The sequence below is a fragment of the Curtobacterium sp. SL109 genome (genome assembly GCF_026672405.1).
In the GTDB taxonomy this organism is placed as follows: domain Bacteria; phylum Actinomycetota; class Actinomycetes; order Actinomycetales; family Microbacteriaceae; genus Curtobacterium.
Genome location: NZ_JAPPRB010000002.1, coordinates 452,201 through 674,930, shown reverse-complemented (window position 1 = coordinate 674,930; position 222,730 = coordinate 452,201). Strand labels below are relative to the sequence as shown.

General features: G+C 71.1%; 227 protein-coding genes, 6 tRNA genes and 1 pseudogene (2 of these 234 cut by a window edge). 118 read left to right on the top strand and 116 right to left on the bottom strand.

Features of this window, described 5'->3' with window-relative positions:
- The 12 genes from lysS to tilS all read right to left on the bottom strand — a co-directional run.
- A protein-coding gene (gene lysS, locus OVA28_RS04675) for a lysine--tRNA ligase (RefSeq protein WP_268095935.1) crosses the window boundary here: on the bottom strand, positions 1-399 show its beginning. The gene continues 1,128 nt to the left of window position 1, outside the view; only the first 399 of its 1,527 coding nucleotides appear in the window; the start codon lies at positions 397-399; the stop codon falls past the left edge of the window.
- 64 nt (positions 400-463) lie between these two features.
- Positions 464-919 (bottom strand): hypothetical protein, encoded by a 456-nt coding sequence (locus tag OVA28_RS04670; RefSeq protein WP_268095933.1) that lies wholly within the window; start codon positions 917-919, stop codon positions 464-466.
- A complete protein-coding gene (locus OVA28_RS04665; RefSeq protein ID WP_267419484.1) occupies positions 916-1,608 on the bottom strand; it encodes a Rossmann-like and DUF2520 domain-containing protein in 693 nt (230 codons plus the stop codon). The genes OVA28_RS04670 and OVA28_RS04665 overlap by 4 nt, the downstream gene beginning before the upstream one ends.
- On the bottom strand, positions 1,605-3,365 hold the full coding sequence (locus OVA28_RS04660) for a PH domain-containing protein (RefSeq protein WP_268095932.1): 1,761 nt from the start codon (positions 3,363-3,365) through the stop codon (positions 1,605-1,607). The genes OVA28_RS04665 and OVA28_RS04660 overlap by 4 nt, the downstream gene beginning before the upstream one ends.
- Before the next feature lie 8 nt (positions 3,366-3,373).
- Positions 3,374-3,895, bottom strand: coding sequence for a PH domain-containing protein (locus OVA28_RS04655; protein WP_268095931.1), 522 nt, complete (start codon positions 3,893-3,895; stop codon positions 3,374-3,376).
- Between the two features lie 59 nt (positions 3,896-3,954).
- On the bottom strand, positions 3,955-4,434 hold the full coding sequence (locus OVA28_RS04650; protein WP_194659684.1) for a DUF3180 domain-containing protein: 480 nt from the start codon (positions 4,432-4,434) through the stop codon (positions 3,955-3,957).
- A complete protein-coding gene (gene folK, locus OVA28_RS04645; protein ID WP_268095930.1) occupies positions 4,431-5,042 on the bottom strand; it encodes a 2-amino-4-hydroxy-6-hydroxymethyldihydropteridine diphosphokinase in 612 nt (203 codons plus the stop codon). Before folK ends, OVA28_RS04650 begins: the two co-directional genes overlap by 4 nt.
- The gene (folB, locus tag OVA28_RS04640; RefSeq protein ID WP_268095928.1) at positions 5,039-5,467 is read right to left on the bottom strand and encodes a dihydroneopterin aldolase; all 429 of its coding nucleotides are present in this window, start codon (positions 5,465-5,467) and stop codon (positions 5,039-5,041) included. The genes folK and folB overlap by 4 nt, the downstream gene beginning before the upstream one ends.
- The gene (folP, locus tag OVA28_RS04635) at positions 5,464-6,255 is read right to left on the bottom strand and encodes a dihydropteroate synthase (RefSeq protein ID WP_268095927.1); all 792 of its coding nucleotides are present in this window, start codon (positions 6,253-6,255) and stop codon (positions 5,464-5,466) included. The genes folB and folP overlap by 4 nt, the downstream gene beginning before the upstream one ends.
- Positions 6,256-6,332: 77 nt before the next feature.
- On the bottom strand, positions 6,333-8,318 hold the full coding sequence (ftsH, locus tag OVA28_RS04630) for an ATP-dependent zinc metalloprotease FtsH (protein WP_268095926.1): 1,986 nt from the start codon (positions 8,316-8,318) through the stop codon (positions 6,333-6,335).
- A 136-nt stretch (positions 8,319-8,454) separates the two neighbouring features.
- Positions 8,455-9,006 (bottom strand): hypoxanthine phosphoribosyltransferase, encoded by a 552-nt coding sequence (hpt, locus tag OVA28_RS04625; RefSeq protein WP_194659679.1) that lies wholly within the window; start codon positions 9,004-9,006, stop codon positions 8,455-8,457.
- 40 nt (positions 9,007-9,046) lie between these two features.
- Positions 9,047-10,069, bottom strand: a complete 1,023-nt coding sequence (gene tilS, locus OVA28_RS04620; RefSeq protein ID WP_268095925.1) for a tRNA lysidine(34) synthetase TilS — start codon at positions 10,067-10,069, stop codon at positions 9,047-9,049.
- Between the two features lie 52 nt (positions 10,070-10,121).
- On the opposite strand from tilS, the gene OVA28_RS04615 reads away from it, so the two are divergent.
- Positions 10,122-10,613 (top strand): inorganic diphosphatase, encoded by a 492-nt coding sequence (locus tag OVA28_RS04615; protein ID WP_071278809.1) that lies wholly within the window; start codon positions 10,122-10,124, stop codon positions 10,611-10,613.
- A 103-nt stretch (positions 10,614-10,716) separates the two neighbouring features.
- On the opposite strand, the gene OVA28_RS04610 is transcribed toward OVA28_RS04615, so the two are convergent.
- Entirely contained in the window at positions 10,717-12,219 is a 1,503-nt protein-coding gene (locus tag OVA28_RS04610; protein ID WP_268095924.1) for a C40 family peptidase, read from the bottom strand.
- A gap of 32 nt (positions 12,220-12,251) precedes the next feature.
- Positions 12,252-13,556: a M23 family metallopeptidase gene (locus OVA28_RS04605; protein WP_268095923.1), complete on the bottom strand. Its 1,305-nt coding sequence runs from the start codon at positions 13,554-13,556 to the stop codon at positions 12,252-12,254.
- A 300-nt stretch (positions 13,557-13,856) separates the two neighbouring features.
- Here OVA28_RS04605 and OVA28_RS04600 point away from each other — a divergent pair.
- The 3 genes from OVA28_RS04600 (at position 13,857) to OVA28_RS04590 (ending at position 14,170) form a co-directional block, all read left to right on the top strand.
- Positions 13,857-13,929: transfer RNA gene (locus tag OVA28_RS04600), tRNA-Glu, on the top strand.
- Between the two features lie 90 nt (positions 13,930-14,019).
- Positions 14,020-14,096, top strand: a tRNA-Asp gene (locus tag OVA28_RS04595).
- Between the two features lies 1 nt (position 14,097).
- A tRNA-Phe gene (locus tag OVA28_RS04590) sits at positions 14,098-14,170 on the top strand.
- A gap of 179 nt (positions 14,171-14,349) precedes the next feature.
- On the opposite strand, the gene OVA28_RS04585 is transcribed toward OVA28_RS04590, so the two are convergent.
- Entirely contained in the window at positions 14,350-15,360 is a 1,011-nt protein-coding gene (locus OVA28_RS04585) for an aldo/keto reductase family protein (protein ID WP_268095921.1), read from the bottom strand.
- A gap of 219 nt (positions 15,361-15,579) precedes the next feature.
- On the opposite strand from OVA28_RS04585, the gene OVA28_RS04580 reads away from it, so the two are divergent.
- Positions 15,580-16,248, top strand: a complete 669-nt coding sequence (locus tag OVA28_RS04580) for a hypothetical protein (RefSeq protein ID WP_268095920.1) — start codon at positions 15,580-15,582, stop codon at positions 16,246-16,248.
- 56 nt (positions 16,249-16,304) lie between these two features.
- Positions 16,305-17,297, top strand: coding sequence for an NAD-dependent epimerase/dehydratase family protein (locus OVA28_RS04575; RefSeq protein ID WP_268095918.1), 993 nt, complete (start codon positions 16,305-16,307; stop codon positions 17,295-17,297).
- A 156-nt stretch (positions 17,298-17,453) separates the two neighbouring features.
- Here OVA28_RS04575 and rocD read toward each other — a convergent pair whose 3' ends face one another.
- Both rocD and ddaH read right to left on the bottom strand, forming a co-directional pair.
- Positions 17,454-18,689: an ornithine--oxo-acid transaminase gene (rocD, locus tag OVA28_RS04570; protein WP_268095917.1), complete on the bottom strand. Its 1,236-nt coding sequence runs from the start codon at positions 18,687-18,689 to the stop codon at positions 17,454-17,456.
- Positions 18,689-19,585, bottom strand: a complete 897-nt coding sequence (ddaH, locus tag OVA28_RS04565; protein ID WP_442780760.1) for a dimethylargininase — start codon at positions 19,583-19,585, stop codon at positions 18,689-18,691. Before ddaH ends, rocD begins: the two co-directional genes overlap by 1 nt.
- A gap of 215 nt (positions 19,586-19,800) precedes the next feature.
- Between ddaH and OVA28_RS04560 the strand changes: the two genes are divergently transcribed.
- The 7 genes from OVA28_RS04560 to OVA28_RS04530 all read left to right on the top strand — a co-directional run bounded on the left by OVA28_RS04560 (position 19,801) and on the right by OVA28_RS04530 (position 24,103).
- Entirely contained in the window at positions 19,801-20,238 is a 438-nt protein-coding gene (locus tag OVA28_RS04560) for an Lrp/AsnC family transcriptional regulator (protein ID WP_194626951.1), read from the top strand.
- A 6-nt stretch (positions 20,239-20,244) separates the two neighbouring features.
- Positions 20,245-20,622: a hypothetical protein gene (locus tag OVA28_RS04555; protein WP_267419454.1), complete on the top strand. Its 378-nt coding sequence runs from the start codon at positions 20,245-20,247 to the stop codon at positions 20,620-20,622.
- 17 nt (positions 20,623-20,639) lie between these two features.
- Positions 20,640-21,470: a nitroreductase family protein gene (locus tag OVA28_RS04550; RefSeq protein ID WP_268095916.1), complete on the top strand. Its 831-nt coding sequence runs from the start codon at positions 20,640-20,642 to the stop codon at positions 21,468-21,470.
- On the top strand, positions 21,467-22,240 hold the full coding sequence (locus OVA28_RS04545) for a YqjF family protein (RefSeq protein ID WP_268095915.1): 774 nt from the start codon (positions 21,467-21,469) through the stop codon (positions 22,238-22,240). Before OVA28_RS04550 ends, OVA28_RS04545 begins: the two co-directional genes overlap by 4 nt.
- 62 nt (positions 22,241-22,302) lie before the next feature.
- Complete coding sequence (locus OVA28_RS04540; RefSeq protein WP_194659669.1) at positions 22,303-23,298, top strand: SDR family oxidoreductase; 996 nt, start codon at positions 22,303-22,305, stop codon at positions 23,296-23,298.
- Entirely contained in the window at positions 23,295-23,663 is a 369-nt protein-coding gene (locus OVA28_RS04535; RefSeq protein ID WP_268095914.1) for a hypothetical protein, read from the top strand. The genes OVA28_RS04540 and OVA28_RS04535 overlap by 4 nt, the downstream gene beginning before the upstream one ends.
- Positions 23,664-23,905: 242 nt before the next feature.
- Positions 23,906-24,103 (top strand): hypothetical protein, encoded by a 198-nt coding sequence (locus tag OVA28_RS04530; RefSeq protein WP_194626941.1) that lies wholly within the window; start codon positions 23,906-23,908, stop codon positions 24,101-24,103.
- 169 nt (positions 24,104-24,272) lie between these two features.
- Here OVA28_RS04530 and OVA28_RS04525 read toward each other — a convergent pair whose 3' ends face one another.
- Positions 24,273-27,845 (bottom strand): proline dehydrogenase family protein, encoded by a 3,573-nt coding sequence (locus tag OVA28_RS04525; protein WP_268095912.1) that lies wholly within the window; start codon positions 27,843-27,845, stop codon positions 24,273-24,275.
- Positions 27,846-27,974: 129 nt separating this feature from the next.
- On the opposite strand from OVA28_RS04525, the gene OVA28_RS04520 reads away from it, so the two are divergent.
- Positions 27,975-28,439: a MarR family winged helix-turn-helix transcriptional regulator gene (locus OVA28_RS04520; protein ID WP_194659666.1), complete on the top strand. Its 465-nt coding sequence runs from the start codon at positions 27,975-27,977 to the stop codon at positions 28,437-28,439.
- A 30-nt stretch (positions 28,440-28,469) separates the two neighbouring features.
- On the opposite strand, the gene OVA28_RS04515 is transcribed toward OVA28_RS04520, so the two are convergent.
- Entirely contained in the window at positions 28,470-29,420 is a 951-nt protein-coding gene (locus tag OVA28_RS04515; protein ID WP_268095911.1) for a DNA-3-methyladenine glycosylase family protein, read from the bottom strand.
- A gap of 76 nt (positions 29,421-29,496) precedes the next feature.
- On the opposite strand from OVA28_RS04515, the gene OVA28_RS04510 reads away from it, so the two are divergent.
- From OVA28_RS04510 to OVA28_RS04495, 4 genes are all read left to right on the top strand, one after another.
- Entirely contained in the window at positions 29,497-30,525 is a 1,029-nt protein-coding gene (locus tag OVA28_RS04510) for a 6-phosphofructokinase (protein WP_268095910.1), read from the top strand.
- 69 nt (positions 30,526-30,594) lie between these two features.
- Positions 30,595-31,572, top strand: coding sequence for an MDR family oxidoreductase (locus OVA28_RS04505; RefSeq protein ID WP_268095909.1), 978 nt, complete (start codon positions 30,595-30,597; stop codon positions 31,570-31,572).
- A gap of 87 nt (positions 31,573-31,659) precedes the next feature.
- Positions 31,660-32,328 (top strand): GntR family transcriptional regulator, encoded by a 669-nt coding sequence (locus OVA28_RS04500; RefSeq protein WP_194659663.1) that lies wholly within the window; start codon positions 31,660-31,662, stop codon positions 32,326-32,328.
- 61 nt (positions 32,329-32,389) lie between these two features.
- A complete protein-coding gene (locus OVA28_RS04495; protein WP_268095908.1) occupies positions 32,390-33,211 on the top strand; it encodes an ABC transporter ATP-binding protein in 822 nt (273 codons plus the stop codon).
- Positions 33,212-33,377: 166 nt separating this feature from the next.
- Here OVA28_RS04495 and hemL read toward each other — a convergent pair whose 3' ends face one another.
- The 11 genes from hemL to hemE form a co-directional block, all read right to left on the bottom strand.
- The gene (hemL, locus tag OVA28_RS04490) at positions 33,378-34,721 is read right to left on the bottom strand and encodes a glutamate-1-semialdehyde 2,1-aminomutase (RefSeq protein ID WP_268095907.1); all 1,344 of its coding nucleotides are present in this window, start codon (positions 34,719-34,721) and stop codon (positions 33,378-33,380) included.
- Positions 34,718-35,773, bottom strand: coding sequence for a porphobilinogen synthase (gene hemB, locus OVA28_RS04485; protein WP_267424765.1), 1,056 nt, complete (start codon positions 35,771-35,773; stop codon positions 34,718-34,720). Before hemB ends, hemL begins: the two co-directional genes overlap by 4 nt.
- Positions 35,770-36,558, bottom strand: coding sequence for a uroporphyrinogen-III synthase (locus tag OVA28_RS04480; protein ID WP_268095906.1), 789 nt, complete (start codon positions 36,556-36,558; stop codon positions 35,770-35,772). Before OVA28_RS04480 ends, hemB begins: the two co-directional genes overlap by 4 nt.
- Positions 36,559-36,610: 52 nt before the next feature.
- On the bottom strand, positions 36,611-37,630 hold the full coding sequence (hemC, locus tag OVA28_RS04475) for a hydroxymethylbilane synthase (protein ID WP_268095905.1): 1,020 nt from the start codon (positions 37,628-37,630) through the stop codon (positions 36,611-36,613).
- A complete protein-coding gene (locus tag OVA28_RS04470; RefSeq protein WP_268095903.1) occupies positions 37,627-38,862 on the bottom strand; it encodes a ferrochelatase in 1,236 nt (411 codons plus the stop codon). The genes hemC and OVA28_RS04470 overlap by 4 nt, the downstream gene beginning before the upstream one ends.
- On the bottom strand, positions 38,859-39,629 hold the full coding sequence (gene hemQ / locus OVA28_RS04465; protein ID WP_416354628.1) for a hydrogen peroxide-dependent heme synthase: 771 nt from the start codon (positions 39,627-39,629) through the stop codon (positions 38,859-38,861). Before hemQ ends, OVA28_RS04470 begins: the two co-directional genes overlap by 4 nt.
- Positions 39,630-39,721: 92 nt before the next feature.
- The gene (locus tag OVA28_RS04460) at positions 39,722-39,952 is read right to left on the bottom strand and encodes a hypothetical protein (RefSeq protein WP_194659656.1); all 231 of its coding nucleotides are present in this window, start codon (positions 39,950-39,952) and stop codon (positions 39,722-39,724) included.
- 44 nt (positions 39,953-39,996) lie between these two features.
- Positions 39,997-40,455 carry a phage holin family protein gene (locus OVA28_RS04455; protein ID WP_194659655.1) on the bottom strand — a complete coding sequence of 153 codons (459 nt, stop codon included), beginning with the start codon at positions 40,453-40,455 and terminating at the stop codon, positions 39,997-39,999.
- A complete protein-coding gene (locus tag OVA28_RS04450) occupies positions 40,452-40,706 on the bottom strand; it encodes a hypothetical protein (RefSeq protein WP_194659654.1) in 255 nt (84 codons plus the stop codon). The genes OVA28_RS04455 and OVA28_RS04450 overlap by 4 nt, the downstream gene beginning before the upstream one ends.
- Before the next feature lie 95 nt (positions 40,707-40,801).
- A complete protein-coding gene (locus OVA28_RS04445; RefSeq protein WP_268095902.1) occupies positions 40,802-42,118 on the bottom strand; it encodes a protoporphyrinogen/coproporphyrinogen oxidase in 1,317 nt (438 codons plus the stop codon).
- Complete coding sequence (gene hemE / locus OVA28_RS04440; RefSeq protein WP_268095901.1) at positions 42,115-43,227, bottom strand: uroporphyrinogen decarboxylase; 1,113 nt, start codon at positions 43,225-43,227, stop codon at positions 42,115-42,117. The genes OVA28_RS04445 and hemE overlap by 4 nt, the downstream gene beginning before the upstream one ends.
- Positions 43,228-43,265: 38 nt before the next feature.
- Here hemE and OVA28_RS04435 point away from each other — a divergent pair, with 38 nt between their 5' ends.
- Together OVA28_RS04435 and OVA28_RS04430 are read left to right on the top strand one after the other, a co-directional pair.
- Positions 43,266-44,582, top strand: a complete 1,317-nt coding sequence (locus tag OVA28_RS04435) for a glutamyl-tRNA reductase (protein WP_268095900.1) — start codon at positions 43,266-43,268, stop codon at positions 44,580-44,582.
- A gap of 20 nt (positions 44,583-44,602) precedes the next feature.
- Positions 44,603-45,001, top strand: a complete 399-nt coding sequence (locus OVA28_RS04430; RefSeq protein WP_268095899.1) for an NUDIX hydrolase — start codon at positions 44,603-44,605, stop codon at positions 44,999-45,001.
- Between the two features lie 10 nt (positions 45,002-45,011).
- Here the strand turns inward: OVA28_RS04430 and OVA28_RS04425 are convergent, their stop codons facing one another.
- Entirely contained in the window at positions 45,012-45,317 is a 306-nt protein-coding gene (locus OVA28_RS04425; protein ID WP_194659651.1) for a hypothetical protein, read from the bottom strand.
- A 154-nt stretch (positions 45,318-45,471) separates the two neighbouring features.
- Here OVA28_RS04425 and OVA28_RS04420 point away from each other — a divergent pair, with 154 nt between their 5' ends.
- The 10 genes from OVA28_RS04420 to OVA28_RS04375 all read left to right on the top strand — a co-directional run bounded on the left by OVA28_RS04420 (position 45,472) and on the right by OVA28_RS04375 (position 51,008).
- A complete protein-coding gene (locus OVA28_RS04420; RefSeq protein ID WP_268095898.1) occupies positions 45,472-46,674 on the top strand; it encodes a helix-turn-helix domain-containing protein in 1,203 nt (400 codons plus the stop codon).
- 159 nt (positions 46,675-46,833) lie between these two features.
- Positions 46,834-47,301, top strand: coding sequence for an Asp23/Gls24 family envelope stress response protein (locus tag OVA28_RS04415; protein WP_194659649.1), 468 nt, complete (start codon positions 46,834-46,836; stop codon positions 47,299-47,301).
- Positions 47,298-47,489: a DUF2273 domain-containing protein gene (locus OVA28_RS04410; protein WP_194659648.1), complete on the top strand. Its 192-nt coding sequence runs from the start codon at positions 47,298-47,300 to the stop codon at positions 47,487-47,489. Before OVA28_RS04415 ends, OVA28_RS04410 begins: the two co-directional genes overlap by 4 nt.
- The gene (locus tag OVA28_RS04405) at positions 47,486-47,800 is read left to right on the top strand and encodes a hypothetical protein (protein ID WP_194659647.1); all 315 of its coding nucleotides are present in this window, start codon (positions 47,486-47,488) and stop codon (positions 47,798-47,800) included. Before OVA28_RS04410 ends, OVA28_RS04405 begins: the two co-directional genes overlap by 4 nt.
- Positions 47,801-47,809: 9 nt before the next feature.
- Positions 47,810-48,400, top strand: a complete 591-nt coding sequence (locus OVA28_RS04400) for a DUF6286 domain-containing protein (RefSeq protein ID WP_194659646.1) — start codon at positions 47,810-47,812, stop codon at positions 48,398-48,400.
- Entirely contained in the window at positions 48,397-48,960 is a 564-nt protein-coding gene (locus tag OVA28_RS04395) for a hypothetical protein (protein WP_194659645.1), read from the top strand. Before OVA28_RS04400 ends, OVA28_RS04395 begins: the two co-directional genes overlap by 4 nt.
- Before the next feature lie 103 nt (positions 48,961-49,063).
- Positions 49,064-49,237, top strand: coding sequence for a CsbD family protein (locus OVA28_RS04390; RefSeq protein WP_194659644.1), 174 nt, complete (start codon positions 49,064-49,066; stop codon positions 49,235-49,237).
- Between the two features lie 93 nt (positions 49,238-49,330).
- A complete protein-coding gene (locus tag OVA28_RS04385; protein WP_268095896.1) occupies positions 49,331-50,365 on the top strand; it encodes an Asp23/Gls24 family envelope stress response protein in 1,035 nt (344 codons plus the stop codon).
- Positions 50,362-50,784, top strand: a complete 423-nt coding sequence (locus OVA28_RS04380; RefSeq protein WP_268095895.1) for an MFS transporter permease — start codon at positions 50,362-50,364, stop codon at positions 50,782-50,784. The genes OVA28_RS04385 and OVA28_RS04380 overlap by 4 nt, the downstream gene beginning before the upstream one ends.
- A 32-nt stretch (positions 50,785-50,816) precedes the next feature.
- Positions 50,817-51,008, top strand: coding sequence for a hypothetical protein (locus OVA28_RS04375; RefSeq protein ID WP_268095894.1), 192 nt, complete (start codon positions 50,817-50,819; stop codon positions 51,006-51,008).
- 90 nt (positions 51,009-51,098) lie between these two features.
- Here the strand turns inward: OVA28_RS04375 and OVA28_RS04370 are convergent, their stop codons facing one another.
- Together OVA28_RS04370 and OVA28_RS04365 are read right to left on the bottom strand one after the other, a co-directional pair.
- A complete protein-coding gene (locus tag OVA28_RS04370; protein ID WP_268095893.1) occupies positions 51,099-52,037 on the bottom strand; it encodes a serine hydrolase in 939 nt (312 codons plus the stop codon).
- Positions 52,037-54,001, bottom strand: a complete 1,965-nt coding sequence (locus OVA28_RS04365; protein ID WP_268095892.1) for a M13 family metallopeptidase — start codon at positions 53,999-54,001, stop codon at positions 52,037-52,039. The genes OVA28_RS04370 and OVA28_RS04365 overlap by 1 nt, the downstream gene beginning before the upstream one ends.
- 94 nt (positions 54,002-54,095) lie before the next feature.
- Between OVA28_RS04365 and OVA28_RS04360 the strand changes: the two genes are divergently transcribed.
- The 4 genes from OVA28_RS04360 to OVA28_RS04345 all read left to right on the top strand — a co-directional run bounded on the left by OVA28_RS04360 (position 54,096) and on the right by OVA28_RS04345 (position 57,383).
- Positions 54,096-55,439 carry a uracil-xanthine permease family protein gene (locus OVA28_RS04360; protein ID WP_268095891.1) on the top strand — a complete coding sequence of 448 codons (1,344 nt, stop codon included), beginning with the start codon at positions 54,096-54,098 and terminating at the stop codon, positions 55,437-55,439.
- Between the two features lie 101 nt (positions 55,440-55,540).
- Positions 55,541-56,068, top strand: a complete 528-nt coding sequence (locus OVA28_RS04355) for a hypothetical protein (RefSeq protein ID WP_268095890.1) — start codon at positions 55,541-55,543, stop codon at positions 56,066-56,068.
- 119 nt (positions 56,069-56,187) lie between these two features.
- The gene (locus OVA28_RS04350) at positions 56,188-56,796 is read left to right on the top strand and encodes a hypothetical protein (RefSeq protein ID WP_268095889.1); all 609 of its coding nucleotides are present in this window, start codon (positions 56,188-56,190) and stop codon (positions 56,794-56,796) included.
- Complete coding sequence (locus tag OVA28_RS04345) at positions 56,793-57,383, top strand: hypothetical protein (RefSeq protein WP_268095888.1); 591 nt, start codon at positions 56,793-56,795, stop codon at positions 57,381-57,383. The genes OVA28_RS04350 and OVA28_RS04345 overlap by 4 nt, the downstream gene beginning before the upstream one ends.
- A gap of 98 nt (positions 57,384-57,481) precedes the next feature.
- On the opposite strand, the gene OVA28_RS04340 is transcribed toward OVA28_RS04345, so the two are convergent.
- Positions 57,482-58,177 (bottom strand): GAP family protein, encoded by a 696-nt coding sequence (locus OVA28_RS04340; RefSeq protein WP_268095887.1) that lies wholly within the window; start codon positions 58,175-58,177, stop codon positions 57,482-57,484.
- Between the two features lie 9 nt (positions 58,178-58,186).
- Between OVA28_RS04340 and OVA28_RS04335 the strand changes: the two genes are divergently transcribed.
- Entirely contained in the window at positions 58,187-59,497 is a 1,311-nt protein-coding gene (locus tag OVA28_RS04335; protein WP_268095886.1) for an MATE family efflux transporter, read from the top strand.
- A gap of 7 nt (positions 59,498-59,504) precedes the next feature.
- On the opposite strand, the gene OVA28_RS04330 is transcribed toward OVA28_RS04335, so the two are convergent.
- Positions 59,505-60,644 (bottom strand): LacI family DNA-binding transcriptional regulator, encoded by a 1,140-nt coding sequence (locus tag OVA28_RS04330; RefSeq protein WP_268095885.1) that lies wholly within the window; start codon positions 60,642-60,644, stop codon positions 59,505-59,507.
- Between the two features lie 53 nt (positions 60,645-60,697).
- Between OVA28_RS04330 and OVA28_RS04325 the strand changes: the two genes are divergently transcribed.
- The 4 genes from OVA28_RS04325 to OVA28_RS04310 all read left to right on the top strand — a co-directional run bounded on the left by OVA28_RS04325 (position 60,698) and on the right by OVA28_RS04310 (position 64,947).
- Positions 60,698-62,035 carry an MFS transporter gene (locus tag OVA28_RS04325; RefSeq protein ID WP_268095884.1) on the top strand — a complete coding sequence of 446 codons (1,338 nt, stop codon included), beginning with the start codon at positions 60,698-60,700 and terminating at the stop codon, positions 62,033-62,035.
- 9 nt (positions 62,036-62,044) lie between these two features.
- Entirely contained in the window at positions 62,045-62,740 is a 696-nt protein-coding gene (nucS, locus tag OVA28_RS04320) for an endonuclease NucS (protein WP_071278704.1), read from the top strand.
- 234 nt (positions 62,741-62,974) lie between these two features.
- Positions 62,975-63,694, top strand: coding sequence for an HAD hydrolase-like protein (locus OVA28_RS04315; RefSeq protein WP_268095883.1), 720 nt, complete (start codon positions 62,975-62,977; stop codon positions 63,692-63,694).
- On the top strand, positions 63,691-64,947 hold the full coding sequence (locus tag OVA28_RS04310) for an MFS transporter (RefSeq protein WP_268095881.1): 1,257 nt from the start codon (positions 63,691-63,693) through the stop codon (positions 64,945-64,947). The genes OVA28_RS04315 and OVA28_RS04310 overlap by 4 nt, the downstream gene beginning before the upstream one ends.
- A gap of 153 nt (positions 64,948-65,100) precedes the next feature.
- Here the strand turns inward: OVA28_RS04310 and OVA28_RS04305 are convergent, their stop codons facing one another.
- Positions 65,101-65,934 (bottom strand): SDR family oxidoreductase, encoded by an 834-nt coding sequence (locus OVA28_RS04305; protein WP_268095880.1) that lies wholly within the window; start codon positions 65,932-65,934, stop codon positions 65,101-65,103.
- Positions 65,935-65,975: 41 nt separating this feature from the next.
- The gene (locus OVA28_RS04300; RefSeq protein WP_268095879.1) at positions 65,976-66,614 is read right to left on the bottom strand and encodes a nucleoside/nucleotide kinase family protein; all 639 of its coding nucleotides are present in this window, start codon (positions 66,612-66,614) and stop codon (positions 65,976-65,978) included.
- Positions 66,615-66,647: 33 nt separating this feature from the next.
- Between OVA28_RS04300 and OVA28_RS04295 the strand changes: the two genes are divergently transcribed.
- Positions 66,648-67,019: a VOC family protein gene (locus OVA28_RS04295; protein ID WP_194659629.1), complete on the top strand. Its 372-nt coding sequence runs from the start codon at positions 66,648-66,650 to the stop codon at positions 67,017-67,019.
- 1 nt (position 67,020) lies between these two features.
- On the opposite strand, the gene OVA28_RS04290 is transcribed toward OVA28_RS04295, so the two are convergent.
- The gene (locus OVA28_RS04290) at positions 67,021-67,458 is read right to left on the bottom strand and encodes an NUDIX hydrolase (RefSeq protein WP_071278688.1); all 438 of its coding nucleotides are present in this window, start codon (positions 67,456-67,458) and stop codon (positions 67,021-67,023) included.
- A 124-nt stretch (positions 67,459-67,582) separates the two neighbouring features.
- Between OVA28_RS04290 and OVA28_RS04285 the strand changes: the two genes are divergently transcribed.
- Positions 67,583-68,233, top strand: a complete 651-nt coding sequence (locus OVA28_RS04285) for a GNAT family N-acetyltransferase (RefSeq protein ID WP_268095878.1) — start codon at positions 67,583-67,585, stop codon at positions 68,231-68,233.
- On the opposite strand, the gene OVA28_RS04280 is transcribed toward OVA28_RS04285, so the two are convergent.
- Both OVA28_RS04280 and OVA28_RS04275 read right to left on the bottom strand, forming a co-directional pair.
- Entirely contained in the window at positions 68,230-68,832 is a 603-nt protein-coding gene (locus OVA28_RS04280) for a hypothetical protein (RefSeq protein WP_268095877.1), read from the bottom strand. The genes OVA28_RS04285 and OVA28_RS04280 overlap by 4 nt on opposite strands.
- A gap of 99 nt (positions 68,833-68,931) precedes the next feature.
- The gene (locus tag OVA28_RS04275; RefSeq protein WP_268095876.1) at positions 68,932-70,251 is read right to left on the bottom strand and encodes a carboxylesterase family protein; all 1,320 of its coding nucleotides are present in this window, start codon (positions 70,249-70,251) and stop codon (positions 68,932-68,934) included.
- A gap of 213 nt (positions 70,252-70,464) precedes the next feature.
- Between OVA28_RS04275 and OVA28_RS04270 the strand changes: the two genes are divergently transcribed.
- Both OVA28_RS04270 and OVA28_RS04265 read left to right on the top strand, forming a co-directional pair.
- Entirely contained in the window at positions 70,465-71,265 is an 801-nt protein-coding gene (locus OVA28_RS04270) for a sugar phosphate isomerase/epimerase family protein (RefSeq protein ID WP_194659625.1), read from the top strand.
- Complete coding sequence (locus OVA28_RS04265) at positions 71,262-72,365, top strand: Gfo/Idh/MocA family protein (protein WP_194659624.1); 1,104 nt, start codon at positions 71,262-71,264, stop codon at positions 72,363-72,365. The genes OVA28_RS04270 and OVA28_RS04265 overlap by 4 nt, the downstream gene beginning before the upstream one ends.
- Before the next feature lie 141 nt (positions 72,366-72,506).
- Here OVA28_RS04265 and OVA28_RS04260 read toward each other — a convergent pair whose 3' ends face one another.
- From OVA28_RS04260 to OVA28_RS04250, 3 genes are all read right to left on the bottom strand, one after another.
- Positions 72,507-73,115 (bottom strand): TetR/AcrR family transcriptional regulator, encoded by a 609-nt coding sequence (locus OVA28_RS04260; RefSeq protein WP_268095875.1) that lies wholly within the window; start codon positions 73,113-73,115, stop codon positions 72,507-72,509.
- A 96-nt stretch (positions 73,116-73,211) separates the two neighbouring features.
- Positions 73,212-73,751 (bottom strand): MarR family winged helix-turn-helix transcriptional regulator, encoded by a 540-nt coding sequence (locus tag OVA28_RS04255; protein ID WP_194659622.1) that lies wholly within the window; start codon positions 73,749-73,751, stop codon positions 73,212-73,214.
- Between the two features lie 54 nt (positions 73,752-73,805).
- Positions 73,806-73,988 carry a hypothetical protein gene (locus OVA28_RS04250; protein WP_267423348.1) on the bottom strand — a complete coding sequence of 61 codons (183 nt, stop codon included), beginning with the start codon at positions 73,986-73,988 and terminating at the stop codon, positions 73,806-73,808.
- Between the two features lie 156 nt (positions 73,989-74,144).
- On the opposite strand from OVA28_RS04250, the gene OVA28_RS04245 reads away from it, so the two are divergent.
- From OVA28_RS04245 to OVA28_RS04225, 5 genes are all read left to right on the top strand, one after another.
- Positions 74,145-74,888: an SDR family NAD(P)-dependent oxidoreductase gene (locus tag OVA28_RS04245; protein ID WP_268095874.1), complete on the top strand. Its 744-nt coding sequence runs from the start codon at positions 74,145-74,147 to the stop codon at positions 74,886-74,888.
- Between the two features lie 108 nt (positions 74,889-74,996).
- Entirely contained in the window at positions 74,997-75,224 is a 228-nt protein-coding gene (locus tag OVA28_RS04240) for a hypothetical protein (protein ID WP_268095873.1), read from the top strand.
- Between the two features lie 79 nt (positions 75,225-75,303).
- Positions 75,304-76,494: a sensor histidine kinase gene (locus OVA28_RS04235; protein ID WP_268095872.1), complete on the top strand. Its 1,191-nt coding sequence runs from the start codon at positions 75,304-75,306 to the stop codon at positions 76,492-76,494.
- Complete coding sequence (locus OVA28_RS04230; RefSeq protein WP_194659618.1) at positions 76,491-77,159, top strand: response regulator; 669 nt, start codon at positions 76,491-76,493, stop codon at positions 77,157-77,159. Before OVA28_RS04235 ends, OVA28_RS04230 begins: the two co-directional genes overlap by 4 nt.
- A gap of 88 nt (positions 77,160-77,247) precedes the next feature.
- The gene (locus OVA28_RS04225; RefSeq protein ID WP_268095871.1) at positions 77,248-77,643 is read left to right on the top strand and encodes a hypothetical protein; all 396 of its coding nucleotides are present in this window, start codon (positions 77,248-77,250) and stop codon (positions 77,641-77,643) included.
- Positions 77,644-77,657: 14 nt separating this feature from the next.
- Here OVA28_RS04225 and OVA28_RS04220 read toward each other — a convergent pair whose 3' ends face one another.
- The 10 genes from OVA28_RS04220 to OVA28_RS04175 all read right to left on the bottom strand — a co-directional run bounded on the left by OVA28_RS04220 (position 77,658) and on the right by OVA28_RS04175 (position 91,584).
- Positions 77,658-78,419 carry a triose-phosphate isomerase family protein gene (locus tag OVA28_RS04220; protein WP_268095870.1) on the bottom strand — a complete coding sequence of 254 codons (762 nt, stop codon included), beginning with the start codon at positions 78,417-78,419 and terminating at the stop codon, positions 77,658-77,660.
- A complete protein-coding gene (locus tag OVA28_RS04215; protein WP_268095869.1) occupies positions 78,413-80,119 on the bottom strand; it encodes a dihydroxyacetone kinase family protein in 1,707 nt (568 codons plus the stop codon). Before OVA28_RS04215 ends, OVA28_RS04220 begins: the two co-directional genes overlap by 7 nt.
- On the bottom strand, positions 80,116-81,504 hold the full coding sequence (locus tag OVA28_RS04210) for an MFS transporter (RefSeq protein ID WP_194659615.1): 1,389 nt from the start codon (positions 81,502-81,504) through the stop codon (positions 80,116-80,118). Before OVA28_RS04210 ends, OVA28_RS04215 begins: the two co-directional genes overlap by 4 nt.
- 46 nt (positions 81,505-81,550) lie before the next feature.
- Positions 81,551-82,321 carry an SDR family NAD(P)-dependent oxidoreductase gene (locus OVA28_RS04205; RefSeq protein ID WP_268095868.1) on the bottom strand — a complete coding sequence of 257 codons (771 nt, stop codon included), beginning with the start codon at positions 82,319-82,321 and terminating at the stop codon, positions 81,551-81,553.
- A gap of 11 nt (positions 82,322-82,332) precedes the next feature.
- Positions 82,333-83,286, bottom strand: a complete 954-nt coding sequence (locus tag OVA28_RS04200; RefSeq protein WP_268095867.1) for a 3-hydroxyacyl-CoA dehydrogenase family protein — start codon at positions 83,284-83,286, stop codon at positions 82,333-82,335.
- Positions 83,283-84,314, bottom strand: a complete 1,032-nt coding sequence (locus OVA28_RS04195; RefSeq protein ID WP_268095866.1) for a sugar phosphate isomerase/epimerase family protein — start codon at positions 84,312-84,314, stop codon at positions 83,283-83,285. Before OVA28_RS04195 ends, OVA28_RS04200 begins: the two co-directional genes overlap by 4 nt.
- Before the next feature lie 198 nt (positions 84,315-84,512).
- On the bottom strand, positions 84,513-85,229 hold the full coding sequence (locus OVA28_RS04190; RefSeq protein ID WP_194659611.1) for a GntR family transcriptional regulator: 717 nt from the start codon (positions 85,227-85,229) through the stop codon (positions 84,513-84,515).
- A gap of 42 nt (positions 85,230-85,271) precedes the next feature.
- Positions 85,272-87,224, bottom strand: a complete 1,953-nt coding sequence (locus OVA28_RS04185; RefSeq protein WP_268095865.1) for a S9 family peptidase — start codon at positions 87,222-87,224, stop codon at positions 85,272-85,274.
- On the bottom strand, positions 87,221-89,035 hold the full coding sequence (locus OVA28_RS04180) for an N-acetylglutaminylglutamine amidotransferase (RefSeq protein WP_268095864.1): 1,815 nt from the start codon (positions 89,033-89,035) through the stop codon (positions 87,221-87,223). The genes OVA28_RS04185 and OVA28_RS04180 overlap by 4 nt, the downstream gene beginning before the upstream one ends.
- Entirely contained in the window at positions 89,035-91,584 is a 2,550-nt protein-coding gene (locus OVA28_RS04175; protein WP_268095863.1) for a carboxylate--amine ligase/circularly permuted type 2 ATP-grasp protein, read from the bottom strand. Before OVA28_RS04175 ends, OVA28_RS04180 begins: the two co-directional genes overlap by 1 nt.
- Before the next feature lie 132 nt (positions 91,585-91,716).
- On the opposite strand from OVA28_RS04175, the gene OVA28_RS04170 reads away from it, so the two are divergent.
- From OVA28_RS04170 to OVA28_RS04160, 3 genes are read left to right on the top strand one after another with little or no spacing between them, the layout of a single operon-like run.
- Positions 91,717-93,066 (top strand): alpha/beta fold hydrolase, encoded by a 1,350-nt coding sequence (locus tag OVA28_RS04170; RefSeq protein WP_268095862.1) that lies wholly within the window; start codon positions 91,717-91,719, stop codon positions 93,064-93,066.
- A complete protein-coding gene (locus OVA28_RS04165; protein WP_268095861.1) occupies positions 93,063-94,652 on the top strand; it encodes a GMC family oxidoreductase in 1,590 nt (529 codons plus the stop codon). Before OVA28_RS04170 ends, OVA28_RS04165 begins: the two co-directional genes overlap by 4 nt.
- A complete protein-coding gene (locus OVA28_RS04160; RefSeq protein WP_268095860.1) occupies positions 94,649-95,995 on the top strand; it encodes a flavin monoamine oxidase family protein in 1,347 nt (448 codons plus the stop codon). Before OVA28_RS04165 ends, OVA28_RS04160 begins: the two co-directional genes overlap by 4 nt.
- Positions 95,996-96,010: 15 nt before the next feature.
- Here OVA28_RS04160 and OVA28_RS04155 read toward each other — a convergent pair whose 3' ends face one another.
- From OVA28_RS04155 to OVA28_RS04145, 3 genes are all read right to left on the bottom strand, one after another.
- Positions 96,011-97,147 (bottom strand): alpha/beta hydrolase, encoded by a 1,137-nt coding sequence (locus tag OVA28_RS04155; RefSeq protein ID WP_268095859.1) that lies wholly within the window; start codon positions 97,145-97,147, stop codon positions 96,011-96,013.
- 130 nt (positions 97,148-97,277) lie between these two features.
- Entirely contained in the window at positions 97,278-98,261 is a 984-nt protein-coding gene (locus OVA28_RS04150) for an NAD-dependent epimerase/dehydratase family protein (RefSeq protein WP_194659605.1), read from the bottom strand.
- A gap of 85 nt (positions 98,262-98,346) precedes the next feature.
- Positions 98,347-98,433 (bottom strand) — tRNA-Leu (locus OVA28_RS04145).
- An 85-nt stretch (positions 98,434-98,518) separates the two neighbouring features.
- On the opposite strand from OVA28_RS04145, the gene OVA28_RS04140 reads away from it, so the two are divergent.
- The 7 genes from OVA28_RS04140 to pknB all read left to right on the top strand — a co-directional run bounded on the left by OVA28_RS04140 (position 98,519) and on the right by pknB (position 107,668).
- Positions 98,519-99,196: an FhaA domain-containing protein gene (locus tag OVA28_RS04140; protein WP_194626801.1), complete on the top strand. Its 678-nt coding sequence runs from the start codon at positions 98,519-98,521 to the stop codon at positions 99,194-99,196.
- Positions 99,193-99,750: an FHA domain-containing protein FhaB/FipA gene (locus tag OVA28_RS04135; protein ID WP_194659604.1), complete on the top strand. Its 558-nt coding sequence runs from the start codon at positions 99,193-99,195 to the stop codon at positions 99,748-99,750. Before OVA28_RS04140 ends, OVA28_RS04135 begins: the two co-directional genes overlap by 4 nt.
- A 6-nt stretch (positions 99,751-99,756) precedes the next feature.
- The gene (locus OVA28_RS04130) at positions 99,757-101,121 is read left to right on the top strand and encodes a Stp1/IreP family PP2C-type Ser/Thr phosphatase (RefSeq protein WP_194659603.1); all 1,365 of its coding nucleotides are present in this window, start codon (positions 99,757-99,759) and stop codon (positions 101,119-101,121) included.
- A complete protein-coding gene (locus OVA28_RS04125) occupies positions 101,118-102,557 on the top strand; it encodes an FtsW/RodA/SpoVE family cell cycle protein (protein WP_194659602.1) in 1,440 nt (479 codons plus the stop codon). The genes OVA28_RS04130 and OVA28_RS04125 overlap by 4 nt, the downstream gene beginning before the upstream one ends.
- Complete coding sequence (locus tag OVA28_RS04120) at positions 102,554-104,008, top strand: peptidoglycan D,D-transpeptidase FtsI family protein (protein ID WP_268095858.1); 1,455 nt, start codon at positions 102,554-102,556, stop codon at positions 104,006-104,008. The genes OVA28_RS04125 and OVA28_RS04120 overlap by 4 nt, the downstream gene beginning before the upstream one ends.
- The gene (locus tag OVA28_RS04115; protein WP_268095857.1) at positions 104,005-105,744 is read left to right on the top strand and encodes a protein kinase domain-containing protein; all 1,740 of its coding nucleotides are present in this window, start codon (positions 104,005-104,007) and stop codon (positions 105,742-105,744) included. Before OVA28_RS04120 ends, OVA28_RS04115 begins: the two co-directional genes overlap by 4 nt.
- 118 nt (positions 105,745-105,862) lie before the next feature.
- The gene (gene pknB, locus OVA28_RS04110) at positions 105,863-107,668 is read left to right on the top strand and encodes a Stk1 family PASTA domain-containing Ser/Thr kinase (RefSeq protein ID WP_268095856.1); all 1,806 of its coding nucleotides are present in this window, start codon (positions 105,863-105,865) and stop codon (positions 107,666-107,668) included.
- 98 nt (positions 107,669-107,766) lie between these two features.
- On the opposite strand, the gene OVA28_RS04105 is transcribed toward pknB, so the two are convergent.
- Positions 107,767-108,411, bottom strand: a complete 645-nt coding sequence (locus OVA28_RS04105) for an anthranilate synthase component II (protein ID WP_071278539.1) — start codon at positions 108,409-108,411, stop codon at positions 107,767-107,769.
- An 82-nt stretch (positions 108,412-108,493) separates the two neighbouring features.
- On the opposite strand from OVA28_RS04105, the gene OVA28_RS04100 reads away from it, so the two are divergent.
- The gene (locus OVA28_RS04100) at positions 108,494-108,751 is read left to right on the top strand and encodes a cell division protein CrgA (protein WP_194659599.1); all 258 of its coding nucleotides are present in this window, start codon (positions 108,494-108,496) and stop codon (positions 108,749-108,751) included.
- A 329-nt stretch (positions 108,752-109,080) separates the two neighbouring features.
- Here the strand turns inward: OVA28_RS04100 and OVA28_RS04095 are convergent, their stop codons facing one another.
- Together OVA28_RS04095 and OVA28_RS04090 are read right to left on the bottom strand one after the other, a co-directional pair.
- Positions 109,081-109,932: a rhomboid family intramembrane serine protease gene (locus tag OVA28_RS04095; protein WP_194659598.1), complete on the bottom strand. Its 852-nt coding sequence runs from the start codon at positions 109,930-109,932 to the stop codon at positions 109,081-109,083.
- A 2-nt stretch (positions 109,933-109,934) separates the two neighbouring features.
- Entirely contained in the window at positions 109,935-110,474 is a 540-nt protein-coding gene (locus OVA28_RS04090; RefSeq protein WP_194626792.1) for a peptidylprolyl isomerase, read from the bottom strand.
- 472 nt (positions 110,475-110,946) lie between these two features.
- On the opposite strand from OVA28_RS04090, the gene OVA28_RS04085 reads away from it, so the two are divergent.
- Entirely contained in the window at positions 110,947-111,168 is a 222-nt protein-coding gene (locus OVA28_RS04085; RefSeq protein WP_268095855.1) for a hypothetical protein, read from the top strand.
- Positions 111,169-112,322: 1,154 nt separating this feature from the next.
- On the opposite strand, the gene OVA28_RS04080 is transcribed toward OVA28_RS04085, so the two are convergent.
- The 10 genes from OVA28_RS04080 to dnaA all read right to left on the bottom strand — a co-directional run bounded on the left by OVA28_RS04080 (position 112,323) and on the right by dnaA (position 123,690).
- Positions 112,323-112,395, bottom strand: a tRNA-Ala gene (locus tag OVA28_RS04080).
- Between the two features lie 53 nt (positions 112,396-112,448).
- Positions 112,449-112,525: transfer RNA gene (locus OVA28_RS04075), tRNA-Ile, on the bottom strand.
- Positions 112,526-112,600: 75 nt separating this feature from the next.
- Positions 112,601-113,008, bottom strand: coding sequence for a DUF3566 domain-containing protein (locus OVA28_RS04070; RefSeq protein ID WP_194626788.1), 408 nt, complete (start codon positions 113,006-113,008; stop codon positions 112,601-112,603).
- Positions 113,001-115,646: a DNA gyrase subunit A gene (gene gyrA, locus OVA28_RS04065; protein WP_194659596.1), complete on the bottom strand. Its 2,646-nt coding sequence runs from the start codon at positions 115,644-115,646 to the stop codon at positions 113,001-113,003. The genes OVA28_RS04070 and gyrA overlap by 8 nt, the downstream gene beginning before the upstream one ends.
- Before the next feature lie 116 nt (positions 115,647-115,762).
- Entirely contained in the window at positions 115,763-117,766 is a 2,004-nt protein-coding gene (gene gyrB, locus OVA28_RS04060; RefSeq protein WP_194659595.1) for a DNA topoisomerase (ATP-hydrolyzing) subunit B, read from the bottom strand.
- A 132-nt stretch (positions 117,767-117,898) separates the two neighbouring features.
- On the bottom strand, positions 117,899-118,399 hold the full coding sequence (locus OVA28_RS04055; RefSeq protein WP_071278525.1) for a DUF721 domain-containing protein: 501 nt from the start codon (positions 118,397-118,399) through the stop codon (positions 117,899-117,901).
- The gene (gene recF, locus OVA28_RS04050; protein ID WP_268095854.1) at positions 118,399-119,613 is read right to left on the bottom strand and encodes a DNA replication/repair protein RecF; all 1,215 of its coding nucleotides are present in this window, start codon (positions 119,611-119,613) and stop codon (positions 118,399-118,401) included. The genes OVA28_RS04055 and recF overlap by 1 nt, the downstream gene beginning before the upstream one ends.
- Positions 119,614-119,644: 31 nt before the next feature.
- Positions 119,645-120,580, bottom strand: a complete 936-nt coding sequence (gene gnd / locus OVA28_RS04045; RefSeq protein ID WP_194660151.1) for a phosphogluconate dehydrogenase (NAD(+)-dependent, decarboxylating) — start codon at positions 120,578-120,580, stop codon at positions 119,645-119,647.
- 19 nt (positions 120,581-120,599) lie between these two features.
- Positions 120,600-121,754 carry a DNA polymerase III subunit beta gene (dnaN, locus tag OVA28_RS04040; RefSeq protein ID WP_194659593.1) on the bottom strand — a complete coding sequence of 385 codons (1,155 nt, stop codon included), beginning with the start codon at positions 121,752-121,754 and terminating at the stop codon, positions 120,600-120,602.
- Positions 121,755-122,235: 481 nt separating this feature from the next.
- Positions 122,236-123,690 (bottom strand): chromosomal replication initiator protein DnaA, encoded by a 1,455-nt coding sequence (gene dnaA / locus OVA28_RS04035; RefSeq protein WP_194659592.1) that lies wholly within the window; start codon positions 123,688-123,690, stop codon positions 122,236-122,238.
- Between the two features lie 463 nt (positions 123,691-124,153).
- Here dnaA and rpmH point away from each other — a divergent pair, with 463 nt between their 5' ends.
- The 8 genes from rpmH (at position 124,154) to OVA28_RS03995 (ending at position 129,386) form a co-directional block, all read left to right on the top strand.
- Positions 124,154-124,291, top strand: a complete 138-nt coding sequence (gene rpmH / locus OVA28_RS04030) for a 50S ribosomal protein L34 (protein ID WP_055951440.1) — start codon at positions 124,154-124,156, stop codon at positions 124,289-124,291.
- Between the two features lie 129 nt (positions 124,292-124,420).
- A complete protein-coding gene (rnpA, locus tag OVA28_RS04025) occupies positions 124,421-124,771 on the top strand; it encodes a ribonuclease P protein component (protein WP_194659591.1) in 351 nt (116 codons plus the stop codon).
- Complete coding sequence (yidD, locus tag OVA28_RS04020; protein ID WP_323743179.1) at positions 124,768-125,181, top strand: membrane protein insertion efficiency factor YidD; 414 nt, start codon at positions 124,768-124,770, stop codon at positions 125,179-125,181. The genes rnpA and yidD overlap by 4 nt, the downstream gene beginning before the upstream one ends.
- An 8-nt stretch (positions 125,182-125,189) precedes the next feature.
- Positions 125,190-126,164 carry a membrane protein insertase YidC gene (gene yidC / locus OVA28_RS04015; RefSeq protein ID WP_268095853.1) on the top strand — a complete coding sequence of 325 codons (975 nt, stop codon included), beginning with the start codon at positions 125,190-125,192 and terminating at the stop codon, positions 126,162-126,164.
- Positions 126,161-126,703, top strand: a complete 543-nt coding sequence (locus OVA28_RS04010) for a Jag family protein (protein WP_442780759.1) — start codon at positions 126,161-126,163, stop codon at positions 126,701-126,703. The genes yidC and OVA28_RS04010 overlap by 4 nt, the downstream gene beginning before the upstream one ends.
- Before the next feature lie 71 nt (positions 126,704-126,774).
- Complete coding sequence (gene rsmG / locus OVA28_RS04005) at positions 126,775-127,428, top strand: 16S rRNA (guanine(527)-N(7))-methyltransferase RsmG (RefSeq protein ID WP_268095852.1); 654 nt, start codon at positions 126,775-126,777, stop codon at positions 127,426-127,428.
- 84 nt (positions 127,429-127,512) lie between these two features.
- Entirely contained in the window at positions 127,513-128,406 is an 894-nt protein-coding gene (locus tag OVA28_RS04000; protein ID WP_326493734.1) for a ParA family protein, read from the top strand.
- Entirely contained in the window at positions 128,406-129,386 is a 981-nt protein-coding gene (locus tag OVA28_RS03995; protein WP_268095851.1) for a ParB/RepB/Spo0J family partition protein, read from the top strand. Before OVA28_RS04000 ends, OVA28_RS03995 begins: the two co-directional genes overlap by 1 nt.
- A gap of 217 nt (positions 129,387-129,603) precedes the next feature.
- Here OVA28_RS03995 and OVA28_RS03990 read toward each other — a convergent pair whose 3' ends face one another.
- The 6 genes and pseudogenes from OVA28_RS03990 to OVA28_RS03965 all read right to left on the bottom strand — a co-directional run bounded on the left by OVA28_RS03990 (position 129,604) and on the right by OVA28_RS03965 (position 138,347).
- Positions 129,604-130,224, bottom strand: a complete 621-nt coding sequence (locus tag OVA28_RS03990; protein WP_268095849.1) for a YdcF family protein — start codon at positions 130,222-130,224, stop codon at positions 129,604-129,606.
- Positions 130,225-130,227: 3 nt separating this feature from the next.
- On the bottom strand, positions 130,228-131,190 hold the full coding sequence (locus tag OVA28_RS03985; RefSeq protein WP_268095848.1) for a D-alanine--D-alanine ligase family protein: 963 nt from the start codon (positions 131,188-131,190) through the stop codon (positions 130,228-130,230).
- A gap of 43 nt (positions 131,191-131,233) precedes the next feature.
- Positions 131,234-132,539 (bottom strand): annotated as a pseudogene (locus OVA28_RS03980) (aminotransferase-like domain-containing protein).
- Between the two features lie 188 nt (positions 132,540-132,727).
- Positions 132,728-133,054, bottom strand: a complete 327-nt coding sequence (gene trxA, locus OVA28_RS03975) for a thioredoxin (RefSeq protein WP_017887828.1) — start codon at positions 133,052-133,054, stop codon at positions 132,728-132,730.
- Between the two features lie 59 nt (positions 133,055-133,113).
- Positions 133,114-134,100, bottom strand: coding sequence for a thioredoxin-disulfide reductase (trxB, locus tag OVA28_RS03970; protein WP_194659583.1), 987 nt, complete (start codon positions 134,098-134,100; stop codon positions 133,114-133,116).
- 104 nt (positions 134,101-134,204) lie between these two features.
- Entirely contained in the window at positions 134,205-138,347 is a 4,143-nt protein-coding gene (locus OVA28_RS03965; protein WP_268095847.1) for a DUF6049 family protein, read from the bottom strand.
- Positions 138,348-138,469: 122 nt separating this feature from the next.
- On the opposite strand from OVA28_RS03965, the gene OVA28_RS03960 reads away from it, so the two are divergent.
- From OVA28_RS03960 to dnaB, 16 genes are all read left to right on the top strand, one after another.
- Positions 138,470-139,900 carry a CCA tRNA nucleotidyltransferase gene (locus OVA28_RS03960; RefSeq protein WP_194659582.1) on the top strand — a complete coding sequence of 477 codons (1,431 nt, stop codon included), beginning with the start codon at positions 138,470-138,472 and terminating at the stop codon, positions 139,898-139,900.
- 264 nt (positions 139,901-140,164) lie between these two features.
- Positions 140,165-140,557, top strand: coding sequence for a 30S ribosomal protein S6 (gene rpsF / locus OVA28_RS03955; protein WP_071278500.1), 393 nt, complete (start codon positions 140,165-140,167; stop codon positions 140,555-140,557).
- Between the two features lie 3 nt (positions 140,558-140,560).
- Positions 140,561-141,154 carry a single-stranded DNA-binding protein gene (locus OVA28_RS03950; RefSeq protein WP_071278498.1) on the top strand — a complete coding sequence of 198 codons (594 nt, stop codon included), beginning with the start codon at positions 140,561-140,563 and terminating at the stop codon, positions 141,152-141,154.
- A 47-nt stretch (positions 141,155-141,201) separates the two neighbouring features.
- A complete protein-coding gene (gene rpsR / locus OVA28_RS03945) occupies positions 141,202-141,459 on the top strand; it encodes a 30S ribosomal protein S18 (RefSeq protein ID WP_071278496.1) in 258 nt (85 codons plus the stop codon).
- Positions 141,460-141,473: 14 nt separating this feature from the next.
- Positions 141,474-141,926 (top strand): 50S ribosomal protein L9, encoded by a 453-nt coding sequence (gene rplI, locus OVA28_RS03940; protein WP_071278494.1) that lies wholly within the window; start codon positions 141,474-141,476, stop codon positions 141,924-141,926.
- 196 nt (positions 141,927-142,122) lie between these two features.
- A complete protein-coding gene (locus tag OVA28_RS03935) occupies positions 142,123-142,416 on the top strand; it encodes a WXG100 family type VII secretion target (RefSeq protein WP_071278485.1) in 294 nt (97 codons plus the stop codon).
- Positions 142,417-142,491: 75 nt separating this feature from the next.
- Positions 142,492-142,803, top strand: a complete 312-nt coding sequence (locus OVA28_RS03930) for a hypothetical protein (RefSeq protein WP_194659581.1) — start codon at positions 142,492-142,494, stop codon at positions 142,801-142,803.
- Complete coding sequence (locus OVA28_RS03925; protein ID WP_268095846.1) at positions 142,803-144,221, top strand: hypothetical protein; 1,419 nt, start codon at positions 142,803-142,805, stop codon at positions 144,219-144,221. The genes OVA28_RS03930 and OVA28_RS03925 overlap by 1 nt, the downstream gene beginning before the upstream one ends.
- 289 nt (positions 144,222-144,510) lie before the next feature.
- Positions 144,511-144,804, top strand: coding sequence for a WXG100 family type VII secretion target (locus OVA28_RS03920; RefSeq protein ID WP_071278485.1), 294 nt, complete (start codon positions 144,511-144,513; stop codon positions 144,802-144,804).
- Between the two features lie 87 nt (positions 144,805-144,891).
- Positions 144,892-145,203, top strand: a complete 312-nt coding sequence (locus OVA28_RS03915) for a type VII secretion target (RefSeq protein ID WP_268095845.1) — start codon at positions 144,892-144,894, stop codon at positions 145,201-145,203.
- Positions 145,203-146,657, top strand: coding sequence for a hypothetical protein (locus OVA28_RS03910; RefSeq protein ID WP_268095844.1), 1,455 nt, complete (start codon positions 145,203-145,205; stop codon positions 146,655-146,657). Before OVA28_RS03915 ends, OVA28_RS03910 begins: the two co-directional genes overlap by 1 nt.
- Before the next feature lie 31 nt (positions 146,658-146,688).
- Positions 146,689-147,318, top strand: a complete 630-nt coding sequence (locus OVA28_RS03905) for a hypothetical protein (protein WP_194659578.1) — start codon at positions 146,689-146,691, stop codon at positions 147,316-147,318.
- A complete protein-coding gene (locus OVA28_RS03900; protein ID WP_268095843.1) occupies positions 147,315-148,163 on the top strand; it encodes a hypothetical protein in 849 nt (282 codons plus the stop codon). The genes OVA28_RS03905 and OVA28_RS03900 overlap by 4 nt, the downstream gene beginning before the upstream one ends.
- Positions 148,160-149,083, top strand: a complete 924-nt coding sequence (locus OVA28_RS03895; RefSeq protein ID WP_268095842.1) for a hypothetical protein — start codon at positions 148,160-148,162, stop codon at positions 149,081-149,083. The genes OVA28_RS03900 and OVA28_RS03895 overlap by 4 nt, the downstream gene beginning before the upstream one ends.
- Complete coding sequence (locus OVA28_RS03890; RefSeq protein WP_268095841.1) at positions 149,083-153,534, top strand: FtsK/SpoIIIE domain-containing protein; 4,452 nt, start codon at positions 149,083-149,085, stop codon at positions 153,532-153,534. Before OVA28_RS03895 ends, OVA28_RS03890 begins: the two co-directional genes overlap by 1 nt.
- A gap of 569 nt (positions 153,535-154,103) precedes the next feature.
- Entirely contained in the window at positions 154,104-155,471 is a 1,368-nt protein-coding gene (dnaB, locus tag OVA28_RS03885) for a replicative DNA helicase (RefSeq protein WP_416354627.1), read from the top strand.
- A 403-nt stretch (positions 155,472-155,874) separates the two neighbouring features.
- Here dnaB and OVA28_RS03880 read toward each other — a convergent pair whose 3' ends face one another.
- From OVA28_RS03880 to OVA28_RS03870, 3 genes are all read right to left on the bottom strand, one after another.
- Positions 155,875-156,765 (bottom strand): NAD-dependent epimerase/dehydratase family protein, encoded by an 891-nt coding sequence (locus tag OVA28_RS03880; protein ID WP_268095840.1) that lies wholly within the window; start codon positions 156,763-156,765, stop codon positions 155,875-155,877.
- A gap of 115 nt (positions 156,766-156,880) precedes the next feature.
- Positions 156,881-157,345, bottom strand: a complete 465-nt coding sequence (locus OVA28_RS03875; RefSeq protein ID WP_268095839.1) for an ester cyclase — start codon at positions 157,343-157,345, stop codon at positions 156,881-156,883.
- 84 nt (positions 157,346-157,429) lie between these two features.
- Positions 157,430-157,792: a DUF4267 domain-containing protein gene (locus tag OVA28_RS03870; RefSeq protein ID WP_268095838.1), complete on the bottom strand. Its 363-nt coding sequence runs from the start codon at positions 157,790-157,792 to the stop codon at positions 157,430-157,432.
- Positions 157,793-157,900: 108 nt separating this feature from the next.
- Between OVA28_RS03870 and OVA28_RS03865 the strand changes: the two genes are divergently transcribed.
- The 4 genes from OVA28_RS03865 (at position 157,901) to OVA28_RS03850 (ending at position 160,279) form a co-directional block, all read left to right on the top strand.
- Complete coding sequence (locus tag OVA28_RS03865; protein WP_268095837.1) at positions 157,901-158,437, top strand: TetR/AcrR family transcriptional regulator; 537 nt, start codon at positions 157,901-157,903, stop codon at positions 158,435-158,437.
- 470 nt (positions 158,438-158,907) lie between these two features.
- Positions 158,908-159,114 carry a hypothetical protein gene (locus OVA28_RS03860; protein ID WP_268095836.1) on the top strand — a complete coding sequence of 69 codons (207 nt, stop codon included), beginning with the start codon at positions 158,908-158,910 and terminating at the stop codon, positions 159,112-159,114.
- A 122-nt stretch (positions 159,115-159,236) separates the two neighbouring features.
- Positions 159,237-159,815 carry a hypothetical protein gene (locus tag OVA28_RS03855; RefSeq protein WP_268095835.1) on the top strand — a complete coding sequence of 193 codons (579 nt, stop codon included), beginning with the start codon at positions 159,237-159,239 and terminating at the stop codon, positions 159,813-159,815.
- Positions 159,816-160,129: 314 nt separating this feature from the next.
- Entirely contained in the window at positions 160,130-160,279 is a 150-nt protein-coding gene (locus OVA28_RS03850; RefSeq protein WP_165931463.1) for a hypothetical protein, read from the top strand.
- Between the two features lie 777 nt (positions 160,280-161,056).
- Here the strand turns inward: OVA28_RS03850 and OVA28_RS03845 are convergent.
- From OVA28_RS03845 to OVA28_RS03815, 7 genes are all read right to left on the bottom strand, one after another.
- Positions 161,057-161,284, bottom strand: coding sequence for a hypothetical protein (locus tag OVA28_RS03845; RefSeq protein ID WP_268095834.1), 228 nt, complete (start codon positions 161,282-161,284; stop codon positions 161,057-161,059).
- A 369-nt stretch (positions 161,285-161,653) separates the two neighbouring features.
- Positions 161,654-162,172: a GNAT family N-acetyltransferase gene (locus OVA28_RS03840; protein ID WP_268095833.1), complete on the bottom strand. Its 519-nt coding sequence runs from the start codon at positions 162,170-162,172 to the stop codon at positions 161,654-161,656.
- A complete protein-coding gene (locus tag OVA28_RS03835) occupies positions 162,169-162,564 on the bottom strand; it encodes an arsenate-mycothiol transferase ArsC (RefSeq protein ID WP_268095832.1) in 396 nt (131 codons plus the stop codon). The genes OVA28_RS03840 and OVA28_RS03835 overlap by 4 nt, the downstream gene beginning before the upstream one ends.
- A 12-nt stretch (positions 162,565-162,576) precedes the next feature.
- Positions 162,577-163,983 (bottom strand): FAD-dependent oxidoreductase, encoded by a 1,407-nt coding sequence (locus OVA28_RS03830; RefSeq protein ID WP_268095831.1) that lies wholly within the window; start codon positions 163,981-163,983, stop codon positions 162,577-162,579.
- A gap of 20 nt (positions 163,984-164,003) precedes the next feature.
- Positions 164,004-164,420, bottom strand: coding sequence for an arsenate reductase ArsC (locus OVA28_RS03825; protein ID WP_268095830.1), 417 nt, complete (start codon positions 164,418-164,420; stop codon positions 164,004-164,006).
- A 19-nt stretch (positions 164,421-164,439) separates the two neighbouring features.
- Positions 164,440-165,837 carry an arsenic transporter gene (locus OVA28_RS03820; RefSeq protein WP_268095828.1) on the bottom strand — a complete coding sequence of 466 codons (1,398 nt, stop codon included), beginning with the start codon at positions 165,835-165,837 and terminating at the stop codon, positions 164,440-164,442.
- Between the two features lie 5 nt (positions 165,838-165,842).
- A complete protein-coding gene (locus OVA28_RS03815) occupies positions 165,843-167,246 on the bottom strand; it encodes an FAD-dependent oxidoreductase (protein ID WP_268095827.1) in 1,404 nt (467 codons plus the stop codon).
- A gap of 116 nt (positions 167,247-167,362) precedes the next feature.
- Between OVA28_RS03815 and OVA28_RS03810 the strand changes: the two genes are divergently transcribed.
- Both OVA28_RS03810 and OVA28_RS03805 read left to right on the top strand, forming a co-directional pair.
- Positions 167,363-167,716 (top strand): ArsR/SmtB family transcription factor, encoded by a 354-nt coding sequence (locus OVA28_RS03810; protein WP_268095826.1) that lies wholly within the window; start codon positions 167,363-167,365, stop codon positions 167,714-167,716.
- A gap of 562 nt (positions 167,717-168,278) precedes the next feature.
- On the top strand, positions 168,279-169,508 hold the full coding sequence (locus OVA28_RS03805; protein WP_268095825.1) for a hypothetical protein: 1,230 nt from the start codon (positions 168,279-168,281) through the stop codon (positions 169,506-169,508).
- 154 nt (positions 169,509-169,662) lie between these two features.
- On the opposite strand, the gene OVA28_RS03800 is transcribed toward OVA28_RS03805, so the two are convergent.
- Positions 169,663-170,376 carry an SDR family oxidoreductase gene (locus OVA28_RS03800; RefSeq protein WP_268095824.1) on the bottom strand — a complete coding sequence of 238 codons (714 nt, stop codon included), beginning with the start codon at positions 170,374-170,376 and terminating at the stop codon, positions 169,663-169,665.
- 251 nt (positions 170,377-170,627) lie between these two features.
- On the opposite strand from OVA28_RS03800, the gene OVA28_RS19090 reads away from it, so the two are divergent.
- The 3 genes from OVA28_RS19090 to OVA28_RS03785 all read left to right on the top strand — a co-directional run bounded on the left by OVA28_RS19090 (position 170,628) and on the right by OVA28_RS03785 (position 172,644).
- A complete protein-coding gene (locus OVA28_RS19090) occupies positions 170,628-171,110 on the top strand; it encodes a CPBP family intramembrane glutamic endopeptidase (protein ID WP_326493733.1) in 483 nt (160 codons plus the stop codon).
- Positions 171,111-171,420: 310 nt separating this feature from the next.
- Positions 171,421-171,876: a hypothetical protein gene (locus OVA28_RS03790; protein ID WP_268095822.1), complete on the top strand. Its 456-nt coding sequence runs from the start codon at positions 171,421-171,423 to the stop codon at positions 171,874-171,876.
- Positions 171,877-172,020: 144 nt separating this feature from the next.
- Positions 172,021-172,644 (top strand): class I SAM-dependent methyltransferase, encoded by a 624-nt coding sequence (locus tag OVA28_RS03785; RefSeq protein ID WP_268095821.1) that lies wholly within the window; start codon positions 172,021-172,023, stop codon positions 172,642-172,644.
- Here the strand turns inward: OVA28_RS03785 and OVA28_RS03780 are convergent.
- The 3 genes from OVA28_RS03780 to OVA28_RS03770 all read right to left on the bottom strand — a co-directional run bounded on the left by OVA28_RS03780 (position 172,641) and on the right by OVA28_RS03770 (position 175,025).
- The gene (locus OVA28_RS03780) at positions 172,641-173,219 is read right to left on the bottom strand and encodes an acetyltransferase (RefSeq protein WP_268095820.1); all 579 of its coding nucleotides are present in this window, start codon (positions 173,217-173,219) and stop codon (positions 172,641-172,643) included. The genes OVA28_RS03785 and OVA28_RS03780 overlap by 4 nt on opposite strands.
- A complete protein-coding gene (locus OVA28_RS03775; RefSeq protein WP_442780819.1) occupies positions 173,216-173,689 on the bottom strand; it encodes an ASCH domain-containing protein in 474 nt (157 codons plus the stop codon). The genes OVA28_RS03780 and OVA28_RS03775 overlap by 4 nt, the downstream gene beginning before the upstream one ends.
- Positions 173,690-173,825: 136 nt before the next feature.
- Complete coding sequence (locus tag OVA28_RS03770; protein WP_268095819.1) at positions 173,826-175,025, bottom strand: ROK family transcriptional regulator; 1,200 nt, start codon at positions 175,023-175,025, stop codon at positions 173,826-173,828.
- A gap of 132 nt (positions 175,026-175,157) precedes the next feature.
- Here OVA28_RS03770 and OVA28_RS03765 point away from each other — a divergent pair, with 132 nt between their 5' ends.
- Genes OVA28_RS03765 through OVA28_RS03730 form a run of 8 tightly spaced genes read left to right on the top strand, consistent with a single transcriptional unit; the run spans position 175,158 to position 182,555 of the window.
- On the top strand, positions 175,158-176,189 hold the full coding sequence (locus OVA28_RS03765; RefSeq protein ID WP_268095818.1) for an SIS domain-containing protein: 1,032 nt from the start codon (positions 175,158-175,160) through the stop codon (positions 176,187-176,189).
- A complete protein-coding gene (locus tag OVA28_RS03760; protein ID WP_268095817.1) occupies positions 176,186-177,109 on the top strand; it encodes an N-acetylglucosamine kinase in 924 nt (307 codons plus the stop codon). The genes OVA28_RS03765 and OVA28_RS03760 overlap by 4 nt, the downstream gene beginning before the upstream one ends.
- 16 nt (positions 177,110-177,125) lie before the next feature.
- The gene (locus OVA28_RS03755; RefSeq protein ID WP_268095816.1) at positions 177,126-178,073 is read left to right on the top strand and encodes an ABC transporter substrate-binding protein; all 948 of its coding nucleotides are present in this window, start codon (positions 177,126-177,128) and stop codon (positions 178,071-178,073) included.
- A 1-nt stretch (position 178,074) separates the two neighbouring features.
- On the top strand, positions 178,075-179,055 hold the full coding sequence (locus OVA28_RS03750) for an amino acid ABC transporter permease (RefSeq protein ID WP_268095815.1): 981 nt from the start codon (positions 178,075-178,077) through the stop codon (positions 179,053-179,055).
- A 29-nt stretch (positions 179,056-179,084) separates the two neighbouring features.
- Positions 179,085-179,837 (top strand): amino acid ABC transporter ATP-binding protein, encoded by a 753-nt coding sequence (locus OVA28_RS03745; protein ID WP_267420318.1) that lies wholly within the window; start codon positions 179,085-179,087, stop codon positions 179,835-179,837.
- 4 nt (positions 179,838-179,841) lie between these two features.
- Positions 179,842-180,495: an HAD family hydrolase gene (locus tag OVA28_RS03740; protein ID WP_268095813.1), complete on the top strand. Its 654-nt coding sequence runs from the start codon at positions 179,842-179,844 to the stop codon at positions 180,493-180,495.
- A 56-nt stretch (positions 180,496-180,551) separates the two neighbouring features.
- The gene (locus OVA28_RS03735) at positions 180,552-181,757 is read left to right on the top strand and encodes an FAD-binding domain-containing protein (RefSeq protein WP_268095811.1); all 1,206 of its coding nucleotides are present in this window, start codon (positions 180,552-180,554) and stop codon (positions 181,755-181,757) included.
- A 36-nt stretch (positions 181,758-181,793) separates the two neighbouring features.
- The gene (locus OVA28_RS03730) at positions 181,794-182,555 is read left to right on the top strand and encodes an SDR family NAD(P)-dependent oxidoreductase (protein WP_268095810.1); all 762 of its coding nucleotides are present in this window, start codon (positions 181,794-181,796) and stop codon (positions 182,553-182,555) included.
- Here the strand turns inward: OVA28_RS03730 and OVA28_RS03725 are convergent.
- On the bottom strand, positions 182,540-183,094 hold the full coding sequence (locus OVA28_RS03725) for an AAA family ATPase (RefSeq protein WP_268095809.1): 555 nt from the start codon (positions 183,092-183,094) through the stop codon (positions 182,540-182,542). The two genes, OVA28_RS03730 and OVA28_RS03725, sit on opposite strands and share 16 nt — an antisense overlap.
- 135 nt (positions 183,095-183,229) lie before the next feature.
- Between OVA28_RS03725 and OVA28_RS03720 the strand changes: the two genes are divergently transcribed.
- Entirely contained in the window at positions 183,230-183,739 is a 510-nt protein-coding gene (locus OVA28_RS03720) for a hypothetical protein (protein ID WP_268095808.1), read from the top strand.
- A gap of 347 nt (positions 183,740-184,086) precedes the next feature.
- Here the strand turns inward: OVA28_RS03720 and OVA28_RS03715 are convergent, their stop codons facing one another.
- Genes OVA28_RS03715 through OVA28_RS03705 form a run of 3 tightly spaced genes read right to left on the bottom strand, consistent with a single transcriptional unit; the run spans position 184,087 to position 186,089 of the window.
- A complete protein-coding gene (locus OVA28_RS03715; RefSeq protein ID WP_268095807.1) occupies positions 184,087-184,701 on the bottom strand; it encodes a hypothetical protein in 615 nt (204 codons plus the stop codon).
- Positions 184,698-185,645, bottom strand: a complete 948-nt coding sequence (locus tag OVA28_RS03710; protein WP_194659534.1) for an alpha/beta hydrolase — start codon at positions 185,643-185,645, stop codon at positions 184,698-184,700. The genes OVA28_RS03715 and OVA28_RS03710 overlap by 4 nt, the downstream gene beginning before the upstream one ends.
- Positions 185,646-185,699: 54 nt before the next feature.
- On the bottom strand, positions 185,700-186,089 hold the full coding sequence (locus OVA28_RS03705) for a hypothetical protein (protein WP_268095805.1): 390 nt from the start codon (positions 186,087-186,089) through the stop codon (positions 185,700-185,702).
- A 104-nt stretch (positions 186,090-186,193) separates the two neighbouring features.
- Between OVA28_RS03705 and OVA28_RS03700 the strand changes: the two genes are divergently transcribed.
- Positions 186,194-186,772 carry an RNA polymerase sigma factor gene (locus OVA28_RS03700; protein WP_268095803.1) on the top strand — a complete coding sequence of 193 codons (579 nt, stop codon included), beginning with the start codon at positions 186,194-186,196 and terminating at the stop codon, positions 186,770-186,772.
- Positions 186,769-187,623 (top strand): hypothetical protein, encoded by an 855-nt coding sequence (locus OVA28_RS03695; protein ID WP_268095802.1) that lies wholly within the window; start codon positions 186,769-186,771, stop codon positions 187,621-187,623. The genes OVA28_RS03700 and OVA28_RS03695 overlap by 4 nt, the downstream gene beginning before the upstream one ends.
- On the opposite strand, the gene OVA28_RS03690 is transcribed toward OVA28_RS03695, so the two are convergent.
- Positions 187,553-188,428 carry an NmrA family NAD(P)-binding protein gene (locus tag OVA28_RS03690; RefSeq protein WP_268095801.1) on the bottom strand — a complete coding sequence of 292 codons (876 nt, stop codon included), beginning with the start codon at positions 188,426-188,428 and terminating at the stop codon, positions 187,553-187,555. The two genes, OVA28_RS03695 and OVA28_RS03690, sit on opposite strands and share 71 nt — an antisense overlap.
- A gap of 58 nt (positions 188,429-188,486) precedes the next feature.
- On the opposite strand from OVA28_RS03690, the gene OVA28_RS03685 reads away from it, so the two are divergent.
- Positions 188,487-188,984: a MarR family winged helix-turn-helix transcriptional regulator gene (locus tag OVA28_RS03685; protein WP_268095800.1), complete on the top strand. Its 498-nt coding sequence runs from the start codon at positions 188,487-188,489 to the stop codon at positions 188,982-188,984.
- Positions 188,985-189,056: 72 nt separating this feature from the next.
- Positions 189,057-189,188, top strand: coding sequence for a hypothetical protein (locus tag OVA28_RS03680; protein ID WP_268095799.1), 132 nt, complete (start codon positions 189,057-189,059; stop codon positions 189,186-189,188).
- Positions 189,189-189,261: 73 nt separating this feature from the next.
- Here the strand turns inward: OVA28_RS03680 and OVA28_RS03675 are convergent, their stop codons facing one another.
- From OVA28_RS03675 to OVA28_RS03655, 5 genes are read right to left on the bottom strand one after another with little or no spacing between them, the layout of a single operon-like run.
- Entirely contained in the window at positions 189,262-190,308 is a 1,047-nt protein-coding gene (locus OVA28_RS03675; RefSeq protein WP_268095798.1) for an aminoglycoside phosphotransferase family protein, read from the bottom strand.
- Positions 190,305-191,210 carry a carbohydrate ABC transporter permease gene (locus OVA28_RS03670; protein WP_268095797.1) on the bottom strand — a complete coding sequence of 302 codons (906 nt, stop codon included), beginning with the start codon at positions 191,208-191,210 and terminating at the stop codon, positions 190,305-190,307. The genes OVA28_RS03675 and OVA28_RS03670 overlap by 4 nt, the downstream gene beginning before the upstream one ends.
- Positions 191,210-192,169 (bottom strand): carbohydrate ABC transporter permease, encoded by a 960-nt coding sequence (locus OVA28_RS03665; RefSeq protein ID WP_194626683.1) that lies wholly within the window; start codon positions 192,167-192,169, stop codon positions 191,210-191,212. The genes OVA28_RS03670 and OVA28_RS03665 overlap by 1 nt, the downstream gene beginning before the upstream one ends.
- The gene (locus OVA28_RS03660; protein WP_268095796.1) at positions 192,166-193,515 is read right to left on the bottom strand and encodes an ABC transporter substrate-binding protein; all 1,350 of its coding nucleotides are present in this window, start codon (positions 193,513-193,515) and stop codon (positions 192,166-192,168) included. Before OVA28_RS03660 ends, OVA28_RS03665 begins: the two co-directional genes overlap by 4 nt.
- A gap of 57 nt (positions 193,516-193,572) precedes the next feature.
- Entirely contained in the window at positions 193,573-194,787 is a 1,215-nt protein-coding gene (locus tag OVA28_RS03655) for an FAD-dependent monooxygenase (protein ID WP_194659525.1), read from the bottom strand.
- Between the two features lie 188 nt (positions 194,788-194,975).
- Here OVA28_RS03655 and OVA28_RS03650 point away from each other — a divergent pair, with 188 nt between their 5' ends.
- The 4 genes from OVA28_RS03650 to OVA28_RS03635 all read left to right on the top strand — a co-directional run bounded on the left by OVA28_RS03650 (position 194,976) and on the right by OVA28_RS03635 (position 197,751).
- Positions 194,976-195,608, top strand: coding sequence for a TetR/AcrR family transcriptional regulator (locus OVA28_RS03650; protein ID WP_268095794.1), 633 nt, complete (start codon positions 194,976-194,978; stop codon positions 195,606-195,608).
- The gene (locus tag OVA28_RS03645; protein ID WP_268095793.1) at positions 195,605-195,952 is read left to right on the top strand and encodes a DMT family transporter; all 348 of its coding nucleotides are present in this window, start codon (positions 195,605-195,607) and stop codon (positions 195,950-195,952) included. The genes OVA28_RS03650 and OVA28_RS03645 overlap by 4 nt, the downstream gene beginning before the upstream one ends.
- The gene (locus OVA28_RS03640) at positions 195,952-196,266 is read left to right on the top strand and encodes a DMT family transporter (RefSeq protein ID WP_268095792.1); all 315 of its coding nucleotides are present in this window, start codon (positions 195,952-195,954) and stop codon (positions 196,264-196,266) included. Before OVA28_RS03645 ends, OVA28_RS03640 begins: the two co-directional genes overlap by 1 nt.
- Positions 196,267-196,380: 114 nt before the next feature.
- Positions 196,381-197,751 carry a fibronectin type III domain-containing protein gene (locus OVA28_RS03635; protein ID WP_268095790.1) on the top strand — a complete coding sequence of 457 codons (1,371 nt, stop codon included), beginning with the start codon at positions 196,381-196,383 and terminating at the stop codon, positions 197,749-197,751.
- A gap of 204 nt (positions 197,752-197,955) precedes the next feature.
- On the opposite strand, the gene glgX is transcribed toward OVA28_RS03635, so the two are convergent.
- Entirely contained in the window at positions 197,956-199,974 is a 2,019-nt protein-coding gene (gene glgX / locus OVA28_RS03630; protein ID WP_268095789.1) for a glycogen debranching protein GlgX, read from the bottom strand.
- Positions 199,975-200,090: 116 nt separating this feature from the next.
- Here glgX and OVA28_RS03625 point away from each other — a divergent pair, with 116 nt between their 5' ends.
- The 3 genes from OVA28_RS03625 to OVA28_RS03615 are packed head-to-tail and all read left to right on the top strand — an operon-like array spanning position 200,091 to position 202,371.
- Positions 200,091-200,891 (top strand): glycosyltransferase family 2 protein, encoded by an 801-nt coding sequence (locus OVA28_RS03625; protein WP_268095788.1) that lies wholly within the window; start codon positions 200,091-200,093, stop codon positions 200,889-200,891.
- Positions 200,888-201,745: an endonuclease/exonuclease/phosphatase family protein gene (locus tag OVA28_RS03620; RefSeq protein ID WP_268095787.1), complete on the top strand. Its 858-nt coding sequence runs from the start codon at positions 200,888-200,890 to the stop codon at positions 201,743-201,745. Before OVA28_RS03625 ends, OVA28_RS03620 begins: the two co-directional genes overlap by 4 nt.
- Entirely contained in the window at positions 201,742-202,371 is a 630-nt protein-coding gene (locus tag OVA28_RS03615) for a hypothetical protein (RefSeq protein ID WP_268095786.1), read from the top strand. The genes OVA28_RS03620 and OVA28_RS03615 overlap by 4 nt, the downstream gene beginning before the upstream one ends.
- Here the strand turns inward: OVA28_RS03615 and OVA28_RS03610 are convergent.
- Complete coding sequence (locus OVA28_RS03610; protein WP_268095785.1) at positions 202,353-203,141, bottom strand: SDR family NAD(P)-dependent oxidoreductase; 789 nt, start codon at positions 203,139-203,141, stop codon at positions 202,353-202,355. The two genes, OVA28_RS03615 and OVA28_RS03610, sit on opposite strands and share 19 nt — an antisense overlap.
- Before the next feature lie 29 nt (positions 203,142-203,170).
- A complete protein-coding gene (locus OVA28_RS03605) occupies positions 203,171-203,737 on the bottom strand; it encodes a hypothetical protein (RefSeq protein WP_194659514.1) in 567 nt (188 codons plus the stop codon).
- 136 nt (positions 203,738-203,873) lie between these two features.
- On the opposite strand from OVA28_RS03605, the gene OVA28_RS03600 reads away from it, so the two are divergent.
- Positions 203,874-204,359, top strand: coding sequence for a DUF4126 family protein (locus OVA28_RS03600; protein ID WP_194659513.1), 486 nt, complete (start codon positions 203,874-203,876; stop codon positions 204,357-204,359).
- Between the two features lie 85 nt (positions 204,360-204,444).
- On the opposite strand, the gene OVA28_RS03595 is transcribed toward OVA28_RS03600, so the two are convergent.
- The 3 genes from OVA28_RS03595 to OVA28_RS03585 form a co-directional block, all read right to left on the bottom strand.
- Entirely contained in the window at positions 204,445-205,224 is a 780-nt protein-coding gene (locus tag OVA28_RS03595) for an SGNH/GDSL hydrolase family protein (protein WP_268095784.1), read from the bottom strand.
- A 141-nt stretch (positions 205,225-205,365) separates the two neighbouring features.
- Positions 205,366-206,346 (bottom strand): aldo/keto reductase, encoded by a 981-nt coding sequence (locus OVA28_RS03590; RefSeq protein ID WP_268095783.1) that lies wholly within the window; start codon positions 206,344-206,346, stop codon positions 205,366-205,368.
- Between the two features lie 40 nt (positions 206,347-206,386).
- Positions 206,387-206,956: a TetR/AcrR family transcriptional regulator gene (locus tag OVA28_RS03585; protein ID WP_268095782.1), complete on the bottom strand. Its 570-nt coding sequence runs from the start codon at positions 206,954-206,956 to the stop codon at positions 206,387-206,389.
- 90 nt (positions 206,957-207,046) lie between these two features.
- On the opposite strand from OVA28_RS03585, the gene OVA28_RS03580 reads away from it, so the two are divergent.
- On the top strand, positions 207,047-207,778 hold the full coding sequence (locus tag OVA28_RS03580; RefSeq protein WP_268095781.1) for an SDR family oxidoreductase: 732 nt from the start codon (positions 207,047-207,049) through the stop codon (positions 207,776-207,778).
- Between the two features lie 101 nt (positions 207,779-207,879).
- On the opposite strand, the gene OVA28_RS03575 is transcribed toward OVA28_RS03580, so the two are convergent.
- The 4 genes from OVA28_RS03575 to OVA28_RS03560 form a co-directional block, all read right to left on the bottom strand.
- The gene (locus tag OVA28_RS03575; RefSeq protein ID WP_071269498.1) at positions 207,880-208,758 is read right to left on the bottom strand and encodes an aldo/keto reductase; all 879 of its coding nucleotides are present in this window, start codon (positions 208,756-208,758) and stop codon (positions 207,880-207,882) included.
- Positions 208,759-208,823: 65 nt separating this feature from the next.
- Positions 208,824-209,417: a YdeI/OmpD-associated family protein gene (locus tag OVA28_RS03570; protein ID WP_442780758.1), complete on the bottom strand. Its 594-nt coding sequence runs from the start codon at positions 209,415-209,417 to the stop codon at positions 208,824-208,826.
- A 42-nt stretch (positions 209,418-209,459) separates the two neighbouring features.
- Positions 209,460-210,875: an FAD-binding oxidoreductase gene (locus OVA28_RS03565; protein WP_268095779.1), complete on the bottom strand. Its 1,416-nt coding sequence runs from the start codon at positions 210,873-210,875 to the stop codon at positions 209,460-209,462.
- Between the two features lie 162 nt (positions 210,876-211,037).
- Positions 211,038-211,565: an acyl-CoA thioesterase gene (locus OVA28_RS03560; protein ID WP_268095778.1), complete on the bottom strand. Its 528-nt coding sequence runs from the start codon at positions 211,563-211,565 to the stop codon at positions 211,038-211,040.
- Between the two features lie 128 nt (positions 211,566-211,693).
- On the opposite strand from OVA28_RS03560, the gene OVA28_RS03555 reads away from it, so the two are divergent.
- Positions 211,694-212,680, top strand: coding sequence for an aldo/keto reductase (locus OVA28_RS03555; RefSeq protein WP_268095777.1), 987 nt, complete (start codon positions 211,694-211,696; stop codon positions 212,678-212,680).
- 57 nt (positions 212,681-212,737) lie between these two features.
- Here the strand turns inward: OVA28_RS03555 and OVA28_RS03550 are convergent, their stop codons facing one another.
- Both OVA28_RS03550 and OVA28_RS03545 read right to left on the bottom strand, forming a co-directional pair.
- Complete coding sequence (locus OVA28_RS03550) at positions 212,738-213,220, bottom strand: FBP domain-containing protein (RefSeq protein WP_268098147.1); 483 nt, start codon at positions 213,218-213,220, stop codon at positions 212,738-212,740.
- A 219-nt stretch (positions 213,221-213,439) separates the two neighbouring features.
- Positions 213,440-214,159, bottom strand: coding sequence for a methyltransferase domain-containing protein (locus OVA28_RS03545; RefSeq protein ID WP_268095776.1), 720 nt, complete (start codon positions 214,157-214,159; stop codon positions 213,440-213,442).
- Positions 214,160-214,194: 35 nt separating this feature from the next.
- Between OVA28_RS03545 and OVA28_RS03540 the strand changes: the two genes are divergently transcribed.
- On the top strand, positions 214,195-214,401 hold the full coding sequence (locus OVA28_RS03540) for a hypothetical protein (protein ID WP_268095775.1): 207 nt from the start codon (positions 214,195-214,197) through the stop codon (positions 214,399-214,401).
- A 227-nt stretch (positions 214,402-214,628) separates the two neighbouring features.
- Here OVA28_RS03540 and OVA28_RS03535 read toward each other — a convergent pair whose 3' ends face one another.
- Both OVA28_RS03535 and OVA28_RS03530 read right to left on the bottom strand, forming a co-directional pair.
- Positions 214,629-215,534, bottom strand: a complete 906-nt coding sequence (locus OVA28_RS03535; protein WP_194659502.1) for a helix-turn-helix transcriptional regulator — start codon at positions 215,532-215,534, stop codon at positions 214,629-214,631.
- Between the two features lie 131 nt (positions 215,535-215,665).
- Positions 215,666-218,884, bottom strand: a complete 3,219-nt coding sequence (locus OVA28_RS03530; protein WP_268095774.1) for a hypothetical protein — start codon at positions 218,882-218,884, stop codon at positions 215,666-215,668.
- A gap of 220 nt (positions 218,885-219,104) precedes the next feature.
- Here OVA28_RS03530 and OVA28_RS03525 point away from each other — a divergent pair, with 220 nt between their 5' ends.
- Positions 219,105-219,935, top strand: coding sequence for an oxidoreductase (locus tag OVA28_RS03525; protein ID WP_268095773.1), 831 nt, complete (start codon positions 219,105-219,107; stop codon positions 219,933-219,935).
- Between the two features lie 133 nt (positions 219,936-220,068).
- Here the strand turns inward: OVA28_RS03525 and OVA28_RS03520 are convergent, their stop codons facing one another.
- From OVA28_RS03520 to OVA28_RS03510, 3 genes are all read right to left on the bottom strand, one after another.
- Entirely contained in the window at positions 220,069-221,319 is a 1,251-nt protein-coding gene (locus OVA28_RS03520; protein WP_268095772.1) for a hemolysin family protein, read from the bottom strand.
- A 110-nt stretch (positions 221,320-221,429) separates the two neighbouring features.
- Complete coding sequence (locus tag OVA28_RS03515) at positions 221,430-222,323, bottom strand: M23 family metallopeptidase (RefSeq protein ID WP_268095771.1); 894 nt, start codon at positions 222,321-222,323, stop codon at positions 221,430-221,432.
- 238 nt (positions 222,324-222,561) lie between these two features.
- Positions 222,562-222,730, bottom strand: the 3' end of a protein-coding gene (locus tag OVA28_RS03510) for a TMEM175 family protein (protein ID WP_268095770.1). 479 nt of this gene lie beyond the right edge of the window; the window shows 169 of its 648 coding nt (coding positions 480-648); the start codon falls outside the window, past its right edge; the stop codon is at positions 222,562-222,564.

Genomic DNA, 222,730 nt, shown 5'->3' with positions numbered 1-222,730 from the left:
GTGCACGAACACGTGGTCACCGAGGTCGACGTACTCCTTCCACCGCGCCAGGGAGTCCTCGCCCACCTCAGCCAGGGACACCATCGCCTGGATGCGCTGGCCGTCGCCCGACTGCAGGGACGAGAAGCAGAGCTTGCCGGTGTTCCGCGAGAACACGATGCGCCCGGCGATCCCGACGACGTCCTGGGTCTCCTCGCCGGTCTCGAGGTGCGCGTACTGCGCCCGGACCGCGGGGATCGTCGTGGTGATCGGGAGCTCGGCGGGGTAGGCCTCGATCCCGGCCTCGAGCAGCCGCGCGCGCTTGTCGAGCCGGACCTGACGCTGCTCGTTCGTCTCCTGTTCGGCCAGGGCGGCGGCGTCGGCGATCGCGGTGTCGGTGGTGGCGGTCTCGTCGGTCATGGGGTGCGGCTCCGGAGGTCGTGGGGGATCGCGTCGATGCTACCGGCCAGCGCCCCGCCGCCCGTCACCCGCGGGACGGGGTCCCGCCCGCGGCGAAGGCCCCTGCGGGCGCGCGGCCCTGCGCCCGCAGCACGAGCAGGGTCACCGACGACCCGGCGTACGCCGCCGCGACGAGGAGCATCACGACGGTGCCGGCCACGTCGAACCCGGTCGAGACACTCGGCCGCGCGAGCAGCCCGTCGGCGACGAAGTACGCGGCCAGGAGGAACCCGGCGAACGGCCTCGCGGTCATCCGCCACCACGCACGCGGCGGCGCGACGGGCTCGTCGTCCCCGCGGAACACCCGCACGCCGATGCCGACCATCAGGACGAAGCCGATCGCGGCGACCAAGGGCACGACGACGTCCGGGAGCCCGAACGCGAAGAGCAGCAGCGTGAGCAGGATCCCGATGACGCTCGCCGCCACGACGTACCCGACCTTGGCCTGGGCCGTGGTGATGCGGAACGGGCCGTCCGTCACAGCGCCGACTGCCCGTCCGCGGCCGTCAGCGCGTTGTCGACCGCCGAGCGCACGAGCGCCCCGAGGACCCGGCCAGGACGCTCCACCCCGATCGAGGACAGCGTGCCGGCGGACTGGTCCACGATGGCCGTCGAGAAGCTCACGGCGGCGCGCACGGCATCGGCGTACGCGGGCCGGTCCTGCTCGGCGACGACGAAGGGCTCTGCCCCCATCTCGACGACGAGCGCCTGGGCGATGGGGAGCACGGGGCCGGGTGCGGTCACGGCGCAGTAGGCATCGCGCAACCGCGACAGGTCGACGCTGGTCCCGGTGAACGCCATCGCCGGGTGGATCGCGAGCGGGATCGCCCCGGCGGCCATCGCGGGCGCCAGGACGCCGACGCCGTGGTCAGGACTGGTGTGCACGACGAGCTGTCCAGGCTGCCAGATGCCGGCGTCCGCCAGACCCTGCACGAGCTCCGCGAGCTGGTCGTCCGGCACCGCGAGCAGCACGAGTTCGCTGCGCTCCACCAGCTCCGGGGTCGCGAGGACGGGGACGCCGGGCAGCAGGGCCTCGGCACGGTCGACGCTCGACGCCGAGACCGCGGTGATGCCGACGACCGCGTGCTCCGCGTTCGCCAGCGCCGCCCCGAGGACCGGACCGACCCGTCCGGCGCCGACGACGCCCACGCCCAGCCGTCCCGCCCTCATCGGACGGCTCCCGTCCCGGGGACGTCCTGCCAGCCGGGAGGCACGTCAAGCGCCGAGCGGGCCGCCTGCGGGACCGCAGGGTGCGGGTCGGGGGTGATGCGAGCCTCCTGGCCGTCGGCTGCTGCTGGTCCACGGGACCGCCAGCGGTGGGAGGTGTCGGTGGCCGCCGCCTCGACGGCGCGCTCCGCGGTGCCGGACCACAGGCGCTGCGCGTCCCTGGCGTCGAGCGCCCCGACGCGCGCGGCGACCGGACCGGAGACGGTGTGGACGTGCACCGAGGCCAGGCGGAGCAGCCGCTCCAGCGGCCCCTGCTCGACGCGCACGCTCTGCACGCGGGGCAGCGGGACGACCACGAGCGACCGCCAGACGGCCCCGAGGCGGAGGAGCACGGCGCCGTCGACGAAGCGGTACCCGTTGCGGCGTGCGGAGAGCGGGCGGAGCCATCGGCCCCGACGCGGCGAGTGCACGAAGCCACCGGCGTCCCCGGTCGTGGTGAGGCTGTCGTCGACCACGCTGACGGCTTCGGCGGAGCCCTCGCGGAGGCGGTCCTTCGAGGCCTCTGGCCCGACGACCGCGGAGCCGACCAGTGCCGGCAGGATGATCTCGAGCACCTGTCGGACGTCGGCCGCGGTCCCCACGGGGAGGACGATGGACGACACCTGCTGGTTGCTCGACGCCCCGTTGCCGGCGTTGGTCGCACGGTTGATGCGGACGTCCCACCAGCCGAACGGACGCCAGAGCAGGGGCTGCGCGACGCTGACCGCGTGGATGCGGCCGGGCGGCAGGGTCTCGTTCGTCGTCGAGACCAGGCCGAAGCCGATCCGGATCCCGTCGCGGGTGTCGGCGATCGTGTACTGCAGCGACTTCGAGAACTTTCGGACGTAGTACCCGCCACTGCCGATGACGGCGGGGAACAGCGTGACGAGCAGGAAGTACTCCCCCGTCAGCGCGATGCTGACGATGATCGCGGCCACGAGCGCCAGGATGACCACGGTCGTGCCGGAGAGCAGCATCGAGGCGATGAGGCGCCCGGGCTTGACCTTCACGATGCGGGTGGCGTGCACCGCGTCGGCGTCGAGCTCGGGCGACAGGAACTCGTAGACGCGGTCCGACACGACTCCGTCCGAGCTGTACTGACGGCCGGGTGTCGCTTCCTCGGGCTCGTCGCGGGCGCCCGAGGCGAGCACCAGGATGCGCTGCCGCAGGTCGTCGGAGGCCTTCGCCCCGAGGTACGCGAGCTGCACGTTGGCGTCGTTGCCGGCCTGCGCGATCTCGAGCTTCGCCGTGCCGAACAGCCGCGGGATCAGCGGGCGGGTGATGTTGATGCCCTGGATCCGGTCGAGCCGGGCCTTGCGGTGGTTGCGGAACAGCACGCCGGAGCGCACCTCGACGATCTCGCCGGTGACGCGGAACTCGTGCATGCGCCAGGACAGGTAGAACAGGCCGATCAGCACGACCAGGAACACCGCGATCCCGAGCAGCACCCAGCCGAACGCCCCGTGCTCCCAGACGTAGCGGACGGGGTCGCCCTGCTCGCGTGACCCGCCGCCCGGGATGAAGGTCTCGAAGAGGGTGTCGCGGAGGTTGTTCACGACGATGCCGAGCACGACGACGAGGAAGATCCCGCCGCGCAGCAGCGGTGTGAGGGGGTGCAGTCGATGCCACTCCCCGTCGGTCAGGGGCGCGGCGGCCGCGGCGTTCCCCCGGCGGTTCGGGGCGGGCGGTGCGGGCGGCGGCGGCCCGGGTCGGAAGGTCACGTCGGCCCCTACAGCCCGGCGCGACGGGACTCGGCGAGCTCGACGAGTCGGTCGCGGAGCTCGTCCGCGCGGTCGGCGGGGATGCCCGGGATCCGCACGTTCGTCGACGCCGCAGCGGTCACGAACTTCAGCTCGCTCAGGCCGAGCACCCGGTCGAGCGGTCCGCGGTTCACGTCGACGAGCTGCAGGCGGCCGTACGGCACCGCGGTGAAGCGCTGCCACATCAGGCCCTTGCGGAGCACGAAGTCGTCGTCGCGGAGGGCGTACCCGATCGCACGGACCCGACGTGGGGTGAGCACCGCCGTGACCAGCGTGATGATCCCGATCGCGACGCCGATCAGCGTCCACACGAGGCCCGCCGTCTCGCCCGGTCCACCGCTCACGACCCCGATGAGCACGCAGCCGACGGTGACGACGACCCCCGCCAGCACGGTCGTGATGAGCTCGGTCCAGACGAGCTTCGAGGACACCCGGGTCCAGTGCACACCGGTCAGGCCGAGGCCGGGCTCGTCGAGTCGTTCGCGCGGCATCGCGGCCTCCTGTGGTGTGGCGTGGGTCGGCCGTCGCGCGGTGGTCGAACGGCAGTCGGTCAGTGCACCGCCGTGCCGCCGCGCGGGTCGTCGTGGTCGTCGTCGTCCGGGGGGACGACGCACATCCGTTCGGCGACGAGGGCGCACACGGTGAGCACGATCCCGCCACCGACCGCCACGGCGTTCGGCAGGGTCGAGCCTAGCGAAGGCAGGACCGAGCGGGTCAGGAGGTACACGACCAGTCCGAGCGCCAGCGCGCCGAAGAAGGCACCGCAGATGCTCGAGGCCTTCGCGAGCACCACCACGCGGGTCGCGTAGTGCGGGTCGACACGGCGTTCGGCCCGCCCGCGGACCTGGCGCCGGATCGGCAGCGCCATGACCACCAGCGCGATGCCGATGAACGCGAGCGTCAGGCCGAGCGGGGCGGAGAGGATGAGCGTCGGGACCTGACGTGAGGCGAGCGCGGCGTCGAGGGCGAACCCGGCCACGGCCGCGACGACCGCGACGCTGACGAGGGTGGAGGCGCGGGTCGGCTTCACGAGGCCGCTCCGGGTGGCGTCGCGGCGGTCGCGTCGGCCACGTCCGTCGCGACGGTCGCGTCAGCCGGACGGGAGGCTCGGGTCGGCTCGTCGAAAAGGCGCGGCTCGTCGACGCGCTCGGTGTCGTCGCCGACCGCGGCGAGCAGGTCCGCCACCGGCCCGGCTCCGGGCAGCACGGCCGAGGGGTCGGCGTCGTGCCACGGCGCGAGCACGAACGCGCGCTCGTGTGCGCGGGGGTGCGGCACGGTCAGGGTCGCGGTGTCGACGAGGACGTCCGTGCCGTCGTCGTCCTGCAGCGCGACGACGTCGAGGTCGAGCGTGCGGTCGCCCCACCGGACCTCCCGGGTGCGGCCGTGGGCGTCCTCGATGGCATGCAGGGCGTCGAGGAGCTCCTGCGGACCCAGGTCGGTGTCGACGACGACGACGGCGTTGCGGTACCGGGGCTTCGCCGTGTCCGGGCCGTCGAGGGTCACGGCGACGGACTCGACCTCGTGGCTCGACGCCACCGGTCGGACGCCGGGGACCGCGGCGACGGCGGCCGCTGCGGCGCGGAGCGTGCTGCCCCGGTCGCCGAGGTTGGCGCCGAGGGCGATGACGGCACGACTCACGCGCGGGCTCCGGATCCGGCTGCGCCGGAGTGCACGGCGGCATCGTGCTCGACGGTCCGCTCGGCGGTCCGCTCGCGGCGGATCGTGATCGACACGTCGGTGAACGGCACGGTGATCGGTGCCTGCGGCTTGTGGACGGTGACCTCCGTCGCCAGGGCGGCGCGGTGGGTGAGCACGGCGGCGGCGATCCGCTCGGCGAGGGTCTCGATGAGGTCGACCGGGTCGCGCTCGATCTCGGCGACGACCTGCTCGGCGAGGACGCCGTAGTGCACCGTGCGGTCGAGGTCGTCGGTGCCGGCGGCGGCCCGGGCGTCGACCTCGACCGCGACGTCGACGACGAACTCCTGGCCGTCGGCGCGCTCGTGGTCGAAGACGCCGTGGTTGCCACGGGCACGGACCCCGGTGAGGCGGATGGTGTCGTTCACGATCGAGCTGCCCTCCAGGCTTCCCACACGTCCAGGACGGCGCGGGTCGGTGCGGGGTCGTGCACACGCACGCCCCAGGCGCCTCGTTCGGCGGCCAACAGGCTGATGGCCGCCGTGGCGAGGTCGCGGTCCTTCGGTGGAGCACCCTCGGCGCTGCCGACGCCCTCGAGGAAGCGCTTCCGCGAGGCGGCGACGAGCACGGGCAGCCCGATCGAGGCGAAGCGCTCGTACCCGGCGAGGATCTCCCAGTTCTGTGCGCCCTGCTTGGCGAAGCCGAGGCCCGGGTCGATGACGACCTGCTCCTGACGGACGCCGAGCACGATGAGCTCGGCGACGCGCATCTCGACCTCGCGCCGGACCTCGTCCACCGCGTGTGCGTAGACGGCGTCGCGGTACATCCGGTCGCTGTGGCCGCGCCAGTGCATGACGACGAACCCGGTGCCCGTCGCGGCGACCACGCGGGCCATGTCCGGGTCGGCGAGGCCGCCGGAGACGTCGTTCACGATCACGGCGCCGAGCTCGACCGCATGTTCGGCGGTGCTGGCGTTCATCGTGTCGATGCTGACCGGGACGCCCTCGGCGACGAGCTGCCGGACGACGGGGAGCACCCGCTCCTGTTCGACGTCCACGGGGACCCGCTCGGCGCCGGGCCGGGTGGACTCCCCGCCGACGTCGACGATGTCGGCGCCGGTGGCGACGAGCTCACGGGCGTGCGCGAGGGCACTGTCGTACGCCTGGTGCAGCCCGCCGTCGGAGAACGAGTCCGGCGTGACGTTGAGGATCCCCATCACGCGGGTTCGTCCTCCGACGGACGGACGGCCACCTGGGCGGCGACCCCGTCTCGTCCGCAGGTCGGTCATGCCGGCTACGCGGGTGCGATGCCCGGGTTGCCGAACGGACGGGCCCGACGGGCCTTCGACGCCTCGGTCTCCTGCTCGGCGGCGGTGTTCGCTGCCTTGCCGGGGACCGCGATGGCGGGCAGGTCGCTGACCGGACGCTTCTCGCTCGAGAGCCACTGCGGGCGCTCGGGGAGCTTGCGGACGTCCTTGAACAGCTCGACGAGCTCCGGCGCGTCCAGCGTCTCCTTCTCGAGGAGCTCACCGGCCAGGCGGTCGAGCAGGTCGCGGTTGTCGTTGAGCACCTGGTAGGCCTCGTCGTGCGCGGCCTCGAGCAGCGCGCGGGTCTCGGCGTCGACGGTCTCGGCGATGTTCTCCGAGTAGTCGCGCCCGGTCCCACCGCTCATGTCGCGGCCGACGAACGGCTCGCTCGACCCGGCGCCGAGCTTGACGGACCCGACGGCACGGCTCATGCCGTACTCGGTGACCATCTTGCGGGCGGTGCCGGTGGCCTTCTCGATGTCGTTCGACGCACCCGTGGTCGGGTCGTGGAAGACGATCTCCTCGGCGACGCGGCCACCCATGGCGTACGTGAGCTGGTCGAGCAGTTCGTTGCGGGTGACGGAGTACTTGTCCTCGAGCGGGAGCACCATCGTGTAGCCGAGGGCACGGCCGCGGGGCAGGATCGTGATCTTCGTGACCGGGTCCGTGTGGCGCATCGCCGCTGCCGCCAGGGCGTGGCCGCCCTCGTGGTACGCGGTGATGAGGCGTTCCTGGTCGGACATGATGCGCGTGCGGCGCTGCGGGCCGGCCATCACGCGGTCGACGGCCTCGTCCAGGGCACGGTTGTCGATGAGCTGCGCGTTCGACCGGGCGGTCAGCAGCGCGGCCTCGTTGAGCACGTTCGCCAGGTCGGCACCGGTGAAGCCCGGCGTCTTGCGGGCGAGCAGCTCGAGGTCGACACCGGCGGCGAGGGGCTTGCCCTTCGCGTGGACCTCGAGGATCTGCTTGCGGCCCTGCAGGCCCGGTGCGTCGACGCCGATCTGGCGGTCGAAGCGGCCCGGACGCAGGAGTGCGGGGTCGAGGACGTCGGGACGGTTCGTCGCGGCGATCAGGATGACGTTCGTCTTGCCGTCGAAGCCGTCCATCTCGACGAGGAGCTGGTTCAGCGTCTGCTCGCGCTCGTCGTTGCCGCCGCCGATGCCGGCGCCGCGGTGACGACCCACGGCGTCGATCTCGTCGATGAAGACGATGGCCGGGGAGTTCTGCTTGGCCTGGTCGAAGAGGTCACGGACGCGGCTCGCACCGACACCGACGAACATCTCGACGAAGTCCGAGCCGGAGATCGAGTAGAACGGCACGCCCGCTTCGCCGGCGACGGCGCGTGCGAGCAGGGTCTTGCCGGTGCCGGGAGGGCCGTACAGCAGCACGCCCTTCGGGATCTTGGCGCCGACGGCCTGGAACTTGGCGGGTTCCTTGAGGAACTCCTTGATCTCGTGGAGCTCCTCGATGGCCTCGTCCGCACCGGCGACGTCGGAGAAGGAGACCTGCGGGTTCTCCTTGTTGTTCATCTTCGCCTTGGACTTGCCGAACTGCATCACCTTCGAGCCACCGCCCTGGGCGTTGGCGAGGAGGAACCAGAACACCGCACCGATGAGCAGGAACGGCAGGAGCGTCACGAGGAGCGTGACGAACCAGTTCGACTGCTGGACGGTGTCGTTGTAGCCCTTCGGCAGGTCGGCCTGCGCGATCGCGTCGACGACCTCCGGCCCACGCGGCTCGGAGTAGTAGAACTGCTCCGTCGCACCGCCGTCCTTGAGGATGAGGTCGACGCGCTGGTCGGTCGAGTTCACGACGGCAGAGGAGACCTTGCCGTCAGCGATCTGCTCGAGCCCCTTCTGCGTGTCGATCTGGGAGGTACCGGTCGACGACAGGAGCTGCCACCCGACGATGATCCCCACGAGCGCGAGCAGTACCCAGACGTACGGTCCGCGGAAGATGCGCTTGAAGTCCATGTGATCCGGGCAGAGTGCCCGACACCTTTCTCTGCCGAAGTTGCGTGCAGGTCAGCATACGGCTGCGACTCTGTGGCGAGAATGGGTGTCCTCTGCGGGCGAACTGGACGGTTCGCCAGAGGGACCGGACCGTCGGTCAGGAGTAGACGTGCGGGGCGAGGACCCCGATGCCGCGCAGGTTGCGGTAGCGCTCGTCGTAGTCCAGGCCGAAGCCGACGACGAAGGCGTCCGGGATGTCGAAGCCGACGTAGCGGACGTCGACCTCGACCTTGGCGGCCTCGGGCTTGCGCAGCAGGGCGACGATCTCGACGCTGGCGGCCCCGCGGGACGCGAGGTTCTGCTGGAGCCAGGAGAGCGTCAGGCCGGAGTCGATGATGTCCTCGACGATGATGACGTCGCGGCCGTGCAGGTCGGTGTCGAGGTCCTTGAGGATCCGCACGACACCGGACGACTTCGTGCCGGAGCCGTACGACGACACGGCCATCCAGTCCATCTTCGCCTGCAGGGTCAGGTGGCGCGAGAAGTCCGCCATCACCATGACCGCGCCCTTGAGGACGCCGACGAGCAACGGGTCCCGGCCGGCGTAGTCGCGGTCGACCGCCGCGGCCAGCTCGGCGATCTTGTCGTCGATCTGCTCGGGGGTGAAGAGCACTTCGGAGAGGTCGTCCTGCACGTCGGAGAGTTCCACGCGCCAAGCCTAACGGCCCGGGAACGCAGTGCCGGGCGACTCAGTGCCCGGCGCTGAAGGACAGGCGGTCGCCGTCGCGGGATGCGCGGACCCCCGGCAGGTCGATCGGCCCCTGCCCGCTCCAGTCCGTCACGAGTCGGCACACCTCGAGCGTCTGGACACGGGACAGCGTCACGCCGAACTCGCTCTCGACCGCCAGACGCACCAGCCGCTGCCGGAGCGCCGGCGGGTTGGCCGCGAGCTCCCGCACGGACAGCGAGATGCCGGCCTCGGAGTGCTCGGCGAGGTCCTCGGCCATCTCCTCGGCGAAGTGGTCGAGCGCGGCGGAGTCCTCCCGCAGCTGGTCGGCCGTGCGGGCGAGTGCCTCGGCGACGTCGGCGCCCAGCTCCCGCTCGAGCGCGGGCAGCAGCGTCGTGCGGACCCGCACCCGCGTGTACGTCGGGTCGTCGTTCTGCGGGTCGTCCCAGGGTGCCAGGCCGGCGGCGGCGCAGGCCTGCCGCGTCGCGGGCCGTCGGACGGCCAGGAGCGGTCGGCCGTACGCCGGCCCCTCCGTCCGTCGCGCCAGCGGCGGCATGCCGGACAGGCTGTCCGGCCCGCTGCCGCGCAGCAGGCCGAGCAGCACGGTCTCGGCCTGGTCGTCCAGGGTGTGCCCGAACAGCACCAGGGGTGACCCGGTGGCGGCGGCGACCTCGGCGATCGACGCGTGGCGGGCCTCCCGGGCGGCGCCCTCCGGACCACCGTCGGGACCCACGGTGACCCTGCGGACCGTGACCGGTGCCAGTCCCAGCTCGGCGGCCTGCCTGGAGGCTCGGCTCGCCACCGCCTCGGAGCCCGCCTGGAGCGCGTGGTCGACGACGACCGCGCCGGCGCGGAGGTCCTGCTTCGGGGCCTCGAACGCCGTGGCCGCGGCGAGGGCGAGGGAGTCCGGTCCGCCGCTCAGGGCGACGAGGACCAGGTCGCCGTCACGGACGATCCCCTCGGTGCGCGCCTGGGCGAGGAGCTCGCGCACCGCGCGGCGCGTGCCGGCGACTGCGGGATCCAACCGGGGACGCGGAGAGTTCACCCGGTAACGTTAGCCGCGCTTTCCCGTGCAACCGACAGACCAGGAGCAACCAATGGCCGCGTACGACGTCGTCGTCGAGATCCCCAAGGGCAGCCGCAACAAGTACGAGGTGGACCACGAGACCGGTCGCGTCTACCTCGACCGCGTGCTGTTCACGTCGTTCGTCTACCCGACGGACTACGGCTTCTTCGAGCAGACCCTGGCGGACGACGGTGACCCCGTGGACGCCCTGCTGCTGCTCGAGTACCCGACCTTCCCGGGCGTGGGCGTGAAGGTCCGCCCCGTCGGCGTCTTCAAGATGAGCGACGAGGCAGGCATCGACGCCAAGGTCCTCGTGGTCCCCGCGAAGGACCCGCGCTGGGCGCACATCCAGGACATCTCGGACGTCGACGAGCAGACGAAGGCCGAGATCGCGCACTTCTTCGAGCGCTACAAGGACCTCGAGCCGAACAAGTGGGTCAAGGCCGAGGGCTGGGGCGACGCCGCCGAGGCCGAGGCCATCGTCACGGCCGGCCAGGCCGCGTACGTGCCCGCCGGTCACTGACGCTCGTCTGCTGACACGGAACGGCCCGGTCCCCTCGTGGGGCCGGGCCGTTCTGCGTTGCCGCTGGGGCGCTTCTGCGCGGGTGTCCGGCGAGACGGACGGCCTACAGGGAGCCGCTCGGGCGGCCGACGTAGGGCAGGAGCTGGCCGGGCGACCAGATGGCCCGTTCGACGACGCCGACACGGACGTTCGCCGCCTCGACCATGATGCCGCCGCCGGTGTAGATCGCGTCGTGGTAGCCGCCGGACGGGGCGCCGTTGTTCGAGTAGAACAAGACGTCGCCCGGCTGGCGCTGCGACATCGGGACGAGCCGGCCGACGCTCTGGAAGTAGTAGTACTGCGAGACGACGTTGTGGGCACCCGTGGCGACGCCCTGGCTCGAGTAGGCCATCTTCACGAGGCCGGAGCAGTCGTACGCGGCAGGGCCCTCGCCGCCGAACTGGTACGGCTTGCCGATCTGGGCCCGGGCGTACCCGATGGCCCCGGCGGCCCTGGACGGGGAGCTCGGTGCGGGGGCGGGGGCCGGTGCCGGAGCGGGCTTCGGGGCGGGAGCGGGAGCCGGCTTGGGGGCAGGCGCGGGAGCGGGGGCCGGGGCGGGCGCTGGCGCTGCCGGAGCGGGCGCGGCGACGGAGCCGCTGCCGGAGGGCTTGCTGCCGCCGGACGTGGTGCCGGTCGTGCTGCCGGTGGGCTTGTTGCCGCCGGACGTGGTGCCGGTCGTGTTCCCGGCCGTGCTGCCGGTCGGCTTGCTGCCGGTCGGCTTGCTGCCGCCCGTGCTCGTCGCACCGGACGACGTGGTCGTCGTGGTGGACCCGCTGCCGGTCGTCGTCGTCTGCGCGGCGAGCTGCGCCTCGGCCCGCTCCGCCCGCTGCTGCGTGGCGTAGGCGCTCTCGGCGGCGGCCGTCGTGCCCTTGAGGAACGCGAGCTGCTCGAGCACCTCACCCTGCTGCGCCTGGCTCTTCTCGAGGCGCCCGTTCGCCGTGGCGGCCGCGTCGTTCGCGTCGGCGAGCGCGGACTTCGTGGTCTCGGTGGCCGCAGCGAGTGCCGTTGTGGCCTTCGACTTCTGCGCGGCGAGGGCGTCGACGGTGTTCTGGTCCGCCTCAGCGCGGGCGAGGACCATCGCGGACCGCTCGGACAGGTGCGACATCGTGCCGACCTGGTAGAGCAGGTCCTTCGCGTCGCCGTCGTCCAGGAGCAGGCTCGTCGAGAGGTCTCCGCCACCCGAGCGGGACAGCTCGACGACGAGCGCAGCGACCTGCGCCGCCGAGTCGTCGGCCTTCGCCTTCGCCCGCTTCGACTGCGCGCTGAGGTCGTCGAGCGTCGACTGCGCCTCCTGCTGCCGGGACGCGGCGGCCGAGTACGTCTGGCCGGCCTGCTGCACCACGGCGCCGGCGGCGTCCGCGGCGTCCTGCAACGAGGACAGCCGCGACGCGAGCTCGTCCACCGTCTGCTGCGTGTCGGCCTGGTCGGCCTTCGCTGCCTGCACTTCCGCCCACGACGGGGCCGAAGGTGCCGCCTCGGCCGGTCCGGCGACCGACACCGACAGCCCGATGCCGATCAGGGTGACGGTGGCGATGCCGCAGGCGAGGGAACGCGCAGGCTTCTTCATGTGGTCTCAGGGCCTCTCGGGCGCGCACACGGTCATACCGAGATCCCCCGCGCAGCCATGAAGGGGACCGGGTCGACGGCAGCACCGTTGACGCGGGTCTCGAAGTGGAGGTGGCAGCCGGTCGACCACCCGGTCGAACCGACCTGGGCGATCTGCTGGCCTGCCTCGACGTGCTGGCCGCTCGCGACCATGATGCCGCCGTTGACGACGTGCCCGTAGGCGGTGGAGATCCCGCCGCCGTTGTCGAGCACGACCTCGTTGCCGTAGCCGCCGCCGTTGCCCGCGAACACCACGGTGCCGGACGCCGCGGCGTAGATCGGGGAGTAGCAGGCCGGGGCCAGGTCGACGCCGGCGTGCAGGGCGTGCGCGTGCGTGTACGGGTCGACGCGGTAGCCGAACGGACTCGTCTGGTACCCGGCGGAGGGCCGGACCCACCCGGACGAGTTCGCCGTGCCCCCGGCGACGACGACGGGCGTGCCGGCGGAGCGCGCTGCGGACGCCGCCGCGGCGGCCGCGGCTGCTGCCTCCTGTGCGCGCTGCTTCGCGAGGGCGGCCTGACGGGCCTTCTCGACCTGCACGCCCTTCTTGTACTTGGCCTCGACGTCGCTGGCGTTGCTGGTCAGCAGGGTGAGCTGGGACTCGAGCCGCTCCTGGTTGGCGCTCTGGGCGTCGACGGCGCGCTGAGCGGACTCGGCGGCGGACTGCGCTGCCTGCATCTTCTGCTGCGCGGCGGCGGCCAGCTCGCCGAGGGCCTTCTTGGCGACCTCGGACTTGTCGGCGAGGGCCTGGGCGGTGCCGCGGTCCTGCGACGCCTGGGAGTAGATGCCGTCCGCCTGCTCGCTGAGCTTCGACATCGCGCCGAGTTCGTAGAGCAGGTCGCCGGACTTCGTCGGGTGCGTGAACAGGTCGGTCGTCACGTTGCTCGAGCTGGCGCGGCCGAGCTGGGCGGCCAGCTGACCGGCCTGCTCCTCGGACTGGGCAGCGGTCTTCTCGGCGGCGTCCGCCTGGCCCTGGAGCTTCTGCTGCTGGAGCGTGGCCTCGTCGAAGGCCGTCTGCGCCGTCTGGTACGCCGTACCGGCATCCGCGGCGGACTTCTGCTTCGCCGAGGCGTCCGACTTCAATCCCGCGATGAGCCTGCGGATCTCGGTCACCTTGTCCTGCTGCGCGGAGGCCGAGGCCTTGGCGGACTGCACGTCGTCCCAGCTCGGGTACGACACGGCGGACGCGGCCCCGACGGGTCCGACCACCGCGATGGTCCCTGCCGTGAGCACGACAGCGACCGCGGCGGCGACGAGGCGGCGGCGGAAGCGGCGGGACTGCGGGAATGAGGTCGACATGTATCTCGATTTCGTAACAGCGCGGCAAGGCTCACGCACGTAACACTGTTAACAGACGCAACAGTAACAACAGGTGCCGACCCGATGCAGCCCCTCGGAGGAGGGGCAGGGGCCGACGACGATGGTCGCACTCGACCATCGACAGCGCAGAATCGGAGGCATTGCTCCACGGTGAGTGAAGACCGGCGGAGCCACCCCGACAGTGCGACACGCCGGGAGGACCGGCTCGGACGGGTTCGATTTGGCATCGGGGCGAGGCATCCGTATGCTTGTCCATCGGTAGCGCGATGCACTGCTTGCGGCCCTATCGTTTAGTGGCCTAGGACACCGCCCTTTCACGGCGGCAGCACGGGTTCGAATCCCGTTGGGGTCACTCTTCGGAGTGAGCAAGTAACGTAGTGCGAAGCAACACCGAGCAAGACAGCACCACCAGGCAAGACTGTACGATCAAGTAATTCCATATGGCCCTGTAGCGCAGCTGGTTAGCGTGCCGCCCTGTCACGGCGGAGGTCGCGGGTTCAAGTCCCGTCAGGGTCGCCACGGCTGGGTAGCTCAGTTGGTAGAGCGTTCGACTGAAAATCGAAAGGTCCGCGGATCGACGCCGCGTCCAGCCACATGGTGAAGAGCCCCTCGCGGAAGCGAGGGGCTCTTCTTCGTTCCGGAGTGGATCGTGCGCGGTGGCGCGGATCGCACTCGCACAACACGAATCGGCTCGCACCGCGGAAGTCCGTGGTGCGAGCCGATTCCTGTTCTTCGGCGCCGATCGGCACCACGCCGATCGGGCTGACGAGCCTCAGGCCTCGCGGGTCTTCGGGCTGCTGTCGTTCGTCTTCGCCGGGTCGCTCTCCACGACGCCACTGAGTGCGTCGTCGATGCGGGACATCAGCTCGGCCGGGATCGTCACACCAGCGGCGCCGGCGTTGTCGTGCACCTGCTCCGGTCGCGACGCGCCGATGATGGCCGAGGCGACGTTCTCGTTCTGCAGGACCCACGCGACGGCGAGCTGCGCCATCGACAGGTCCAGCTCCTTCGCGACGGGCTCGAGCTCCTGCACGGACGACAGGACCTCGTCGCGCATGAAGCGCTTGATCATGTCCGCGCCGCCCTTGTCGTCGGTCGCGCGGGACCCCTCGGGCAGCGGCTGACCCGGCTTGTACTTGCCGGTGAGCACGCCCTGGGCGATGGGCGACCAGACGATCTGCGAGATGCCGAGGTCCTTCGACGTCGGGACGACCTCGGCCTCGATCACCCGGTACAGCGCCGAGTACTGCGGCTGGTTCGAGATGAGCTGGAAGCCGAGCTCCTTCGCCAGTGCGGCACCCGCACGGAGCTGGTCGGCGGTCCACTCGGAGACGCCGACGTAGAGGACCTTGCCCTGACGGACGATGTCGGCGAACGCCTGCATGGTCTCTTCGAGGGGGGTCTCGTGGTCGTAGCGGTGCGCCTGGTACAGGTCGACGTAGTCCGTCTGCAGACGGCCGAGCGAGCCGTTGATCGACTCGAGGATGTGCTTGCGCGACAGCCCGGTGTCGTTGTGCTGCTTCGGGCCGGTCGGGCCGAAGACCTTCGTCGCGATCTCGAGCGACTGGCGACGCTCCCCCTTGAGGGCTTCGCCGAGGACGGTCTCGGCGCCGGTGTTCGCGTAGACGTCGGCGGTGTCGAACGTCGAGATGCCGACGTCGAGCGCGGCACGGACGCAGGCGATGGCGGCGTCGTTCTCGACCTGGGACGCGTGGGTCAGCCAGTTGCCGTAGGTGATCTCGGAGACCTTGAGGCCCGAGTTGCCGAGGTAGCGGTACTCCATGTGCAGTTTCCTCCCGTGCCGCGTCGTCGCGGCGTCCGCCCCGACGGTAGTCCACAGCGCGGGGCCATCGACCCAGCCGGAACCGAGAATGGTGATACATGTGTATCGGGCGGCAACGCGGGAAGCGGGAAGCGGGAAGCGGGAAAGACGAAACCCCGGCGATGTGGCTGAGCCAGTGATCGTTCCGGGGTCTTCGGGATCAGTGTAGGAGGAGGACGGATGGGAAGCAACAGGGGCACAACGACCCCTGATGCGCTCGGCACGCTCCTGACTCCGAGTCGCCTGCGGTCGTACGTCGATGCGACTCCCGACCTCCGCCGTGCGCTGGACCTGTACGAGTGGAACATGCGGGCGTCAGCCGGCGTGATGGAACTCGTCGGCATCGTGGAGGTCGTCGCGCGGAACGCGCTCGATCGCGAACTGAGTACCTGGGTCGGTCGGCGACACCCGGACAGCACCTGGTTCGACCAGGTACGCCTGGATGCCCAGGGCAGGAGCGATCTGGCGAAGGCGAGGGGTCGCGCGACTCGGAACGGGCGGCGCCCCGAGGTACACGGCCGTGTGGTCGCCGAACTCACCTTCGGGTTCTGGCGGTACCTCGTGGAGTCGCGGTACCTGACGACCCTCTGGATCCCAGTTCTCCACGCCGCGTTCCCCCACGGTCCCGACGACCTCCTGACCCGCCAGCGCGAGGTGCGAGCGCGTCTGCAGCAGCTGCACTTCGTGCGCAACCGCGCGGCGCACCACGAACCCGTCCACGAGCGCGACCTCGGTCGCGACCACCACGACGCGATCGAACTCCTCGGCTGGATCCACCCAGCAGCCGCGGGGTGGGCCGAGGACGTGACGAGCCTCCGGACGGTACTGAGCGCCCGGCCCAGCGCGTGAGGTGCAGGATCGGGAACAGTGCAGTGCGCACGACCACCACGACGAAGGAGTCATCAATGACCGGAGCGAGCGTCCTGTTCATCGGCGGGAGCGGTGTCATCAGCGCCGCGTGCGTCACGGAGGCCACCCAGCAGGGGTACGACGTCACGGTCCTGAACCGTGGGACCACCGGAGGCAGGCCGATCCCGGACAGCGTGACGCGCCTCCAGGCCGACGTGTCGGACCGCACCGCCCTGGCGGAGGTGCTGGGCGACCGCCACTTCGACACGGTCGTCAACTGGATCGCCTTCACGCCGGACCAGGTGCAGGCGGACGTGGAGTTCTTCGCGGGGCGGACCCGGCAGTACGTGTTCATCAGCTCGGCCTCGGCGTACCAGACGCCGGCGACGCACCTGCCGATCACGGAGTCGACGCCGCTGAAGAACCCGTTCTGGCAGTACTCGCGCGACAAGATCGCGTGCGAGGAGCTGCTCATGGAGGCCTACCGGGAGCAGGACTTCCCGGTCACGATCGTCCGGCCGTCGCACACCTACGACGAGACGAAGCTGCCGCTGACCGGCGGGTGGACCGCGATCGCGCGCATGCGTGCCGGCAAGCCGGTGATCATCACGGGTGACGGCACGTCGCTCTGGACGCTGACGCACAGCCGCGACTTCGCGGTCGGGTTCACCGGGCTGCTCGACAATGCCTCGGCGATCGGTGAGGCCTTCACGATCACGAGCGACGAGGCTCCCACCTGGAACGCGATCGCGGCCGAGCTCGCCGCCGCGGCCAGGGTCGAGGACCTGCAGATCGTGCACGTCCCCGCGGACGCCATCGCGGCCGTCGACGAGGACTGGGGCGCAGCGCTGCTCGGCGACAAGGCCAACAGCTCGGTGTTCGACAACAGCAAGATCCGGTCGCTGGTGCCGTGGTACCGGCCGCGGACGACCTACCGGCAGGGCGCGCGCGAGGTGCTCGCCTGGTACGAGGCGCACCCGGAGGAGCAGGTCGTCGACGAGCGGCTCGACGCACTGATGGACCAGCTCGCGGAGCGCTGGGCGGTCTGACGCGGGCTGGCCGAGGGCTGGTTGCGTCCGGTCAGGGCTGGCTGCAAAACACCGGTGTTCCGGGGTCACGCCGCGGAAGATCGCGGCGCGGACCACGAACACCGGTGTTTTGCGAGCCAGCAGGCCAGCCGGGAGGCTCGGCGCGGGCCCGGTGCGTCAGCTGCGGTCGCGCAGGACCGCGGCCAGGGCACCGATCGCCGTGGCGACCTCGTCGTCGGTGACGACGAGCGGCGGGGCGAAGCGGATCGTCGACCCGTGGGTGTCCTTCACGAGGACCCCGCGGGCGGCCATGGCCTTCGCGATCTCCTTGCCGGTGCCGATGGCGGGGTCGATGTCGATGCCCGCCCAGAGCCCGGCGACGCGGTGTGACACGCCGCGGTGGCCGACGAGGTCGTCGAGCAGGCCGCGCAGGACCGGTTCACCCGCGAGGGCCCGCTGCTGGAACATCCCCTCGTCGAGCATCGCGACGACCTCGGCACCCACGGCAGCGGCGAGCGGGTTGCCACCGAACGTGGAACCGTGCTCGCCCGGACGCAGCACGCCGAGCACCTCGCGCGACCCGACGACCGCGGACACCGGGACGATGCCGCCGCCGAGGGCCTTGCCGAGCGTGATGAGGTCGGGCCGGACGCCGACGCGCGACACCGCGAGGGTGTGCCCGGTGCGACCGAGGCCGGACTGGATCTCGTCGGCGATGAACAGCGCGCCGAACTCGTCGCAGACCTCGCGGACGGCCGGCAGGTAGTCGGCGGGCGGGATGACCACGCCGCCCTCGCCCTGGATCGGCTCGAGCAGCACGGCGACGACGGTCTCGTCCATGGCCTCGCGGAGCGCAGCGGCGTCGCCGTACGGCACGGTGCGGAACCCCGGCGTGTACGGCCCGAAGTCGTTCCGGGCGTCGGGGTCGTCGGAGAACGAGATGATCGTCGTCGTGCGGCCGTGGAAGTTCCCACCGGCGACGATGATCGTGGCCTGCCCCTGCGGCACGCCCTTCACCCGGTAGCCCCAGGCTCGCGACACCTTGATAGCGGACTCGACGGCCTCGGCACCGGTGTTCATCGGCAGGACCATGTCGGTGCCGGTGAGCGCGGCGAGGGACTCGGCGAACGGTCCGAGTCGGTCGTTCACGAACGCGCGGCTCGTCAGGGTGACCCGGTCGAGCTGCGCCCGTGCTGCGTCGAGCAGCCGCGGGTTGCCGTGGCCGAAGTTCACGGCCGAGTACGCGGCCAGGCCGTCCAGGTAGCGCTTGCCGTCGACGTCCGTGACCCAGGCGCCGTCACCGGAGGCGATGACGACCGGCAGCGGGCTGTAGTTGTGCGCGAGGGCCCGGTCCTCGACGGCGAGCGCCGCGGCGGTGTTGGTGCCGGTCGCGGTGCCCGGTGCGGTGTCCATCAGGACCGCGCGACGGAGTTGCCGGTGCCGACCGGGTGCAGGTCGAGCGTGCAGCACTTGACTCCGCCGCCGCCGAGGAGGAGCTCGGACAGGTCGACGCCGATCGGGTTGTAGCCCTTGTCGCGCAGCTGCTCGGCGAACGTTGTCGCACGAGCGGCGATCACGATGTTGTAGCCGTCGGAGTAGGAGTTCAGGCCGAGGATGGCGGCGTCCTCCTCCGTCGCGATGATGGCGTCCGGGAAGCGCTCGCGGAGGATCGCCAGTGAGGGCTCGTCGAACGCGGACTCGAGGTACGCGATGTTCGAGGTGCCGTCGGCGGTGGGCTCCGGGTCGAGCACGGCGATGGCGGTGTCGAGGTGGTAGAAGCTCGGGTTGATGAGCTTCAGGGTGATGACGTCGCGGCCGTAGACCCGCGCGATCTCCTCGTGCGAGGTGCTGTCCGAGCGGAAGCCGGTGCCGGCGAGGATGACGTCGCCGACGAGCAGGAAGTCGCCCTCGCCCTCGTTCGTCTCGACGGGCTCGGCGACCTGCAGGCCGGCGGAGCGGAACCAGTCCATGTACGCCGGGCCCTCGGGCTGACGCTCCGGGTACTGGAACTTGGCGCCGTACGCCACGCCGTCGAGCACGAAGCCGCCGTTGGCCGCGTAGACCATGTCCGGCAGGCCGTCGATCGGGTCGATCAGGTGGATCTCGAAGCCGAGCCCCTGGTAGACGTCGTACAGCTCCTGCCACTGGGCGACGGCCTTGGCGGTGTCGGTCGGGTCCTCGGGGTGCATCCACGGGTTGATCCGGTAGCTGACCGTGTAGAAGTCGGGCTTGCACATGAGGATCGTGCGCTTCGTCGCGGTGCGGACCGGAGCGGGCGCGGAGACGGTGCTGGTTTCGGGGTTCGACACTGGAGTCCTCCTGGGACTTCGGGCCCGAGCCTGCCAGGAACCACCACTGGACCAACCTCGGCGAGATGCAGGCTCACTCGCCGGTACCGCGGCGGACCAGGTCGACGCCGAGCATCAGTCTAGGGAGTGCGGGTCCGTCGCCACAGCACGGATCGCGCACGTTTCGTGCGTCCACCCCGACGTCCTCGCAACGACTGCGCGTACGATGGTCGCCGATGGACTCGCTCGACCACCGCATCCTGGATCAGCTCCGGGAGAACGCCCGCGCCGGATACGGCGACATCGGGTCGGTCGTCGGGCTCTCGGCATCGGCCGTCAAGCGCCGCGTGGACCGTCTGGTCGCCGACGGGGTCATCCGCGGGTTCACGATCAAGGTCGACCCCGCGGTCGAGGACCGTGGCACCGAGGCCTGGGTGGAGCTCTACTGCCGCGGCACGGTCTCCCCCGACGAGCTCCGCACGCTGCTCGACTCCGTGCCGGAGGTCGTCGACGCCGGCACCGTCACCGGCAGCGCCGACGCCGTGGTGCACATGCGCTCGAAGGACCTGCCGGCACTCGAGGAAGCGCTCGACCGCGTGCGGCTGGCGCCGCAGGTCGACCACACGCGTTCCGCGATCGTGCTGTCCCGCCTGGTCTCGCGCGAGTCCGCGTAGCCCGCCTTGGTCCCCGCGTCCCGCACGGCCAGGAGGCTCGGAGCGGCTCCGGCAGGCCGGGGTCCGGCCCGGCGCCTGGTCACGGCAGCGGCGCTCGCCTACGTCGCGAACTGCGCGTGGGGCACCGCCGTGGCCGTCCGGCTCATCCGCACGAAGCGCCTGCGGGTCGTGCACCACGGGCTGTTCGTGGTGACCGCGACCCTGACGGGCGTGGCCGCCACGACACCGCTCTGGACCCGGTCACGCGCGGCCCTGTTCCTGCTGCCGGCACTCGTCCCGCTGGCCGTTGCTCCACGGACCGACCCCCGCTCCGGAGCACACTGGCAAGTCGCGGTCGCCGCCGCGCCGTCCTACCTGGGGGCGGTGCTCGCCGGGCGACGCTGACGCCAGGGAGGACAGCAGTGGAGCTCATCGAGGCCATCCGACGCCGACGGACGACGAACGGCGCGTTCCTGCCGGACCCCGTGTCCGAGGAGCACCAGCGGCTCCTCGTCGAGCTGGCCGGCCGGGCTCCGTCGCAGCTCAACAGCCAGCCGTGGCGCTTCGTCCTGGTCGAGGAACGGTCGACGATCGACCAGGTCGCGGCGATCAGCGGGCGCGCGATGACCCGCACGATGTCCGAGGGAACCTTCTTCGAGCGCTACAAGCCGTACTTCCGGTTCAGCCAGGCGGAGATGGACGAGCGCCGTGACGGCATGCTCTTCGACAAGCTCCCGAAGCCGCTCCGGCCGTTCACCGGGCAGGTGTTCACCAAGCGGGGGCAGTTCCTGATGAACACGCTCCGGGTACCGCAGACCCTCGGCGAGGAGAACCGGAAGCTCGTGGCCGGGTCGCCGCTGCTGCTCGGCGTGATGCTCGACCGGGACGAGTACCGGAAGGAGGCGCGGAACGCGTTCTACTCGGTGTTCAGCATGGGAGCGGCGATGGAGAACATCTGGCTCGCGACGACCGAGCTCGGCCTCGGCATCCAGTTCGTCTCGTTCCCGATGGAGATCGAGGAGTCGTGGACCGAGGTCGAACAGCTGCTCGAGGTCCCGCCGGAGCTCGAGCTGATGGCCGTGTACCGGATCGGGTACCTGCCGCCCGAGCGTCGGCGCCCCGCGATCGACTGGGTGTCGAACGAACGGAAGCGTCCGTCGCAGTACGTGTTCCGAGGCACCTGTGCGACGCCGCAGACCGGGTGGGACGATGCTCCCGTGACCCACCTCCGTGACGACCCGAGCACCCCGTGACCGACACCCGACCCGTGGGGGCCGAGCCGAGCCTCCAGTCCGCTGCCCCCGGCCTGACGGGCCGTCCCTGGATCTCACAGGACTGGCTCGACGTCGTCTTCGTGCACTGGCGCGTCGACGTCTCCGCCGTCGCGCCCCTGTTGCCCGCCGGGACCCGCCCCGACACGATGAGCGTCGACGGGGTGGACGACGGCGTGACCACCTGGGTGGGCCTCATCGGGTTCCGGTTCGAGGACACCCGCTTCCCGCCACTCGGACCGCTGGGTCGGACCGGCTCCATCGGCGACTTCGTCGAGGTCAACGTGCGCGTCTACACCGTGGACGAGCGCGGGCAGCACGGGGTGGTGTTCCTGTCGCTCGACGCGGGGAAGCTCCTGCCGACGATCGGGGCCCGCGTGGCCACGGGCCTGCCGTACTGGTGGGCGAACGCCGAGCACCGCTCCGGCCACGGCCGCGTCGGGTACGCGATGCGGCGGCACGGATCGCACCTGCGCTCCCTGGTGGAGGTCGAGGTGGGCGAGGCGATCGCGGAGCCGAGCACGCTCGAGACGTTCCTGACGGCGCGCTGGGGCATGCACGTGCGGCGAGCCGGGGCGACGCGCTACTGGCCGAACGAGCACGAGCCGTGGGCGCTGCACCGCGGGACGGTCGCGACGCTGCGGGACGACCTGATCGGCGCTGCGGGACTGCCGCTCGCGCTGACGTCGCTGGCGCCGGACTCGGTGCTGTACTCCCCCGGCGTGACGACGCGGTTCGGCGCCGGTCGCTGACGAGAGCGCGCCCGGGGGACATCGCTGAGTGACGGCGCCCGGGCGTGCGTACAACTGGAGTCATGACACGTGTGGCAGTGGTGACCGGTGGTTCGGCAGGACTCGGACGAGCGACGGTGCGGGAACTCGCCGCCAAGGGGTGGGACGTGGCCGTGATCGCCCGCGGCCAGGAGGGCGTCGACGCCGCGGCCGCCGAGGTGGTGGCCGCCGGGCAGCGCGGACTCGCGCTCTCGGTGGACGTGGCGGACCGCGAGGCGGTCGAGCGTGCAGCCGATCGCGTCGAGGCCGAACTCGGCCCGATCGACCTGTGGGTCAACGGGGTCATGGTGGGCGTCTTCGGCCGCTTCCTCGACACCGCGCCCGAGGACTTCGAGCGGGCCCTGGACGTGACCTACCTCGGCTTCGTGAACGGCACCCGCGCCGCGCTGACCCGCATGGTCCCCCGCGACCGCGGTCACGTGATCCAGGTCGGTTCGGCGCTCGGCTTCCGAGGCATCCCGCTGCAGGCCGCGTACTGCGGGGCGAAGCACGCGATCGTCGGGTTCACCGAGTCCGTCGTCTCCGAGCTCATCGAGCAGGGCAGCAAGGTGCAGGTGTCCCGCGTCGACATGCCGGCGCTCAACACGATCCAGTTCAACTGGGTCAAGTCGCAGCTGCCGCACCACCCGCAGCCCGTCGCGCCGATCTACCAGCCCGAGGTCGGCGCCCGCGCCATCGCCGCCACCGCCGAGCGTCCCCGCCGTCGCACCTGGGTCGGTGAGTCCACGGTCTACACGATCCTCGGCAACCGGATCAGCGGGCGCTTCGCCGACTGGTACGCCGCGAAGACCCTGGTCTCCGGTCAGCAGATCGCGTCCAAGGACGGCCAGTCGCTGCCGTCGAACCTCTACGAACCCGTCGAGGGCGACCACGGCGCGCACGGCGTGTTCGACGACAACGCGCATGCGTGGTCGCCGCAGACCTGGTGGGTGGAGAACCGTCGTCTCGGCAACGGGATCATCGGTGCCGCGCTCGGCATCGTCGGCGCCGTCGCCGTCGCAGCGGGACGTCGACGATGAGCCGCCAGCGCGCGGTCCGCGCCGCCGTCGTGCAGCGTCAGACCGCCGTCGAGGGCGTCCGCGCCGGGCTCGGTGTCGCACACCTCGCCAACGCCCGGCGTGCGGTCGACGCCACGAGCGGCACGGCCGCGTTCCACCAGGTCCTCGGCGTGCGCCACCTGGTGCAGGCGGCGCTGCTGCTGCGGGCCGGGACCGGCAACGCCCACACCCTCGGCGCCGCGATCGACGCCGGGCACGCGGTCACGATGCTCCCGCTGATGCTGCTCGGCGGCCGGTGGGGCCGGATCGGCACGCGGCAGTTCTGGCTCGCAACGGGCTTGGCCGTGGCCGAGATCGCCCTCGTCGGGACCGGCCGGAAGCGCTGACCCCGAGGCATTCGAGCAAGGGCGCTCCGGCCCGGGCGCAGGGACGCTCCAGAGGGGCCGGAGCGTCGATGCTTCGTGCGAACCTGCGGCAGTCAGGGGAACCGCCGATCGGGTGTGGCTCGCTGGAGACGACATTAGCCGGTCCGCCGAAAGGGGGACAGAGCACCTGTCTCCCCCAGTTCGAGGGACAGCGTGGACAGGCTCGACGCACACGCACGGCAACCGCGCGTAGCGTCCCGATCATGAGTGACAACGAGCAGACCGAACCCGTCATGGACGGCGCCACGGACGCGACCAACCACGAGAAGCTGTCGGGCCTGATCGAGCAGGTGAACCACGACCACGGAACCGAGGGTGCCGCGTCGATGGCCGACCACCTGCGCGACCGGATGGACGAGACCGGCGTCGAGCCCGAGGACGAGGGCGACACCGAGGACTGACCCGTCCTCGTTCGTACGGCTGACGGATCCGGTCGGTGGAACGCGCGTTCCGCCGACCGGATCCGTCATGTCTGCTGAGCAGAAGCAACGAGCCGCCCCTGCCCCGGCACCGTCAGCACGGGCACCGGCCAGGAGGCGCTGGTCACCTCCGCAACGCCCCGCCTGACGGTCAGATGCGCAGGGCCGCGAACCGCGGGTCGATCGACCCGAAGCGGTGCGTGGTGACCGACACCGACTGCTCGCGGAGGTACGGGAGCATCTCGATCAGGCCGGCCTCGACGACCGGCGCGTCGAAGATCGCCACGTCGATGCTCGCGCCCAGCGCCTCCTCGAGCGCCAGTGCGTCCCCGCCGACCAGCCGGATGCGCGCACCCGGGCCGCCGAACGCGGTGTGCCTCGGCTGTTCGCGCGCCTGCGAGAGCACGATGTCGAGTGCGTCCTGCGGCTCGTCGGTCGGGTTCGACCAGTTGTCGCGGAACACCGCGCCCGACTCCGCACGGGCGAGGAACTCCTCGTCCGACTCGACCAGGTGGTCGACGACGTCGAGCGGCGGCCGGCTGGCGGCGAACAGCTGCGTCAGGGGACCCGGCAGCGGGCGGCCCGTGCTGAGCAGGACATGGGCACGAGCGGCCGTCGCGGCGACGAGCGCCCGGACGAAGTCCCCGCTGGAGGCCCCGTCGGACTGCCGCAGGATCACGGACTGGGGTCGGTAGCGCAGGACGTTCCGCTCGACGCCGAGCCCCGCGGTGTCCCGCGCGCTGCCGAACCGGGTCTTCCGCGCCCGGACGTCGCTGAGCGCGCCCGCCCGGACCTGGTCGAACTCCTCGAACCGCAGTCCGCTGCGGGCGGCCTCGATGACGGCGGCGACCCGCGCCGGCAGCCCGTGCAGCTGGATGCTCTGGTGCACCGTCCGTGGGACCGGCTCCCACCGTCCGAGCGACGCGACGTACGAGGGCCCGCCGGGCTTCGTGCCGGGGCCGACGGCGGACCGCTTCCAGCCGCCAGGGGGCTGCCGTCGGACCACCGATCCCGTGGTGGGCCGGTTGACGACGAGGTTGCCGGCACGGACGCGGTGCATCCAGTCGGCGACCTCGTCGACGTCGAGCGAGTGGAGCCCCGCGGTGAGGCCGAAGTCGGTGTCGTTCTGGATCGCGATGGCGTCCCGCAGCGTCTCGGCGCGCATGATCCCGAGCACCGGCACGCCGTACTCGGTCTGGTGGAAGTCGCTGCCCGGTCGGACGCCGTCCCGGATGCCCGGGGACCAGAGCCGCCCGGAGTCGTCGAGCGCCTCGGGCTGGACGAGCCACGTCTCCCCCGGGCCGAGCTCGGTGAGCCCGCGCAGTGCGGCACCGGCCGGTTCGTGGACGAGCGGCCCCATCTGCGCAGCGGGGTCGTCCGGCCAGGCCACCCGGAGGGAGCGCGTGGCGTCGACGAGCTGCCGGCGGAAGCGCTCGCTCTCGCCGACCGAACCGACCAGCACCACGAGGGACGCCGCCGTGCGCTGCTGTCCCGCTCGGCCGAACGCCGAGCGGACGACGTCACGCACCGCCAGATCGAAGTCCGCCGAGGGAGTGACCACGATCGCGTTCTTGCCGGCGGTGTCCGCGGTGAGCGGGAGTCCGGCGCGCCACCACGTGAAGGACCTCGCCGTCTCGGTGGAGCCCGTGAGCAGGATGCGGTCGACGGCCCGGTGTGCGATGAGCTGGCGGCCGAGGACGTCCTCGTCGAGGTCGATGAGCTGCAGGAGGGAGTGCGGCACCCCGGCGTCCCAGAGCACGTCGGACAGGACGGCCCCGGTCCGCTTTGCCTCGGGGGCGGGCTTCAGCAGCACGCCACTGCCGGCGGCGAGCGCGGCGAGCACTCCGCCGGCGGTGGCCGCGACCGGGGAGTCCCACGAGGGCGCGACCACGGTCAGGCGCGGGGGCACGAAGGTCGCGTCCGTGACGTCCGACAGGCCACGGGCCTGCTCGGCGGCGATGAACGCGTGGTCGACGGCCTGGCTGACCTCGGCGTCGGCCTCGGCCAGGGTGGCCCCGGTCTCGGCGACCGCGGCCTCGACCAGGTCGGCACGCCGGGTCTCGAGCTCGTGCGCGATCAGCTCGAGGAGTTCGGCGCGGTCGACCGGGTCCTGGCGACCCCAGTTGACACCGGCCTGGGCAGTGCTGCGGATGATGCGCTCGAGCTTGGTGCGGTCGAGCACCCGGGCGCCGCGGATGGTCTGCGCGCCGGCCTTCGACGCCGGCACCCGACGCAGCACGTCGGCGGCCCAGGCCCGGTTCGCGGGGACGGTCGGGTCGGTGTCCGGCGTGGCCGCCGTGGGCGCTGCCGGCACGGGTTCGCCGAGGGCTCGGCGGCGGTCCTGCGTGCGGTGCGTCGCCGCCACGGGCTCGTCGAGCGCGGCGACGGCGGCGAGCCAGCGCTGGTGTTCCCGCTCGAAGGCGACCTGGTCGCGGTCGATCTCGAACGCGGCGGCGGCGGAGCCCTGCGGTTCGGCGTTCTGCTGCAGCCGCCGGGCCAGGTAGCCGATCGCCGAACGGAACTCGTCGGGGTGGACGACCGGGGTGGACAGCACGATCCGGCCGACGTCGGCACGCACGGCGTCGGCGTGCGTCGCGGTCATGCCGAGCTGCATCTCGACCTCGAGCGCGTCGGTCACCCCGCGATGCTCGGCGAGCACCCACGCGGTGGCGAGGGTGAAGAGGTCCTGCGTGGCGACCCCGACGTGCACGGCGTCCGTGCGCTCCGGCGTGAGTGCGGTGTCGAGCAGTCGCAGGGCCGCGGTGGTGGTCTCGGTCGCGCTTCCCCAGGTGGCGAGCGGCCGGTCGTGCAGCAGCGCGTCGACACGCTCGGTCGCCAGCGAGGCGCCCTCGGTCAACCGGACGGTGATCGGTGCCCCGCCACGGGCCCGACGGGCGACGGCCCACTCGGTCAGGGACTCGAGCACCCCGGCGGTGTCGGGGAGCGCTGCCTGCAGCATGACGCCGGCGGGCAGCCCGAGGAACTCGTCGCGGTCGAGCAGCAGCCGGAACGCGGCGACGGTCACGTCGAGGTCGTGGTGGTCCTCGGTGTCGAGGGTGACGAACGTGGTCGGACGGCCCTCGGTGCCCGGGGTCGACGCCGCGAGCCGGAACAGTGGTTCGAGCCGATCGGCGATGCGCTCCACGGTCTGGTCGAACGCCCAGAGGGACATCTGCGGCACGACGGTGCCGACGGAGACGGTCACGCGGTCGACGTCGTCGCGTCGGACGAGGTCCATGGTGCGCTGCAGCTGTCGGTCGCTCCCGGCGACGCCGAGCACGGTCTCACCGAGGTGGTGCACGTCGAGCACGGACCCGCCGTCCGCGACCTTCGCGAGGGCCGGTCCGAGCCTGGACGGTGCCGCGTCGACGACGAGGTGCCCGGCCACCCGCCGCAGGATCCGACGGGCGGTGGGGACCACGGCCCACGGCGCCATCGTCGCGAACCCGCCGCCGAGTGTGACGGCACCGCGGAGGTACCAGGCCAGCTCGTCGGGGACGTCCTGGCTGATCTCCTCGAGCTGGCGCGCCGCGACCCGCGGGTCCTCGGGCCGGACGACCCGGTCGACGAACCCGAGCGTGAAGTCGAGGCCCTGCTCGTCGCGCAGGACCGCCGCCAGCCGCGCCGCCCCCGGGTCGGGCTTGACGTCGGCGGACGCGCCGATCCACCGCCGCACGAGGGCGACGACGTCGTCGGTGCAGTCCTGGAGTCGAGCGGTCGCCATGGATCGATCGTATGGCGACGCACCGGCATGACCTCGGAGCACGCCGGACGACGGCGAAGAGTCAGCTGAGCGTCATCCTGGTGGATGATCCTGCCCGCGAGGACCCGTCCGCATGGATACGCTGACGACATGTCGAAGCAGGGCGACGTGGACCGCGACTGGGCCACGTGGGACGCGTACCACGACGTCTGGCGACGACTGGACCGGGCGCTCGACCACGCCGTGCAGCAGGGCGCCGGGATCTCCACGCCCGAGTTCGAGATCCTCATCGGGCTGCACCGCCAGGTCGACCACCGGCTGCGTGTGCGCGACGTCGCGGCGGGCATCGGCTGGGAGAAGTCACGCGTCAGCCACCAGGTCACCCGCATGGTCTCCCGCGGGCTCGTCGAGCGGACGGACTGCCCGACCGACGGCCGTGGCAGCTGGGTCGTGATGACCCCCGACGGGCGTCGCGCCGTGCTCGCCGGCATCCGCGCACACACCGCGGCACTCGAGCAGCTGTTCTGGAGGCCCGTGGCCGGTGACGCGGACACGCTGCGGTCCGTCAGCGCCCGGCTCGAGAGCGCGCTGGGCCCGGCCGACCTGGTCGACTGAGCAGCAGGCCACCCGGCCCGAGCACCGCCGTCAGTGGTGGCGGTGGTCCTGGATCGTCATGCGCGGCCCGAACGCCGGCTTCCGGAAGCCGCTGCCGCCGATCAGCCGGACGACGCGGTGCCGGTGCCCACGCCACGGCTCGAGGAGCTCGAGCATGCCGTCGTCGTCGACCGGACCGCCCGTCAGCGCCCACCCGACGAGCGCCGGCACGTGGAAGTCCCCGACGCTCGGGGAGTCCGGGTCGCCGTGGGAGCGCTGCGTGGTCTCCGCGGCCGTCCACACCCCGATGCCCGGGATCGACTGCAGCCGCGCGGCGACGACGGCCCCGCCGCGACCGAGGGACAGGGTGCGCTCGAGCGACGCCGCGACCTTGACCGCCCGCATGACCGTGGCGCTGCGACCGGGTTCGATGCCCGCACGGTGCCACTCCCAGCTCGGGATGCGGGCCCACTCCGCGGGCGACGGCGGGACGACCATGCCGTCGGGTGCCGGCCCGGGAGCCGGCGTGCCGTGGCGCCGCAGCAGGTACCGCCACGCGCCCCAGGCCTGTCGCGAGGTGACCTTCTGCTCCATGATCGCCGGCACGAGCATCGCGACGACGGTGTTCGTGCGGCACAGCCGGAGCCCGGGCTGCCGGTGGTGGGCGTCGGCGAGGAACCGGTGCGCCGTGACGTCGAGGTCGGACCAGTCGTCCCCGCGGCCGAGCAGGTCCGGGGCGTGCTCGAGCGCCCACGCGGCGCCGTCGCCCCACGCCGAGATCGCCACCGCGTCCCCGGTCCGCCGGAGCAGCACGGAGGCGGGGCCCACCGGCGTGCGGAGCGCGAGCCACACGTCGGACCCGACCACCCGGAAGGCCGGGTCGCCGGAGCCGCGCTGCAGGGGCCGGAGGGTCGCTGCCAGGTCCAGTGGGCCTCCTGGACGGTAGACCGTGTCGAGACGCGCGCCACCCGTGGGACGCGACTCGAGACGGACCTGCTGCATGACAGGGATGGTAAGCGAAACCACCGTCAGCCAAGATGGGACCCGTCCCACCCACCCGACACCGGAAGTCCCCATCATGCGCATCGGCATCCTCACCTCCGGCGGCGACTGCCCCGGTCTCAACGCCGTCATCCGGGCTGCGGTCCTGAAGGGCATCGCGATCCACGGGTACGAGTTCGTGGGCTTCCGGGACGGCTGGCGGGGCGTCGTCGAGGGCGACATCGTCCCGCTCGGGCGCAAGGACATCCAGGGCATCGCCAAGCAGGGCGGGACGATCCTCGGCACCAGCCGCACGAACCCCTTCGAGGGCCCGAACGGCGGCGTCGAGAACATCGAGCGCGTGCTCACCCGGCACGGCATCGACGCCATCATCGCGATCGGCGGCGAGGGCACCCTGGCCGCGGCGAAGCGCCTGACGGACGCGGGACTGAAGATCGTCGGCGTGCCGAAGACCGTCGACAACGACCTCGGCGCCACGGACTACACGTTCGGCTTCGACACCGCGGTGGAGATCGCGACCGAGGCCATGGACCGCCTCCGCACCACGGGCGAGTCGCACTCACGCTGCATGGTCGCCGAGGTGATGGGCCGACACGTCGGCTGGATCGCGCTGCAGTCGGGCATGGCCGCCGGCGCGCACGCGATCCTGATCCCCGAGCAGAAGACGTCGCTCGACCAGATCGCCTCGTGGGTCCGTTCCGCCTACGACCGCGGACGCGCCCCGCTCGTCGTCGTCGCCGAGGGCTTCGTCCCCGACCACGAGGACAACGCCCACTCGGAGCGCGGCCTCGACGCCTTCGGTCGGCCGCGCCTCGGCGGGATCGGGGAGCGCCTCGCGCCGCTCATCGAGGAGATGACCGGCATCGAGACCCGGGCGACCACGCTGGGCCACATCCAGCGCGGTGGCACGCCCACCGCCTACGACCGGGTGCTGTCGACGCGGCTCGGGCTCGCCGCCGTCGACTCCGTGGTCGAGCAGCGCTGGGGCCGCATGGTCGTGCTGCGCGGGACCGAGATCGTGCACGTGTCGTTCGAGGACGCGCTCGGCGAGCTGAAGACGGTGCCGCAGTCGCGGTTCGACGAGGCCGCGATCCTGTTCGGCTGACTCGGGGCGCGCCGTCGCGCCGGTGGTCGCGTCGCGCCCGGTCGGGAGGCTCGGGGTAGCGTCCGGCGCATGAGCCGCGCCGTCCTCGTCTCCCGTTCCGCCGCCCCGACCGTCACCGAGGTCGACGTCCCCGACCCCGGCGAGGGCGAGGCGCTGGTCGACGTCACGTACTCGAGCGTGAACTACAAGGACGGTCTCGCGCTCGCGGGCGACCCCGGCGTCGCCCGGATCGACCCACTGGTGCCCGGCGTGGACGTGGTCGGCACCGTCGCCGCCGTCGGGCCGGGCGTGCACGACGTCGCGATCGGCGACCGGGTCACGCTCAACGGTGCCGGTGCCGGCGAGACCCGGCACGGCGGCTGGACCTCGCAGGCGGTCGTCCCCGCGGCGTCGCTCGTGGTGCTCCCCGACGCCGTGTCCGACGACTTCGCCGCCGCCATCGGCACGGCCGGCTTCACGGCTGCGCTGAGCGTGCTGGCGCTCGCACGCTTCGTGGCCCCGACCGACGGCCCCGTCGTCGTGACCGGCGCCTCGGGCGGCGTGGGTTCGGTCGCGATCCCACTGCTCGCAGCCCGTGGGTACACGGTGACCGCCTCGACCGGGCGGATGACGAACCGGGCGTCCCTGCAGGAGCTCGGCGCGACGGACGTCATCGACCGTGCCTCGATCAGTGAACCGGGCAAACCGATGCAGAAGGCCGCGTGGGCCGGTGCCGTGGACAGCGTCGGCGGGGCGACCCTCGCCAACCTGCTCGCGTCGACCCGGTGGGGCGGAGCGGTGACGGCGTGCGGGCTGGCGCAGGACGTGCAGCTGCCGACCACCGTGCTGCCGTTCATCCTGCGCGGGGTCTCCCTGCTCGGGATCAACTCGGTCGACGCCCCCGCCGCGCTCCGTCGCCAGGCCTGGGACCTGCTCGCCGACGAGCTCGACCCACGGCTGCTCGCCCGGGTCACCCGCACGGTCGGACTCGAGGACGCGATCGCCATCGGGCCCGACGTCCTCGCCGGTGCCGTGCGCGGTCGGACGATCGTCGACGTGCGTCGCTGAGCCGCTCGGCCGTGTTTTCGCAAGCGTTTGCCGAATGCCTCGTTAGGATGTGGGATACAAGACCGTCCGTCACGTGAGGAGTCCGGAATGCCGGTACCCAAGTCGACCGTCGAGAACTCCCCGCGCAAGCTGCTGCGTGACGTCGTGCTCGAGAAGATGCTCGCCGCGATCCAGGACGGCACGCTCCAGGCGGGTGAGCGGCTCAACGACGACGAGCTCGTCCGGTGGCTCGGCGTCAGCCGCACGCCGATCCGCGAGGCGATCGCGAAGCTCGTCGACTACGGCCTCGTCGACATGGAGGCGAACCGCTACACCCGCATCGCCACCCCCTCGGCGAAGCAGTTCGACGACGCACTCCAGGTGATGCTCGGGTTCGCCGAGCTCGGTGCCCGCTGGGGTGTCCCGAAGCTCGACGCCGCCGGCGAGAAGGCCGCGCTGGGCATCATCGAGGACCTGCGCTCCCACGCCGAGGCCGAGGACCGCGCGGTCAACCGCGACCTCACCGCCCTGCTGGTCCTGCTCGTACGTGCGACCGACAACGCGCTGCTCGAGACCTTCACGGGTTCGCTCGTCCCGCGCGTGCAGTTCCTCGCACTGACTGCCGAGGAGTTCATCTTCTGGGACGTCAAGCAGGCCCTCGACCCGCTCCGGGCAGCCGTGACCGGGCGCGACGGAGAAGCAGCCGCCGCCGTGATCCGCGCCCTCGCCCGGACGCTCGACGACCACCTGCAGACGCTCCGCGCCGCACGGGACTGACACCCGCGACGGGGACCGGACCGGTCTCCGGATGGGTCTCCGGATGGGCGACGATGGGGTGGTGAACTCCGTCCTCCTGCACACCGAGGGTGTCCGCGTGACGCGCTCGGGCCGTGACCTGCTGCACGACATCGACCTGACCGTCCGGCGCGGGGAGCACTGGGCGCTCCTCGGGCCGAACGGCGCCGGCAAGTCGACCCTGCTCGCCGTGCTCGGCGCCACCGGGCACCCCTCGGCCGGCACCGTCGAGATCCTCGGGAACCGCCTGGGTCGCGTCGACGTCCGGGCCCTCCGTGAGCGCATCGGCCACGTCGACCCGCGCCACCGCATGCTCTCGCCGCTGACCGTCCGCGAGACCGTGCTCACCGGACTGACGGGCACGACGGACCTGATGACGCGGTGGACCCCCACGGACGACCAGGTCGAGCGCGCCGAGCAGCACATCGCCGACGTCGGGCTCTCTGCCCGGAGCGACGCCCGCTGGCCCGTGCTGTCGCAGGGGGAACGGGGTCGTGCGCTCATCGCCCGCGCACTCATGGCAGAGCCCGAGCTGCTGCTCCTCGACGAACCCGCGACCGGGCTCGACGTCGCCGCCCGCGAGCACCTGCTCGACACCGTCGACGCCCTCCGTCAGCGGCACCCCGAGCTCGGGAGCGTGATGGTCACCCACCACCTCGAGGACCTGCCGACCTCGACCTCGCACGCACTCCTGCTGCGGGAGGGAGCCGCGGTGGCGCAGGGTCCCGCGGACGAGGTCATCACGTCGGCGGCGGTGTCCCACGCGTTCGACTTCCCCCTCGCCATCGTGCGGGACGGGGGCCGCTGGCACGCACGCCGCGCTGCGGAGCCGAGTGGAGCCTCCCGGCCGTCACACGGGGCGTGACGCGACCAGGTCGCGACGTGCGGCGGGACGTGGGAGTCCGCAAGACACCGGTGTCTGGGCGAGACGCCGCGAACACCTGCGGCGTCTCTGCAAGACACCGGCGTTTTGCCAACACGCACGGGCGAGACACCGGAGACCCGGCGAGACGCCCGCACGGCGTCCCGCGTCAGGCCGTCGCGGCCGCCGCAGCCTTCGCCGCACCCGGCAGCGCGTCGAGCACCCGGCCGACGGCACGCTCGTCGTGGGCTGCGGTGACGAACCACGCCTCGAACACGCTCGGCGGCAGGGTCACCCCGGCGTCGAGCATCGCGTGGAAGAACGGCGCGTACCGCCAGACGTCCTGCGCGCGGACGTCGTCGTAGTCGCGCGGCGCCTGCTCGGAGAACGCGAACGAGAACAGGTTGCCGGCACGCTGCACGCTGTGGGCGACGCCCTCGGCGGAGAGTGCCTCGCTCGTCGCGGCCGCGATGGTCGCCGCGGTGCGGTCGAGGTGCGCGTAGACCTCCGGCGTCGCGGCCCGGAGCGTGGCGATGCCCGCGGCGACCGCGATCGGGTTCCCGGACAGGGTGCCCGCCTGGTAGACGGGGCCGAGCGGGGCGAGGAAGTCCATGACCTCGCGACGCCCGCCGAGGGCGGCGAGGGGCATGCCGCCGCCGATGACCTTGCCGAACGTGATCAGGTCGGGCTTCCACCCGGCGCCGTCGGGGACGACCTTCGAGGCCTCGAGGCCCCACCAGCCGGCCGCACCGACACGGAAGCCGGTCAGCACCTCGTCGACGATGAGCAGCGCGCCCTGCGCCTGCGTGATCCGGGCGAGCTCGCGGTTGAAGCCGCGGTCGGGCGCCAGGACGCCCATGTTGGCAGCGGCGCTCTCGACGATGACGGCGGCGATGCGCTCGGAGTGGGTGTCGAACGCGGCACGGACGGCGTCGAGGTCGTTGTACGGCAGCACGAGGGTCTGCGCGGCCGTCTCGGCGGTGATGCCCGCGCTGCCCGGCATCGAGAGCGTCGCGACGCCCGAGCCGGCCTCGGCCAGCAGCGAGTCGGAGTGGCCGTGGTAGTGCCCGGCGAACTTCACCAGGAGGTCACGACCGGTGTAGCCGCGGGCCAGACGGATCGCCGTCATCGTGGCCTCGGTGCCGGTGGACACCATGCGGAGCTTCTCGATCGGACCGTCGCCGTCGACCGACACCCGCTGCTTCACGAGTTCGGCGAGCTCGGTCTCCCCCGGCGTGGACGCCCCGAAGGACAGCCCGCGCGCGGCGGCCTGCTGCACGGCCTCGACGGTGCCCGGGTGCGCGTGCCCGAGGATCGCCGGGCCCCACGAGGCGACGAGGTCCACGTACTCGCGGCCCTCGGCGTCGGTGACGTACGCGCCCTTGGCGGAGACGAGGAAGCGGGGCGTGCCGCCGACCGAGCCGTACGCACGGACCGGCGAGTTCACGCCGCCCGGGATGCTGTTCTTGGCCCGGCTGAAGAGCTGGCCGTTCGTGGTCGGTGCCGTGGTCATTCGGGGGCCTTCCCGGTCGAGGCGATGCCGGCGACGTCCGCGGTGCTGCCCGAGGTGCGGAGGCCCGCTTCCTCGTTGAGCTTCCGCGCGATGTCCACGGCGAAGTAGGTCAGGATCGCGTCCGCACCGGCACGCTTGATGCCGACGAGCGACTCCATGGCGGCGGCGTCGCGGTCGATCCAGCCGTTCTGGGCGGCCGCGGTGATCATCGCGTACTCGCCGGAGATCTGGTAGGCCCAGACCGGCACGGGCGAGGTGGCCGCGGTCTCGGCGAGGACGTCGAGGTAGCTCATCGCGGGCTTCACCATCACGATGTCCGCGCCCTCGTCGACGTCGAGTGCGACCTCGCGCAGCCCCTGTCGACCGTTCGCGGCGTCGATCTGGTACGTCCGGCGGTCCCCCACGAGCGAGGACGACACGGCTTCGCGGAACGGGCCGTAGAACGCCGACGCGTACTTGGCGGCGTAGGCGAGCAGCGCGGTGCCGGAGTGCCCGGCGGTGTCGAGGGCGTCCCGTGCGGCAGCGATCTGGCCGTCCATCATGCCGCTCATGCAGACGAGCTCGGCGCCCGCCTCGGCCTGGGCGACCGCCATGTCGCGGTAGCGCAGCAGCGTGGCGTCGTTGTCGACGGAGCCGTCGGCTGCCAGCACACCGCAGTGCCCGTGGTCGGTGAACTCGTCGAGGCACAGGTCGGACTGCACGACGAGGGCGTCGCCCACTTCCTGCCGAGCGACGCGGATCGCGACGTTGAGGATGCCGTCCGGGTCAGTCGCGCCGGAGCCGTCCGCGTCCTTCGTGACGGGCACGCCGAACAGGTTGACCCCGCCGACGCCCTGCTCCGCCGCGCCCACGAGCGCCCGACGGAACGAGTCGAGCGAGTGCTGCTGCACGCCCGGCATGCTCGAGATGTCGACGGCGTCGGTGGCGCCTTCGCGGATGAACATCGGCAGCACGAGCTCGGCCGGGTGCAGCCGGGTCTCGGCGACGAGTCGTCGCATGGCGGGGGTGGCACGCAGTCGTCGGGGGCGGACCTGCGGGAAGCGTCCAGTCACGGGTGACCTTCCTGATCGGGGGCGGGTTGGTGCAGTGCCTCGACGACGGCGTCGAGGAGGGCGTCGGCGGACCTGCTCGGTGCCACCACGTGGACGGGCAGACCGGCGGTCCGGGCGTCGGTGGCGGTGCCGGGACCGATGCAGGCCACGAGCGTGCGGGGGTCGAGCGGGGTCATCCGGCGGGCCATCTCGCGGGCGACACTGCCGCTCGTCACGAGCACCGCGTCGGGCGCCGGGTCGAGGGCGACCGGCTCGTCGCCGGTCCCCACGGTACGGTACGCCTCCACGTCGTCGACCGCGATCCCGCGGGCGCGCAGCCCGTCCACGAGGGTGGGCGCAGCGATCTCCGAGCGGGGGAAGAGGACCGTGCCGTCGGTCGCCGGCAGGGCAGCGACGAGGGCGGCGGCCGAGGCGTCCCGGGGCACGAGGTCGACGGACCACCCCGCAGCACGGGCGGCACGCGCGGTCGGCTCACCGACCGCTGCCACCAGCAGACCGGACGGGAGGCTCGGCACCCGTCCGGCGAGCACGGTGACGGCCGTCGCACTGGTCACCACGAGCCACGCGTACCCGGCCACGTCGGGCCGGTCAGCGCCTGCGGACGGCGAGGAGGGCCTCCTGTCCGGGACGGCGGCGACCAGACGACGGACAGCACGGTCGAGGGCCGCTGCGTCAGTCGGCGGCCCGGTCGCGATCAGCGGCACCACCACGGGGTCGAGCCCGCGCTGGCGTGCGGCTGCTGCGACCCGGTCACCCCACGCGCCACCGCGCGGGACGAGGACCACCGGTGGCGGGACCTGGTCCGTGGCGGGGACGGCGTAGTTCGTGGTGGGCGTCCTACTCTGCCGGGGTCGCGAGACCCGGGCCAGCGGTGTACGGGCCGTCGGTGGTGTCCTCGGCGACCGTGTCGGCCAGTTCGGCGAGCGCACCCGCGCCGTTCTCGAGCAGCTCGGTCGCGACGCGGCCACCGACCTCGAGGGCCTCGTCCAGACGGTCCTGCGGGGAGCCGTCGAGGACCGCGGCGTGCGACGCGGTGCGGTACTCGGTGCCGTCGGGACGGTAGACCGTGGCGGACACGAGCAGCATCTCGGCGTCGACGATGGCCGTGGCTCCGATCGGGGCCGAGCAGCCGGCCTCGAGCTTGGCGAGGACCTCGCGCTCCGCGGCCACCGTGAGGCGGGTCGGGGCGTGGTCGATCTTGCGCAGCGCAGCGAGCAGGTTGCGGTCGGTCTCGTCCGCGCGGGTCTCGATGGCCAGCGCCCCCTGACCCGGCGCGCTCGGCCAGAAGCCGAGGTCGAGCAGCTCGGTGGCCTCACCCAGGCGGTCGATGCGGCCGAGCCCGGCAGCGGCGAGCACCACGGCGTCGAGGTCGTCCTGCACCCGACCGAGCCGGGTGTCGATGTTGCCGCGGATGTCGACGACGTCGATGTCCGGACGCTTCGCGCGGAGCTGCGCGGCGCGACGCGGCGACCCGGTGCCGACCTTGGCGTGCTCGGGCAGGGTGTCGATCGTGGCGGCGTTCCTGGCGACCAGGACGTCGCGGGCGTCAGCGCGCTTCGGCACGGCGGCGATCGTCAACCCCGGGTACGGCGCCGTGGGGAGGTCCTTCAGCGAGTGCACGAGGACGTCCACCTCACCGGCGACCAGGGCTTCGCGGAGGGCGCTGGCGAAGACGCCCGTGCCGCCGAGGCTGGCGAGGGAGGCACGGTTCGTGTCGCCCTCGCTCGTGACGGTGACGAGCTCGACCGGGCGCCCGGACACCGCCGCCAGGCGGTCGGCCACGTCCTGGGACTGGGCGACCGCCAGGCGGCTGGCGCGGGTGCCGAGACGGATCGGCGTCGGGGTGCCCTCGGTCACGGCGCCAGACCCGCGGCAGCCGGCTTGAACCCGGCCCGCTCGTTCTCGCAGCAGCCGGGACGGCAGACGTCGTACCAGGGGCCGATGTCCGTGACGTGGGGGCGCTCGGACGTCGGCACGCCGTTGACGCGCTCGAGGACCAGGTCGACCAGGCCCGCGACGTAGGCCGGGTCGATGCCGGGCGTCTGCGTGCGGAGCGACCAGTACCCGAGTTCACCGGCGGTCTCGGTGGCTTCCTCGTCGAGGTCCCACATGACCTCCATGTGGTCGCTGACGAAGCCGAGCGGGACGATGAGCACGGCGCGGGTGGGACCGCCCTTGAGCTCCTCGTTCATGTAGTCGTTGATGTCGGGCTCGAGCCACGGCTGCGTCGGGGGGCCCGAACGCGACTGGTAGACGAGCTTCCACGCGGGCTTCGTGGTGCCCTGCAGGTGCGCGTGCTCCGGCTGCTCGACGAGCTCGGCCCAGGCCTGGTCGAGGACGACCTGCGCGACGGCCTCGTGCTGGGCGGCGTACGCACCACCGTCGCCGAAGCCCCGGAAGTCCGGACCGGACTTGGCTGCGTCGGTGGACGGGATCGAGTGGGTGGAGAACAGGATGCGCAGCTCGGTGGCGACGTCGAGGCCGTCGTTCTCGGCGATCGCGCGGGCGAGGCCGTCACGGACGCCGTCGACGAACGGCTGCACGAAGCCGGGGTGGTCGAAGAACTGCCGGACCTTGTCGATCTGGATCGTGTCGATCAGGCCGGTCTCGTCGAGCACGCGGGCGTAGTCCTCGCGGTACTGACGGCAGCTGGAGAACGACGAGTAGGCGCTCGTGGCGATCGCGATGAGCTTGCCGTAGCCCTTGTCGGCGGCCTCGGTGAAGGCGTCTGCCAGGTAGGGGTCCCAGTTGCGGTTGCCCCAGAGCACGGGCATGTCGATGCCGCGGCGCTCGAGCTCGGCTTCGAGCGCTGCCTTGAGCGCACGGTTCTGCGCGTTGATCGGGCTGACGCCGCCGAAGTGCCGGTAGTGGTGGGCGACCTCTTCGAGTCGCTCGTCCGGGATCCCACGGCCACGGGTGACGTTGCGCAGGAACGGGATGACGTCGTCCTGGCCCTCGGGACCGCCGAAGCCGGCGAGCAGGATGGCGTCGTACGCCGTCGGGACCTCGACGTGCTCAGGACCGGACGCCGCGGCGGCGGTGGCGGCGAGGACGGGGCGGCCGTTCGTGATCTGGCTGGTGTCGGTCATGACAGCACCTCCGGGAGTTCGGCGGTCGTCACGCGACGACCCGTGTAGAAGGGGACCTCTTCCCGCACGTGCATGCGGGCTTCGGTGTAGCGGAGGTCGCGCATCAGGTCGACGAGGTCGACGAGGTCGGGGCTCTCGAGCGGCAGGATCCACTCGTAGTCGCCGAGCGCGAAGGACGCGATGGTGTTCGTCAGGACGCGGCGGTACTTGGCGCCCTGGATGCCGTGGTCGCGGAGCATCTTCGAGCGCTCCTCCTCCGGCAGGAGGTACCACTCGTACGACCGGACGAACGGGTACACCGTGATCCAGGCCTCGGGGTCCTTGCCGCGGAGGAACGCGGGCGTGTGCCGCTTGTTGAACTCGGCTTCGCGGTGCATGGCCATCGCGTGCCACACCGGTTCGGCGTCCTGGAAGAGCGCGGTCCGGCGGACGTCGCGCAGCACCGCCTGGATCGCCTGGGCGTCGTCGCCGTGCAGCCAGATCATGACGTCGGCATCGGCGCGGAAGCCGGAGACGTCGTAGAAGCCGCGGATCGTGACGCCGTGCTCGGCGCCGCGGGCGACGACGGCGTCGAGTTCGGCCACGCCGTCGTCACCGACGCGGGTGACCGCACCGACGGGGCGGCGGAACACCGCCCACAGCGCGTAGGCCGTCAGCAGGTTCGGGTCGACGCCCGAGTCCGGTGCGGTCTCGTGCGGCGAGGTGCCGTGGGGGGAGGGGTCGTGCGGGGTGCTGGTGCTGTCGTGCGCGGGCACGGTGGAACTCATGCGGTCCATTGTCCTATCGGTTGCAAGGAACTTGTCGTCGCCGGTCCCCACACCGGCGAGCACCCCGTGACCGCGGGCGACCCCTGTCGGATCTACCGCCGTCGGAGTACCAGCACGACGATACCCCCGACCACCGTCACGCCCGCTGCGACCCCGGCCAGGTACTCGGGGCGCTTCTCGACGACGCCGCGCTTGACCTTCGACGCCGCGATGCCGAGCTGCTTCGGCAGGTTGAGCTTGTCCTCGATCGCGTCGAGGGTGTCGAAGAGCTGGGCGCGGGTCTTCGCGACGCGGTCGGCGATGTCGTCGTGCTGGTCGGTCACTGGGACTCCTCGGTGTGGTGCGGGGACGGTCGACACGTCAGGCGTCAGAACCGGCCGCTGACGTCCGGCTTGCGGGACGCGTGCTGGATCTCCGGCGTGGGCTTCTTGCCGAGGCCCTTGACCGCGTTGATGTCGTTCTTGACGCTGTCGATCGTGCGCTTCGGCGTGATCGGCAGCCCCTTCTTGAACCGCTTCCAGCCGACGAAGCCGAGGATCGCGGCGACGACGAGCATCACGAACGCGAGCACGAGCGCGGCGAGCCACGCGGGCATGATCGTCGCGAGGCCCATGACGGCCGCCGTCAGCAGGACGCCGATCGCGTACAGCACGATGACGAGCGCGGCGACGAGGAGTCCGGCGGCGAGGGCGAAGACCTTCGCCTTCCCCATCAGCTCGGCCTTCAGCAGCGCGATCTCGCCCTTGACGAGGTTCTTGACGAGCTGGGGGACGTCCCCGACGAGACCGAAGAGCGATCGCGACTTCCGGTCACGCGTGTCGGTCATGAGGTCGTGTCGTCCTTCTTCTGACCGACCTTGCGAACGACCTTCTTGGTCTGCTCACCGATGAAGTCGGCGACGTCCGGCGTCTTGTCGGCGACGAACTCCTCGACGCCGTGCACGCTCTTCTGGACGTTGTCGTTGTTCCAGATCTTGCCGCTGACGGTCTTGATCTGTTCGTAGCGCGCCCGTCCGGCTCGCGATCCCAGGACGTACCCGAGTGCTGCGCCGGCGACGAACAGGAGCCTGCCTCGCATGGTTCCTCCGAAAGTCAGTGTGCGTGGAATGCGCGCCGAGAGGGATGTCCCCCGGCGTTCCACCAACAGTAGCCCTCGGCGGGTCAGCGGTCCGCTCAGGAACCGAGGAGCGCGCGGACCGCTGCCCTGGTCGTGGTGACGATCCCGGAGAGCCCGCGCCCGCTCGACGCCTCGCCGATGCCGACGACCCCCTCGGCCAGCCCGGCGGCCTGCGTGTCCGGGCCGTGCCACCGCACCGAGGCGGCGCCGAGGACGCGTGCCGCGTCCACCGGCAGGCCGAGCAGGGCGCTCGCGTCCGTCGTGGCCCGGACGCCCGTCTCGCTCGTGGGGTCGACCGGGAGGCTCGTGGCCACGTCCGCCGCGTCGGCCGCCGGGGTCGCGTAGCTGAGCCGCAGGACGTGGCGTCCGCCGGCAGCGTCGGCCAGCCACGGCCACTTCACCGTCGCGTGCGTGAGGGCCTTCGCCCGGACACCGGTGGCGGCCGGGTGCACGAGCATGCCCGTGCCGCGGGGCGCCGCGTCGAGTTCCGGCTGGTCGACGACGAGCGTGACCAGCTCGATGCCCGTCCGCGTCGCCGCTGTCGTCCGCGTCGGATCGGACACCGCCGAGAGCACGTGGTCGGCCACCAGGCGCTCGGTGGTGCCGTCGGCGCCGGTCACCTCCACCGCGGCCCGGTCGACCCGGGTCACCCGGGTGTGCAGCCGGACGTCGACGTGCCAGGTCTCGAGGTCGGCGACGAGTTCGTCCACGATGCGCACGATGCCGCCGCGGATGCCCTGCACGGCGGACCCCGCGGTCGCTCGTTGCCGGAGCGCGAGCACGGCCCGGGCGAGGGAGCCCTCGCGGAGGAGCGCGTCGCGGAGCCCGGGAGCCACCTGGTCGGGGTCGAGGTCGTCCGGGTGCGTGGAGTGGACACCCGCGACGACGGGCACCACGAGGTCGTCGAGGACCTTGGCGCCCATCCGCTTCCGGACCATCGCGCCGAGCGAGGTCGCCCGGGCACCGACGGGCGCCGGCAGCAGCGAGTCCATCTGTGCGCGGAGCCCGCCGCCCTGCCCGACGACGGCGAGCACGTCGGCCGCCATCGGGACGCCGGGGATGCCGAGGAGCCCGGTCGCCGGCATCGGGGCGGTCCGGCCGTCGCGCGTCATCAGCCAGGCACCGCGCGGGTCCGGGGAGACGATCTCGTTGCCGAGCCCCAGCTCGATCGCGAGCGAGGAGACGGCATCCGTCCTGGTGGCGAACGAGTCGGCGGCCATGTCGAGGTCGATCCCCGCGACGGTGTGCCGACGGATCATGCCGCCGAGCACGCCGGAGGCCTCGACGAGCACCACGTGCACCCCGGCCTTCGCGAGGTCCCGAGCCGCGAGCAGCCCGGCGACCCCGCCACCGACGACGATCGCCTCGGTCACGCGGAGGCCTCGGCGCCGCTCCCCAGGGCGTGCACGAGCTCGACGACGCGGGTCAACACGGTGGGGTCGGTCTCCGGCGGGACACCGTGACCGAGGTTCACGACGTGGGCACGGGCGGCCCCACCGCGGCGCACGACCTGGCGCACGTGGGCCTCGAGGACCTCCCACGGGGCGGAGAGCATCGCCGGGTCGATGTTGCCCTGCACGGTGACACCGGCGCCGACGCGCTCGACGGCCTGGTCGAGCGGCAGGCGCCAGTCCACGCCGACGGCGTCGACCGCGACCGTGTCGCCACCGAGGGTCGTCATGTCCCGCAGGACCTCACCGCTGCCGACGCCGAAGTGGATGCGCGGGACGCCGAGGTCGGCCACGTGTGACAGGGCCTCGGCCGAGTGCGGTGCGACGTGCGTCAGGTAGTCCTCCCGCGACAGCGAGCCGACCCACGAGTCGAAGAGCTGGACCGCCGAGGCGCCGGCGAGCACCTGCGCCCGGAGGAACGTCCCCGACACCCCCGCTGCCCAGGCCAGCAGGCGCGACCAGGTCACCGGGTCGGCGTGCATGAGCGTGCGGGCGCGGATGTGGTCCTTCGAGGGTCCGCCCTCGACCAGGTAGGCCGCGAGGGTGAACGGCGCCCCGGCGAACCCGATGAGCGGCGTGCTGCCGAGCTCGGCCACGGTGGGGGCGACGGCCTCGGCGATGGGGGCCAGCGCGGCCGGGTCGAGGGCCTCGAGCGCGTCGACGTCCGCCACCGTGCGGATCGGCGAACCGAGGACGGGCCCGCGGCCGGGGACGATCTCGACGTCGACGCCGGCGAGCTTGATCGGCACGACGATGTCGCTGAAGAAGATGCCGGCGTCCACCCCGTGCCGACGGACCGGCTGCAGCGTGATCTCCGACGCCATCGCCGGGTCGAGGCAGGCGTCGAGCATCGCGGTGCCCACGCGCAGGTCGCGATACTCGGGCAGCGACCGGCCCGCCTGGCGCATGAACCAGACCGGCAGCGTCTCCGGACGGTCACCCCGCAGGGCCCGGACCAGCGCCGATCCGGCGGTCCGTCCGTCGGCGAGCGGGTGCGTGGCTGGCAGTGCGGCTGTGGATGCGTCGGTCACCGCACGATTCTCCCACCGAGCGCGGTACCATCGAGTACGTGCTCATCTGTCTCACGGCGTCGCATCGCAACGCCAGCTTCGACCTCCTGGAGCGACTGAGCATCGGCGCCCCCGCGGCGGCCAGCAGACTGGTCACCGACTCCGACGTCCTCGACGGCGCCGTGGTCCTCGCGACCTGCAACCGCTTCGAGGCCTACCTCGACATCGCCGGCGACGACCGCGACTCCGCGGTGTCCGCCACCGTCGACGCCGTGGCCCAGGCCAGCGGGCTCGTCGGCACCGAGGTCCTCGAGTCCGTGTCCGTGCTCGGCGGCAAGGACGTCGTCCAGCACCTCTTCGCCGTGTCGAGCGGCCTCGAGTCCGTCGTCATCGGCGAGACCGAGATCTCCGGGCAGGTCCGCCGCTCGCTCGAGGACGCCCGCGCCAACGGCACCACCACCTCCGACCTCGAGCGCCTGTTCCAGGAAGCCGCCCACACCTCCCGCGGCGTCAAGACCCGCACGCGCATCGGCGCCGCCGGCCGCTCGCTCGTCCGCCTCGGGCTGGAGCTCGCGTCGTCCCGCGTGACCGACTGGGCCCGGGCCAACGTGCTGCTCGTCGGCACCGGCAGCTACGCCGCCACCACGATCGCCGCCCTGCGTGACCGCGGTGCCGAGCGGATCCAGGTCTACTCGCCGTCCGGCCGCGCCCCCTGGTTCGCCGCCAAGCACGACCTCGTCGCCGCGCACGACCTGCACCAGGCGATCACGTCGAGCGACGTCGTCATCACGTGCACGTCGAGCGAGGTGCCGGTCATCAGCGCCGCCGACCTCGACGACGGGGTCCGGCGCATCGTCATCGACCTCGGACTCCCCCGCAACGTCGACCCCGCGGCCGCGCAGGTGCAGGGCACAGAGCTCCTCGACCTCGAGACCATCAGCATCCACGCGCCGGTGTCCGAGCTGAACGCCGAGTCCGAGGCCCGCGCCATGGTCGAGGACGCCGTGTCCCGCTTCCGCGCACAGTCGATGGAGCAGTCGACGACGCCGGCGCTCGTGTCGTTCCGGAAGCACGTGTTCGACATCCTCGACGCCGAGATCGAGCGCTCGACCCGACGTGGGGACGTCACGCCGGAGTCCGCGGAGCAGACCGAGCGGGCGCTGCGGCACCTGGTCGGGGTGCTGCTGCACCGGCCGTCGGTCCGCGCCAGGGAGCTCGGGCGCGCGGGACGTGGCGACGAGTTCGTCCAGGCGCTCGACGCCCTCTACGGGGTCCGACCGGAACCCGAGGCGGAACTGGACGTGTCGACGCCCGTCGTGCCGCTGGCGGACCGGACCGCCCCGGCACACGATGACGACGCTGCGGACGCCAGCTGAGCCTCCCACCCGTCCTGCAGGTGAGCGCGCTCCTGCTGGTGCGCCACCGTCGGGTCCTGATGGTGCGGGCGCGTGGGCGTGACGTCCTCTACCTGCCCGGCGGCAAGGTCGAGCCCGGCGAGACGGCCGTGCAGGCCGTGGTCCGTGAAGCGCTCGAGGAGACCGGTCTGCGGTTCACCACCGCCGACGTCGACGAGTTCGCGGTCGTGACGGAACCGGCGCACGGACAGGCGCCCGGCACGGTGGTCGCGATGACGCTCTTCCTGGCCCGACCGGGAGGCCCGCTGGACACAGCCTCGCCCGTCGCCTCCGCAGAGGTGGACGAGGTCGAGTGGGTCAGCTCGGCGGACGCGGACCGATGCCCGCCGGCGGGCGTCGAGACGCTGCGCCTGCTCACGCAGGCGCAGCTCGTCGACTGACGGGGCGGACTCAGCCGTTCTCGGTGTCGTCGGTGCCCGTGCCGGTGTCGACGTAGTGGCCGACCTCGGCCGACGCGCGTGCCGTGCCCTCGTCCGCGTCGCCAGGGATCTCGGAGTCGACGTACTCGCCGTCGGTGCCCGTGCTGGTCGGCGTGGCCTCGCCCGGGATGTCGCTCTCGACGAACTCGCCGACGGGCTCCTCCGAACGCGGCGACTCCTCGCCCGGGATGTCACTGTCGACGAAGGCGCCCGCGGCCGGTTCGACCCCGTCGGCGCGGTCCGACTCGCCGCGGATCTGCTCGTGCTTGCCTGCCATGGTCGTCCTCCAGGGTGGGTGGGCGGCATCGCTGCCGTGTGCTGGCGAGTGTGCTCGTGCACCCTGAGTGTCCTCCGGACCGGGCGGGCCGCCGGGCCGTGACCCCCGAGCACGGTCATCGACCAGGACCGGGCACGGGTGTGAGGATGGGCGCGTGAGCACGTCGTCCAACGGATTCCGTCGACTGCGGTTCTCCGACGAGGACGGCACCGACTACGACGCGATCTTCAGCTCGGAGTACCGCGGGTCGGAGTTCTTCACCGAGACGCGGGTCGCTCCCGGCACCCGGTACGAGTACACGGTGGTCGGTGACGACGACCTGTCCCTCCGGACCATGCGCGCGACGGGCGGTCGGCGCACGGGCGTCATCGGCCCGCGTGAGGACCACGTCGTCTTCTGGCTGTCCCAGGGCACGCTCGAGATGCACTTCGCCGACCGGGTCCGCGTCGTCCGACCGGGTGCTCCGTACATCGCCTCGGCGTCCGAGGCCTACCGGTTCGAGTCCGAGGAGACGGTCTACAACGGCGTGCACGTCGCGGACCGGTTCCTCCGCACGGTCGCACGTGAGCTCGGCTACCGGCAGCCCGACGGCCCGCTGCTGTTCGCGCAACAGGACCAGGTCGTCGCCCGGCGCGAGCCCCTCCGTCGGCTGCTGCGCGAACTCACCCCGGCGCTCCTCGACGACCGCGTGCAGGGGGCGATGCGCACGGCGTTGAACCGGCGCCTGGCCGTCGTCGTCCTCGACACGTTCCCGCTCCGGGACGTCGACGACGACGTCCCGCTCGCGAACCGCCTGCGCGACGCCATCCGCCACATCGAGGACCACGCGCGCGAACGGCCGTCGGTCGGGGCGATCGCGGCCGCCGCGGGCCTCGGCGAACGGAGCCTCCAGGACGTCTTCGTCCGCACGCTCGGCGTCACCCCGAGCCGGTTCCTCCGTGACCACCGTCTGGACGAGGTCCGACGGCAGCTCCTGCACGGTGACACCACGGACGGGGTCATCGACGTCGCGCGCTGCTGGGGCTTCACGAACGCCGGCCGGTTTGCCGCGACGTACCGGGAGCGCTTCGGGGACAGCCCCCGCGAGACGCGCGCCGCAGCACGCGGGCCGCAGGGTGCGACCGGGGAGCCCTCCGCCCGAGTCCGGCAGGCCATGGCGTTCATCGCCGAGCACGCCGGGGAGCCCCTCACCGTCCAGGCGATCGCCGACGCGACCGGGGTACGTCCTCGTCGCCTGCAGCAGCTGTTCCAGGACGAGTGCGGCACCACGCCGATGGCACATCTGCGCGCCGTCCGGGCCGCGGCCGTCGCCCGTGCAGAACGCAACGCGGCGGACGAAATCGGCGTCGAACGCTGACTCGTCCGCCGAACGGGGGACAAGTCAGGCCAGAACGGGCTGCTGTCTGGCAGAAGTCTGGGAACCGCGATCGGCGTGTGACTTCTCTCGACCCCAGCCCGTCTCATCCGTGAACAGCAACCGCTGGGAACACCCGGCGGGCTCTCGGAAGGAGACATCATGGCGAACACCACGACCACCCCCACCCCCGGCACCCTGGCCGCGACGACCGCGACCGGCTCGGCCGCTCGCTCCACCGGCTCCACCACCGGCAAGACCGTCATCGACGACACCGTCGTCTCGAAGGTCGCCGGCATCGCCGCCCGCGAGGTCAACGGCGTGCACGGCCTCGGCGGCGGCGCAGCCCGTGCCATCGGCGCCCTCCGCGACGCCATCGGCCAGCGCGACCTCTCGCAGGGCGTCAAGGTCGAGGTCGGCGAGAAGCAGGTCGCCGCGGACATCACCATCGTCGCCGAGTACCCGGTGCCGCTGCAGCAGGTCGCCGAGGGCGTCCGCTCCTCGGTCGCCCGTGCCCTCGAGCAGATCGTCGGCATGGAGGTCGCCGAGGTCAACGTGACCGTCCAGGACGTCTTCATCCCGGGTGACGACGACGAGGACGACGACAAGAAGGAAGCGCGCGTCGCATGAGCACCACACTCGCAGGCGCCCTGATCGGCGCCATCCTCGCAGTCGTCGCACTGCAGTTCGGCTTCTGGGGCTTCGTCCTCGTCGTCGTGTTCGCCGCGATCGGCGCCCTCGTGGCCGCCCTCGTGTCCGGACGCATCGACCGCGGTGCCCTGACCGACGTGCTGACCGGACGCCGGAGCTCCAAGTGACCGGCGGCCCGGAGGTCCCGGGCCGCGTCGAGATCACGGCGCGCGCCCTGACCTCGTGCGCCCGCGCCGTGGCCGCCGAACACCTCGGTGCTCCGGCCCGTCGTGTCCGGGTGGCCCTCGGTGACCACCAGGGGTCCCTGGCACTCGACATCACCGGCCCGATGGCCGCGGCCGACGACCTCGTCGGCCGCGCCACGACCTCGGCCACCGCGGTCCGTGACCGCGTCGGCGAGCTCACCGGCCGTCGAGTCGGCAGTGCCCACATCGAACTGACCGGGATCGTGCGCGAGCACGAGACCCGGGTCCGCTAGGAGACCATCATGAGCAGCAGTCCCAACGGCGCCAGCGGCGTCGAGCGACGCATCCGGCGCCGGAGCGTGCACCGCTCCCGTTCCACCGCCGTGTCCGTCGCGCTCGTGGTGCTCGCCCTGGTGGCCGCCTGGATCGGCACCGAGTCCGTCCTCCGCGCGGTCGGCGCAGCACCCCTGCTCGCCGACCCGCAGACGGCCGTCGACACCGCGCTCCGGCCGGACGCCGCGTTCGTCACGATCGCCGAGGTCATCGCCGGCGTGCTCGTCGTGCTGGGGATCGTCCTCGTCGTCCTGGCCCTGAAGCCCGGTCGACAGCACCGCTCCCCCGTCCCGCACGAGCGTGGCGCGGTCATCATCGACACCCGCATCATCGCGGCGACGGCAGCGAACGCCGCCGGAACCGCAGCGGGCGTCCCGGACGGCAACGCCACCGCCACCTCGCGTGGCACCAGCACCGAGGTCCGAGTGGTCCCGGTCTCCGGCATCGCCGTGGACGAGGGGATCGTCCGCGACGCCGTCAAGGACCGCCTCGGCCAGCTCGACGAGCGCTTCGGTCGTCGGGTCAAGGTCCGCATCGCAGAACAGGGGACGCTGTCATGACCAAGAGCAACCGCACCCTCAACCGCATCATCCTGTTCGTCCTCGGGATCGTCGCCGTCCTGGTCGGTCTGACCATCGGCGCCGGCGTCCTGCCCGCGGTCCGCGACGCGGTGCGTCCGTACCTCGAGCTGCCCCGCAGCGTCGACGTCCCCGCCGCGTCGCTGTGGATCGTGGCCGTGGCGTGTGCGGTCGTGATCGTGCTCGCCCTGATCTGGGTGTTCACGCGCGGCGGCGGCGGGACGTCCATCGCCGTCCGGGAACGCTCCGGCGACGACGCCGTGACGATCAACGTCGCGCTCGTCCGTGACGTCGTGGAGCACGAGCTGCGCGAGGTCCGGGACGTCGTGAACGCGAAGGTCGACGTCTTCCTGGTCCGCCGGCAGCGCGCCGCCCGGATCAAGGTGGCCGTGCGTCGCGGCGGCGACGCCGTCGCCGTGCTCGACGCCGTCGACCACGCCCTCGCGGTCCTGGACCGCACCCTCGGACGGCCGGTCCCCGTGCTCGTCCACCTCACCGGCGGGACCCGCTCGGTCCTCGCCAAGCCGTCCCGCGTCGGCTGACCCGTCCCCGAGTCGGCTGACACCGACCTGCGGACGCACCCCGAGCCTCCCGGCTCACCCACCACCGCACCGGGCTCACGCCCACCTCGAGAAAGGACCCCTCATGGGACTCGACGACAAGATCAAGAACGCCGCTCAGGACATCGCCGGCAAGGCGAAGGAGGCCTTCGGCAACGCGACCGACGACGACTCCAAGGTCGCCGAAGGCAAGAAGGACCAGGCCTCGGCCAGCGTCAAGCAGACCGGCGAGGACGTCAAGGACGTCTTCAAGAACTAGGACACCCACACCGACGACGACGGGGTACCCGCCACGGGTGCCCCGTCGTCGCCTGTCCGGCACCGGACGCACCCTGACCGAGGAGGAGAGACCATGCAGAACGCCACCCACGCCCGCACGCACGTCATCGACGTGGAGCTGCCCGCGTCGCTCACCGAGCCACTGCCCGACGACGCGAGCACCCTGACGATCGCCGCCAGGACCGCGGCCGTCACCGCGCTCGGCGTCGACGGGGTGCACCACCTCGGCAGCCTGGTGGAGCGAGCCGCCGACCAGGTGCGCTCCCGCCTCGGCCGGGCCGGCAGCGCCCTCGGCGTGACCGTCGACGACGCCGACACCGCGCTCGACGTCCGGGTGTCGCTCGTGGTCGAGTACCCCCAGCCCGTCACCGCCGTCGCCGAGGAGGTCCGCTTGCAGGTCGCGCGGGCCGTCGAGGAGACCGCCCAGCGCCCCGCGCACGTCGAGGTCCACGTGACCGACGTGCACGGACCGTTCGACGACGAGCCGTCCGTGATCGACAGGGCCTCGGACGCGGTCAAGGACGCCACGGACCAGGTGCGCGCCACGGCCGCTGACGCCGGCGACCAGGTGCGCGCCGCGTCGTCCTACGCCGCCGACCGGGTGCGCGCCGCGTCGTCCGACGCCGCCGACCGGGTGCGCTCCACTGCGTCGGACGTGTCCGACCAGGTCCGCGAGACCGCCGGCCGTGCCCACACGGCCGGGACCGAGGCCCTGCAGCGCGCGTCGGAGACCGCCGCCGCTGCCGCTGACTCGGCCCAGGCGACGGCACGGCATGCCCGTGACGCCACCGTCGACGCCACCGCGACCGCTGCCACCCGCGCGTCCGACGCCACCACGACCGCAGGTGCGCACACCGCCGACGCTGCCGACGCTGCCGACGGGACCCAGCGTGCCGCTGCCGACGTGGCCGAGCGGGCCGCCGAGGCCGCCGACGCCGCTCGTGACGCGGCCGTGAGCGCCGCCGATCAGGTGCACGAGGTCGTCGAGGCCGAGGCCGCCGAGGCCGAGCGCGCGGAGGAGTCCGTCGACGCGGACGTCGAGCACGCCACCGACGCCGCTGACGAGGCCCGTGCCGCCGCCGACGACGCCCGGGACCCCCGCGCATGACCGCCTGGTCCGGACGCAGCGGCCGACGGTTCGGACGTGAGCGTCCGCCCCGTGCCCGCGGCGTCTGGATCGCCACGGTCGTCGGCGTGCTGGTCGTCCTGCTCGTCTTCACCGCTGGCTTCCTGCCGCTCGTCGGGTTCCTCGGCGGGGTGACCGCAACGACGGCCGGCCTGGTGCCGTTCCCGTTCGTCCGTGTCACGCTCGTGACGGTCCTCGGCGGGCTGGTGGTCCTCGGCCTGCTGGTCCTCGCCGTCACCCGGCGCCGGACCGTGGCCGCGTGGGTCCCCGTGGTCCTCGCGGTGCTGGTCACGATCGCTGTGACCGTCTACCCGCTCGTCGCCGTCGCCGTCGGGTCCGCCGACCGGGCCGGCGACGTCTGGCCGATCATCACCGACCTCGTACGACGGGTCACCGGCTGACCGGCCGGCCCCCACCACCGAAGGGACACCTCATGCGCAACCGCGTCATCGTCATCGGAGCCGTCGTGCTCATCGCGTTCGCGATCGGATCGCGGTCGAACCGCCCCGTCATCAAGCAGTCCAAGGGCGAGACCGCCCGGAAGATGTGGAACGACCCCCGCGCCCGCAAGGGACGCAAGAAGCTCGCGAAGAAGATCGCCAAGGCCGCGAAGCAGCACGGCTGAGCCGATCCGACGACGGCCCCGACACGTGACGTGTCGGGGCCGTCGTGCTGTCAGCGGGTGGCCAGCGGTCGCGGTGGCCGACGGCCGCGGTCAGCGGGTGGCGGTCGTGTGCACGGCTTCGAGGACCTCGGTGCCCATCGTGCGCAGGGCCTCGACCACCGCGAGCCGCTGGTCGAGGGTGTCGTCGGAGAAGGTCACCGTCACCGCGTAACTCACCGACGAACCCGGGCCCCGCAGGACCCCGGCCTCGGCGCGGACCCCGCGTCCGACACCGGTGACGGACACCGCCTGGAGGCCGTGGTCCAGTGCGCGGTGCGCCAGCGGGTCGAGACCGAACGCCCCGGCGACGAGCGAGAGGTCGGCCGCGAGGGACAACCACCCGAGGACCCGGTTCGAGACGCCCTCGTCGACGACCTCGCCGAGCGCGAGCCCGCGCATCAGCCAGCTGAGCTCACCCGAGGCGGCGACGGCGATGTCCGGGGCGTCGTCGGGACCACGGCGGTCCCGCACCCGGTCGATGAACGCCGAGCGCTCGACCCCGAGCGCCTCGGCACGCTCGCGGACGGCGTCGATCCCGACCAGCGAGAGCAGTGCGTTCGTCGCCCACGCGTCTGCGGTCGCGGCCACCAGGGTCGCGAGGTCCGGGACCTGCATGGTCGGCTCCTGCAGGAACTGCCAGAGGCCCGGCCCGGCCGCGGTGTCCCGGGCCATCCGCTGCAGCCGGTCGCCGTGCAGTCGGCCGTCCTCGAGCCGTGCCGCGACCTCGGTCAGGAGCAGCACCCGACCGAGGCTGCCGACAGGCTGCACGAGTCGGTCGTCCACGGCCAGCAACGCCCGACGGGTCGACGTGTCGATGACCGACGCACTGACCCCGGCGCCGTCGTGCGCCAGCGACCCGAGCGCGTCGACGGTCGCGACGAAGCGCTCCTCCGCCCCGCCGCGGTGCCGTCCCCGAGCACGGGTGCCCGCGCCGGAGCGACCGTCCTGGCGACGCCGCCGCGAGGACGGAGCCGCGTCGGGCTCGACCATCACCAGATGGCGACGCGCTCGGCGGGGTCGAGGTACATCGCGTCCTGCTCCGTGACGCCGAAGGTGTCGTAGAACACGTCGATGTTCTTGACCACCTGGTTGCAGCGGAACTCGGTCGGCGAGTGCGGGTCGATCGTCAGGAGCCGTGCGGCCTCCTCCGGGCGGATCGCCATCTGCCAGGCCTGCGCCCAGCTGAGGAAGAACCGCTCGGCACCGGTCAGGCCGTCGACCACGGGGGGCTCCTGGCCGTCGAGGGAGATCAGGTACGCCTTCCACGCGATGGAGAGGCCGCCGAGGTCACCGATGTTCTCGCCGATCGTGAGCGCGCCGTTGACGTGTCCGTCCGGCACCTCGGTCGGGACGAGGGCGTCGTACTGGGCGATGAGGGCCTTGGTGCGCTCCTCGAAGGCCTGGCGGTCGGCCTCGGTCCACCAGTTCTGCAGGCGTCCGTCACCGTCGTACTGCGAGCCCTGGTCGTCGAAGCCGTGGCCGATCTCGTGCCCGATGACGGCACCGATCGCGCCGTAGTTGGCGGCGGCGTCACGCGAGGCGTCGAAGAACGGGAACTGCAGGATCGCAGCCGGGAACACGATCTCGTTGAAGCCCGGGTTGTAGTACGCGTTGATCGTCTGCGGCGTCATGAACCACTCGTCGCGGTCGATCGGGGTGCCGATCTTGCCGAGCTCGCGGTCGACCTGGAACGAGGCCACGGCGCGGACGTTGCCGAGCAGGTCGTCCGCGGCGACGGGCAGCGCGGAGTAGTCGCGCCACTTCACCGGGTAGCCGATCTTCGGCGTGAACTTGTCGAGCTTCTCGAGCGCACGGGTCCGGGTCTCGTCGGTCATCCAGTCGAGCGCGGTGATGCTCTGGCGGTAGGCCTCGACCAGGTTCGCCACGAGGTCGTCCATCGTGACCTTCGAGGTCTCGTCGAAGTGCTCGGCGACGTAGATCCGACCGACGGCCTCACCCATGGCGCCCTCGACGAGCGAGACGCCGCGCTTCCAGCGCTCGCGCTGCTTGGGCGCACCGGTGAGCGCGGTGCCGTAGAACGAGAAGCTCGTCGCCGAGAACGCGCTCGTCAGGTACGGCGCCGATCCCCGGATCACCTGCCAGGCGAGCCAGTCCTTCCAGACGGTCAGCGGCTGGTCGCGGAGCAGCTCGGACAGGCCGGTGAGGAACGACGGCTCCCGGACGACCACGGTGTCGAAGGCGCCGACGGGGGCGCCGATGGCCTGCCACCAGAGCTGCAGGTCGACGCCGGGTGCCAATGCGGCGACCTCGGCCCACGGCAGCTTGTTGTAGGTCTTCTGGCTGTCGCGGGTGGCGACGTTGTCCCAGTGCTCCGCGGCGAGCGCCGTCTCGAGCGCCACCACGTGCTCGGTGCGCTCGGCGCCGGCCTCGAACCCGGCGAGCGGGAACATCGCGGCGACGAACTCGCGGTACTTCTCGCGGATGTCGGCGAAGCGCTCCTCGCGGTAGTACGACTCGTCGGGCAGGCCGAGTCCGGACTGCTCCAGGAACACGACGTACGAGTCGGGGTCACCCGGGTCGTTGTCGACGAAGAGCTGGATGAAGCTCGGCAGGCCGAGGCGCTCGAAGCGACCGACCATCCGCACGACGTCGGCGGTGGTCTCGATCGCGGCGATCTCGGCGAGGAGCGGTTCGATCGGGCCGGTGCCCAGGGCCTCGAGCGCGACCTCGTCGGTGAACGCCGTGTAGAGGTCGCCGACCTTGCGCTCCTCGGTGCCCTCCGGAGCCAGCTGCGAGCGTTCGACGATGGTGCGGACGGCGGCCTCTGCCGCTTCGGCCAGCACCGTGAACGAGCCGTAGCGCGCCTTGTCGTCGGGGATCGGCGTCGCCGCGATCCACTTCCCGTTGACGTGCCGGTAGAGGTCGTCCTTCGGGGACACGTCAGGGTCGAGTTCGTCGGTTCGGATTCCGGTGGTGCCTGCGACGTCGGTCATGCGCTCCACGATAGTCACCGGGCCCCCGCAGGTCCCCCCGGCGAGTCCTCCACAGGACGTCCATCGGCTGGTCGCTGGCCGGTACGGTCATCGCATGGGACTTCCGTGGAAGCTGCACGGTGACGGTGCGACCGTCTCCGCGACGACGATCGTGGCGCCGGACGAGCGCCTCACCTGGCCGCGGACGATCGGCCTGGGCGTGCAGCACGTCGTGGCGATGTTCGGCGCGACCTTCCTGGTGCCCCTGCTGACGGGGTTCCCGCCGTCCACGACACTGCTCTTCAGCGGCATCGGCACGATCCTGTTCCTGCTCGTCACCGGCAACCGTCTGCCGAGCTACCTCGGGTCCTCGTTCGCGTTCATCGCCCCGATCGGCGCCGCGACGAAGATCGGTGGCATCCCGCTCGCGCTGTCCGGCATCATCGTCGTCGGCGCCCTGCTCGCGGTCGTCGGCCTCGTCGTGCACCTGGCCGGCGCCGGGTGGATCGACCGCCTGATGCCGCCGATCGTCTCCGGGGCGATCGTCGCGCTCATCGGCTTCAACCTGGCGCCCGCCGCCCGCGACAACTTCACCAAGTCGCCCGTCATCGCGGTCATCACCCTGCTCGCGATCATCCTGGTGACCGTCCTGTTCAAGGGGCTCATCGGGCGCCTGTCCATCGTCATCGGCGTCGTGGTCGGCTACGTGGCCGCCCTGATCGGCGGGCAGGTCGACTTCTCCGCCGTCGCCGACGTCCCCTGGGTCGGCCTGCCGACCTTCACGGCCCCCGCGTTCGACCCCGCGCAGCTGCCGATCTACCTGGCCTTCGTACCGGTGGTCCTGGCGCTGGTCGCCGAGAACGTCGGGCACGTCAAGGGCGTCGGACAGCTCACCGGCCGTGACCTCACCCCGCTGACCGGACGGGCACTCTTCGCCGACGGCGTCTCGACGGTCCTGGCCGGCATCGGCGGTGGCTCCGCGACGACGACCTACGGCGAGAACATCGGCGTGATGGCCGCCACCCGCGTCTTCTCCACGGCCGCCTACTGGGTCGCCGCGATCGCCGCCGTCCTGCTCGGGCTGTCCCCGAAGATCGGCGCGGTCATCTCCTCGGTCCCCGCCGGCGTGCTCGGTGGTGCGACGACCGCGCTCTACGGCCTGATCGGTGTCATCGGCATCCGCATCTGGGTGGAGAACCGCGTCGACTTCGCCAAGCCGAAGAACCAGCTCACCGCGGGCATCGCGCTCATCATCGGCATCGCGGACTTCACGTTCTCGTTCGGGCAGGCCAGCTTCGGCGGCATCATCGTCGGCACCGTCGCGGCGATCGTCGTCTACCACCTGATGGACCTCATCGGTCGCGCGCGCGGCACCGACCCGGCGGAGCCCGTCGCCGCGGAGTCGGCGCACGCCGCCACCGGAGCGGTCCCGGCGGAGCCGCGCGCCGACCGACGCTGAGTGCATCTCGCATCGGGCTCTGCTGAAAACCGATCTTCCGTCCGCTGAAATACTGATGTACGTTCTCCCTGACGGGCAAAGAAGCCCGAGAAGGAGAAGACATGTCAGTGCTACTTCAACGTCTCGCGTGTGCGGCGATCGCCTCTGGTCTCCTCGCGGCCGGAGCCGTCGCTGCTCCCGGCTCCGCGAACGCGGCAGAGATCGACGGCTTGTACATCCCCGACGGAACCACGATTGACCCGAGCTTCGATCCAAGTACTGGGGGTTCCTACGCCGGCGGTGGCGGAGCACCGGGCCCCGAGAAGGGACACACTCCGCGGAGTGGCGACTGCAAGTGGCGCCAGGCTGGGGCTCTGCCTGGCGGAGGCTGGTCCGGACCGTCGACCGGTTGTTACCTCATCGGTACCACCAAGAACGCAACAGTCACGTACTTCTGGAGGTCCGCCTCGGACGCGGATTCGTGTGTCCAGGGGAAGGGCTTCAACGCCAACGTGTCGCCGGTCTGGCAGAGCGCCGGTTGTCTCGGCAGCGGGAACACCACCATCCTCTGGGGCAACGTGGCTTCGAACAAGCAGGTGAAGGTCAAGTCATTGGCGGTCGTGACCGGCTCGAAGGTCGAGTGGGAGTGACACCCCGGGCACGGCGACGGATCGTCGGTCTCGGTACCGCGATCTCCGTCGTCGTGCTCATGGTCCTCGGCCTGACCACCACCTCTCGCACCCCGGAGCCCGTCTCAGATCGGTTCCTCGTGAAGCAGCTCAGCGACCTCCGTGCTCATGTGGTCTGCTCCGGGGGGACGACTTGGCGCGGTGACCCGTACTTCTGGGACCGCATGCGTGGTGTCGATTGCTACACGTCTTCCGGCGCACCGGTCTTCATCCGGGTGTACAGCCACACGGCTTCCGTGCCACAGGTCCTCCAGGACTGGGCTGGCACCTTCAGCGGGGGTCGTGCACTCGTCCACGGCGACCGATGGTTCGTCATCGGACCTCGCACGACGATCGCACCTGTCGCCGAACGCCGCGATGCCATCGGCCCGACAACATCCCCTCCATCGGCGCCAACACCGTCGTCAACCCAGGAGGAACAGACGACCTGCGTCCGGTTCCTCAGCGCCGCCGTTCAGGACGCCGCGATGAACCCGGACCAGTTCGACGAAGAACTACCGGCGATGGATCGGCTCTATCCAGGGGCGGAGCGCACCGTGAGGAGCATCACGTCTCACGAGACCGTCAAACAGTTGCGTACCGTTCCGCAGGTCGAGATGGCGGCACGACTCGGCGATCATGCGGACGTCTTGAACAGGATCTGCGCGCGCGCCGCCAGCGTGTCATCAAGCCAAGCGAGTGAGAGATGATCCCGTCCTCCGTCACCTCCCGCGCCAGCACGATCAATCGCCGGTGGGCGGCAGGACTCCTCGTCGCCGCCGGTGCGGCCTGGCTCCTCCTCGAGCTGCTCGACCTCCCCACGCACCTCGGCTGGTACGGCCTCGGCGCGACCCCGACGGGGTTGCAGTGCACGCTTGCTGCGCTCGTCGCGGTCAGCGTCACCGTCGTGACCGCCACCCACGCCGTCACGGCGCCACGACCCCTCCTGGCCATGCTGGTCGTCATCGTGTGGCTCCGCGTGGCCGGTCGGACGATCCCGCTCCTCGGTCATGCCGACCGCGGCCTCGACACCTCGGCGTCGACAGCGCTGATCAGCACGGGGGTCCTCGGTACGATCGTCGCCGTCACCGTCGTGATGGTCGTCGCGGCCACGGTCACGCGCAGGACGCTCAGCTCGACGGCGGTGCTGGTCGTGGTCGCCCTCGTCGCGACGACCATCCACGGCCTCGGCGTGCCGACCGCGGTCCAAGAGGTCACCGCCGGCGTCGTCGCGGCGGCGTACACCGTGTCCGGCATCCTCGTCCTCCGACGTGGGAGCACCGCCAGGTCACCGTGAGGGCCGGACGGGAGGCCCTGGTCGCGACCGCCCCGCCAGTGCGGGCTGCGCGCACGGCGGGACCACGGCCTCCCGTCCGGACCGACGCGACCACCCGCTCAGGCGAGCAGACCGACCGCGCCCGTCACGAGCTGGACGACCGCGAGCAGCACCAGCACGACCACCAGGAACACCGAGCCCCAGCGGCCTATCCACCCGCGCATCGCGGCGAGCGCGCGCCTGGCCCGGGCACCGAGGGTGACGGCGAGGACGATCGGCAGGAACGCCGTCGAGCCGCCGACGAGCACGAAGAGCGCACCGGCGACGACCGTCTCGGCGGCTGCAGGGTCGGCGTCACCGAAGGCCAGGCCGGCGCCGAGCGCCAGGACGAGCGCCTTCGGGCTCGACACGAACCACAGCACGCCGACGCCGAACGCGCGGCGCGGACCGATCGACTCCATCGCCGCGGACCACCGGGAGCTGGCGGGCGACCCGTCGGGGAGCCGTCGGACCGACCACTGCCAGACGGCGAGCGCGAGCAGCACGACGCCCGCGCCGAGGGCGACGAGGGCCTCGACGGGCGTCCCACCCGCACCGGTCCGGGCCGGCAGCCGTTCGCCGACGAGCACCGCGACCACGAGCGCGACGGCGATCGTCGTGATCCAGCCCGTCGCGCAGGCCACCGCGGAGCCGTACCCGCGGCGGTGTCCGAGCAGGAAGACCACCGAGGCGACGGTGAGCGGACTGAGGGCCAGACCGACGGCACCCGGCACGAGCGCGACCACGTCCACACGGGCGAGGGTAGTCGGCGGCATGATGTCCTGATGCCCTCGTCCCGCCGTGCCGTCGACCGCGACATCGTCCGGCTGGCGCTGCCCGCGCTCGGTGCGCTGGTCGTCGAACCGCTGTTCCTGCTGACGGACACCGCGCTCGTCGGACACCTCGGGGCGACCCCGCTCGCGGCCGTCGGGCTCGCGAGTGCCGTGCTGCAGACCGTGACGGGGCTCCTGGTGTTCCTGGCCTACTCGACGACACCGGCGGTGGCCCGGGCACTCGGTGGTGGCGACCGTCGGGGCGCGGTGCACGCGGGCATCGACGGGATGTGGCTCGCGCTCGTGCTCGGCGTCGTGCTCGCCCTGGTCGGCTGGCCGCTCGCCGGACCGCTCGTGTCGGTGTTCGGGGCATCGGCCGAGGTGTCCGCCGCGGCCACCGCGTACCTCCTCGTGTCGCTCATCGGGCTGCCCGGGATCCTCGTCGTGACGGCCTCGACCGGGCTGCTCCGCGGACTGCAGGACACCAGGACGCCGCTCGTCGTCGCGACGGTCGGGTTCGTCGCGAACGGGCTGCTCAACGCACTGCTCATCTACGGGCTGGGCTGGGGCGTGGAGGGCTCGGCGGCCGGCACCGTGCTCGTGCAGTGGGCGATGGCCGCGGTGTACGTGGTGATCGCCGTGCGGGCAGCCCGTCGCGTGGGCGCTCCCCTGCGTCCCGGGGCGTCCGGCGTGGTGCGGGCGTTGCGGTCGGGTGCCTGGCTGTTCCTCCGCACGGCGTCGCTGCGCATGGCGATGCTCGCGACCGTCGGGGTGGCCGCGGGCCTCGGCACGGTCGGGCTCGCGACGACGCAGGTCGGCCTGACGGTGTTCAGCACCCTGGCGTTCGCACTCGACGCGCTGGCGATCGCCGGGCAGGCGCTGGTCGGGCACGCGCTCGGTGCGCGGGACGCAGACCGGGTCCGGCTCGTCACGACCCGGCTCGTCGTGCTCGGCATCGGCGGCGGGGTGCTGCTCGGACTCCTCACGCTCGCCGTCAGCGGGGTGCTCGGCCCGGTGTTCTCGGACTCGGCCGCGGTTCGGGGATCACTGCCACTCGTGCTCGTGCTCATCGCGGCGGGGATGCCGGTCGCCGGGTACGTGTTCGTGCTCGACGGGGTGCTCATCGGCGCCGGGGACGCCCGCTACCTGGCGATCGCGGGGGCGGTGAACCTCGTCGTGTACCTGCCGCTGCTGTGGGTGGTCGGGGACGGGCTCGCGTCGCTGTGGGCGGTGTTCTCGTTCGGGTACATCGGGGTGCGCGCGGTGACGCTCGGCGTGCGGGCGCACCGGCCGGGGTGGATCGCCGTCGCGATGGCGCGGTAGGGGCGGCTCAGCCCCGCGGGGGCGCCGTCGTGTCGCCGACGCGGAGCTCCGAGCGGAACGCGGCACCCTCGGGTGACTCGCCCTCGAGCATCGCCAGGGCAGCCCGGGCCGCCGCCTGGCCCTTCTGCACGAAGGGCTGCACGAGCGTGGTCAGCTGCCGGATCGGGGAGCGGTGGAACAGGCTGTCGTCGACCTGGATGCCGTCGAAGCCGACGACGCTGACGTCCTCCGGCACGCGGAGCCCGGCCTCGAGCGCCGCCGAGATCACCCCGACGGCGAGCAGGTCGCTCTGCGCCACCACCGCGGTCGGACGGCTGCCGTCGACCGCGAAGAGCGCGGCGCCGGCGATGCGGCCCTCCTCCACCGAGCTGCCGCCGGCCTCGATCGCGACGGCGTCCGGGAACACGTCCCACACCCCGCGGAGTCGTTCCGTGGTGGTGAAGGCAGCGCCGGCAGCGAAGCGCTCGGCGCTGATCGGCCCGCGGTGGTGCGAGGCGTCGAGGGGCAGCGCGACGACCGTCACGGCGGTGTGGCCGAGGTCGCGGAGGTACTCCGCCGCACGACCCGAGCCCTCGCGGTTGTCGAGCTTGATCGGGACCGCGCCCTCGATGTCGTCGGCCTCGATCGCGACGACGGGGATCCCGCGGCGCCGGAGCACGGCGACCGCGGGGTCGACCCGCACGTTGCAGCCGACGAGCACGACGGCGTCCATCGGGGCGTCGACCAGGGGTCCGGCACCGCGCTCGTCGTCGAGCGGGCTGCGGACGAGCAGCAGGGAGGCGCCGGCCTCCCCCGCGACCTCGGCGATGCCGTCGAGCGTCAGGACGTTGACCGGGTCGCGGAAGGCATCGCTGAGACGTTCGTCCATCACGACGCCGATGACGCCGGACCGGCCGCGGCGCAGCGACCGGGCGCGCGGGTCGGGTCCGTCGTAGCCGAGCTCCGCCGCGGCGGCGAGGACCCGGGCGCGGGTCTCTTCGGACACCGGACCGGTGCCGCTGAACGCCAGGGACGCGGTGGACGGTGCCACCCCGGCGGCACGGGCGACGGCGACGAGCGTCGGCCGAGCGGCCCGCGCGGCGGCGGGGACGATGCCGGCCGCGCGGGGAGTCCCCGACGCGCCGCCGTGTGTTGCCGTGTCGTCCATCGCCGGTTAGCGTATCGGAGAACCACACTCGAATCGATTCGATCGGAAGCACCATGACGACGGCGTCCGCCATCACGACCGCACCGAGCACCCGAGCGTGGCGCAACGCCGTGTTCGTCGTGTTCACGCTCTCGGGGCTCGACATCGCCACCTGGCTCGGACGCATCCCCAGCGTGCGCGACGAGCTGAGCGCCAGCACCCTGACGATGGGGCTGCTCGTCGTCGGGATGAGCGTCGGGTCCATCGCCGGCCTGACCTTCGCGGGGCACATCGTCGGGAAGCTCGGGGCCAAGCGCGGCGTGCAGATCGCCGCCGTCTGCCTGGCACTCGGGCTCGTGATGGCCGGCATCTCGGTCAGCCTGGGCTGGGGCTTCGCGGCGATCTGGATCAGCCTCATCGCGTTCGGGTTCGGCAACGGGCTGTGTGACGTGTCGATGAACGTGACGGGCGCCACGGCCGAACGGCTCGGCGGCCGCACGATCATGCCGCTGTTCCACGCCGCGTTCAGCCTCGGCACGCTCGCCGGCGCCGGGCTCGGTGCCCTGGCCGAGCGGCTCGAGGTCCCGGTCGCCCTGCACTTCATCGTCCTCGGCATCCTCACGAGCCTGGCGATGGTGACCGTCGTGCGCTGGTTCGGCGACGAGCGGGTCATCGAGGCCGAGGCCACCGACACCAGCCCCGTGCCGCTCCCCGTCTCGCGCTGGGCCGTCTGGCGTCAGCCGTCGACGCTGCTCATCGGCGTGATCGTGCTCGGCATGGCCCTGGCCGAGGGCTCCGCGAACGACTGGCTGCCCCTCGCCATGATCGACGGCCACGGGCTGGAGAACGACGGCGGCTCGGCCGTGCTCACCGTGTTCCTCGCCGCGATGACCGCTGGTCGCGTCGCCGGCAGCCCGCTCATCGACCGGTTCGGCCGCGTCCCCGTCCTCCGCGCGAGCGCCGCCGTGGCCGTCGTGGGCCTCGGCATGCTGATCTTCGTGCCGAGCGTGCCGCTGGCGATCGTCGGCGTGGTGCTGTGGGGCCTCGGTGCGTCGCTCGGCTTCCCGATGGGCATGTCCGCCGCCGCGGACGACCCCCGCACCGCGGCCGCCCGCGTCAGCGCCGTGGCCACCATCGGCTACGTCGCGTTCCTCGCCGGCCCGCCGATCATCGGTCTCGTCGGCGAGCACTTCGGCCTGCTCCACGGCCTGCTCATCGTGTTCGTGTTCATCATCGCGGCGGGTCTGGCATCCGGTGCGGCACGCGAGCGGACGCCAGAGGCGACCGGGACCACCGGGGCCGGCCCGAGCCTCCCGGCCCGGAACGACGAGACGGACGCGACCCACGAGACGGACGCGACGAGCCGGACAGACGCGACCAGCGCGACCGGAGCGCGACGCGACGCCCGTTAGGCTTCCCGGGTGCGTCTCGTCATCGCCCGTTGCTCCGTCGACTACGCCGGTCGCCTCGCGGCTCACCTGCCCCTCGCGACCCGGCTCCTCATGCTCAAGGCGGACGGCTCGCTGCTCGTCCACTCGGACGGCGGCAGCTACAAGCCGCTGAACTGGATGAGCCCGCCGTGCTCGATCGAGATCGGTGAGCCCTCCGAGGACCAGGCCTCCGCCGGCATCGAGCAGGTCTGGACGGTCACCCAGAAGAAGACCCAGGACAAGCTCGTGGTCAGCATCCACGAGGTCATCGCCGACCAGACCCACGACCTCGGCGTCGACCCGGGGCTGGTCAAGGACGGGGTCGAGGCCCACCTGCAACAGCTCCTGTCCGAGCAGATCGAGCTCCTCGGCGACGGGCACACGCTCGTCCGTCGCGAGTACATGACCGCCATCGGGCCGGTCGACATCCTGGCGCGGGACGACGCCGGTGCGAGCGTCGCCGTGGAGATGAAGCGGAACGCCAACATCGACGCGGTCGAGCAGCTCACGCGGTACCTCGAGCTGATGAACCGCGACCCGATGCTGCGTCCGGTGCAGGGTGTCCTCGCGGCGCAGACCGTGGCGCCGCAGGCCCGCACCCTCGCCGAGGACCGCGGCATCCGCGTGCTGGTGCTCGACTACGACGCGATGCGCGGCATCGAGGGCGGGCACACCCGCTTGTTCTGAGGGTTCCCGGCGCGCGTAGCGGGTCGTCTTGCGCGCCGCGGGTCCTTCCGCGCGTGGCGAGTGGAATCGCGCGTGGGCGGTCGTTCCTTCCCACCCGCAACGCGCGATCCCGCCTGCCAGCGCGGCCGTGACGGGAAGGAACAGCCTCCGGCCAGGAGGCTCGACCCGGCTCCACAGCGCACGTCCCGCCCCGCTGACGGTCGCCTCCACTGCCCCGGTTAGGCTGGTCCTGACATGACCAGCCCGTTCAGCGCCATCCTCTTCGACCTCGACGGCACCATCAGCGACTCGGCGCCGGGCATCCTCGAGAGCCTGACGTACACGTTCCGCCAGGTCGGGGTGCCCGTCCCCGACCACGCGACGATGATGTCGTTCGTCGGCCCGCCGATCCTCGACACCTTCCACATCGCGATGGGCATGGACGACGAGCTCGCCGACCGCACCCTGGCCGTGTACCGCGAGCACTACTTCTCGCACGGGGCGCTCGACTCCCGCATGTTCGACGGCATCGACGTCGTGCTCCGCACCCTGCACCAGGCCGGCCTGCCGATCTCGACCGCGACGAGCAAGCCCGAGACCCCGGCGACGTACATCCTCGACCACTACGGACTCGTCGGGGACATCGACGTGATCACGGGTGCGAGCGACGACGAGGTCCGGTCGTCGAAGGCCGACGTGGTCGAGGAAGCGCTCAAGCGCCTCGACGCCCGCGGGTTCGACATCAGCCGACCGGTGCTCGTCGGCGACCGGCTGCACGACGTCGAGGGCGCAGCGGTGCACGGGGTGCCCGTCGTCTTCGCCGAGTGGGGCTACGGCTCCCCCGCCGAGGCCGTCGGCACCATCGCGACCGCCGCCACCCCGCTCGACCTGCTGCCGATCCTGCTCCCGGGGTCGGACGCCGCCGGCTCGGACGCCGCCGGGACGTCCGCCTCCGACCTCGCCGGCCGGGCGTGAGCACCAGGGGGGAGCTGGTCCGCCGCGCGGGCTGGGTCCTGCCGGTCGCGATCGTCCTGGTCGCGCTGAACTTCCGCGGGCCGATCGTCGCGCCGGCACCCGTCATCGGGGACGTCCGGATGGACCTCGGGCTCACCACGACCGTCGCGGGGCTGCTCACGACGATCCCCGTGCTCTGCTTCGCCCTCGCGACGCCGCTCGCGAGCTGGGTGATCGCGAAGGCCACCCCGGAGCGGGCGGTGTCGCTGTCGCTCGTCGTCGTGCTCGTCGGCACGGTGATCCGGTCGCTGCCGAGTGCCGCCGCGCTGCTCATCGGCACCGCGGTGATCGGCATCGGCATCACGATCGGCAACGTCGTCGTCCCGGTGGTCATCCGCCGCGACACCTCGCCGGAACGCGTCGGGATCGTCACCGGCGTCTACACGTCCGCGCTCAACGTGGGGTCGATGACGACCTCGCTCGGCACCGCCCCGATCGCCGACCTGTGGGGCTGGCCGGTCGCCATCGCCCTGTGGGGTGTGTTCGCGCTGATCGCCGGCCTCGCGTGGACGTACACGGTGGGTGCACGTGCCGCCTGGCTCGGCCCGCGCTCGGGTGCACCTGCCGAGCCACTGCCGGTCACCGGGCCCATCGACCAGGTGCTCGACACCGGTGCCGTCCGCACCACGACCGCGCCGACCCGGGTCTCCGTCGTCCGCCCGACCCGCTGGGTGACGATCGGTCTGACGTTCGCCTTCGGTGGACAGGCCTTCTCGTACTACGCCCTGACCGCCTGGATCCCGACGCTGCTGCACGACGAGATCGGCTTCTCGAAGGCGTCGTCCGGTGCGAGCTCCTCGGTGTTCCAGATCCTCGCGGTCGTCGGAGCGCTCGGTGTGCCGGTGCTCGCCGCGCGCTGGCGTCCCCGGGCGATCCTGTCCCTCGTCGGGACCCTGTGGCTCGCGATGCCCCTCGGGCTGCTGTTCGCACCGCAGCTGTGGCTGCTGTGGTCGATCCTCGGCGGTGCGGCCCAGGGCGGCGGCATCACGGTGATCTTCATCATCATCGTCCGGCTCGTCTCGAACGACGACGACGCCCGCCGGATGTCGGCGTTCGTGCAGGGCGGCGGGTACCTGCTCGGGTCCGCGGGCCCGATCGTCGCCGGGGCGCTCCACGGTGCGACCGGGGACTGGACGGCGCCGCTGCTCGTCGTGCTCGTCGCGGTGCTCGTGCTCGGCGTCGTGGGAACCCTGGCGGCGCGCCGGGTGCCCTGAGCCGCGCGCAGAACTCAGTCCGGAGCCGGTCGAATGGCGCGTTGCGAGTGGAATCGCGCGTCGCCGGTCATTCGTTCCGACCCACCACGCGCGGAACGACCTCCCACCGCACGCGATGTGGGAAGGAACGCGCCCGCAGAGGACGGGCCCGGATCACCCCGCGCGCAAGACGTCCCGCAACGACATCGGCGCCCGACCCGTCACCCGCTCGACGTCTCCCGTGACCCGCGCGAGCGCCCCCTCCGCGATCGCCGTGTACGTGCTGACCCACGCGTCCGCCTGCCACGGCTCCGGGTTCCACCGCGCCCGCGAGGCGTAGGCCTCCTCCATCGTCTCCGGCTGGTACCGCACGGCACGACCTCGCTCGGCACTCACGATCGACGCCGCCTCGGCGAGCGTGATCGCCGCCGGCCCGGTCAGGTCGTACGTCCGGTCGAGGTGCGCCGCCGGGTCCCGGAGGACGGCCGTCGCCACCCGCGCGACGTCCGCGCGCGCGACCGCCGCCATCGCGCCGTCACCCGCCGGACCTCGGATCACGCCGTCCTCGCCGACCAGGTCCTCGACGAAGTCCAGGTAGAAGCTGTCCCGCAGGAACGTGTGCGCCATGTCGGTCGCGCGGATCGCCTGCTCGGTCGCCCAGTGGTCGCGTCCGAGCGTGAAGGTGGCGTCCTCCGCCGCGCCCATGAACGACGTGTAGACGACGTGCCGGACACCCGCGTCCGCAGCCGCCGTCACGAAGGTCCGGTGCTGCTCCAGCCGGTCCTGGGCCTCCGCGCCCGAGACCATGAGCAGCAGGTCGACGCCCTCGAGCGCCGCCCGCGACGCTGCGGCATCCGCGAACGTCGCCGTCCGCACCTCGGTCCCGGGCAGCTCCGGAGCACGGGCGGGGTCGCGCACGACCATCCGGAACGGCACGCCGTCCGCGGCGAGCGCGCGGGCGACGGCGCCGCCGATGTTGCCGGTCGCTCCGGTGATGGCGATGGTCATGGTGGCTCCTCGAGGTGGCGCGGGTCGCGGCCCGCAGGTGGTCAGGTCCGGACGGTCCGGGAGGCTCGGCTCACCGTGGCAGCGACCCGTGTGGCGTTGACGCCGTCGACCTCCACCGCCCAGGTGCGCGCGGCCTCGTGGTCGCGCCCGTGCCGCATGTGCCGACCGACGAGGCGGTCGAGGCGGACCCCGTCGTCGACCGCGCAGAACCAGGTCTCGGTGAACAGGTCCGACAGGGCGTCCCAGGGTGCGGAGTCGTCGAGCAGGTAGTTGCCCTCGGAGACCACGAGCCGGGCTGCCTGCGGCACGGCGATGCTGCCCGCGACGGGCTCGTCGACGCGTCGGTCGAAGTCCGGGGCCCACACGACGGGTTCGTCCGCACGCACCAGTCGGCGGACGAGGGCGACGTACCCGTCCGCGTCGAAGGTGTCGATCGCGCCCTTGCGGTCGTGCCGGCCGAGGCGGTCGAGTGCGGCGTTCGACAGGTGGAAGCCGTCCATGGGCACCTGCACGGCGGTGCCGCTGCTGAAGTGCTCGTCGACGGCGACGACCACGCGGCGGGCCAGGGTCGACTTGCCCGCGCCGGGGGGTCCGGCGATCCCGAGCACGACGCGCTCCCCGGACGCGGCCAGCTCGACCGCGCGGCGGACGGCGTCGTCGACCGTTCCCTCCGTACGCACGCCCTCATCCTCCCAGAGGAGTTCACTGTCGGCATGACGATCGACGCGACGAAGGCGTTCAGCGGGTTCTCCGTGCGGGACCCAGCCGAGGCGAGGGCGTTCTACGAGGACGTCCTCGGGCTCGAGGTCACCGAGGACCACGGCATGCTCGCGCTCCAGCTCGGCGGCGGGAGGTGGGTGTTGGCCTACCCGAAGGGTCCGGCGCACGAGCCCGCGGCCTTCACGGTGCTCAACTTCCCGGTGCCCGACGTCGACGCCGCGGTCGACGAGCTCACCGCGAAGGGCGTGACGTTCCTGCAGTACGAGGGCATGACCGACGCCAAGGGCGTCAACCGCAAGGGCGGCCCGCTCATCGCGTGGTTCACCGATCCCTCCGGCAACGTCTTCAGCGTCATCGCGGAGTGACTCAGCTGAGCGCGCCCGCCCACCCGAGCGCGATCGGCACGACCAGACCGTGGCGGTGGTGCGGGAGCTCCGCGATCGGGATCCAGTCCGCCCGCTCGGTGGAGCCGTCGGCCTCGTCCCGCAGGGCACCGCCGGTGATCCGGACGCGGAACACGACCTGCACGGCCTTCATCGGTCGGCCGTTCTCGTGCATCCGTCGCTCCGCGGGCACCAGGTGGTGCCGCACGCCGAGCAGTCCCCCGACGGCGACCTCGTACCCGGTCTCCTCCATGAACTCGCGGACGACGGCCTGCTCGACCCCTTCGTCGTACTCGACGCCGCCGCCGGGCAGCGCCCAGGTCCCGGCCTCGGGGAAGCGCTGCATCGCCAGCAGCACCCGGCCCTCGTGCGTGACCACGCCGTACGCCGCCAGCCGGGTGTCGTAGTCCGTGTACTCCATGACCCGACCATCCCAGGAAGCCGCACGAGCGCACGCGTGCCGCGCCGAGCCTCCTGTCCGACGCTGTCGTCCACCGCTGGTGCGGGACTACCCTGAGCGCCATCCGGCGACGGGAGGGCCACCGATGGCGACGAGCGAGACGACCAGCGGCGGCGCGACGACGTTCCGACCGGCGAACGAGGTGCCGTGGGAGGACCTCGACCGCGTGTTCGGCGAGCGCGGCGACCCGGCGCGGTGCCACTGCCAGTGGCTGAAGACCTCCGACCGGACCTTCACGGACATGCCGGTGGAGGAGCGGACGCGGCGGTTCCGGGCAGAGACGGGGTGCGACGACCCGGAGGCGCGGGCGACGACCGGGATCGTGGCCTACCGCGACGGTGAACCGGTCGGCTGGGCGGTGGTCGAACCGCGGCCGGCGTTCGTCCGCTTCCGGAAGACGCGGGTGCAGTGGGCGGGGCGGCAGGAGGACCGCGCGGACGAGGGTGTCTGGGCGATCGCGTGCTTCGTGGTGCGGAAGGGGTTCCGGCGTCAGGGCGTCAGCCATGCACTGGTCGTGGGCGCGGTCGAGCACGCGCGGCGGCACGGGGCCCGGGCGGTCGAGGGCTACCCGATGGAGCTGGCGCCCGGGGTCGAGGACATCTGGGGTGAGCTGTTCGTCGGCCCGCGGTCGGCCTTCGACGCGGCGGGGTTCCTCGAGGTGACGCACCCGACCACCCGGCGGTCGGTGATGCGGTTGGCGTTGCAGCGCGACGGCAGCCAGCGCGAGGACAGCTAGCGAGCTGGCTGCGCGACCGGGCCGTTCGCCCACCCGACCCGCATCCGTGCGACGGCGCGGTCGTACCCGGCGAGCAGGTCTGCCTGGTCACGGAGCAACGACTGCAGCTGCAGCCCCTCGTACAGCGCGAGCAGCTGCTCGGCGCTGTGCCTCGGGGCGGTGCCACGGGCCTCGCGCCCCATCACGACGTCGCGGGCGAGCATGACGGTGAGGTCCTCGAACGCCAGCGTGTACTGCTTGCGGAACCACCCGGCAGCGGCGTGACCCGGCGTCGACGCGGCACTCAACAGCGCCAGGTGCAGGCGGACCAGCGCGGGGTCGCCCTCGCCGGTCTCCAGGCGGGCCCGGATGTAGGCGACAGCGCCCTCACGCTCGCCGATCGAGCGCAGGGCCTGCTGCGTGGCGGTGTTCCACCGGTCGATGACGGCCACGATGAAGAGCTCCCACACCGGGTAGACGCGGCGGAACTCCTCGATGGAGATGTCGGCGTGGACGGCGACCTCGTCGGGTCCGACCTGGTGGAAGTCGGCGGCGCGGTACGCGAAGATCCCCGCGGCCACGATGCGGGCACGGAGGTCGGGATCGGCGGACACGGGCATGCCCCGATTCTCCGGGGGTGGAACGACCGTGGATACCGCCAGTTCAGGGGGTGCCGCGAGGACGTGCCGACCGGCGCCGACGCCGGCTGCCCGGCAGCGTCACCCGCGGTCGAACGTCAGCGTCTCGTCGCTCGGCGCCGTGACCCGTCCGGTCCGCGCGAACTCGGCCCAGATCGCTCGGATGCCGGGGCCGCGGCGTTCGGCCTCGGGCCAGTCGCGCTCGGACACGAACGTGCTGCCGGCCCAGGCCTCGCGCCGGCCGAGCAGCATCGGCAGCTCACCCATGTGCGCCGCGCCGGTCGGCCGCCGCGTCGCACCGCGGAGCAACCGGTAGCGGACCGCCGTCCCGCCGCCGGCGCGGTGCCGGTCGGCGAACCGACGGGCATCACGGCCGTAGATCACCTCGGTCAGCGGGCGGACGAGCCACCACCGCACGAGCGCACGACCCACCCGGTTGCGGGCGACCCGGCGCACGACCGGCAGCACCGGCACGTACATCGCGGTCTCGTCCGCGGCCGACCCGATCATCAGGTCGATGCGCGGAGCGACCCGGCGCCAGGCATCCGCCAGGTCGCGCTCCGCGGGCAGCGGCGCGAAGCCGTACTGCGTGCCGTAGGGCATCCCGCCGCGCAGGCCGAACGGCATCGCGATCCGCTCCGCCCGGGTCTGTCGGTCGAGCAGGTCCTCGAGCGCCGTGTCCGGGCCGACCGCGCCGATGGTCCGCACCATGGCGCGGTTCATGCGGGAGCGTCCTCGCGACAGCCCGAGCGGCGCGCTCTGCACGATCGCCCGGTGGAACAGCCCCTCGGTGCCGTCGCTGATCATCAGGTGCGCGACGGCGTCACCGCCGGCGGACTGCCCGAACACGGTGACGTTCTCGGGGTCACCGCCGAACGCGGCGATGTTCTCGTGCACCCACCCGAGCGACGCGACGAGGTCGAGCAGGCCGAGGTTCGCCGGCACCCGCTCACCGTCGCCGAGGAAGCCCAGCACCCCGAGCCGGAAGGTGACGGTCACGACGACCACCCGCTGCTCGGTGACCAGGTCGACCGGGTCGTTCATGGGCAGGTCGCCGCCACCGATGACGTACGAGCCGCCGTGCACCCAGACCATCACCGGCAGTCGTTCGTCGTCGCCGACGTCGGCCGGCAGGGTGATCGAGAGCCGCTGGCAGTGTTCGTCGACCTCGGCCTCGACCACGTGCAGGAGCTGGTCGACGACCGGGGAGGCCGACTGCGGCGCGAGGGGCGACGGGGTGTCCGCGTCGAACACGTCGGGGAACGGCGGCACGGGCTGCGGCGGCTGGAAGCGGTCGGCCTGCGCGTACGGGATCCCGAGGACCCGCACCACCCCGTCGTCGCGCTGGCCGCGGATGCGGCCGGCGGGGCTGTCGAAGGTCAGGGTCGCGTCGTGGAGCACCGGTCCACGCTAGCCCGGGAGGCTCGGCGCGCGCCCGGGACGCCGGCCCACCGTCGCGGGGTACGGACGCCGGTGCCCCGCGTCGCGGACACGAGCGACACAAAACTACACACCGGGTGGTTTTCGGTGTAGCGTCGTCCTCGATCTCGCCGCGGAGCATCGCGTCCTCGACGGGTCAGCACAGCCCAGTCAGGACCGAAGGAGCCCCGCGCAATGCCCATCACCTCCGTGCAGCTGTACTCGCTGCGAGACGCCATCGCCGACGACCTCGATGCGGCCATCGCCCGCGTGCGCGAGATCGGGTACGAGAACGTCGAGCCCTACGCGTTCGTCGAACGTGCCGCCGACCTCGAGCGTGCCTTCGCCGCCACCGGCCTGAAGGCCCCGTCCGGCCACGTCGCCGTGATCGACGCCGCCGACACCGCCCCGATCTGGGACGCCGCCGAGCGCCTCGGCATCCGCACCGTCATCGACCCCTTCATCCCGACCGACCGCTGGCAGACCGCCGACGACGTCAAGGCGATCGCCGACCGCGTCAACGAGCTCACCGCCGAGGCCGCAGCCCGTGGCCTGCAGTTCGGGTACCACAACCACCAGTGGGAGTTCACGAACAAGGTCGAGGGCCGCACGGTCTACGAGCTCTTCGTCGAGCAGCTCGCCCCGGAGACCGTCCTCGAGGTCGACACCTTCTGGGCGACCGTCGGTGGCGCGGACGCCCCCGCCGTCCTCCGCTCCCTCGGCGACCGCGTCGTCGCGATCCACGTGAAGGACGGCCAGGTCGACGGCGACATCCGCGACGCCCTGCCCTCGTCCGAGAGCGCCCTCATCGTCCCCGAGGCCCTGCAGCGCGCCTTCGAGAACCAGACCCCCGCCGGCCAGGGCGACGTCGACGTGGTGTCGATCCTCGCCGCAGCACCCCAGGCCATCCGCGTCGTCGAGTTCGACGCGTACAAGGGCGACGTCTTCGAGGGCATCGCCGAGTCCCTCACCTGGCTCGGGGACAACGACAAGTGAGCCGCGTCGGGATCGGCATCATCGGTGCCGGCAACATCTCCACGCAGTACCTGACGAACCTGACGCAGTTCGCCGACGTCGAGGTCCGCTTCGTCGCTGACGTCCTGCTCGACCGTGCCGCCGCCCAGGCAGCGGAGTACGGCGTCGGGGCGTCCGGGTCGGTCGAGGAGCTCCTGGCCCGCGACGACGTCCAGATCGTCATCAACCTGACGATCCCGGCCGCACACGCCGAGGTCGACCAGCAGATCATCGACGCCGGCAAGCACGTCTGGAGCGAGAAGCCGATCGCCACGGACCACGACTCCGCCGCAGCGGTGCTCGAGTCCGCGAAGGCCAAGGGCCTCCGGGTCGCGACGGCGCCGGACACCGTGCTCGGCGCCGGCATCCAGACCGCGCTCCGGGCCATCGCCCGCGGTGACATCGGCGAGCCGCTCTCCGCGACGACGATGTTCCACGTGCCCGGTCCCGAGGCGTGGCACCCGAACCCGGACTTCCTGTTCGCCACGGGTGCCGGTCCGCTGTTCGACATGGGTCCGTACTACGTGACGACGCTCGTCCACGCCCTCGGTGCCGCCACCCGCGTGCAGGCCGTGTCGTCGAAGTCGCTCGAGCGTCGGACCATCGCGTCCGGCGACCGGGCAGGCGAGACGTTCCCGGTCGAGGTCCCCACGCACCACGCGGCCCTCATCGAGTTCGCCGGCGGGCAGTCGGCACAGTCGACGTTCTCGTTCCAGCACGCGATGCCGCGCCAGGGCTTCGTGGAGATCAACGGCACGCTCGGCACGATCTCGCTCCCGGACCCGAACACGTTCGAGGGTGACTCCACCCTGTGGCGGTACGGCCAGGACGAGCCCGAGACGATCACCGCCGTCGGGTCGACCTGGGGCCGCGGCACCGGGGTCGTCGACCTCGCCCGCGCGATCGCCGAGGACCGCCCCGAGCGCGCCTCGGGTGCCACCGCGCTGCACGTCCTCGACGTGCTGCTCGGCATCCGCGACGCCGCCGAGTCGCACACGGCCGTCGACATCACCTCGACCGTGGCGTCGATCCCGCCCCTGCCCGAGGACTTCGACCCCGCGGCCGCGGTGCTGACCGCCTAGGACGCAGGCACGCCCCCATCGAGGGAGCAGACGACGTCGAGTCGCCCCAGGGCACCCGACGTCGCCTGCTCCCTCGACGCACGTGCGGGGACGTCAGAGCACGCGGGCGTCAGAGCACGCGGGCGTCAGGGCACGCGGGCGTCAGGGCGCGGGCGGCGGCACGAGCTGCTCGAGCAGCCGCAGCACGCGCTCCCCGTCGACCGCGTCCGGGTCGAGCAGCCACTGCACCTGGAGCCCGTCGGACGCCGCGATGCTCAGGGACGCCAGGTCCGTCGCGTCGAGGTCGCCCCGGATGCGCCCGAGGTCCTGGTCCCGCTGGATCAGCACGGCGAGCTCCGACCGCAGCCGCGCGAAGCGCTCGCGCATGAAGTCACTCGTCGCCGGGTGTCCTTCGCCGACGGCGTCCGCGGCGAGGGTCGTGTAGAGCTGCACGAGCCCGGGCACCTCGCGGTTGCGCCTGGCGCTGTCCCGCATGTCGCCGATGGCCGACGCCAACCGGTCCGGCGAGTTCTGCTCGCGCACCTCGTGCTCCCGGTAGACCGCGAGCAGCAGGTCGTCGCGCGAGGGGAAGTAGTGCCGCAGTGCGGCGTGGGTGATGCCGAGTGCCTCGGCCACGGACCGCAGCGACGAGGCATCGACGCCCTGCTCGGCGACCATCCGGATCATCTCGTCGAGGATCTGCACCCGCCGCTCGGCACCCTTGCGGTACCCGCGTCGCGGAGCGGCGTCGGCGTCCTCGGCGGCGGTCATGCAGACAACTTACCGCTGGAAGGTTTCCGGTGGGGAAGAAGACGGGAGGCTCCCATCGGGCCCGTGGGGAGCCTCCAGGCTCGGATCGTGGTCGCGTCAGCGAGCGCTGTCCGCGACCGTGTACTCGTCCTCGGGTTCCGGCACCGTCTCGGCGAGCGCCTCGACCACCTGGCCGAGCGCCCGCGTGACGACCTCGTTCTCAGCGGCGGGCAGCCGGTCGAGGACCTCGACGACCACCTCGTGGAAGCGTGCGTACGAGGCGTCGATCTTGGCGGCCGCCTGCTCGGTCGGCTCGAGCACCTGTGCTCGCCGGTCCGTGGGGTGGGCGCTGCGGACGAGGTCGCCCTTCTCGACGAGGGTGTCGACGAGCTTCGTGACCGACGCGTTCGACACGGCGAGCATCACGGCGAGGTCCTTCGGACCCATGGACCGGTGGTCGCGGTGTGCCTGGAGCAGGTACCGGACGGCCAGGAACTCGTTCTTCGACAGACCGCTCTCGGTGCGGGCGTGCTCGATCTGCTGCTCCTCGGCGTGCTGCAGTCGGAGGATGGCCTCGACGGCGCTGCGGGCGGCGGTGGATCGGGGCTCGCGGGTGTAGAGGTGGTGGTGCTCGCGGCGGACGACGGTCAACGGCATGGGGTCATGGACTCCGGGTGTTCAGGCCTGGTGGGCGCTCAGGCTGGTGGGCGCTCAGCCCTGGTGGGCGGCGAAGAAGTCGGCGTACGACGGCTCGCGTCGTGCCGAGAGCAGCGAGGGGTCCTCGATGCGGGCGTTCACGTAGGCGGCGATCACGGCGGGGGCGGTGAGGCCGACCCGGGTGTGGGTGCCGGAGAGCGAGGTGCTCCGCTGAGCCCCGTGGTACGTGCTGCGCATGCCTGGTTCCGCCTTCCTCGTCGTCCTGCCGTCCGTGTTGGACGACGGAAGTGTTTCAGGAAGTGAACGGTTCACGCAACGAACGGTTCGGCACCTGTACGTTTCACGCACTGAACCGCTCGGACGGTCGAGACACCGGGGGCTAGCGTCGCAGGCATGGACCTGCAGCTCAGTGACCGTGTCGCCCTCGTCGTCGGTGGGAAGGGCTACATCGGTACCGCCGTGGTGGACCGCCTGCGGGCCGAGGGGGCGACCGTCGTCGTGGCATCGCGGAGCGCATCGGACGACGAGGGGGCCGGGATGTCCGAGGCTGGGACGTCCGGGGCAGCCACGTCCGGGGCGGCGACCTCCGCGGTGGCGATGGACACCGCGGACCAGGCCTCGGTCGACGCCGGGGTCGCGCGGGTGCTCGCCGAGCACGGACGCATCGACGTGCTGGTCGTGACGGCTGCCCCGAGCGCCCGCACGCTGGACCCGGCGAAGCGGTCCGACCCGGAGCAGGTCGCGCAGGCGGTCGACGGCAAGGCCCTCGGGTTCCTGCGGGTCGCGAACGCCGTGCTGCCGGCCCAGCGGGACGCGGGCTTCGGCCGGGTGGTCGTGGTGAGCGGCCAGAACGCCTACCTCTCCGGCAACATCACGGCCTCGCTCCGGAACACGGCCGTCACCGTCATCGCGAAGAACCTGGCGGACGAGGTCGCCGGGTCAGGCGTCACGGTGAACGTCGTCAACCCGGGGACGGTCACCGACGAGCCCAGCGCCGAGGTGCAGCGCGGTGCCGGCGGGGAGTCGAGCCCGACGCAGATCGCCGACCTGGTCGGGTTCCTGTCCTCCCCGCTGTCGGCGGTGTCGGGCGAGTCGATCTCCATCGCGCACCGCGTGCTGGGGTCGGTCGTCATCTGAGTCGAGGTCGTCAGGGGCTGGCTCCTGAGTCGATCTCACCCGCGCGGCTGAGGGGCTTCGGCCGCCAGGACGATGACCGGGTGGGGTGCCCTGCCGGACGCTTGTCCCATGACCAGCAGGACCACCAGGAGCACCGCCGCCACCCTCGTCGCCATCGTCGTCGTCATCGGGACGGCGTGCTGGGCGATCGACGGCAGCCACCCGACGGCCACCACGTCGTCGTCGATGTCGTCGTCACCGTCCTCGTCGTCACCGTCGTCGTCGTCGTCCGGCTCCGCGCTCCCCCGCGGGGTCGTCACCGTCACCGTCGGCACCCCGGCCGGTCCGGTCGGCTGATGTCCGCGCCAGGGCTGGCGAGCAGTGCCACGGCTGCCCTGCTCGCGACGAGCGGACGCGCCCGTGCGATGATCGCGTGGTGACCGATCGGCGGGGGTTCATCAGGGCACTCGCGCCCGGTTCCGTCGTCATCGACCTGGCCCTCGGGCTCGTCGCCGGCCTGGTGTTCATCGCCCCGGTGGACGTCGAGCTGGAACAGGCGAGCACCTGGGCGGTCGTGCTCGCCGTCGTCGCCATCGCCGTGCGTCGGATCTCCCCGTCCGGCTCGATGTTCGCCGTCGTCGTGCTCGGCGCCGTGCAGGTCATCGGGTCCGAGCGGCCGTCGCTGGTCGACATCGCGCTCTACGTCGTCATCGGCACGACGGTCATCGTCGGCAACAAGGTCGAGGTCGTGCTGTCGGGCGTCATCGCCGTCGTCGCGGGTGTCGGTGCGACCGTGTACCTCGCGACCACCGGCTACCGGTTCGCGCTGCTCATCAGCGGGCCCCTCGACCAGGCACTGATCGCCCTGGCCGCCCCGGTCGCGTCCCTGCTCGTCGTGTGGGCGACGGGTCTGGCCGTCCGGTCGCTGACGTCGCGCAACCGCGAGTCCGCACTCCGGGTCCGCGAGTCGGAACTCCGTGTGCAGGCCGAGGAGGTCGCGACGCGCGCCGTCGACGAGGCCGAGTCGGAACGCATCCGCGGTGCCATCGCCCGGGACGTCCACGACGTCGTCGGTCACTCCCTCGCCGTCATCATCGCGCAGGCCGACTCGGTGCCGTTCCTGCACGACGAGGCCCGCATCCGCGAGGTCAGCGCCACCATCGCCAGCACCGCCCGCAGCTCCCTGCTCGAGGTCCGCCAGGTCCTCGGCCACATCGACGGCACCGGCGACCGCGTCGACCCGGGCTCGCTCGAGGAGATCGTGCAGGGCATCCGGGACGCCGGCGTCGAGGTCGACCGCACCGTCCGCGGCACCCCGCGGCCCATGCGCTCGGACACTGGCACCGCGATCCGCCGGGTGCTGCAGGAGATGCTCACGAACGCCCTGCGCCACGGGGCCCCGGGCCGCCCGGTCGCAGTCCGCGAGACCTGGCGCTCGGGCGACGTCGTGCTCGAGGTCGAGAACGTCGTCGGCACCGGCGCGACCGGCGGTTCGGGCCGGGGCATCGCCGGCATGCGGTCCCGCCTCGCCGCCCTCGACGGCTCCTTCGACGCGGCCGTCGTCGAGGACGTCTTCGCCGCCCGTGCCCGCATCCCGCTCGACCTCGACGAAGGAGTCACCCCGTGACCACGCCCATCCGGATCCTGTTGACGGACGACCAGGCGCTGTTCCGTGCCGGCCTGCGCGTGGTCCTCGACGCGCAGGAGGACATGGAGGTCGTCGGCGAGGCCTCCGACGGCGCCGAGGCCCTGACCCTCGTCACCGAGCTGCACCCGGACATCGTGCTGCTCGACATGCGGATGCCCCGGACCGACGGCCTCGAGACCGTCCGCCGACTCTTCGACGGCGCCTTCCCGGAACCCCTTCCCCGGGTCATCGTCCTCACCACGTTCGGCCTCGACCCCGCCGCCGCCACCGCCATCCGGCTCGGCGCGAGCGGGTTCCTGCTCAAGGACGCGACGCCGTCGTTCCTGTTCGCCGCGGTCCGGGCCGTGCACGAGGGCAGCTCGGTGATCGCACCGAACGACCTCGCGCAGCTGTTCGGGCAGGACGTCGAACGGGCACCGACCCCGCAGCCCGCCGAGTTCGGCACCCTGACCGAGCGGGAGCGGATCGTCTTCGGGTGGGCCGCGCGGGGCCTGTCGAACAGCGAGATCTCGGCGCGCGAGTTCGTCACCGAGTCCACCGTGAAGACGCAGCTCAGCAGCGTGCTCGGCAAGCTCGGGCTGCGCGACCGGGTGCAGCTCGTCGTCTACGCGAACGACCACGGGCTCGCCGGCGCCCGGGAGTGACGCCGCCGCGCAGAGTCCTGTGCGGATCGCGCGGTCACTGGATGACGGCGCCCTGATCCCGCGCCAAGATGGTCACAGGGAGGGAACGATGAAGCACATCCACTACGACAACACCACGATCCTGACCGGCGACGACATCGCCGACGCGGTGATCGAGTACGCGGCCGCCCTCGCCGGCGGCGACCGTGCCGACACCGTCGCGGTGCCGGCCATCGCACCGGACGGCACGCGCACCACCACGAAGATCCTGATCGGCCCGACCAGCGAGGTCGTGGTCGAGGACGCCGACGACGACCAGCTCGAGGACGAGGACGGCGACTTCGTCGAACGCCTCCGCGCGGCCGCGCGCACCTTCGGGCACAGCGAGCCGATCCACGCCAACACCCGCTCGGACCTCAAGGGCATCGGTTCGAGCAACGCGGACGACAAGGCCGACGCCGAGACGAGCCGCACGGACGACTCCGAGCACTCACCCGCCAGCTAGGCCCGTCGACGACCTCAGCGGCGCAGGGCCAGCGCCTCGTCGAGGACGCTCCGCACCGCCTCCGGGTCGTGGGCGGACCGGCCGAGGAACAGTCCGCCGATCCTCCCACGCCCACGGGTCAGCAGCCCTGGTCCGGCACTGCCGCCGTAGACCACGACGCTCCCCGCGAGCGCCGGACGGGCTGCCAGCGCGGCCTCGACGCCGCCGAGCACCTCGACGACGTGGTCGTCCGGCGCCGGCTGCGCAGCCCCGATGGCCCAGACCGGTTCGTAGGCGACGACGACCGGAGCCACGGCACCCTCCGCCACGGCGGGCGCGAGGGCACGGTCGAGCTGGTCGGTGACCATGGCGATGGTCTCCGGGACGGAGGCTCGGCTCGGCTCCCCGACGCACACCAGCGGTCGCAGGTGGTTGCGGAACGCGGCGCGCACCTTCGCCGCGACCGTCGCGTCGTCCTCGTGGAACAGCGCGCGCCGTTCCGCGTGGCCGATCTCGACGAGGTCGACGCCGATCTCCGCGAGCTCGCGCCCGGAGACCTCCCCGGTGAAGGCACCCTCGTCGGCGGTCGCGAGGTCCTGTGCCGCGAGCAGGACGCCCGACCCCGCGAGCGCCTGCCGGACGGGCACGAGTGCCGGGAAGGTCGGCGCGACGAAGAGCTCGGCAACGCCATCGGTCAGCGCCGGGTGCGTCCGGGCGACGTCGGCGACCGCCTCGGCCCACGCGACCGTGCGGGCGTGGCCGAGGTACATCTTCAGCGAGACGCCGATCGTCAGCACGCAGCGACCGCGTCCACGATGAGCGCGAACGACACGGCACCGGGGTCCGGTGTGCCCACGGCGTGCTCGGCGTGCGTCCGGGCCCGTCCCATCCGCGGCAGCAGCGCGGCGGTGCCGTCGGCTGCCTCCTGCGCGGCGTCCGCGGCGGCCCGCCAGGCATCGCGGAGCGGGACCCCGGCGTCGATGCGCTCGGACAGCACCGCGTCGAAGGGGACGAGGGCGTCGACCATGGTCTTGTCGCCGACGACCGCGCCGAAGGCGAGGACGGCGTCGGTGGCGGCGTGCACCGCGGTCTGGACGGTGGCCGGGTGGGGCCGGTCGGTGTCGCCGAGGACGCGACCCAGCGCCTCCAGGGCGGCGCCCCAGATCGCGCCGGAGGTGCCACCGGCCTTGTCCGACCAGGCGTCCCCCGCGATCGCGAGGACGCTGCCGGCCCCAGCACCACGCGTTGCGGCGTCCCGGGCGGCCGCGTCCGCGGCCGTGGAGCCACGTTGCATGCCGATGCCGTGGTCCCCGTCACCGGCGACCGCGTCCATCCTCCCGAGCTCGTCGGCGTGCTCGTCGACCACCCGACGCACGGCGGCGACGACCTCGACCAGCCGCTGGGCGGAGGTGCGGGAGGCGTCGGAGGCGGGTCCGATCGGCGGGGCGACGTCTGCGGTGAGGACGTCCTCGGGCAGGCGCTCCTGTGGGACCGCGCCGCCCTTGCGGTACGCGGGGGTGTCCGCCGGCGCTGCCCACAGCGCTTCGAGTTCCGCGTCGAGCCAGAACAGGGTCAGGGAGACCCCGGCCATGTCGAAGCTCGTGACGAGTTCCCCGACCTCGGGTTCCACGACCACCGCGCCCGCGTCCTCGAGCAGGCGCTGGACGGTGGCGTAGACGACGAAGAGCTCCTCGTACTTCACGCTGCCCAGCCCGTTCAGGATCGGCACGACGTGCGCCCCCGGCAGCTCCACGCCGGACGGGACCTCGTCGAGCAGGCGCTCCACCAGGAGACGGGCCAGGTCCGCGGCGCTGGGGACGTCGGCTTCGTCGATGCCGCGTTCGCCGTGGATGCCCATCCCGATCGCCATGCGCCCCTCGGGGACCGTGAACAGGGGCTCCTCGGCGCCCGGGAGGGAGCAACCGGAGAACGCGACCCCGAAGGACCGGGTCCGCTCGTTCGCACGCTCCGCGATCGCCGTCACCTCGTCCAGGGTCATGCCCTGCTCCGCAGCGGCACCAGCGACCTTGAAGACGCAGAGGTCCCCCGCGATCCCCCGACGCTCGTGGGTTCGGGTGCTGGGTGCGGAGGCGACGTCGTCGGTGACACGGACCGTGCGGACCTCGATCCCCGCATCCCGCAGGGCACGTTCGGCGGCGTCGAAGTTCAGGACGTCGCCGGCGTAGTTGCCGTAGGACAGCAGCACCCCGCCGCCGTGCTCGGACGCCGTCGCGACCGCGGTGACCTGCTGCGCGGACGGGCTGGCGAACAGGTTCCCCATCGCCGCGCCGGCCGCGAGCCCGTGCCCCACGAGACCACCGAACGCCGGGTAGTGGCCGGAACCGCCACCGATGACCAGGGCGACCGTGCCGTCCGGGCTCACCGTGGAGCGGGCGACGCCGCCGTGGACCTTGCGGACACGGGACTGGTTCGCCGCGACGAACCCGTCGACCATCTCGTCGGCGAAGTCCGCCGGGTCGTTGAACAACCGGGTCATGGTCGTGCTCCTGTGTCGGTCGTGCGGACGTGGGACGTGTCGAGCAGGTCGTCCGCCCGGGAACCCCGGAAGAACTTCGTGCAGGCGATCATCACCGCGGCAACGAAGGCGAGCACGCCGAGCGAGACGATGCCGAACGCGCCGCTGTCGGTCGGGACCACCTCGTTGATCGCGGTGCGCATGATCGGGGCGACGAACCCACCGAGGTTGCCGAGCGAGTTGATCAGGCCGATGCCCGCAGCCGCGGCGGCCCCGGTGAGGAACGCCGTCGGGTACGCCCACGTGATCGGGCCGACGGACAGGAAGCTCGCGACGGCCAGGGTGATGAAGACGATGCCGAGGACGGGCTGCCCGTTCGCCCCCGCCCACGCCGACCCGAGGATCGACAGGCCCGTCGTGACGTAGAACAGCGTGCCCCAGCGGCGCCGCCGCGTCACGGTGTCGGCGCGTGAACCGATGAGGTAGCAGGCGACCAGGCCCACCAGCCACGGGATCGCGGTGACGAGCCCGACCTGCCAGCCGACGTCCTGCCCGAGGAGCGAGGACACCTGCTGCGGCAGGTAGAACGTGGTGCCGTAGACGGCCACCTGCAGGCAGAAGTAGATGATCGTGAAGTACCAGACGCGGCCGCTCGCCATCGCCTTCCAGATGCCCGTCGGGCCGTCCTCGGTGCGGGCGGAGTCCTCGCGCTCCATGGCCGCGGTCAGGGACGCCTTCTCCCCCGGTTCCAGCCACTTCGCCTGCTGCGGACTGTTCGTCAGGAAGACCACCGCCGCGACGCCGGCGAGCACCGCGAGGATGCCCTCACCAGCGAACATCACCTGCCAGCCGTGGAACGGGGTGACCTCGTCGCCGACGCTGATCAGGCCGCCGGAGAGCGGGGCGCCGATCATCTGCGAGAACGGCTGCGCCAGGTAGAAGATCGCGAACATCCGCACGCGGACCTTGTTCGGGAACCACTCGGACAGGTACATGATCACGCCGGGGAACAGGCCAGCCTCGGTCACGCCGAGGATGAACCGCAGCACGATGAACATCGTGTCGTTCGTCGTGAAGGCGAACAGCGCGGCGACGATGCCCCACGTGATCGCGATGCGGGCGAGCCAGAAGCGGGCGCCGAACCGCTTGAGCAGCAGGTTCGACGGGATCTCGAAGATCGCGTAGCCGATGAAGAAGATGCCGGCGCCGAGGGCGAAGGCGGCGTCCGAGATGCCGCGGTCGACGCTCAGGGCCTCCTCGGCGAACCCGACGTTCGTGCGGTCGAGGAAGGCGACGAAGTACAGGATCACGAGCATCGGCATGAGGTGCTTCGTCGCCTTGCCGATGGCGGACTTCAGGCCGGGGTCGTTCGTCGACCCGAGCGCGGGGGCAGGGGGAAGTGACACGGGTTCGCTCCTTTGCGAGCACGGTGTGGGTGGAGGGCGCTCGGCCCTAGTGCATGTAGAGGCCGCCGTCGACGTTGAGCGTCTGGCCCGTGACGAACCCGGCGTCCTCGCCGATCAGGTACGCGACCGCGGCCGCGATGTCGCGCGGGGTGCCGATCCGGGGCAGCACGCCGTCGGCCGCCATGGCCGTCTTGCGCTCCTCGGTGAGGGTCCCGCCCATGATGTCGGTGTCGATCGGTCCGGGGGCGATCGCGTTGACGGTCACCCCGTGCGGGCCGAGCTCGCGGGCCAGACCACGGGTCAGCCCGATCACCCCGGCCTTCGCCACGGTGTACGGCGTCTTGCTGAACGTGCCGCCGCCGCGCTGCGCGGAGACCGACGACAGGTTGACGATCCGGCCGTACCCGTTCCGCACCATCGACTCCGCCGCCCGCAGGCTCGCGAAGTGCACGCCGTCGAGGTTGATCGACAGCACGCGGTGCCACTCCCCGGGCGGCAGGTCGAGGTAGGCGTGCGCCGACGAGACGCCCGCCAGGTTCACGAGGGCGACGAGCGGCGAGAGCTCGGCCTCGATCGTGTCGAAGGCGGCGCGCACGGCGGTCTCCTCGCTGACGTCGGCCCCGACGCCCACGGCCCGGACCCCGTGGGCGTCACGGACCTCGGCGGCGACGGCCTGGGACGCGTCGTGGTCGAGGTCGATGACGCCGACGTCCCAGCCGGCCTCGGCCAGGTGGTGTGCGGTGGCGCGGCCGATGCCCCGCGGGGACGCTGCCCCGGTGAGGACGACCGTGCGGCGCTGGTGCTGCTCGGTGGTCATGGTCGCCGCCCTCAGTGGATCGGTGCCGGGCCGAGCTCGTCGAGGAGCTTCTGCATGGCGACGTAGGCATGGTTGCGGTAGGCGACGAGCTCCGGTGTGCGGTCGGCCGGCACCTGCAGGTACCCGGCGCCGGACTTCGTGCCGAGCTCCCCGGCGTCGACGTGCTGCTGCAGCGACGACGGCGTGGCGAAGCGCTCCGGCCAGCGGGTCTGCAGCGACTCGAAGCAGAACGCGTAGACGTCGAGCCCGGCCATGTCGGCGATCGCGAACGGGCCGAAGAACGGCAGGCGGAACCCGAACGTCGTCCGGACGATCGTGTCGATGTCGTCGGGGGTCGCGATGCCCTCGTCGGCGATCTTCGTCGCCTCCTCGAACAGGGCGTACTGCAGGCGGTTCAGCACGAACCCGGTGGAGTCCTTCACCCGCGCCGACTGCTTGCCGGTCGCGGCGACGACGGCCTCGGCGACCTGGACCGCGTGGTCCCCGGTGGTCGGGTGCGGGATGAGCTCGACGCCCGGGATGAACGGCGCGGGGTTGGAGAAGTGCACCCCGAGGAACCGCTCGGGACCGGTGACGGCCTCGGCGAGGGACTCGATGAGGATCGTCGACGTGTTCGAGCCGATCACCGCGTCGGGACGAGCGGCAGCCGTGATGCGTCGGAGGGTCTCGTGCTTGATCGCGAGCTTCTCGGGCACGGCCTCCTCGATGAAGTCGGCCGTGGCGACGGCGTCCTCGATGCTCTCCGCGGCACTGAGGTGCTCGCGGACCCGCTCGACGGCGTCGGCCGGGAAGAGCCCGTCGTCGACGAACTGCTGCGTCTCGACGAGCAGGCGGTCGAGGTTCTGCCGGGCGATCTCGCCCGAGACGTCGGCGATGCGGACGGTGTGGCCGGCGAGCGCGAGGACCTGGGCGATCCCGCCGCCCATGTAGCCGGATCCGACGACGGCGATGTCGAGGGTGCTCATCGAACTGCTCCTTCAGTGGTGGTGGCGGTGCTGGTGCGGGTGGTGCCGGTGGTCTCGCCGAACTTCGCGGTGGCGAGGACCGACCGGATGTAGCGCTGGTTCGTGGCGCAGACGCCGAGGCTGTCCCCGCCGTACTGCTCGGTCATGAGGATGCCGCGGAAGCCGTTCGCGACGGCGTCGCGGAGCACCTGGCGGTAGTTGATGAGCCCGGTCTCCATGGTGCTCGGCACGCTCGTCGCCCAGCTCCCGTCGCCCGCCTCGTCCCGCGTGTAGTTCTTCACGTGCAGGTAGTTCGTGTACGGGAGCGTCTTGGCGAACAGCTCCTTCCAGTCCTCGACCGGGCGGTGCAGGCGGATCAGGTTCGCCACGTCCGCGTTCAGGCCGACGGTGTCCAGGCCGATGTCCTCGATCAGGCGCACGGCGCTGTCCGCGGTGCCGAGGTAGGTGTCCTCGTACATCTCGAGCGCCATCGGGAGCCCGACCGACGCCGCGTGCTCACCGAGTTCGCGGAGCCGGGACACCGCGGCCTGCCACACCTCGGGGTCGTCGGGGTCCTTCGGGCCCTGCGCGGTCCAGAACCAGAGCGCGCGCTTCTGGGCGTCGTTGAACGGCTGGTGCAGCCCCGTCGAGAAGACCTGCATGCCCCACTCGGCCGCCGCGTCGATCGTGCGGTGCGCGTACGCGAGGTTGTCCTCCTCGTGCCCGGGCTGGATCACACTGCGGCGCTGCAGGTGCACCGACGGGATCCCGACGCCGTGCGACCGCGCGATCGCCAGGAACTCGTCGCGGCGTGCGGGCTCGAGGTCCGCGGGGCGGATGTGGCTGTCAGCGACCTCGGCGAGCGAGAAGCCCGCGGCCGCCACCTGCCCGAGGATGTCGTCCCAGACCTCGGGAGCGGCGTCGTGCACCGCGACCCCGTCGGTCCCGACGGCCGGGAACCCGTGGAGACAGGCGGCGATCGGCCACGTCTCGGCGGTCCAGGTCGTCGTGTCCCAGTCCTGCTGGACCCAGTCCTGTGCGTGGTTCACGGGGATGCTCCTTCGCATGTCGCGGCTCGTCGTCGAACCTCTTTCCTATAGGAAAGATACCCGGTCAGCAGGATCGCGCAACCGCCGTGTTCAACAATCGACCAAACCCCCCGTCCGGGGGCTCCGAAGAAGACCGGGCTCGGAGGATCAGGACGCCCGTGCCGCTGACCCGAACCTCGGCACGGGCGTCCGCCTGGTTCAGCCCCCGTGCGACGCGTCCGCCCGCGACCGCAGCCGCACGGCGTCGATGTGCACGCGCATCGCCTCGACGGCGGACGCGGGGTCCACCGCCAGGGCGTCGACGATCGCCCGGTGCTCGTGCACGGCCCGGTCGGTGTCGTCGTCCCCGCCCTCCACGATCTGGCGCATCCGGTGCACCCGGGTCGTGATGACCTCGGACATCTCCTGCAGGAACGGGTTGCGTGTCGCGTCGAAGAGCACCTGGTGGAACTGCCAGTCGCTGCGGAAGAACCGCGCCATCAGCTCCTCCGACGCCGCTGCCACCCCGACGACGGCGATCTCCTCGACCACGGCCGACTGCTCGGCCAGCGCCGACCCGAGCCGGGCACGCAGCGCGGCGACGTCCCCGCGGGCGGCGAGTTCGACGGCGCCGCTCTCGATGATGAGCCGGGCGTCGAACAGCGCCTCGAGCTGGTCCCCCTGCAGTGGCGGGGCGACCCGGTAGCCCTTGTTGGCCTCGCGCACGACGAGCCCGGTGCGTTCGAGCTGGACGAGGGCCTCGCGCACGGGTGTCGGGGAGACGCCGAGCGTCCGGGCGAGCCCGTCGATCGACAGGCGCATGCCGGGTTCGACGTCGTGTCCCATCAGGACGTCGAGCACCCGGTCGTAGACGCGGTCACGGAGCCCGCGCTGCGTGATGCGCTGCGCACCGAAGCCGGGCATCGTCGTGGTCACGCTCTCGATCCTAGAGAATCCACGATGTCCCGCCGCACCCGGTCAGGCCAGGCGCGACGCCAGGAACTCGACCATGCGGCGCACGAGGAGCGCCTGGGACGACCGGCGGCGGTACTCGTGCCCCTCGCCCTCGAGCTCCAGGTAGGCGACGTCGTGCGACCGCTCCCGCAGCGCGGCGACGACCTGGTGCGCCTCACCGATCGGCACGTTCGTGTCGAGTTCGCCGTGCACGACGAGCAGCGGCGCGGTCACCTCGTCGATCGCGCGCATCGGCGACAGGGCGTCGAGCAGTGCGGCGTCGTCCACGGGGTGGCCGTACTTCGTCGCCGCCGCTGCCGCGATCCACGGCTCGGTGTCCCGGTAGAACGTCGCGAAGTCGCTCATGCCGCACACCGCGACCCCGGCCGCGAACACGTCGGGCGTGAAGGCGAGCGATGCGAGCGTCGCGTAGCCGCCGTAGGACCGGCCCTCGACCGCCACGCGCGACCGGTCGGCCAGCTCGTTCGTCACGAGCCACCGCGCGCAGTCGACGACGTCCGCGAGCGCGTTCCACCGCAACCCGAGGTCGTCCGCGTGCACGAACTCGTGCCCGGACCCGGACGAGCCGCGGATGTTCGGGGCGAACAAGGTGATGCACGCCGCGGCGAGCGCCTGGTGCTGCGCGGAGAAGGTCGGTCGCTCCTGCGACTCCGGTCCGCCGTGCAGGTGGATCATCGCAGCGCGGACGGGAGGCTCGACACCCGTCCCGACGCCGGTCCCGGTCGACGACACGGCCGGCTCCACCGCCCGGTACAGCCACCCGGTCAGCTCGAGTCCGTCCCGTGCCCGCACGCGCTCCAGCGTCGGCTCGACGAGCGCGACGGCGGGCAGGTCGGGCACGTCGGTGACGCGGCTCCAGGTGAGGGCGTTCGTGTCGAGGCGCCAGAGCTCCCGCGGGTGGGTCGGCCCCTCGACCGCGAGCAGGACGCTCCGGCCGTCGCGGCTGAGCACGGGGTCGGTCACGACCTCGCCGGGCAGGTCGGGCACGGGGGTGCGCGAGGCGTCGTGCGTGTTGATGAGCTCGAGCTCGCTGCGCCCGTCGACGTTCCAGCCGAGCAGCACGGTGCGGCCGGCGTCGTCGGCGTCGAGGAACTCGAGTTCGGCGTCGGGCCGGGCGACGATGCTCCGCGGGCGTCCGCGCCACCCGTGCGGGCCGACGGGCTGGGCGACGAGCTGGCGTCGGGGTGCGCCGGCCTCGGTGGCGACGTAGGCGACGAGCGGGCTGGTCTCGCTCGCGGGCGAGGGTCGCATGAACGCGATCTCGGCCGAGCCCGACGGCGGGTCGGTGAGGAGCGGGTGGTCCTCGTCGGTGAGCCGGTCCACGACGACGACGAACTCGTGGCCGCGCTGCCCGTCGCGCAGCACCACGAGGCGCTCCTCGACGGACAGGTCGAGCACGTGGATGAGCTCCCCGAGGGCCAGGTCGTCGCGGTCACCGGACACGGGGTCGACGAGGTACGCGCGGGCGGGCTGGTCGGCCTCGGTCGAGGGCAGCGTGATGACGACCCGGTGGCCGCTGCGGCTCCACGGCCCGAGCTCGGCGTGCTGGTACCGGGACCCGGCGATCTGCGCGGGGTCGGTGCCGTCGGGTCGGACCACCCAGACCTGCTGCTTCACGCCGCCGTCGGTCGCGATGGCCACGGCGAGCCACTCGCCGTCGGACGACCACGAGACGCGGATCACCGGGTCGTCGCTCAGCGTGATCCGGGTCGGTTCGGGCAGGGGTCCGTCGACGACGACGTCCTGCACGAAGACCTCGGGGCTGCCGTGCCGGTCGCTCACGAACGCCACCCGGCGGGCGTTCCGCGTCATGGTGGGTCCCCACGAGCCCCAGGCGGCGGCGAGCCGCTCGCCGAGGTCAGCGGCGGAGCCGGCCACGGCGCCGGGACCGGCCACGGACCCGACGCGCGGTGCGGACGCGACGTGGGTCGAGCCTCCTGGCCGGATCTCGCTCACCGCACCCCCTGGTGCTGCAGCCACATCTCGATCAGGCCGAGCTGCCAGAGCGCGTTCGCACCGATCTCGGTCCTCGTCGTGTTCGGGTCCTGGAGCATCCGCTCGACCGTACCCGGGTCGAAGAGGCCGCGTTCCCGGGCCTCCGGAGCGTGCAGGGCCTGGCGGACCCGTTCCAGGTACGGACCCTCGAGCTGCCGGATCGCCGGCACCGGGAAGTACCCCTTGGTGCGGTCGATGACGGCGTCGGGGACGATGCCACGCGCAGCGCGCTTCATGACGCCCTTGCCGCCGTCGGCGAGCTTCAGGGCCGGCGGGACCGCGCCGGCGAGCTCGACGAACTCGTGGTCCAGGAACGGCACGCGGGCCTCGAGGCCCCACGCCATGGTCATGTTGTCGACGCGCTTCACCGGGTCGTCCACGAGCATGATCGTGGTGTCGCTCCGGAGCGCTGCGTCGACGCTCGTCTCGGCGCCCGGGCGGGCGAACTCGCGGTCGACGAAGGCCGACGGGGTGTCGTCGTCGCTCCGCCAACGCTCCCCGAGCAGGCCCTGCAGGGACGCCCACCGGCGGTCCATGAAGACGGACCGGTACGCCTCGGCGGCCTGGTCGCGCGGGACGTCGGCGAGCGGTGGGTACCAGCTGTAGCCGCCCAGGACCTCGTCGGCGCCCTGGCCGGACTGCACGACCTTGACGTGCTGCGAGACCTCCTGCGACAGCAGCCAGAACGCGACGCAGTCGTGGCTGACCATCGGCTCGCTCATCGCGGCGATCGACCCGTCGATGCCGTCGAGCAGGCGGTCGGACGGGATCCGGATGCGGTGGTGGTCGGTGCCGAAGTGGCGCGCGACCTCGTCGGAGTACTCGAACTCGTCGCCGGACTCCCCGCCTGCCGACTCGAAGCCGATGCTGAACGTGGCGAGGTCCCGCTGGCCGGCCTCGGCGAGCAGCGCGACCACGAGGGACGAGTCGATGCCGCCGGAGAGCAGCACCCCGACCGGCACGTCGGCGACCATGCGGCGCTCGACGGCGGTGCGGAGCGAGTCGATGAAGGCCTGCTGCCAGTCCGCGTCGGACCAGTCCGCCCTCGCCGGGTCGCGCTCGAACCGCGGCTCCCAGTAGGTGGTGTCCGTGCTGGTGCCGTCGGGCTCGACCACCCGGACGGTGGCGGGTGGCAGCTTGCCGACGCCGGACAGGATCGTGCGCGGTGCCGGGACGATCGAGTGGAAGGTCATGTAGGACGCCAGGGCGACCGGGTCGACGGAGGTGTCGACGGCGTGCGCGCCGGTGGTGCCGTCGTCGTGGCGGTCACCGGCGAGGATCGCGGGCAACGAGCTGGCGAACCGCAGGCCGCCGGGCACCGCGGCGACGTAGAGCGGCTTAATCCCGAGCCGGTCGCGCGCCAGGACGAGTCGACCGCTGCCGTGCTCCCAGATCGCGATGGCGAACATCCCGATGAGGTGCTCGACGAACGCGGTGCCCCACTCGGCGTACGCGGTGACGATCACCTCGGTGTCGGACGTCGAGAAGAAGGTGTGGCCCTTGCCGTGCAGTTCGTCGCGGAGCTGCCGGTAGTTGTAGACCATGCCGTTGTAGGCGATCGTCAGGCCGAGGCGCGGCACGACCATCGGCTGCGCACCGGCCGTCGACAGGTCCACGATCGACAGCCGACGGTGCCCGAGCGCGACCGGACCACGCGCCCAGAGTCCGTCGCCGTCCGGACCGCGGTGCGCCAGGCACCCCGTCATCCGTGCGACCGCCCCGACGTCCGGGGAGGTGCCGTCGAACCGGATCTCACCCGCGAGCCCGCACATCAGCGTTCCCCTGTCGTCCCGATGATCCAGGTGTCCTTCGCGCCGCCGCCCCGCGAGGAGTTCACGACCATGCTGCCCTCGGGTGCGACGCGGGTGAGTGCGACGTCGGCCAGGTGGGTGTCGTCCGGACCGGTGCCGGTGACGTAGACGAACGCGCGCAGGTCGACGTGCCGCGGGTCGAGCCCGGCGGGACCGATGGTCGGGTGCGAGGAGAGCTGCACCACCTCTTGTCCGACCCAACCGGCCGGGTCCGCCGCGATCTCCCGGCGGCGTTCGGCGACCTCGGGAGCGCTCGCGCTCGGGCCGATGAGGACCCCGCGTCCGCCCTCGCCGTCGACGGGCTTCGTCACGAGCTCCCCGACGCGGTCGAGTACGGACAGCCGCTCGCCCTCGATGCTGGTGCGGTAGGTCGGCACCGACTCGAGCAACGGCTTCTCCTCGAGGTAGTACCAGATCAGGTCCGGCACGTTGACGTACATGGCCTTGTCGTCGACGAGGGCGTTGCCGGGGGCGTTCGCCAGGTAGACGTCCCCGGCGGCAGCGGCGTCGAGGACCTGGGCGCCGAGGTCCGGCAGGTGTCCGCTCGCCAGTGCGCGCACGTCGCGGTCGACCCGCAGGTAGAGCGCGTCCAGCACGTCGCCGGTCGCCGCCTCGACGACGTGACCGTCCCGGACGGTGAGGTCCGACTCGGTCAGGAGGCGCATCCCGGCCCCGTCGGACAGCCGGCGGTGCTCGTACCAGGCGCCGGCACCGGGGCCGTCGGTCACCAGCGCCAGCACCGGGTCCTGGTTGCCGGTGACGGCGGCGGCGTTCCGCCGCAGCGTCTCGCGGAGGAGCGCCGGGACGCCGGAGGGGTCACGCAGCCGGTCGGGACGCGGCGCGTCGGGCACGACGTCGTCCATCAGCTCGCGGAGCGCCAGGCCGTACGCGACACCGGAGGGTGAACGGACGTTGTCCTCGAGCACCCGCCAGCCGCCGAACTCGTTGCGGACCAGGTCGAAGCCCATCACCGGGGCGCGGACGGCGTGCTGCGGGAGGCGCTCGGCGTCCGGGTCCCAGCCGTTCTTCCCGACGACGTCGTGCTCGTCCATCGCGCCGTCGGCCACGATCCGCCGCGGGCCGTAGGCGTCGCGGAGGAACAGCTCGATCGCCCGGGCCCGCTGCCCGAGGCCCTGCTCCAGCTGCGCCCACTCGTACGCGCTGACCGTGCGCGGGACGAGGTCGCACCCGAACTGCTGCACCCCGCCGTCGACGACGAAGCCGATCTCGTGCACGCGGGTCCAGACGTCGCGGGCGGTGCAGTGCTCGATCGTCGTGTCGGCGTCCCAGCCGCGGAAGAACGCGGCGAGGTCGCGGAAGGCCGGGCGCGGGCGGGCACCGGGACCGACGGCTTCGTCACCGGCACGGACCCGGTACGACGGGATCGCGATGATCGGGTGCTCGTCGCGGCCGGACGGCGTGCCGGCGGTGTCCTCGACGACCTGGGTCACGACGTCGTCGAGCTCCCCGCGCTCGGCGTACGCGGTGCGCTGGCGGTCGGTCGAGTTGCCGCGCGCCAGGGTGTCCTCGAGCAGGCTGCTCACCGTGCCCCAGTCGCCGAGCTCCTCGAGCTCCGGACGCAGCCGGGAGACGAGCTGCCGGACGGCGACCTCGGCGGGCAGCCGTTCCGGGTGCTGGCCGAGGCCGAGCAGTTCGCCGCTGAGACCGCTGCGGGCCGCCTGCCACATCGCCGCGCGGTGCAGCGGTTCGCTCCGGGGGTGCCACTCGGCGCCGGACTCGATCGCCTTCTCGGCCCGCCGGACCGCGGCGCGGAACAGCCCGGCGATGAGGACCGCGTCGTCGACGACGGGCGTGGCGTCGCAGACCCGGAGCTCGAGCGTCGGGGCGTGCGAGGACGGCCGCACGTCGAAGTACGCCATCTTCTTGTCGGCGATCACACCCGAGGCGATGAGGTCGTCGAGCACGCGGTCGTACTCCGCCGCGTTCTCGACCCGACCGAAGCTGCCGGCGGACGGCCAGCGCTGCCAGATGATGCTCCGGAAGGACGCGTACCCGGTGTCCTGCCCGTTCCAGAAGGGACTCGACGCGCTGAGCGCCAGCAGCACCGGGAGCACCGGGGCCACGCGCTGGGCGATCTCCACCGCCAGGTCGCGGTCGCTCACCCCGACGTGCACCTGCAGGCCGCAGATGAGCTGTTCGTCGACGAGCATCCGGTACTGCTCCTGCATGCGGCCGTAGCGGCCACCCGAGGTCAGTTCGAAGTCGGCGTACTCGGACCTGGGCGCGGTGCCGACGGCGGCGATGGTGACACCCGCCGAGGCGATGGCCGCGGAGAGCTCGCTCCGCAGGTCGACGATCACCCGCCGCAGGTCGTCGAGCGTCGTCACCACGGGGGTGTTCGTCTCGATGGTCGTGCGCTGCAGTTCGGCGCCGAAGCGGTCCGATGGCAGCTTGGGCAGAAGGCGCGGGGCCTTCGCGGAAAGTCGGCCGGACTCGAGGTCGATGAGGTGCAGCTCTTCCTCGGCGCCGAGCGTCAGCTCTGCACTCATGTCTGGAACCTATCGCCGGGACCCGTGGCTGAGCCTGCGTCGCGGGAGATCTTCGCGCGGTCGTAACAAACACGCGTCAACGGGGTACAGCGTGCTGTGAACCGCGGCGGCGTGACCCGTAGGACTACAGACATGACGGCCACCGCGTTCTGCCTCCACGCCCTCGGGTCGAGTTCCGAGGAGTTCGCGACGCTCCGCGCCCGTCTCGCCGGCACCCTGGACCTGATCGGCATCGACCTGCCCGGCTTCGGCCGGAGCTCCGCCGTCACCGGCACGACGGTCGAGGAGATGGCCGAGCTCGTCGAGCGGGCGGTCGGCCGCAGCGGAGCCACCGAGTGGGTGCTCATCGGGCACTCCATGGGCGGCAAGGTCGCCTCGGTCGTGGCGTCACGGACGGTCAACGGCGCGAACGGCCTGTTCGGGTTGCGCGCCGTGGTGCTGCTGGCCGCGTCCCCGCTCTCCCCCGAGCCCATGGACGACGACCGCCGCGCGACCATGCTCGGCTGGGCCGCCGACGGCGAGATCGGCCCGGACGAGGCTGACACCTTCGTCGAGGCGAACACCGACTCCCGGCTGCCCCCGGAACCGCACGCCATGGCCGTGCACGACGTCCAGCGCGCCGACCCCCGAGCCTGGACCGACTGGCTCGTCCGCGGCAGCCGCGAGGACTGGTCCACGCAGTTCCCGCCGAACCCGGTGCCGGCACTGATCCTGGCGGGTGTCGGCGACGGCGACCTCGGCCCGGACGCCCAGCGCGAGCTGAACCTCCCGCACTGGACCGCCGGCGAGTTCGACGTCGTCCCCGGGGCCGCGCACCTGCTGCCGTGGGAACGCCCGGACGAGGTCGCCGACCGCATCCGCGCCTTCTGGGAACGCCGTGTCGCTCCTGGCCCCGTCGTCCCGGCGAGCAGCGTCCGCGTCCTCGCCTCGCCCCGGGTCAGCGCCCGGACGCGCGGCATCCTCGCCGTCCGGTCCCTGGCCGACGACCCGAGCGCAGCACCGAAGGCCCTGTCGAGGGCGCAGCTCGAGACGCTCCGGGCGCTCGCCCGCGTCGTCGTCCCGCAGCCCGGCGACCACTCGATCGACCTCGCGCTCCGCGTCGACGCCCAGCTCGCGGCCGGACTCGGCGACGGCTGGCGTCCGGACGGCCTTCCGGTGGACGTCGAGGCCTACCGCGCCGGACTCGACGCCCTCGCGCCCGAGGCCGCCCGGTCGGACGAGCACCTCGCCACGGTGCTCGACGCCGTCACCGCCGGCGAGCACACCCCAGCCGCAGGCCCCTTCGACGCCGAGCAGCTCCGTGCCTGGGCCGAGGACGCCGCGGTCGACCTGGCGAAGCACTGGGTCACGCACCCGGCCACGATGGCCGACATCGACTACGACGGCTTCGCCAACGGTGGCGACGGCGTCCGCAAACAGGGCTTCCTGCTCCTCGGAGCCGGGCAGCGCGAAGCATGGGAACCGGCGGGAGCCACACGATGAACCTGACCAACCAGCGCCGGTACGACGAGGACGACATCGTCGACGTGGTGGTCGTCGGCACCGGGGCCGGCGGCGCTCCGCTGCTCGCGACCCTGGCCCGCAAGGGCCTCCGTGTCGTCGCGCTCGAGGCCGGCCCGAACACCGAGCCCGGCGACCACACCCCGGACGAGGTCGAGGCGCCCGCGGACATCAACTGGATGGACGAGCGCATCAGCGGCGGCAGCGCACCCACGGCGTTCGGCCCGAACAACAGCGGCACCGGTGTCGGCGGGTCGACGCTGCACTGGGGTGCGTTCACCCCGCGGCCCAACGAGCACGACATCCACCTGCGCACCGACTCGGGCGAGGGCGAGGACTGGCCGATCGAGCACACCGACCTGGTCCGGTACATCGAGCAGGCCGAACACGACGTCGGCGTCGCCGGTCCCGCGCACTACCCGTGGGACCCCGAGCGGCGGTACCTGATGGGACCGCCGGCGCGGAACGCCTCCTCGGACATGATGATCCGCGGGGCCGCCGAGGTCGGGATCACCGCGACGGACGCCCCCGTCGGGCTCACGACCGAGGACCGGATGCAGGAGCACCACGGACTGCGTCAGGCGTGCGTGTCGTGCGGGTCCTGCCACCAGGGCTGCCGCAACGGTGCGAAGGTCTCGATGGACACGACCTACCTGCCCGCGGCCGTGGCCTTCGGCGCCGAGATCCGTCCCGGTGCGTTCGTGCACGGCATCGAGCTCGACGCCCGCGGCGAGGTCGAGGCCGTCGTCTACCGCCAGGACGGCCGCGACCACCGCCAGCGGTGCCGTGCCCTCGTCCTCGCTGCCGGCGGGATCGAGACGCCGCGCCTGCTGCTCCACACCGGGCTCGCGAACAGCAGCGGCCAGGTCGGGCGGAACTTCACCGCGCACGGCGCCACCCAGGTCTGGGCGAAGTTCGACGAGTCGATGCGGTCCTACCGCGGTTACCCGTCGTCGATCATCACCGAGGACTTCATCCGTCCCGAGGGCGCCGACTTCGCCGGTGGCTACCTCATCCAGAGCCTCGGTGCCCAGCCCCAGACGCTGACGACGTCGCTCGTGCGGGGTGGCGGACTCCGCGGCGCAGCCCTCGTCCGGGCGATCCAGGACTACCCGTACATGGCCGGCGTCGGCATCAACGCCGAGTGCCTGCCGTACGACGACAACCGGCTCGTGCTCTCCGACGAACTCGACGCGAACGGGGTGCCGAAGGCCCGCGTCAGCTTCTCGCCCGGCGAGAACGAGGCCGCGATCACCCGGCACGCCGTCCGCACGATGACGGCGATCGTCGAGGCCGCCGGCGGCCGCGACGTCCGCGTCCTCGACCGCACGGCGCACACCGTCGGCACGGCGCGGATGGGCACCGACGCCGCGAGCTCCGTCGTGGACGCTGCCGGTCGGTCGTGGGACGTGCCGAACCTGTGGATCGTGGACAACTCGGTCTTCCCGAGCTCCCTCATCGCGAACCCGGCGCTGACGATCATGGCGCTCTCGCTCCGCACGGCGGACCGCATGCTCCGCGACGACGTCCGCGCCGACCGGGACGAGGCACTGCTCACTGCCGTGTGACGGCCGACCGGTGCAGACTGGTCCGCGTGGACGTCATCGTCGTGGGGGCCGGGATCGCCGGCATCGCCACTGCCCGTGCCCTGGCGCTGAACGGCGTCGAGGTCGTCGTGCTCGAGGCCCGCGACCGGATCGGCGGCCGCACCTGGACGGATGACGCCCTCGGGGTGCCGGTCGACCTCGGTGCGTCGTGGATCCTCGGTGTCGACGGCAACCCGCTCTGGTCGATGGCGAAGTCCCTCGACATCGAGACCGTCGAGTTCTCCGTCGGGAGCTTCCAGTTCGAGGGCCGCCCCATCGCGTGGCACGACCCCGCCGGCGCACGGCTGACCGAGGTGCCCGCCGGGGCCTTCCTGGCCGACCTGCACACCGTCGAGGACCTCCTGCCGGCAGCGGTGGACGCCGCCCCCGCCGGTACCACCTACGCCGACGTGGTCGCCCGCGTCGTCGCCGACCTCGGCTGGGGCGACGCCCGTGCCCTCCGCGTCGAGGAGTACCTCGCGCACCGGTCCGAGGACTTCACCGGCGCACCCCCTGCGGAGATCGACGCCCACGGGCTCGACCCCGACCACCTGCCCGGGGACCAGGTGGTGTTCCCCAGCGGGTACCAGCAGTACGTCACCGCGTTGTCCGACGGCCTCGACATCCGCACCGAGGCCGTCGTGACCCTCGTCGAGCAGCGCGACGACGAGGTCCGGGTGACCACCGCGGACGGCTCGGTCTCCAGCGCCCAGCACGTGGTCGTGACCGTGCCGCTCGGCGTCCTGCAGGCCGGCGACGTCCGGTTCGACCCGCCCCTCGAGGCCCCGGCCGCCGATGCCGTCGAGCGGCTCGGGATGGGCGTGTACGACAAGGTCTTCCTGCGCTTCCCCGTCAAGTTCTGGGACTCGTGGGTGATCCGGCAGCAGGGTGCAGCGGGGTCCGACTGGCACTCCTGGTACGACATGTCCCGCGCGACGGGTGAGCCCGTGCTCGCGGCCCTCGTCGGCGGCGACAGCGCCAGGCGGCTCGAACGCCTGTCCGACGACGAGGTCGTGGCCGAGGGCCTCGCTGCGCTCCGGCACATGTACGGCCCCGACGTGCCGACCCCCGACGCCGTCCGGATCACCCGGTGGGCGGCCGACCCCTACACGCGCGGGTCGTACTCGTACCTGCACGTCGGTGCGACGGTCGACGACCACGACCGGCTCGCCACGCCCTCCGGACGGGTGCAGCTCGCCGGCGAGGCCACGTGGTCGGACGACCCCGCGACGGTGCACGGTGCCCTGCTGTCCGGACTCCGAGCGGCGAACCGGATCCTCGACGTCGAGGTCTCGGTCGACGACCTGCTCAGCCCGGTCGCCTGACCCGTCCGGCCCCGGTCACGCCGGTGCGAGCCCGACCCGCGCCGTCTCCCAGGAGAGCCCGGCAGCGAGGCTGGCTGCCGCCGTCGTCCAGTTGTGTCCGCCCCCCGGGACCACCCACGAGTCCACGCGCATGCCGGCAGCCTGCGCGGCCCGCGCCATCACGGGCATGACCGGGCCGAAGACGCGGTCGTCCTGGCCGACGGCGAAGAAGGCGTCGGACGACCGGTACGGCGTGTGCTCGGCGAGGACCGCAGCCGGCACGGCCGCGCGGTAGGCGGCGACGTCCCCGTCGAACCCCTCGGCCACCGTCGTCGCGACGGTTCCCCGGCTCGGTGCAGCCTCACCGGACACGTCGATGAGGTTGCCGAACCGTCCGGGATCCCCCGCGCCGATCTGGATCGCACAGGTACCACCCTGCGAGAAGCCACCGATCGTCCACTCCGACGGCCCGGACTGCACCCGCAGGTGGGCGGTGACCCACGCGGGGACGTCGTCCTCCAGGTACGTCCGGCTGTTGCCGAGCGGTCCGTCGACGCACAGCGGGTTGCCGGAGTCCGGCCCGAGCTGGTCGGGCACGACGACGATCGGTGCCAGGCCACGATGGGTCATGGCGAGGGCGTCCGCCGTCGCGGCGATGTGCCCGCCGTCCTCCACGTCCGTGGGACCTGCTCCGCGCGACTGCCCCGAGAGCAGCACGGCGACCGGCAGGTCCGGCGGGTCGGCGGTGAGCGCGGCGGGCGGCAGGTAGAGCAGAGCCCGTCGGGCGGGGAAGTGCGACCGGACTCCGGGGATGTCCACGTGCAGCAGCAGCCCGGCCGTCGGCATGTCAGCGGGCGCCGTCCAGGTGCGTGCGAGGTCCTCCGAGGCCGGTGCGGGCGTCCCCGACGGTGCCTCGGCCGCCGGGATGCCGGTCGTGGCCCTGTCCTGCGCGGAGCCGGTGCCCGACCGGGGAGACGACGGGGCAGACGACCGCGGGGACGGCCGCGAGGCCACCGGGTCCCGCGGCGACGACTGCGCCGTGGGGAGGCGGGCGGCCACGGGCTCTCCGGACCGGACCCACCAGGTCGCTGAGACGCCCAGGTTGACCACGGTGAGGACGACCAACACCGTGACGATCACCAGGCCGGGTCCGGGACGTTCGCTGCTCCGCATGAGCACCAGAGCGTACGAACACGCGCCGGGAACCGACCGCCCGGAACAGCCCGATCGCTGAGGGTCCTCCGTGTCCACGCGCAGCCCACGCCCGGGATCCGTCCAGGTGCCGGCAGCGCCCCAGCGGACCTCAGGCGGTCACGAGCGGCGCGGCGACCTCGAGCTCCCCGTGCTCGACGAGCCAGCGGACCGCCTCCTCGACGGTCTCCCCCGCGGTGTGCTGCGGCTCGTAACCGAGCAGGCGCCGCGCCTTGTCGATGCTGAAGACCTGGCTGCGGGACAGGTGGTCCCAGCTCGCCTGCGCCGCGTCCTGGTCGGTGGTCTCACGGAACCGGTCGAACGGGACGGACTCGAGCCGGGCCTCCTGGCCGAACCACGACGCCGCGAGCGACGCGTACCCACGGACGTTCAGCGCGTCCGGGGCGACCACGGTGAAGTCCTCGCCGGCGGCGGCGTCCCGGTGCTCGACCGCGAGCTGGAAGGCCTGGGCGACGTCGTCGGCGTGCACGTGCGCCATCGTCTCCGCGCCGATCCCCGGGATCGCGAGCGACTCGCCGGCGGACAGCGTGCGCAGCACGCCGGGGTCGAGGTTGCCCACCGGACCGATCGGCATCCAGCCCGGTCCACTGATGTGCCCAGGGTGGAGCGACGTCGTCACGACACCCCCATCGGCAGTTTCCTGCTTGAGCATCCGGGCGATGCGGTCCTTCTCGACGCCGTACTCACCGACGGGGGCCGTGCCGTTCTCCTCGGTGATCGGCACCACCGAGCTCGGCCCCGCACGCCAGATGGAGCCGCAGTGGACCAGGTGCACGCCGGTGCCGCGCAGCCGCTCGACCAGCGCGACGGCGGACTCGAGCGTGAAGCAGACCAGATCGACGACCACGTCGGGACGCAGTCCGACGACCCGCTCGCCGAAGGTGCCGTCGCGGTCCTCCTGCTCGCGGTCGGCGACGACCTGTTCGACCTGCTCCCACTCCGGGGCGTCGACGTAGGCCGATCGCGTCCCCCGACTGACGTTCACGACGTCGTGTCCGGCGCGGACCAGCCGCGGGACGAGGAAGGTGCCGATGTGTCCGGTGCCGCCGATGACGACCACGCGCTGAGGGCTCATGCGGCCACCGTAGGCCGCGGCGGTCGGGGCGGTGCCCGGGAATGCGAGAAGGCCCCGATCTCTCGATCGGGGCCTTCGTCCTGCCTGGTGCGCGAGGGGGGACTTGAACCCCCACGCCGTTTCCAGCACACGGACCTGAACCGTGCGCGTCTACCAATTCCGCCACTCGCGCCAGCCATGGAAGACTACCACGCACAGAATGCCCCAGCTGACGCCGACTACCATGCAGAGGTCATCGACCGAGAACGTGGGAGCCCATGGGACTGCTGGACAGCTTCGAGCGGGGACTGGAACGCGCCGTCAACGGTGCGTTCGCGAAGACCTTCCGCTCCGGCGTGCAGCCGGTGGAGATCTCCAGCGCGCTCCGACGCGAACTCGACACCAAGGCCGCCGTCGTGTCGCGCGACCGCATCCTGGTGCCGAACGAGTTCAGCGTGCGCCTCGCGCCGCCGGACTTCACGCGCATGAACGACGTCGGCCGTCCCCTGGTCGACGAACTCACGCAGATGGTGCAGCAGCACGCGGTGGCGCAGAACTACTCGTTCTCCGGCCCGGTCACCATCCGTCTGCAGCAGGACGGCACGCTGTCCACCGGCATCCTGCAGATCGACGCCACCACCGTGCAGCGCGACGTCGCCTGGGTGGCCGTCCTCGACATCGGGTCGCAGCGGCACAAGCTGCAGCGCGGCCGCACCGTGATCGGCCGCGGCACCGACGCCGACATCACCGTCGCGGACACCGGGACCAGCCGGAAGCACGTCGAGGTCGTGTGGGACGGCAAGCACGCGCAGGCCAACGACCTCGGGTCCACGAACGGCTCCAAGCTGAACGGCGAACGGTTCCAGCAGGCGATCGTGGAGCCGGACTCCACCATCGAGATCGGTCGTACCCGTATGGTGTTCCGGGTGATCCCTGAGAACGGAGGTGCGCGATGACCACAGGACTGACCCTGCTCGTCCTGCGTTTCGCGTTCCTCGCGGTGCTCTGGCTGTTCGTCTTCGTCATCGTGTTCGCCCTGCGCAGCGACCTCTTCGGCCAGCGCGTCCGGACCATCCCCACGGACCCGAAGGGCGCCCCCTCGGGCCCGACGACGCCGACCATCCCAGCGAGCGGCGCTGCCGCGGCCGGCGGGGCCGGCTCGTTCACGGAGCTGATCGACCAGAACCGAGCGGGAGGCAGCGGGCCGGCCGCCACGGACGTCGCGACCCGACTGGTCATCACCGAGGGCGCCCGTGAAGGCATGGAGATGCCGCTCGGCCGCGGCCCGATCACGGTCGGCCGCTCCAGCGAGAGCAACGTCGTCATCCGCGACGACTACACCTCCACCAACCACGCACGGCTCGAACTGCAGTCGTCCGGCTGGGTCGTCATCGACCTGGAGTCCACGAACGGCACGTTCGTCAACGGGCAGAAGGTGACCTCCCCCGTCACCGTGGCCGAGCGCACGCCGATCACCATCGGGACGACCACGTTCGAGCTGCGGCGGTAGCCCCGGATGACCGCTCGCACGCTGAGCGCCGCTGTGTCCCACGTCGGGCGCATCCGCGCCAACAACCAGGACTCCGGCTACGCGGGAGCGCACCTGTTCGCCGTGGCGGACGGCATGGGCGGTCACGCCGGCGGCGACGTCGCCTCAGCGATCGCGATCCGTCGCATCCGTGAGGTCGACCGCGAGTTCCCCTCCGCGCACGACGCCGAGTTCGCCCTGCAGTCGGCGCTGATCGCCGCGAACCAGCTCATCACCGAGACCGTGTTCGAGCACCAGGAGCTCACCGGCATGGGCACCACGGTGAGCGCCATGATCCGCGTGGGCGACCAGCTCGCGATCGCGCACATCGGCGACTCCCGGATCTACCGCCACCGCGACGGCGAGCTGCAGCAGATCACCTCGGACCACACCTTCGTGCAACGGCTCGTCGACAGCGGGCGCATCACCCCGGAAGAGGCGGCGGTCCACCCGCGGCGCTCCGTGCTGATGCGCGTGCTCGGCGACGTCGACGCCGCACCGGAGGTCGACACCGCGATCATGGACATCCGACCCGGCGACCGCTGGTTGCTCTGCTCGGACGGGCTGTCCTCCTACCTCGCCGAGGAACGCATCCGGCACGCGCTGGCGTCGAACATGGACGCCAACCAGGTCACGCAGCGACTCGTCAAGGAGACGCTCGACCACGGCGCCCCGGACAACGTGACCGTCGTCGTGATGGACGTCACCGACACGGTCCCGACCGAGGACGACGACGACGCCGCCACCACCGTGGGGTCGGCGGCGGCACCCCTCACCTTCGAGGCCTCGACCGGCCGCAAGCCGATCCGCCTCCCCACCATCCTGCTGCACCCGCTCAAGGTCACCACCGCCCCCGAGGACTCGCACTTCGAGCCCGAGAGCGACCAGTACTTCGCCGAGCTCATCGCCGAGGACCGCCGCCGCCGTGTGCGTCGCCGGATCACCTGGACGATCGCGCTCGTGCTCGCCGTCGCCGCCCTCGTCGGCGCCGTGTTCCTCGGCTGGCGCATCGTGCAGGACCACTACTACGTCGGGTCCGACCGCGGTCAGGTCGCGATCTACAAGGGCGTGCAGCAGCAGATCGGTCCGCTCGCGCTGTCCGACGTCTACGAGGACTCCGGCGTCGAGGTCTCCGACCTGCCGGAGTACACCCGCGAGAACGTCCGCTCGACGATCAACGCGCAGTCGCTCTCCGACGCCCGTGACATCGTCGACCGCCTGCGCACCGCTGCACGGACCGGGCAGGACCAGTCCGGCACGGGCGGCTCCGGCGGCTCGTCGTCCCCGAGTCCGAGCCCGACGCGCTCAACGTCGCCCTCGCCGTCCCCGAGTGCCACGCGGGGTGGACGATGACCGCCACCGCGCAGCAGTCCTTCACGCAGGCGATCACGATCAAGCTCCGTGAGCCCGCCCGCGCCCGCAACCTCGAGCTGGCGCTGCTCGTCATCGCCTGCGGCATCTGTGCCGGCGCGATGGTGCTCGTGCAGCTCGGCACCAAGGGCCGACTGTTCGACACCTCGGTGCTGTGGGCCGGCGGGTCGATCCTCGGCCTGGCCCTGGTCATGCACGTGGTGCTGCGGATCGTCGCGAAGAACGCCGACCCCTTCATCCTGCCCGTCGCCCTGGTGCTCAACGGCATCGGGATCGCGGAGATCTACCGCATCGACGTCCACAACGGTGACCTCGGGTGGGCGGCGATCGGCGTCAAGCAGATCGTGTGGACGCTCCTCGCGATGGTCCTGGCGATCGTCACCCTGGTCCTCGTCCGGAACCACCGCTTCCTGCAGCGGTACCGGTACATCTTCATGTTCCTGACGGTGGCGCTGCTGCTCATGCCGATCCTCCCGGGGCTCGGCTACGCACGCGGCGGAGCACGCGTCTGGATCCACCTCGGCCCGTTCACGTTCCAGCCGGGCGAGCTCGCGAAGATCACGATGGCGTTGTTCTTCGCCGGCTACCTCGTCACCGCCAGGGACAGCCTGTCCATCGTCGGCAAGAAGTTCCTCGGGATGACGTTCCCGCGAGCCCGTGACCTCGGCCCGATCCTGATCGTCTGGGGCGTCGCGATGGGCGTGCTGGTGTTCCAGCGCGACCTCGGCACCGCCCTGCTCTACTTCGGCCTGTTCCTCGTCATGATCTACGTCGCCACGGGACGCCTCGGCTGGGTCGTCATCGGCCTCGTGCTGTTCATCGGCGGTGCGCTCGTCGCCGCGAACGTCCTCGAGTACGTGCACGGCCGGTTCGAGCAGTGGCTGAACCCGTTCGACCCGACGATCTACAACGCGTCGACGCAGGCGAGCTACCAGCTGGTCCAGGGCCTCTTCGGCTTCGCGAACGGCGGCATCACGGGCACCGGTCTCGGCCAGGGACGCCCCTACATCACGCCCGTCGCCAACGCGGACTACATCATCGCGTCGCTCGGCGAGGAGCTCGGGCTGATCGGCGTCTTCGCGATCCTCGCCCTGTTCATCGTGCTCGCCTCCCGCGGCATCCGCGTCGGCTTCATGGCGCAGGACGACTTCGGCAAGCTCCTCGGCATCGGGTTCGGGTTCACGATCGCCCTGCAGGTCTTCGTCGTCGTCGGTGGCATCACCCGGATCATCCCGGTGACGGGTCTGACGACGCCCTTCATGGCCGCCGGTGGTTCGTCCCTGGTCGCCAACTGGATCATCGCGGCGATGCTGCTGCGGCTGACCGACTCCATCCCCGCGGAACAGCGCGTGCTCTCCGACCGCGGCGACGCGCTCGGCGGGTCCGCTCGCGGGCGCAGCAGGAAGGCGCGTCGATGAACCGGCAGCTCCGCGGCGTCTCGACGATCGTCGTGCTCATGTTCGTCGCGCTCTTCGTGTCGACGACCTCGATCCAGTTCTTCGCGGCCGACTCGCTCCGAGCCGACTCGCGGAACTCCCGCACGATCCTCGACAGCTACTCGAACAAGCGCGGCGCGATCCTGGTCAACGGCACCCCGATCGCCGAGTCGACGGCCGTGGACGACCAGTACCGGTACCAGCGGAAGTACTCCGACGGCGCGCTCTACTCGGCCGTCACGGGGTACTTCACGATCGGCCAAGGCAACACCGGCATCGAGGGCGCCGAGAACACCGTGCTGTCCGGCAACTCGGACGACTCGTTCTTCCAGAACCTCAACTCGATCCTCACGGGGCAGGACGTCCAGGGCGACAACGTCAACCTGACCATCGACCCCGACGTGCAGCGCGCCGCGTACGACTCCCTCGGCGCGAACAGCGGCGCCGTGGTAGCGATCCAGCCGAAGACCGGCAAGATCCTGGCGATGGTGTCGAAGCCCGAGTACGACCCGAACTCGCTGACGTCCCACGACACCAAGGCCGTCAAGGCGCAGTACGACGCCCTGCTGGCGCAGACGCCGACGCCGCTGCAGAACCGCGCCATCGGCGGCGACCTGTACACGCCCGGATCGGTCTTCAAGCTCATCGTCGCGTCCGCGGCGCTCCAGGGCGGCAAGTACGACCTCGACTCCGAGTTCCCGAACCCGTCGCGCCTGCAGCTGCCGGGCACGAGCAGCTACATCAACAACGCCGAGGGCGGCTCGTGCGGCGGTGGCGACACCGTGAAGCTCCGCGTCGCCATCCAGAACTCGTGCAACATCCCGTTCGCGGAGCTCGGTCAGAAGCTCGGCTACGACACGATCAAGGCGATGGCGGACAAGTACGGCTTCGGCGACGCGATCGACGTCCCGATGCGTGCGACCGCCAGCCAGTACCCCGCCGTGGACTCGACGGCCCAGCTCATGCTGAGCTCGTTCGGCCAGGCCAGCGTCCGCGTCTCCCCGCTGCAGATGGCGATGGTCTCCGCCGGCATCGCGAACGGCGGCACGGTCATGCAGCCGTCGCTCGTCGACTCGATCACGACGAGCGACCTGAAGACCGTGCAGTCGTTCTCGCCGAAGCAGTACAGCAGCCCGCTGTCGAACTCCGAGGCGTCCGACCTGACCGAGGCGATGCAGAGCGTCGTGAAGGCGGGGACCGGAACCAATGCGAAGATCGACGGGGTCGACGTCGCCGGCAAGACCGGAACGGCCGAGGGCGGAACGGGTGACCCCTACACGCTGTGGTTCACCGGGTTCGCTCCCGCGAAGGACCCGGAGGTCGCCGTGGCGGTCGTCGTCGGGAACGGCGGCGGGCGCGGACAGTCCGGTGTCGGCAACACGGTCGCGGCCCCGATCGCGAAGAACGTCATGGAGGCGGTGCTGAACAAATGAGACCCACCAGCGGACTCACCTTCGGTGGGCGGTACCAACTCTCGTCCCGAGTCGCCATCGGCGGCATGGGAGAGGTCTGGCAGGCGACCGACCTCGTCATCGGACGGACCGTCGCCCTCAAGATCCTCAAGGACGAGTACCTCGGCGACCCCGGGTTCCTCGAGCGGTTCCGCGCCGAGGCCCGGCACGCTGCGCTCGTGAACCACGAGGGCATCGCCAACGTCTTCGACTACGGCGAGGAGGACGGCAGCGCCTACCTCGTGATGGAGCTCGTCCCGGGCGAGGCCCTCTCGACGATGATCGAGCGCGAGCACACCCTGCCCGTCGACAAGGTCCTCGACATCGTCGCGCAGACCGCCAACGCCCTGCAGGCCGCGCACGCCGTCGGCCTCGTCCACCGCGACATCAAGCCGGGCAACCTGCTGATCACGCCGGACGGCCGCGTCAAGATCACCGACTTCGGCATCGCCCGCATCGCCGACCAGGTCCCGCTCACCGCGACCGGCCAGGTGATGGGCACGGTCCAGTACCTCTCGCCGGAACAGGCGAGCGGACACCCGGCGTCCCCGTCGACCGACATCTACTCGCTCGGCATCGTCGCGTACGAGTGCCTGGCGGGTCGCCGACCCTTCACGGGCGAGTCGCAGGTCGCGATCGCGATGGCGCACATCAACGAGCAGCCGCCCGCGCTCCCGGGGGACGTCCCGGAGCCGGTCGCCGCCCTCGTGATCTCCTGCATCGCGAAGAAGCCAGCCGACCGTCCGGCGACTGCCGCCAACCTGGCCCGTGCGGCCCAGGCGCTCCGTCGTGGGGACGTCGCCGCAGCGACCGTCGCGGTCCCCGCTCTCGGCGGCGCCGGCACCGTCGCGTTCAACCCGCCTCAGGGCAACGACGCAGCGACGGCGCTCATCGGCACGCAGGCCGGCAGCACCGTCGGCGGTGTCCCGCGGACCCCGGTCTCGCCGCTCGCGGACGAAGACGAGGCCCCGAAGAAGCGCCGGGCGTGGATCTGGTGGGTCGTGGCCATCGGCGTGCTGCTGCTCGCGGGAGCCGTCATCGCCGCGTTCGCCTTCGCCAACCAGGACGAGCCCAAGCCGGTCGCGTCCTCGAGCAGTGCACCGCCGAAGCCGAGCCCGACGCCGTCGTCCTCCCCCACGCAGGAGCGGCTGTTCGTCAACCAGAGCGACTACGTCGGACGCAGCACCACCGAGGCCCAGGCCGCGCTGCGGAACCTCGGCTTCGAGGTCACCGTCGAGGACGGCGACGCCGCGCCGAGTGCCGACCAGGCCAACACCGTGCAGTCGATCACGCCGACCGGGAGCGTCGCTGAGGGCACGCTCATCACGCTGCGCAGCTACACCGCGCCGCCCACGGTGAACAAGCCGAACACCCCGAGCGCCGGTCCGGTGTCGACCGACGGTGCCGTCACCTTCACCTGGACCGACGCCACCTGCCCCACCGGGTACACGGTGAAGGAGTACTCGTGGAGCGTCACCGGGGGCAAGGACAGCTCCGGTGCGACGTCCGGCACCACCACGTCGAAGGCCGTCGACGTGCAGGCCGACGCAGCCGGGCAGAACGTCTCGTTCGTTTACAACGTGACCTGCGGCAACCTCACGGCGTCGGAGAACTCGGACGCCGCCACCGCCACGTGGGAGGCGCCGGTCGAGACCGAGACCCCCTCGCCGACCCCGTCCGGTAACCCCTCCCAGGCGGGCCCGCAGGACTCGAACTGATCCTGCCCGCGGGGCCGTCCACACCGTTCGGGTAACGGTTGCCCGGACGGCCCCCCGGCCAGCCTCTCGTCAGGGACCCCTGTCGTACACTTGCCCGGACGGACATTCGGAGGAGTACGTGCCTGAAGGTGTGACCGCGGGGATCACCCTCCTCGCCAACCGCTACGAGATCGGTGACGTGATCGGCCGTGGCGGCATGGCCACGGTGCACGTCGGGCAGGACACACGCCTCGGCCGTCGCGTGGCCGTCAAGCTCCTCAAGCCGAGCCTCGCCAACGACCCGGCCTTCCGCACGCGGTTCCGCCAGGAAGCCCAGGCAGCCGCGCGCATGGCGCACCCGACGATCGTCCGCGTGTACGACGCCGGCGAAGAGACCGTGACCGAGAACTCCGGTGCCGAGGTCCAGGTCCCCTTCATCGTCATGGAGCACGTCGAGGGCCGCCCGCTCAGCGAGGTCATCGCCGAGGGCCCCGTCGAGCAGGCCGAGGCCGTCCGCATCACCAGCGGCATCCTCACCGCGCTCGAGTACTCGCACCGCGCCGGCGTCGTCCACCGGGACATCAAGCCCGCGAACGTCATGGTCACCACCACCGGCCAGGTCAAGGTGATGGACTTCGGCATCGCCCGCGCCATCACCGACACCTCGGCCACGGTCGCGCAGACCACGTCGATCCTCGGTACCGCGTCGTACTTCTCCCCGGAGCAGGCCCGCGGCGAGACCGTCGACGCCCGCACCGACCTGTACTCCACCGGTGTCGTCCTGTTCGAACTGCTGACGGGCCGCCCGCCGTTCCTCGGGGACTCGCCCGTCGCCGTCGCCTACCAGCACGTCAGCGAGCAGCCCGTCCCCCCGTCGACGATCACCCCGTCGGTCTCGCCGGCGATCGACGCCGTGACCCTGCACGCCCTCGTGAAGGACCGCACCCGGCGCTTCCAGAACGCGGCAGAGTTCCGCCGCGACCTCGAGCAGGCCGCAGCGGGCCAGGTGCCGGCGTCGACGAAGAAGCTCCAGCAGCAGCGCGCGAACGACGCCTCGACGATGCTCTTCGGGGTCAACCCCCGCACCACCACGAACTCCGAGGTCGCCTTCCGCGAGCTCGACGACACCCAGGAGCACCGCCCACAGCGCACGCAGAACCGGCCGCCGGTCGCGTGGATCTGGGTGGGCATCCTGCTGACGATCGCGGTCATCACCGGGGTCGGGTTCTGGGTGGCGAACCTGCAGCCCGGCCAGGCCCCGATCGCGTCGTCGGTCAGCGTCCCGAACATCGTCGGCGCGACGTGGAGCTCCGCGTCGAGCGCGCTCGAACGGCGCGACCTGAAGCCGCTGCGCGTCGACGAGAACTCCGACGACGTGGCCAGCGGGTCGGTGATCCGCACCGAACCGGGCTCCGGCACGGCAGTGGCACGGCAGCAGGACATCCGTGTCGTCGTGTCCCTCGGCCCGGAACAGGTCGCGGTGCCCGACGTGGCGAACCAGGCCCAGGACGACGCCGAGCAGTCGCTCAAGGCCGCCGGCTTCGACGTCGGCTCGATCACGTCCGAGAACTCGACGTCCGTCCCCCAGGGGACGGTCCTCGGCTCTGACCCGGCCTCCGGCACCAGCCACACCAAGGGCACCGTCGTGAACCTGACCGTGTCGAACGGGCTCGTGACGCTGCCGGCCGTCCTGCAGCAACCGTTCAACACCGCGAACGCCACGCTGGCGAACCTCGGGCTCACCGTCCAGTCGCAGCCGGTCTACTCCTGCACCGGCGGCACCGTGGTGCAGCAGAGCGCGCCAGCCGGCGACATCGCCCAGGGCAGCACCGTCACGCTCACGTGGTGCGCCGCTTCCGACCGACCCACCACACCCCCCGCACCGACGAACGACACGGGCGGCGACCAGGGCGGGGACGACGACGGCGGTGACGGCGGCAACTGAGCCGTCCCGTCTGCACGCGCGTGCGGACCCGGCCCACCACCGGACTGGAGGCTCGTGGCGACGCCGTCACGAGCCTCCAGTCCGGTGGTGCGGGTGCGTCAGGCCTGTCGGGACGCGATCAGCGGGCCGAGGCCCGCTGCGCGGTCGGCGGCACCGGTGAGCCCGGTGGTCTCCAGCCAGTTGCCGACCATGCGGTAGCCGCCCTCGGTCAGGACGGACTCCGGGTGGAACTGCACACCGTAGACGCGGGCGTCCTGGTGCTGGACGCCCATGATGACGCCGCCGCCGGTGCGCGCCGTCACGGTGAGCTCGTCGGGGACGGTCCCGTCCACGATGGCGAGCGAGTGGTACCGCGTCGCCGTGAACGGGTGCGGGACCCCGGCGAAGAGCGTGCTGTCGTCGTGGTCGACCTGCGAGGTCTTGCCGTGCATGAGTTCTTCGGCGTGCGTCACGGTCGCACCCAGCGCCTCGGCGATGGCCTGGTGGCCGAGGCAGACGCCGAGCAGGGGCTTGTCGGCGTCGATGGCCGCGTGCACCGTGGCGATCGAGACGCCGGCGTCCCCGGGCGTGCCCGGACCGGGTGAGAGCAGCACGCCGTCGTACTCGGCGAGCCGGTCCGCGATCTCGGACTCGGGGAAGGCGTCGTTGCGGACGACGTCGGTCTGCGCGCCGAGCTGCTGCACGTAGCCGTTGAGCGTGTAGACGAAGCTGTCGTAGTTGTCGACGACGAGGATCCTGGTCATGGTCGGTTCACCGTACTCGTGGGGGTCGTGCAGAGGCTCTGTGCAGCCCGTGCGCACACATGTTCACGGTAGGATACCGGCCATGGCCAAGGACAAGGACCGCACCAAGCCCGCCCGGACGACCACCCGAGCCGACTCGGTCGACACGGCGGGCGATCAGCCCAACCCCGTGTGGTTCAAGCCGGTCATGTTCGGCTTCATGCTGATCGGCCTCGCCTGGGTGATCGTCTTCTACATCTCCCAGGGCACGCTGCCGGTCCCGTCGCTGAACTCGTGGAACATCCTGATCGGCTTCGGCATCATGTTCGTCGGCTTCCTGATGACCACACGGTGGCGCTGAGCCCCGTCTGACCTCACGACCACGCCCGCTGCACCTCCTGGTGCGGCGGGCGTTCTCGTGTGACCGGCGGACGGCGGGCGTTGTGGTGTGCCCGGCGAACGGCGGGCGTTCTCCACAGGACAGGGCTGTTGCCGCCCACGGAATTGGGGTTCTCCACAGAAGAACGCGTTCTCCACACCGCGTTCCACACCCCGGACCCGGAGTTGTCCACAGGTGTTTCCACAGTGGGGATAATCACACGCGTGTAACTCACCGAGTTGTCCACAGGTACGAAAACGCCCCGCCACAACAGTGACGGGGCGTTCGCAGTGTGACGGTCGAGCGGTCGGTCAGGCGAGAGCCAGGACGTAGCCGACGACCGTGAGGGCGATGATGAGCACCGCTTCACCGACGAGCAGGCCGATCTGCAGACCCCGCTGCCGGACGTTGCGCGTCTTCGAGAAGACGTACCCGGTGAGGAAGCCGACCGCGATGCCACCCACGTGGGCCTGCCAGGAGATGTTCGTCCCGGGGAGGAACCCGATCACCAGGTTCAGTCCCATGATCACGAGTAGGGAGACCGCGTTCGAGCCGAGGCTGCGCTGCAGGACGAAGAACGCCGCGAAGAGTCCGAAGATCGCACCCGAGGCACCGACCACCGAGGTCGTCGGCGCCAGCAGCGTCACGGCCATCGACCCACCGAGGCCCGACAGGAAGTACAGCGCGAGGAACCGCCACGACCCGAGCATGTTCTCGAGCATCCGTCCGAAGATGAACACCGCCCACATGTTGAACAGGATGTGGAAGAACCCCGAGTGCACGAACAGCGACGTCACCATGCGCCAGGGCTGCGTCGGCAGGTAGTACGCGTTGTAGCCGAGCAGCTGCGTGAAGAAGCGCCCGGACACCTGGTCGAGCAGCCAGATCGCGACCGAGACCGCGACGATGACCACCGTGGCCTTTTGGTCGAGCATGGCGAAGCGCCGTCGTGCGACCGTGAACCCGCTGGGTCCGGTCGCACGACGGTTCGCGGTGAACTGCGCTCGCTGCTCGCGCACGCACTCCGGGCAGTGCACCCCGACGGCCGCCGGCGTCTGGCACTCGGTGCAGATCGTCCGTCCGCACCGCTGGCAGAGGATGAAGCTCTGCCGGTCCGGGTGCCGGTAGCAGTAGTTCGCCGGGTTGTACGCCTGGTCGGTCAAGGTCAGACGGACTCGACGTCGATGCTGTTGATGACGACGTCCTCGACGGGCTTGTCACGACCGTCGGTGGGGACGCCCTCGATCGCGTCGACCACGGCGCGGGACTCGTCGTCGGCGACTTCACCGAAGATGGTGTGCTTGCCCTGGAGCCAGGGGGTCGCCACGGTCGTGATGAAGAACTGCGAGCCGTTGGTGCCACGGCCACCCTGGAGTCCGGCGTTGGCCATCGCGAAGATGTACGGGTTCTGGAAGGTGAGCTCGGGCGAGATCTCGTCGTCGAAGCGGTAGCCGGGGCCGCCGATGCCCTGGCCGAGCGGGTCGCCGCCCTGGATCATGAAGTCCTTGATGATGCGGTGGAAGACCACGCCGTCGTAGAGCTTGTCAGTGGAGACCTTGCCGGTGCCCGGGTGGGTCCACTCCTGCTGGCCGGTGGCCAGGTCGACGAAGTTCTTGACGGTCTTGGGAGCGTGGTTGCCGAACAGGTTGACGCGGATGTCGCCCTTGTTCGTGTGGATCGTTGCGACAGCGGTGTGCAGAGACATGTTCCGATTCTCGCATGCGTCCCCTGCGTACAGACGGTACCCACAGCTGTGACTCCGTGACCTGTCAGGCGTTGCGGTGGCAGGATGGGGGCCACGCCGTTCCGATGGAGGTACCAGATGACGACGATCGAACTGCCGCGCAAGCGCCGGAAGCAGATCAAGAAGCTCAAGGGCAAGACCGCCACGCTCCTCGGTGAGCAGCGCAAGGTGCTCGAGCACGCGAACGAGATCCTCGCCGAGGCCCGCTCGCACGCCGCTGACGCAGCACGCAAGGACATCGCACCCCGCGTCCAGAACGCGATCGACAACGGCATCCGCCCGGCTGTCGCCACGGGTGTCCACGCAGCCACCTCGGCAGCACAGACCGCTTCGCACCGTTTCCAGACCGAGGTCATCCCCGGCTTGGTCTCGACCGCGGGCTCGGTCATGAGCGTGGGCGACCTCGCGAAGGACCCCCCGCGTCAAGAAGCTCGTGAAGAACGCGCAGAAGAAGAGCAAGAGCGCGAAGAAGGCCGCTGCGAAGTACGTCCCGTCGCAGCAGAAGAAGGGCCTCGGTTTCGGTGGTGTCGCACTGATCATCGTCGGTGTCGTCGCCGTTGCCGGTGCCGCCTACGCCGCGTACCAGACGCTCCGAGCCGACGACGACCTCTGGGTTGCCGACGACTCCGACTCCGCGGACAAGTCCGCAGCCTGACCTCTCCGGTACGGACGACGGGCCTCGGCACTGCGCCGGGGCCCGTCGTCGTTCCCGGGGTGCCGTGGCGGCCACCGATGCCGAGATCGCACTTCGTGTCGCCCCAGCGCACGCCCAGCCGACACCAACTGCAATCTCACCCGGGGCGGCGGCGCCAGGCCAGCCTCGCACCGGACGGGAGGCGCGTCACGGGCCCGCCCCGAGCCTCCAGCCCGCCGACCGGTCATGACACCCCGCTCGCGTCCCGTCCACCGGCCACAGCCCGTCGTTGACCTCGCGCTGAGCCGACGACCCGCGACCACTCGGCGCACCTGAGCGGGGCGTTGCGCCCACTCGCGGTACCGAGATCGCACTCCCTGTCGCCTCGGCGCAGGCCGACAAGACACCAACTGCGATATCACCCGCGCGGCGGTGCCAGCCCAACCCCGCAGCGGACGGGAGGCGCGTCACGGGCCCGCCCCGAGCCTCCAGCCCGCCGACCGGTCACGACACCCCGCTCGCGTCCCGCCCACCGGCCACAGCCCGTCGGTGACGTCGCGCTGAGCCGACGACCCGCGACCACTCGGCGCACCGAGCGGGACGCCGAGATCGCACTTCGTGTCGCCTCGACGCACGCTGACCCGACACCAACTGGGATCTCACCCGGGCGTCGGCGCCAGGCCAGTCACGTACCGGACGGGAGGCGCGTCACGAGCCCGCCCCGAGCCTCCAGCCCGCCGACCGGTCACGACACGCCGCTCGCGTCCCGTCCACCGGCCACAGCCCGTCGGTGGCGGCCTGCCGAGTCGACGATCCGCGACCACTCGGCGCACCGAGCGGGACGCCGAGATCGCACTTCGTGTCGCCTCGGCGCACGCTGACCCGACACCAACTGCGATCTCACCCGGGCGCCGGTCCGGCTCCGGCCACGCACCGGACGGGAGGCGCGTCGCAGCCCCGCCCCGAGCCTCCAGTCCGCCGACCGGTCACGACACCCCGCTCGCGTCCCGTCCACCGGCCACAGCCCGTCGTTGACGTCGCGCCGAGCCGACGACCCGCGACCACTCGGCGCACCTGAGCGGGGAGTCGTGACCATCCGCGTCGGCGAGAACCCGCCCGCGCAGCACGAAGCCCCTGCGACGACGACCGGAGTCGACGACCAGGGGCCGAGGGAGTGGAGCCTAGGAGATTCGAACTCCTGACATCTGCCTTGCAAAGGCAGCGCTCTACCAACTGAGCTAAGGCCCCGGAGCGACCGAACCGGCCGCCACGTCGAGAGATCCGACGCGGGAGTTGAATTGTGGTGGGGCTACAAGGACTTGAACCTTGGACCTCTTCGTTATCAGCGAAGCGCTCTAACCGCCTGAGCTATAGCCCCTCAGACCGGATGAAAGCCTACCGCAGGAAGTCGTGGGAACGAAATCGAGTGGTCGGCCTCATCCGGCCGGGTGTGTCAGTTGTTGGTGAAGCCCACGAGCAGACCGCCCGTGATCCGCACGCTGAGGTTGTACAGCACGCTCACGATGGCGCCGAGCACGGTGCCGACGACGACGTTGAGGATGCCGACGACGATCGAGAACCCGAGGACCTGGCCCAGTGAGAACTGGTCCATGATCGAGTACCCGTTCTGCCCGGTGACGTCCTTCAGCAGCATGTCGATCTTCTCGAACACGCCGGTCTGGTTGAGGATGAGCCAGACGAGCGCGGTGGCGACGACGATCACGATGCTGCCGGCGAGGGCGATGAGGAAGCTGAGCTTCACCACCGACCAGAAGTCGAGGTACACGAGGCGCAGACGGACCTGTCGGGTGCCGACGGGCCGCTTCGCCTTCCTCTGGAGCTTCTCGGCGACACTACTCATTGCTTGACTGGTCCTCTCCGGCCACGGTGTCCGTGGGCACTGTGTCGGCGGGGTCGGGAGCCGCTTCGTCCGGGCTCACCGTCTCCACCGGGCCCGCAGGCTCGATCTCGGGGTCGTCCTGGTCGTCCAGGTTCCGCTCTGTGTTCCGGGCCACCGCGATGATCCGGTCGTTCTCCGCGAAACGCGCGAAGACGACTCCCATCGTGTCTCGGCCCTTGGCGGGGACCTCGGCCACGGCAGACCTTACCACCTTGCCCGATTGCAGCACGACGAGCACCTCGTCGTCCTCACCCACGATGAGCGCGCCCACCAGGTCGCCCCGGTCAGCGGCGAGCTTGGCCACCTTGATGCCGAGACCACCACGGCCCTGGATGCGGTACTGGTCGACGGAGGTGCGCTTGGCGTAGCCGCCCTCGGTCATCACCCAGACGAAGCCGTCGTCCGAGACCACCCGTGCCGCGAGCAGCGAGTCGCCGTCGCGGAAGGACATGCCCTTCACGCCGGAGGTCGACCGGCCCATCGGACGGAGCGTGTCGTTCGTCGCCGTGAAGCGGAGGGACATGCCGTGGCGCGAGACGAGGAGCAGGTCGTCGGTCTCGTCGACGAGCAGCGCCGACCGGAGCTTGTCACCGTCGCGCAGGTTGATCGCGATGATGCCGCCGGTGCGGTTCGTGTCGTACTCGGTCAGCGCGGTCTTCTTGACCAGGCCGTGCTCGGTGGCGAGCACGAGGTACTGGGCGGCCTCGTAGTCGCGGATGTCGAGGACCTGCTGGATCCGCTCGTCCGGCTGCATCGCGAGCAGGTTGGCGGAGTGCTGGCCCTTGGCGTCGCGGCCGGCTTCCTGCAGTTCGTACGCCTTGGCCCGGTAGACGCGGCCCTGGTCGGTGAGGAACAGCAGCCAGTGGTGCGTCGTCGTGACGAAGAAGTGCTCGACCACGTCGTCGGCACGCAGCTGGGCGCCACGCACGCCACGTCCGCCGCGGTGCTGCGCACGGTACTGGTCGCTGCGCGTGCGCTTGACGTACCCACCGCGGGTGATGGTGACGACGACCTCTTCCTCGGGGATGAGGTCCTCGATCGACATGTCGCCGTCGTACCCGAACATGATCTCGCTGCGGCGGTCGTCACCGAAGCGCTCGACGATCTCGTCGAGCTCCTCGCCGATGATGCGACGCTGGCGCTCCGGGCGGGCGAGGATGTCCTCGAAGTCGGCGATCTTGAGCTCGAGCGCCTCGGCTTCCTCGTGGATCTTCTGTCGCTCCAGCGCGGCCAGACGGCGCAGCTGCAGCTCGAGGATCGCGCGGGCCTGGATCTCGTCGACGGAGAGCAGGTCCATCAGGCCGCTCCGGGCCTCTTCGACGTCGGGCGACCGACGGATGAGCGCGATGACCTCGTCGAGGGCGTCGAGCGCTGCCAGGTAGCCGCGCAGGATGTGCGCGCGCTTCTCGGCTTCGCGCAGGCGGTACTGGGTGCGGCGGACGATGACCTCGACCTGGTGGTCGACCCAGGCGGAGATGAAGCCGTCGAGCGCCAGGGTGCGCGGGACACCGTCGACGATCGCGAGCATGTTCGCGCCGAAGTTCTCCTGCAGCTGCGTGTGCTTGTAGAGGTTGTTCAGCACGACCTTCGCCACGGCGTCGCGCTTGAGCACGATGACCAGGCGCTGGCCGGTGCGACCGGAGGTCTCGTCGCGGATGTCGGCGACGCCGGCGAGACGGCCGTCCTTGACCAGCTCGGCGATCTTGATCGCGAGGTTGTCGGGGTTGACCTGGTACGGCAGCTCGGTGACGACGAGGCAGGTGCGCGCCTGGATCTCCTCGACGCTGACGACGGCACGCATGGTGATCGACCCGCGGCCGGTCCGGTAGGCGTCCTGGATGCCCTTGACGCCGAGGATCTGCGCGCCGGTCGGGAAGTCCGGTCCCTTGATCCGCTGCATGAGCGCCGCGAGCAGCTCTTCACGCGTCGCGTCGGGGTTCTCGAGCGCCCACTTCGCGCCGGCGGCGACCTCGCGCAGGTTGTGCGGCGGGATGTTCGTCGCCATGCCGACCGCGATGCCGACCGACCCGTTGACGAGCAGGTTCGGGAAGCGGGACGGCAGGATCGCCGGCTCCTGCGTGCGGCCGTCGTAGTTGTCCTGGAAGTCGACGGTCTCCTCGTCGATGTCCCGGACCATCTCCATGGCGAGCGGCGCCATCTTGGTCTCGGTGTACCGCGGTGCCGCGGCGCCGTCGTTGCCGGGCGACCCGAAGTTGCCCTGGCCGAGGGCGAGCGGGTACCGGAGCGACCACGGCTGCACCAGGCGGACGAGTGCGTCGTAGATCGCGCTGTCACCGTGCGGGTGGAACTGGCCCATCACGTCGCCGACGACGCGGGAGCACTTCGAGAAGGCGCGGTCCGGCCGGTAGCCGCCGTCGTACATCGCATAGAGCACGCGGCGGTGCACGGGCTTCAGGCCGTCGCGGACCTCGGGCAGCGCGCGCCCGACGATGACCGACATCGCGTAGTCGAGGTACGACCGCTGCATCTCGAGCTGCAGGTCGACCTGCGAGATGCGGTCGCCGGAGACGACGATGTCCCCGACCTCGCCGTGCACGATCTCGGGCTGGTCGTCGTTGGTTTCGTTCTCGTCAGCCATCTGGCTCGGCTACCTTTCTGACGGCCCGGAGGCCGTGGTGGCGTTCGTCGCGCCGGGCGCGACCACAGGTGGTCAGGACCAGGGCACGCGGCTCGCGCGGCCTGCTGGTCCGGTGATCAGATGTCCAGGAACCGGACGTCCTTCGCGTTCTGCTGGATGAACTGGCGACGAGCGTCGACGTCCTCGCCCATGAGCGTGGCGAAGGTGCTGTCCACGGCGGCCGCGTCCTCGAGCGTGACCTGCAGCAGGGTGCGGGTGTCCGGGTTCATGGTGGTGTCCCAGAGCTCCTTGTAGTCCATCTCGCCGAGGCCCTTGTAGCGCTGGATCCCGTTGTCCTTCGGGATGCGCTTGCCCGAGGCGATGCCGGACTGCAGCAGGGCGTCGCGCTCACGGTCGCTGAAGACGTACTCGTGGGCGGAGTTCGACCACTTCAGGCGGTACAGCGGCGGCTGCGCGAGGTAGACGTAGCCGCGCTCGATGAGCGGTCGCATGTACCGGAACAGCAGCGTCAGCAGGAGCGTCGTGATGTGCTGGCCGTCGACGTCGGCATCGGCCATCAGCACGATCTTGTGGTACCTGGCCTTGTCCGGGTCGAAGTCCTCGCCGATGCCGGCGCCGAACGCCGTGATCATCGACTGGATCTCCTGGTTCGCCAGGGCCCGGTCGAGACGGGCCTTCTCGACGTTCAGGATCTTGCCGCGGAGGGGCAGGATCGCCTGGGTCATCGGGTTGCGGCCCTGCACGGCGGAACCGCCGGCCGAGTCGCCCTCGACCATGAAGATCTCCGACAGGGTCGGGTCCTTCGACTGGCAGTCCTTGAGCTTGCCCGGCATGCCGCCTGACTCGAGCAGGCCCTTGCGCCGCGTGGTCTCACGGGCCTTGCGGGCAGCGAGTCGTGCCTGCGAGGCCTGGATCGCCTTGCGGACGACGTCGCGGGCCTGGGTCGGGTTGCTCTCGAACCAGTGGGTGAGCTCAGTGCCGACGACGCGCTGGACGAAGGACTTGGCCTCGGTGTTGCCGAGCTTGGTCTTCGTCTGGCCCTCGAACTGCGGCTCGGCGAGCTTCACGGAGATGACGGCCGTCAGCCCTTCACGGATGTCGTCACCCGTGAGGTTGTCGTCCTTCTCCTTGATGATCTTCGCTTCACGCGCGTAGCGGTTGACCAGGGTCGTGAGTGCGGCGCGGAAGCCCTCTTCGTGGGTGCCGCCCTCGTGCGTGTTGATCGTGTTCGCGAAGGTGTGGACGCTCTCCTGGTACGAGGTGTTCCACTGCATCGCGACCTCGAGCGCGATCTTGCGCTCGGTGTCCTCGGACTCGAAGCCGATGACGTCGGGGTGCACCAGGTCGGCCTTCTTCTGCGCACCGAGGTACTCGACGTAGTCGGCGAGGCCGCGGTCGTAGCGGAAGCTGTCGTGGCGCGACTCCTCCCCTTCGTCCGGCGTGCGCTCGTCTCGCAGGTTCAGGCGGAGGCCCTTGTTGAGGAACGCCATCTGCTGGAAGCGCGCGCGCAGGGTCTCGTAGTCGAAGTCGATCGACTCGAAGATCTCGGCGTTCGGCCAGAACGTGATGGTCGTGCCGGTCTCGTTGGTCTCTTCGTCCTTCGAGACGGGGGCGACCGGGACGCCGTCGGTGTAGCTCTGGCGCCAGACGTGTCCCTGACGACGGACCTCGACGTCGAGCTCGCTCGAGAGCGCGTTCACGACGGAGGAACCGACACCGTGCAGACCACCGGAGACCGCGTACCCGCCGCCGCCGAACTTGCCGCCGGCGTGCAGGACGGTCAGGACGACCTGGAGCGTCGACACGCCCTCGGCCGAGTGCACGTCCACGGGGATGCCACGGCCGTTGTCGACCACGCGGACGCCGCCGTCTTCGCGGATCGTGATGTCGATGGTGTCGCAGTACCCGGCGAGGGCCTCGTCGACGGAGTTGTCGACGATCTCCTGCACGAGGTGGTGGAGCCCGCGCGGGCCCGTCGAACCGATGTACATGCCAGGGCGCTTGCGGACGGCCTCGAGCCCCTCGAGCACCTGGATCTGGTCTGCGCCGTAGGACGACTCGCTCTGCTGGGCCTGCTCGCTGAGCGAGTCCTGTCGGTCGTCGTCAGATGCTGATGCCATGTCGAGAGTGCTCCTGCCTGCGCGCGGAACACCCACGCACTGCACCGCCCAGTCTATCGCAGCAGCCTCGTCCTCAGGGCTGAAACGGGCCACAGACGGGCGATTTCGCGACCAGAGGACGATTTGGTCTGCTCAACCGTAGGTGTCGCGAGGGCCGCGCCCCTGGACGCTCCTGGGGCCACGTTTCCAGGTGGGGGCGTCCGGGCCCGAAACCCGGATCGACTCGACGCCCGCTTCCGGGTGCCGCTCCGCGATGGTCGTGGTCACGCTCGCACGCATCAGCCGGAGCTGCGTCGCCCACGCCGTCGAGTCGCACCGGATGAGCAGTGCACCGTCCTCGATGTCGGTCGGACGGGAGTGCTTCGCGAGCTCCTCGCCGACGACGCTCGGCCAGTCGACGAAGAGCTCCGAGCGCGCCAGTGGCTCCGTCCAGCCCAGCTCGGCCGCGAGCGACCCGACGATGTCACCGAGGCCCTTCGGCTCACGACCGCGACCGTAGGGCACGGTGTCGGCGTCGATCTCCTTGGCACGGCGACGGCGCGCGTCGACCCCGCGCTTGCCCGGGTCGCCGAACACCGCCTTCATGTGCTGGTACACACGGCTGGGTTCGGTGGGCTTCCACGGCCTGGGCATCAGGCCTTCGTCGGCGTCGCCGGACTGGAGGCCCGGCTCGGCTCGGTCTCGTCGGTCACGATGGTGCCGGCCTCGATCCGCACGGTGTGCGCAGCCAGCTGCCCGGGGACGTCACCGAACACCGCCGCGGTGATGAGGACCTGCTCGTAGTCCGCCACCGCGGAACCGAGCCGTTCCCGCCGGGACTCGTCGAGCTCCGCGAAGACGTCGTCGAGGATGATGATCGGGTCGCCGAGGCTCGACTCTGCGCGCAGGATCGACGCCGACGCGAGCTGGATCGCGAGGGCGAACGACCAGGACTCCCCGTGACTGGCGTAACCGCGGGCCGGTAACCCGTTCAGGGTGAAGAGCACGTCGTCGCGGTGGGGCCCGGCGAGGGTCAGCCCGCGGTCGAGTTCGTCGCGGCGACGGCGTTCCAGCGCCTGACGGAAGGCCTCCGCCGCAGCGGGGACCGTGACGGGTTCGTCCGGGGTGCCGAGCACGGGGTCGGTGGCGCTCGCGTCCTCGGGGTCGCCGCCCCGGACGGAGAGCACGCCGGTGATCGTGGCCTCGTGCCGTTCGCCGGCGACCATCGCGTACGACTCCGCGACGAAGGGCGCGAGCCGACGGGTCAGGTGGTCGCGGGCAGCGATGATCTCGGAGCCGAACGCGACGAGCCGTTCGTCCCAGACCTCGAGCGTCGAGAGCGACCCGGCCTTGGTGCCGGAGTTCCTCGCGGACTTGAGCAGGGTGTTGCGCTGCCGGAGCGTGCGGTCGTAGTCGGCGATGACGCCCTGCATCCGCGGCGCGATCTGCACGAGGAGCTCGTCGAGCATGCGACGACGCCCGGACGGTTCGCCGCGGACGAGCGCCAGGTCCTCCGGTGCGAAGAGCACGCTCGTGCAGTAGCGCGGGAGCTCGCGCGGCTTGATCGCCGAGCGGTTCACCTGCGCCCGGTTCGACCCCGAGCGGTTGATCTGCACCTCGGCGAGGATGCTCCGGTCCTCGTGCGCGAGTCGAGCGCGGACGATCGCCGCGTCGCACCCCTGTCGCACGAGGGCGGCATCCGTCGGCACGCGGTGCGACCCGAGCGTGGACAGGTAGGCGATGGACTCGACGAGGTTCGTCTTGCCCTGGCCGTTCCGTCCGACGAACAGGTTCGGCCCGCGTGCGAAGTCGACCTCCGCCTGCCGGTAGTTCCGGAAGTCGGTGAGCTGGAGATGGTCGACGTGCACGCGGGCCGAGGCCGGGTTCCCCCGGGAAGTCCTAGGACTTCTTGACGGCGTGGCCGCCGAACTGGTTGCGGAGCGCCGCGACGGCCTTCATCGTCGGGGACGCGCTGCCCTGACGCGAGACGAAGCGCGCGAAGATCGACGCCGAGAGCGCCGGCATCGGCACGGCGAGCTCGATGCCCTCTTCGAGGGTCCAGCGACCCTCGCCCGAGTCCTCGACGTAGCCCTCGAGCTCGGTGAGCTGCGGGTCCTCGTTGAGGGCGAGCACCATGAGGTCGAGCAGCCAGGAGCGCACGACCGTGCCGCGCTGCCACCCGGCGAAGACCGCGGGGACGTCCTTGATCAGGTCCTTGGCCTCGAGGAGCTCGTAGCCCTCGCCGTACGCCTGCATGATCGCGTACTCGATGCCGTTGTGCACCATCTTGGCGTAGTGGCCGGCGCCGATCGGGCCGGCGTGCGAGAAGCCCTCTTCGCGGGGGCCTTCGGGGCGGAGCGCGTCGAACACCGGCATGGCGCGCTCGATGTCGGCAGCGTCGCCACCGACCATCAGGCCGTAGCCGTTGTCGAGGCCCCAGACACCACCCGAGACGCCGGCGTCCACGTAGCGGATGCCCTTGGCGTCGAGCAGCTTGGCGTGCACCTCGTCGTCGAGCCACTTCGAGTTGCCGCCGTCGATGACGAGGTCACCCGGCTCGAGGACCTCGGCGAGGTCGTTGATGACGTCGTCGGTGATCTTCCCGTGGGGGACCATGACCCAGACCAGACGCGGGCCGGTCAGGGCCTTCGCGAGGGCGCCGAGGTCAGCGACGTCCGAGACGGCGGGGTTGGCGTCGTACCCGACGACGTCGATCCCTGCGTTGCGCAGACGCGCACGCATGTTGTTGCCCATCTTCCCGAGGCCGACAAGACCGATCTCCATGATTTCCTTCTTCTGTTCGTCGTCGCGCTGGGGCCACGAGTGACGCGTCAGCGCAGGTGTGACTGTTGCGCTATCGCAGCAGGAGGTTGGGCTGCAGCAGGTACCGGTATCCGTCCGTGGCCGGTTCCTCACGCGAGGACTGGCCGGTGATGAGCACCGGGCCCGGCTTGTTGGGGTTCTCCGTCTTGGTGAAGGAGATGCGGACGAACTCGGAGTGCACCGCGTTCAACCCGTCCAGGAGGAAGGCGGGCTTCAACGAGACCACCATGTCCTCACCGGTCAGCAACGCATCGATCGACTCTGACGCCTGCGCTTGTTCGGATCCGATCGCCTCGAGCGTGAGCCCGTCGACCGTGAAGGAGAACCGGAGCGCGGCTTCGCGCTCCAGGACGAGGGAGACCCGTCGGACCGCTTCGACCAGCTCAGCCGTGTTGATCACGGCGTGGTCCTGGACGGTCTCGGGGAAGAGCCGGCGGACCGGCGGGTAGTTGCCCTTGATGAGCAGGGACGTGACCGTCTTGTCCGCGGCCTGGAACGCGATGAGCTCCCGGTCCGAGTTGCCGCTGATGGACACCGACACCGTCGTGGCCGAGCCGAACGTGCGGCCGACCTCCTGCAGGGTGCGGGCCGGGACGAGCGCGTGCATCGGCTCGGTGGGCTCGCCACCGGAGCGGCCGGAGTCCCACTGGATCGTGCGGACGGCGACGCGGTAGCGGTCGGTCGCGATGAGCGACAGGTCGTTGTCGCTGACCTCGAGCTGCACGCCGGTGATGACCGGGGTGACGTCGTCACGGCTCGCGGCGACGGCGACCTGGGAGACGGCTTCCGAGAAGGCGTCGCCCGGGATGACACCGGTCTGCGGGCCGACCTCCGGCAGGGTCGGGTACTCCTCGACCGGCATGCTCAGGAGGGTGAAGTGTGCCGAGCCACAGGTGACGGTGATCCGGGACTCGTCCGTGGAGAACGTGACCGGGGCGTTCGGCAGGCGGCTCGCGATGTCGTTGAGCAACCGACCGGAGACCAGGACCGTGCCCGACTCGTCGATCTGCGCCGAGATCGACGTCTGCGCCGAGACCTCGTAGTCGAAGGACGACAGCGTCAGACGCTCGCCTTCGGCATGGATCAGGACACCCGAGAGGATCGGGAGGGTCGTGCGCTGTGGGAGGAGTTTCACCGCGAACGAGACGGCTTCGGAGAAGACGTCCCGGTTGACCTCGAACTTCACAGCTGGGACCCCTGTCGATGGTTGGACTGTCCGGCCGCCCCATTGTGGCACAGCCCGGCGGAGGCCGGATTTCTTGTCATCCCGCCGTCCACAAGGTTGGCCCAGGGATCCCTAGAGATGAACAGGAGTAATCGTATTAACGCCTGTGCACACTGTGGACAACTCTGTGGAGACCAGTCACCGCAAGGGAACTACACGGTTGTGACTTGTGGGCGGCCTGTGGGCACCCTCGGGATGAATCTTCCTCGTCTATCCACTTCCATCCCCAGTTTCCACAGACACCCCCATCGCTGTGTACAACCGTCCGGCGTGTCCTCCACAGTTATCCACAGGCTTTCCACACTGTGTGAAAACCGCCGTGTGGAACCGTCTCAGATGGTGGACGCGCGCCCAGGCGAGCCGATGTCGGGACGTGGGAGGAGCCTCCCGGCCGCGTGAACCGATGTTCTGCGCGACGTGAGCCGCCGGTGCGAGCAGGTGCTCAGCGGTACCGGCGGTCCTGCTTGATCCGGCTCGTGAGCTCCGTGACCTGGTTGTAGATGGAGCGCCGTTCCTTCATCAGGTCCGCGATCTTCTTGTTCGCGTACATGACGGTGGTGTGGTCGCGGTTGCCGAACAGCTGCCCGATCTTGGGCAGGGACAGGCTCGTGAGCTCACGGCAGAGGTACATCGCGATCTGTCGTGCGGTCGCGATCGCCTGCGACCGGGACGACCCGTAGAGGTCGTCGACGGAGAGCTTGAAGTACTCCGCGGTGTGGTTGATGATGTCCGTCGGCGCGATGACGTTGTCCTCGTCGAGCGTGATCAGGTCCTTGAGGACCGTCTGCACGAGCGCCATGTCGACGGCCGTCCGGTTCAGGCTCGCGAACGCGGTGACGCGGATGAGCGTGCCCTCGAGCTCCCGGATGTTGCTGGAGACCTTCGAGGCCATGAACTCGAGGATGTCGTCCGGCACCTGCAGGTGGTCCGACTGTGCCTTCTTGCGGAGGATCGCGATGCGGGTCTCGAGGTCCGGGACCTGGACATCGGTGATCAGGCCCCACTCGAAGCGGCTGCGCATCCGGTCCTCGAAGCCCGTGAGGTGCTTCGGCGCGACGTCCGACGTGACCACGACCTGCTTGTTGTGGTCGTGCAGCGTGTTGAACGTGTGGAAGAAGGCCTCTTGCGTGGAGTCCTTGCCCTGGAGGAACTGGATGTCGTCGATGAGCAGGATGTCGATGTCGCGGTACCGCTGCTGGAACTGGTTGGACCGGTTGTTCGCGATCGAGTTGATGAAGTCGTTCGTGAACTCCTCGCTGGACACGTACCGCACCCGGATGCCCGGGTAGAGGCTCTCGGCGTAGTGGCCGATCGCGTGCAGGAGGTGGGTCTTGCCGAGGCCGGAGTCGCCGTAGATGAACAGCGGGTTGTACGCCTTGGCCGGGGCCTCGGCGACCGCGACGGCCGCGGCGTGTGCGAACCGGTTCGACGAGCCGATGACGAAGTTGTCGAAGTTGTACTTCGGGTTGAGCCGCGACTCGGGCCGGCCGCCGGTGCCCGGGGAGTCGATGTGGCTCGGGACGAACGGGGCCTCGATGTACTGGCGTGGGGCGGCGCTCTGCTCCACCGGCTGCTGCGTGGGCTCGGCGTACGCGGGGACCACGGGGTCGACCCGCGGCTCGGAGGCCATGTCCGGGTTGACCGTGATCGCGAAGTTCGCGACCGAGTCGTCACCGATCCGGGCGACGGCCTCGGTGATCGGGATCCGGATCCGCTGCTCGAGCATGCCGCGGGTCAGGTCGTTGGGGACCTCGAGGTAGAGGGTGCCGGCGAGGACGCCCTTCGGCTCGACGAGGTTGAGGAAGCCGTGCAGCTGCGGCGTGATGCGGTCGTCCTCGGCCAGGAGCCCGAGGACGCTCGACCAGAGGTCCTCGACGGGGTCGGCGGGCATCGTCATGTCGCGCTCGTCTCCAGGGGTCTCGTTCGGTCGTTCGGGTCGCAGGGCGCGCCACGGAACACGTGGGAGCGGGCGGCAGCACCGTGTCCCGGCGAGTCGTCCGTGGCTCCGGGCTGCTTCGTCGACGCTGCTGTGCCGCAGGCTCCCCACAGGGTTGTCCACAGTCTTGTCCACGATCGCCCCGGGCGCCAGGTCGGGGGTACTCCCCTGTCGTGGCGGGCCTCAGGCCGATCGATGACCCAACTGTAAAGGACCGGGGGCGCTCGCACCGAACGGAAGTTGTCCCCAATGTGGAGAACCGTGACGGAGCACCCACGGAGCCCGGGTGCGGTGATCGGGGTTTGACCTGGTCGCCCCTGTCACGTACCGTGGACAAGTTGACAGCGGCCCCTTGGTCGCGCCCACCTGGTTCAACCAAACCCATTCGTGACGGCTCGCCTCGAGCAGCCGTGTGGAGAAGATCATGAGCAAGCGCACCTTCCAGCCGAACAACCGTCGCCGCGCCAAGAAGCACGGCTTCCGCCTCCGCATGCGCACCCGTGCCGGCCGCAGCATCCTGGCCGCACGTCGCGCCAAGGGCCGCACCGAGCTCTCCGCCTGATCCAGCCTCACGCTGGTCCGGCTGTGCAGCCGATCGCGCCGCTCCGGCGTGGACCCCAGGTCCACCCGGGCGGCGCTTCGCTGCGCGGTCGGCGTCTCGACCCGTGCTGCCGGACGGGTCGGTGACGTCATGCTCGCTCGTGCGAACCGCATCGTGCGCGGAGACGACTACCGCGCGACCGTCCGTCGTGGCCGCAGGATCGCGACGCCGACCGTGGTGGTGTCCGTCGTCCGTCGACCCGCGGACCCGGACGCGCCGACTCGGTTCGGGTTCATCGTGGCGAAGACAGTCGGCAACGCCGTGACCCGCAACCTCTTGCGACGCCGGTTCAAGGGCATCGCCCACGACCTGCTCGCGACGGTCCCGGTCGGGCACGATGTGGTCGTCCGCGCACTGCCAGCCGCTGCGCAGGCCACGTGGCCTACCCTGCTCGAAGACGTCTCGCGCTCGTTCGCGCGCGGTGTGGAGAAGGCAGCATGAACCGGACGCGCTCGATGCGGACCCAGAGTTCCCTTCGGACCCAGTGGGTCCGTGTGCTCTGGGTGGTCGTGTTGCTCCCACGCAACGTCTGCGTGGTCGTCCTCCGGGCCTACCGCGCCGTGATCTCCCCGCTCTACGGCAACGTCTGCCGGTACCACCCCTCGTGCTCGCGCTACGCGCTCGAGGCGATCCAGCAGTACGGCGTCGTACGCGGGACCGCCATGGGCGCCTGGCGCATCGGCCGGTGCAACCCCTGGGCCGCCGGCGGCATCGACGACGTCCCGGCACGACGCGAGCCCCACACCGTCAACCGGTTCGGGTTCGTGCTCGCCCCGGTCCAGCAGCAGTCGCAGTCCCCGGTCGGCACCCTCCGTCCGGTGCTGTTCCCCCAGCGCACTCGAAAGGCGTGACCGTCCTCATGGACCTCATCGGAACGATCCTCTGGCCCCTCAAGTGGGTGGTCTCCGCCATCCTGGTCGGCTTCCACTGGATCTTCGAGAACCTCGGTCTTGACCCCGCAGCGGGCCTGACCTGGGTCCTGTCGATCATCTTCCTGACCTTCGTGGTCCGTGCCGCACTGATCCCGATCTTCGTGCGCCAGATCAAGTCGCAGCGCCGCATGCTCGAGGTCGCGCCGCAGCTGAAGAAGATCCAGGACAAGTACAAGGGCAAGAAGGACCAGTTCTCGCGTGAGGCCATGTCCCGCGAGACCATGGCGCTGTACAAGGAGACCGGGACCAACCCGCTGAGCTCCTGCCTGCCGCTCCTGCTGCAGATGCCGATCTTCTTCTCGCTGTACTCGGTGCTGCACGAAGCCCAGATCAACAAGACCGGCATCGGTCTGCTCACGAACGACCTGGCCCGGGAGTTCGGCAACGCGTCGCTCTTCGGTGCCCCGCTGCACGAGACCTTCACGAACGCCTCCGGGTGGGAGGTCCGCATCATCGCGGGCTTCATGATCGTGGTCATGACGGCATCGCAGTTCGTCACGCAGCTGCAGCTCGTCGCCAAGAACATGTCGCCGGAGACCAAGGAGTCTCCGATGTACCGCCAGCAGAAGATGATGCTGTACGTGCTCCCCCTGATCTTCGTGATCTCGGGTCTCTCGTTCCCCCTCGGCGTCATGTTCTACTGGCTCGCGTCGAACCTCTGGACGATGGCGCAGCAGTACTTCGTCATCCGCAGCATGCCGACGCCGGGTTCCGAAGCGGCCCTGGCCCGCGAGGTCCGCCTCGCGAAGAAGGCCCAGCGCCGTGGGACGCCCGCCGGGGTCCTCGCCGAGGCCGGCGCCGGTGCCGGTGCCGCCGAGATGGAAGCCGTGCGCATCACGACGACGCAGCGCCAGCAGCCGGTCGGCAAGCAGCGCTCGAAGAAGAACGGGAAGACCAAGTGACCGAGCAGGACACCACCGCAGCGGTCGAGCCGACCGAGGCTGAGCTGACCACGACCGGTGCGGTCGACGACGTCGAAGAGGACCTCGACGACGAGACCCGCGACGAAGCCGACATCGCTGCGGACTACATCGAGGAACTGCTCGACATCTGCGACCTCGACGGCGACATCGAGATCGAGGAGCGCGCGGGTCGCGTCTACCTGTCCGTCACGGACGAGGGCAACGCCCTGCGGGTCCTCGCGAAGCCGGACACCGTGACCGCGCTCCAGGAGCTCACGCGCATCGCCGTGCAGGCCGAGACGGGCGAGTTCAGCCGGCTCATCCTCGACGTCGGTGGCTCGCGGGACGCCCGCGCCGAGGAACTCCAGCGGCTCGTCGACACCGCGGTCGAGCGCATCGAGGCCGGGTCGCCCACGGCGGCGCTCCCCCCGATGTCCTCCTACGAACGCAAGCTCGTGCACGACCTGGTCGCGGAGAAGGGCTTCAACTCGGAGTCCGAGGGTGAGGGTCGCGACCGCCACACGGTCATCACCCGATGACGGCGGACGCGCAGCCGTCGTCGGAGTCAGACGCCGTGACTGCCCCTGGGAGGCCGTCAGACGCCCCTGGCGTGGTGTCGACGGACGTCAGCGAGCCTCCGGTGCTGGAAGCCGAGCCAGCGGCAGCGCAGACGCTGTTCGGCGACCGCATCGACGTCGCGCGGTCCTTCACGAACGAGCTTGCACGCCGCGGTGAGGAACTCGGCCTGATCGGGCCGCTGGAACTCCCCCGGCTTTGGACGCGACACATCCTCAACTCTGCGTTGCTTGCGCCATTGCTCACTGCCGGCGGACACGTCGGCGACGTCGGTTCGGGAGCGGGCCTGCCGGGCCTGGTGCTGGCGATCGCGCGCCCAGACGTCACCTTCACGCTCATCGAGCCCATGGAACGCCGTGTCGAGTGGCTCACGGCCGAGGCCGCGCGACTTGGCCTGGAGAACGTCTCGGTGCTCCGCGCGCGGGCCGAGGACGTGTCGGACGAGCTGGTGCTCGACCAGGTCACCGCTCGTGCGGTGAGCGCCCTGTCGAAGCTCATCCCCATCACCGTGCCGCTCGTCCGTTCCGGCGGGGAGCTCATCCTCATGAAGGGCGCGCGCGTCGACGACGAAGTTGCCGCAGCTCGGAAGGTGATCCTCCGCAAGCGACTCGAGAACGTCGAAGTCCTCGAGCTCGGAGTCGGTGTGGTCGAGGAAACCACACGCGTCTTCCGGGCTACAGTTGACTGACGCCGCGCGGCGCTGAGGTCCTCCGGGATCGTGTGCAGCGCCCCGCGTTCCACGTGAAACATCGAACCGGGGAAGAGGCACTCGTTGAGTTCATCGACCGACTACGACGCGTCGACACCGCTCGCTCGTGAGATCGCTGATCTGACCCGACGTCGCCGAGCGATCGCGTCCGAACAGTTCCCGCTGCCGGGTAAGACCCGCATCCTGACGGTGTCCAACCAGAAGGGCGGCGTCGGCAAGACCACCACCACGGTCAACCTCGCAGCAGCCCTGGCTCGCGGAGGAGCCCGCGTCCTGGTCATCGACCTCGACCCGCAGGGCAATGCGTCGACGGCGATGGGCGTCAACCACCAGGCTGACGTCACGAGCATCTACGACGTCATCGTGGACGAAGCGCCGATCGCTGATGCCGTGCAGCGCTCCCCCGAGTCCGAGAACCTCTGGTGTGTGCCGGCGACGATCCACCTCGCGGGCGCTGAGATCGAACTCGTGTCGCTCGTCGCCCGCGAACAGCGTCTGCGTACGGCTCTGGACCAGTACCTCGAGTCGCTCGACGACCCGTACCATTACGTCTTCATCGACTGCCCGCCGTCCCTCGGCCTGCTGACGATCAACGCCTTCGTCGCTGCGAAGGAAGTCCTGATCCCGATCCAGTGCGAGTACTACGCACTCGAGGGGCTCAGCCAGTTGCTGCGGAACATCGAGCTGATCGAGCGCCACCTGAACCCGAACCTCAGCGTGTCGACGATCCTGCTCACGATGTACGACGGCCGGACCAACCTCGCGAACCAGGTCGCCGCGGACGTCCGCGAGCACTTTGGCGAGCAGGTGCTCAAGGCCATGATCCCCCGATCGGTGCGCGTGAGCGAGGCACCGAGCTACGGCCAGAGCGTCGTGGCCTACGACATCAACTCCTCCGGGTCGTTGTCCTACCTGGAAGCGGCGGCGGAGATCGCAGCACGAGGAGCAAAGCACTGATGGCACCCAAGCGCACCGGACTCGGCCGAGGCATCGGCGCTCTGATCCCGACGGCCGCGGATCAGCAGGACCGCCCGGTGGACGTGTTCTTCCCCACGGGCGGCACGGGCTCGGCAGCCGCGTTCGCCGACGGCGCCACGGCGGAGGACCTGCTTGCGGTGCCCGGTGCACGACTGGCCAACCTCAACCCGCTCGACATCGTGCCGAACGGTCAGCAGCCGCGCAAGGAGTTCCGCGAGGAAGAGCTGCAGGAGCTCGTGCACTCGATCCGCGAGATCGGCGTGCTGCAGCCCATCGTGGTGCGGCCGCTCGAAGGTGCTTCGGGAACGGAGCCGCAGTACGAGCTCATCATGGGTGAGCGGCGCCTCCGTGCAACCAAGGAGCTCGGGCTCGCGACGATCCCCGCGATCGTCAAGGACACTCCGGACGACGCGATGCTTCGCGACGCTCTGCTCGAGAACCTGCACCGTGCGAACCTCAACGCGCTGGAAGAAGCCTCGGCCTACCAGCAGCTGCTCGCAGACTTCGGTATCACGCAGGAGGAGCTCGCGCAGCGGATCGGGCGTTCACGGCCGCAGATCACGAACACCATCCGACTGCTGCGACTCCCCTCCCCCGTGCAGCGTCGCGTTGCTGCTGGTGTGCTCTCCGCCGGCCACGCTCGTGCGATCCTCGCGGCGCCCGACGCCGAGGCGATGGAGTACCTGGCCGAGAAGATCGTCAACGAGGACCTGTCCGTGCGTCAGGCCGAGGCGCTCGCGCAGCAGCTCGCACAGGGATCGCCGAAGAAGGCTCCGGTGCAGCCCAACAAGCGGGAGGCGCACTTCTCCGACGTCGCGGAGCGTCTGGGCGATCGGCTCAACACGCGCGTGCGGATCGCGGTGGGTGCGCGCAAGGGCCGTGTCACGATCGACTTCGCGAATGCGGCCGACCTCAACCGCATCCTCGAGGAGCTCGGCGCAGCAGACCTCGGGTCCTGAGTCGCCGTTCCACGTGGAACGTCCCCTCAGCGGGCGTCAGACGGCTCTCTGCGGGACGAAGGCGCCCCGCGCAGATCCGCATCTACCCCACGACAGGAACGGCTCTTATAGCGGCGCAGGGCACTGGAACCTGCCTCCTCCTACAAGCAAAAGCCCCCTGGCCGTGCGATTGTGATGTTCCACGTGAAACACCGCTGCGAACAGGCGCCGGCCGGCGTCAGCGGAGCGACCGGAGTTTGAAGATTCCGACCAATGCGAGCACCGGTTTGAACAGCGTCATCTCACCCAGTCGGTAATCCTTGCCGGGGACCAGCCGAGCCGCGAGGTCAGGGCGCTGGCGGCGGAGATAGATCCGCGCCTTCTCCGCGTGCAGGCTGTTCGACACGAGCATGATCCACTGAGCGTCCTCGAGCAAGGGGGTCACGTTCTGGATGTTCTCCCACGTGGAGCGGCTCGTGGTCTCCTCGTGGAGGGGCCCATTCCAGCGGAGGTCATGGCGGAGGTGTCGAGCGAGCAGCGTCGCTTCCGGGATGCTCCCGCGGACCGCTCCCCCACTCGCGATGATCGTCGTCGTGGTACCGGCAGGGACCGAGCGGAGAGCCATGCGCGCGCGCCACCGGTTGACGACGTTGGCGTCCTGCCCGCGATTGGCGATCCCGAGGACGACGACGACACCGCCGCTCGCGTGCGCGGCTTTCAAAGCCGGGCTGTCCGGGTACCCGCGCCGAGAGGCACGTCGATGGACCAGCTCTGCCCAGGTCAAGAGGGCGAGACCGATCAGGGCCGAGAACGACAACAGGCGCAGTGTTCCACGTGGAACACTGCGCCTGGAGGGCATCGCTCAGGCCTGGTGGTCGCGGATGGCTTGTTCGGCCAGCTCCGCGTAGGTCCACCCGAGGTCGAATCCCGACGCGGACAGGGCCTGCGGGACGAGGGACGTCTCCGTGAGGCCCGGAAGCACGTTGGCCTCGAGGAACCACGGGGTACCGGCGTTGTCGATGATGAGGTCCACACGCGAGATGTGTCGCAGGCCCAGGGCCCCGTGTGCGGCCACAGCAGCGGCCGAAGCTGCGGCAGCGAAGTCCGACGACAACCGAGCCGGCGTGTAGAACGTGGTCTCCCCTGCGTTGTACCGGGCCTCGAACCCGTAGAAGCCGTTCTTCGGCACGATCTCGACCGGCGCGAGGGCCACAGGGCCGTCCCCGGTGTCGATGATCCCGACGGCGACCTCGGTCCCACGGATCAACTGCTCCACCACCACGTCGTCGCAGTAGGTGTACGCGGTGACCATGGCTCGGGGGAGGTCGTCCACGTCCTCGACGAGCGTGACACCCTGGGCGCTGCCGCCCCGTGCAGGCTTCACCGCGAGCGGCACGGGGTGCTCCCCAGCGATGCTCTTGAGGACGCCGACGGCACCGAGCTCGCGGAACACATCGTGGGACAGCGTCACCGACCGCGGTGTCTTCACGCCGGTCCTGGCGACCAGTGCCGAGGCAGTGGGCTTGTCCCAGGCCAACCGGGCCGACGTCGACCGTGAGCCGACGAACGGGATGTCCAGAGCCTCCAGGATGCCGCGAAGCGCGCCGTCCTCACCAGAGGCGCCGTGCAGTGCTGGCCACACGACGTCCGGGCGGGTGGCCGCAAGCGCCGGCAGGAGCGATGCGTCGGCGTCGCGGAGGTCGACCTGCCAGCCGTACCCGGTCAACGAGTCGGCGACGCGGCGTCCGGATCGGAGTGAGACGTCCCGTTCGTGGGAGATGCCCCCGGCGACGACGACGACGTGGCGGCGAGTGAGCTCGGCCATTGCGGAGACCTCCGGTACTGCGGTGTTCGACGGAAAGTGCTGGTCAGGAGATGTTCGGCGGCGGGGCACTCACCGAAGACGTCTGACGAGCGGTGCTGGTGGAGCGCGTCGTGGGACCGAAGGTCTCGACGAGCTCGAGCTCGTCGTTGACGACGTTGGCCAGGCGCTTGACGCCGACCCGGATCTGTTCCGGCGTCGGGTAGCAGAAGGACAGGCGGATGTTGTGGCCGCCGCGGCCATCGGCGTAGAAGGCGGTGCCTGGCGTGTACGCCACGAGCTCCTTCACGGCGCGCGGGAGCATCCCCTTGGAGTCGAGCGACTCCGGCAGGGTCAGCCAGACGAAGAAGCCACCGTTCGGACGTGTCCAGCTCAGGTCGGGCAGGAACTCCCCCAGGGCCTGGAACATGGCGTCGCGACGTTCGGCGTAGATGCCACGGAACGTGTCGATCTGCCCGCGCCAGTCGGCGGCGTCGAGGTAGGCGTTGACGACGTACTGGCCGAAGGAGTTCGGCGCGAGCACGGCAGACTCGTTGGCGAGCACGAGCTTCTCGCGGATGGCGTGCGGTGCGAGGGCCCAGCCGACGCGGAAGCCCGGAGCGAGCGTCTTCGAGAACGACCCGAGGTACACCACGCCCTCGTCGTCGATGGAGCGGATGGCCTGAGGTGCCGGCTCGTCGAACCAGAGCAGGCCGTACGGGTTGTCCTCGAGCACGAGGATGCCGTTCGAGCGACAGATGTCGAGGGATCTCGATGCGGCGCTCGCGGCTCATCGTGACACCGGCCGGGTTGTGGAAGTTCGGGATCGTGTAGAGGAACTTCATCCGCTTGCCCGCGGCCCGCAGGTTCGCGATGGTCTCGCGGAGTGCCTCGGGGACCAGACCGTTCTCGTCGGTCGTCACGTGGACGGTCTCGGCCTGGTACGACCGGAACACCCCGATCGCGCCGACGTAGGACGGCGACTCTGCCAGCACGACGTCGCCCGGGTCGATGAACAGGCGCGTGACGAGGTCGAGCGCGTGCTGGGACCCCGTGGTGACCACGACGTCCTCGGCGCTGGCACGGATGCCCTCCAGGGACATCACGTCGACGATGTGCTCGCGGAGCGACCGCAGGCCCTGTCCGCTGCCGTACTGGAGCGCCATGGCGGCGTCCTCGGCCATGACGCGGTCCAGGGAGCCCGTGACGAGCTCACGCGGGAGCGCGGAGACGTACGGCATGCCGCCGGCCAGGGAGACCACTTCGGGCCGGGAGGCGACGGCGAACAGGGCTCGTACCTCGGAGGCGCTCAGACCAGCCGTGCGCTGGGCGTAGGAGTCGTACCAGGGGTCGAGGCTGTTGCCGTTCGTCATCGGTTCTCCGTTCGAGGCGTCCCGCCACAGTACGACATGGAGTCCGCGAACCCCGGGTGTGTGTCGCAGGCCGATCCTGAACACGTGGACCGCTGCGGACGAGACTCGCGTCCGACACCGGGCCGGACAGACGAACGCCCCGCCCTCCGATGGAATGGAGGACGGGGCGTCCGAGCGTGCGGGAGTCCCTACGCGAGGAACTCGGCCAGGTCGGCCTCGAGAGCCGGCTTCGGCTTGGCGCCGATGACGGTCTTGACGACCTCGCCGCCCTTGAAGACCTTCATCGCAGGGATGGAGGTGATCTGGTAGTTCATGGCCGACTGGGGGTTGTCGTCGACGTTGAGCTTGACGATCTCGATCTTGCCGGCGTGCTCTTCGGCGATCTGGTCGAGGATCGGGGAGACCGCGCGACACGGGCCGCACCACTCTGCCCAGAAGTCGACGAGGATCGTCTTGTCGGACTTGAGGACCTCGTCCGAGAAGGTGGCGTCGGTGACTGCCTTGGCGTTGGACATGTGTACTCCTTCGAGAAGTCGTTCGGTGGGTGGAACGGCGACGTCTGTCGCCGCATTCCCTACGCGGAGATGGTGACGGGCTCGACCGGGACGTCGCCGTCGACATCGGCCGTGACGTGGTCGTCGAGGTCGGCGAGGTACTTCTCGGCGTCGAGCGCCGCTACGGCACCCGAACCCGCGGCCGTGATGGCCTGACGGTAGGTGTGGTCGAGCACGTCGCCCGCGACGAAGACGCCGGGGACGCCGACGGCACGGGAGGTGCGGCCCTCGACGGCGATGGTGCCCTCGGGGGCGAGCTGCAGCTGCTGGTGGACCAGGTGCACGCGGGGGTCGTTGCCGATCGCGATGAACAGGCCGTCGAGCGCGAGCTCGGAAGTCTCACCGGTGACGGTGTCCTTGAGCGTGACGCCCTCGACCGCGGAGGCACCGGAGATCCCGACGACCTCCTTGTTCCACGCGAACTCGATCTTCGGGTCGTTCATCGCGCGGTCCTGCATGATCTTCGACGCGCGCAGGGTGTCCTTGCGGTGGATGACCGTCACCTTGTCGGCGAAGCGGGTCAGGAAGGTCGCTTCCTCCATCGCGGAGTCGCCACCGCCGACCACGGCGATGTTCTTCTGGCGGAAGAAGAAGCCGTCGCAGGTCGCGCACCACGAGACGCCGTGGCCGGACAGGCGTTCCTCGTCCGGCAGGCCGAGCTGGCGGTAGGCCGAGCCGGTGGCGTAGATGACCGCGAGGGCCTCGTACGTCTCGCCGGAGCCGACCGTGACGCGCTTGACGTCGCCGGTGAGCTCCACGGAGACGGCGTCGTCGTACAGGACCTCGGCGCCGAAGCGCTCGGCCTGTTCCTGCATCTTGATCATGAGGTCGGGGCCCTGGATGCCCTCGGGGAAGCCCGGGAAGTTCTCGACCTCGGTCGTCTTCGTGAGCTCGCCGCCCGTCTCGACGCTGGACGCGACGATGAGCGGCTTGAGCTGGGCTCGAGCGGCGTAGATGCCTGCCGTGAACCCGGCCGGGCCGGAACCGATGATGATGAGCTGGCGCATGCCTGGTTGCCCTTCCGTTGCGTACTGACCGGGTCAACCAATGCTAGCCGTGGGGCATTCCACACGGCCGGTGAACGGACAGGTCCGGCACGGGTGGTGGGTCGTCAGCGACCGAGGCGGGAGCGCAGCAGGCGGACGGCGTTCGCGATCTCGCCGTTCTTCGCGACGACCAGGGCGAGGAAGTAGACGACGACCATGACCGCGCCGGAGAGCACCACCGTGATGGCCGCGCTGGTGAAGTCCGCCATCGCGAAGCCGTCGGCCGAGAACGTGCCGAAGAAGTTCGCGACGAGCAGCCCGGCGACGCCGGCGAGCAGCGCGGCGATCACGAACTGCACGTGGGAGCGGGTGACGACGGCGCCCTCCATGCCACCGAGGCGGCGGCGGACCAGCACGAGGGCGACGATCGTCTGCGCGGTGCCGGCGAGCGTCGTGCACGCAGCCACCCCGACGCCGATTGCGCTGCCGGGGAGCGTGGTGACGGCGAGGGCCCCGACGACGAAGAGCCCGGACTGCACGAGCTGCATGAGGAACGGGGTGCGGTGGTCGTGCATGGCCCAGAACACCCGCTGGATGATGAAGAGCATGCTGAACAGCACCAGGCCGGGCATGTAGGCCAGCAGCACGGCACCGATGGACAGCGCGCCCTCGAAGTCCCGCGCGAACATCCGACCGAACGGCACGGCGACGACGATGAGCGCCACCGACGAGAAGACCGTGAACAGCCCGACGATCCGGAGCGACAGGGACAGGTTGCGCCGGACGGAGTCCAGGTCGCCGCGCTCGGCGTCGTGCGTCATCCGCGTGAAGTACGCGGTCGCGATCGACACCGTGATGATCGAGTGCGGCAGCATGAACAGCAGCCACGCGTTCTGCAGCACCGCGTTGCCCGCGCTGCCGGTGCCGAGGGACGCCACGCGGGACTGCACGATGCCGGCGAGCTGCGTGACGAGGATCATCGCGAACAGCCACCCCGCGGCCGTCCCGGTGGCCTTGAGGCCCACTCCACGCCAGCGGAAGTCGGGTCGGAAGGTCAGACCCGCGCGACGCCAGAAGAGCGGCAGGAAGGCGGCCTGCGCCAGCACGCCGAGCGACGCGCTGCCGGCGAGCACGGCGATCTTCATCGGGGTCCAGGTGTCGACGCCGGAGTTCTCCACGCGGCCGCCGAACAGGGCGATGAACACGATGAGGCCGGCGATCGCGATCACGTTGTTGATCAGCGGTGCCCAGGTGAACGGCCCGAAGACCTGCTTGGCGTTGAGGACCTCACCGAGGAGCGAGTACAGCGCGTAGAAGAGGATCTGCGGCAGGCACCAGAACGCGAGCGCCACGGCCAGGTCGGTCTGCTCGGGCGAGAAGCCCTTGCCGTCCGTGGCCTGTGACGCGTACAGGCGCACGAGCACGGGGGCGATGACCGTCGCCACGACCGTGATGACGAGGAACGCCGTGGCCCCGAGGGTGACGATCTTGTTGACGTAGGAGACGCCGCCGTCGGCGTTCTGCTTCATCGAGCGGACGATCTGCGGGATCAGCACGGCGGAGAGCAGGCCGCCGGCGATGAGCGCGTAGATGTTGTTCGGGATCTGGTTCGACACCGCGAAGGCGTCGGCTGCCGGGGAGTGCGTCTGCCCGATCGCGTACGCGAGCACGAACGTCTTCGCGAAGCCGAGCACGCGCGAGATCATCGTCCCCGCGGCGAGCATGGCGCTCGCCCGACCCAGGCTGCGCTGGGCGACGGACGCTGCGGCCGACGGCTGGGGCTGGGGGGTGCTGATCGTCGGCTCCTGTGGCTGGTCGGTGCGGCTGTCGTCGGCCTGGAGGCTCGACACGGCTCCGGCACGGTGGATCGCGGCGTCGAGACGGTCGCCGCCGTCCTCGGCGAGGGCGGCGGTGGAGCCGGCCGTGGCGAGGGCGGTGGCGGTCCCGGGGACGTGCTCGGGGCCTCCTGTCCGGTCGTCCGGTCCGGACGCGTCGGCTCCGGATGCGTCTGCTCCTGACGGCTCCGCTCCTGGCGCATCCGCGACGAACAGCCGGTTCGGGTCCTCGCGCGGCTCGTCGGGTTCGCCGTTGCGGCGGCGACGGAGTCGGCGGCGGACGTTGCGGAAGATCCCCAGGCCGAAGATGAGCACGACCGCGATGGCCGCGGCTGCCGTGATCACGCTCTCCCACTGGGCCTGCACGTTGATCTCGACGACCTCGGGGTCGGCGATGCGGACGCCGGCGGCCGTCGTGAGGGCCATGGTCAGCTCGACCTTGCCGTTGGCGACCGAGGTCACCGGGAACGTGACGCGGTTCGAGGAGTCCGGCTGCACCGTGACCTTGACCGCGTTCTTCTCGATGCGCAGGAACGAGTTCGACGGTTGGACCGTCAGGAACACGGTGATCGGGTACGCCGACCGGTTCCGGATCGAGATGGGCAGCGAGGACCGGTCCCCCAGGAGCAGGATGCTGCTGCCGTTGAGGATGCCGACGCTCGACACGACCTTGTCGGTCTTGGCGACCCGGGCGTCGACGGCGGCGACCAGGCCGTCCTGGTCGGACCGCCAGGCGTTGGAGGCCGCGGCCAGGTCCGCCAGGCGGGCGGGGGCGGTGAGCTGGGCCGGGTCAGCGACCGCGGAGGCGAAGTCGGTCAGGTCGTGTGCGGAGCGGACGACGCGCTGCAGCTGGTCGAGCCGGGCGTCGTCGTCGGACGCACTGGCGAGGGTGAGCGAGCCGGGCGTCGCCGCTGCGGTCGTGGAGAGGTCGGCGGGCGAGACCCACGCGGTGCTCTCGAGGACGTCGAGTGCCTCGCTGAGACGCGTGGAGTCCGTCGGCCAGGAGCGGCCCAGGGTGAGGAGGACGGGGCTGCTCGTGCTGCCCTGACGGGAGGCGGTGGCCAACGTCGCGGTGAGCTCGCTCATGGCGCTCGACCAGGCGCGCTGCGTGGTGGCCGTGGCGGCGTCACGGAGGAGCGCTGACATGCCCTGGTCGGACACGAGGACGTGGTCGTCGCCGATCTTCTCCGACGCGGCGATCGTGGTGTCCCCGCCGGCCGAGGTGTTGCTGCTCGCGACGATGGTGGACGTCGTGCCGGCCTTCCGCAGGGCGGGGAGGTCGTCGGTCGCGACGGTGCCCTCGGTCGGCCAGGCGACGGAGGACATCGTGTACGGGAAGTCGAGCAGCGACGCCGTGGTCGGGAGGGTGGTGTCCGTCGGGGTGCCCGGTGCCACGGTGGCGTCATCGCTCGGGGCGACGGACGGGGTGGGCGCGGGGGTGTCGCTCGCCCCGGGCGTCGGCGTTCCGGTGGTGCTCGGCGTGCCGGTCGGGCTCGGCGTGCTGGCGCCCGGGAAGTTGTCGGCGTTGACGGACTGGTCGAGGGAGATCGGCGCGAGGATCTCGTCGGACCCGGCCTGCCGCAGCCCGGTGACGTCGGCGTCGGCCCAGGACAGTGCGAAGGTCTCGTTGCGCATCCGCTCGAGGCGGTCGAGCCAGGCGATCGCGGATGACGGTGCGTTCTCCCCGAGGATGCGGATGGACGCGATGATGCGCGGGTCGATGCCGAGCGCGACGTTGTGGTCCTGTGCGGCGTCGAGCTGCTGCGACAGGGTGCCGTCGACCGCGGTGGCCGCTGCGAGGTCACCGGCGGGGATCAGCCCGCCGGCGTTCGCGGGCATGGTGACCGGCATCGCGACCGACACCCCGACCGGGGTCTGCTCGTAGTTCGGGTACCAGGTGATCGCGGTGCGGTCGATGGCCGACGTCGACCCGGCCGTGTAGTCCGCGGAGATGCGCCGCGCACCGAAGGACGGGTACCCACCGAGGGCCACGTTGCCCGGGATGAGCTCGACGTCACTCAGGGTGACCGATCGGTGCGCCGGGACCACCGGGACGTCCACCGTGCCCATCGGTGCGCCGGGGTAACCGGTCGTGCTGGTTTCCTTGAACCAGTCGGTCAGGACGTCGCGCGTGCCCGCGTACTGCCGGTAGATGCCGAACTCCGCCGTGCCCGTCGGCAGGTCGGCGTCGGTGTCGTTGGTCACCGTGACCGTCAGCGACAGGGGCTCGTCCGGGCGCAACACGCCGTGGTCCGCCGGGACGACCTCGACGCTGGCCTTCCCGTCGTCGCCGGCAGCGGGGTCCGCCACTCGTGTCGTCGTGGTCGGTTCGGTGGCCGCCTGCGCCGGGGTCACCGACGCGGGCGTGACGACGAGACCGAGGGCGACGAGGGCGGTCGCGGCGGCGGCGAGCGAGGAGCGGAGAATGTGCATGCGGTGGGGCCCGTGATCGGTTCGGACCTCGACGAGTGTATGAGGCACGACCATGAGAGCCTCGCGTGCGCGCCAGGGGTGTGGACAACCCGCGGCGTCCATCTGGGATGATCGAGGACGTCATGCAGTCCGTAGCCCAGGCCGTCGAACGACTCGACGCACTCGCCGCCACCGCGCCCGTCGCGGCACTGGCGCGCGCGTTCGCTGCGGCCGGTCACGAACTCGCGCTGGTCGGCGGTCCGGTGCGGGACGCCTTCCTCGGCCGACCGGTGACCGACCTCGACTTCACGACGGACGCCAGGCCCGACGACGTGCTCCGGATCGTGGAGCCCATCGCGAGCGCCACCTGGGACGTCGGCCGCCAGTTCGGCACGATCGCCGCCCGGGTGCAGGGCGAGCAGGTCGAGATCACCACCTACCGCAGCGACGTCTACGACGGCGAGACCCGGAAGCCCGAGGTGGCCTTCGGCGACACCATCGAGGACGACCTGCTGCGTCGCGACTTCACGGTGAACGCGATGGCCCTCCGACTCCCCGCGCGGGAGCTCGTCGACGTGCACGGCGGGGTCGAGGACCTGCTCGCCGGACGCCTGCGCACGCCCCAGTCCGCCACCGTGTCCTTCCGCGACGACCCGCTGCGGATGATGCGTGCGGCACGGTTCACCTCGCAGCTCGGCTTCACGGTGTCCGACGAGGTCGAGCAGGCGATGACGGAACTGGCCCCGTCCATCGAGATCGTCTCCGCCGAGCGCGTCCGTGACGAGCTCGTCAAGCTGCTCGACACCGACGACCCCGTGCCCGGCATCCGGCTGCTCGTCGACACCGGGCTCGCCGAGCTCTTCCTGCCGGAGCTGCCGGCGATGCGGCTCGAGATCGACGAGCACCACCACCACAAGGACGTGTACGAGCACTCGCTGACGGTGCTGACCCAGGCGATCGGCCACGAGCACGAGCGGCACGCCGGCGACGCTCCCGACACCGTGCTGCGGCTCGCGGCGCTCCTGCACGACATCGGCAAGCCGGCGACCCGGAAGCTCGAGCCCGCCGGCGCCGTGAGCTTCCACCACCACGACCTGGTCGGGTCGAAGCTCGCGAAGAAGCGGCTGCGGGCCCTGCGGTTCGACAACGACACCATCGCCGCGGTCAGCCGGCTCATCGAGCTGCACCTCCGCTTCTTCGGGTACACCGACGGCGCCTGGACCGACTCGGCCGTCCGTCGCTACGTGCGGGACGCCGGCCCGCAGCTCGAGCGGCTCCACGAACTCACGCGCTCCGACGTCACCACGAGGAACCGCCGCAAGGCCGACCGACTCGCGTTCGCGTACGACGACCTCGAGGCCCGGATCGCCGTGCTCGCCGATCAAGAGGAACTGGACTCGATCCGGCCCGACCTGACCGGGGACGACATCATGCGGATCCTCGACATCCCGCCGGGCCGTGCCGTGGGGGACGCCTACCGGTTCCTGCTCGAGGCCCGGATGGACGAGGGCCCCCTCGGGGCCGAGGTCGCCGAGGAGCGCCTGCGCACCTGGTGGGCGTCGCGCCCGGCCTGACCCGTGCCTCCCGTCCGTGGAGGCGGCCGCCTGGCGGGCAGTGACCGCAAGACACCGGTGTCTTCCTGCGGAACCGCGGAATGACGCGGCGTGACCGACGAACACCGGTGTCGTGCGGTCTCCACACACCGGTAGCGGGCCTCCAGGCCGTCAGGTAGGCTTGCGGGGTTGTGCCCGCGCACCTGCGCATCGGCACACATGCATCAACCCTCCTGTTCCGGGAACCGCCCGGAGCCGTTCGAGACCAAAGGAGGTGGGTTCCGCATGCACCAGTACGAACTGATGGCGATCCTCGACCCCGAGATCGATGAGCGCACCGTCGCTCCCAGCCTGGACAAGTTCCTCGCGGTCATCCGCAACGACGGTGGCACCGTCGACAACGTGGACGTATGGGGCCGTCGCCGGCTTGCGTACGAGATCGCGAAGAAGACCGAGGGCATCTACGCCGTCGTGAACTTCACGTCGTCCGCCGACTCCGCCAAGGAGCTGGACCGCCAGCTCGGTCTCTCCGAGGCCGTGCTCCGCACCAAGGTCCTCCGCGCCGAAGAGGGCATGGCACAGGTTGCCGCCCAGAAGCAGCGCGACGAGGCCCGTGCCGCCCGCAAGGCCGCTTCGGCAGCCGCTGCGCCGGCTCCCGCGACCGCGAGCGCCGAGTAACCGATGGCCGGCGAAACCGTCATCACGGTGGTGGGGAACCTCACTGCTGACCCCGAGCTGCGCTACACGCAGAACGGGCTCGCTGTGGCGAACTTCACCATCGCCTCCACCCCTCGCACGTTCGACCGTCAGGCGAACGAGTGGAAGGACGGCGACGCGCTGTTCCTCCGCGCGAGTGTGTGGCGCGAATTCGCCGAGCACGTCGCGGGGTCGCTGACGAAGGGCTCGCGCGTCATCGTGCAGGGCCGTCTCCGTCAGCGCTCGTACCAGGACCGCGAGGGCCAGCAGCGTACGAGCATCGAGCTCGAGGTCGACGAGATCGGCCCGTCGCTCCGGTACGCGACCGCCCAGATCACCCGTGCAGCGGGTGGCAGTGGCGGCGGTCGTGGACAGGTCGGCGGCGGTTCCGGTGGCGGCGGCAACTTCGGTGGCAACGCCGGTGGCGGCAACGGCGGTGGCAGCGGCAACGCTGGCGCCGGCGGTGGACGCTCCGACGAGCCGTGGTCGCCGCAGGGTGGCCAGCAGGGTGGTGGGGCACAGGGGAACGACGTGTGGTCGACCCCCGGTGGCACCTACGACGACGAGACCCCGTTCTGATCCCTCAGCGGACGAACAACTACTTCTTCTCCTAAGGAAAAAACACAATGGCTGGAAAGAGCAGCGGCGACCGCCGCAAGCCTCGCGGGAAGGGCGGCAAGAACGCCGCTCCCGCGAAGTCCATCAAGGTCGGTGTCATCGACTACAAGGACGTTGCGACCCTTCGCAAGTTCATCTCGGAGCGTGGGAAGATCCGCGCCCGTCGCATCACCGGTGTCTCCGTCCAGGAGCAGCGTCTCATCGCCCGTGCCGTGAAGAACGCCCGTGAGATGGCGCTCCTCCCCTACGCTGGCTCCGGCCGCTGATCGGGGGTCGACACATGTCGAAGCTCATCCTCACCCACGAGGTCTCCGGCCTCGGTTCCGCCGGTGACGTCGTCGACGTCAAGAACGGCTACGCCCGCAACTACCTCATCCCCCAGGGCTTCGCTGTCGCGTGGTCCAAGGGCGGCGAGAAGCAGGTCGAGGCCATCCGCGCCGGCCGTGTTGCACGCGAGCTCGCCACCATCGAAGAGGCACAGGACCTCAAGATGAAGCTCGAGAACGCCACCATCCAGCTGACCGTCAAGGCCGGCCAGGACGGCCGTCTCTTCGGTTCCGTGCGTCCCGCGGACGTCGCCTCGGCCGTCGAGGCCCAGGGCGTCGGCTCGCTCGACAAGCGCAAGGTCGAGGTCCCTGCGACCATCAAGACCGTCGGTGACCACGAGGCCACCGTGCGTCTGCGCGAGGACATCGTCGCGACGATCTCCCTGAACGTGGTCGCCGCCAAGTAAGGCAGCGTCCGTTCCGTCGGAAGGCGGGTCTCCCAGTCGGGAGGCCCGCCTTCCGTCGTTCCCGCGGGTCGCGTCCGCCCGTGGAACGGTCGGTGAACAGGCTCCGAACCACCTCGTCCCGGGGTGGACAGCTCGGTACGTTCGTCACGGCCTCCAGTACCGGAGGCGAACGAATCCCGAGACCAGGAGCACGCACATGCCCAACTTGAACGTGACCTACGGCGAGATGCAGGACGCCGCGACCCGACTCGTGAACGGTGAGCAGGACATCACCTCGAAGCTGCGTGAGCTGAAGTCGCTCGTCGACTCGCTCATCACCGGTGGCTACGTCACCGACCAGTCCTCGGTCGCCTTCGGCAGCTCCTACCAGGAGTTCAACGACGGTGCGACGAAGACCATCGAGGGTCTCGAGGGCATGTCGACGTACCTGAACAAGGCCGCCGAGGCACTGCAGCAGACCGACCAGGAGCTCGCGAACGCGATCAAGTAGTCGGATCGCCCGGGGTCTCGCGTCCGTGCGACCCCGGGCGGCCGTCCTCCTCCACCGCATCGACCGGGAGCACCCATGGCAGACCTCATCATCACGCGCGCGGTCCTCGAGGACTCCGCGTCCAAGCTGCAGCACATCTCCGACGAGCTCGAGCACCAGAAGTCGGACGACCGTGCGCTGACCGAGGTCTACGGGCAGCACGACGTGCAGAAGGCGATGCACGACTTCTCCGGCGACTGGAAGATCCACCGCAACAAGATGAAGGGCGCGGTGAAGGACCTGCACGACAAGATGCAGAAGTCCGTCGAGCACTGGTCCGCCCTCGAGCAGGACCTGCACGACAAGCTCACCACCGAGTCGCAGCCGACCGACGGGCAGGCCGCCTGATGCCCGCCCGCGCCGGCAACTGGGAGCTGCTGCACGAGTCGTCCGACCCGGTCGTGGCCGACGTCGCCACCGTGCAGGACCTGGTGCACTACTACACGACGATCGCGCAGGAGATCAGCGCTGAGGCCGACGTCCTGCACCGCATCGGTGACGGCGACACAACGGAGTTCAAGGGCGAGTCCGCCGATGCCGTCCGGAAGAAGAGCAAGGACGTCGCGCAGTCCCTGCAGAAGATGTCCGGCCGCTACGACGCGATCCGCGATGCCCTGACCGGGTACCTGCCGGAGCTCGAGACCGCACTGTCCGAGTCGGCCGCGGCGCTCCGTGACGCCGAGGACGCCTCGGCCTCGGGTGCGCGAGCCGCCTCGATGGCCGACCCGTCGCAGAACCGGGCGCAGGACGCACCGCCGCTCACCAACGACGAGCAGGGCGCGATCGACGCGAAGCACCGTGCCGAGAGCGCGGCGACCGACAGCGCTGACGCGGCGGTGGCACGACTCCGGCGCGCGGTGGACGGCATCAACGGCGCCGGCAGGGCTGCGGCGTCGACGATCCGCGCCGCCTGGGACGACGGCCTGCACGACTCCCTCGGCGACAAGATCAAGGCGTTCTTCTCGAAGCTGCTGAAGATCATCGTCAAGATCTTCACGTACATCGGCATCGCCCTGGCAGCCCTGGCGATCCTGATCCCGGGCGTCGGCATGCTGACGTTCATGGCCGCCGTCGCCGCGTCCGTGGTCCTGGTGGCGAACATCACGTTGGCCGGCATGGGCGAGGGCTCCTGGCTCGACGTGATCACCTCGGCCGTGGGGCTCGTGCTCGTCGGCGTGGGCGGCATCATGACGAAGGCCGCCTCCGTGGCGAAGACCGCCGGGCTGGGCAAGGGCATGCAGGGGTTCGCGAAGACGAACCTCGAGAAGATCAAGAAGCTGCAGGACGTCCGCTCGATCAACGTCAAGAACGCGCTGAACGACAGCACCGCGGCGCGCACGGTCGGCACGATCGACCGGCACATCAACCGCCTGACCGACCTGCGGATCGACACGATCACCAAGAACACGCTCGGTGGCTTCAAGGAGAAGCCGAACTGGTGGCACCCGAACAAGACGCTCTGGACCGAGGACAAGAGCAAGATCAGGGACGTCTTCGTGAAGCGCGACTGGCGGTCGGACCGACTGTTCAGCGTCGACCGGCAGATCGAGATGGACGCCATGAAGGTCGCGATGAAGCGGGACCACGGCGTCGACATCGCGGCTCTGCCGGCATGGCACAAGTACGTCGCCGGCGGCCGTGTGGTCGCGAGCTGGATCAACACGTTCGGGTACGGGCAGGGCATCAAGCCGACCGGCTGGGGTTCCGACCAGGAGCGCGTTCCGGGCTACAAGCAGGCGTCCGACTCGCTCGTGCACGGGTTCTGACCGTTCGACACCCGTCGGACGGGCCGCCGCTGTCGGCACAAATGGGGACCGGACGTCCGGAAGACGCGCTCGCGACACGCGGGTAGCAACGGATACTCTCCGGTACTGACATCGAAACATCAGTTCGATTCGACCCGGTACCCGCGGCGGTGTACTGGAATGTGCACATCAGTGTGCAGATGTGATCGGTGTCCTGCCGGTGGAATGTACCCCGCAAAGTCGTACCGCTCCGGAATAACCTCCTGAACGTGCCTCGACCGGGGCCACGGACGAACGACAGGAGCTGGCAATGCCCAACTTGAACGTGACCTACGGCGAGATGCAGGACGCCGCGACCCGACTCGTGAACGGTGAGCAGGACATCACCTCGAAGCTGCGTGAGCTGAAGTCGCTCGTCGACTCGCTCATCACCGGCGGCTACGTGACCGACCAGTCGTCCGTTGCCTTCGGCAGCTCCTACCAGGAGTTCAACGACGGTGCGACGAAGACCATCGAGGGTCTCGAGGGCATGTCGACGTACCTGAACAAGGCCGCCGAGGCACTGCAGCAGACCGACCAGGAGCTCGCGAACGCGATCAAGTAGCGACACCGCACCGGTCCCGGTCCCCGTCACGACGACGGGCACCGGGACCGAGCCGGTTCCGATCCCGTTCACCGACCAGGAGCACCCATGGCAGACCTCATCATCACGAAGGCCGTCCTCGAGGACTCGGCCACGAAGCTGCAGCACATCTCGGACGAGCTCGAGCACCAGCGGTCGGACGACCGGGAGCTCGACCAGGTGTACGGGCAGCACGACCTGCAGAAGGCGATGCACGACTTCTCCGGCGACTGGAAGATCCACCGCAACAAGATGAAGGGCGCGGTGAAGGACCTGCACGACAAGGTGCAGAAGGCTGCCGACAACTGGACGGCCGTCGACCAGGACCTCCACGACAAGCTCTCGACCGAGTCGCAGGCGACCGACGGGCAGGGCCACTGATGCCGGCACGCGGCGGCGACTGGACGCTGCTCGGTGAGGGCTCGGACCCGGTCGTGGCCGACGTCCCAGTGGTGCAGAGCCTGGTGAGCTACTACACGATGATCGCCGACGCCATCACGAGCGAGGCGAGCACCCTCAAGAGCATCGGTGACGGCGACGAGTCGCAGTTCAAGGGTGAGACCGCGGACGCCGTCCGGAAGAAGAGCAAGGAGGTCGGGGCCTCACTGGAGAAGATGGCCGGTCGCTACGTCGCGATCAAGGACGCCCTGACCGGGTACGTCCCGCACCTCGAGGACGCCCTGACCGAGTCCGCCGGAGCGCTCCGGGACGCCGAGGACGCCGCCGCCGCCGGGTCACGAGCGAGCGGGATGGCCGACCCGTCGCAGGGTCGAGCGCAGGACGCCCCGCCGCTGACCGACGACGAGCAGGGCGCGATCGACGCCAAGCACCGTGCCGTGACCGCCGCCGACGACAGTGCGAACGCCGCGAAGGCCCGGCTGCGTCGAGCGGTCGACGCGCTGAACGCCGCGGGCAAGGCGGCAGCGTCGACGATCCGCGAGGGCTGGCACGACGGCCTGCACGACACCCTCGGGGACAAGATCAAGGCGTTCTTCTCGAAGCTGCTCAAGATGATCGTCAAGATCTTCACGTACATCGGCATCGCCCTGGCGGCGCTCGCGATCCTGATCCCGGGCGTCGGGGTGCTCGCGATCATGGGTGCCGTGGCGGCCGGGGTCAGCCTGGTGGCGCAGATCGGGCTGACGGCGCTCGGCGAGGGCAACGTCTTCGACCTGGTCATGGCCGTGGTCGGCGTCGTCACGCTCGGCGTCGGCGTCGGGATCACGAAGGCCACGTCGGTCGCCCTCAGCAAGGGCATCACGGCTGGCAAGACCGCGGTGCAGAACGCCACGAAGGTCGACCTCGGCAAGATCGCGAAGCTGCGGAACGACGCGATCGGCGGGTGGCTGTCGAAGACGAAGAGCCTCGACGACGCGTACGGCGACCTGCAGTACGCCGACCAGCTCGACGGTGCCGTCACGAAGAACGGCATCGCGAAGATGGAGGACCTGCTGGGGAAGTTCAAGGAGAACCCCAACTGGTGGAACATCCCGAAGGTCGGGACGACGATCAAGAACGACTGGGCCACCATCTCGAAACAGTTCGGTTCCGACCTGTTCACCAAGAACGGCTTCACTGGCTGGGCCGAACGCATCGGCGGCGTCGACTTCCAGATCCTGCGCAACGACCTCGGCAAGTGGGGCGGCGCCAACGGGTTCGGTGCCGTCGTCGGGACCGCCCCGAAGTGGCACACGTACGTCAACGGCGGGCTGAGCGTCTGGGGGCGGAACTACTCGATCGCCGGTCTGGTCCTGAACCCCGTGGGCGACGGCGCAGACACGAAGCGACCGTGGACCGACGACTGGTCCGCCGTCAAGCACCCGATCACCGTCTGACCCCGGTCGGACGCGACAAGCAGTGGAGCCCATGAGCGCAACACCCGTCCTCACCTCGCGCATCGACGTCGAGGTCCCGCAGTGGCTCGTCGTGCCCGGCACCGCCGACGTCACCCCGGCCTGGCGCGCGGGGGCACTCGAGCTGTTCGCGGCGATCGCGCAGGTCGACCGCGACGCCCCGGCCGACCAGCGGGTGTTCGACGGCGGGCCCGAGGTGGACCCGGAGGCGGCGCTCGACACGCTGCTCGAGTTCCGTGCCGCGCTCGACGGTGGCGAACGGCTCGTGGCGGGACTCGGGGTGCCGAACCGCTGGCCGCTGCCGGTCGTCGTGTCCGTCGGCATGGCGGAGTCCGACGGGCCGGGGCTGCTCGAGCTCGCCGGCGCCGAGGGCGGCCTGCCCGTCGAGCGTCCGGCGGTCGACGAGCTGCCGGACCACGTCGGTGGCGAGGGGCCCGTCGTCACGCGGTACGACCTCGACGACGACGGTGCCATCTGGGCCACCGTCTGCGCCGTCCGCCGCGAGACCTTCGAGACCGCCGACACCGCCACTCCGGTCGACACGCGTGTGCTCTGGCGCACCCGGGACCTCGACGTCGTCCCCGTGTTCGGGGACGAGCTCATCGACCTGCTCGCCGCCGTCAAGAACGAGGTCACCGCATGAGCGACACCACCCGCACCGACGCCCCGGACACCGCCCCCACCGACACCGATCCCGACGCCACCGACCTGCCCCGCACCGACCCCACGGCCTCGTTCTTCATGGTGGTCCCGCCCGGGTGGGCCCGACTCCCCGCGCGCGAGGACGACCGGCAGGAACTCGCGGCCATCGTCCGGGACGTCATCGCCCGCGCGCTCCCGGACGACCTGCCCCGCGACCGTGCCGAACCCCTGCGCCAGGAGATGCGGAAGCGCCTGACCGCGACGGTGGTCGAGGCCGGCGACAACGGCGCGAACGCGGTCTACCTCGCCGTGCAGCCCGTCGACGGCTACACGCCCCCGGTCTCCATCATCGAGACCGAGGTGGAGGACGAGTCCGACCAGGCCCCCGAGCAGGTCATCGCGCAGGTCCTCGCGGACGCGTTGCCGACCCGCCACGACCAGGACGACCCCGGCATCCGCGAGGTCGACGGCGGCATCGCTGCCCGCACCGAGACCGTGATCCGGCGCGTGGACCCGGGCGCCGAACTCCCCGGCCTCGGCGACGACCTGCCCGTCGTCGACGACCGCCAGGTGGTCTACACGATCCCGGTCCCCCACCGCCCCGGCCGCTGGGTCGTCATGTCCTTCTCCGCGATCAGCGCAGCGAAGCCAGCAAGCACGCACGACGCAGCCGCAGACACCGACACCGACACCGACAGCGGGGCGGACGACACCACCGACCACCTCACCGACGCCCTCGTCACCCTGTTCGACGCGATCATGACGACCTTCCGCTGGACGGACGTCCCCGGCACCGAGCCCACCACCCTGGAACGCCGCCTGGCCCAGCTCGGAGGAGCCGCATGAACTGGTCGCTCTCCCACCCCGAGTCCCACCTCATGCTGACGATGTCGGTGGTGCTGTTCCTCGGCGCCCTGGCCTTCGTCGTGCCGACGATCATCGCGCACCGCCGTCGGCCCGTCTCGGACGCTGCCGCCTGGGCGGACCTGCCCCGGCGCGAGGAGGGCGCCGCCTGGGCCACCGACCGCGTGCTCCGCAGCGTCGAGGCGTCGTGCACCGTCGCCCGCGTCGGCTTCCCCGGCTTCGTCCGGGCCGTGGTCGGCCCCACCGTGCGCCTGGACCTCGCGTCGCCGACGGTTGCGCCCCCCGAGCCGTGGCAGACCACCCCGGACGGTCGCTCGTGGTCGGCCCCGATGTGGGCGCTGCAGGCCGTGCCGCTCGGGCAGACCCCGTCGACGCAGTTCGCGACGGTCGTCGGCCTCGGCAGCGACCAGGACGGTGCCGTCCTGGTCGACCTGCGCCGCGCCTCCGGCTTCGTCGCCCTGGACGGCGACCGCACAGCCCGTGCCGCGGTCGCGCGCCGGATCGTGGACCAGGTCCGCACCGACCCCTGGTCGGTCGGCACCCCGGTGCTGACCGTCGGGATCCGCGACGGCGAGTTCGGACCGGCCGACGCCGTGTCCGTGGGCGAGGCGGTGGCGGCGGTCACGGCGGACGCGACCCCGGGCCTCCTGGTCGTCCACGGTGTCCCCGGCGGCAGCGAGGGGCGCGAACTCGCGCGCCTGCTGGAACGCCCGGGCGGCCGCTGGGCCGCCCTGTCCATGAGCCCCGACCCGCTGGCGCGCTGGACGCTCGACTGCCGTCGTGACGGCACGTTCGTCTCCGACGAGTTCGGCGTGGTCCGCTGGGTGGACCAGCTGCTGTCGACCGTCGCCGCGGTGCCGGTCGAGGACGACGCGACCGTCGTCGAGGAGCTGCGCGCCTGATGCGCGTCGTCGTCACCGTCGCCGACGACGTCGTCGGCACCACCTCCGACGTCCTCGTCGACGCACCCGGCCAGACCCCCATGCGATCGGTCGTCGACGCCCTGGCGCGACGCACCGGCAGCGCACCCATGCCGTCCGACGCATCCGACGGCGACGTCCCGTTCGCGCGCAGCGGGCTGGTCGACGGCGCCGTCCTGCACGTCCACGGCACCGACCGTCCCGAGGTCGAGCGCGGTGTCGTCCACCTGCTGGTCGCCGGTGGCGTCGGTGCCGGTCGCGAACGCCGGCTGGCGCCCGGCCACGTCCGGATCGCGCTGGTCGAGGACGGTGCCCCGGCCGTCGGCGCGCAGGCTGCCGACCACCCCGGCCTGGAGGCTCGGATCGCCTTCGACCGGACCGTCACCCTCCGGCTGTCCCCGCGTGAGCACCCCGCGGCCGGCACCGTGGAGGCGGTCGCGGCGACCCTCGAGGACGAACCCGTCGGCGACGAGTGGGTCGTCTGGGAACCGGGCGCCCTGGTCCGGCTCGGCTCCAGCGTGCTCACCGTGCGGCCCGTCGCCGTGGCTGACCGGCTCCTGCTGCAGCCGCCGGACTCCGGGCAGCTCGACTTCAACCGGCCGCCCAGGCTGCTGCCGCCGTTCCTGACGACGCAGTTCCGGATCCCGAAGCCGCCGGTCCCGCCGCAGCGCTCGGCGATCCCCTGGATCATGGTGTTCGTGCCGGCGATGTTCGGCATCGTGATGGCGACCGTGTTCCACTCGCCGTTCTACCTGCTGTTCGCGGCGATGACCCCGATCATGGTCGTCGGGCAGACCGTCACGGCCCGGCGCACCGGCAAGAAGAGCCACCGGAAGCAGACCGCGGAGCACCGGGAACGGGTCGCCGCGCTCGAGGCCGCGATCGCCCGGGCCGTGCTCGCCGAGCGGGACGAGCGACGGTCCTCCGCGCTCGACGCGGCGTCGCTCCGGGTCGTCGCCGGGACGCCCGGTCGTCGCCTCTGGGAGCGCCGGCCCTCGGACACGGACCACCTGCACGTGCGGATCGGTGTCGGGGACCTGCCGTCGACCGTCACCGTGGACGACGACCGGGACCTCGACGGCCTGGCCGACGAGCAGCGGATCACCCGCGGCGTCCCGGTGACCGTCCCGCTCGCCGAGGTCGGCGTGCTCGGGATCCCCGGCGCCGCGTACCTGCCCCGCGACCTCGGGCGATGGGTGCTCGGGCAGCTCGCCGTCACGCAGAGCCCGCGCGAGGTGCAGTTCGTCGTGCTGACCGCGCAGCAGCACGTGCCGGCGTGGGCGTGGACCCTGTGGCTGCCGCACCTCCGACCGACCAACGGGCAGGAGGCCCTCGCGCTCATCGGTGCCGACGGCGACACGATCGGCCGTCGGCTCGCCGAGCTCAGCCAGGTGCTGGCGGAGCGGAAGGCCGAGCGGACGAAGAACGGGTCGATGCGGGCGCGGTTCTCGCCCGAGATCGTCGTCGTGCTCGACGGCGCCCGTCGGCTGCGTGCGATGCCCGGCGTCGTCGGACTGCTCCGCGACGGGCCCGCGTGCGGCATCCGCCTGGTCTGCATCGACGAGGAGGAGTGGCAGCTGCCCGAGGAGTGCGTCGCGACCGTGACGCACCGGACCGCGACCGAGCTCGTCCTGCGCCGTCAGCTCGCCGCCCCGGTGGAGCTCGTGCTCACCGACCGGGTCGAGGACGACTGGTACGACGCCGTCGCCCGCGCGGTCTCCCCGCTGCGGGACACGAGCGGCTCCGACGGCGACGGCCTGGTGCCCGACGCCGCACGGCTGCTCGACGTGGTCGACCTGCCGCAGCCCTCGGGGGCGCTCGTCGCCGACCGCTGGACCTCGCGCGAGGCCACCACCTCGGCCGTGGTCGGCGTGGGCATCGACGGCGCCTTCGCCCTCGACCTGGTGAAGGACGGCCCCCACGGCCTGGTCGCCGGCACCACCGGGTCCGGCAAGTCCGAGTTCCTGCAGACCCTCGTCGCGTCGCTCGCCCTGGCCAACCGCCCGGACCAGATGACCTTCGTGCTCGTCGACTACAAGGGCGGTGCGGCGTTCAGCGTGGCGTCGGAGCTGCCCCACACCGTCGGGCTCGTCACGGACCTGGACCAGCACCTCGTCGAGCGCGCGCTCCGCTCCCTGCGCGCCGAGCTCACCCGGCGCGAGCACATCCTGGCCGCGTCCGGTGCGAAGGACATCGAGGACCACGAGACGCACCTGGCCCGTGGCGGTGCCGGTGAGGCGATGCCGCGACTCGTCATCGTGATCGACGAGTTCGCCGCCATGGTCACCGAGCTGCCCGACTTCGTCGCGGGGCTCATCGGCATCGCCCAGCGCGGCCGGTCCCTCGGCGTGCACCTGATCCTCGCGACGCAGCGCCCCGGTGGCGTGGTCGGGCCGGACATCCGCGCGAACACGAACCTGCGCGTGGCACTCCGGATGACGGACACCGGCGAGAGCTCCGACGTGATCGACGTCGCCGACGCGGCCCGCATCCCGAAGAGCGTCCCCGGCCGGGCGTACGCGCGGCTCGGGCACTCCTCCGTGGTGCCCTTCCAGTCAGCGCGGGTCGGCGGCCGGTGGGCCGGCGACGAGGACCCGGCCACGAGCCTCCCGTTCGTCCGCGTGCTCGACTGGCGCGACTTCGCGACCGCACCACCTGCGCGACCGACCCGGAGCGACCAGTCGTCGGCCGCGACCGACCTGTCGGTCCTGGTGCAGGCGATGGCGGACGCGCGCGACCGCCTGGGCATCGGCCCCCTGCACAGCCCGTGGCTGGCCCCGTTGCCGGAGCTGCTGCCGCTCGCCGAGGTGGCGTCCGCCTCCGTCGGCACGCGGCGGTCGCTGGCGGCGTCGACGGAGACCCTGCGGTTCCCGTTCGGCGTCGAGGACCTGCCGGACACGCAGGAGCAGCGCGCGGCGGAGATCGACCTGGACCGCTTCACCCACCAGTACGTCGTGGGGGCGCCCGGGTCCGGTCGGTCCACCGCGCTCCGGAGCATCGCCGCGTCGGCCGCGCAGTCCGTCCCCTCGTCGGACCTGCACCTGTACGCGATCGACTGCGGCAACGGCGCACTCGCGTCGCTGCAGCACCTGCCGCACTGCGGTGGCGTCGTGCAGCGGACGCAGGTCGAACGCGCGACGCGCCTGGTCGACCGGCTGACCCGGGAGATGGCCAGGCGGCACGACCTGATCGCCGCTGCATCCGCCGCGGACATCACCGAGCAGCGCCTGCTCGCCGCCCCCGGTGAGCGGCTGCCGCACGTGCTCGTGCTCATCGACCGGTGGGAGAACTTCACGACCTCCCTCGGCGAGGTCGACGGCGGGGCCCTGACCGACGCGATCCAGTCGATGCTCCGCGACGGTGCCGCGGCCGGCATCCACGTCGTGATCTCCGGCGACCGGACGCTCATGTCGTCGCGGATGTCGACGCTCACCGACGACAAGGTCGTGCTGCGACTGACGGACCGGCTCGACTACTCGCTCGGCGGGATCAACCACCGGAAGCTGCCGGCGTCGATCCCCGCCGGCCGTGGGTTCCGCGCCGACTCCGGCATCGAGGTGCAGTTCGCCACGCTGGGCACCGACGTCTCCGGGCAGGGGCAGACGACGGCCGTCCGCGACCTCGCGGTGGCCATCCGCGAGCAGTTCCCGGTCCCGCCAGCGCCGCGGCCGTTCCGGGTCGACGCGCTGCCGAAGGACCTGGACCTCGACGCCGCCCTGGCGCTCGACTCCGCGCCGACGCTCGTCCCGCTGGTGGCGGTGACCGGGATCGGGGGTGACGACATGGATCTCCAGACCGTCGACTTCGCCACCGGTGGAGGCACGTTCGTCGTCGCCGGACCGTCCCGCTCCGGTCGGTCCACCATGCTCGCTGCCATGGCGCGGTCACTGCTGGTCGGAGGGACCTCGCTCGTGGTCGTCGCGCCCCGACAGGGACCGGTGCGTGACCTGGCCGGGCTGCCGGGCGTCCGTGCGGTCTTCACCGGCGACGACGTCACTGTGGACGAGTTGTCCCCCGTGCTCACCCCCGACGGCACGCCGCTCGTGCTCGTGGTCGACGACGGGGAGCTGCTCATCGACTGCTCGGCCGCGCGATGGCTGCGCGACTGGGGCCGGGCCGCTGTGGACAACCAGCAGGGGCTGCTGCTCGGTGGGAACACCACGGGTCTCGCCGCCGGGTTCGGCGGGTGGCAGGTCGACGCGAAGAAGAACCGTCGTGGGGCTCTGCTGTCACCGCAGGACACCCTGGCCGGGGACCTGATCGGGGTGCGGATCTCGCGGTCGTCGATCTCGTCGCGGATCGTGCCCGGGTCGGCGCTGGTGCACCTGGGGACCGGGATCGCGTCGACGCTGCAGGTGCCGGTGGTGCGGGCGTCGACGCGGGCGGGGAGTGCGGGCGTCGGGGCGGGGGCGGGCGCGGTGCTGGCGGGGTGAGGCTCGCTTGTTCTTGTTCTTGCTCGTCGTTGTGCCGCTTGCGGTTCTCATTTCGGTGGTGTCGGGCGTGTCCCGGGTCGGTCTCGGCCTGGTTCCGGCCTCGTTCCGGCTCGCCGGTTCCGGTCCGGTCTGCGCCACTCCCAGCCTGGAGGCGCGGGGTGCGCTGCGTTGGCCGGTTACCATCCGCGGTCGGCTGGGCTCCCTGGGAGCCAGCCGGGAGCACTCCGTTCAGGAACCGGTTTGTCAAGTCGTTCCGCACAGTGACGACGTCAAATCGGGAACCTTCAAGCGCACATTGAAGCACGGTTGTCCACACACAGTGTGGAAACCAAAAGCCCAGGTCAAACGGTCGAAAGTATGTTCTCAGGCCACTCTTTCCACATGTCTGTCCACAGTTGTCCACACTGCTTCCCGGCGTGTTCCGCGAGTCCTCCACAGAGTTGTCCACAGGGGCACTTGTTGGGGATAACTTGCACCCCGTACGGTGAGCGCGCGACCGGGGGATGTCGGTTGCTCGGGGTAGGACTGGCGTGCGGGGGCGGCCCGTACGGACAACAAGAGGAGCACGTGTGTCGATCGCGCATCTGGACCCGGCACCGCAGACGTACGCGGATCGCGGTGGCATGGAGCGCACCCCGCCGCACGACCTGCTGGCGGAACAGTCGACCATCGGCGGCATGCTCCTGTCGAAGGACGCCGTCGCCGACGTCATCGAGACCGCCCGCGGCGTGGACTTCTACATCCCCAAGCACGAGGTCATCTTCGACGCGATGCTGTCGCTGTACTCCCACGGTGAGCCGACGGACGTCATCGCCGTCACCGACGAGCTGACCAAGACCGGGCTGCTGTCCCGAGCCGGCGGCGCCGAGTACCTGCACAGCATGACGAGCCTGGTGCCGACCGCGGCGAACGCCGGGTACTACGCCGCGATCGTCGCCGAGAAGGCAGTCCTGCGTCGCCTGGTCGACGCCGGCACCCGCATCGTGCAGATGGGTTACGCGTCGGAGGGTGAGGTCACCGACCTCGTCAACAGCGCGCAGGCCGAGGTCTACAACGTCGCCGGTGGCGTGCAGACCGAGGACTACGTCCCCCTGACCGAGGCCATCTCCGCCGCCATCGACGAGATCGAGGCCGCCAAGGGCCGCGACGGCCAGATGACCGGCGTGCCGACCGGGTTCGCGCAGCTCGACGGCCTGACGAACGGCTTCCACCCCGGGCAGCTGATCATCGTCGCCGCCCGACCCGCACTCGGCAAGTCGACGCTCGCGCTCGACCTGTGCCGCGCCGCCGCCCTGAAGCACAACCAGACGGCCGCCTTCTTCTCGCTCGAGATGGGTCGCGCCGAGATCGCGATGCGTCTGCTCTCCGCCGAGACCAGCGTGCCCCTGCAGAACATGCGCAAGGGCACCGTGGACTCCCGCGACTGGACCACCATCGCGCAGACCCGCGGGCGCATCAACGACGCCCCCTTCTTCATCGACGACTCCCCCAACATGACGCTCGTCGAGATCCGCGCGAAGTGCCGTCGACTCAAGCAGCAGCACAACCTGAAGCTCGTCGTCATCGACTACCTGCAGCTGATGACCTCGGGCAAGAAGGTCGAGAGCCGCCAGCAGGAGGTCTCGGAGTTCTCGCGTGCGCTCAAGCTCATGGCGAAGGAGCTCCAGGTCCCCGTCATCGCCCTGTCCCAGCTGAACCGTGGGCCCGAGCAGCGTGCCGACAAGAAGCCGATGATCTCCGACCTGCGTGAGTCCGGGTCCATCGAGCAGGACGCCGACATGGTCATCCTGCTGCACCGTGAGTCGGCGTACGAGAAGGACAACCCGCGGCAGGGTGAGGCGGACCTCATCGTGGCGAAGCACCGCAACGGACCGACTGACACCATCACGGTGGCGTTCCACGGGATGTTCTCGAGGTTCGTGGACATGCCGCAGTAGGTGCTTGTCGCCGCGCACGCAACTTGTCTCCTTCGCGCACAACTTGTCGCCGGAGCGCGTTCCTCGTGCTGCCTCGGTCAGGGGTCGTCTCCCGGGGAGTCAGGAGCAGCGTGCCGCGCGCCCTAGGTTGTTGTCGCGTGGACATGGCGTTCTGAGGGGTCGTGCTCGAGCGGGACGCGCAGCGATCTGCCCCCGCTGGCGTCATCCGACTGGAAGTGCTGCGCCCTTGCGCGGGTGCGTGAACGGTGTTGCGTTTAGCGCCCCTTCACCGGGCATTTTTGCGGGACAGTCATACGGGAATCCCCAGGTCAAGCAGGACACGGGCAAGTTGTCGTGGTTGTCGCCGCCAGCTGTGTGCCGGTAGACGACCGCCTATCGAACACTTGAGGTGGTCGTAGCTGGGCTACTGGGTCCGCTGGCTGCTGCGCTTGTACGACCCGGACAGCACGTCGTCTATTAGGGCAGGGCCTTCCGGCGACCAGCCGAGCTCGTGAGCAGCCGAGGTGTTGAAGGTGGCGTCGAGGAGCATGGGTTCGGCGAGCATGCCAAGCCGGTTGAGGGCAGCGGCAGGGGCTTCTGCACGGATGTTGCCTTGGAGGCCGCGTATCTGGCTGAGGGCACGCGCGAGAGAGTTCATTGGTGTCGCGTGGTCGTTGCTGGCGATGACGTAGCTTCCGGGTGCGTCGTGTTCGAGGACGCGGACGAAGAGGGCGGCAGCATCGTCGACGTGGATGGCGGCGAACTTCTGCGTGTCGCCGGGATAGACCAGGCGTCCGTCGTCAACGGGGCCATTCAGGAGCAGCCTCGCGAGTCCGCCGCCCTGGCCGTATAGGTTCGCGGGACCGACCATCGTGGCGCGCACCGTTCCTGCGGCGTCCTTGATGCGCTCGAGGACCACCGGTCGCCAGGCGACCATCTCGGGTGGTGCGAAGGGGCTGTGTTCGTTGAGATGCTGTCCGGACCCGTGGATCCAGCTCCCGCCGGTGTGGACGTAGCGCTGGCCGGTGCCGGCAAACGCGTCAAGTACCGTGTCGAGGACTGCGTGATCTAGTGCTGCGCTTCCGGCATCGTTAGGACTGGCGGCGTGGATGGCGCCGTCGACACCAGCGAGCACGGTACGGAGCCAGGCAGGGTCGGTGAGGGACCCGAGCTGCGGGATGATGCCGAGCTGGGCGACGCGGCTTGCCGCGTCAGCGGTACGGACGTGCCCGAGCACGTCGTGCCCGTTGTTGAGGAGCTGGGTGGCAATTGCGGATCCGAGGTAGCCGGTAGTACCGGTCAGGAACACCTTCATTTGGGGCCTTCTTCACGTTGTGGATGGCTGGCGGGAGTATCTAAGCGGTGCGCTCAGGCGTTGAAGGAGGGCACGAGCTCGACAGGCGAGTTCGTGCCCTCCGAGGTGTTGGTCCTCAGCCCCAGGGCGCCGGGGTGGGAGCGTCTGCGGGGGCGTTGAGCTGGCCCATGAGGCCTGCGAAGTCTTCGAGGTGCCAGGTGGTGACGATTTTCCCGTCGCGCACCTGGTGCACGTCCATGGTGCGCATCTCGATCCGCTTGCCGGTGGGTTCGTGACCCATGAAGGCGCCTTGGTGGGTGCCGGAGACGGTGTTGCGGACGGCGACCTTGTCACCCTGGACGATGACGTCCTGGTGCTCGACGTTGTAGTCGGGCATCGCGTGTCGGAAGAGCGCGATCTGGCCGGCCATGCCGCCGGGGCCCTGCTCCTGGCCCGGAGCGAGGGGCAGGTCGATCCAGTCCTCCGCCAGGATCTCGTCATAGGTGGTGGTGTCGCCGGTGCGGAAGGGCTCGTAGAAGGCGCGCACGATGTTCTCGGTCGCGGTGTCGTCGGTGCTGTTGTACTCGTTCGTGGTGCTCATGAGTGGTGGCCTTTCGAGATGGTTGAGGGTTGCTGGGGAATGAGGAGCGAGTTGTGGGCCGTCGGCGAGCGGTGCTCGGTGGGTTTAGCCGAGGGCGAGGATGAGGCCGGCGGCGATGAGGACCGCTGCGGTGGCGCCGTGGATGCTGAGAGCGTGGCGGAGGGTGCCGCCGTTGGTGACGACGATGATCGCGTCACCGATCGGGGTGATCGCCGCGGCGAGAAGGGCCCATCCGAATACGTGCGGGCCGGCGACGAGGAGGACCACCAGTGGCACGATGCCGGAGGTGATGTCGCGGACACCCTTGATGCTCGTGAAGGCCCGGCGGCGGTCCTCGGCGACGCCGAAACCTGCGGTGGCGATTTTCGGAGCGACGACGAAGCGGCCGCCGATGAAGAGGATGAAGAGGCAGCCGAGGATAGCGACAATGAGGGCGGCGATGATCATGAGGAGAACCTTTCGAAGGTTAGCTAACGTCGTTCTACAACGAAGCTAACACACCATTCGGAGCCTGTCTACCGTTGTTATCTAACTCTGCTCTGCTACTCTCGAAGCATGTCCCCACGACCAGCCCCCGACCTCGACCTCCGGCGCGACCAGATCACCCAAGCAGCTCGCAGCGTTGCGGAGACAGAAGGGTGGGAGGCCGTGACCATGCGCCGGCTCGCGTCCGAGTTGGGGGTGACGCAACCCGTCATCTACTCCGCGTTCGCGGGCGGGCGTCAAGCGCTCATCGATGCCGTCGCCCTCGGAGGATTCGATGCAATCGCGACGGCACTGGAAGGGGTGCCCGCAGAACCGCTGGCAAGGATGCAGGCCTACCTCGCCTTCGCAACCGAACAGCCGCACATCTACGAAGCGATGTTCTCGATGCCGTCGGGCCTTGAGTTCGGGACCGGAACCGGGCCGGACGCACTTCAGCGGGCTTTCGCCGGGATCCGGGCGGCCTTCCCTGGTCCCGATGTCACGGAAGCTGAGGTGGCATGGGCGACTGTCCACGGGCTGGCGACCCTGGAGATCAGCAAGCGATTACCCCCAGCGCGATCGGATGCCCGACTCGACTACGCCCACCGACACCTGAGCAAGAACTAGAACAAGCACTCGACGGGTACAGGCCCTCACCCACGCCAAGCAGCGATCGGCTACCGGGCAGCGGATGGATCACCTGCCGGCGGTCAGCGGCCCGACCGGCCAGCTCGTCCTGAGACGATCAGCACCACGAACGCCACAACGATGAGTGCCGCCTCGAGGATCTTCGTTGGCACTCCCGGGGGCAGTACGAGGAGGCCAACTCCGCAAGCCGCGAGAACGATCAGGAGCGTGAGAGTCCGGGGGCGGATGCGCATGCGTCTGTCTACCATCGGCATCGCCGCCCGCACCGTCTCGGTACCCGATCCGCTGGCGAACACCTGACGTGCCCTCGCCGTCCTGCGCGCCATCCTCGGCCCTAGCTGGCGCAATGCGCGGAAGCAGGAGCATCATCAGTGGCGTGCTGCCGCAGCTTCGGGGCGCCTTGCGCTCCTACTGGTCCAGGAGTCACGAGCCAGGACGAAAGGCATCGAGTGATCATCAAAGAAGGCAAAGAATTGCTGGGCGCCGTCTTGGCGTCCGTCTTCGTGGTGATGGGGGGCGTGTGTCTCCTGACACCGCTCAGGGATGAAGTGTCTCATCATGGATTCCCGATGTGGCTGCTCGGGCTGGTTCTGGTCGTTTGCGGTCTTTTTCTGTGGGGTGGCGTGGTGCAGAACCTATTGCGGCGCCGGAGGTGAGGCGCAAACGCTTCGTCGCAGGAAACGCTCGATAGCGGATTGCCAAGTGAGACGGCCTGCTGGCGCGCCTCGCCTTACCCATGAATGCTCTCCGGCGAGACGTTTGCGGGCAGAATGACTACATGCGCTTCGATGAGGTCCTCACACGCGACGACGGTCCCGCCATCGCCGCGGAGCTCGCGGCGATGCGCAAGCCGGCCCGCTACGTCATCGAGGGCGTGCACCAGGACTCGCCGCAGGAGTACTGGCAGTTTCGGCTCGATGTTGACGAGCCGCGGCAGAGCTGGACACTCGACCGCTCGGATTCCCCGCCCGTTGGATACCGAGACGGGCTGCTCCGGGACGAGGACTACCCGAACGGCTCGATCGAGGAGACCTTTTACGGGAGCACCACTTCCGCGCCGGTCGTTCGCATGGTGCTCCCGGAGCTCATGCTTCGCTGGGGTCGGGGCCCGGAGAGCTTCCACCCGATCCTCCTCCAGCACATCGGACTGCGCTCCATCCTGGCCACGTTCGAGCACCGCGAAGATCCGGCTACCAGGACAACACTCGTCATCAACGAGCACGACGGCATCGCCCGCCGCTCGATGGAATACGGCGGGGGCACGATCGTCACGAGCGTCCGGACGGGCACGCCCGACGAGGTTTTGCCGCCCGCCCGCTTTGAACCGCTGACGGACTGGATTCGGTCCGACTACTGAGATCTGACCTTTCCGGTTCACGGGTCGCTCGGACCGGGAACCACAACGTTCTACAGCTCGACCGAACGCGCGTCCCCGTGGGCGAAAGTGGCACCATCAACGTCGTCGATCCACCGAGCCTCGAGCACTGGTTCAGTGAGACACCGTCGTCGCGGGCGTCAATCCCTTGAAGCGGCTCCCGCCGGCCAGTGGGGAATTGCCGGACAGGACGCCATGGCCGCAGTCACCCTTCTTGGACTGTCTCGATGACCGATCGTTCATCGGGACGGCACCCGTCCTGATTGACTCGCCCTATGTCTGCTCGGAGTCTCACCGTGCTCGGTGCTGTTGTGATCGCGTTCGCGCTGCTCGTGTGGATCATCAACCCGACGATTCATGGGGCGAGTTTCGTCGTGCTGATCGTCGCGCTCATCGCCGGCCTTGCCTGCGTCGTGCTGGGAACCATGCGGCGATCCCGAGGTTGACCCCGTCCGCGTTGAAACCCGTCGCGCCAGGGGATTGCTCAACGCAACGGATCTGGCTTCAGCGTCGTGGACGTGGCGGGAGCGGGTATCGCCACCGCCCTTCACTGCCAGTCTCGTCAGCCCATGTGACAGTGATCGTCGAGTCTGAGGTTCCCATTGTTCTTAACGCCATGAAGGTGAGTGCCTCACCGGGCCCCACGGTCTCGCCGTCCGGAAGCGGGCTCGGAACCAGGAGTGTCTCGTGCGTCGAAATTCTGACCTCACGAGCGGGCGCGCGGCCAGTGTTTGTGAGCTGATAGGTATCCCCATCAAAGTGCGTCAGACTCCACGCCACTGACTGTCCTGGTAAACGCATGCCTTCTCGGCCGTGACTCAACTGCTCGAGGGCGTCAGCCATCCGGGTAAGCGCGTCGATGGTAAGACTCGACGCGGCTTCCGAACGTTCCGCGCTTGCCTCACCAGCGCGTTGAGCGCGCTCAGCTCGATTCGCTTCTTCTCTGGCCAACACGAGGTCCTGCTTCTGACCTCTTCGTGTCAACCAGAAGGACACGGCAACACCCACGAGGGCAACGACCGTGGCCAGCGAGTCAATGATGGCGCCGACATCGAGGTTCACGGGCTGAGCATCTCAGACTCAGCCGACATCAGACGTGTCCGCTAGCCGATCGGCTATTGAGACGGCGGGGCGATGGGGCGATTCTCGTATGGACTACCCCTATCGATACGTCAGAGGGCAGAGCTCTCCTTCCCGAATGAGGGCTGACGTTTTTTCGGCGGCTACTTCTTCCCGAGACGGGCTCGCCGCAGTTCTGCGACGATGCGGGCCCGCTCGGGGTCCTTGGCCAGCGTGCGGTCGTCCACGACGTCCACGACATGCTTGACCAGCTCCACGACCTGCTTGCGCAGGAGGAAGCCGAGCACGGAGAGGACGACCGTGATGACGCCGGTCAGGATGGTGCCGCCGAAGGCCGTCAGCATGTCCACCGCGGTGTCGGTGATGGGCATGTTGCCTCCTTCGGGTTTGGCCGTATGGCCAGCCCGCCCGTCGTGGGCGGGGGTCTAGAGCGCCGAGAGTCGACGCGAGCGCGCGGTGGGCGCGTAGTACCCCTATGCGCGGAGCGAGTGGTCTGCTGCGTGCTCCCGCGTTGAGGGCATGGAAAAGGCCGGCCCTGACGGGACCGGCCTGTTCGTGGTGCTCGGGTGCTGCGCTGAAGGCAGAGTCGTCTCGAGCGGTTCCAGCCTACGGTTTGGCTGGACATGACGAAAGCCAGTCCGATGGACTGGCTTTTTTGCGCGCACTAATGACGCGTGCCACAGCATAGCTGGTTTCGGAACATGCCTGCAAGCATGCGGATCGGAGCGGGTTGACCTTGTTCAGCCGCCGACGAGTGGGCTCCGCCGTTCGACGAGGACGTTGTCGCGCCACTGCCCGGCCCACGGGCCGAACGCCATGAGGCCGATGCGTTCTCGGGTGCCGAGTTCGCGGAACCCGTGGCGGGCATGAAGGGTGCGGGAAGCGGTGTTCTCGGGGAAGATCCCGGACTGGATGGTCCAGATGCCGGCCGCTTCCGTCGATTCGACGAGAGCGTCGAGAAGGACGTGTCCGACGCCGCGGCCCCGCGCCGCGGCCCCGACGTACACGGAGTGCTCGACGACGCCCTGGTACACCGCCCGGGCAGAGGTCGGGGAAACCGCCACCCAGCCGAGGACCTCGTCACGGTCGACGGCGACGAATCGGTGCTCGGGCAGCTTCCCCGCATCGAACGTCTCCCACGTCGGCGGCTCCGCCTCGAACGTTGCGTTTCCGGTGGCGATCCCTTCCCGGTAGATCGCCTCCACGGAGGTCCAGTCTGCGGCGGTTATCGACCGGACGGTGACCGAGGGGTCAGTCATGGGTGCAGTAGCTCCTCCTGGATGCGTGCGGCGACGGCGTCGCGCATGGGGCGGACGTCATCAGGGGACCAGGAGTCCGGGTCCGGGAACGACCACTGCAACACTCGGCCGCTCGGCGTTCCGGGAAGGTCCAGCCCGGGTTTCATCAGCACGACCACGTCGGCTTCATCAAGCTGGTCCGGCGTGACCTTCCGCGGGGTGCGGCCGCTGATGTCGAGGCCGAGTTCGGCGACGGTTGCGGCGATCGATGGGTTCACCTCGGCTGCGGGCGCAATCCCGGCGGAGGTGGCGGTGTAGCGGTCGTCGGCGGCGACTTCGAGGAGGGCCGCGCCGAGTTGGGAGCGGCCGGCGTTGTGCTTGCAGATGAACAGCACGGTGGGCTTGTCGCTCATGCGGGGCCCGGTTCAGTTTGTGCAGCAGGAGCTGCTGGCGGGCTGAGCGGCCGGCGCGGGCGCGGGCGCGGCACAGCAGGACGAGTCACTGGCGGCCTGGTCCGTTGCGGCCGGGACGTCGCAGGAGGACGAGCCGCCGACGCCGGTGGAGCAGACCCCGGTCTCGGGGAGCACGAGCTGCACGTCTCGGGCGGCTTGACGATCACCGGCCAGCTCCGCGGCGATCGAGCGGACCTGTTCGTAGCCGGTGAGGAGTAGGAACGTGGGTGCTCGGCCGTAGGACTTCATCCCGGCGATGAAGAAGTTCGGCTCCGGATGCGCTAGCTCAGCGACGCCGTGCGGGGGCACGGAGCCGCAGGAGTGCAGGTTCGGGTCGATCAGCGGCGCGAGCGCCCGGGGCGCTTCGACGATGTCGTCGAGGCCGAGGCGGATCTCGCGGAGCATGTCGAGGTCGGGCCGGAACCCCGTCGCGTTCACCACGACGTCGACCGTCACCGCGAACGTCTCGCCCGCACGGCGGCCGACGACGGCGACTTGGTCACCGTCGGGACGGACGTCGTCGATCTCGAACGAGGCGATCTGCTGTACCTGACCGGACTCGACGAGCCCGTGGACGGTGGAACCGAGCTGCCCGCGGGCGGCGAGCCCGTCGGCGGCGTCCGCGCCGAGCCGGGCGGTACCGGCGTTCCGGACAGCCCACAGCAGCGTTGTGCCGGGCGCGTTTTTCGCGAGGGCGGCGAGCTTGATGAGCGTGTTCGCGGCGGAGTGGCCGGCCCCGACGACGAGGACCCGCTTCCCGGCGAACCGGGCCCGGTTTGTACCGAGCACGTCCGGAAGAGCGTGCACGACGCGGTCGCCGAGGTCCGCTGCCGGTGCGAGGCCGGCGGCGGTCAGCGGGTTCGGCGTCGTGTACGTGCCGGACGTGTCGACGACGGCGCGGGCGGTGACGTCTTCGACGCCGCTAGCGGTGTGGAGGCGTAGGAGGAACGGGGTGTCGGCGCGGCCGGTGGAGCGGGTGCGGTCCATGCCCCGCCGGGAGACCGCGTCGACGCGCACGCCGTACCGGATCACCGGCGTGAGCTCCGGGGTCTGGGCGAGGGGCTCGAGGTACTGGGTGACGAGGTCGTGCCCGGTCGGCAGCGACGACGGTCGGGGCTCGGTCCAGCCGGCGGGTTCGAGGAGCCGACGGGCAGCGTCGTCGATGACATACCGCCACGGGGAGAACAGTCGCGTGTGCCCCCATGCGCGGACTGACGTGCCGACCTGGTCACCGGCTTCGTAGATGACGACGGGCAAGCCCTGCTCGAGGAGGTGCGCGGCCGCGGCAAGGCCGACGGGGCCGGCGCCGATCACAGCGACGGGCAGCTCTGTGAGGCGGTCCGCGTCTGTCCGGGGCGGGACGGTGAGAGTGAGCGTCATGGTCTGCGGCTTCCTGGTCGTTACGCGGTTGCTTCGGTGGGCAGCAGCTCGGCGAGGAGCGTCTGGACGCGGTGCTTGATGTCGTCCCGGATGGGGCGGACGTCCTCGATGCCGCGGCCGGCGGGGTCGGTGAGGTCCCAGTCCTCGTACCGCTTGCCGGGGAAGATCGGGCACGCGTCACCGCAGCCCATGGTGATGACGGCGTCGGAGTCGCGGACGGCGTCGGTGGTGAGGATCTTCGGCTGGTTGCCGGCGATGTCGATGCCGTCTTCGGCCATCGCCTGGATCGCGATCGGGTTGATCTGGTCCTTCGGCTCACTGCCGGCGGAGAGGACCTCGACGCGGTCGCCGCCGAGGGCCTGCGCGTAGCCGGCGGCCATCTGGGAGCGTCCGGCGTTGTGGACGCAGACGAACAGGATCGTGGGCTTGTCACTCATGGGTGTGTGTCTTCCGGGTTCAGTGGATGAGGGTGAGCCAGCCGGCGAGGGCGGCGAGGGTGATGGCGAGGACGGGGATGGTGAGGACGATGCCGGTGCGGAAGTACTGCCCCCACCCGATGTGGATGCCCTTCTTCTCCAGTACGTGCAACCACAGCAGGGTCGCGAGGGAGCCGATGGGGGTGATCTTCGGGCCGAGGTCGGAGCCGATGACGTTGGCGTAGACCATCACCTCGTGCGTGAGCCCGGTCGCGCCGGCACCGCCGATGGCGAGGGCGGCGACGAGGACGGTGGGCATGTTGTTCATCAGGGAGGCGAGGATCGCGATCACGAACCCGACGCCGAGTGCGGTGACGAGGACCCCGTGGTCGCCGAATACGTCGAACAGCTTCGCGAGGTGGTCGGTGAGGCCCTGGTTCTGGAGGCCGTAGACGACGAGGTACATGCCGATGGAGAACAGCACGATCTGCCACGGCGCCTCCCGGATGGTCTTCCACACCGGAATCACCCGCCCCGACGGCGCACCCGGTCCGGTGCTGCCGGCGGTGACGGTGGCTGTGCCGCCCGTGCTGACGAGGACCGGCGCGGTCTCCGCGCGGGCGAAGAGGAACGCGGGCTGCCGGGCGGCAACGAGCACGATCACGACTGCTCCGACGCCGGCGACGGCGGCGAGGGGGACGCCGAGTGGGTCGGCGGCGAAGTAGCCGACGAGCAGTAGCGCGAGGACGACCCATCCGGCGCGGAACGTCGCCCGGTCCGTGATCGCAGCGGCGGGGCTGGTGAGGGCGAGGACGTCGTACCGCTTTGGGATGCTCCTGCCGAAGTAGAGCAGCAGCATGCCGAGGGAGGCGAGGACGGAAACGATGCCGACGGGGATCATGACGGCGGCGTACTCGGCGAAGCCGAGGTGGAAGTAGTCAGCGGAGACGATGTTGACCAGGTTCGACACCACCAGCGGCAGGCTGCCGGTGTCAGCGATGAACCCGGTGGCGAGGATGAACCCGAGCGCTGCCTTCTGCGGCATGTTCAGTGCCCGGAGCATCCCGACGACGATCGGGGTGAGGATCAGCGCGGCCCCGTCGTTGGCGAACACCGCGGCGATGACGGCGCCGAGGCCGACGATGAGGACGAACAGCAGCCGTCCGTTGCCGCGGCCCCAGCGGGCGACGTGAAGGGCAGCCCACTCGAAGAACCCGGCCTCGTCGAGGATCAACGAGATCAGTACCACCGCGACGAAGGTCAGGGTCGCGTTCCAGACGATCCCGACGACGGTCGGGATGTCGGAGAGGCCGACGACGGTGGTGGCGAGGGCGATGACGGCGCCGATGAGTGCGGTGTAGCCGATCGGGAACCCCTTGGGTTGCCAGATCACCACCACGAGCGTCGCGACGAAGATCGCCGCAGCGACCACAGCCATCACCATCAGGCGGTCACCGCAGCCTGGTCCACTGCAGCCTGGTTCGCGGCGGCGGCGGCGCGTTCCCAGCCCTGCGCGGCGACCTGCACGGCGTCCCACGGGGACCCGAGCGGCGGCGTGTAGGAGAGGTCGAGATCGATGACGTCGTCCACGGTGAGTTCCGCGTGGAGGGCGGTGGCGAACGTGTCGATGCGCTTGCTGATCTCCGCTGTCCGCTGACCGACGATCTGCGCACCGAGGAGCCGCCCGGTGGACTGGTCGCCGGTGACGCTGATCGTCAGCGGGACGGCGCCCGGGTAGTACCGCTTGTGGTCATCCGCCACCGTCACCCGCGTCAGCGGAGACACGTCCAGTGGGCCGGTCTCGTGCTGGCGGAGGCCGGTGCGGGCGGCGACGAGGTCGAACACCTTCACCACCTGCGTGCCCACCGAGCCTGCGAAGACCTTGCTGCCGCCGAGCATGTTCTCCCCGGCGACGCGGCCCTGCTTGTGCGCTGTCGTCCCGAGGGGCAGCCACGTGGTGCCGAGGTGGCGGTGGTGCGTCACGACGCAGTCGCCGGCCGCCCACACGTGCGGGACGCCGGTCCGCATGGATGCGTCGACGACGATCGCGCCGCCCTGCCCGAGCTGCACGCCGGCGGCGACGGCGAGGTCCGTGACCGGGTGCACGCCGACGCAGACCACGACGAGCGCGAACGTGCCCTCCGCGTCGCCGGACGTGGAGCTGGTGGCGACGCGCCACTGCCCACCGCCTGCCAGGGTGATCCCGGTGACGGTGGAACCCGTCAGCACGGTCGCGCCGTGGCGGCGGACTTCGGCGGTGACGAGGGTTCCGAGTTCCGGGTCGAGGGTGGAGAGCACTTCCGGTCCGCGCTGGATGAGTGTCGTGTCAAACCCACGGGCGACGAGTCCTTCGGTCATCTCGAGGCCGATGTAGCCGGCGCCGACGACCGCGACGCGGCTGCCCGCGGGCAGCTGCTCGAGGGCGGCGACGACCTGCTCGGCGTCAGTCATGGAGTGCAGCAGGTGGATGCCCGGTTCCCCGAACGGGACCCCGGCCGGGCGAGCCGGCGCGGCGCCGGTGCCGATCAGCAGCTCGTCGTAGGAGATCTCCTCCTCGCCGACGGGACCGGTGACGGTCAGCAAGCGACGGTCGACGTCGACGGCCGAGGCCCACGTCGAAGAACGCACAGTCATGCCGGCGGCTTCGAGGTCGGCGCGGGTGCGGTGCGCGAGGGACGCTTCCGTGGCGACGTCGCCGGACACCCAGTACGGGATGCCGCAGATGGAGAAGTTCGGGAACTCGTCCGCGAGCACCACCGTCACATCGGTGGTCGGGTCGAGTTCACGGGCGCGGAGCGCTGCGGCGATGCCGGCGTCACTGCCGCCGACGGCGAGGAGGTGAGTCATCAGGCTGGTCCTTCACGGATCGAGCGGGAGCCGGAACCCGGCGAGTACATCGAAGCACGTCGATATCGATGAGCGCAAATATAGACGCGTGTCGAAGTCCGTGGGAGGATGAGCAAATGACGATCGAGCTGCTTCCCATTCAGGACGTCACCGCGTGCTGCTCGCCCGTCACCACCGAGGCGATGGACCAGGCATCCGCCGAGGTCCTCGCGAAGTCGCTGAAGGCGATCGCGGACCCGGCGCGGCTCCGGCTGATCTCGATGGTCGCCGCGCACGACGGCGCCGAGGCATGCGTCTGCGACCTGCAGGAACCGCTCGGCCTGTCCCAGCCGACCGTGTCACACCACCTCAAGGTCCTCGTCGACGCCGGCATCCTGCACCGCGAAAAGCGCGGCACCTGGGCCTACTTCTCCCTCATCCCCGGCGCGCTCGAGTCCGTCGCAGCCCTGCTGACCTCGCCTGCCCGGTGAGCGAGTCCGGCGTCCGGCAGCCGATCAGCTAGCGAGACCGCTGGCGCGTCGGCGAACGGCGACAAGATGTTCGACCACCTCGAGTGACGCGCGCGCCGTCGGGGAGCCTCGTGCACCCACGTCGGCGACACGTAGTGGATCGGCCGACAGCTCCTGTCGTCGTCCGCCAGCAACCGTGTCTGACTGCCACCGAACGTCTCTGAAACACGGACACGAACACGTTGTTCGGCAGCACGGACGGGTCACGTTGACCAGGGTCGGCTGCGTCTTCGTGCGTCGCGAGGTGTCCGATCGCCAGACGATCAGTCGGGCTCGGACCTCACCGGCGGTCAGGTCATGGCCTGTTGCATGGACGCCAGGCCAGTTCGGGCCGGCAAGAGGCACACTGGCGGAATCGTGGAGTCAGCACCTTGTCACGCGTCGTCGACGATGGATCTCGAAAGGGCGCATCGGGAGCAGGCGGGATGACAATGACGTCACACTTGTCCCCGACGACGGTCGTGTCGATGCAGCAGAGCCGATGACACCCCTACAGTCATGATCACCGAGGGGGCGATGAGCGATGTCGTACGACTTGTACGTGTACGGGGACGAGCTGGACCCTGCGGCACTGCGGGCGGCCGCGCTCGTCACCGATCTGGTTGTCGAGGACGACTCGCCGTCGTTCACGGTCGTTCGCGGCGCTCGTCGCCGCTACTCGTTCACCGTCGAGCAGCCCGAGCGGATCGAGCCCGAGGACGTCCCAGAGGAGGTCACGACGGTCCTGCTCGGCGCGACGTCCTTGGTCGTCGTCCATGTCGAGGGGTCGGCGGACTCCGAAGTGCCGCACGCGATCCGGGCCGCCAGACGCATCGCCATGGCCATGCGAGGAGCCGTGCACGACGTTCAGACCGACGAGGTCCACCGCCGCGGAACCAGCAGGCCAGCGAAGCCATCTCGCGGCGCGATCGTCACGACCCTCAACATCAACTGGTGGGTTCGCACAGGCGGACTCGACCTCACATCAACCGCGGAGACGTTCTTCGAACTCGCTCGCAGGCACTTCCCGGACGCGCTTCCTCGCCGGTACGGCACGACGGAACCGCTTCAGCACCGGTGGGAACCCGGTGGGGCGGAAGCGTTCATCACCTCCCTCAACGAAGAGCCGATGGTTGGTGCCAGGACCTGGTGGACGGGGAGCGGCTCGGTGGCAGACGGGAGCCTCGGCTCGTCCTTCTGGGAGGACGCGGTGGTGACGTCCCACTCTCTGACGATCTTCGCGAACGCCCTCGACGACGTCCGTCACCGCGAATCCGTCGTGCGGTTGTTCGCCGCGTTCGCCAGCCGGATCGATGCCGTGTACGCATCCGCTTCGGTCCTGCACGGCGCGGAGTGGTCCGGTCGGCAGCTCTGGTCTCCCACGTCCGCCGAACGCGAGCTCGGTCTCGGCCCTCGTGGCATCTGGAAGGGGTTGCCGCCGACACCGACGTGGCTGTCGTGGTTCGGCACCGACTACGCCGACGAAATCGGCCCGCACCTCTCGTTCGGCTCGGTGCAACGCCACGACAGTGGCCTCTTCCACCGGTCCGCGATCGAGCCGGCCGATCGGGCCGACCTCGCACGACTGCTGACCCCCGCGACGCCGCCCGTCGGGCGGCGATGGTTCGGCCTCCGCGGGCCGCGACAGCGACGAGCACCCGAGCCCGAGTCGTGGCTGCCGATCGAGTACCTCGCCGTCACCTCGCAATCGGACCCGACTACATACCCGACAGCGGAATCCGCTCCGGTTCTTCCCCGGATGCTGCGGACGTGATGAACGCAAGACGGCGAAGACCCGATTGCACGAGAAGCGCACACGTCGATGGGCGATGGCCTACCGGGCCCGGGGCGCAGCTCCCGAAGGAGCGCGGACAAGCAAGATGAGCCTGCCCACCAGATCGGGGGCAGGCTCATCGGGGTCCGTGCTCTCAGCCCTGGAGGCCACCGAACGCCGCTGGGATCTCCTCAGGAGGGAGTGCCAGGAGCTGCTTCATGTCGCGTCCGGTGTCGTCCACGATGATCTCGTAACGACCTGCTTCCAGTTGGTCGTAGACCGCGTTGACGGCGAAGTCTGCCTCGATCATGGGGACCAAGCCCACGAACTCGGTGGACATCTCGGTGCGGACGAAGCCGAGGACGGTGTCAACGACATGGATGCTCTGCGGGAGCAGTTCGCTCCGCATCGAGTTCGTCGCGGACCACATCGCGGCTTTGGATGCACTGTAGGAGTGGAGCAGCGGCATCCAGGCTGCAGCAGACAGGACGTTCAAGACCGTCCCGCCGCCCTGGGCTGCCAGGACGGGCGCGAACGCCCGGGTCATCAGGACCGGGCCCCAGAAGTTGGTGTCCATGTCGGCGCGGATCGCGGCGATGTCACCAGTAGCGAGGGGAGCATGGTTCGCGATGCCGGCGTTGTTGATCACCAAGGTCACATCGTCGGCAATCTGAGCCGCGTCGAGGATGGTCTGCTCATCCGTGACGTCGATGCGCAGCGGGACAACGCGCGGATCCTCCGATGTCCCAGGCGTGCGCGACGCGGCGTAGACCTTCGAGGCGCCCCGCGCGAGGGCCTTCTCGAGGAAGACTGCTCCGAGGCCGCGGTTGGCGCCGGTGATGAGGACCGTGCTGTCAGCGATGTTCATGACTGTTCCCGTCCGTCTCCGGAATCGTTTCCGCAGACGTGCTCATGGTCCGCTTGAAGACCGTGCCCGCACCAGCGTGCTTTCACTGAGATTCGCTCCCCCACCAGTCTCAACAGTCGCTCGGTGAGTGAGACGGCCTGAGACGGGAGCGCCGTGGACGACAAGTCAGCGGAGCAGTCGGGAGCAGGGGAGACGGCCATGAACACCACTGTTGAACGATCAGGATGGGCACGCTTCTGGGATGACGGGCGGTGGTGGAAAGCACTCGTCCTCGCCGTCGGCTACCTCGCGATCTACGAGCCGGCCTCCCTGCTGATGGCACCCTTCGTGCCGTACATCGGCGACGAGGACTCAACCAGCTACGTGCTCGTGCTCATCGCCGTCCCGGTCCTCATCGGCGGGCTCGTCCTGGCGGGTTTCGGGGCAACCGTCCGGTGGCTGCGGAGCATCTTCGAGCGACATCCGATCCGCGGGCGAGGGTGGATGTGGATCGCGATCGGGGTCGTGCTGCGGTTCGCCAGTATCGACTACTCCGCCGCCTGTTCGCCCTCCTGCACGGGAGCAACCTCTTCACGGGTCAGGCACTCGGTCCCACGCTGCTGCAGATGGTCTACACGTTCTTCTTCGGCTTCTGCATGTACCTCGCGTTGCGGGTGACGCGCACGATCGTCGCGCCGATCCTGCTGCACGCCAGCACCGACCCCAGCATCTTCATGCAGGCACCCACCCGGTGACCGGCGGCCTCGCTTCCCTACGACACACACGGCACCACGACCAGACCGTGCTGTCCCACTCCGTCGGGGGCTCCTGAGCAGACGCGGAGCGTCCGCAGAACAGTCCTTCATCAGGCCGTACATCGCGCCGAACCGAAGTGACGAGGAGCCCGACCCTCATCTCCAGGATCGCTGGCGTCTCCCGAGTGGTGTCCAGCGAGTGAACACTGACAGCTCGGCGCGATCCTGAGGGGCCTCGAATGGCCCCGAAGGGGGCCGGGCTGTTTGTCTTCGACCAGCTCCAATCCTGGAGCACAGAAGGGGGAAGCACATGCATGCAAGGACCGCAGTCAAGGTCAGCATCACGGCGGTGGTCGCGGCGGTGTTCGCGCTGGCGACACCGCTCTCGGCGTCTGCAGACTCGTTCACGGGCAACAACGTCAACGCCGAGATCGGGACGAACCAGTGCACGGCGGTCAGCGTCGTCACGGTCGCGGAGGGGAATCCGGGCCAGAACGCGGAGATCTACGTCCAGCTCAAGAACTTCCCACACGGTGCCGACAAGTGCGCCTCGGCCGTCGCGCTCATGTACGTCAACACGAAGGGCGTCCTGTACGAGACGCCGTTCCGAGCCGCCACGGGGAGCGGGGACAACTCGGTCTCTGCGGTCGGGAAGCGGTGCCAGACGATCACCGAGGTCCGCCGCAAGGACGGGTCCTACTACACGGTGCGGCAGAACCGGTCGTCGACGCTCGCGGCCTGCTCGGGGCTCGTCCACCACGAGTGACCGGCTGCCGGGGCCGCGGTGACAAGGCTCGGCGACCCCCTGAGCCCACCCTTGACGAGTACCTCACCGCCTTCTTCGACACGGGGAACGAGCGGCAGCATGATGCCGGTCGGTCGTGGCCGAAGTCCTCCTAGGCTTCTGCCCATGCCATCGGACGCCCTCGCCGCCTACGGGCGCCGCGCTGCGGAGTACGCCGAGCACCTCGGGCTGATGAGTTCGGTGCACCCGTCCGACGTGCACCTCGTGACGACGTGGGCAGCCTCAGTCGAAGGCCCCCTGCTCGACGCCGGGAGCGGCCCCGGCCACTGGACAGCGCACCTCGCCGGGCAGGGCATCGACGTCCGAGGCGTCGATCAGGTCCCCGCCTTCATCGACCACGCGCGCAGCACCTACCCCGGGGTGCCGTTCTCGCTCGGGAGCATCGACGCCCTCCAGGACCCGGCCGACACGTACGGCGGCGTCCTCGCTTGGTACTCCCTGATCCATCACGAGCCGAGCGCGATCGCCCGCCCTCTCGACGAGTTCGCTCGGGTCCTCCGACCGGGCGGCCACCTCCTCGTGGGCTTCTTCCTCGGGGACGCCCTCGAACCGTTCGACCACGCGGTCGTCACCGCCTGGCGCTGGCCGGCCGACCTCCTCGCGCAGGAGCTCGAGGCCGCAGGCTTCGACCTCATCGAGACGCACACCCGCGCCGCTGCGAGTGGGACGCCGCGCCCTCACGGCGCGATCGTCGCGCGCCTGAAGGGCGCCGACCAGGCGCCCTTCTAGCGGCCGCCGGGCTCGAGCGTCACCCACTCCTCGTCGCGCACGTAGCCGACCACGTCGTTGGCGGCGAGGATCGCGGCGTTGTCGGCCGAGCCTCCAGTCCGGAACCGCGTGACACCGTCGGCGAGCAGCGCCAGCACCGACGCCGCCTTGGCGGCGACACCGAGACCCCGCCCGCGCCAGGTCGGGTGCACGACCGTGAAGTCGGTCTCGGCGTCCGCTCCGTCGACGTCGACGAACGTCATCGCGACCAGCTCTCCGCTCTCGAGGACCACGCCGAACGCCCGCCGCGACTGCGAGGGCGTCGCACGCTGCCGGTCGAGCGGCGTGTGCTGCGTCGCGACGCTGCCCGGGTAGTCACCGATCGTCAGGGCGTCGAGGGCCAGCACGGCGTCGACGTCGGCCTGGCTGAGCTCGCGCACCGAACCGACGTCGGCCGTCCGAGCAACGAGGGCCTGCAACCGAGGCTGATCGACAGCATGCGCGTCGAGTTGCGCGCCGAAGGACCGGGCGACGACAGTCCACCCCTGCGCCTCGAGCTCCGCTCGCTCCGGTGCGTCCGCGGGCAGGACCTTCATCGGGGCCACAGCAGCTCGAAGCGCTCGCACACGACGGGCATGTCCGGCGCGAAGCCGCGGGGGTTCTCGGAGTGCTCGCGCCAGTAGCGCTCGTGCGAGGACCGCCAGTAGGCGAGGGTCCGTTCGCCCTCTCCCTCGGCATGTGCGTGCTCGGCGTCGACCTGGTCGAACGGGACGATGGTGATCCTCGTGGTCACGAGCACGGCTCGGGGCTCCCCAGCGCCGTCGAGGATGACGCTGAGCTCGCCGACCTCGGGCAGCGGGTCGCCGCTCTCCTCGTAGTCCCACAGCGAGGACGCGGTCCCGTCCTTCACCCCGCGGAGCACGAGATCGAGCAGGGAGTCGGCGTGGTCCGGCGTCGCGCCGAAGGCCCAAGCGAGCGGGACGGCTTCCGGCAGGTCGGGGGACTCACGGCGGCGGGCTTCCCAGAAGGCGGGCAGGGACGGCGACGGTGCGATCACGGGGACCACGGTAGCGGGCGCCCGGTTGGCCACCATGGTGGGCGGCGACCAGCCGCCGGACGGGAGGCTCGGTGCCAGCCCGGTGGGAGCCTCCAGTCCGGCCCGTGCCCTGGACTGACACCGGGAGGTGTCGTGGCCGGTGAGGTCAGTCCGGCAGGTTGACGACCGCGGTCCGCAGGTCCAGCCGCCGGTGGTGATGTCCGTGGAGCAGTGCGCCTCGGGCGTGGTCCACGGTCAGTGCGACGGCACCCTCGACACTGGCAGCGTCCCCGAGCTCGCTCACCACGACGTCGAGGTCCGGCCGGTACCGCTGGACGGCAGCGCGGACACCCGGTGTCAGCACCGGGTTCCTGCCGACACCGCCGCCGAGGACCACGATGCCCGGGTCCACGACCGCCGCCAGGGTCAACGCGAGCTGACCGACGTCGTCGGCGTGCTGCTCCACGACTCCGCGGGCGACGGGGTTGCCGTCCGCAGCGGCGGTGAACAACTCCGGCACCGTGCGGGGTGGGTCGGTGGGTTCGTCCGACCAGGCCTCATGTGCGCGTTCGAGCAGCCGACCCGAGCCGAGGTAGCGCTCGAGGGCCCAGGCGTCCTCCTGGCGGCGGGACGGCCAACCGACGGGGACGGCGGAGACCTCGCCCGCGCCACCGTGCGCGCCGCGGAGCACTCGGCGACCGGCCACGATGCCCGCGCCGATGCGCACGCCGACCTGCAGGTAGACGAAGTCCTCCTGCCCACGAGCGGCGCCCTGCTCCATCTCGGCCAGCGCAGCGCAGTTCACGTTGTTCTCGAGCAGCACGGGGAGGCCACGAGGGACGCCGAGTGCCGGGAGCAACTCGTCGATGGGCGGAGCACCGGAGTTCGATCCGCCGTCACCGGACAGGTAGTCCGGGATCACCCGGGGCAGCGCGACCCCGGCCGCACGGAGTGGACCGTTGCCGTTCCCGACCGCGCGCCTGATCCGTTTGACCACCGAGCGGACCGCGTCCGTCCCGGTGTCGGTGGCCGCGAGGTCGACCGCGAACTCGGCGAGCACCCGGCCGTCGACACCGCGCGCCCGTGCGTGCACACGGGTGGACCCGACGTCGATCCCCATCAGCCAGCCAGCGGTGGGGGCGACGGCGTACACGGTGGCAGCCCGACCGAGCGCCCCCTGTGCGGTCCGGACGGCCTGGACGAGCCCGAGGTCGATGAGGCGTCCCACCGCGGTGCCGACCGTCGGGGCCGAGAGCGACGTGTTCCGGGCGACGAGGGGCCGGGTGGCTTCACCTTCGTCCACGATCACCGACAGGACCGCGCGTTCCGTGTCCGTCAGATCCGACTCGACGGTGATCTCCGCCATGCGACGCCCCTTGTTTCGTGTTCGTGAATTCTGTCAGGTCGTCCTCCCCGAGGGTTGACCAGTCCGACTTATTAAGACAGATTACTTAAAGAAGGGCCGGGTCACCGGCGCACCACAAGGGAACGGACACCAATGGCACAGCACGAATGGCTCAGTTTCGACCAGGGCGTCGCCGACCAGGCAGCGGTCGTCGACGCAGCGACCCAGTCCCTCATCCAGTGGTTCGAGGCGGGCGGCGCGGATGCACTCGTGGGTCGCAGCGTGGTCATCGCCGGGATCGGAGCCAGCCACGCCGCAGCAGCGACCCCGGTGTACGCGCTGCGGTCGGACGGGATCCGGGCGTACCGGTCGAGCTGCTCGGACATCCCGGACGACGGCGTCGCGCTCGCCGACGTGTACGTCGCGGTCTCGCAGGGAGGCAGGAGCCGGGAGACGATCCAGGCGCTCCTCACCGTCCCGGTTGAGCAGCGGGTGGCCGTCGTCAACGACTCCGACTCTCCGCTGGCGGACACGGCGGGGACCGTCATCGGCCTCGGTGACCTCGTCGACAGCCACATGTCGTCGATCGGCTTCAGCGCGACGGTCGTGGCACTCGGGCTCCTGGCCGATCGGCTGGCTGGCCGACCGACACACCAGGGATGGACCGGCCTGGCGGCGCGTGCGGCCGCGGTCGTCGACGCTGCGGACGAGCAGCTCCGCGCCTTCGCGGCCGAGATCGCCCTGCGAGGGACGGTGGACATCGTTTCGCGCGCAGCCGACCTGACCGCCGCCGAGCAGGGAGCGCTCCTGTTCCGTGAGGGACCGGGTCTCCCGGCGATGGCGATGGACACACGGTCCTACCTGCACGGCCCGATGGACTGCGCCGGTCCCGCGACCAGCCACGTGCTGTTCGGCGGCGCGCGCGAGGGCCTCCTCGCAGAGCAGCTCGCCGAGAAGGACGTGCCCGTCCTGCTCGTGACCGACGAGGACGTCGACGCACCCGCGACCGTCGTGCGGATCCCCGTGCTCCCTCCGACCCAGCGGGTGCTCGTCGAGGTCGCACTGCTGCAGCGGCTGGTCCAGCACACGGCAGCGGCCGCCGGGAAGGACCTCGAGGCACGTGCCTTCACGCGCTACGACACGAAGGTGGACTCGGTGCAGCAGGTCGTGGACGGCACGGTGTGAGCGGCGTGCTCGTCGGCCTCGACGTCGGGGGGTCGAAGACCGCGATCCGCGCGGTCGACGAACAGGGTGACGTCCGGTACCAAGCCACCCTGCCCACCGACCGCTGGCGCGGGGAGTCGTGGGCCGGCAAGGCCGCGATCCTCGTGGCCGCTGTCCGGTCCGTCGTCCCCGTCCGCGTCCTCGCGCTGGCGGTCGGCGCCCACGGCTGTGACACCGATGAGCAGTGTGCTGCGCTCGCTCGTGAACTCGACCGGCTCCTCGACGTCCCGGTCCGGGTGGTCAACGACGCGCAGCTCCTCGGCCACGCCGTCTCCCGACCCGACGCGGTCGGCCTGATCGCCGGCACCGGGGCGATCGCGGTGGCGACGACGACGGACGGGCGGACCGTGCACGCCGGGGGCTGGGGCTGGCTCGTCGGTGACGACGGCGGTGCGACGGGCATCATGCGCGAGACGGTGCGCGCGGCACTGCAGGCATCCGACCGAGGTGCGAGTGACCTGGTACTCGAACGGTCGCTCTCCGGCGCCGCCGAGGTCGGAACGCTCGGTGACCTCGCGTTCGGCATGATGCTCGCGCGCCCCGAACGGTGGGCGACGCACGCGAGTGCCGTGTTCGTCGCCGCGGACGCTGGCTCATCGATCGCCCGGACAGTCCTCGATGCCGCTGCTGCGTCGCTCGCGGGTCTCGTCACGGTCGTCGAGCGCCTCGGCGCCCCGGTCGGTCACGTCGTGCTCGGCGGCGGCGTCGTCCGGGGGCAGCCCCGGTACGCCGCACGCGTCGCCGAGCTGATCCGCGCGGAGCACCCCGGAACCACGGTCGTCCTGCTCCACGAACCGCCGGTCGCCGGCGCAGTCGCGCTCGCTCGGCAGCTCGTCCCCTCCCCTCCTCATCCAGAACGCATGCACCACCCGATCCCCTGACCCCAGAAGGACCACCATGCGCACCTCCACCTCCATGCGGCTCGCCGCACTCGTCTTTGCCGTCGGCACGGTCGCGACGCTCACCGGCTGCAGCAGCGACGCCTCCGCCGGCAGCGACGCCTCCGCCGGCGGATCGGGACCCCTCAACACCGTCACCGGCATCAAGGGGACCATCACGAAGGACTCCGCCATCGCGGCCAAGGTGCCATCCGCGTACCGCGACGGGCTCACCGTGGGCACCGACGCGACCATGGCGCCGAAGGAGTTCCTCGACGCTGACGGCAAGACGTTCAAGGGCCTCGACATCGACCTCACCTACGCCATCGGCAACGTGCTCGGGGTGCGGATGACGTTCGTCAACGCAGGGTTCGACACCCTGCTGCCCGGCGTCCAGAACGGCCGCTACGACTTCGTCGCCTCGTCGGCCGCCCCCACGCTCGAGCGGGAGAAGGTCGTGGACTTCGTCAGCGTCGACCGGTCCGGAGAGTCGCTCCTCGTCCGTTCCGCCGACAAGTCGTCCCTCAAGGACATCACCTCGCTCTGCGGCAAGCAGGCCGGTGCGATCAAGGGTTCCTTGCAGGTCGAGGACCTCGCGGAGCAGAGCACCAAGTGCACCGACGACGGCAAGCAGCCGATCGACACCTCGCTCTTCCCCGACGCCGCGGCGGTCAACCTCGCGCTGAACAGCAGCCGGGTCGACGTGGCCTTCTTCGACACCCCGACGTCCGCTTACCAGGCGAAGCGGTCCGGCGGGAAGCTCGTCGTGGTGGGGCCGATCTACCGCGCCGGGCTCGAGGGCGTGTTCATGAAGCAGGGCAGCGGTCTCGCCGAGCCGGTGGCCGCCGCCGTGAACGAGCTGATCGAGAACGGGACCTACCAGCAGCTCCTCGAGAAGTGGGGACTCGGGAAGAGCGCGATCGACAAGGCCTACGTCAACCCTGCGACCAACGGCAAGGCCGAGTGACATGAGCGACGTGCAGCAGGCGGGCGACACCTTCGTCCCCCTCCGGGCCCGGAGTCGACCGAAGCCCCTGTCGTGGGTGGCCACCGTCGTCGTCCTGGTGATCGCCGCGATGATCGTCCAGGCGCTCGTCACGAACCCGCACTTCGAGTGGGCCGTCGTCGGGAAGTACTTCCTCTCGTCCTCCATCGTCGGTGGGCTGTGGCGGACGATCGAACTGACGGTGTTCGCGATGGTCGGCGGCGTCCTGCTCGGCACCCTCCTCGCCGTGATGCGGGGGACCTCGAACCCGGCCGTGTCCGCCGCTGCAGGGTGCTACATCTGGTTCTTCCGGGGCACTCCGCTCCTGGTGCAGCTGATCTTCTGGTTCAACCTGTCGTCGCTGTACCCGACGCTCCGCTACGGCGTCCCGTTCACGCCGATGGTGTTCGGCGAGGTCACGACGAACAGCGTGATCTCCCCGTACACCGCCGCGCTGCTCGGGCTGGGTCTGAACCAGGCTGCCTACACCGCGGAGATCGTCCGCGCTGGCATCCTCTCCGTCCCCCACGGGCAGCTGGACGCCGCCGCCTCGATCGGCATGACGCGACTCATGACGATGCGGCGGGTCGTCCTGCCGCAGGCGATGCGGGTGATCATCCCGCCGATCGGCAACGAGACCATCGGCATGCTGAAGACGACGTCGGTGGTGAGCGTGCTGGCGATGCCGGAGTTGCTCTACAGCGCGCAGCTCGTCTACTCGCGGACGTACCAGATCATCCCGCTGCTCATCGTCGCCAGCCTCTGGTACCTCCTCGTCACGACCGTGCTGACGATCGTGCAGACCCAGATCGAGCGCCACTACGCCGTGCGCGGCCCGGCGGCCACGGAGGACCCCGTGCTCGCACTGCTGCGTCGGGCGTTCCGGGTGCACGCCCGACCCACCCCACCGGTGAGCACCGTCACCACCCCGACCCCCGTCCCGGCCCAGGGAGGAACACCGTGAGCACCAGCACCCACCCCGACGACCGTCCGATGATCTCTGCCCGCGGCGTGCACAAGCACTTCGGGTCGACCCCCGTCCTCAACGGGCTGGACCTCGACGTCCATGCCGGCGAGGTCGTCTGCCTGCTCGGTTCATCCGGCTCGGGCAAGACGACGTTCCTCCGGTGCGTCAACCACCTGGAACGGATCAGCGCCGGTCGGATCGTCGTCGACGGAGAGATCGTCGGGTACCGCGAGCGGCGCGGGTACCTCGTCGAGCGCAGCGAGAAGGAGATCGCGAAGCAGCGGGCATCGATGGCGATGGTGTTCCAGCAGTTCAACCTGTTCCCGCACCGCACGGTGATGCAGAACCTCATCGAGGCTCCGGTGCTCATCGGACGCGAGGACCGCGCCTCCGCGACGGAGCGAGCCGCCGCGATGCTCGCGCGGGTCGGCCTGTCCGGCAAGGAGCGCGCCTACCCGGGGCAGCTCTCCGGCGGCCAGCAGCAGCGCGTGGCGATCGCGCGTGCGCTGACGTCGAAACCGAAGCTCATGCTCTTCGACGAACCGACGAGTGCCCTGGACCCGGAACTCGTCGGGGAGGTGCTCGACGTGATGCGGGGTCTCGCGGGAGACGGCATGACGATGGTGGTCGTCACGCACGAGATGGGCTTCGCACGCGACGTGGCGGATCGGGTCGTCGTCATGGACGGTGGCGTGATCGTCGAGCAGGGGCCACCGAACGCGGTGTTCGACGACCCGCAGCACGCTCGCACGCGTGCGTTCCTGCGCAAGGTCGCCTGAGACGATGACCGGAGCAACGTCCTTCCGCGCGGTGGTGTTCGACTGCGACGGCGTCCTCGTCGACAGCGAGGCACCGCTCGCCGCGATCGACCAGCGGATGCTCGCCGACCTCGGCTGGCAGATGACGCTGCAGGAGGTCCACGACCGGTTCGTCGGGCACACCGCTGCGCACTTCGTCGAGGAGGTGGAGCGGCATCTCGGCGGTCTGCCCGTCGGGTGGCGTGAGCCCTACGAGCCGCTGGTGCACCGCGCACTCCACGAGGACCTGCAGGCCGTCGACGGTGTGCTGGACGTGCTCGCTGGGCTCGACGTGCCCGTGGCCGTCGCCTCGAACAGTTCCCACGCACGGGTCCGGGAGAGTCTCGCGTTGGTGGGGCTCCTGCAGCACTTCGGCGACCTGGTCGTGGGTTCCGACGACGTCGTGCAGGGGAAGCCTGCCCCGGACGTCTACCTCCGGGCCGCAGACCTGCTCGCGGTGCCCCCGACCACCTGCGTCGCCGTGGAGGACTCCGTCACCGGCGTCCGATCAGCGCGTGCGGCCGGCATGACCGTGTTCGGGTACGCGGCCGGGTTGACAGCTCCCGGGCCGCTCCGCGCCGCCGGTGCGGTCACGTTCTCGTCGATGGCGGAGCTCCCGGCGCTGTTGTCCGGCGCGTAGCTCGGAAAGCGCTGCGGCCCCCCGGTACCGTCGGAGGTCCCCTGCATGATCAGGGTGTGTTCATCCCCACCAGAGCCGCCGGCCTCGACGCCCTCGACGACTTCGTCCCCCGCGCCGGCCGCGACTACGCCCGCGACCGCAACGCGGACCTCGGGGCATCGCGGACCAACGTCTCGGGCCTGTCGCCGTACGTCCGCCACCGCCTGGTGACCGAGCACGAGGTCGTCGCAGCCGTCCTCGAACGCCACAGCCTGCCCGCCGCCGAGAAGTTTGTACAAGAGGTCTTCTGGCGCACCTACTGGAAGGGCTGGCTCGAGCAGAACCCCGAGGTGTGGCGTCGCTACCGGCGCGAGGTCGACGAGTTCGCGACCGGGACCCTGCCGACCAGCTACGACGACGCGGTCAACGGCCGGACCGGCATCGACGCGATGGACGCCTGGGTGCGGGAGCTCATCGACACGGGCTACCTGCACAACCACACGCGCATGTGGTTCGCGAGCATCTGGGTCTTCACGCTCGGCCTGCCGTGGCAGCTCGGCGCCGACTTCTTCCACCGCCACCTGCTCGACGGCGACGCGGCCTCGAACACGCTGTCGTGGCGGTGGGTCGCGGGACTGCAGACCGCCGGCAAGACCTACCTGGCGACGGCGTCGAACATCGCGCGGTACACGGACGGCCGGTTCTCGCCGAGTGGCCTGGCGACGACCGCACGGGCGCTCTCCGAGGACCCGTTGCCACCACGCATGCCGATCGAGTCCGACGACGTCGTGGGGACCATCGGCGAGCGGGTCGGGCTGCTGCTGCACGAGGAGGACCTCGAAGCGTCGAGCCTGCTGGCCGAACACCCTCAACTGCCCGACCGCCCGATCGCGACAGCGGTCGCCGCGGACCCCGTCGCACGCTCGCCGTTCTCGGTGTCGGACGTCGTCGAGGCCTTCACGACGACCGCCCTCGACGACGTGGCCGAACGGACACTGGACGCGAGCGGCCGCCCGGCCCAGGTGCTGGCCGACACGCTGCCGTCGACCCTCCTGCGCTGGGCGGGGTCCGAGCAGCTCGACACCGTGGTGGTGCCGTACGCGCCGATCGGCCCGGTCCACGAGCGGCTCGGGGTGCTGCGTGCCGCCCTCGCCGCCGAGGGTGTCTCCCTCGTCGCCGTCCGCCGACGATGGGACAGCGCGGCGTGGCCGTACGCGTCCCGCGGGTTCTTCCCGTTCCGTGAGCGCATCCCGGCCCTGGTCCGCGAACTCGTGGTGGACTGAGCCTTCCGCACGACCGGACGCGTCGAAAGGCACCACATGACCTCCCCCTTCAGCCTGCAGGGCAAGACCGCGATCGTCACCGGCGGCAACCAGGGCCTCGGCAAGGCGTTCGCGTTCGGACTCGCCGAGGCCGGTGCCCGCGTGGCCATCGTCGGGCGCTCCGCTGACCGCAACGAGCGGGTCGCCGCCGAGGCCGCCGCGGCTGGGCACGAGTTCGTCACGATCACGGCCGACATCACCGACGACGCCCAGGTCGCCCGCATGACCGAGGAGGCGCTCGCCGCGTTCGGCACGATCGACGTCCTCGTCAACAACGCCGGCACCTGCGTCCACAACGAGGCCTTCGCGGTGACGGACGACGAGTGGGACGCCGTGTTCACCCTCAACGTCCGTGCGCTCTGGAAGGCCACCATCGCGGTCGGTGCACACATGCGCGAGGCCGGTTCGGGCTCGATCGTCAACATCGGCAGCATGTCCGGGATCATCGTGAACCGTCCGCAGTGGCAGCCGGCGTACAACGCGTCCAAGGCCGCGGTGCACCACCTGACGAAGTCCCTGGCCGTCGAGTGGGCGCAGTACGGCATCCGCGTCAATGCGCTCGCCCCCGGCTACGTGAAGACGGAGATGGCGCCCGTGGACCGCGAGGACTTCAAGCGCTACTGGATCGACGACGCCCCGCAGCAGCGGTTCGCCCTGCCGGAGGAGATCGCACCGAGCGTCGTCTTCCTCGCCAGCGATGCCGCGTCGTTCATCACGGGCTCAGTCCTGGTCGCGGACGGCGGCTACACCGCGGTCTGAGGACCACGCGAGGGCGGCAGCTGCACCGCGTCCGCGATCTGCTGTGCGACCTCGGCCGCGGGGATCGAGGTCGCGTCGATGACCTCGGCCTCCTGGTGCAGCCAGCCCGCTGCCGCCTCGGCGTAGGCGTCGACGTACGCGAACCGGAAGGTCGAGGGGCCGAGCTCCTGGTCGTTCTGGATCCGGTCGACGAGCGTGGCGCCGTCGACGTGCAGCACGAAGTGCCGCACCGGGATGCCCGACGCGGACAGCCCGGCCTGGATCTCCCGCCAGTACGCCTGGACCAGGACGGTCATCGGCATGATGAGCGGTCCGCCGCCGATGTAGTCGTGGACGCGGCGGGCGGTCTCCACCACGAGGGGGCGCCAGGGGTCCCAGTGCTGGAAGTTGTCCGTCGGTGGCAGCCCGGGCGTGATGTCCATCAGGACCTCGCCGACCTTCTCGGCGTCCAGGATCTGCGATCCGGGCAGCATCGGCTGCAGCAGCCGACTGGTCGTGGTCTTGCCCGCACCGTGGGTTCCGTTCAGCCAGACGATCACAGGTGGACCCTACTGGCGACCGGCCGCCGGACGGGAGGCTCGGTGCCAGCTGGTGGGGAGCCTCCAGGACGACGTGTGGTCCCGATCGTGGAACGGAGCGCCGCCCTGCTGCCGCAGTGCGGCAGGGTGGGTGGTGTGGACACCTGGGGACTGAACGAGACCGGCCGGCTGGTCGGGCGGAGCTACGTGTGGCTGGCGGGGGTGACGGCGCCGATCGGCGCGGTGGTCTTCTCCGTCCTTGCCGCAGTCAACAGTGGCGGGGGCCTCGACGACCTCAACCAGACCCTGTGGCTGGTCATCGTCACCGTGGTCGCGACGGCGGTGTTCGCACTGGGCGGCGCGGCTGTCGCGCTCCCGTGCACGTACCTGCTCGGCCGGGCGCTGCGCCGGGTGCGGTCCCGCGGTGCGCACACGGCCGCGCATGCGACGCTCGCCGGACTGCTCGCCCTGGTGACGTCGTCACTCGTGGTGCTGTGGTTCTCCGGGCCGTCGTCCCTGCCGGCCGTCGTGTCGTTCCCGCTGGGCATGTCCGTGGCTGCCGGAATGGCTGCAGCGATCGCGACCTGGCGGTTCCTCCGGCCGGTGGCGGAGCCGGAGTCCGAGCCGGACCAGGCCGCTGACGCTGACGCTGCCCTGCGAGCGTGAGCGGGGTCGACGTGGGCGAGGTCATCGTCCGGCCGACCGCCCAGGGCTGACCGGTCGCCGGGCCGACGGAAGCCGGTGGGGCGCTGTCGGGTTCAGGACACCACCGGCTTCAAGCGCACGTCGCCACCCCCGCGACGGTGCGCCCTGTCACGCGGGCGATCCTGCAGGAGCAACGCTGCTCCCGGGGCCCGCGGCTCGGGAGGTGAGTCGGCACAGCGCACGAGCTGCCGAAGGCGAACGCTGCATGCGTGGTTCCGATCCGGCGGCCGGGGTCCGGGGTCACCTGGCGGGAACAGTACGCCCGCGGGGGCATCCGCACCAGGGGCGCGACAGGAACCGCGCCGTGGTCAGCGGCGGGATGCCTGCCGGGCGTCGTCGCTGACCGTCGCGGTGCCCATCGGCCGACGAGCCAGGGCGAGCGCGATGAGCAGGAGGCCGGCACCTGTGATGACGATGCCGACCATGGTGGCGACGTGGTCGACGTCACGGCCGACGCCCGGGACGAGCAGCAGGGCGTTCGAGACGAGCGCCGGCAGGCCGACCAGGCCGAGACCGACCAGCGTGGCGATCGTCAGGCGGTGGCGCGAGCGGGCCACGAGCAGCAGGACGACCGCGACGGCGACGGCGAGCCCGCCGACGAGACCGACCACGGCGGAGGCGGCCAGGACCCCGGGCAGTGGTCGCCCCGCCTGCAGCAGGACCGTCTTGGCGACGGCGGCCCCGGCAGCGGTCATCAGCAGCGGCATCGCGAGCGGGACCTGCCGGAGGGGTCGTTCGTCGGACATGCCGGTCGCGATGATGCCGAGCCCGGCCAGCGTCAGGCTGCCGGCGAGGATGGCTGCGGCGGACCGAGCACCCGTGCCCGAGGGCAGGACGGCGATCAGGACGGTGGAGAGCCCGGCGGCCGCGAAGGTGATCGCGTGCAGGCGGACGGCGAGGGCGTGCCCGACCGTGGCGATCACGGGAGCGCCAGCGCGGAGCGGAGCTCCGCCGTCAGCTCTCCGAGCGCCTGCGGGACGGCCCGGCTGATCCGGGGGAAGGCCAGGAAGCCGTGGGGCATGCCGACGTAGGTCGTCGTGCGCACGGCGACCCCGGCCTCCCGGAGGGCTGCGGCGTAGCGGAGGCCGTCGTCACGGAGCGGGTCGTGCTCGGCCACCTGCACCAGTGCCGGCGGCAGGCCGGTCAGGTCGGCGAAGAGCGGCGACGCGTACGGGTCGGTCGGGTCCTGACCGGCCAGGTAGTGGCCGCGGAAGGCGAGCATGTCCGCCTTCGTCAGGATCGGGGCGTGCGCGTTCTCGTCGATGGACGGACTCGCCATCGTCAGGTCCGTCGCGGGGTAGATCAGGCCCTGGAACGCGATCGGCGGGCCGGAGCGGTCGCGCGCCATGAGGGCGACGACGGCGGCGAGGTTGCCGCCCGCGCTGTCGCCGACGACGGCCAGGCGGCTGGTGTCGGCACCGAGCTCGTGGCCGCGGCCGACCAGGTCGGCGGTGGCGGCGTAGGAGTCCTCGGCGGCGGCAGGCCAGCGCGCGCCCGGGGCCAGGCGGTAGTCCAGGGAGGCGACCACGGCCTGGGCGTCCCGAGCGATGCTGCTGGCCAGCCAGTCGTAGGTGTCGAGCGAGCCGGACGTCCAGCCGCCGCCGTGGACGAGGACGACGAGCGGGGGTGTGCCGCGGAACGTGGTGGGCCGGTAGACGCGGACGCCGATGGGGCCGTCCGCACCGGCAGCGGTGGTGTCGCGGACGGCGACGCCCGTGGCGAGTCCGCCGAGCAGCAGGTCGACGACCGGGTTGTGGCCGATCTCGCGGCGCTGGTCGGCGAGGATCTGCTCCTCGGACCGGCGGGTGACCGAGGCGGCGCTGAGCAGTCGGCCGAGCAGTCGCGTGCGGAGGTCGATCCTGGCCATGGCTCCAGTCTGCGCGTTGAGGCGCTCTCGTGCCGGTGTGGTCCGGAGACGGGCTCAGAACCAGCGCAGACCGAACTGCTCCAGGACGTTCCTCGCGACGGCGACGACCCCGTGAGGCGGTTCGCCGTTGTCCCGGCCGACGGCTTCGAGGAGCGCCGACTGTGCCGCCGCGTGGGCGGCTCGTTGCTCGCCGGAGAAGTCCTGAGGCGGGTCGGTCCGGCACGCGGTGAGGGCCTCCAGCCGGCGGAGGCCGTAGCGGAAGCCCACGGGCCGGGGCACGGACTGCATGAGCGCGAGCAGCTGCGCGTGGGAGTACCGACCTGCGGGGTCGGCGGCGCGGGAGATGAGGTCCGTGAGCCCCCGCGACGCGCCGTCCGACCCGCCCAACCGGATCTCGATGAGCCGCGCACGGCTGCACAGGTCGTAGAGCAGTGCTTCGTCCACGTCGTCCCTCTTCCCCCGGGTTGCAGGATCGAGCGTGCCACAGCCCGAGGCGGACTCGACAGCGGCGCGTGCAACGCGGGCTCCCCGGTCGGACACTCTTGAGTGTGCAGGACGAACAGGACGACGACGGGGCGCTGTGGACGCGGGCCCAGTCGAACGACGGTGCGGCCTTCGCCGAACTGTTCGACCGGCACCGACCGCGGGTCTACCGACGCGCGCTGAGCCTGCTCGGTGACGTGCACGACGCCGAGGACGTGACGGCCGCCGCGTTCTACGAGCTCTGGCGGAAGCGGAAGACCGTGCCGCTGGTGGCCGGGTCCGTCCTGCCGTGGCTGCTCGTGACGGCGGTGAACCTCGGCCGGAACAGCCGTCGTGCCGCCGCCCGCTACCGGAAGCTGCTCGACCGGCTCCCCCGCGACGAGGAGCACGTGGACCCCGTCGAGCCCGAGGACGCCGAGGTCCGGGAACGTCTCGAGGCCTCCCTCCGCGGGCTCTCCCCGACCGACGCAGCACTGCTCGTCCTCACCACGCTCGAGGACATGCCCGTGTGGCAGGCAGCCGAGGCGGTGGGCCTGCGACCACCCGCCGCCCGCGTGCGCCTGCACCGTGTGCGGAAGCGGCTCCGTGCCGACCTGCACGACCTCGACCCCACACTCCGCTCGGCACCAGGAGGCAGCGCATGACCAGCAACGACGGACACCCGACCACGACCGACATGCACTCCGGCGCTGCTGCCACGATCCGCGCCGAGCTCGCCGCCATCGGCACGAGTGGCAGCCGTCTGCAGCGTGCACAGCGACGGACCCGGGTCACCGCGTCCGTCGTCGGGGTCGCTGCCGCCGCCCTGGCCACCAGTGCCGCCGCGCTCGTGGTCACCGGGATGCCCGGGTCGACGGCGACCGACGCACTCGGTGCCACCACCACCGTGACCCGGACCGGTCCGGCCCTGGTCGACATCGGCCGGGCGCCGGAGACGGCGGGAGCGGTCATCGTCGACGTCACCTGCCTGAGCGACTCGGGGATGGTGCAGGTCAGCACCGGCGACGGCACGACGGGCGCCGGTGTCTCCTGCAGCGGCGACGGGCCGCACCGACTGCACGTCGTGGACGGGCAGCTGCCGTCCGCCGGCACGACCACGTTCCCGGTGTCGTCGTCGCCCGGCACCCGGTGGCACGCCGTGCTGCAGTACGCCAGCTCGGTGACGTCCCGGTGGAGTGTCAACGCGAAGGGGCAGACCTTCGGGATCGAGAACCAACACGGTCACCCGGACCTGGTGCCGGGCCGGGCCGACGACGGCCGCCTGGGCTGGGTGCTCTGGTCCGAGACGGCGGGCGCCGAGCAGCCCGGGACGGTCGACGTGTACGAGTCCGACGGCGAGACCGTCATCGGCCACCAGACCGCCGACGCCGGGACCATGCCCGAGGTGCCGCTCGACCAGCGGTACATCGACGAGCTGAACTCGGTCAGCGCCCCAGCAACACCCCCCGCGACGCCCGCGCCCACGCCGCCATCGACCGCGCCGGTGTCCCGGTGATCCGCTCGACCTCGTCCGTGTGCACCGCGATGCCGTCGAGGCCGTGCCGGGCGACGATCCCGAACTGCTGACGCAGCCCGGCCGCCTGCCACGCGGGCATGCCGGTCGCCCGCAGCAGGCCTGCGAACGCCCGACTGGGCAGGTGCACGTACCGCACGGGCCGACCGAGGCCCTCGCTCAGTGCCCGTGCGACCCCGCGGCCGTCGAGCAGTTCGGGCCCGGTCAGCACCGGCTCGGCTCCGACGTGCACGCCGTCGGTCAGCACCCGCGCGGCCACCCGGGCGATGTCCTGGCTGTCGATCCAGCCGATCACCCCGCGGCCCATCGTCTGCGGGAAGAACCCGCGGCGGATCGTCGGCCCGGACGGCACCAGGTTCGTCATGAAGCCCGACGGGTGCAGGATCGTCCACTCCAGGCCACTGGCCCGCACGTCCACGTCGATCTCCGCCACCGCACGAGCCCACGGGATCGTCGACCCCAGCGCGGCGTCCCCGCCGGACAGGTGCACGAGCGCCCGCACCCCGGCATGCTGCGCGGCCTGCACGCCGACCGCCCCGTGCTCCCGCTGCTGCTGGGTCGCCGCCGTGACCAGGAACACCTGGTCGACGCCCTCGAGTGCCGCCGTCAGGGCCGGCAGGTCGCCGAGGTCGGCCTGTCGGGCATCGATCCCCCGGGCGCGGAAGGCCTCGACCTGCTCCCGTCGCCGAGCGATCGCCCGCACGGTCTTCCCCGCGGCGCGGAGGGCCTCGACCGTCTTGCCACCGACGTCGCCGGTCGCTCCCGTGACTGCCACGATGTCGCCCATGTCGTCTCCTTCAGTATCAGTTACCTGATGGTAGACCCTCCTCCGCTACGATCGAGCGGTGCCCCCGGAGTTCGCAGCATCGCGTGACGACGTCGACGCGGTCGCCGCCTGGACGGTCATCCGCGCCGGCCGCGAACTCGCGCGACGACTGGCCACCGAGCTCGCGCCCATGGAGCTCACACCCGTCGAGTTCGGCGTGCTCGTCCAGCTCGCCACGGCCGAGGAGCTCAGCCAGGCCGAGCTCGCCCGTGCGGTCGGCGTCCGCCCGCAGAGCATGACCGGACTCGTCGGCGCACTCGGTGCCCGCGGGCTGCTGGTGCGGGGGGCTGAGCCGGGTCGCGGGCGGCTGTCGCGCCTGACGCTCACCCCCGCCGGGCGCGAACTGCTGTCCCGCGCGTTCCCGGTCGTCCTCGCGAGCAACGCCTGGTTCGGACCGGTCGCGGTCGACGACGACACCACCGGCGCCGAGGTGGTCGCGTCCGCGCTGCTCCCGCTCCTCGGTGGCGAGATGTCCGGGGAACGCGAACCGGCGGCCGGTTCCCCGGGAACCGCCTGACGGCGGCGCATCGCGGGAATGGCCGACACCGGTCCGGCGTAGTACTCCTCACCCCCGAAGAAGGAGCACCCCATGAGCCACGACCTCGACCGTTCCACCGCGACCCTCGACGAGCTCGACTGCTGGCCCACGCCGCGCGCGCTCCACGACGAGCCGACGCCCCGCTTCGGGCGCTACCTCGGCCTGATCAACGGCCACGACTGACCACTGACGGCGACCAGCCGACAGACGGGAGGCTCCCCACCGGACCGGTGGGGGGCCTCCTGTCTGTCCGGGGTCAGGACCGCGTCGCCGCGTCCGCCAGCGCTGTGCGCAGCCGGTCCTCGACCAGGGAGGCCGAGCCGGTCGGCGCGAGGATCCCGGTGACGACCCGGAGGGCCTCGGTGCGGTCCTCGTCGGAGCCGTCGAGTGCCGTCGTCATCGTCGACGTCAGGTCCTCGAGCGCACGGACGCAGGCGTACCGGACCAGGCGGTGTTCGTCGAGGTCGACAGGTCCGTAGCCGGCACGGAACGCGGCGAGCTCGTCGGGCGCGGCCGGGGCGAACAGCACGCTGAACTCGACGAGGTGCAGGTCGAGCTCGCGCGGGGCGACGACGGCCTCGTCCCAGTCGACCAGCCGCAGCCCGCCGTCCGGTTCGACCAGGACGTTGCCGAGGTGCGGGTCGCCGTGGCACGGGACGCGTTCGCCGGGCGCTGCCGACGCGAGCGTCGTGCCCTGCTGCAGCAGGGCGATCCGGGGTCGCGCATCGTGCCACAGGCCGAGGACGTCGTCGCGGACGTCTCCTGGGGGCCGGGCGTCCAGCGAGCGGATCGCCGCGCGGTACCGCTGCCGCCGGCGACGGATCCCGCGGCGCGCACCCTGTCGACGCGGCGGGAGCGGGAACGCATGCGCGTGCACGTCGGCGAGGAGCTCCCCGTAGGCGTGCCAGCCGTCGAGGTCGAGGCCGACCGTGGCGGCGTCCTCGCCCTCGGACCAACGGGAGACGGCGAGCCGCCCACCGCCACGACGACTGCGACGGCGGCCGTCCGTGGTCGGGACGGTGCCCGGAGCACGGTTGAGGCCGGCGTCGGCCATCGAGCCGACCAGGCGCGTGCCGGTCGTGGTGGTGCGGGTGGTCCACTTCGCGGCCCAGGCGTCGCCGGTGTCGTCGACGAACCGCCAGACGACGGCGGAGACGTCGGTGCCGCCGGACACTTCTTCGATCGCGGTGACCTGCATCGCGAAGTCGGCGGTGATCCAGTGGCGGGCGTCGTCGGGCGTCGGCCTGGAGCTGTCGCGCCGGCCGACGTTTGGTCCGCCGGACGTCGGGTCGGTCGCCGTCACCGCAGGCCGCTCCGCGACAGCCCCTCGACGAAGTACCGCTGGAACGCCAGGAACAGGGCGACGATCGGCAGGATCATGAGCAGGTTGACGGCCATGATCGCGCCGTAGTCCGACGTGTACTGGCCCTGCAGCGTGCCGACGATGCCGATCGGGACGGTGAACAGGTCCTGGTTGCCGGACAGTGCCACGAGGGGCCAGCCGAACGCGTTCCACTCGCCCATGAACGTCAGGAGCACGAGCACGGCGAGCAGCGGCCGGCAGAGCGGCAGCACGACCGACACGAACGTGCGGAAGCGGCCGGCGCCGTCGAGCTGGGCGGCCTCGATGAGCTCGTCGGGCACCGCGAGGAAGAACTGCCGAGCCAGGAACACCCCGAAGATCGCCGCGGCCTCGGGCAGGATGACCGCCCACAGTCCGCCGTACAGGTGCAGGCCGATCGAGATGAAGAACTGCGGCACGATGATCGCCTGCGGCGGGATCATCAGCGTCGACAGCAGCACCAGGAACAGGGCGTTGCGTCCGCGGAAGCGCAGCTTGGCGAAGGCGTACCCGGCGAGCAGGTTGCAGACGACGGTGATGACCGTGACGACGACGGAGATCAGCAGCGAGTTCCCGAACCAGCGCCAGACGGGGAACTCCTGGAACGGGCGGACGAAGTTCTGGATCGTGAAGTGCCCCGGCCAGAGCTGCAGCCCCGGTGCGTACAGGTCTGCCCGGGTCGAGAACGCGGTGAGCAGCATCCAGTACAGCGGGAACGCCATCACGACGGTCACGATGACCGCGACGGTCAGGCGCAGCCAGAGCAGCCGACCACGGCGCTTCTTCGGCGACCGGGTGGCGGTGCGGGCGGCGGCAGCGGGTGCGGGCTCGGCGGCGCCGGTGTCCCAGGTGGTGGAGGTCATCAGTCGGTCTGGTCCCGTCCGGCGTTGAACCGCCACTGGAGGCCCGTGATGAGCAGGGTCACGAGGTAGATCACGATGCCCACTGCGGCGCCGTACCCGAGCAGCTGCGGGCCGTGCTCGTCGAAGGCCACCCGATAGGCGTAGGACACGATCGTGGTGGTGCCGTAGCCGGGGCCACCGCGGGTCATCGCCCACACGGTGTCGAACACCTGGAACGAGTAGATGAGGTTCATCACGAGCAGGAAGAACGTCGACGGGCCGAGCAGCGGGAACGTGATGAGCCGGAAGCGCTGCCAGCCGCTCGCGCCGTCGGTCGTCGCCGCCTCTTGCACGGCGGGGTCGACGCCCTGCAGCCCGGCGAGGTAGATGAGCATGTCGAAGCCGATGCGCTGCCACAGCGTCATCAGGATCACGGCCGTCATCGCCCAACCGCCGCTCGACTGCCACTGGATCTGCGGCAGGCCGAGGGAGCGGAGGAACTCGTCGACGAAGCCGTTGTTCTGGTCGAACATCCACGCGCCGAGGACACCGGTCGCGACGCCGGAGACCACCAGCGGCAGGAAGATGATCGTGCGGAAGACCGCCCGACCGGGCAGCACGCCGTTGAGCAGCACCGCGACGCCGAGCCCGATGGCCATGCCGACCGGCACCGTGAACAGCGTGAAGACGCCCGTGTTCGCGACGGACTGCCAGAAGACCGGGTCCGTCACCAGGCGCGCGTAGTTGCCGAGGCCCGCCCAGCTCGTGCCCCCGAGGGAGTCGAGGTCCTGGAAGCTGATGACGAGTGCGTAGACGAGCGGCAGCAGCGTGAAGACCACGATGAGGACGACGTTCGGCACCAGGAACGCGGTGGCCGCAGCCCCGCTGGAGCCCCGGAAGCCCCCGACGGACCGGCGTGGACCCCGGCGGACGGCCCCGCCCGCGGTCGCTCCGCCGATGCGCTCGGCCGCGCCGGTCATGCCGCCACCGCCTGCTCGACGGCGGCGTCGATGGCCTGCACGGCTGCGTCGGTCCCGCGGCCGTGGAAGGCGAGCTCGAGCTGGTCCTGCAGCGCCGTGTTGACCGAGGCGAACCCGGGCACGACGGTCTCGCGCACGGCGGTCTCGGTGATCGTCGTGGCCTGCTGCGTGAAGACGTCCATCACGTCCGGGCGCACGGCGTAGTCGAGGGGCGTGTCCGCCAGGCTCTTCAGCGTCGGCAGCTCGTTCGCCCGCTGGCAGAAGTCACGCATCTGGGCCTCCTCCACGAGGAACTTGAGGAACGCGGCCGCGAGCTCCGGGTGCTCGGTGTCACGGGTGGCGACGACGGCGTTCCCGCCGAGGTCCGACGCGGCGGCTTCGTCGCGGGGCATGTACGTGGTGGCCCACTTGCCGCCCTGGTAGCCGTTCTTCGCGTCGGCGAGCTCCGGCACCAGGAAGTCGCCGATGAACGTCATCGCGACGGTCTGGTTCAGGAAGAAGTTGTCCGAGTAGACGGTGGTCTTGATCGTGTTGTTCGCCGGCACCCACCGCTCGTCGAAGAACCGCTGCGTGAACGCCATGGCCTTGCGCGCGGGGTCGCCGTCGACCGCTGAGTGCTCCAGCGACGGGGTCAGGAGCGACCCGCCCGCCTGGTACAGGAAGCTCGCCCAGCGGTACGCGCCCGCGGCGGTCCAGTCGTACGCGAACGGGTACTTGTCGTCGGGCAGGGCCTTGCGGAGCTTCGTCGCGACCGCGGTGAAGTCCTCCCAGGTCCAGGCGTCCTCGAGCCGGTCGGGCACGGCGCCGATGCCGGCTTCGTCGAGGGCGTCGCGGCTGAACGCGATCGCCGAGGTGTCGGTCTGGTGCGGGACGCCGTAGGTGCGGCCCTCGAACCGGACGGCGTCGCGGAGTGCGGGCAGGAACCCGGCGGACTCGGTGGCGCTGAGGTACGGCGTGATGTCGAGCAGCACCCCGTGCGAGGTGTACTTGCCGATGCTCGTGTAGTCCACCCGGAACACGTCCGGCGCCGTGCGCGACAGGATGCCCCGGTCGATGCCGGAGAAGAACCCGTCGTACGGCAGCGTCTGCAGCTCGACGGTGGCCTTCGGGTGCCGGGCCTCGAACACCTTCTTCGCGTGCGCGAACCCGGCGTTCTCCCCGTCGCTGCCGCCCCAGAAGGCGAAGCGGATCGTGCCCTCGACCTCGCCGATGTCGGCCTTCGACCCGGCGGCCGCGGTGCTCGGCACGGGGCCGTTGTTCGCGACGCACCCACTGAGGGCCCCGGCGGCGGCCAACCCGAACGCCCCGACGAGCATCGAGCGACGGGAGATGGGCTGCAGCGGCACTGGCGGCTCCTCGGGACGGGGTCGCGTCGATCGGTGCCGGTCGCCGCGCCCGCGACGCTAGTCCGCGCCCCCGACACCGGTCGTGCCCGTCCGGGACCCAGTGCGGGAATCGGTGTCCCGGCCAGTCCGGTGGGCGTCGTAGTCCTCGAGCACGAGGTTCGACGCCGGTCGGTCGACGACCCGCATGAGCGGACCGAAGACCGCCAGGGTGCTGAACAGCAGGTTGCGGACGCGGATGCCGGCGGTGGTCCTCGGTGCGAGGAGCTTGCCGGCGTTCACCTTGTGGGAGATCGAGGCGTAGTTGCGGTACCTCCGCTCGAACGTGTCGAACGCGGTGACGTGGTCACCACCTGCTCGTGCGAGTTCCCCGGCCAGGACGTACGCGCCGACGACGGCGAGCCCGGTGCCGTAGCCGCCGAGGGCGTTCCCCCACGCGGAGTCGCCGAGCAGCACGACGCGGCCGCGGGACCAGTGGTCGACCGTCGCACGGCTGATCGAGTCCATGTAGAAGTCACGGGCGTCGGGCAGCTGCTCCAGCAGCTCGGGGATCCGCCACTTCCCGTGTCGGAGTGCCTCGGCCACCTGCTGCTTCTGCCGGTCGACGTCGTCCCGAGCCGGGGGCAGCGGTGGGCCGGCGAAGACGAGGAACGCCGGGGCCTTGGTCCCGCCGAGCATGACGGTGATGCCCGGTTCGCTGTAGACGACGTCGTCGGGGCCGGTGTCGAGGTCGGCGAGGACGTAGTGGTAGCCGAGGTGCGTGACGTGCTCGGACTCGGGGCCGAACGCCAGCCGGCGGACGTTGGAGTGCATGCCGTCCGCGCCGACGACGAGGTCGAACGTCCGCGGTGCTCCGTGCTCGAACGTCACGTCGACGCCGTCCCCGGTGTCCGTCAGGCTCGTGATCGAGTCGCCGAAGACGTACTCGGTGGTGTCCTCGGTCAGACGGTGCAGGATCCGGGCCAGGTCGCCGCGGGGGATGTTCACCTCGCCCGCGCCGAAGCCACCGGGGGCCGTCCCGACCTTCCGGCCGGCGGCGTTCACGATGATGCCGTCCGCGTCACGGACGTCTGCGGCGCGCACCTCGTCGAGGATACCCATCTCCCGCAGGACGCGCATGTGGATCGGCCCCTTGAAGTCGACGGCCTGGCCGCCCGGCCGGATGCTGCTGGCCTTCTCGACGACGGTGACGTCGAACCCCGACCGGTGCAGCCAGTACGCCAGGGCGGGGCCGGCGATGCTCGCGCCGGAGACGAGGACTCGGGTGTTCTGCACGGTGTGCTCCTTCGATCGGATGTCCCGATCATCGGCCGCGGCACTCACACCGCGCTGACGCGCCACTGACACCGGACCGACAGGAGGCTCGGTGCCAGCTGGCACCGAGCCTCCCGTCCGCTGCTGGTCGGCTGGGACTGCGCCGGTCGAGTTGGCCACCTGGCCAACTCGACCGGTACGGTCGTTGCATGACCACGAGCACCCACCGCAGCGCGGACGAACGACGGGCTCAGCTCGTCGACGCCGCCGTGGCGGTGATGACCGACGACGGCGTCCGCGCCGTCACCACCCGCGCCGTCACGGCACGCGCCGGACTGCCCCACGGCACGTTCGCGTACTGCTTCGGGTCGAAGGGCGAGCTGTTCCGCGCCGTGCTCGACCGCGAGCTCCGGCAGTCCATGGCCGTGACCTTCGACGACGACTCGGTCCCGGTCGAGGACCCGTCCGAGCGCATCGCGGCCGGGCTCCTGGCCTACCTGGACCGGGTCCGCGCCGCGCCGGACGAGGCTCTGGCGCTCTTCGAGCTCACCGCACTCGCGCGACGCGACCCGGACCTGCGGGACCTGGCGCGCTGGGAGCAGGACGCGTACGCGCAGGCCGTCACCGGCAACCTGCGGCAGTGGTCGGACCGGCACGGCCGGTCGTGGTCGGCGCCCGTCGACCAGGTCGCCCGCCTGCTGGTCGCGCTCGTCGACGGCGCGATGTCGGCGTGGCTGAGTGACCGGGACGACTCGGCGGCAGCAGCGACGCTACGGCTCGCGGCGACGATGGTCGGTGCGCTCGCCGTACAGGATGCCGACGCCAAGGGGGTCCGCTCGTGAAGTGGCTCTTCCTCGCCGGCGCGATCCTCTCCGAGGTCACCGCCGCCCTGTCCCTGCAGGCCGCCGTCGAGCGACCTGGCTGGTACGCGCTCGTCGTGGTCGGCTACGTCGGGTCGTTCTTCCTGCTCATCCAGGTGCTCCGCCGGGGCATGGCCATCGGGGTCGCCTACGGTATCTGGGGCGCCTCGGGCGTCGCCCTGACCGCGGTGCTCGCCGCCGTGCTGTTCGGGCAGTCGCTGACCCCCGTGATGCTGGTCGGCATCGGGCTCATCGCGGCAGGGGTGCTGCTCGTCGAGATCGGGTCGCAGCGGGCGCTCGCCGCACGCCGGGACGGGGTCCGCTGATGGGCTGGGTGCTGCTCGCGATCGCCATCGTCACCGAGGTCTTCGCCACGATGAGCCTCAAGGTCGCGACGGACGGCAAACGCCGCTGGTACGTCGCCGTGGTGGCCGGGTACCTGGTGGCGTTCTCGCTGCTCGCGGTCGCGCTGACCATGGGCCTGCCGATCGGGGTCGCCTACGGGGTCTGGGCGGCGACGGGGGTGGCGCTGACGGCGGTCCTCGGGCGGGTGCTGTTCAAGGACCCGTTGACGCGGACGATGCTCGTGGGCATCGGGCTGATCATCGTGGGGGTGCTGCTCGTCGAGCTCGGGCACTGACGCACACTGCCCGACGGCTGGTCCGGTGCGGTTTCCCGTACGCGTACCGCAATACTCGCTACTGGCCCCTGGCGCGGCACGGGATCTGCTCTGCTGTGCGCAGCAGCGGCACCGGTGCCGCAGCACGTTGAGGGGATCGTCGTGTTCAAGAGCATGCTCACCATCGCAGCCGCGGCTGCACTCGTCGTCGGGGGTGCGCTCCCGGCGCACGCTGCCCCGGCGTCGTCGACGCTGAGTGCGCCGACGTCCGTCCGTGTCACGGGGTCCGAGGGGGACGCCGACGTCACCTGGGGTGCGCCGCGCTCCGGCCCCCGCGTCACGGGCTACACCGTCACCGTGACGCCCGCCGAGAGCCAGCCGAACGGCGGCGTCGACCGCCTGCCCGCCACCGCCCGCTGGGACCACTTCGGCGCCCTGCGCACCGGCACCACGTACACGTTCGCCGTCCGCGCCGTTGCCGCGAAGCAGACCGGCCCGGCCGTCAGCGTCAAGTACACCGCGACGTCCGCCGCACCCACGCCCCAGGCGCTGTTCGCGCTGGACGCCCAGGGCAGCGTCGTCCGGTTCGGCACCGGGAGCACGACCACCGGGAGCACGACCACCGGCACCACGGTCGCGACGAACGGCGCGGGCTACACCGCCGACGACCGCGGGGACGTGTTCGTGCCCTCGGCCGACCTGACCTCGATCCTCATGTACCCGGCCGGCGGTGGCGCCGCTCGCACGGTCGCGACGGGCCTGCACCTGACCGCTGACCTCCGGTCCGACGTCGCCGGCAACCTGTACTGGGCGGACTCGGTGTCCGGCTCGGTGACGATGCTCCCGATCGACGGGGCTGCCCCGCGGGTCGTCGCGGACTTCGGCACCGTGCAGTACGGCAAGCACGCCTGGGTCGTGTCACGGAACGGGATCGTGACGGCGTACAACAACAGCCCGTTCGAGGCCCGCATCGCCCAGCGCAGCGCGACAGGCGTGCTCACGGTCCGGGCCTTCAGCTACGGCGGTGTGTACCCGGTCGTCGGTGGGCTGCAGTCCGACGACTCCGGGAACCTTTACCTGACCCTGTCCCAGGACGGCCGCGACGGGCAGTACCCCTGGGTCGAGGTCCGCGCTGGCGAGAGCGCCCTGACGCGCCTGACCACCAGCGACGCGTTCGAGTACGGCGCGACGAACTCGACGTCGCTCCGACTGCTGCGGTCCGCCGGGTGGTGCACCCAGGCCGACGAGCTCTCCGGCACGTGCGACATCGACCGCTCGCTCGCCACGGAGCTCGTCGTCGGTCGCGACGGGACGCAGCAGACCATCCCCGTGTCCGGCATCACCGCGGGGTCGCGCGGGTCGCACGTGGGTGTGGCCACCGAGGCCGGTGACGTGTTCATCGACGTCGACCGTGCACCGTCGGCTGGCCTGTGGCGCGTCCCCGCCGCCGGCGGAGCCGCCCAGCAGGTCTCCACGGCGCAGTTCACGCGCCTGCTCGTCATCTAGGGCAGCTGGCGGCCTGCAACGGGCCACATGCGAACGGGAGGCTCCCCACCAGCTGGTGGGGAGCCTCCCGTCTGTCCGTCAGTGCATCTGCGCAGCCGCCACGCGTCGGGTTCGGGCCCCGACGCGGGGCGGCCGCACGGCGGCGGGCCGGGAGTGCTCCCGGCCCGCCGCCGGTCAGTCCGTGCTGGCGCAGACCGCTCTGGCTCAGGCGAGTGCGGTGAACGACGCGTCGCGCACCAGCAGCGTGGTGGCGTCGCCGTCGAGCTGCTGCTCGGGGTCGCTCGAGAGCCCCAGCGACCAGGTCCCGCCGCCCGGCTTCTCCGGCAGCGTGAACTCGACCGTGGTCTCGGACGCGTTCAGCAGCACGGCGACCGAGTCGTCGCCCTGCTCGAGCACGAGCATCACGGCGCGGTTGCCGCCGTCGGCCCAGTCGCCGTCCTCGAAGCCCGCGTTGTCCGCGCGGAGCACGGAGACGGTGGACGCGGAGTGACCCGGCGCGGTGCGGTACCACTCGGGGCGGAGCGCCTCGTGCTGCTGGCGGAACGCGATCGCCGACGTGGTGAAGGCGAGCAGGTCCTGGTCGACCGCGGCCCAGTCGAACCACGAGATCTCGTCGTCCTGGCAGTAGGCGTTGTTGTTGCCGCCCTGCGACCGGGCGATCTCGTCGCCGCCGAGGATCATCGGGACACCGGCCGAGAGCATCAGCGTGCCGAGGAAGTTGCGACGCTGGCGGTCGCGGTAGTCGTTCACCGCGCCGTCGTCCGTCGGGCCCTCGATGCCGCCGTTGAACGACGTGTTGTCGCTCTCGCCGTCGTTGTTGTCCTCGCCGTTCGCTTCGTTGTGCTTCTCGGCGTACATCGTCAGGTCCGCGAGCGTGAAACCGTCATGGGCGGTCACAAAGTCGACCGAGCAGAGCGGCGACCGGCGCGAGCCCTCGTACACGTCGGGGCTGCCGAGGACGCGCTGCACGGCGTCGCCGAGTGCTCCCTCGTCGCCGCGCCAGAACGCGCGCAGGTCGTCGCGGTACTTGCCGTTCCACTCGGACCAGTCGGCCGGGAAGCCACCCACCTGGTAGCCGGCGGTGTCCCACGGCTCGGCGATCATCTTGACCTCGCGGAGCACCGGGTCCTGGTGGATGATGTCGAGGAACGCGGAGTGCTTCTCGGCCTCGCCGTCCTGGCGGGTCAGGGTCGTCGCGAGGTCGAAGCGGAAGCCGTCGACGTGCATCTCCTCGACCCAGTAGCGCAGCGAGTCCATGATCAGGCCGAGCGCGGTCGGGTGGCCGACGTTGAGCGAGTTGCCGGTGCCGGTGGTGTCGAAGTAGTTCGCCTCGTCACCCTCCACGAGCCGGTAGTACGACGCGTTGTCGATGCCCTTGAAGGACAGCGTCGGGCCCATGTGGTTGCCTTCGGCGGTGTGGTTGTAGACGACGTCCATGATGACCTCGAGCCCCGCGGCGTGCAGGGCCTTGACCATCTCCTTGAACTCGACGACCTGCTGGCCGGACGTGCCCGTGGACGAGTACTCGTTGTGCGGCGCGAAGAAGCCGATGGAGTTGTAGCCCCAGTAGTTGCGCAGGCCCTTGTCGACGAGCGTCGAGTCCTGGACGAACTGGTGCGTGGGGAGCAGCTCGACGGCCGTGACCCCGAGGTCGACGAGGTGCTTGATCGCGGCCGGGTGCGCCATGCCGGCGTAGGTGCCGCGGATCTCCTCGGGCACGTCGGGGTGCTGCTTCGTGAAGCCCTTGACGTGTACCTCGTAGAAGACGGTGTCGGCCAGGTCGGTGCCCAGGCGGGTGTCGCCCTGCCAGTCGAAGGAGCGGTCGGCGACGATCGAGCGCGGCATCGCGGAGGCCGAGTCGGTCTCGTCGATCTGCTCGGGCTCGTTCATGTCGTGCCCGAAGAGCGCCTGGCCCCACTCGTACTCGCCGTCGATCGCGGTGGCGTAGGGGTCGAGCAGCAGCTTGGCGCCGTTGTGGCGCAGGCCGTTCGCCGGGTCCCACGCGCCGTGCACGCGGAAGCCGTAGCGGGTGCCGACGGCGACGTCCGGCACGATGTCGTGGAACGTGTAGCCCGTGCGCTGCGTCAGCTCGGTGCGGTGTTCGGTGCCGTCCTCGTCGAAGCGGCAGAACTCGACCCGCTCCGCGGTGCTGGAGAACAGGGCGACGTTGGCGCCGCCGTCGACGAGGGTCACGCCGAGCGGTGTGCGCGAAGAAGTGGTCATGCTCCCAGTTCTACCGACGCGGTGCTGTGTCCGAGGCCCGTCGTCGTACCCCGGCGCGCCGAACGGCCATCCACGACAGGACCAGCGCTCAGCCCGGTCTTGGTTGGCTGGGGGACATGCGTTCCGTCACCGTCGTCATCCCGGTGCTCGACGACGCCGACCAACTCCGGGCCTGCCTGGCCTCCCTCGCCGCGCAGACGGTGCCCCCGACCGAGGTCATCGTCGTGGACAACGGCAGCTCGGACGACAGCGCCGAGGTCGCGCGTGCCGCCGGGGCCGTCGTGCTGCACGAGCCCGTCCGTGGCATCGCCTCCGCCGCCAGCCGGGGCTACGACGCCGCGTCCAGCGAGGTCATCGCCCGGGTCGACTCGGACTCGGTGCTCCCCCGCGACTGGATCGCCCGAGGCGCCGCGTGGTTCGCCGACCCGCTCGTCACGGCGGTCACCGGACCCGGTCGGTTCCGGGACCTCGGCCCCGTGGCCAGGACCGTGTGGCAGGTCGCGTACATGGGGGCGTACTTCACGCTGATGACCGCTGCGCTCGGCCGTCCGCCGCTGTTCGGCTCGAACATGCTGATGCGGCGCTCCGCGTGGCTGGCGATCCGGCACCGGGTGCACGTCGACCCGATGGTGCACGACGACATCGACCTCTCGATCCAGTTCGACCCCACCTGGCGCACCGTCCTCGACCTCGGTCTCGTCGCCTCGGTGTCCAGCTCGCCCGTGCAGGACCCGTGGGGCCTGGTCGTCCGGACCCGCAAGGCCGCGCGGACCATGCGCGTCTCCGGGATGCGGGCGTTCACCCCGGCCCGCATCATGCGCCGCGTGCTCGTCGGCACACGTCCGGTCCGCGTGGTCCGGCAGGCCGACCGGGCACCCGTCCAGCAGGCCGATCCGGCGTCGGTCCAGCAGCCGTGACGCGCGACGACGCCCCGGCCGTGGGCCCCGTCGCCGCGCCGGCCCTGCACTGCATGACCTTCAACGTGCGCCGCCCGATGCCGCACCTCCGCGCCACGCACCCCGACACGTGGACACGGCGAGCCCCGGCCGTCGCAGCGCTGGTCTGGTCCGAAGCACCCCACCTGCTGGCCGTCCAGGAGGCCGTGCCCACCCAGGTGCAGCACCTCACCGCCGCCATGGGGCCGCGGTGGACGGCGGTGGTCGCCGATCGGGACGGGGCCGACGGCACGACAGGCGGCGAGCACGTCGGGGTCGTCGTCGACACCGACCGGCTCCACGTGGGCGCCACGACCACCGTCGCCCTCGGGCCCGACCGCTCCCGGGTCGGCAGCCGTGCCTGGGGTGCGCCCTTCCCCCGCATCGCGGTGCTCGTCGAGCTCGAGGACCAGGTCACCGGCGTCCACTTCGTCGCGCTCGCCACCCACGTCGACCCGTTCTCGCCGCTGGCGCAGGTCCGGTCCGCCCGGCTCGTCGGCGCACTCGTGCGGGAGTCCGGCCTGCCCGCCGTGGTGCTCGCCGACTGGAACGCCGGGGAGCGCTCACCGGCCGCCAGGGTCCTCGCTGCCGAGGGGCTCGACGACACCTGGGACCGCGTGCCCGAACGGGACCGACCCGCGAGCGTCGGCACCTACGCCCACTACCGGGACCCGCGACCGGGTGGCCCCCGCCTGGACCGCGTCCTGGTCACCCGAGACCACCCCGCCGCCCGTGCCGTCGTCGAGCGCGTGGCCGTGTCGACCCGTCGACCCGATGGCGTCTGGCCGTCCGACCACACCCCCGTGCACGCCGTCATCCGATGGGAGACCCCGTGACGAGCATCGTCCGCACCGCAGGACCGACCTTCCTCCGACGCCCCCGCGGCACCGAGTGGGTCGCCGACGTCCTGCGGGTCCTGACCCTCCTCAGCATCCCGCTCGCGACGATCGGCTGGGGACCCATCGCCTTCGCGGTGATGTCCCTGACGCTCTTCGGCGTGGTCGTCCCGCGGATCCTCGGGCTCCGGCCGGGCTTCGACGTCGCGCTGTGCCTGCTCGCCCTGGTCGCCGGGTGGAGCAGCGCCCTGGAGTGGTACACGACCGTCCCCGGCTGGGACAAGCTCATCCACTTCCTGCTCGTCGGTGCGCTCGCCGTGCTCGTGGTCGTGATCGCGTCCGACCTCGGGATCCTGCCCGACGCCACGCGCATGCGCATCGTCGTCGCGGTCGCCGTCTGCGGCACGATCGGCCTGGCGATCGGCGCCGTGTGGGAGATGTTCGAGTGGGTCGGCCACAACTACCTCGACTCCACGATCTTCGTCGGGTACGACGACACGATCGGGGACCTGCTCGCCGACGGGGGTGGCGCCGTGGTCGTCGGCATCGTCGCCCGCTGGTGCGCGTCGGACCGGCGGATCGTCGAGCCGCCCGTCCGGTCCTGGCGTCAGTCCCCCGCGGTGTAGAGCGCCGACATCCGGGCCATCATCCCGCGCGGCACGAACCGGTGCGCACTCGCGATCACCGTGTTGCCGAGGCCCGACACCACGGTCGGACCGCCCGCCCGCGCGAAGGCCCGGAGCCCCACGGCGGCGACCTGCTCGGCGGTCTGCCGTCCGCCCTCGAGCGACGAGCTCCCCGCGGCGTCGAAGAACCCCGTCTCGGTCGGCCCCGGGCAGAGGGCGAGCACGCGGACCCCACGGCCGCGGGTCTCCTGCCAGATCGCCTCGGTCAGGGAGAGCACGAACGCCTTCGTCGCGCCGTAGACGCCCATGCCCGGGGTCGGCTGGAACGCCGCGGTGGAGGCGACCGTCATCACGCCACCGACCCCGCGCGCGAGCATCCCCGGCAGGAACGCGTGCACGAGCCGGGTGACCGCAGTGATGTTCAGCGCGATCTGGGTGCGGTTCCGCTCCTCGGAGTCGTCGGCGAAGTCACCGTGGGACCCGAGGCCGGCGTTGGCGACGACGATGTCCACCCGGCTGCCGGCCAGGGACGTGATGACGTGGTCGACGCCGGCGTCGGTGGACAGGTCCGCGACGAGGACCTCCGCGCGGACCCCGTGGTCACGGCGGACCCGGGCGGCGACCGCCTCGAGCTTGTCGGCCGACCGCGCCACCAGGACGAGGTCGCTGCCGCCTCGGGCGAGTCCGACGGCGAGCGCTTCGCCGATGCCCCCGCTCGCTCCGGTGACGAGGGCGCGGCGGGCACGGAAGGGCTGCTTCTGGGAGGCCATGCACCCTGCCTACACGTCGGGCGGGCGCTTCACTCGGGCGTCGAGACACCCCGACGCAGGATCGCAGCGGCTGCCCGGGCGCGCGGGATGACGACGACGGCGCTCCACAGCCCGAGCCCGGTCCACAGTCCGCAGAGCAGCAGCGTGATGACCCAGCCGTGCTGGTCCCGCATCGACCACGACATCGCGAACCAGAGCACGGCGGTCAGGATCTTGCCCCACCCGGCGACCTGCCGGTCCGCCTGCCCGTGCAGCAGCGGCACCCACTCCGTCGCGGGGACGTCGATCGGCACCCGACCGTCGGAGATCCAGCGCTGCACCGCACTCGCCCGTTCGTAGCCGCCCTCGATGCGCCACGAGCGCAGGAGCAGCACGACGCCGAGCGTCCCGCCGACCGCCGCGGCTGGCACGCCGACGGACACCAGCACGCCCGTGGTCGCTGCGGTCCACGAGGACAGCACGAGCATCACGAACACCAGCGCGAACGCGGCTCCGGAGACGGCGGCCCCGAGGAGCCGGAGTCGACCGGCCTCGTCCACGGCACCCACTCGCGCGCGCGGGGCAGCGGTGGCGCGGATGCGGTCGGCGTCGGTCACGGTGGTCCTGTCGGTTCGGGGGACCCCATGACTACACCGCGCCGCTCGGCGGACGTCGTGCGCCCGACCGTGGACATCCCGGTGCGGCGGCCAGGTCCCGTGGGTAGCGTCGACCACGATCTTGTGAGGAGACCCCATGGCGAAGAACACGAAGCACACCGGTACCAAGGCCCTGCTGCTCGGCATCCTGTCGGGCGGCCGCAGCGCCACCCCGCTCGCACTCCTGGCGCTCAACCGTGACCGCAAGGAGCTGTCCGGCGCCTGGCAGGACTGGCCCGCCTTCCGCACGCCGCTCGGACGCGGCCTGCTCATCGCCGGTGCCGTCGGCGAGATCATCGGTGACAAGCTCCCGATGACCCCGAGCCGCACCGCCGCGACCGGCCTGATCGGCCGCGCCACCTCCGGCGCGTTCGTCGGCATGGCGATCGGCACGACCGGCAAGCGCGACCGCCGGGTCGAGGGCGCGATCCTCGGTGCGATCGGGGCGATCATCGGCAGCTACGTCGGACTGCTCGCCCGCAAGTCGGTCACCAAGACGACCGGCCTGCGCGACCCGCTGGTGGCGCTCGCCGAGGACGCTGCGGTCATCGCCGGCACGTCGAAGGTGCTCACCTCGCGCTGACGCGACCGCATGACGCACCAGGAGGCTCGGCGCACCACGTGCACCGGGCCTCCTGTTGCGTCCCAGGGTCCGTCCAGTGCCCCGCTCAGGCGCGCGCAGTGTGCGCGGCGGCCGTGATGGCCGCGGCGAAGCGGCCGGCGATCGCGTGGTTCGCCGCGGTCGTCGGGTGGATGCCGTCCGTGGAGGTCCCGGGGACCCAGGAGTCGTCACGCTCGCGGTCTGCGGCGAAGGGGTCGGCCTCGTTCCACCCGTGACGGTGTGCGTCGACGACCAGGGCTCGGTCGAACGCGGCGTTGCCCGCACGACGGTCGACACCCCACAGGCTCGTCGTGTGGTCCGAGGGCGGTGCCGCGACCAGGAGCACGTGCGGCGCTGCGACCCGCGCCACCAGGCGGCCGACGTCCCGCAGCGTCGTCGTGGTCGGCACGTGCTGGTTCACGTCGTTCGTGCCCAGCTCGACGACCAGGACGTCCTCGCCGTGCACGACGGGCATACGGGCGAGCACCTGGTCCGAGCGGTACCCGCTGTGGGCGTAGCCGCCGACGGCACGGACGACCGCCTGCGCGGCGGGTGTGGCGGCGAGGTCGCGGAGCCACGACCCGGGCCGTGCGGTGATCGAGTCGCCGGCGTAGGCGAAGGGCACCGCTCGGCCGTCCGCGGCTCCGAGCGCTCCGGTGAGCACCTGGTCCGGGGTGCGCCGGAGCTCGGCGACCCGCGCGGCCACCACCCGGGCGGCCTGCGGACCGGTCACGTCGGCGGTCGACCCGTACGCGGCGACCGCCGGGTGCGCGACGACGAGGGCCGTGGGCACGGCGACCAGGGCAGCGGCCAGCGCAGCGGTGACGAGGACGTGGCGCACGCGCATGGTGGTTCCCGATCGGTCGGAGGGTGTGGGATCACCGTAGGACCGGGCCGGGCGCTGCACGCCGTGGGATCGATGGGAAGGGGCGACGGTTCCTGAAGCACCTCCGAGCAGTGGCTGGGAGGTGCTCCAGACCGCCGGGGGTCACCAGCGCTCGTGCACCGTCGCGCGGAACCAGCGGTCGTACAGGTCACGCACGGTGGCGTCGAGGTCGGCCGGGGTGTCGAGGGACCCCGCCTGGGCGTTCGAGCGGGCCTGCTCGGCGTTGCGAGCACCGGGGATCGCAGCCGTGACACCGTCCTGCGCGATGATCCACGCGAGCGCGGCCTGCGGCACGGAGACGCCATCGGGCAGGGCAGCGGCGAACTCCTGCGCCGCGCGGACGCCGTCCTCGAAGGGGACCCCGCTGAAGGTCTCGCCCTGGTCGAAGGCCTCGCCGTGGCGGTTGTAGGTGCGGTGGTCCTCCGGGGCGAACTCGGTGTCCGTCGTGTACTTGCCGGAGAGCAGCCCCGATGCCAGCGGGACGCGCGCCAGGATGGCGACCCCGGCCTCCCGGGCGGCGGGCAGGACCGCGTCCAGCGGCTTCAACCGGAACGCGTTGAGGATGATCTGGACGCTCGCGACGTTCGGCCGGGCGATCGCGGTGAGCGCCTGGTCGGCGGTCTCGACGCTGACGCCGTAGGCGGCGATCGCGCCGTCGGCGACCAGCGCGTCGAGGGCGTCGTACACGGCGTCGTCGGAGAACACCGCGGTCGGCGGGCAGTGCAGCTGCACCAGGTCGAGCGTGTCCTGCTGCAGGTTCGTCCGCGACCGGTCGACCCAGGTGCGGAAGTTCGCCGCGACGTAGTTGTCGGGCGTCTGCTCGGCGCGACGGCCCATCTTCGTCGTGACGGTGACGCCCGAGCCGGGGTTCGCCTGCAGCCAGCGGCCGATCAGGGCTTCGCTCGTGCCGTCGCCGTACACGTCGGCGGTGTCGAACAGGGTGACGTCGGCCTCGGCGGAGGCGTCCATCACGGCGAAGGCGTCCTCGTCGGCGACGGGACCCCAGTCACCGCCGAACTGCCAGGTGCCGAGACCGATGGAGGAGACTTCGCGGCCGGTACGGCCGAGGGTGCGTCGCTGCATGGGTCCGACGCTAGTCGTCGGTGCCGGGGTGCTCGTGCGGTCAGCGGCTGAACAGGCCGGCGGTCGCCAGGCGCACCCGGCGTCTGGCCTGCTCCTGGTCGTCGCCGAAGCGGTCGACGCCCCAGGACAGCGTGGTGAGCAGCTCGAAGACGTCCTCGGCGCTCGCCGTGTCCGTCGCGCTGCCCTGCGTCCGTGCGCGCTGCAGGAACACGTCCGTGCGCGCTGTCAGTCGGGCGCAGACGTCCTGCACGGGCGACTCGTCGTCCCCGATGGCGCTGGCGATGCAGGTCGGCAGGTTCTGCCAGATGCGGAGCTGCCAGGTGACGCGGGCCATCCACTCGTGCAGGGCGTCGTCGGCCGGCAGCGACTCGAGCTCGCGCGACTCGTCGAGGACCGCGTGGACGCTGTCGTCCATCACGGCGGCGAGCAGGTCGTCCCTGGTCGGGAAGTTCCGGTACAACGTCGCGTTGCCGACCCCAGCCGCGGTGGCGATGCCGTCGATCGGGGCGAGGATGCCGTCGGTCTCGAAGACCTGTCGTGCCGCCGCGGTGATCGCCTCGCGGTTCCGGCGGGCATCGGCGCGCAGGGGCTTCGCGGTCGTCGACGTCACGGCACACCTCACTTGACTCAAGTGGGGACTATCCCCACATAATGATCCGGGGAGCATCCCCGCTTCCGCAACCAACCTACAGGAGTGACCATGACTGAGCGACTCGACGGCCGGACCGTGCTCGTGACCGGAGCGAACGGAGGCCTCGGCGAGGAGTTCGTCCGCCAGGCCCTGGAACGCGGCGCGACGAAGGTCTACGCCACCGCACGGTCCCCGCGGCAGTGGGACGACGAGCGCGTGGTGCCGCTCGTGCTCGACCTGACCGACGGGGAGTCGATCGCCGCCGCGGCGCGGACCGCGACCGACGTGGACCTGCTCGTCAACAACGCGGCGATCGCCCCGGCGTCGGACACGTCCATCGCGGCCGCGCACGACGACGTCCTCCGGTCGGTGTTCGAGACGAACGTCTTCGGCACGATGCGCGTCTCCGGGGCGTTCGCGCCCGTGCTCGCGGCGAACGGCGGCGGTGCCGTGGTGAACGTGCTCTCCGCCGCAGCCTGGATCCCGCTCCCCACCGTGTACGCGGCGTCGAAGGCGGCAGCGTGGTCCGCGACGAACGGCCTGCGGACCGAGCTGGCCGGCCAGGGCACCACCGTCACGGGCGTGCTCGTCGGCATGATCGACACGGCGATGGGCGCCCGCTTCGACGTCCCGAAGGTCAGCCCGTCGAGCGTGGTGGCGCAGTCGCTCGACGGCGCGGTGACCGGGGCGTACGAGGTGCTCGCCGACGACGACACCCGGATGGTGAAGGGGCTGCTGAGCCGCCCGGCGGAGGACCTCGGCGCCGCGACCGCACAGGCCATGGCGGCCATCGCCTCCTGACCGACGACATGACGGATCCGGTCGGCGATCCCGCGGGATCGTCGACCGGATCCGTCAACGCTGGATCCGGGATCCGCTGTCCTCAGCGGATCCCGGTCATGTCACTCGTGCAGGCCGGCGAGCTCCTGGAACTCGTCGTCGGTGAGCTCGACCGTGGCACCGGCGAGGTTGTCCTCGAGGTGCGCGACGCTCGACGTGCCGGGGATCGGCAGCATCACCGGGGAGCGCTTGAGCAGCCACGCCAGGGCGACCTGTGCGGGCGTGGCCTGCTTGCGTTCGGCGAGCTCGGTCAGCGGGGAGTCCTCGCCGGTCAGGCCACCGGTCGCGAGCGGGAACCACGGGATGAAGCCGATGCCCTGCTCCTCGGACCAGTCGAGCAGCGCCTCGGAGGACCGGTCGGTGAGGTTGTAGAGGTTCTGCACCGAGACGATCGTCGCGATCTCCTGCGCGGCTTTGACCTCGTCGACGGAGACCTCGGACAGGCCGATGTGGCGGACCTTGCCCTCGTCCTGCAGCTTCTTCAGCTCACCGATCTGGTCCTCGAGCGGGACCTTCGGGTCGATGCGGTGCAGCTGGAACAGGTCGATGCGCTCCAGACCGAGGCGGCGGAGGCTCATCTCGGCTTCCTGACGCAGGTACTCCGGGCGGCCCACCGGCGGCCACTCGTTCGGGCCGGTGCGGGTCAGGCCGGCCTTGGTCGCGATGACGACGTCGTCGCCGTACGGGTGCAGGGCCTCCTTGAGGAGCTCCTCGGCGACGTAGGGGCCGTAGGAGTCGGCGGTGTCGAAGAAGTTCACGCCGAGCTCGACGGCGCGCTTGAGGACGCGGATCGCCTCGTCGTGGTCCTTCGGCGGTCCCCAGACCCCGGGGCCGGTGAGCTGCATGGTGCCGTAGCCGAGGCGGTTGACCTCGAGGTCGCCACCGATGCGGAAGGTGCCGGAGGCGTCGGCCGGACGTGTCGTGGTGTCGCTGTTCGTCATCACTCCGGTGTACGCCGTCTCCGCGAACGCACGGTGAGCAACCGGCGACGTCCTGTCCCCCGACGTCAGCGTGTCGGGCGCGGGTACGGCGTCTCGCCGCGGTCGAGCATGGCGACGAGCTTGGCCAGCCGGGCCGCGCGGGTCGCGGGGTTGGGCGCGGTCATGACGCGGTGCAGCACGGCGTACCGGTTCGTGGCGTCGAGCTCGGCGAAGAGGGCGGCGGCAGCGGGTGCGGCGTCGAGCGCGGCGGTGAGGTCGTCGGGCACCGTGGCGGTCGCCGACCCGGCGTAGGCACGGTCCCACCGGCCGTCGGTCTTCGCGCGGTCGATCTCGGCCTGCCCGCGCTCCCGCATCCGCCCCTGCGCGACGAGCGTCGCCACCAGGCCGATGTTCCGCTCCGACCACAGCGAGGCCTTCCGCCGCGGCGTGAACCGCTGCAGGAAGGTCGCCGCGTCGTTGCTGCGCTTCTGCCCGTCGATCCAGCCGGAGCAGAGCGCCTCGTCGAGGGCCTGCGCGTACGTCAGGGTCGTGGGCTCCGTCGTGCCCTTCTTGGCGAGGGCGAGCCAGACGCCGTCGGAGTCGTCCTCGTGCTCGTCGAGCCAGGCGCGCCAGGCCGCGGTGTCGGCGACGACGAACGGCTCGATGTCCATGCCGGTCATCGTAGGACGGGGCGTGCCGCTGGGTCAGACCCAGCGCGCGTCTCACACCCAGTGCGGCTGCGCGAACACCCCGTCCGGGTCGGCCTGCTCGGCGATGCGGTGCAGCCGCGAGGTGTTCACGTCGAAGTACGCCGACGGGTCCGTGATCGCCGCGTCGCAGTAGTTCGCGTACGCAGCGTCACCCCATGCCGGGCGCATCGCGGCGCGGAAGCCGCGCACGTACTGGTCGAACGGTGCCGGGTCCGCGCCGTTCGCGAACACGGCCGTGTACTGCACCGTGTACAGCGCCGAGCGCCACGGGAAGGGGGTGTCGGTCCGGCCGACGTCCGCCACGACACCGCCGAGGGCGTCGAGGGACACCCCGCCCTCCGTCATGCCGGCGACCGATCCGGACCGCTCGGCCTGCTGCACGAGGACCGCGACCTGCGCGTCCGTCAGTGCCGTCGTGCCGATCGAGGACGTCGCCGCCTCGGACACCCGCACCGGCTTGCCGGCGAGCTGCTGCATCGCCTGGCCGTACGTCAGTTCATCCGCGGTGTGCCGGGTCGGCGTCGCACCGGTCGCGGCGATGAAGCCGTCGACCGAGGCGTCGGCGCCGGACTTCGCACCGGTCCACACGCCGGTCACCGTGACGGAAGGGCCACCGGTGTGCCGTGCGCCGCCCAGGAGCTTCAGCGTCGACCACAGCTGCCGGTCCGCCGTCGGCGCCCAGTCCTGCCACGCGCGCACCACCGCAGCGGCGGCCGACCAGGGGAAGGAGATGCTGAAGAGCAGGACGGGAGGCGCGGGCTGGGTCCGGAACGTCAGGCTCGTCACGACGCCCGCCGTCCCGCCGCCCCCACCGCGGCAGGCCCAGAACAGGTCCGGTTCCCGGGACGACGAGACCTCGTGCACGGCACCGTCAGCCGTGACGATCGTGGCGCCGGTGAGCTGGTCCGAGGTCAGGCCGAACGAGCGGACGAGCACGCCGACACCCCCGCCGAGCGTCAGGCCGCCGATGCCGACGGTGGGGCAGGACCCCGAGCCGATCGCCCGACCGGCCTCCGCCAGGGCGGCGTAGACGTCGGCGAGCTGCGCGCCGGGGCCGATCGTCACGGACTCCCCCGACACCTCGACGTCGTCGAGCCCCGCGGTGCTGATCACGAGCGATCGTGGGACGTCCGTGCCGGCAGCGCCGCCGGCCGACCAGCCCGTGTACGAGTGCCCGCCGGCGCGGAGTGCGACCGGCGTGCGGGTGTTCCGGGCGAAGGCGAGCCCGGCGACGACGTCGTCGGCGTTCGCCACCCGGAGGATGCCCTGCGGGTCGGCGTCGTCGTACCGGGGGTTCTCGAGCACGCGTGCCGCGTTCCATCCCCGGGCGCCCGACCGCAGCACCGCCCCCGTGGTCGCCGCGGCCAGGGCGTCCCAGCTGTCCGGACCGGAGCCCGTCGGCGGGGCGCTCGCGCTCGTGCTGGGCACCGGCGTGCCACTCGCTCCCGAGGTCGTCGTGCCGGACGGTCTCGGTGCCGGGGACCCTCCGCTGCAGGCGGCCAGGACCCCGGCGATGCCGAGTCCCACACCCCCGGCGATGAGTCCCCTGCGTGTGGTCGTGCTCCCCGATGGTTCCGTCACGGGACCTGTCTACCCCGCGGTGGAGCTGATCCGGACGGCGTCGGCCCAGGCGCGGACCCACTCCGGCAGCGCCCGGTCGGAGGGAGCGCCCCCGACGGCGTCGAGCAGCTCGGCGGATGCCACGCTGCCCCCGGCGGTCCGGAGGAACCGGGCCTGCACGACCGCTCGGGCGACGACGGTCCCGCGCCGGACGAAGGTCTGCTCGATGTACGTGGCGCGCTCGTCCACGCCGAGCACCCGCGTGACCAGGTCGAACCGCTGCCCGAGCGTCAGCGACCGCTTGTACGTGATCGTCTGTGCAGCCACCACCGGGTACCAGCCCCGTCGGGTGAGGTCGCCCCAGAACCCTGACCGGATCATCAGGTCGAGCCGCCCGAGGTCGAGCAGCGCCAGGTACCTTGCGTTGTTCATGTGCCGGAGCGGGTCGAGGTCGGTCAGGGTCACCCGGAACGGGGTCCGCGCCTCGTCCCACAGCGACCGCCGCCGCGCTCGCCGGGTGCGGAGGTGCAGGAGCAGCAGACGGAAGTACAGGTTCACCCCCTGATCAGACCAGGTCGGTCGTGCCGGTCCCCGTCCCTTGGAGGAACCACACGATGCGGGGCCGCTCGTGACGGGTACGACCGGTGCCTCCCTCCAACCCGGGTGCGCGGAGTAGACCGGGAGACATGCAGACACGCAAGCTCAGTGACCTCGAGGTCGGCCCGATCGGCCTCGGAACGATGGGGATGAGCGCCTTCTACACCGGCGCCGGCACGGACGACGACGAGTCGGTCCGCACCATCCACCGCGCGATCGACCTCGGTGTGACGCTCTTCGACACCGCCGAGGCGTACGGCCCCTACACGAACGAGGAGCTCCTCCGCCGGGCCCTCGCCGACCGCCGCGACGACGTCGTCATCGCGACGAAGTTCGGCCTCATCACCCACGAGGCCGGGGAGACCACCCCCGCCCGCGGCCGCGGCATCAGCTCCGCGCCGGAGTCCGTGCGGGAGGCCCTCGAGGGCTCGCTCCGCCGCCTCGGCACCGACCACATCGACCTCTACTACCAGCACCGCGTCGACCCGGCGGTCCCGATCGAGGACGTCATCGGCCAGCTCGCCGAGTTCGTCCAGGAGGGCAAGATCCGCCACATCGGGCTCTCCGAGGCGAGCGCCGCGACGATCCGCAAGGCGAACGCCGTCCACCAGATCACGGCCCTCCAGAGCGAGTACTCCCTCTGGACGCGCGACCCCGAGGGCGACGTGCTCGACACCCTCCGCGAGCTCGGCATCGGCCTGGTCCCCTACTCGCCGCTCGGCCGCGGGTTCCTCACCGGCACGATCACGAAGCCCTCGGACCTCGACGCCGACGACTTCCGCTCGGCGAACCCCCGCTTCCAGCAGGAGGCCTTCGAGACGAACATGCGCATCGTCGACGAGGTCAAGCACGTCGCGGACGAGGTCGGCGGCACCCCTGCCCAGGTCGCCCTCGCGTGGCTGCTCGCCCAGGGCGACGACGTCGTGCCGATCCCCGGCACGAAGCGCGTCTCCCGCCTCGAGGAGAACGTCGCCGCGGCTGACCTCACCCTGAGTGCGGAGCAGGTCGAGCGCCTCTCGGCGCTGCCCGCCCCGACCGGTGACCGCTACCCCGACATGTCGAGCATCGACCGCTGACGCAACCCGACGGCGGACAGGAGGCTCCCCACCGGACACGGACGAGCCTCCTGTCCGTCACACGTCGGTGGCGAAACCGGCCGCGCGGAGCTGCAGGTCCTCGATCCGGCGGAGCCGGGCGGCGTCGACGTCGAAGCCCTCGTAGGCCAGCGGCGGGGTCTTCAGGACGTTCGCCGAGCACTGGAAGTCCTGGCACACGAGCGTCCCGACGGTGTTGCCGTTGCGCCCGGCCGGGCCGGACCGCTTGGCGCTGTAGAACACCACGTCGTTCGGCAGCCGGACGTCCTGGCACCACGAGCACTGGGCCCGGGATCGCGGTGAGGCCTCGGCCTGCCGGAGCAGCACGCCGATCAGGTCGCCTTCGAGGGTCGGCACGACGACGGACGCGCGACGAGAGCTCTTCGGGTCGCGCCACCCGAGGAAGTCGAGCGCGTCCCAGTCCAGGGTCGCGAAGTCGGCGGGCAGCGTCAGGTCACTCGTCTCCCTGCGGGAGGCGTTGACGAAGGACGCGCGGATGGTCTTCTCGCTGATGGGCAGCATGGTGAGCCGTTCTGTGGTGCCACCCGGGGCGCTCGTGCGCCGCACCGGGCGGGTGTTCTGGGAGGGGACGACGACTGGGGCCACGTCGACGACGTGACCCGGGGCGTCAGGCCCTGATGCCGGCGTGGACGCCGACGACCTCCTCGGAACGGTTGCTCACGGGACCAGCCTACGAGGCGGTGTCAAGACGGACGGTCCGCGCCGTCAGGGCGTGAGGCATCAGGGCGTCGCGGTGAGCAGGACGAGCGAGCCGTCGTGGGACGGGCGGACGCGGAGCGCGCCGTGGCGGTCGTCCCAGGCGCCGGACTCGAGCGCGGTGCGGAGCGCGGCGACCGAGCGGGCGGCGCTCATCTCGTCGACGAGCCCCCAGGCGTCGTCGGCTCGACGCGCTGCGGGGTCGAGCAGCCGCTCGGGTCGGCCGTAGTAGGCCTCGGAGAACCCGTCGACGCACGTGAAGGGGATCGGCACGCGGGTCGTGGTGACGTCCCCGCCGAGGGCGTCGGCGAGGCGGTCGAGGGCCGGGTGGCGGCGGGCGTCGGCGGCCGTCACCTCGGGGGCGTACTCGGCGAGCCAGGAGTCCTGGATCCGGGCGGGGTCCCGCGTCAGCACGACGACCGGGCCACGCGTCACGCGCCGCATCTCGGCCAGTCCACGCTCCAGGTCCTCCCATCGGGGGATGGTGAACGCGGTCATCGCAGCGTCGAACGTGTCATCGGGGAAGGGCAGGGCGCCGGACGCCGGCTCCAGCGTGGTGACGTCCCGGTCGTGCGGCTCGTACGACACGGCACCGGGACCGACGTGCAGCACCGAGCGGGCGTCCCCGAGTGCGACCTTGAGCGCCCGGGCGAAGGCGGGTTCCGGGCGGCGCCACCGGGTGCTGTCCACGCCGGTGCTGTCCTGGTCGGCGGTGCCCGCCGTTCCGTCCGCGCGCCTGGTCACGCGGCTCAGCCTACGGCGACCACTAGGGTCGGCACATGGTCGCCGCCTCGGGTTTCAGCTTCGTCTTCGTCCTCTACGGCCTGCTCGTGCTCGCCGTCGTCGTGCTCGTGATCGCGCTCATCGTGCTGTCCGTCGCGGCGATCCGCGTGCTCCGGCTGTCCGCGCAGGAACGGGAGTTGCGCATCGAGCAGCTCCGAGCCGCCGTGCTCGATGCCGGCGACGAGGACCCGACCGCCATCTGACCGGACGCCCGCGCGGCCCGTCGGAACCGCGCGCGCGGACCGGGACCGGACGCCGGTGCCGGACGCCGCACAACCGGGATCGGCTCGCGCCGCCGAACTCCGTGGCGCGAGCCGATCCCGGTTGTGCGGAGCCGGCCGGAACCACGCCCGTGCCTGCCGGAACCGTACGCCCGGCGGCCGGAACCGCGCGCGGGGCGGCCGGGACAGCACCGGGCGGCGCGGACTGCTCAGTCGACCGACTCGGACTCCGTGGCCCGGGCCGCGGCGAGCTGCTCCGCGCGCTCCGTCGCCGCCCATGTCCCGAGGAGCGCGAGCGAGCGCTCGGACTCCGACCCGGGCTCGGCGCTGTACGTGAACATCGTCAGGCCCTGGTCAGCGACCAGGTCGAGCGCCTCGTAGTCCAGGTCGAGTGCGCCCACGACCGGGTGGCTGATCCGCTTCTTGCCGGTGCGGTGCAGGCGGACGTCGTGCTCGGCCCACCAGGAGCGGAACTCCTCGCTGCGGGTGGAGAGCTCCCCGACGAGCGTCACGAGCCCGGGCTCGCACGGGTTGGCGACGGCCGCGGCGCGCAGGATCGCGACGGAGTCCCGCGCGGTCTGGGACCAGTCGACGAAGAACGTCCGCGCGGCGGGGTCGAGGAACGTGAAGCGGGCGGTGTTCACCGGGCGACCGGGTCCGGCGAACATCGGCGCGTACAGGGCACGGCCGAGCTCGTTCGCCGCGAGGACGTCCCCGCGCTCGTTCCGCACCCACGCCGGCGCTCCGGTGATGGCGTCGAGGAGTCGTTGCACGCCGGGACGGATCCGGGTCGGCATGGTCTTGTGCATGGTCTTCACGCCGGAGTTCGCGAGCCGGGCGAGGTCCCACAGGTGGGTGCGCTCGTCCTCGTCGAGCTGCAGTGCCCGCGCCAGCCCCTCGAGCACGCTGTCGGAGACGCCCTTCAACGTGCCGCGCTCGAGCCGCGTGTAGTAGTCCACGCTGACGCCCGCGAGCATCGCGACCTCGTGCCGCCGCAGCCCGGGCACCCGACGGACCCCACCGCCGAACGACGGCATGCCCGCCTGCTCTGGCGAGATCCGAGCCCGCCGCGTGGACAGGAAGTCGCGGATCTCCCCGCGCACGTCGATACCCATGCGGCCCAGGCTACGTCCTGGTCCCGAGAGCGAGACAGGCACTGGTCGTACCTGGCCGCTCAGGGGCACCTGGCCGACACGACGAGAGCGGGTGACCTCTCGATCACCCGCTCCCGTCGACCAGTGTGTGGCTACTTGTGCAGGCGCCCCGACAGTGCGGTCGTGGTGCCGTTGGTGTAGCCGGCCTTCTTGGCGGTGACGGTGACCGTCAGTCGCAGGCCGACGTCCTTCGACGTCGTCGTGTAGGTCGACTTCGTCGCCCCGGCGATGGCCTTCCCGTCACGCGACCACGCGTAGCTGAAGGTGACCCCGCTCGCGTTCCACGTCCCGGGCTTCGCGGTGATGGTCCGGCCGACCTGCCACGACCCGGAGACGGTCGCACTGCTGCCCGCCTTCAGGGCGAGCTTCGGCGTGGGTGCGACGACCGTGATGGTGGCCCGGGCCTCCCGGCCGGAACCAGCGCCGACGGCGGACACGGTGATCGCACCGAGGTCGGCGTCGGCCGGGACCTGCAGGGTCCCGGCGACCGCGCCGCTCGACCCGGCGACGGCCGTGTCGATGACCGTCGTGCCGGAGCGGAACGTGACGCCTTCGCCCTGACGGAAGCCCGTGCCCGTGAGCAGGACCGTCGTGCCCGTCGTGCCCGACGTCACCTTCGTGACGGAGGTGCCGAGCGCCACCGGGGTGGCCGCGGCGGTCCGCTCGGCGCAGACGTCGCCCTGCTTCCCGACCGGCGCGATCGCCTTCGCCGGCGCCGTGACGCCGTCGTCCTCGCGGACGGTCAGGGTGGTGAACGCGGACGCGCCCATGACGGCGTTGCTGGTGTTCGTGACGCTCACCTTCAGGGCGGAGCTGGGCGTCGCCGAGGCGACCGTGTTGCCGGCCGTCGGCACGGTGACCGCACGGCAGGTCTCGCCCGGTGCGAAGGTCACGCGCTCCATGCCGACGCCGACCGTGCCGGTCGCCGATCCGAGGACGCTGACGTACGCGGTGACCGGACGGGAGTCGGCACGCGACAGCGAGACGGCGACGTCGGCGGTGCCGGGGCCGGCGCCCTCCTCCACCGCGGTGGGGGCGACGTTGACCGTGGTGCGCGTCTGGGCGACGGCGGTGCCGACGCTCGGGGTGTCGAACGCCAGGTCGGACAGGTAGACCCCGCCCGTCCCGGTGCCGTCGGCGCCGACGCCCGCGGTGAAGCGGACTTCGCGGACGTCGGTGAGGTCGAGCCCGGTCATCGACGCCGTGGGGATCGTCAGCTGCTGCAGGACGATCTTGTTCAGCGTCGTGTTCGTGCCACCGGGCATCCGGTTGACGGCGAGCGGGTTGACCGCCGAGGCGGCGGTGGACCAGCTGCCGCCGGAGCCGTCGAGGACCGTGATCCGGAAGTCGGTACCGGTGGGCACGGCCTCGTCGGGGGCGGTCTTCACCGTCAGCTGGCTGCTGCCGGAGACGTTGCGTGCGGACGCGGGGACCGAGACGCGGAGTTCACCGGTGCTCGGGGCCGCGGGGTCGGTGGTCGACGCTCCGGTCCAGAGGAACCGGGTGGTCGGGTACGTCGGCACGTTCGGCGCGAAGGAACCGGGCGTCCAGTGCGGGACCTGTGCCGACCCCTTCGTGGTGGCGCAGAACGGGTTCGACTGGGGCAGCGTGCGACCGGTCAGGTTGGTGCAGACCGCGGCGGTCGCACTGCCGACGGTGCGGGTGAGGGAGCTCGACGAGGCGAAGTCGGTCACGAGCTGCGTCTTCGAGGTGGGCTGCGCGGCCATCGTCCGGACGTCGGCGAACGGCGTCGCGGTCGTGGTGGGCTTGACCGATCCGTCGAACATGGGCTGGAACTGGGTCTCGCCGCCCATGGTCAGGCGGAAGAAGCCGGTCATGTAGCTGACACCGACCTGGTACTCCTGCGCAGCGGTCAGGCGGGTCGAACTGGTGGTGGCACACGTCGACGTGGTGTCGTTGACGTTCCAGTCGTCGCCCGTGGCGGCCGGGTACAGACCGGGCGTCCACACCGTGTTGAAGAAGTTGTGGTTCGCGCCCATCACCCACACCGCGGACCGGAGGACCTCGTCACCGAAGGCGTGCCGGGAGTCGTCGATGAAGTGCTGCCCCTGCTGGTTCGACACGTCGCCGTCGCAGTAGGGCAGGAACACGGCGGTCGGGACGTCCGGCAGCGTCATGCGGCCGAAGTCGACCGGCGCGAGCGGCAGGACCGCCTCGATGCCGTACGGCTTCGGGAGCGCCTGGTTGAGGGTCGCGGCCGAGACCACGCCCTCACCGCCGCGGGAGTGGCCCATGATGCCGACGTGCGTCAGGTCGAAGCGACCCTTGAGCGAGGCGGCGGTGACACCAGCGTCGGCGGCGGGCTGGTCGGCGCGGGTCGTGGCGCGGACGAGCGCGTCGTCGAGGGTGCGTGTCGTCGTCGTGCTCGGGTTCGCGGTGGTCGCCGTGGTGACGTCGTCGTAGGACACGGGCGTCCCGGCGTCGGCCTTGCCGAGCATCCCCAGCGTGTCCAGGATGAGCTGACCGCGGGCCTCGGCACCGTAGTCGAGCGCGAGCTGGTTGTCGTTCGAGTTCACGGCGTTCGCGGCGATGGACACCACGTTGTAGCCGCGGGTGGCGAGCGCACGCGCGGTGCCCTCGTAGCCGAGGTACGAGCGGACGTTCATCTGCGTCGGACCGCACGGCCAGCGCAGCGGGTTCGCGCCGGTGCCGGAGCAGGAGGTGTGCCGTCCGTGCAGGAGCACGACGGTCGGCCGCTCCCCGGCGGCACTGGTCAGGTACATCTTCCCGGTGAGTTCACCGCGGATGCCGCCGATCGCCGCGAGCGGGACCGCCTGGTCGCCGAAGTCGTACTCGGCCTCCGTCACCGTGTAGGCGCCGGGTGCCGACGGGTCCTCCACGGCCTCGGCCGTCGCGAGCGACTTCATCTGCCGCTTGAGGGTGCGGTTCTCCGGCACGGGCGGGGTGACCGGGACCGACGTCGTCTCGGTCGCCTTGTCGGCGTCGCCGCTCGACCAGGCCTTGGTGACGTCCGTCGCCCTGGCGACGGACGGGTCGGCGGTGAGGACCTGGAGGGTCTTCCCGTCCGCCGACTCGGTGGCGAGGCCGATCGGCTCGCCGTCCACGACGAGCGTGGGGGCGTCGTCGACCATCGGCAGGGGTGCGTCGAGGTCGAGGGACACGAGGTACCCGCCAGGAGCGGTCGTGACGTCCCAGTCGCTGCCGGAGGCGACGACGGGGTCAGGGGTCGGTGCCGCGAACGCAGGGACTGCGGTCAGGGCGAGGGCGGGAGTCAACGTGGCGGTGATCGCCAGTGCAGCGAGTCGACTCCGGGAAGGGGTTCTGGACAAGGGGCTCCTCGTGTGAAGGGTTTCTCATGAGGAAGCTTGGAGCCAGCTGCGGGTCTGCTCGCGGTCGGAAACGGTCTCGTAACGAACCATTGACGGCCGGGAAACACAGCAGGTGTCGGTCAGCCGCAGAACGCAGACGACCGTCTGGACGGGGCTGCGGACGGGCACGGTCCCGCGGGATCGCACAGCACACACCGGACGAGGGGCGTTGCATGGAGCCATGACCGACACCACCTGGTTCATCACCGGCTGCTCCACCGGGCTCGGACGCGCGTTCGCCGAGGCCGTCCTCGCTGCGGGCGGCAACGTCGTCGTCACCGCGCGTGACGCCTCCCGCGTGCAGGACATCGCCGACACCGCCCCCGACCGCGCACTCGCCCTGGCGCTCGACGTCACCGACCCCGCTGCCGTCACGGCCGCGGTCGCCGCCGCCGAGGAGCGCTTCGGCCGCGTCGACGTGCTCGTGAACAACGCCGGCTACGGCTACCGCGCCGCCGTCGAGGAGGGCGAGCCCGAGGCCGTCCAGACCCTCTTCGACACCCACGTCCACGGCCCGACGGGGCTGATCCGCGCCGTGCTGCCCGGGATGCGTGCCCGCGGGACGGGCACGATCGTCAACATCTCGTCGATCGGCGCCCGCATCTCGCCCGAGGGCTCCGGGTACTACTCAGCGGTCAAGGCCGCGCTCGAGGCCCTGTCGCTCTCGCTCCGCAAGGAGCTCGCGCCGCTCGGCATCGACGTCATGGTCGTCGAACCCGGCGGGTTCCGCACGGACTTCGCGGGCCGGTCGCTGACGCAGTCCGCCACGCCGATCGAGGCCTACGCCGACACCGCCGGCAAGCGCCGGATCGAGCACGACACCGCGCACGGCACGCAGGCGGGTGACCCGGCGAAGGCCGCGCAGGCGCTCATCACCGCGGTCGAGGCCGACCAGACGCCGTTCATGCTGCTCCTCGGCAACGACGCGTCGGACGGCTTCCGCGCCGCGCTGGACGCGCTGCGCGCCGAGGTCGACGCGTGGGAGTCGGTCAGCCGGAGCACCGACTTCTAGCGGCCCGGCTGCTCAGGTCCCATCTGCCGGACGGGAGGCTCGTGGCGGCGCCGCATCTGGGGCCACGCCGGCCGGTTCCGGACCGACGCGCCAGCGGCGGGTCGGCCGTGACCGGTGGGGAGCCTCCCGTCCGTCATCTGGTCGCGATCGTGACGCTGGCGACGCGGTGACCGTCCATGGCGGTCACCTCGAGGCGGTGGTCGCCGACCTCGACGACGTCGCCCACGGCGGGGACGCGGTCCAGGTGCACCTGCACCAGGCCGCCGACCGTCTCGTAGTCGCCGTCGGGCAGGGCCGGTCCGCCGTCGGCGTGCAGGTCCTCGAGGACGGTCGCGCCGTCCACGCCGTCGCCGTCGGACACCGGGGCGTCGTACTCGTCACGGATGCGCCCGACGAGGTCCTCGAGCAGGGCCTCGAGCGTGACCATCCCGGCGCTGCCGCCGTACTCGTCGACGACCAGGGCGATCTGCTGCCCGGCGGTCCGCATCGCGGTGATCGTGCTCGAGAGCGACTTCGTCTCCGGGAACGCGGGGACCGGTCGGGTGATCGTGGCGACCGGTGCGGCAGGGTCCTCCGGTCGGAGGAGGTCGCGGAGGTGCACGAAGCCCGTGACCTCGTCACGCGAGCCGCCTGTGACGACGTAGCGGGTGTGGCCGAGGTCGAGCGCTCGGTCGGTCGCCTCGGCGATCGTGAGGTCGTCCTCGAGCGTGGCCACGTCGAACCACGGCCGCATGGACTCGCGGAGGATCCGCCCCTGGGCGTCGAGGGCGCTCCGAGCGATGCGCCGACCCTGTTCGTCGATGGCGCTGTGGTCGGACACCAGGCCGCGGAGCTCCTCGGTGCTCATCGACTCGCTGCGGGCGTGCGGGTCGCCGCCGAGCAGCCGGACGACCGCGTTCGTGCTCGCGGACAGCAGCCAGATCACGGGGCGCATCAGGACCGCGAAGCGCTCGAGGGTCGGGGCGACGGCCAGCGAGAACCCCTCGGCGCGCTGCAGGGCCAGACGCTTCGGCACGAGTTCGCCGAGGACGAGCGAGAGGTAGGCGATGACGAGCGTCATCGCGACCAGTGCGACGGTCTCGGCTGGGGCCTGGGACAGCCCGAGGCCCTGGAACACCGGGGCGACGTCGGGGGCGATCGAGGACGCACCGTACGCGGCGGAGAAGAAGCCGGCGACCGTCACGCCGATCTGCACGGCGGACAGGAAGCGGTTCGGGTCACGGCCGAGTGCGGCGACACGGGCGCCGCGGGCGCCGCGGTGTTCGAGCTGCTGGAGCTGGGACTCGCGGAGGGAGACGAGGGCGATCTCGGCGGCGGCGAACACCCCGCCGACCAGGACGAAGACGACGACGAGGGCGAAGGCGATCCAGGTGTCGGCGCCCATCAGCGGTGCGGGTCGGTGTCGAGGAGCGGGCTCGGACTTCGGGGGTCATCCATGCCTGTGAGCCTGCACAGGCCAGCTGGGCGATGGCCGCGGTGGTGCTGTGGAACGCCCTAGAGCGTGCGACCCGTGTGCGACTCGATCCACGCGCGCGGGTCGACCGGCAGGGTGCCGTCCATGAGGACCTCGAGGTGCAGGTGCGCACCCGTGGAGACGCCCGAGGACCCGACGCTGCCGAGGAACTGGCCGGCGTCGACGCGGTCACCCACGCGCAGCGGCGAGGAGCCCGGGATCATGTGCCCGTAGAGCGTTGACACCTTGCGGCCGTCGACCACGTGGTCGACGATCACGGTCTGGCCGTAGGAGAAGTAGACGCCGGACACGCGGACGGTGCCGGCGGCGACCGAGCCGATCGGGGCGCCCATGCCGGGGTTGAAGTCGAGGCCCTGGTGCAGCGACGAGCACGCGCCACAGGGGGCCGAACGCCAGCCGAAGCCCGAGCTCATCCGCACCGGGCCAGGGAAGGGCGAGCGGACCGCGCCGCCGTCCGTGACCTCGGCGCCGCTGTTCACCGCGCCGGCCGTCACTGCGCCCGTGCCGCTCGGTGCCGCGACGACGACCTGCTTGGCCTCGTTCACCGTGAAGCCGTCGCGGGAGGTCGAGGCGCTGGCGACCGCCTGGGTCACGGCGTAGTCCTGCGTGCGGACGGTCGGCGCGATGGTCGACGTCGCCATCGAGGTGTTGGCGCTGGCGTGCGCGGGCATCGCTGCGGAGGCGAAGAGCACGACGGCGGCGACGGCGCTCACGACGGTGAGGCGGCTGGTGCGCTGCGTGCGGGTGGCGGTGATGGCCGCCGCGGTGCTGCGGGTGCGGGCTGCGGGGGTCGTCGGGGCGATGGCCTTCGGCGTCCTCGGGGTCCTCGCCGCCGTGGGGGCCTTCGCGGGCTTGACTGCCTTCGGTGCCTTCGGTGCCTTCGGTGCCCGCGGTGCCTTCGTCGGCGTGGCCACTCGGGGGTCGCCGCCGGCACGGCTGCTCTCGGGGACTTCGCCGGTGCCGGAGCGGCGTGCTCCTGCGGGACGACCGGCGTGACCGGCCGGGCGGCGGCTGCGCGCTCGGCCTGCAGGGCCGCTCGACGGGTCAGGTGCACCACCGGGGTGTCCGGGTGCTGGTCTGCGTCGCGTGGAGTCGTCATGGCCGTCGACCATTCTGCACGAAGCTGTCCAGTTGTACAGCCCCCCATCGGCGTCAGGACGCGTCAGGAGTGCGGTGCCGGTGCAGGTCCCCGGCGTGGTGACGCCGTTCCAACCACCCCGAGACCCACCCGGCCGGGACCAGCAGGAAGAGCCAGTACGGCCCACCGGCGGGCACGAAGACGGCCCCGATGAGGGCGACCACGAGCGAGATGAACGTCACG

What these genes read in the sequence shown, in the direction of transcription:
- OVA28_RS04355 (WP_268095890.1), top strand. Translation starts at nt 55,541, where the DNA reads ATGTCAGTGCTACTTCAACGTCTCGCGTGTGCGGCGATCGCCTCTGGT.
- gyrB (WP_194659595.1), bottom strand. Translation starts at nt 117,766, where the DNA reads ATGGCATCAGCATCTGACGACGACCGACAGGACTCGCTCAGCGAGCAG.
- rnpA (WP_194659591.1), top strand. Translation starts at nt 124,421, where the DNA reads ATGCTCGCTCGTGCGAACCGCATCGTGCGCGGAGACGACTACCGCGCG.
- OVA28_RS04515 (WP_268095911.1), bottom strand. Translation starts at nt 29,420, where the DNA reads ATGCAGCAGGTCCGTCTCGAGTCGCGTCCCACGGGTGGCGCGCGTCTC.
- OVA28_RS04525 (WP_268095912.1), bottom strand. Translation starts at nt 27,845, where the DNA reads ATGGCGACCGCTCGACTCCAGGACTGCACCGACGACGTCGTCGCCCTC.
- OVA28_RS03920 (WP_071278485.1), top strand. Translation starts at nt 144,511, where the DNA reads ATGCCCAACTTGAACGTGACCTACGGCGAGATGCAGGACGCCGCGACC.
- OVA28_RS03765 (WP_268095818.1), top strand. Translation starts at nt 175,158, where the DNA reads ATGGCACAGCACGAATGGCTCAGTTTCGACCAGGGCGTCGCCGACCAG.
- OVA28_RS03875 (WP_268095839.1), bottom strand. Translation starts at nt 157,345, where the DNA reads ATGAGCACCACGAACGAGTACAACAGCACCGACGACACCGCGACCGAG.
- OVA28_RS04380 (WP_268095895.1), top strand. Translation starts at nt 50,362, where the DNA reads ATGACCGCCTGGTCCGGACGCAGCGGCCGACGGTTCGGACGTGAGCGT.
- OVA28_RS04580 (WP_268095920.1), top strand. Translation starts at nt 15,580, where the DNA reads ATGGGAAGCAACAGGGGCACAACGACCCCTGATGCGCTCGGCACGCTC.
- OVA28_RS03790 (WP_268095822.1), top strand. Translation starts at nt 171,421, where the DNA reads ATGCATGCAAGGACCGCAGTCAAGGTCAGCATCACGGCGGTGGTCGCG.
- rplI (WP_071278494.1), top strand. Translation starts at nt 141,474, where the DNA reads ATGTCGAAGCTCATCCTCACCCACGAGGTCTCCGGCCTCGGTTCCGCC.
- OVA28_RS04150 (WP_194659605.1), bottom strand. Translation starts at nt 98,261, where the DNA reads ATGAGCCCTCAGCGCGTGGTCGTCATCGGCGGCACCGGACACATCGGC.
- OVA28_RS03575 (WP_071269498.1), bottom strand. Translation starts at nt 208,758, where the DNA reads ATGACGAACAGCGACACCACGACACGTCCGGCCGACGCCTCCGGCACC.
- OVA28_RS04105 (WP_071278539.1), bottom strand. Translation starts at nt 108,411, where the DNA reads ATGACCAGGATCCTCGTCGTCGACAACTACGACAGCTTCGTCTACACG.
- OVA28_RS03805 (WP_268095825.1), top strand. Translation starts at nt 168,279, where the DNA reads ATGTCGTACGACTTGTACGTGTACGGGGACGAGCTGGACCCTGCGGCA.
- OVA28_RS04285 (WP_268095878.1), top strand. Translation starts at nt 67,583, where the DNA reads ATGGCGACGAGCGAGACGACCAGCGGCGGCGCGACGACGTTCCGACCG.
- OVA28_RS04540 (WP_194659669.1), top strand. Translation starts at nt 22,303, where the DNA reads ATGACACGTGTGGCAGTGGTGACCGGTGGTTCGGCAGGACTCGGACGA.
- OVA28_RS03835 (WP_268095832.1), bottom strand. Translation starts at nt 162,564, where the DNA reads ATGAGCGACAAGCCCACCGTGCTGTTCATCTGCAAGCACAACGCCGGC.
- OVA28_RS04360 (WP_268095891.1), top strand. Translation starts at nt 54,096, where the DNA reads ATGGGACTTCCGTGGAAGCTGCACGGTGACGGTGCGACCGTCTCCGCG.
- OVA28_RS04130 (WP_194659603.1), top strand. Translation starts at nt 99,757, where the DNA reads ATGACCGCTCGCACGCTGAGCGCCGCTGTGTCCCACGTCGGGCGCATC.
- rpsR (WP_071278496.1), top strand. Translation starts at nt 141,202, where the DNA reads ATGGCTGGAAAGAGCAGCGGCGACCGCCGCAAGCCTCGCGGGAAGGGC.
- OVA28_RS03540 (WP_268095775.1), top strand. Translation starts at nt 214,195, where the DNA reads ATGGTCGCCGCCTCGGGTTTCAGCTTCGTCTTCGTCCTCTACGGCCTG.
- OVA28_RS04585 (WP_268095921.1), bottom strand. Translation starts at nt 15,360, where the DNA reads ATGGAGTACCGCTACCTCGGCAACTCGGGCCTCAAGGTCTCCGAGATC.
- OVA28_RS03935 (WP_071278485.1), top strand. Translation starts at nt 142,123, where the DNA reads ATGCCCAACTTGAACGTGACCTACGGCGAGATGCAGGACGCCGCGACC.
- yidD (WP_323743179.1), top strand. Translation starts at nt 124,768, where the DNA reads ATGAACCGGACGCGCTCGATGCGGACCCAGAGTTCCCTTCGGACCCAG.
- rpsF (WP_071278500.1), top strand. Translation starts at nt 140,165, where the DNA reads ATGCACCAGTACGAACTGATGGCGATCCTCGACCCCGAGATCGATGAG.
- OVA28_RS04215 (WP_268095869.1), bottom strand. Translation starts at nt 80,119, where the DNA reads ATGACCCGGTTGTTCAACGACCCGGCGGACTTCGCCGACGAGATGGTC.
- OVA28_RS04655 (WP_268095931.1), bottom strand. Translation starts at nt 3,895, where the DNA reads ATGCCGCGCGAACGACTCGACGAGCCCGGCCTCGGCCTGACCGGTGTG.
- OVA28_RS04115 (WP_268095857.1), top strand. Translation starts at nt 104,005, where the DNA reads ATGAGACCCACCAGCGGACTCACCTTCGGTGGGCGGTACCAACTCTCG.
- OVA28_RS03555 (WP_268095777.1), top strand. Translation starts at nt 211,694, where the DNA reads ATGCAGACACGCAAGCTCAGTGACCTCGAGGTCGGCCCGATCGGCCTC.
- OVA28_RS03890 (WP_268095841.1), top strand. Translation starts at nt 149,083, where the DNA reads ATGCGCGTCGTCGTCACCGTCGCCGACGACGTCGTCGGCACCACCTCC.
- OVA28_RS04200 (WP_268095867.1), bottom strand. Translation starts at nt 83,286, where the DNA reads ATGAGCACCCTCGACATCGCCGTCGTCGGATCCGGCTACATGGGCGGC.
- OVA28_RS04470 (WP_268095903.1), bottom strand. Translation starts at nt 38,862, where the DNA reads ATGACCGACACCAGCCAGATCACGAACGGCCGCCCCGTCCTCGCCGCC.
- OVA28_RS03870 (WP_268095838.1), bottom strand. Translation starts at nt 157,792, where the DNA reads ATGATCATCGCCGCCCTCATTGTCGCTATCCTCGGCTGCCTCTTCATC.
- OVA28_RS04345 (WP_268095888.1), top strand. Translation starts at nt 56,793, where the DNA reads ATGATCCCGTCCTCCGTCACCTCCCGCGCCAGCACGATCAATCGCCGG.
- OVA28_RS03755 (WP_268095816.1), top strand. Translation starts at nt 177,126, where the DNA reads ATGCGCACCTCCACCTCCATGCGGCTCGCCGCACTCGTCTTTGCCGTC.
- OVA28_RS04175 (WP_268095863.1), bottom strand. Translation starts at nt 91,584, where the DNA reads ATGAGTGCAGAGCTGACGCTCGGCGCCGAGGAAGAGCTGCACCTCATC.
- OVA28_RS03730 (WP_268095810.1), top strand. Translation starts at nt 181,794, where the DNA reads ATGACCTCCCCCTTCAGCCTGCAGGGCAAGACCGCGATCGTCACCGGC.
- OVA28_RS04510 (WP_268095910.1), top strand. Translation starts at nt 29,497, where the DNA reads ATGCGCATCGGCATCCTCACCTCCGGCGGCGACTGCCCCGGTCTCAAC.
- OVA28_RS03865 (WP_268095837.1), top strand. Translation starts at nt 157,901, where the DNA reads ATGTCCCCACGACCAGCCCCCGACCTCGACCTCCGGCGCGACCAGATC.
- OVA28_RS03910 (WP_268095844.1), top strand. Translation starts at nt 145,203, where the DNA reads ATGCCGGCACGCGGCGGCGACTGGACGCTGCTCGGTGAGGGCTCGGAC.
- OVA28_RS03900 (WP_268095843.1), top strand. Translation starts at nt 147,315, where the DNA reads ATGAGCGACACCACCCGCACCGACGCCCCGGACACCGCCCCCACCGAC.
- OVA28_RS03830 (WP_268095831.1), bottom strand. Translation starts at nt 163,983, where the DNA reads ATGACGCTCACTCTCACCGTCCCGCCCCGGACAGACGCGGACCGCCTC.
- hemL (WP_268095907.1), bottom strand. Translation starts at nt 34,721, where the DNA reads ATGACCACGGCACCGACCACGAACGGCCAGCTCTTCAGCCGGGCCAAG.
- OVA28_RS04425 (WP_194659651.1), bottom strand. Translation starts at nt 45,317, where the DNA reads ATGGCAGGCAAGCACGAGCAGATCCGCGGCGAGTCGGACCGCGCCGAC.
- OVA28_RS03625 (WP_268095788.1), top strand. Translation starts at nt 200,091, where the DNA reads ATGCGTTCCGTCACCGTCGTCATCCCGGTGCTCGACGACGCCGACCAA.
- rpmH (WP_055951440.1), top strand. Translation starts at nt 124,154, where the DNA reads ATGAGCAAGCGCACCTTCCAGCCGAACAACCGTCGCCGCGCCAAGAAG.
- OVA28_RS04290 (WP_071278688.1), bottom strand. Translation starts at nt 67,458, where the DNA reads ATGGAGTACACGGACTACGACACCCGGCTGGCGGCGTACGGCGTGGTC.
- OVA28_RS04520 (WP_194659666.1), top strand. Translation starts at nt 27,975, where the DNA reads ATGTCGAAGCAGGGCGACGTGGACCGCGACTGGGCCACGTGGGACGCG.
- OVA28_RS03815 (WP_268095827.1), bottom strand. Translation starts at nt 167,246, where the DNA reads ATGACTCACCTCCTCGCCGTCGGCGGCAGTGACGCCGGCATCGCCGCA.
- OVA28_RS04575 (WP_268095918.1), top strand. Translation starts at nt 16,305, where the DNA reads ATGACCGGAGCGAGCGTCCTGTTCATCGGCGGGAGCGGTGTCATCAGC.
- OVA28_RS03650 (WP_268095794.1), top strand. Translation starts at nt 194,976, where the DNA reads ATGACCACGAGCACCCACCGCAGCGCGGACGAACGACGGGCTCAGCTC.
- OVA28_RS03785 (WP_268095821.1), top strand. Translation starts at nt 172,021, where the DNA reads ATGCCATCGGACGCCCTCGCCGCCTACGGGCGCCGCGCTGCGGAGTAC.
- OVA28_RS03930 (WP_194659581.1), top strand. Translation starts at nt 142,492, where the DNA reads ATGGCAGACCTCATCATCACGCGCGCGGTCCTCGAGGACTCCGCGTCC.
- OVA28_RS04250 (WP_267423348.1), bottom strand. Translation starts at nt 73,988, where the DNA reads ATGCGCAGCACGTACCACGGGGCTCAGCGGAGCACCTCGCTCTCCGGC.
- OVA28_RS03845 (WP_268095834.1), bottom strand. Translation starts at nt 161,284, where the DNA reads ATGCCCATCACCGACACCGCGGTGGACATGCTGACGGCCTTCGGCGGC.
- OVA28_RS04100 (WP_194659599.1), top strand. Translation starts at nt 108,494, where the DNA reads ATGGCCAAGGACAAGGACCGCACCAAGCCCGCCCGGACGACCACCCGA.
- OVA28_RS03905 (WP_194659578.1), top strand. Translation starts at nt 146,689, where the DNA reads ATGAGCGCAACACCCGTCCTCACCTCGCGCATCGACGTCGAGGTCCCG.
- OVA28_RS04205 (WP_268095868.1), bottom strand. Translation starts at nt 82,321, where the DNA reads ATGACCACCGAGCAGCACCAGCGCCGCACGGTCGTCCTCACCGGGGCA.
- OVA28_RS04090 (WP_194626792.1), bottom strand. Translation starts at nt 110,474, where the DNA reads ATGTCTCTGCACACCGCTGTCGCAACGATCCACACGAACAAGGGCGAC.
- OVA28_RS03595 (WP_268095784.1), bottom strand. Translation starts at nt 205,224, where the DNA reads ATGCGCGTGCGCCACGTCCTCGTCACCGCTGCGCTGGCCGCTGCCCTG.
- OVA28_RS04400 (WP_194659646.1), top strand. Translation starts at nt 47,810, where the DNA reads ATGAGCAGCAGTCCCAACGGCGCCAGCGGCGTCGAGCGACGCATCCGG.
- trxA (WP_017887828.1), bottom strand. Translation starts at nt 133,054, where the DNA reads ATGTCCAACGCCAAGGCAGTCACCGACGCCACCTTCTCGGACGAGGTC.
- OVA28_RS04335 (WP_268095886.1), top strand. Translation starts at nt 58,187, where the DNA reads ATGCCCTCGTCCCGCCGTGCCGTCGACCGCGACATCGTCCGGCTGGCG.
- OVA28_RS04280 (WP_268095877.1), bottom strand. Translation starts at nt 68,832, where the DNA reads ATGCCCGTGTCCGCCGATCCCGACCTCCGTGCCCGCATCGTGGCCGCG.
- OVA28_RS04270 (WP_194659625.1), top strand. Translation starts at nt 70,465, where the DNA reads ATGCCCATCACCTCCGTGCAGCTGTACTCGCTGCGAGACGCCATCGCC.
- OVA28_RS03570 (WP_442780758.1), bottom strand. Translation starts at nt 209,417, where the DNA reads ATGACCGGCATGGACATCGAGCCGTTCGTCGTCGCCGACACCGCGGCC.
- OVA28_RS03990 (WP_268095849.1), bottom strand. Translation starts at nt 130,224, where the DNA reads ATGCCCTCCAGGCGCAGTGTTCCACGTGGAACACTGCGCCTGTTGTCG.
- OVA28_RS03665 (WP_194626683.1), bottom strand. Translation starts at nt 192,169, where the DNA reads ATGACCGGCGCGGCCGAGCGCATCGGCGGAGCGACCGCGGGCGGGGCC.
- OVA28_RS04450 (WP_194659654.1), bottom strand. Translation starts at nt 40,706, where the DNA reads ATGCGAGGCAGGCTCCTGTTCGTCGCCGGCGCAGCACTCGGGTACGTC.
- OVA28_RS04245 (WP_268095874.1), top strand. Translation starts at nt 74,145, where the DNA reads ATGGACCTGCAGCTCAGTGACCGTGTCGCCCTCGTCGTCGGTGGGAAG.
- OVA28_RS03810 (WP_268095826.1), top strand. Translation starts at nt 167,363, where the DNA reads ATGACGATCGAGCTGCTTCCCATTCAGGACGTCACCGCGTGCTGCTCG.
- OVA28_RS03690 (WP_268095801.1), bottom strand. Translation starts at nt 188,428, where the DNA reads ATGGGCGACATCGTGGCAGTCACGGGAGCGACCGGCGACGTCGGTGGC.
- OVA28_RS03880 (WP_268095840.1), bottom strand. Translation starts at nt 156,765, where the DNA reads ATGAAGGTGTTCCTGACCGGTACTACCGGCTACCTCGGATCCGCAATT.
- OVA28_RS03600 (WP_194659513.1), top strand. Translation starts at nt 203,874, where the DNA reads ATGGCGAAGAACACGAAGCACACCGGTACCAAGGCCCTGCTGCTCGGC.
- OVA28_RS03960 (WP_194659582.1), top strand. Translation starts at nt 138,470, where the DNA reads ATGCAGTCCGTAGCCCAGGCCGTCGAACGACTCGACGCACTCGCCGCC.
- OVA28_RS04370 (WP_268095893.1), bottom strand. Translation starts at nt 52,037, where the DNA reads ATGGTCGAGCCCGACGCGGCTCCGTCCTCGCGGCGGCGTCGCCAGGAC.
- OVA28_RS04120 (WP_268095858.1), top strand. Translation starts at nt 102,554, where the DNA reads ATGAACCGGCAGCTCCGCGGCGTCTCGACGATCGTCGTGCTCATGTTC.
- OVA28_RS04500 (WP_194659663.1), top strand. Translation starts at nt 31,660, where the DNA reads ATGCCGGTACCCAAGTCGACCGTCGAGAACTCCCCGCGCAAGCTGCTG.
- OVA28_RS04255 (WP_194659622.1), bottom strand. Translation starts at nt 73,751, where the DNA reads ATGCCGTTGACCGTCGTCCGCCGCGAGCACCACCACCTCTACACCCGC.
- OVA28_RS04530 (WP_194626941.1), top strand. Translation starts at nt 23,906, where the DNA reads ATGAGTGACAACGAGCAGACCGAACCCGTCATGGACGGCGCCACGGAC.
- OVA28_RS04165 (WP_268095861.1), top strand. Translation starts at nt 93,063, where the DNA reads ATGAACCTGACCAACCAGCGCCGGTACGACGAGGACGACATCGTCGAC.
- OVA28_RS03820 (WP_268095828.1), bottom strand. Translation starts at nt 165,837, where the DNA reads ATGGCTGTGGTCGCTGCGGCGATCTTCGTCGCGACGCTCGTGGTGGTG.
- ftsH (WP_268095926.1), bottom strand. Translation starts at nt 8,318, where the DNA reads ATGGACTTCAAGCGCATCTTCCGCGGACCGTACGTCTGGGTACTGCTC.
- OVA28_RS03695 (WP_268095802.1), top strand. Translation starts at nt 186,769, where the DNA reads ATGACCAGCAACGACGGACACCCGACCACGACCGACATGCACTCCGGC.
- OVA28_RS03670 (WP_268095797.1), bottom strand. Translation starts at nt 191,210, where the DNA reads ATGACCTCCACCACCTGGGACACCGGCGCCGCCGAGCCCGCACCCGCT.
- hemQ (WP_416354628.1), bottom strand. Translation starts at nt 39,629, where the DNA reads ATGAGTTCCACCGTGCCCGCGCACGACAGCACCAGCACCCCGCACGAC.
- OVA28_RS04155 (WP_268095859.1), bottom strand. Translation starts at nt 97,147, where the DNA reads ATGCGGAGCAGCGAACGTCCCGGACCCGGCCTGGTGATCGTCACGGTG.
- yidC (WP_268095853.1), top strand. Translation starts at nt 125,190, where the DNA reads ATGGACCTCATCGGAACGATCCTCTGGCCCCTCAAGTGGGTGGTCTCC.
- OVA28_RS04225 (WP_268095871.1), top strand. Translation starts at nt 77,248, where the DNA reads ATGAAGCACATCCACTACGACAACACCACGATCCTGACCGGCGACGAC.
- OVA28_RS04305 (WP_268095880.1), bottom strand. Translation starts at nt 65,934, where the DNA reads ATGACCATCGCCATCACCGGAGCGACCGGCAACATCGGCGGCGCCGTC.
- OVA28_RS04055 (WP_071278525.1), bottom strand. Translation starts at nt 118,399, where the DNA reads ATGCCCAGGCCGTGGAAGCCCACCGAACCCAGCCGTGTGTACCAGCAC.
- OVA28_RS04385 (WP_268095896.1), top strand. Translation starts at nt 49,331, where the DNA reads ATGCAGAACGCCACCCACGCCCGCACGCACGTCATCGACGTGGAGCTG.
- OVA28_RS04135 (WP_194659604.1), top strand. Translation starts at nt 99,193, where the DNA reads ATGACCACAGGACTGACCCTGCTCGTCCTGCGTTTCGCGTTCCTCGCG.
- OVA28_RS03950 (WP_071278498.1), top strand. Translation starts at nt 140,561, where the DNA reads ATGGCCGGCGAAACCGTCATCACGGTGGTGGGGAACCTCACTGCTGAC.
- OVA28_RS03985 (WP_268095848.1), bottom strand. Translation starts at nt 131,190, where the DNA reads ATGGCCGAGCTCACTCGCCGCCACGTCGTCGTCGTCGCCGGGGGCATC.
- rocD (WP_268095917.1), bottom strand. Translation starts at nt 18,689, where the DNA reads ATGGACACCGCACCGGGCACCGCGACCGGCACCAACACCGCCGCGGCG.
- OVA28_RS03800 (WP_268095824.1), bottom strand. Translation starts at nt 170,376, where the DNA reads ATGAACATCGCTGACAGCACGGTCCTCATCACCGGCGCCAACCGCGGC.
- OVA28_RS04665 (WP_267419484.1), bottom strand. Translation starts at nt 1,608, where the DNA reads ATGAGGGCGGGACGGCTGGGCGTGGGCGTCGTCGGCGCCGGACGGGTC.
- OVA28_RS04455 (WP_194659655.1), bottom strand. Translation starts at nt 40,455, where the DNA reads ATGACCGACACGCGTGACCGGAAGTCGCGATCGCTCTTCGGTCTCGTC.
- OVA28_RS03550 (WP_268098147.1), bottom strand. Translation starts at nt 213,220, where the DNA reads ATGCTGCCCATCAGCGAGAAGACCATCCGCGCGTCCTTCGTCAACGCC.
- OVA28_RS04560 (WP_194626951.1), top strand. Translation starts at nt 19,801, where the DNA reads ATGGACTCGCTCGACCACCGCATCCTGGATCAGCTCCGGGAGAACGCC.
- dnaA (WP_194659592.1), bottom strand. Translation starts at nt 123,690, where the DNA reads ATGACGATGCCCGCCGACCCCGTCGAGGACCTCTGGTCGAGCGTCCTC.
- trxB (WP_194659583.1), bottom strand. Translation starts at nt 134,100, where the DNA reads ATGCGCCAGCTCATCATCATCGGTTCCGGCCCGGCCGGGTTCACGGCA.
- OVA28_RS04295 (WP_194659629.1), top strand. Translation starts at nt 66,648, where the DNA reads ATGACGATCGACGCGACGAAGGCGTTCAGCGGGTTCTCCGTGCGGGAC.
- OVA28_RS04505 (WP_268095909.1), top strand. Translation starts at nt 30,595, where the DNA reads ATGAGCCGCGCCGTCCTCGTCTCCCGTTCCGCCGCCCCGACCGTCACC.
- OVA28_RS03710 (WP_194659534.1), bottom strand. Translation starts at nt 185,645, where the DNA reads ATGGCCAGGATCGACCTCCGCACGCGACTGCTCGGCCGACTGCTCAGC.
- gyrA (WP_194659596.1), bottom strand. Translation starts at nt 115,646, where the DNA reads ATGGCTGACGAGAACGAAACCAACGACGACCAGCCCGAGATCGTGCAC.
- folP (WP_268095927.1), bottom strand. Translation starts at nt 6,255, where the DNA reads ATGGGGATCCTCAACGTCACGCCGGACTCGTTCTCCGACGGCGGGCTG.
- OVA28_RS04170 (WP_268095862.1), top strand. Translation starts at nt 91,717, where the DNA reads ATGACGGCCACCGCGTTCTGCCTCCACGCCCTCGGGTCGAGTTCCGAG.
- OVA28_RS03915 (WP_268095845.1), top strand. Translation starts at nt 144,892, where the DNA reads ATGGCAGACCTCATCATCACGAAGGCCGTCCTCGAGGACTCGGCCACG.
- OVA28_RS04395 (WP_194659645.1), top strand. Translation starts at nt 48,397, where the DNA reads ATGACCAAGAGCAACCGCACCCTCAACCGCATCATCCTGTTCGTCCTC.
- OVA28_RS03520 (WP_268095772.1), bottom strand. Translation starts at nt 221,319, where the DNA reads ATGGGCGCCGACACCTGGATCGCCTTCGCCCTCGTCGTCGTCTTCGTC.
- OVA28_RS03640 (WP_268095792.1), top strand. Translation starts at nt 195,952, where the DNA reads ATGGGCTGGGTGCTGCTCGCGATCGCCATCGTCACCGAGGTCTTCGCC.
- OVA28_RS04375 (WP_268095894.1), top strand. Translation starts at nt 50,817, where the DNA reads ATGCGCAACCGCGTCATCGTCATCGGAGCCGTCGTGCTCATCGCGTTC.
- OVA28_RS04330 (WP_268095885.1), bottom strand. Translation starts at nt 60,644, where the DNA reads ATGGACGACACGGCAACACACGGCGGCGCGTCGGGGACTCCCCGCGCG.
- OVA28_RS04615 (WP_071278809.1), top strand. Translation starts at nt 10,122, where the DNA reads ATGGCCGCGTACGACGTCGTCGTCGAGATCCCCAAGGGCAGCCGCAAC.
- OVA28_RS03580 (WP_268095781.1), top strand. Translation starts at nt 207,047, where the DNA reads ATGACTGAGCGACTCGACGGCCGGACCGTGCTCGTGACCGGAGCGAAC.
- OVA28_RS03610 (WP_268095785.1), bottom strand. Translation starts at nt 203,141, where the DNA reads ATGGCCTCCCAGAAGCAGCCCTTCCGTGCCCGCCGCGCCCTCGTCACC.
- OVA28_RS04125 (WP_194659602.1), top strand. Translation starts at nt 101,118, where the DNA reads ATGACCGCCACCGCGCAGCAGTCCTTCACGCAGGCGATCACGATCAAG.
- OVA28_RS04325 (WP_268095884.1), top strand. Translation starts at nt 60,698, where the DNA reads ATGACGACGGCGTCCGCCATCACGACCGCACCGAGCACCCGAGCGTGG.
- OVA28_RS03995 (WP_268095851.1), top strand. Translation starts at nt 128,406, where the DNA reads ATGGCACCCAAGCGCACCGGACTCGGCCGAGGCATCGGCGCTCTGATC.
- OVA28_RS04260 (WP_268095875.1), bottom strand. Translation starts at nt 73,115, where the DNA reads ATGACCGCCGCCGAGGACGCCGACGCCGCTCCGCGACGCGGGTACCGC.
- OVA28_RS04390 (WP_194659644.1), top strand. Translation starts at nt 49,064, where the DNA reads ATGGGACTCGACGACAAGATCAAGAACGCCGCTCAGGACATCGCCGGC.
- OVA28_RS04070 (WP_194626788.1), bottom strand. Translation starts at nt 113,008, where the DNA reads ATGAGTAGTGTCGCCGAGAAGCTCCAGAGGAAGGCGAAGCGGCCCGTC.
- OVA28_RS04340 (WP_268095887.1), bottom strand. Translation starts at nt 58,177, where the DNA reads ATGCCGCCGACTACCCTCGCCCGTGTGGACGTGGTCGCGCTCGTGCCG.
- OVA28_RS03780 (WP_268095820.1), bottom strand. Translation starts at nt 173,219, where the DNA reads ATGAAGGTCCTGCCCGCGGACGCACCGGAGCGAGCGGAGCTCGAGGCG.
- OVA28_RS04365 (WP_268095892.1), bottom strand. Translation starts at nt 54,001, where the DNA reads ATGACCGACGTCGCAGGCACCACCGGAATCCGAACCGACGAACTCGAC.
- OVA28_RS03745 (WP_267420318.1), top strand. Translation starts at nt 179,085, where the DNA reads ATGATCTCTGCCCGCGGCGTGCACAAGCACTTCGGGTCGACCCCCGTC.
- glgX (WP_268095789.1), bottom strand. Translation starts at nt 199,974, where the DNA reads ATGACCACTTCTTCGCGCACACCGCTCGGCGTGACCCTCGTCGACGGC.
- OVA28_RS03965 (WP_268095847.1), bottom strand. Translation starts at nt 138,347, where the DNA reads ATGCACATTCTCCGCTCCTCGCTCGCCGCCGCCGCGACCGCCCTCGTC.
- OVA28_RS03840 (WP_268095833.1), bottom strand. Translation starts at nt 162,172, where the DNA reads ATGACTGACCCCTCGGTCACCGTCCGGTCGATAACCGCCGCAGACTGG.
- OVA28_RS03740 (WP_268095813.1), top strand. Translation starts at nt 179,842, where the DNA reads ATGACCGGAGCAACGTCCTTCCGCGCGGTGGTGTTCGACTGCGACGGC.
- OVA28_RS04610 (WP_268095924.1), bottom strand. Translation starts at nt 12,219, where the DNA reads ATGAAGAAGCCTGCGCGTTCCCTCGCCTGCGGCATCGCCACCGTCACC.
- OVA28_RS04535 (WP_268095914.1), top strand. Translation starts at nt 23,295, where the DNA reads ATGAGCCGCCAGCGCGCGGTCCGCGCCGCCGTCGTGCAGCGTCAGACC.
- OVA28_RS04180 (WP_268095864.1), bottom strand. Translation starts at nt 89,035, where the DNA reads ATGTGCGGGCTCGCGGGTGAGATCCGGTTCGACGGCACCTCCCCGGAC.
- OVA28_RS03590 (WP_268095783.1), bottom strand. Translation starts at nt 206,346, where the DNA reads ATGCAGCGACGCACCCTCGGCCGTACCGGCCGCGAAGTCTCCTCCATC.
- OVA28_RS03535 (WP_194659502.1), bottom strand. Translation starts at nt 215,534, where the DNA reads ATGGGTATCGACGTGCGCGGGGAGATCCGCGACTTCCTGTCCACGCGG.
- OVA28_RS03770 (WP_268095819.1), bottom strand. Translation starts at nt 175,025, where the DNA reads ATGGCGGAGATCACCGTCGAGTCGGATCTGACGGACACGGAACGCGCG.
- OVA28_RS03525 (WP_268095773.1), top strand. Translation starts at nt 219,105, where the DNA reads ATGACCGACACCACCTGGTTCATCACCGGCTGCTCCACCGGGCTCGGA.
- OVA28_RS04140 (WP_194626801.1), top strand. Translation starts at nt 98,519, where the DNA reads ATGGGACTGCTGGACAGCTTCGAGCGGGGACTGGAACGCGCCGTCAAC.
- OVA28_RS03680 (WP_268095799.1), top strand. Translation starts at nt 189,057, where the DNA reads ATGAGCCACGACCTCGACCGTTCCACCGCGACCCTCGACGAGCTCGAC.
- OVA28_RS03825 (WP_268095830.1), bottom strand. Translation starts at nt 164,420, where the DNA reads ATGAGTGACAAGCCCACGATCCTGTTCGTCTGCGTCCACAACGCCGGA.
- OVA28_RS03895 (WP_268095842.1), top strand. Translation starts at nt 148,160, where the DNA reads ATGAACTGGTCGCTCTCCCACCCCGAGTCCCACCTCATGCTGACGATG.
- OVA28_RS04415 (WP_194659649.1), top strand. Translation starts at nt 46,834, where the DNA reads ATGGCGAACACCACGACCACCCCCACCCCCGGCACCCTGGCCGCGACG.
- OVA28_RS04605 (WP_268095923.1), bottom strand. Translation starts at nt 13,556, where the DNA reads ATGTCGACCTCATTCCCGCAGTCCCGCCGCTTCCGCCGCCGCCTCGTC.
- OVA28_RS04315 (WP_268095883.1), top strand. Translation starts at nt 62,975, where the DNA reads ATGACCAGCCCGTTCAGCGCCATCCTCTTCGACCTCGACGGCACCATC.
- OVA28_RS03925 (WP_268095846.1), top strand. Translation starts at nt 142,803, where the DNA reads ATGCCCGCCCGCGCCGGCAACTGGGAGCTGCTGCACGAGTCGTCCGAC.
- OVA28_RS04240 (WP_268095873.1), top strand. Translation starts at nt 74,997, where the DNA reads ATGACCAGCAGGACCACCAGGAGCACCGCCGCCACCCTCGTCGCCATC.
- OVA28_RS03855 (WP_268095835.1), top strand. Translation starts at nt 159,237, where the DNA reads ATGCGCTTCGATGAGGTCCTCACACGCGACGACGGTCCCGCCATCGCC.
- OVA28_RS04410 (WP_194659648.1), top strand. Translation starts at nt 47,298, where the DNA reads ATGAGCACCACACTCGCAGGCGCCCTGATCGGCGCCATCCTCGCAGTC.
- OVA28_RS03750 (WP_268095815.1), top strand. Translation starts at nt 178,075, where the DNA reads ATGAGCGACGTGCAGCAGGCGGGCGACACCTTCGTCCCCCTCCGGGCC.